Source organism: Lysobacter sp. Root76 (assembly GCF_001428685.1).
GTDB lineage: Bacteria > Pseudomonadota > Gammaproteobacteria > Xanthomonadales > Xanthomonadaceae > Lysobacter.
In genome coordinates, this window is sequence record NZ_LMIK01000008.1 from 1 (window position 1) to 227,412 (window position 227,412).

Annotated in this window: 201 protein-coding genes, 12 tRNA genes and 1 other RNA gene (1 of these 214 only partly in view); 76 read left to right on the top strand and 138 right to left on the bottom strand. The window is 68.8% G+C overall.

The window, feature by feature from the left end:
• Positions 1 to 1,235, top strand: a 1,235-nt coding sequence (gene bamA / locus ASE10_RS15335; protein ID WP_082586125.1) for an outer membrane protein assembly factor BamA, incomplete at its 5' end; no start/stop codon positions are given.
• Between the two features lie 219 nt (positions 1,236 to 1,454).
• Here bamA and ASE10_RS15340 read toward each other — a convergent pair.
• The gene (locus ASE10_RS15340; protein WP_235567564.1) at positions 1,455 to 2,096 is read right to left on the bottom strand and encodes an arginase family protein; all 642 of its coding nucleotides are present in this window, start codon (positions 2,094 to 2,096) and stop codon (positions 1,455 to 1,457) included.
• Positions 2,097 to 2,340: 244 nt separating this feature from the next.
• Complete coding sequence (locus ASE10_RS15345; RefSeq protein ID WP_055910022.1) at positions 2,341 to 3,006, bottom strand: O-methyltransferase; 666 nt, start codon at positions 3,004 to 3,006, stop codon at positions 2,341 to 2,343.
• Positions 3,007 to 3,097: 91 nt separating this feature from the next.
• Here ASE10_RS15345 and ASE10_RS15350 point away from each other — a divergent pair, with 91 nt between their 5' ends.
• Positions 3,098 to 3,730 (top strand): TetR family transcriptional regulator, encoded by a 633-nt coding sequence (locus tag ASE10_RS15350; RefSeq protein ID WP_055910019.1) that lies wholly within the window; start codon positions 3,098 to 3,100, stop codon positions 3,728 to 3,730.
• 241 nt (positions 3,731 to 3,971) lie between these two features.
• A complete protein-coding gene (locus ASE10_RS15355; RefSeq protein ID WP_055910016.1) occupies positions 3,972 to 4,613 on the top strand; it encodes a hypothetical protein in 642 nt (213 codons plus the stop codon).
• A 771-nt stretch (positions 4,614 to 5,384) separates the two neighbouring features.
• Here the strand turns inward: ASE10_RS15355 and ASE10_RS15360 are convergent.
• The 7 genes from ASE10_RS15360 to ASE10_RS15390 all read right to left on the bottom strand — a co-directional run bounded on the left by ASE10_RS15360 (position 5,385) and on the right by ASE10_RS15390 (position 11,381).
• Positions 5,385 to 6,509 carry a type IV secretion system protein gene (locus ASE10_RS15360; RefSeq protein ID WP_056305664.1) on the bottom strand — a complete coding sequence of 375 codons (1,125 nt, stop codon included), beginning with the start codon at positions 6,507 to 6,509 and terminating at the stop codon, positions 5,385 to 5,387.
• Positions 6,510 to 6,542: 33 nt separating this feature from the next.
• On the bottom strand, positions 6,543 to 7,064 hold the full coding sequence (locus ASE10_RS15365) for a hypothetical protein (RefSeq protein WP_082559934.1): 522 nt from the start codon (positions 7,062 to 7,064) through the stop codon (positions 6,543 to 6,545).
• 14 nt (positions 7,065 to 7,078) lie between these two features.
• Complete coding sequence (locus ASE10_RS15370; protein WP_056305666.1) at positions 7,079 to 7,300, bottom strand: hypothetical protein; 222 nt, start codon at positions 7,298 to 7,300, stop codon at positions 7,079 to 7,081.
• A gap of 743 nt (positions 7,301 to 8,043) precedes the next feature.
• Positions 8,044 to 8,724: a L,D-transpeptidase gene (locus ASE10_RS15375; RefSeq protein WP_055910130.1), complete on the bottom strand. Its 681-nt coding sequence runs from the start codon at positions 8,722 to 8,724 to the stop codon at positions 8,044 to 8,046.
• Between the two features lie 156 nt (positions 8,725 to 8,880).
• Positions 8,881 to 9,150, bottom strand: coding sequence for a hypothetical protein (locus tag ASE10_RS15380; RefSeq protein ID WP_055910009.1), 270 nt, complete (start codon positions 9,148 to 9,150; stop codon positions 8,881 to 8,883).
• Positions 9,151 to 9,605: 455 nt separating this feature from the next.
• Entirely contained in the window at positions 9,606 to 9,998 is a 393-nt protein-coding gene (locus tag ASE10_RS15385) for a hypothetical protein (protein ID WP_235567565.1), read from the bottom strand.
• Between the two features lie 594 nt (positions 9,999 to 10,592).
• Positions 10,593 to 11,381, bottom strand: a complete 789-nt coding sequence (locus ASE10_RS15390; protein WP_055909990.1) for a class I SAM-dependent methyltransferase — start codon at positions 11,379 to 11,381, stop codon at positions 10,593 to 10,595.
• 285 nt (positions 11,382 to 11,666) lie between these two features.
• Between ASE10_RS15390 and ASE10_RS15395 the strand changes: the two genes are divergently transcribed.
• Positions 11,667 to 12,029: a hypothetical protein gene (locus ASE10_RS15395; RefSeq protein ID WP_157480978.1), complete on the top strand. Its 363-nt coding sequence runs from the start codon at positions 11,667 to 11,669 to the stop codon at positions 12,027 to 12,029.
• A 111-nt stretch (positions 12,030 to 12,140) separates the two neighbouring features.
• On the opposite strand, the gene ASE10_RS15400 is transcribed toward ASE10_RS15395, so the two are convergent.
• From ASE10_RS15400 to ASE10_RS15450, 11 genes are all read right to left on the bottom strand, one after another.
• A complete protein-coding gene (locus ASE10_RS15400; RefSeq protein WP_055909984.1) occupies positions 12,141 to 14,417 on the bottom strand; it encodes a CocE/NonD family hydrolase in 2,277 nt (758 codons plus the stop codon).
• 89 nt (positions 14,418 to 14,506) lie between these two features.
• Entirely contained in the window at positions 14,507 to 15,775 is a 1,269-nt protein-coding gene (locus ASE10_RS15405; protein WP_055909979.1) for a glutamate-5-semialdehyde dehydrogenase, read from the bottom strand.
• Positions 15,772 to 16,968 carry a glutamate 5-kinase gene (proB, locus tag ASE10_RS15410; RefSeq protein WP_055909977.1) on the bottom strand — a complete coding sequence of 399 codons (1,197 nt, stop codon included), beginning with the start codon at positions 16,966 to 16,968 and terminating at the stop codon, positions 15,772 to 15,774. The genes ASE10_RS15405 and proB overlap by 4 nt, the downstream gene beginning before the upstream one ends.
• Entirely contained in the window at positions 16,965 to 18,254 is a 1,290-nt protein-coding gene (gene argH / locus ASE10_RS15415) for an argininosuccinate lyase (protein ID WP_055910123.1), read from the bottom strand. The genes proB and argH overlap by 4 nt, the downstream gene beginning before the upstream one ends.
• 11 nt (positions 18,255 to 18,265) lie before the next feature.
• Positions 18,266 to 19,210, bottom strand: a complete 945-nt coding sequence (gene argC / locus ASE10_RS15420; RefSeq protein WP_055909975.1) for an N-acetyl-gamma-glutamyl-phosphate reductase — start codon at positions 19,208 to 19,210, stop codon at positions 18,266 to 18,268.
• Positions 19,203 to 19,832 carry a GNAT family protein gene (locus ASE10_RS15425; RefSeq protein WP_055909973.1) on the bottom strand — a complete coding sequence of 210 codons (630 nt, stop codon included), beginning with the start codon at positions 19,830 to 19,832 and terminating at the stop codon, positions 19,203 to 19,205. The genes argC and ASE10_RS15425 overlap by 8 nt, the downstream gene beginning before the upstream one ends.
• On the bottom strand, positions 19,829 to 21,163 hold the full coding sequence (locus ASE10_RS15430) for an acetylglutamate kinase (RefSeq protein WP_055909970.1): 1,335 nt from the start codon (positions 21,161 to 21,163) through the stop codon (positions 19,829 to 19,831). The genes ASE10_RS15425 and ASE10_RS15430 overlap by 4 nt, the downstream gene beginning before the upstream one ends.
• Complete coding sequence (locus ASE10_RS15435; protein ID WP_056305671.1) at positions 21,163 to 22,254, bottom strand: acetylornithine deacetylase; 1,092 nt, start codon at positions 22,252 to 22,254, stop codon at positions 21,163 to 21,165. Before ASE10_RS15435 ends, ASE10_RS15430 begins: the two co-directional genes overlap by 1 nt.
• 219 nt (positions 22,255 to 22,473) lie before the next feature.
• Positions 22,474 to 23,673, bottom strand: a complete 1,200-nt coding sequence (locus tag ASE10_RS15440; RefSeq protein ID WP_055909965.1) for an argininosuccinate synthase — start codon at positions 23,671 to 23,673, stop codon at positions 22,474 to 22,476.
• Between the two features lie 117 nt (positions 23,674 to 23,790).
• A complete protein-coding gene (locus tag ASE10_RS15445; RefSeq protein ID WP_055909962.1) occupies positions 23,791 to 24,792 on the bottom strand; it encodes an N-acetylornithine carbamoyltransferase in 1,002 nt (333 codons plus the stop codon).
• A 326-nt stretch (positions 24,793 to 25,118) separates the two neighbouring features.
• Positions 25,119 to 25,595, bottom strand: a complete 477-nt coding sequence (locus ASE10_RS15450) for a hypothetical protein (protein WP_055909960.1) — start codon at positions 25,593 to 25,595, stop codon at positions 25,119 to 25,121.
• Positions 25,596 to 25,820: 225 nt separating this feature from the next.
• Here ASE10_RS15450 and cysS point away from each other — a divergent pair, with 225 nt between their 5' ends.
• The 3 genes from cysS to ASE10_RS15465 all read left to right on the top strand — a co-directional run bounded on the left by cysS (position 25,821) and on the right by ASE10_RS15465 (position 29,122).
• Positions 25,821 to 27,197, top strand: coding sequence for a cysteine--tRNA ligase (gene cysS, locus ASE10_RS15455; RefSeq protein WP_055909957.1), 1,377 nt, complete (start codon positions 25,821 to 25,823; stop codon positions 27,195 to 27,197).
• Between the two features lie 222 nt (positions 27,198 to 27,419).
• Positions 27,420 to 27,872 carry a SufE family protein gene (locus ASE10_RS15460; RefSeq protein WP_055909954.1) on the top strand — a complete coding sequence of 151 codons (453 nt, stop codon included), beginning with the start codon at positions 27,420 to 27,422 and terminating at the stop codon, positions 27,870 to 27,872.
• Positions 27,869 to 29,122: an MFS transporter gene (locus ASE10_RS15465; protein WP_055909951.1), complete on the top strand. Its 1,254-nt coding sequence runs from the start codon at positions 27,869 to 27,871 to the stop codon at positions 29,120 to 29,122. The genes ASE10_RS15460 and ASE10_RS15465 overlap by 4 nt, the downstream gene beginning before the upstream one ends.
• Positions 29,123 to 29,219: 97 nt before the next feature.
• Here the strand turns inward: ASE10_RS15465 and dksA are convergent, their stop codons facing one another.
• Entirely contained in the window at positions 29,220 to 30,293 is a 1,074-nt protein-coding gene (gene dksA, locus ASE10_RS15470) for an RNA polymerase-binding protein DksA (RefSeq protein WP_055909950.1), read from the bottom strand.
• A gap of 276 nt (positions 30,294 to 30,569) precedes the next feature.
• On the opposite strand from dksA, the gene yidD reads away from it, so the two are divergent.
• Genes yidD through ASE10_RS15485 form a run of 3 tightly spaced genes read left to right on the top strand, consistent with a single transcriptional unit; the run spans position 30,570 to position 33,036 of the window.
• Positions 30,570 to 30,818 carry a membrane protein insertion efficiency factor YidD gene (gene yidD / locus ASE10_RS15475; protein WP_162250180.1) on the top strand — a complete coding sequence of 83 codons (249 nt, stop codon included), beginning with the start codon at positions 30,570 to 30,572 and terminating at the stop codon, positions 30,816 to 30,818.
• The gene (locus ASE10_RS15480) at positions 30,803 to 32,134 is read left to right on the top strand and encodes a dihydroorotase (protein ID WP_055909947.1); all 1,332 of its coding nucleotides are present in this window, start codon (positions 30,803 to 30,805) and stop codon (positions 32,132 to 32,134) included. The genes yidD and ASE10_RS15480 overlap by 16 nt, the downstream gene beginning before the upstream one ends.
• The gene (locus ASE10_RS15485; RefSeq protein ID WP_055909945.1) at positions 32,131 to 33,036 is read left to right on the top strand and encodes a M23 family metallopeptidase; all 906 of its coding nucleotides are present in this window, start codon (positions 32,131 to 32,133) and stop codon (positions 33,034 to 33,036) included. Before ASE10_RS15480 ends, ASE10_RS15485 begins: the two co-directional genes overlap by 4 nt.
• Before the next feature lie 24 nt (positions 33,037 to 33,060).
• Here ASE10_RS15485 and ASE10_RS15490 read toward each other — a convergent pair whose 3' ends face one another.
• The 7 genes from ASE10_RS15490 to efp all read right to left on the bottom strand — a co-directional run bounded on the left by ASE10_RS15490 (position 33,061) and on the right by efp (position 40,496).
• Positions 33,061 to 34,680 (bottom strand): diguanylate cyclase, encoded by a 1,620-nt coding sequence (locus ASE10_RS15490; protein WP_162250480.1) that lies wholly within the window; start codon positions 34,678 to 34,680, stop codon positions 33,061 to 33,063.
• A 241-nt stretch (positions 34,681 to 34,921) separates the two neighbouring features.
• Complete coding sequence (gene folE2 / locus ASE10_RS15495; RefSeq protein ID WP_055909940.1) at positions 34,922 to 35,854, bottom strand: GTP cyclohydrolase FolE2; 933 nt, start codon at positions 35,852 to 35,854, stop codon at positions 34,922 to 34,924.
• A gap of 129 nt (positions 35,855 to 35,983) precedes the next feature.
• A complete protein-coding gene (locus tag ASE10_RS15500; protein ID WP_157480979.1) occupies positions 35,984 to 36,745 on the bottom strand; it encodes a phytoene/squalene synthase family protein in 762 nt (253 codons plus the stop codon).
• Complete coding sequence (locus ASE10_RS15505; RefSeq protein WP_235565918.1) at positions 36,742 to 37,431, bottom strand: phosphoglycolate phosphatase; 690 nt, start codon at positions 37,429 to 37,431, stop codon at positions 36,742 to 36,744. Before ASE10_RS15505 ends, ASE10_RS15500 begins: the two co-directional genes overlap by 4 nt.
• Positions 37,428 to 38,177, bottom strand: coding sequence for a bifunctional 2-polyprenyl-6-hydroxyphenol methylase/3-demethylubiquinol 3-O-methyltransferase UbiG (gene ubiG, locus ASE10_RS15510; protein WP_055909935.1), 750 nt, complete (start codon positions 38,175 to 38,177; stop codon positions 37,428 to 37,430). Before ubiG ends, ASE10_RS15505 begins: the two co-directional genes overlap by 4 nt.
• A gap of 43 nt (positions 38,178 to 38,220) precedes the next feature.
• Positions 38,221 to 39,561, bottom strand: a complete 1,341-nt coding sequence (locus ASE10_RS15515) for a TRZ/ATZ family hydrolase (protein ID WP_055909932.1) — start codon at positions 39,559 to 39,561, stop codon at positions 38,221 to 38,223.
• A gap of 368 nt (positions 39,562 to 39,929) precedes the next feature.
• A complete protein-coding gene (gene efp / locus ASE10_RS15520; RefSeq protein ID WP_055909928.1) occupies positions 39,930 to 40,496 on the bottom strand; it encodes an elongation factor P in 567 nt (188 codons plus the stop codon).
• 213 nt (positions 40,497 to 40,709) lie between these two features.
• Here efp and epmB point away from each other — a divergent pair, with 213 nt between their 5' ends.
• The gene (gene epmB / locus ASE10_RS15525; RefSeq protein ID WP_055909925.1) at positions 40,710 to 41,741 is read left to right on the top strand and encodes an EF-P beta-lysylation protein EpmB; all 1,032 of its coding nucleotides are present in this window, start codon (positions 40,710 to 40,712) and stop codon (positions 41,739 to 41,741) included.
• Between the two features lie 62 nt (positions 41,742 to 41,803).
• Positions 41,804 to 43,882: an EAL domain-containing protein gene (locus tag ASE10_RS15530; protein WP_055909922.1), complete on the top strand. Its 2,079-nt coding sequence runs from the start codon at positions 41,804 to 41,806 to the stop codon at positions 43,880 to 43,882.
• A gap of 85 nt (positions 43,883 to 43,967) precedes the next feature.
• On the opposite strand, the gene htpX is transcribed toward ASE10_RS15530, so the two are convergent.
• Positions 43,968 to 44,876, bottom strand: coding sequence for a protease HtpX (htpX, locus tag ASE10_RS15535; RefSeq protein ID WP_055909919.1), 909 nt, complete (start codon positions 44,874 to 44,876; stop codon positions 43,968 to 43,970).
• A 208-nt stretch (positions 44,877 to 45,084) separates the two neighbouring features.
• Here htpX and gluQRS point away from each other — a divergent pair, with 208 nt between their 5' ends.
• The 4 genes from gluQRS to phbB (ASE10_RS15555) all read left to right on the top strand — a co-directional run bounded on the left by gluQRS (position 45,085) and on the right by phbB (ASE10_RS15555) (position 48,370).
• On the top strand, positions 45,085 to 46,008 hold the full coding sequence (gene gluQRS / locus ASE10_RS15540) for a tRNA glutamyl-Q(34) synthetase GluQRS (protein ID WP_235567566.1): 924 nt from the start codon (positions 45,085 to 45,087) through the stop codon (positions 46,006 to 46,008).
• A gap of 42 nt (positions 46,009 to 46,050) precedes the next feature.
• The gene (phbB, locus tag ASE10_RS15545) at positions 46,051 to 46,791 is read left to right on the top strand and encodes an acetoacetyl-CoA reductase (RefSeq protein ID WP_055909916.1); all 741 of its coding nucleotides are present in this window, start codon (positions 46,051 to 46,053) and stop codon (positions 46,789 to 46,791) included.
• Between the two features lie 235 nt (positions 46,792 to 47,026).
• On the top strand, positions 47,027 to 47,530 hold the full coding sequence (gene phaR, locus ASE10_RS15550; protein ID WP_055909913.1) for a polyhydroxyalkanoate synthesis repressor PhaR: 504 nt from the start codon (positions 47,027 to 47,029) through the stop codon (positions 47,528 to 47,530).
• Between the two features lie 99 nt (positions 47,531 to 47,629).
• Positions 47,630 to 48,370, top strand: a complete 741-nt coding sequence (gene phbB, locus ASE10_RS15555; RefSeq protein WP_055909910.1) for an acetoacetyl-CoA reductase — start codon at positions 47,630 to 47,632, stop codon at positions 48,368 to 48,370.
• On the opposite strand, the gene ASE10_RS20595 is transcribed toward phbB (ASE10_RS15555), so the two are convergent.
• From ASE10_RS20595 to ASE10_RS15565, 3 genes are all read right to left on the bottom strand, one after another.
• On the bottom strand, positions 48,357 to 48,608 hold the full coding sequence (locus ASE10_RS20595) for a hypothetical protein (protein ID WP_162255286.1): 252 nt from the start codon (positions 48,606 to 48,608) through the stop codon (positions 48,357 to 48,359). The genes phbB (ASE10_RS15555) and ASE10_RS20595 overlap by 14 nt on opposite strands.
• A gap of 428 nt (positions 48,609 to 49,036) precedes the next feature.
• Positions 49,037 to 49,966 (bottom strand): M48 family metallopeptidase, encoded by a 930-nt coding sequence (locus tag ASE10_RS15560; RefSeq protein WP_055909907.1) that lies wholly within the window; start codon positions 49,964 to 49,966, stop codon positions 49,037 to 49,039.
• A gap of 69 nt (positions 49,967 to 50,035) precedes the next feature.
• Complete coding sequence (locus ASE10_RS15565; protein WP_235565917.1) at positions 50,036 to 51,775, bottom strand: formylglycine-generating enzyme family protein; 1,740 nt, start codon at positions 51,773 to 51,775, stop codon at positions 50,036 to 50,038.
• Positions 51,776 to 52,058: 283 nt separating this feature from the next.
• Here ASE10_RS15565 and rnd point away from each other — a divergent pair, with 283 nt between their 5' ends.
• Positions 52,059 to 53,144, top strand: coding sequence for a ribonuclease D (rnd, locus tag ASE10_RS15570; protein WP_055909905.1), 1,086 nt, complete (start codon positions 52,059 to 52,061; stop codon positions 53,142 to 53,144).
• A gap of 39 nt (positions 53,145 to 53,183) precedes the next feature.
• Positions 53,184 to 53,259 (top strand) — tRNA-Ala (locus ASE10_RS15575).
• Between the two features lie 66 nt (positions 53,260 to 53,325).
• Here ASE10_RS15575 and ASE10_RS15580 read toward each other — a convergent pair.
• The 3 genes from ASE10_RS15580 to ASE10_RS15590 are packed head-to-tail and all read right to left on the bottom strand — an operon-like array spanning position 53,326 to position 55,956.
• Positions 53,326 to 54,720, bottom strand: coding sequence for an aspartate aminotransferase family protein (locus tag ASE10_RS15580; RefSeq protein ID WP_082559932.1), 1,395 nt, complete (start codon positions 54,718 to 54,720; stop codon positions 53,326 to 53,328).
• Between the two features lie 10 nt (positions 54,721 to 54,730).
• The gene (locus ASE10_RS15585) at positions 54,731 to 55,150 is read right to left on the bottom strand and encodes a VOC family protein (RefSeq protein ID WP_055909903.1); all 420 of its coding nucleotides are present in this window, start codon (positions 55,148 to 55,150) and stop codon (positions 54,731 to 54,733) included.
• Entirely contained in the window at positions 55,147 to 55,956 is an 810-nt protein-coding gene (locus ASE10_RS15590; RefSeq protein WP_162250479.1) for an iron-containing redox enzyme family protein, read from the bottom strand. Before ASE10_RS15590 ends, ASE10_RS15585 begins: the two co-directional genes overlap by 4 nt.
• A gap of 267 nt (positions 55,957 to 56,223) precedes the next feature.
• On the opposite strand from ASE10_RS15590, the gene ASE10_RS15595 reads away from it, so the two are divergent.
• The 4 genes from ASE10_RS15595 to ASE10_RS15610 all read left to right on the top strand — a co-directional run bounded on the left by ASE10_RS15595 (position 56,224) and on the right by ASE10_RS15610 (position 60,696).
• The gene (locus ASE10_RS15595; protein WP_055909897.1) at positions 56,224 to 57,054 is read left to right on the top strand and encodes a hypothetical protein; all 831 of its coding nucleotides are present in this window, start codon (positions 56,224 to 56,226) and stop codon (positions 57,052 to 57,054) included.
• Positions 57,055 to 57,696: 642 nt separating this feature from the next.
• Complete coding sequence (locus ASE10_RS15600; protein WP_055909895.1) at positions 57,697 to 58,146, top strand: DUF1801 domain-containing protein; 450 nt, start codon at positions 57,697 to 57,699, stop codon at positions 58,144 to 58,146.
• Positions 58,147 to 58,256: 110 nt separating this feature from the next.
• Positions 58,257 to 59,912 (top strand): multicopper oxidase family protein, encoded by a 1,656-nt coding sequence (locus tag ASE10_RS15605; protein ID WP_056305674.1) that lies wholly within the window; start codon positions 58,257 to 58,259, stop codon positions 59,910 to 59,912.
• A 55-nt stretch (positions 59,913 to 59,967) separates the two neighbouring features.
• Complete coding sequence (locus tag ASE10_RS15610) at positions 59,968 to 60,696, top strand: FKBP-type peptidyl-prolyl cis-trans isomerase (RefSeq protein ID WP_056305677.1); 729 nt, start codon at positions 59,968 to 59,970, stop codon at positions 60,694 to 60,696.
• Here the strand turns inward: ASE10_RS15610 and ASE10_RS20335 are convergent.
• Positions 60,693 to 61,079, bottom strand: a complete 387-nt coding sequence (locus ASE10_RS20335) for a hypothetical protein (protein ID WP_056305679.1) — start codon at positions 61,077 to 61,079, stop codon at positions 60,693 to 60,695. The genes ASE10_RS15610 and ASE10_RS20335 overlap by 4 nt on opposite strands.
• A gap of 618 nt (positions 61,080 to 61,697) precedes the next feature.
• Between ASE10_RS20335 and purU the strand changes: the two genes are divergently transcribed.
• Complete coding sequence (purU, locus tag ASE10_RS15620) at positions 61,698 to 62,558, top strand: formyltetrahydrofolate deformylase (RefSeq protein WP_055909876.1); 861 nt, start codon at positions 61,698 to 61,700, stop codon at positions 62,556 to 62,558.
• A 157-nt stretch (positions 62,559 to 62,715) separates the two neighbouring features.
• On the opposite strand, the gene ASE10_RS15625 is transcribed toward purU, so the two are convergent.
• The 4 genes from ASE10_RS15625 to ASE10_RS15640 form a co-directional block, all read right to left on the bottom strand.
• The gene (locus ASE10_RS15625; protein WP_056305681.1) at positions 62,716 to 65,505 is read right to left on the bottom strand and encodes a TonB-dependent receptor; all 2,790 of its coding nucleotides are present in this window, start codon (positions 65,503 to 65,505) and stop codon (positions 62,716 to 62,718) included.
• Positions 65,506 to 65,574: 69 nt separating this feature from the next.
• Complete coding sequence (locus ASE10_RS15630) at positions 65,575 to 66,525, bottom strand: helix-turn-helix transcriptional regulator (protein ID WP_056305684.1); 951 nt, start codon at positions 66,523 to 66,525, stop codon at positions 65,575 to 65,577.
• A 349-nt stretch (positions 66,526 to 66,874) separates the two neighbouring features.
• Positions 66,875 to 68,707: an ATP-binding protein gene (locus ASE10_RS15635; protein ID WP_056305686.1), complete on the bottom strand. Its 1,833-nt coding sequence runs from the start codon at positions 68,705 to 68,707 to the stop codon at positions 66,875 to 66,877.
• The gene (locus ASE10_RS15640) at positions 68,704 to 69,453 is read right to left on the bottom strand and encodes a response regulator (RefSeq protein WP_055909863.1); all 750 of its coding nucleotides are present in this window, start codon (positions 69,451 to 69,453) and stop codon (positions 68,704 to 68,706) included. The genes ASE10_RS15635 and ASE10_RS15640 overlap by 4 nt, the downstream gene beginning before the upstream one ends.
• A 200-nt stretch (positions 69,454 to 69,653) precedes the next feature.
• On the opposite strand from ASE10_RS15640, the gene ASE10_RS15645 reads away from it, so the two are divergent.
• The 3 genes from ASE10_RS15645 to ASE10_RS15660 all read left to right on the top strand — a co-directional run bounded on the left by ASE10_RS15645 (position 69,654) and on the right by ASE10_RS15660 (position 73,527).
• Positions 69,654 to 70,895 carry an FAD-dependent monooxygenase gene (locus tag ASE10_RS15645; protein ID WP_056305688.1) on the top strand — a complete coding sequence of 414 codons (1,242 nt, stop codon included), beginning with the start codon at positions 69,654 to 69,656 and terminating at the stop codon, positions 70,893 to 70,895.
• On the top strand, positions 70,892 to 71,320 hold the full coding sequence (locus tag ASE10_RS15650; protein ID WP_156087846.1) for a winged helix-turn-helix domain-containing protein: 429 nt from the start codon (positions 70,892 to 70,894) through the stop codon (positions 71,318 to 71,320). The genes ASE10_RS15645 and ASE10_RS15650 overlap by 4 nt, the downstream gene beginning before the upstream one ends.
• Positions 71,321 to 71,691: 371 nt before the next feature.
• Positions 71,692 to 73,527: an ABC transporter ATP-binding protein/permease gene (locus tag ASE10_RS15660; protein WP_056306800.1), complete on the top strand. Its 1,836-nt coding sequence runs from the start codon at positions 71,692 to 71,694 to the stop codon at positions 73,525 to 73,527.
• A 115-nt stretch (positions 73,528 to 73,642) separates the two neighbouring features.
• On the opposite strand, the gene ASE10_RS15665 is transcribed toward ASE10_RS15660, so the two are convergent.
• Positions 73,643 to 77,518 (bottom strand): autotransporter domain-containing protein, encoded by a 3,876-nt coding sequence (locus ASE10_RS15665; RefSeq protein WP_056305696.1) that lies wholly within the window; start codon positions 77,516 to 77,518, stop codon positions 73,643 to 73,645.
• Between the two features lie 994 nt (positions 77,519 to 78,512).
• On the opposite strand from ASE10_RS15665, the gene ASE10_RS15670 reads away from it, so the two are divergent.
• From ASE10_RS15670 to ASE10_RS15705, 8 genes are all read left to right on the top strand, one after another.
• Positions 78,513 to 78,589 (top strand) — tRNA-Arg (locus ASE10_RS15670).
• 81 nt (positions 78,590 to 78,670) lie between these two features.
• Positions 78,671 to 80,203, top strand: coding sequence for an aldehyde dehydrogenase family protein (locus ASE10_RS15675; RefSeq protein ID WP_055909846.1), 1,533 nt, complete (start codon positions 78,671 to 78,673; stop codon positions 80,201 to 80,203).
• 57 nt (positions 80,204 to 80,260) lie between these two features.
• Entirely contained in the window at positions 80,261 to 80,998 is a 738-nt protein-coding gene (locus ASE10_RS15680; protein WP_056305698.1) for a metallophosphoesterase family protein, read from the top strand.
• A gap of 202 nt (positions 80,999 to 81,200) precedes the next feature.
• On the top strand, positions 81,201 to 82,256 hold the full coding sequence (locus ASE10_RS15685; RefSeq protein WP_055909840.1) for a quinone-dependent dihydroorotate dehydrogenase: 1,056 nt from the start codon (positions 81,201 to 81,203) through the stop codon (positions 82,254 to 82,256).
• A complete protein-coding gene (murB, locus tag ASE10_RS15690; RefSeq protein WP_055909836.1) occupies positions 82,253 to 83,299 on the top strand; it encodes a UDP-N-acetylmuramate dehydrogenase in 1,047 nt (348 codons plus the stop codon). The genes ASE10_RS15685 and murB overlap by 4 nt, the downstream gene beginning before the upstream one ends.
• A gap of 20 nt (positions 83,300 to 83,319) precedes the next feature.
• Positions 83,320 to 84,207, top strand: coding sequence for a DMT family transporter (locus ASE10_RS15695; protein ID WP_055910085.1), 888 nt, complete (start codon positions 83,320 to 83,322; stop codon positions 84,205 to 84,207).
• Positions 84,208 to 84,489: 282 nt separating this feature from the next.
• Complete coding sequence (locus tag ASE10_RS15700; RefSeq protein ID WP_055909834.1) at positions 84,490 to 85,893, top strand: pectin acetylesterase-family hydrolase; 1,404 nt, start codon at positions 84,490 to 84,492, stop codon at positions 85,891 to 85,893.
• 12 nt (positions 85,894 to 85,905) lie between these two features.
• Positions 85,906 to 86,511: a hypothetical protein gene (locus ASE10_RS15705; RefSeq protein WP_055909831.1), complete on the top strand. Its 606-nt coding sequence runs from the start codon at positions 85,906 to 85,908 to the stop codon at positions 86,509 to 86,511.
• A 285-nt stretch (positions 86,512 to 86,796) separates the two neighbouring features.
• Here the strand turns inward: ASE10_RS15705 and ASE10_RS21310 are convergent, their stop codons facing one another.
• From ASE10_RS21310 to ispG, 4 genes are all read right to left on the bottom strand, one after another.
• Positions 86,797 to 88,395: a YadA-like family protein gene (locus tag ASE10_RS21310; protein ID WP_055909827.1), complete on the bottom strand. Its 1,599-nt coding sequence runs from the start codon at positions 88,393 to 88,395 to the stop codon at positions 86,797 to 86,799.
• Between the two features lie 109 nt (positions 88,396 to 88,504).
• The gene (locus ASE10_RS21315) at positions 88,505 to 91,834 is read right to left on the bottom strand and encodes a S8 family serine peptidase (RefSeq protein WP_056305700.1); all 3,330 of its coding nucleotides are present in this window, start codon (positions 91,832 to 91,834) and stop codon (positions 88,505 to 88,507) included.
• Between the two features lie 328 nt (positions 91,835 to 92,162).
• Entirely contained in the window at positions 92,163 to 92,921 is a 759-nt protein-coding gene (locus ASE10_RS15720) for a phosphatase PAP2 family protein (RefSeq protein ID WP_082559930.1), read from the bottom strand.
• Positions 92,896 to 94,167 carry a flavodoxin-dependent (E)-4-hydroxy-3-methylbut-2-enyl-diphosphate synthase gene (gene ispG / locus ASE10_RS15725; RefSeq protein WP_055909820.1) on the bottom strand — a complete coding sequence of 424 codons (1,272 nt, stop codon included), beginning with the start codon at positions 94,165 to 94,167 and terminating at the stop codon, positions 92,896 to 92,898. The genes ASE10_RS15720 and ispG overlap by 26 nt, the downstream gene beginning before the upstream one ends.
• A 133-nt stretch (positions 94,168 to 94,300) precedes the next feature.
• Here ispG and xseA point away from each other — a divergent pair, with 133 nt between their 5' ends.
• The 4 genes from xseA to ASE10_RS15745 all read left to right on the top strand — a co-directional run bounded on the left by xseA (position 94,301) and on the right by ASE10_RS15745 (position 101,332).
• Positions 94,301 to 95,659 (top strand): exodeoxyribonuclease VII large subunit, encoded by a 1,359-nt coding sequence (gene xseA, locus ASE10_RS15730; protein WP_055909811.1) that lies wholly within the window; start codon positions 94,301 to 94,303, stop codon positions 95,657 to 95,659.
• 294 nt (positions 95,660 to 95,953) lie between these two features.
• Positions 95,954 to 97,600, top strand: coding sequence for an acetolactate synthase large subunit (locus ASE10_RS15735; protein ID WP_055909808.1), 1,647 nt, complete (start codon positions 95,954 to 95,956; stop codon positions 97,598 to 97,600).
• 43 nt (positions 97,601 to 97,643) lie between these two features.
• On the top strand, positions 97,644 to 99,149 hold the full coding sequence (locus ASE10_RS15740; RefSeq protein ID WP_082559929.1) for an aldehyde dehydrogenase family protein: 1,506 nt from the start codon (positions 97,644 to 97,646) through the stop codon (positions 99,147 to 99,149).
• 266 nt (positions 99,150 to 99,415) lie between these two features.
• The gene (locus ASE10_RS15745) at positions 99,416 to 101,332 is read left to right on the top strand and encodes a VWA domain-containing protein (protein WP_056305703.1); all 1,917 of its coding nucleotides are present in this window, start codon (positions 99,416 to 99,418) and stop codon (positions 101,330 to 101,332) included.
• Here the strand turns inward: ASE10_RS15745 and ASE10_RS15750 are convergent.
• Positions 101,322 to 104,123, bottom strand: coding sequence for an EAL domain-containing protein (locus tag ASE10_RS15750; RefSeq protein ID WP_082559928.1), 2,802 nt, complete (start codon positions 104,121 to 104,123; stop codon positions 101,322 to 101,324). The two genes, ASE10_RS15745 and ASE10_RS15750, sit on opposite strands and share 11 nt — an antisense overlap.
• Positions 104,124 to 104,422: 299 nt before the next feature.
• Between ASE10_RS15750 and ASE10_RS15755 the strand changes: the two genes are divergently transcribed.
• The 5 genes from ASE10_RS15755 to ASE10_RS15775 are packed head-to-tail and all read left to right on the top strand — an operon-like array spanning position 104,423 to position 108,871.
• The gene (locus tag ASE10_RS15755) at positions 104,423 to 104,977 is read left to right on the top strand and encodes an RNA polymerase sigma factor (protein WP_055909801.1); all 555 of its coding nucleotides are present in this window, start codon (positions 104,423 to 104,425) and stop codon (positions 104,975 to 104,977) included.
• Entirely contained in the window at positions 104,974 to 106,086 is a 1,113-nt protein-coding gene (locus ASE10_RS15760) for a hypothetical protein (RefSeq protein ID WP_055909798.1), read from the top strand. Before ASE10_RS15755 ends, ASE10_RS15760 begins: the two co-directional genes overlap by 4 nt.
• A gap of 10 nt (positions 106,087 to 106,096) precedes the next feature.
• Positions 106,097 to 106,699 (top strand): YigZ family protein, encoded by a 603-nt coding sequence (locus tag ASE10_RS15765; RefSeq protein WP_055909794.1) that lies wholly within the window; start codon positions 106,097 to 106,099, stop codon positions 106,697 to 106,699.
• Positions 106,696 to 108,492, top strand: a complete 1,797-nt coding sequence (locus tag ASE10_RS15770; protein ID WP_082559927.1) for an ABC transporter transmembrane domain-containing protein — start codon at positions 106,696 to 106,698, stop codon at positions 108,490 to 108,492. The genes ASE10_RS15765 and ASE10_RS15770 overlap by 4 nt, the downstream gene beginning before the upstream one ends.
• Before the next feature lie 19 nt (positions 108,493 to 108,511).
• Positions 108,512 to 108,871 carry an MmcQ/YjbR family DNA-binding protein gene (locus tag ASE10_RS15775; protein WP_055909791.1) on the top strand — a complete coding sequence of 120 codons (360 nt, stop codon included), beginning with the start codon at positions 108,512 to 108,514 and terminating at the stop codon, positions 108,869 to 108,871.
• Positions 108,872 to 108,917: 46 nt separating this feature from the next.
• Here ASE10_RS15775 and ASE10_RS15780 read toward each other — a convergent pair whose 3' ends face one another.
• The 7 genes from ASE10_RS15780 to ASE10_RS15810 form a co-directional block, all read right to left on the bottom strand.
• On the bottom strand, positions 108,918 to 110,555 hold the full coding sequence (locus ASE10_RS15780; protein WP_157480981.1) for an acyl-CoA dehydrogenase family protein: 1,638 nt from the start codon (positions 110,553 to 110,555) through the stop codon (positions 108,918 to 108,920).
• A gap of 56 nt (positions 110,556 to 110,611) precedes the next feature.
• Positions 110,612 to 111,847: an NAD(P)/FAD-dependent oxidoreductase gene (locus tag ASE10_RS15785; protein WP_056305704.1), complete on the bottom strand. Its 1,236-nt coding sequence runs from the start codon at positions 111,845 to 111,847 to the stop codon at positions 110,612 to 110,614.
• Positions 111,848 to 111,998: 151 nt separating this feature from the next.
• Positions 111,999 to 112,205: a cold-shock protein gene (locus tag ASE10_RS15790; protein ID WP_055910042.1), complete on the bottom strand. Its 207-nt coding sequence runs from the start codon at positions 112,203 to 112,205 to the stop codon at positions 111,999 to 112,001.
• A gap of 192 nt (positions 112,206 to 112,397) precedes the next feature.
• Positions 112,398 to 113,171 (bottom strand): S-methyl-5'-thioinosine phosphorylase, encoded by a 774-nt coding sequence (locus tag ASE10_RS15795; protein WP_055909784.1) that lies wholly within the window; start codon positions 113,169 to 113,171, stop codon positions 112,398 to 112,400.
• Between the two features lies 1 nt (position 113,172).
• The gene (locus ASE10_RS15800; RefSeq protein WP_055909781.1) at positions 113,173 to 113,742 is read right to left on the bottom strand and encodes a hypoxanthine-guanine phosphoribosyltransferase; all 570 of its coding nucleotides are present in this window, start codon (positions 113,740 to 113,742) and stop codon (positions 113,173 to 113,175) included.
• On the bottom strand, positions 113,742 to 114,737 hold the full coding sequence (gene nagZ, locus ASE10_RS15805; RefSeq protein ID WP_055909778.1) for a beta-N-acetylhexosaminidase: 996 nt from the start codon (positions 114,735 to 114,737) through the stop codon (positions 113,742 to 113,744). The genes ASE10_RS15800 and nagZ overlap by 1 nt, the downstream gene beginning before the upstream one ends.
• Before the next feature lie 155 nt (positions 114,738 to 114,892).
• Positions 114,893 to 115,408 carry a CYTH domain-containing protein gene (locus ASE10_RS15810; RefSeq protein WP_055909775.1) on the bottom strand — a complete coding sequence of 172 codons (516 nt, stop codon included), beginning with the start codon at positions 115,406 to 115,408 and terminating at the stop codon, positions 114,893 to 114,895.
• 537 nt (positions 115,409 to 115,945) lie between these two features.
• Between ASE10_RS15810 and ASE10_RS15815 the strand changes: the two genes are divergently transcribed.
• Entirely contained in the window at positions 115,946 to 117,277 is a 1,332-nt protein-coding gene (locus tag ASE10_RS15815; RefSeq protein ID WP_235565916.1) for a S8 family peptidase, read from the top strand.
• Positions 117,278 to 117,344: 67 nt separating this feature from the next.
• On the opposite strand, the gene rlmD is transcribed toward ASE10_RS15815, so the two are convergent.
• From rlmD to ASE10_RS15830, 3 genes are all read right to left on the bottom strand, one after another.
• A complete protein-coding gene (gene rlmD, locus ASE10_RS15820) occupies positions 117,345 to 118,703 on the bottom strand; it encodes a 23S rRNA (uracil(1939)-C(5))-methyltransferase RlmD (RefSeq protein WP_055909769.1) in 1,359 nt (452 codons plus the stop codon).
• 147 nt (positions 118,704 to 118,850) lie between these two features.
• Positions 118,851 to 119,459, bottom strand: coding sequence for a YdbL family protein (locus tag ASE10_RS15825; protein WP_055909766.1), 609 nt, complete (start codon positions 119,457 to 119,459; stop codon positions 118,851 to 118,853).
• 35 nt (positions 119,460 to 119,494) lie between these two features.
• Positions 119,495 to 121,537 carry a hypothetical protein gene (locus tag ASE10_RS15830; RefSeq protein ID WP_056305707.1) on the bottom strand — a complete coding sequence of 681 codons (2,043 nt, stop codon included), beginning with the start codon at positions 121,535 to 121,537 and terminating at the stop codon, positions 119,495 to 119,497.
• A 45-nt stretch (positions 121,538 to 121,582) separates the two neighbouring features.
• Here ASE10_RS15830 and ASE10_RS15835 point away from each other — a divergent pair, with 45 nt between their 5' ends.
• Positions 121,583 to 122,308, top strand: a complete 726-nt coding sequence (locus tag ASE10_RS15835; protein WP_055909759.1) for a response regulator — start codon at positions 121,583 to 121,585, stop codon at positions 122,306 to 122,308.
• A gap of 124 nt (positions 122,309 to 122,432) precedes the next feature.
• Here ASE10_RS15835 and recO read toward each other — a convergent pair whose 3' ends face one another.
• From recO to rpoE, 10 genes are all read right to left on the bottom strand, one after another.
• Entirely contained in the window at positions 122,433 to 123,317 is an 885-nt protein-coding gene (recO, locus tag ASE10_RS15840) for a DNA repair protein RecO (protein WP_082559925.1), read from the bottom strand.
• Between the two features lie 84 nt (positions 123,318 to 123,401).
• Positions 123,402 to 124,532, bottom strand: coding sequence for a hypothetical protein (locus ASE10_RS15845; RefSeq protein ID WP_056305709.1), 1,131 nt, complete (start codon positions 124,530 to 124,532; stop codon positions 123,402 to 123,404).
• A gap of 13 nt (positions 124,533 to 124,545) precedes the next feature.
• Entirely contained in the window at positions 124,546 to 125,442 is an 897-nt protein-coding gene (era, locus tag ASE10_RS15850) for a GTPase Era (protein ID WP_055909749.1), read from the bottom strand.
• A gap of 176 nt (positions 125,443 to 125,618) precedes the next feature.
• On the bottom strand, positions 125,619 to 126,287 hold the full coding sequence (gene rnc / locus ASE10_RS15855; RefSeq protein WP_235565915.1) for a ribonuclease III: 669 nt from the start codon (positions 126,285 to 126,287) through the stop codon (positions 125,619 to 125,621).
• A complete protein-coding gene (locus tag ASE10_RS15860; protein ID WP_055909745.1) occupies positions 126,274 to 126,657 on the bottom strand; it encodes a DUF4845 domain-containing protein in 384 nt (127 codons plus the stop codon). The genes rnc and ASE10_RS15860 overlap by 14 nt, the downstream gene beginning before the upstream one ends.
• 65 nt (positions 126,658 to 126,722) lie before the next feature.
• Complete coding sequence (gene lepB, locus ASE10_RS15865; RefSeq protein ID WP_055909742.1) at positions 126,723 to 127,508, bottom strand: signal peptidase I; 786 nt, start codon at positions 127,506 to 127,508, stop codon at positions 126,723 to 126,725.
• 108 nt (positions 127,509 to 127,616) lie between these two features.
• Positions 127,617 to 129,410 (bottom strand): translation elongation factor 4, encoded by a 1,794-nt coding sequence (gene lepA / locus ASE10_RS15870; RefSeq protein ID WP_055909738.1) that lies wholly within the window; start codon positions 129,408 to 129,410, stop codon positions 127,617 to 127,619.
• Positions 129,411 to 129,519: 109 nt separating this feature from the next.
• Positions 129,520 to 131,028 carry a DegQ family serine endoprotease gene (locus ASE10_RS15875; RefSeq protein ID WP_055909735.1) on the bottom strand — a complete coding sequence of 503 codons (1,509 nt, stop codon included), beginning with the start codon at positions 131,026 to 131,028 and terminating at the stop codon, positions 129,520 to 129,522.
• 123 nt (positions 131,029 to 131,151) lie between these two features.
• Complete coding sequence (locus tag ASE10_RS15880) at positions 131,152 to 132,030, bottom strand: sigma-E factor negative regulatory protein (protein ID WP_055909732.1); 879 nt, start codon at positions 132,028 to 132,030, stop codon at positions 131,152 to 131,154.
• A gap of 1 nt (position 132,031) precedes the next feature.
• Positions 132,032 to 132,634: an RNA polymerase sigma factor RpoE gene (gene rpoE, locus ASE10_RS15885; protein WP_055909728.1), complete on the bottom strand. Its 603-nt coding sequence runs from the start codon at positions 132,632 to 132,634 to the stop codon at positions 132,032 to 132,034.
• A gap of 236 nt (positions 132,635 to 132,870) precedes the next feature.
• On the opposite strand from rpoE, the gene ASE10_RS15890 reads away from it, so the two are divergent.
• Positions 132,871 to 134,922: a 3-hydroxyacyl-CoA dehydrogenase NAD-binding domain-containing protein gene (locus ASE10_RS15890; RefSeq protein WP_055909725.1), complete on the top strand. Its 2,052-nt coding sequence runs from the start codon at positions 132,871 to 132,873 to the stop codon at positions 134,920 to 134,922.
• Positions 134,923 to 135,167: 245 nt separating this feature from the next.
• Here ASE10_RS15890 and ASE10_RS15895 read toward each other — a convergent pair whose 3' ends face one another.
• From ASE10_RS15895 to ASE10_RS15955, 13 genes are all read right to left on the bottom strand, one after another.
• Entirely contained in the window at positions 135,168 to 135,533 is a 366-nt protein-coding gene (locus ASE10_RS15895) for a PilZ domain-containing protein (protein ID WP_055909722.1), read from the bottom strand.
• Positions 135,530 to 136,504 carry a DNA polymerase III subunit delta' gene (locus tag ASE10_RS15900; protein WP_055909719.1) on the bottom strand — a complete coding sequence of 325 codons (975 nt, stop codon included), beginning with the start codon at positions 136,502 to 136,504 and terminating at the stop codon, positions 135,530 to 135,532. Before ASE10_RS15900 ends, ASE10_RS15895 begins: the two co-directional genes overlap by 4 nt.
• The gene (tmk, locus tag ASE10_RS15905) at positions 136,501 to 137,139 is read right to left on the bottom strand and encodes a dTMP kinase (RefSeq protein WP_055909717.1); all 639 of its coding nucleotides are present in this window, start codon (positions 137,137 to 137,139) and stop codon (positions 136,501 to 136,503) included. Before tmk ends, ASE10_RS15900 begins: the two co-directional genes overlap by 4 nt.
• Positions 137,136 to 138,266 (bottom strand): endolytic transglycosylase MltG, encoded by a 1,131-nt coding sequence (gene mltG / locus ASE10_RS15910; protein ID WP_055909714.1) that lies wholly within the window; start codon positions 138,264 to 138,266, stop codon positions 137,136 to 137,138. The genes tmk and mltG overlap by 4 nt, the downstream gene beginning before the upstream one ends.
• The gene (gene pabC / locus ASE10_RS15915; RefSeq protein ID WP_055909712.1) at positions 138,263 to 139,105 is read right to left on the bottom strand and encodes an aminodeoxychorismate lyase; all 843 of its coding nucleotides are present in this window, start codon (positions 139,103 to 139,105) and stop codon (positions 138,263 to 138,265) included. The genes mltG and pabC overlap by 4 nt, the downstream gene beginning before the upstream one ends.
• The gene (locus ASE10_RS15920; protein ID WP_055909709.1) at positions 139,102 to 140,472 is read right to left on the bottom strand and encodes an aminodeoxychorismate synthase component I; all 1,371 of its coding nucleotides are present in this window, start codon (positions 140,470 to 140,472) and stop codon (positions 139,102 to 139,104) included. The genes pabC and ASE10_RS15920 overlap by 4 nt, the downstream gene beginning before the upstream one ends.
• A 200-nt stretch (positions 140,473 to 140,672) precedes the next feature.
• Positions 140,673 to 141,911: a beta-ketoacyl-ACP synthase II gene (fabF, locus tag ASE10_RS15925; protein WP_055909706.1), complete on the bottom strand. Its 1,239-nt coding sequence runs from the start codon at positions 141,909 to 141,911 to the stop codon at positions 140,673 to 140,675.
• 162 nt (positions 141,912 to 142,073) lie between these two features.
• Positions 142,074 to 142,313: an acyl carrier protein gene (gene acpP, locus ASE10_RS15930; protein ID WP_031373652.1), complete on the bottom strand. Its 240-nt coding sequence runs from the start codon at positions 142,311 to 142,313 to the stop codon at positions 142,074 to 142,076.
• 117 nt (positions 142,314 to 142,430) lie between these two features.
• A complete protein-coding gene (gene fabG, locus ASE10_RS15935; RefSeq protein ID WP_055909703.1) occupies positions 142,431 to 143,177 on the bottom strand; it encodes a 3-oxoacyl-ACP reductase FabG in 747 nt (248 codons plus the stop codon).
• A gap of 95 nt (positions 143,178 to 143,272) precedes the next feature.
• Positions 143,273 to 144,220 (bottom strand): ACP S-malonyltransferase, encoded by a 948-nt coding sequence (gene fabD, locus ASE10_RS15940; protein ID WP_055909701.1) that lies wholly within the window; start codon positions 144,218 to 144,220, stop codon positions 143,273 to 143,275.
• A gap of 192 nt (positions 144,221 to 144,412) precedes the next feature.
• A complete protein-coding gene (locus ASE10_RS15945) occupies positions 144,413 to 145,408 on the bottom strand; it encodes a beta-ketoacyl-ACP synthase III (RefSeq protein WP_055909697.1) in 996 nt (331 codons plus the stop codon).
• Between the two features lie 179 nt (positions 145,409 to 145,587).
• Positions 145,588 to 145,782: a 50S ribosomal protein L32 gene (gene rpmF / locus ASE10_RS15950; RefSeq protein WP_055909694.1), complete on the bottom strand. Its 195-nt coding sequence runs from the start codon at positions 145,780 to 145,782 to the stop codon at positions 145,588 to 145,590.
• Positions 145,783 to 145,919: 137 nt separating this feature from the next.
• A complete protein-coding gene (locus tag ASE10_RS15955) occupies positions 145,920 to 146,447 on the bottom strand; it encodes a YceD family protein (RefSeq protein ID WP_055909691.1) in 528 nt (175 codons plus the stop codon).
• A gap of 126 nt (positions 146,448 to 146,573) precedes the next feature.
• On the opposite strand from ASE10_RS15955, the gene ASE10_RS15960 reads away from it, so the two are divergent.
• From ASE10_RS15960 to ASE10_RS15970, 3 genes are all read left to right on the top strand, one after another.
• Positions 146,574 to 146,939, top strand: coding sequence for a hypothetical protein (locus tag ASE10_RS15960; protein WP_055909690.1), 366 nt, complete (start codon positions 146,574 to 146,576; stop codon positions 146,937 to 146,939).
• Between the two features lie 11 nt (positions 146,940 to 146,950).
• Entirely contained in the window at positions 146,951 to 147,535 is a 585-nt protein-coding gene (locus tag ASE10_RS15965; RefSeq protein WP_055909686.1) for a Maf family nucleotide pyrophosphatase, read from the top strand.
• Between the two features lie 105 nt (positions 147,536 to 147,640).
• Positions 147,641 to 148,159 carry a tetratricopeptide repeat protein gene (locus tag ASE10_RS15970; protein WP_055909683.1) on the top strand — a complete coding sequence of 173 codons (519 nt, stop codon included), beginning with the start codon at positions 147,641 to 147,643 and terminating at the stop codon, positions 148,157 to 148,159.
• Between the two features lie 49 nt (positions 148,160 to 148,208).
• On the opposite strand, the gene ASE10_RS15975 is transcribed toward ASE10_RS15970, so the two are convergent.
• Positions 148,209 to 150,041, bottom strand: coding sequence for a glycosyltransferase family 39 protein (locus ASE10_RS15975; protein ID WP_055910040.1), 1,833 nt, complete (start codon positions 150,039 to 150,041; stop codon positions 148,209 to 148,211).
• Positions 150,042 to 150,232: 191 nt separating this feature from the next.
• Between ASE10_RS15975 and ASE10_RS15980 the strand changes: the two genes are divergently transcribed.
• The 4 genes from ASE10_RS15980 to ASE10_RS15995 are packed head-to-tail and all read left to right on the top strand — an operon-like array spanning position 150,233 to position 154,622.
• Positions 150,233 to 151,186, top strand: a complete 954-nt coding sequence (locus tag ASE10_RS15980) for an AAA family ATPase (protein WP_055909680.1) — start codon at positions 150,233 to 150,235, stop codon at positions 151,184 to 151,186.
• Positions 151,187 to 151,190: 4 nt separating this feature from the next.
• Complete coding sequence (locus ASE10_RS15985) at positions 151,191 to 152,150, top strand: DUF58 domain-containing protein (protein ID WP_056305710.1); 960 nt, start codon at positions 151,191 to 151,193, stop codon at positions 152,148 to 152,150.
• Positions 152,143 to 154,125 (top strand): DUF3488 and transglutaminase-like domain-containing protein, encoded by a 1,983-nt coding sequence (locus ASE10_RS15990; protein WP_055909674.1) that lies wholly within the window; start codon positions 152,143 to 152,145, stop codon positions 154,123 to 154,125. Before ASE10_RS15985 ends, ASE10_RS15990 begins: the two co-directional genes overlap by 8 nt.
• Positions 154,122 to 154,622, top strand: a complete 501-nt coding sequence (locus ASE10_RS15995; RefSeq protein WP_055909671.1) for a Slp family lipoprotein — start codon at positions 154,122 to 154,124, stop codon at positions 154,620 to 154,622. The genes ASE10_RS15990 and ASE10_RS15995 overlap by 4 nt, the downstream gene beginning before the upstream one ends.
• Before the next feature lie 202 nt (positions 154,623 to 154,824).
• On the opposite strand, the gene ASE10_RS16000 is transcribed toward ASE10_RS15995, so the two are convergent.
• From ASE10_RS16000 to dnaX, 5 genes are all read right to left on the bottom strand, one after another.
• Entirely contained in the window at positions 154,825 to 155,178 is a 354-nt protein-coding gene (locus ASE10_RS16000) for a histidine triad nucleotide-binding protein (RefSeq protein ID WP_055909666.1), read from the bottom strand.
• A gap of 26 nt (positions 155,179 to 155,204) precedes the next feature.
• Positions 155,205 to 155,804, bottom strand: coding sequence for a recombination mediator RecR (gene recR, locus ASE10_RS16005; protein WP_055909663.1), 600 nt, complete (start codon positions 155,802 to 155,804; stop codon positions 155,205 to 155,207).
• 10 nt (positions 155,805 to 155,814) lie between these two features.
• The gene (locus tag ASE10_RS16010) at positions 155,815 to 156,051 is read right to left on the bottom strand and encodes a hypothetical protein (RefSeq protein ID WP_055909660.1); all 237 of its coding nucleotides are present in this window, start codon (positions 156,049 to 156,051) and stop codon (positions 155,815 to 155,817) included.
• Positions 156,052 to 156,070: 19 nt separating this feature from the next.
• Entirely contained in the window at positions 156,071 to 156,391 is a 321-nt protein-coding gene (locus tag ASE10_RS16015) for a YbaB/EbfC family nucleoid-associated protein (protein ID WP_055909658.1), read from the bottom strand.
• 105 nt (positions 156,392 to 156,496) lie between these two features.
• A complete protein-coding gene (gene dnaX, locus ASE10_RS16020) occupies positions 156,497 to 158,473 on the bottom strand; it encodes a DNA polymerase III subunit gamma/tau (RefSeq protein WP_055909655.1) in 1,977 nt (658 codons plus the stop codon).
• A gap of 268 nt (positions 158,474 to 158,741) precedes the next feature.
• On the opposite strand from dnaX, the gene ASE10_RS16025 reads away from it, so the two are divergent.
• Positions 158,742 to 158,834, top strand: a tRNA-Ser gene (locus ASE10_RS16025).
• A gap of 82 nt (positions 158,835 to 158,916) precedes the next feature.
• Positions 158,917 to 159,013: signal recognition particle sRNA small type (gene ffs / locus ASE10_RS19745), an RNA gene on the top strand.
• Positions 159,014 to 159,226: 213 nt separating this feature from the next.
• On the opposite strand, the gene ASE10_RS16030 is transcribed toward ffs, so the two are convergent.
• From ASE10_RS16030 to ASE10_RS16055, 6 genes are all read right to left on the bottom strand, one after another.
• Entirely contained in the window at positions 159,227 to 159,661 is a 435-nt protein-coding gene (locus ASE10_RS16030; protein WP_055909653.1) for a molybdenum cofactor biosynthesis protein MoaE, read from the bottom strand.
• A gap of 1 nt (position 159,662) precedes the next feature.
• Complete coding sequence (locus tag ASE10_RS16035; RefSeq protein WP_055909650.1) at positions 159,663 to 159,905, bottom strand: MoaD/ThiS family protein; 243 nt, start codon at positions 159,903 to 159,905, stop codon at positions 159,663 to 159,665.
• A complete protein-coding gene (gene moaC / locus ASE10_RS16040; RefSeq protein WP_055909648.1) occupies positions 159,902 to 160,414 on the bottom strand; it encodes a cyclic pyranopterin monophosphate synthase MoaC in 513 nt (170 codons plus the stop codon). The genes ASE10_RS16035 and moaC overlap by 4 nt, the downstream gene beginning before the upstream one ends.
• A gap of 97 nt (positions 160,415 to 160,511) precedes the next feature.
• Positions 160,512 to 161,543 (bottom strand): GTP 3',8-cyclase MoaA, encoded by a 1,032-nt coding sequence (gene moaA, locus ASE10_RS16045; RefSeq protein WP_235565914.1) that lies wholly within the window; start codon positions 161,541 to 161,543, stop codon positions 160,512 to 160,514.
• Entirely contained in the window at positions 161,540 to 162,298 is a 759-nt protein-coding gene (locus tag ASE10_RS16050; protein WP_055909642.1) for an MBL fold metallo-hydrolase, read from the bottom strand. The genes moaA and ASE10_RS16050 overlap by 4 nt, the downstream gene beginning before the upstream one ends.
• Entirely contained in the window at positions 162,298 to 163,047 is a 750-nt protein-coding gene (locus ASE10_RS16055; protein WP_055909639.1) for a 3-deoxy-D-manno-octulosonic acid kinase, read from the bottom strand. The genes ASE10_RS16050 and ASE10_RS16055 overlap by 1 nt, the downstream gene beginning before the upstream one ends.
• Before the next feature lie 22 nt (positions 163,048 to 163,069).
• Between ASE10_RS16055 and ASE10_RS16060 the strand changes: the two genes are divergently transcribed.
• Positions 163,070 to 164,128, top strand: coding sequence for a glycosyltransferase family 9 protein (locus ASE10_RS16060; protein WP_055909636.1), 1,059 nt, complete (start codon positions 163,070 to 163,072; stop codon positions 164,126 to 164,128).
• Between the two features lie 84 nt (positions 164,129 to 164,212).
• Here the strand turns inward: ASE10_RS16060 and ASE10_RS16065 are convergent, their stop codons facing one another.
• The 4 genes from ASE10_RS16065 to ASE10_RS16080 all read right to left on the bottom strand — a co-directional run bounded on the left by ASE10_RS16065 (position 164,213) and on the right by ASE10_RS16080 (position 167,427).
• A complete protein-coding gene (locus tag ASE10_RS16065; protein WP_055909632.1) occupies positions 164,213 to 164,617 on the bottom strand; it encodes a hypothetical protein in 405 nt (134 codons plus the stop codon).
• A gap of 301 nt (positions 164,618 to 164,918) precedes the next feature.
• Positions 164,919 to 165,926, bottom strand: coding sequence for a hypothetical protein (locus ASE10_RS16070; RefSeq protein WP_157480982.1), 1,008 nt, complete (start codon positions 165,924 to 165,926; stop codon positions 164,919 to 164,921).
• Between the two features lie 408 nt (positions 165,927 to 166,334).
• Positions 166,335 to 167,003, bottom strand: a complete 669-nt coding sequence (locus ASE10_RS16075) for a hypothetical protein (protein WP_055909626.1) — start codon at positions 167,001 to 167,003, stop codon at positions 166,335 to 166,337.
• Between the two features lie 13 nt (positions 167,004 to 167,016).
• A complete protein-coding gene (locus ASE10_RS16080) occupies positions 167,017 to 167,427 on the bottom strand; it encodes a DUF6165 family protein (protein ID WP_055909623.1) in 411 nt (136 codons plus the stop codon).
• Positions 167,428 to 167,523: 96 nt separating this feature from the next.
• Here ASE10_RS16080 and ASE10_RS16085 point away from each other — a divergent pair.
• Positions 167,524 to 167,614 (top strand) — tRNA-Ser (locus tag ASE10_RS16085).
• A gap of 278 nt (positions 167,615 to 167,892) precedes the next feature.
• A complete protein-coding gene (locus tag ASE10_RS16090) occupies positions 167,893 to 168,597 on the top strand; it encodes a PP2C family serine/threonine-protein phosphatase (protein ID WP_055909620.1) in 705 nt (234 codons plus the stop codon).
• A 153-nt stretch (positions 168,598 to 168,750) separates the two neighbouring features.
• Here the strand turns inward: ASE10_RS16090 and dnaQ are convergent, their stop codons facing one another.
• From dnaQ to ASE10_RS16105, 3 genes are read right to left on the bottom strand one after another with little or no spacing between them, the layout of a single operon-like run.
• Entirely contained in the window at positions 168,751 to 169,467 is a 717-nt protein-coding gene (dnaQ, locus tag ASE10_RS16095; RefSeq protein WP_055909618.1) for a DNA polymerase III subunit epsilon, read from the bottom strand.
• 19 nt (positions 169,468 to 169,486) lie between these two features.
• Positions 169,487 to 169,942: a ribonuclease HI gene (gene rnhA / locus ASE10_RS16100; protein ID WP_235565913.1), complete on the bottom strand. Its 456-nt coding sequence runs from the start codon at positions 169,940 to 169,942 to the stop codon at positions 169,487 to 169,489.
• A gap of 44 nt (positions 169,943 to 169,986) precedes the next feature.
• On the bottom strand, positions 169,987 to 170,688 hold the full coding sequence (locus tag ASE10_RS16105) for a methyltransferase domain-containing protein (protein WP_162250478.1): 702 nt from the start codon (positions 170,686 to 170,688) through the stop codon (positions 169,987 to 169,989).
• A gap of 129 nt (positions 170,689 to 170,817) precedes the next feature.
• Here ASE10_RS16105 and gloB point away from each other — a divergent pair, with 129 nt between their 5' ends.
• From gloB to ASE10_RS16120, 3 genes are all read left to right on the top strand, one after another.
• Entirely contained in the window at positions 170,818 to 171,597 is a 780-nt protein-coding gene (gene gloB / locus ASE10_RS16110; protein WP_055909610.1) for a hydroxyacylglutathione hydrolase, read from the top strand.
• The gene (locus ASE10_RS16115; RefSeq protein ID WP_055909607.1) at positions 171,594 to 172,919 is read left to right on the top strand and encodes a lytic transglycosylase domain-containing protein; all 1,326 of its coding nucleotides are present in this window, start codon (positions 171,594 to 171,596) and stop codon (positions 172,917 to 172,919) included. Before gloB ends, ASE10_RS16115 begins: the two co-directional genes overlap by 4 nt.
• Positions 172,920 to 173,043: 124 nt before the next feature.
• Positions 173,044 to 173,853 carry an enoyl-ACP reductase gene (locus ASE10_RS16120; RefSeq protein ID WP_055909603.1) on the top strand — a complete coding sequence of 270 codons (810 nt, stop codon included), beginning with the start codon at positions 173,044 to 173,046 and terminating at the stop codon, positions 173,851 to 173,853.
• Positions 173,854 to 174,184: 331 nt separating this feature from the next.
• Here the strand turns inward: ASE10_RS16120 and ASE10_RS16125 are convergent, their stop codons facing one another.
• The 13 genes from ASE10_RS16125 to ASE10_RS16185 form a co-directional block, all read right to left on the bottom strand.
• On the bottom strand, positions 174,185 to 176,176 hold the full coding sequence (locus ASE10_RS16125) for a peptidyl-prolyl cis-trans isomerase (RefSeq protein ID WP_056305711.1): 1,992 nt from the start codon (positions 176,174 to 176,176) through the stop codon (positions 174,185 to 174,187).
• Between the two features lie 182 nt (positions 176,177 to 176,358).
• Positions 176,359 to 176,435 (bottom strand) — tRNA-Asp (locus ASE10_RS16130).
• 186 nt (positions 176,436 to 176,621) lie between these two features.
• Positions 176,622 to 176,698 (bottom strand) — tRNA-Asp (locus tag ASE10_RS16135).
• Positions 176,699 to 176,774: 76 nt separating this feature from the next.
• Positions 176,775 to 176,849, bottom strand: a tRNA-Val gene (locus ASE10_RS16140).
• A gap of 11 nt (positions 176,850 to 176,860) precedes the next feature.
• On the bottom strand, positions 176,861 to 177,133 hold the full coding sequence (locus ASE10_RS16145) for an HU family DNA-binding protein (RefSeq protein ID WP_055909597.1): 273 nt from the start codon (positions 177,131 to 177,133) through the stop codon (positions 176,861 to 176,863).
• 222 nt (positions 177,134 to 177,355) lie between these two features.
• The gene (gene lon / locus ASE10_RS16150) at positions 177,356 to 179,788 is read right to left on the bottom strand and encodes an endopeptidase La (protein WP_056103541.1); all 2,433 of its coding nucleotides are present in this window, start codon (positions 179,786 to 179,788) and stop codon (positions 177,356 to 177,358) included.
• Between the two features lie 237 nt (positions 179,789 to 180,025).
• Positions 180,026 to 181,318 carry an ATP-dependent Clp protease ATP-binding subunit ClpX gene (gene clpX / locus ASE10_RS16155; RefSeq protein ID WP_055909590.1) on the bottom strand — a complete coding sequence of 431 codons (1,293 nt, stop codon included), beginning with the start codon at positions 181,316 to 181,318 and terminating at the stop codon, positions 180,026 to 180,028.
• A gap of 189 nt (positions 181,319 to 181,507) precedes the next feature.
• Positions 181,508 to 182,134 carry an ATP-dependent Clp endopeptidase proteolytic subunit ClpP gene (gene clpP, locus ASE10_RS16160; protein ID WP_055909587.1) on the bottom strand — a complete coding sequence of 209 codons (627 nt, stop codon included), beginning with the start codon at positions 182,132 to 182,134 and terminating at the stop codon, positions 181,508 to 181,510.
• Positions 182,135 to 182,303: 169 nt separating this feature from the next.
• Positions 182,304 to 183,602 (bottom strand): trigger factor, encoded by a 1,299-nt coding sequence (gene tig, locus ASE10_RS16165; RefSeq protein ID WP_056305888.1) that lies wholly within the window; start codon positions 183,600 to 183,602, stop codon positions 182,304 to 182,306.
• A gap of 179 nt (positions 183,603 to 183,781) precedes the next feature.
• Complete coding sequence (locus tag ASE10_RS16170; protein ID WP_056305712.1) at positions 183,782 to 184,411, bottom strand: alpha-ketoglutarate-dependent dioxygenase AlkB; 630 nt, start codon at positions 184,409 to 184,411, stop codon at positions 183,782 to 183,784.
• A gap of 35 nt (positions 184,412 to 184,446) precedes the next feature.
• A tRNA-Leu gene (locus tag ASE10_RS16175) sits at positions 184,447 to 184,532 on the bottom strand.
• Positions 184,533 to 184,677: 145 nt separating this feature from the next.
• The gene (locus ASE10_RS16180) at positions 184,678 to 184,965 is read right to left on the bottom strand and encodes a hypothetical protein (protein ID WP_056305713.1); all 288 of its coding nucleotides are present in this window, start codon (positions 184,963 to 184,965) and stop codon (positions 184,678 to 184,680) included.
• Between the two features lie 177 nt (positions 184,966 to 185,142).
• On the bottom strand, positions 185,143 to 185,979 hold the full coding sequence (locus tag ASE10_RS16185) for a methyltransferase domain-containing protein (RefSeq protein WP_056305715.1): 837 nt from the start codon (positions 185,977 to 185,979) through the stop codon (positions 185,143 to 185,145).
• Positions 185,980 to 186,227: 248 nt separating this feature from the next.
• On the opposite strand from ASE10_RS16185, the gene ASE10_RS16190 reads away from it, so the two are divergent.
• From ASE10_RS16190 to ASE10_RS16210, 5 genes are all read left to right on the top strand, one after another.
• Positions 186,228 to 186,965: a DUF3348 family protein gene (locus ASE10_RS16190; protein ID WP_157480983.1), complete on the top strand. Its 738-nt coding sequence runs from the start codon at positions 186,228 to 186,230 to the stop codon at positions 186,963 to 186,965.
• Complete coding sequence (locus tag ASE10_RS16195; protein ID WP_056305721.1) at positions 186,949 to 189,042, top strand: DUF802 domain-containing protein; 2,094 nt, start codon at positions 186,949 to 186,951, stop codon at positions 189,040 to 189,042. The genes ASE10_RS16190 and ASE10_RS16195 overlap by 17 nt, the downstream gene beginning before the upstream one ends.
• Positions 189,039 to 189,701, top strand: a complete 663-nt coding sequence (locus tag ASE10_RS16200; protein WP_082586128.1) for an OmpA family protein — start codon at positions 189,039 to 189,041, stop codon at positions 189,699 to 189,701. The genes ASE10_RS16195 and ASE10_RS16200 overlap by 4 nt, the downstream gene beginning before the upstream one ends.
• On the top strand, positions 189,691 to 190,341 hold the full coding sequence (locus tag ASE10_RS16205) for a DUF2894 domain-containing protein (RefSeq protein ID WP_056103521.1): 651 nt from the start codon (positions 189,691 to 189,693) through the stop codon (positions 190,339 to 190,341). Before ASE10_RS16200 ends, ASE10_RS16205 begins: the two co-directional genes overlap by 11 nt.
• Before the next feature lie 112 nt (positions 190,342 to 190,453).
• Positions 190,454 to 191,137 carry a helix-turn-helix domain-containing protein gene (locus ASE10_RS16210; protein WP_055909568.1) on the top strand — a complete coding sequence of 228 codons (684 nt, stop codon included), beginning with the start codon at positions 190,454 to 190,456 and terminating at the stop codon, positions 191,135 to 191,137.
• On the opposite strand, the gene ASE10_RS16215 is transcribed toward ASE10_RS16210, so the two are convergent.
• From ASE10_RS16215 to ASE10_RS16235, 8 genes are all read right to left on the bottom strand, one after another.
• Complete coding sequence (locus tag ASE10_RS16215) at positions 191,134 to 192,030, bottom strand: sterol desaturase family protein (protein WP_056305722.1); 897 nt, start codon at positions 192,028 to 192,030, stop codon at positions 191,134 to 191,136. The genes ASE10_RS16210 and ASE10_RS16215 overlap by 4 nt on opposite strands.
• Before the next feature lie 139 nt (positions 192,031 to 192,169).
• Positions 192,170 to 192,742 carry a hypothetical protein gene (locus ASE10_RS16220; RefSeq protein WP_157488365.1) on the bottom strand — a complete coding sequence of 191 codons (573 nt, stop codon included), beginning with the start codon at positions 192,740 to 192,742 and terminating at the stop codon, positions 192,170 to 192,172.
• A 343-nt stretch (positions 192,743 to 193,085) separates the two neighbouring features.
• Complete coding sequence (locus ASE10_RS16225) at positions 193,086 to 193,337, bottom strand: hypothetical protein (protein WP_157480984.1); 252 nt, start codon at positions 193,335 to 193,337, stop codon at positions 193,086 to 193,088.
• 1,264 nt (positions 193,338 to 194,601) lie between these two features.
• Positions 194,602 to 194,997 (bottom strand): Rap1a/Tai family immunity protein, encoded by a 396-nt coding sequence (locus ASE10_RS16230; protein ID WP_343123448.1) that lies wholly within the window; start codon positions 194,995 to 194,997, stop codon positions 194,602 to 194,604.
• A 66-nt stretch (positions 194,998 to 195,063) separates the two neighbouring features.
• A complete protein-coding gene (locus tag ASE10_RS19755) occupies positions 195,064 to 195,645 on the bottom strand; it encodes an MltR family transcriptional regulator (RefSeq protein ID WP_082586129.1) in 582 nt (193 codons plus the stop codon).
• A 284-nt stretch (positions 195,646 to 195,929) separates the two neighbouring features.
• On the bottom strand, positions 195,930 to 196,169 hold the full coding sequence (locus tag ASE10_RS20345) for a hypothetical protein (protein ID WP_157480985.1): 240 nt from the start codon (positions 196,167 to 196,169) through the stop codon (positions 195,930 to 195,932).
• A gap of 86 nt (positions 196,170 to 196,255) precedes the next feature.
• Positions 196,256 to 196,744 carry a hypothetical protein gene (locus tag ASE10_RS20350; RefSeq protein ID WP_157480986.1) on the bottom strand — a complete coding sequence of 163 codons (489 nt, stop codon included), beginning with the start codon at positions 196,742 to 196,744 and terminating at the stop codon, positions 196,256 to 196,258.
• Positions 196,745 to 196,950: 206 nt separating this feature from the next.
• Positions 196,951 to 197,394, bottom strand: a complete 444-nt coding sequence (locus ASE10_RS16235) for a helix-turn-helix transcriptional regulator (RefSeq protein ID WP_056305729.1) — start codon at positions 197,392 to 197,394, stop codon at positions 196,951 to 196,953.
• Between the two features lie 79 nt (positions 197,395 to 197,473).
• Between ASE10_RS16235 and ASE10_RS16240 the strand changes: the two genes are divergently transcribed.
• The gene (locus ASE10_RS16240) at positions 197,474 to 198,535 is read left to right on the top strand and encodes an integrase (protein WP_235567568.1); all 1,062 of its coding nucleotides are present in this window, start codon (positions 197,474 to 197,476) and stop codon (positions 198,533 to 198,535) included.
• 4 nt (positions 198,536 to 198,539) lie between these two features.
• Here ASE10_RS16240 and ASE10_RS16245 read toward each other — a convergent pair whose 3' ends face one another.
• From ASE10_RS16245 to ASE10_RS16265, 5 genes are all read right to left on the bottom strand, one after another.
• Complete coding sequence (locus tag ASE10_RS16245; RefSeq protein WP_235567569.1) at positions 198,540 to 199,457, bottom strand: hypothetical protein; 918 nt, start codon at positions 199,455 to 199,457, stop codon at positions 198,540 to 198,542.
• Positions 199,444 to 199,519: transfer RNA gene (locus ASE10_RS16250), tRNA-Lys, on the bottom strand. The genes ASE10_RS16245 and ASE10_RS16250 overlap by 14 nt, the downstream gene beginning before the upstream one ends.
• A 50-nt stretch (positions 199,520 to 199,569) precedes the next feature.
• Positions 199,570 to 199,646 (bottom strand) — tRNA-His (locus tag ASE10_RS16255).
• 39 nt (positions 199,647 to 199,685) lie between these two features.
• Positions 199,686 to 199,762: transfer RNA gene (locus tag ASE10_RS16260), tRNA-Arg, on the bottom strand.
• A gap of 42 nt (positions 199,763 to 199,804) precedes the next feature.
• A tRNA-Pro gene (locus tag ASE10_RS16265) sits at positions 199,805 to 199,881 on the bottom strand.
• Between the two features lie 151 nt (positions 199,882 to 200,032).
• On the opposite strand from ASE10_RS16265, the gene ASE10_RS16270 reads away from it, so the two are divergent.
• A complete protein-coding gene (locus tag ASE10_RS16270; RefSeq protein ID WP_055909559.1) occupies positions 200,033 to 200,791 on the top strand; it encodes a Bax inhibitor-1/YccA family protein in 759 nt (252 codons plus the stop codon).
• Positions 200,792 to 200,869: 78 nt separating this feature from the next.
• Here ASE10_RS16270 and ASE10_RS16275 read toward each other — a convergent pair whose 3' ends face one another.
• From ASE10_RS16275 to grxC, 4 genes are all read right to left on the bottom strand, one after another.
• Positions 200,870 to 202,213, bottom strand: a complete 1,344-nt coding sequence (locus ASE10_RS16275; protein ID WP_056305733.1) for a Na+/H+ antiporter NhaC family protein — start codon at positions 202,211 to 202,213, stop codon at positions 200,870 to 200,872.
• A gap of 233 nt (positions 202,214 to 202,446) precedes the next feature.
• Positions 202,447 to 203,460, bottom strand: a complete 1,014-nt coding sequence (locus ASE10_RS16280; RefSeq protein WP_056305736.1) for an isocitrate dehydrogenase — start codon at positions 203,458 to 203,460, stop codon at positions 202,447 to 202,449.
• 290 nt (positions 203,461 to 203,750) lie between these two features.
• Entirely contained in the window at positions 203,751 to 204,086 is a 336-nt protein-coding gene (locus ASE10_RS16285; RefSeq protein WP_082586134.1) for a carboxymuconolactone decarboxylase family protein, read from the bottom strand.
• Positions 204,087 to 204,290: 204 nt separating this feature from the next.
• Positions 204,291 to 204,578, bottom strand: coding sequence for a glutaredoxin 3 (gene grxC / locus ASE10_RS16290; RefSeq protein ID WP_055909551.1), 288 nt, complete (start codon positions 204,576 to 204,578; stop codon positions 204,291 to 204,293).
• A gap of 225 nt (positions 204,579 to 204,803) precedes the next feature.
• Here grxC and ASE10_RS16295 point away from each other — a divergent pair, with 225 nt between their 5' ends.
• The 6 genes from ASE10_RS16295 (at position 204,804) to ASE10_RS16320 (ending at position 212,921) form a co-directional block, all read left to right on the top strand.
• The gene (locus ASE10_RS16295) at positions 204,804 to 206,444 is read left to right on the top strand and encodes a M48 family metalloprotease (RefSeq protein WP_056305740.1); all 1,641 of its coding nucleotides are present in this window, start codon (positions 204,804 to 204,806) and stop codon (positions 206,442 to 206,444) included.
• 247 nt (positions 206,445 to 206,691) lie between these two features.
• Positions 206,692 to 207,399 (top strand): phosphate regulon transcriptional regulator PhoB, encoded by a 708-nt coding sequence (phoB, locus tag ASE10_RS16300; protein WP_055909545.1) that lies wholly within the window; start codon positions 206,692 to 206,694, stop codon positions 207,397 to 207,399.
• 11 nt (positions 207,400 to 207,410) lie between these two features.
• Complete coding sequence (gene phoR / locus ASE10_RS16305; RefSeq protein WP_056305742.1) at positions 207,411 to 208,757, top strand: phosphate regulon sensor histidine kinase PhoR; 1,347 nt, start codon at positions 207,411 to 207,413, stop codon at positions 208,755 to 208,757.
• Positions 208,758 to 208,797: 40 nt separating this feature from the next.
• Positions 208,798 to 210,891 carry a polyphosphate kinase 1 gene (gene ppk1, locus ASE10_RS16310; protein WP_056103484.1) on the top strand — a complete coding sequence of 698 codons (2,094 nt, stop codon included), beginning with the start codon at positions 208,798 to 208,800 and terminating at the stop codon, positions 210,889 to 210,891.
• A complete protein-coding gene (gene ppx, locus ASE10_RS16315) occupies positions 210,888 to 212,417 on the top strand; it encodes an exopolyphosphatase (RefSeq protein ID WP_056305744.1) in 1,530 nt (509 codons plus the stop codon). Before ppk1 ends, ppx begins: the two co-directional genes overlap by 4 nt.
• Positions 212,418 to 212,549: 132 nt before the next feature.
• Entirely contained in the window at positions 212,550 to 212,921 is a 372-nt protein-coding gene (locus ASE10_RS16320) for a hypothetical protein (RefSeq protein ID WP_056305746.1), read from the top strand.
• Between the two features lie 27 nt (positions 212,922 to 212,948).
• Here the strand turns inward: ASE10_RS16320 and mdoH are convergent, their stop codons facing one another.
• The 6 genes from mdoH to ASE10_RS16350 form a co-directional block, all read right to left on the bottom strand.
• Positions 212,949 to 214,841, bottom strand: a complete 1,893-nt coding sequence (gene mdoH / locus ASE10_RS16325) for a glucans biosynthesis glucosyltransferase MdoH (RefSeq protein WP_235567570.1) — start codon at positions 214,839 to 214,841, stop codon at positions 212,949 to 212,951.
• A gap of 11 nt (positions 214,842 to 214,852) precedes the next feature.
• Positions 214,853 to 216,376, bottom strand: coding sequence for a glucan biosynthesis protein (locus ASE10_RS16330; protein ID WP_082559923.1), 1,524 nt, complete (start codon positions 216,374 to 216,376; stop codon positions 214,853 to 214,855).
• 216 nt (positions 216,377 to 216,592) lie between these two features.
• Positions 216,593 to 218,752, bottom strand: coding sequence for a prolyl oligopeptidase family serine peptidase (locus ASE10_RS16335; RefSeq protein WP_056305751.1), 2,160 nt, complete (start codon positions 218,750 to 218,752; stop codon positions 216,593 to 216,595).
• A gap of 68 nt (positions 218,753 to 218,820) precedes the next feature.
• On the bottom strand, positions 218,821 to 220,638 hold the full coding sequence (locus tag ASE10_RS16340; protein WP_055909521.1) for a hypothetical protein: 1,818 nt from the start codon (positions 220,636 to 220,638) through the stop codon (positions 218,821 to 218,823).
• Between the two features lie 28 nt (positions 220,639 to 220,666).
• A complete protein-coding gene (locus ASE10_RS16345; protein WP_055909517.1) occupies positions 220,667 to 221,596 on the bottom strand; it encodes an ABC transporter ATP-binding protein in 930 nt (309 codons plus the stop codon).
• Positions 221,597 to 221,630: 34 nt separating this feature from the next.
• Positions 221,631 to 222,041: a GntR family transcriptional regulator gene (locus tag ASE10_RS16350; protein WP_055909513.1), complete on the bottom strand. Its 411-nt coding sequence runs from the start codon at positions 222,039 to 222,041 to the stop codon at positions 221,631 to 221,633.
• A gap of 194 nt (positions 222,042 to 222,235) precedes the next feature.
• On the opposite strand from ASE10_RS16350, the gene ASE10_RS16355 reads away from it, so the two are divergent.
• Positions 222,236 to 223,417, top strand: coding sequence for a glycosyltransferase family 1 protein (locus ASE10_RS16355; RefSeq protein ID WP_055909510.1), 1,182 nt, complete (start codon positions 222,236 to 222,238; stop codon positions 223,415 to 223,417).
• 5 nt (positions 223,418 to 223,422) lie between these two features.
• Entirely contained in the window at positions 223,423 to 223,965 is a 543-nt protein-coding gene (locus tag ASE10_RS16360; protein WP_157481033.1) for a phosphatase PAP2 family protein, read from the top strand.
• Positions 223,966 to 224,082: 117 nt separating this feature from the next.
• Here the strand turns inward: ASE10_RS16360 and ASE10_RS16365 are convergent, their stop codons facing one another.
• From ASE10_RS16365 to creC, 4 genes are all read right to left on the bottom strand, one after another.
• Complete coding sequence (locus tag ASE10_RS16365) at positions 224,083 to 224,967, bottom strand: carbon-nitrogen hydrolase family protein (protein WP_055909505.1); 885 nt, start codon at positions 224,965 to 224,967, stop codon at positions 224,083 to 224,085.
• Positions 224,964 to 225,572, bottom strand: coding sequence for a GNAT family N-acetyltransferase (locus ASE10_RS16370; RefSeq protein ID WP_055909502.1), 609 nt, complete (start codon positions 225,570 to 225,572; stop codon positions 224,964 to 224,966). Before ASE10_RS16370 ends, ASE10_RS16365 begins: the two co-directional genes overlap by 4 nt.
• 153 nt (positions 225,573 to 225,725) lie before the next feature.
• Complete coding sequence (creD, locus tag ASE10_RS16375) at positions 225,726 to 227,093, bottom strand: cell envelope integrity protein CreD (RefSeq protein WP_055909499.1); 1,368 nt, start codon at positions 227,091 to 227,093, stop codon at positions 225,726 to 225,728.
• Positions 227,094 to 227,306: 213 nt separating this feature from the next.
• A protein-coding gene (gene creC, locus ASE10_RS16380) for a two-component system sensor histidine kinase CreC (protein WP_055909496.1) crosses the window boundary here: on the bottom strand, positions 227,307 to 227,412 show its 3' end. The gene runs 1,343 nt beyond the window's last position; 106 of the gene's 1,449 nt are visible here — the last part of the coding sequence; its start codon lies off the right edge, out of view — the gene reads right to left on this strand; it ends in the stop codon at positions 227,307 to 227,309.

Sequence of the window (227,412 nt, forward strand, 5' to 3'; positions counted from 1 at the left end):
CCCGCACCGGCGACGAGGTCATGCGCCGCGAGATGCGCCAGTTCGAAGGCAGCTGGTACTCGCAGGCCGCGATCGACCGTTCCAAGATCCGTCTGCAGCGGCTGGGCATCTTCGAAACCGTCGAAGTGGACAAGACGCCGGTAGCGGGCAGCAACGACCAGGTCGATGTCACCTACATGGTCAAGGAAGCGTCTTCCGGCGAGTTTCAGGTCGGGCTGGGCTATTCCCAGGACGACGGCGCCACCCTCACCTTCCAGATATCCCAACGCAACTTCCTCGGCACCGGACGCAGCCTGTCGATGAAGGCCGTACGCAACAGCAGCGACGAGCAGTACGCGTTCTCTGTCGCCGAGCCGTACTTCTCCGATACCGGCATCGGCCTGAACTACGGCGCCAGCTGGGCTCGCACCTACCAGGACAGCGACGACGACAGCAGCTACGACTCCGAGCAAGGCACACTGAACCTTACGACCATCCTGCCGCTGTCGGAGGACAACACTTTCTCGCTCGGCGTCAGCCTGGAGACCCGCACCCTGTACCTCACCGAGGGTTACTACCCACCGTCGTACCTCGACTTTCAGAACAAGCTCGGCAGCAATCAAGTGGATACCTGGAGTCTGCGCACAAGCTGGTCCAGCGATTCGCGCGACAGCTACCTGACCCCCACCCGCGGCACCTACCAGCGCATCGGCGCCGAGATCGCCCTACCGGGATCGGACGTCACCTATTACCGCCTGGACTACGACTTCAGCCGCTATTGGCGCATGGGGCCGCTGCTGATGCTGACCCGTGCCGAACTCGGCTACGGCGACACCTACGGCGATGGCGACGAAATCGGCTATCCGTTCTTCAAACGCTACTACGCAGGCGGCGTGCGTTCGATCCGCGTGTTCACCGACAACTCGCTGGGGCCTTGCGAATACGTGACCGCCTACGACGAATGCCGTCCCTCCGGCGGCACGGTCAAGACCTTGGGCGGGCTCGAGTTCTCCATACCCGGCCTGCTCGGCAAGGCCGGTAACAGCGGCACCCAGCTGGCCCTGTTCGTCGATGCCGGCAACGTCTTCGCCGACACCTCCAGCGTGGATGCTAACGAATTCCGCGTTTCGGCCGGCCTCTCGCTGTTGTGGCGCTCGCCGATGGGTCCGATCGCAATCAGCTACGGCCTGCCGCTGCGTAGCGAAGAGGACGACGAGATCGAACGGCTGCAGTTCACGTTCGGAAGCCAGTTCTAGGCAGCGAAGGCAGTGCGGGCAGGCTCGGATCGCCGCGCGCCGACACCTGGCAATGCCAGGCAGACCGGGACATGGACATCCATTGGGTGCCGAAGGCGGCGGCCAGGCGCCCGCCCAGGATGAGGTCGGGGTCGGTCTGCTGGTGCCTCCGCCGTTGCTTCATCGATGGCGATGCGGGTCGGCGCTCGGACGCGTGTAGCGCACGGATGTCAGCCGGTGTCACGCACGGGTGGCGGCTTCGTAGAGTCTCGCGATCACTTCGCTACCTGCAGCAGCCGCCTCTTCATCGGAAGGGGCGAACTCGGTCACGGTGAGGCCGACCAAGGCAATCGCGTCTTCGACCCCGAGACCGCCGTCGGTGTAGGCGAGATAAGGAAACTCGCGCGGATCGAGCACATCCAGGTCGAAATGGATATGCACGGGCCCGCGGATGGACTCCTGCGGATCCAGCCGCTTCAGACCCAGTTCGCGCTGCAAGGCCCAGTCGCCGTCGTCGCCGACCCGGATACCGAAATAGCGGAAGCGGGCCGGATCGATCGGGGCGCCCAGAAAGGGCCGCATCGGCTCGGGCGCGCGCCCCAGGATCGCGCTCACCGGCATGCCATGGAAATTGCCGCTGGGCGAGGTCTCGGGCGTGTTCGCGTCGAGATGGGCATCGATCCAGATCACCTGCAGGCCGGGATGCAGCCCGCTCAGATAATCGATCACCGCGACGTCCACGGCGCAATCGCCGCCGGCGGTCAGCACGCGCCTGGCACCGGAGCGCGCGAGTATCTCCTGAGCGCTGCGGAACTGCGCGAAGATCGCCTCCCAGCGCCGGACACCGTGAGCGATATCCGCCGTGTCGTCGCTCAAGGGCACCCGGACCAGCGGCGCGTATCGCCCGCATACCTCGGCGGCCGCGGCAGCGCCGCGCGGCAGGTGCTCGTGCCGGCCCGATCCCTGCCACTGCGGGTAGGCCAGGCTGAGGTCGAACGGCTGCTGGGAGGATGGCATCTGCTTCGCGCTCCATTGGACCGTGACTTCGGCTCATTCGAGCCGAAGTCGCTTAACGACTCGGCTTAAGTTTAAGCAGTCGGGCACCGACCATGTCGATGCCGCTGTTTCACCCCAAACGCATGGACAACTCGACATCCTCGCCGAACGGCGTGGACAGGTAACCGTTCGCGGGCGAGCGCACGTGCGCGAGATAGTCGGGGCTGTAGTCGGCGTTGTCGGCGACGATCAGCGCACCCGGCCTGAGGCGGCTCTCTACCAGGCTCAGTACCTCGGGATAGAGCGCCTTGGCGCCGTCGAGCAGCAACAGGTCGATCGTTTCGGGCAGATCGACGCTCAGCGTCCGCAGCGCATCGCCTTCGCGGATCTCCACCAGGTCGATCAGGCCGCCGGCCGTCAGGTTGTCCCGCGCGCGCGCCACCTTGGACGGCTCGAACTCGGTGGTGATCAGGCGACCGCCGCCGTTGTCGCGCAGGGCCGCCGCCAGATGCAGGGTGGAGATGCCGAACGAGGTGCCGAATTCGACGATCGTGCGCGCGCCGCAGCCGCGCGCCAGCATGTAGAGCAAGGTCCCCGTTTCCCGGGAGACCGGGAGCGCGAGATCCTTCATGCGCCCGTAGTAATCGAGGTATTCGGTCTTGCTTTGCATCAGGCGCTCGCGCTCCTGGCGGGAGAGCGCGGCCACCACGGGGCTGGTCGCCGGCGATGCCGCGTCGGCGGCTGCGAACAGACGGTCCAGCAGGGGAGCAATGGGGCTTGAAGTCAGGGTGGTCATGTGGGGTTTCCGATAAGAAAGCGCGAATCTTCGCGCCGGACTAGAATGCGACTGATTCGTCATATTCGCTATTCGCATTGCGCACACCGCCATGGCCGACCGTCGAAAACACAAGATTTCCCTGCGAAAACAGCCCAAACAGGCGCGCTCGAACGAGCTGATCGCCGCCGTCCTGGAAGCGGCGGTTCAGGTTTTGGAGAAGGAAGGCGCCTCGCGTTTCACCACCGCGAGGGTGGCGGAGAAGGCCGGCGTCAGCGTGGGCTCGCTGTACCAATACTTCCCGAACAAGGCGGCGATCCTGTTCCGGCTCCAGAGCGACGAATGGCTGCAGACGGCCGAGCTATGGGCCCGCATCCTCGCGGATACCGAAAGGCCCGCGCTCGAACGACTGCGCGCCCTGGTCCACGCCTTCATTCGTTCGGAGTGCGATGAAGCCAAGATACGCGTGGCCCTCAGCGACGCCGCCCCGCTCTATCGCGATGCGCCCGAAGCGCGCGACGCCCGGACGTCGGCGGAGCGCGCGTTCCAGGCCTTCATGCGCGAGGCGCTGCCCGACGCGTCGGCAGCGACGCGCACCCTGGCTGGCGACCTGATCACGACCACGCTCAGCGCGGTGGGGAAGCGTTTTTCGGAAAACCCGCGCACACCCGCGCAGATCGAGGCCTATGCCGATGCCATGGCCGATATGTTCTGCGCCTACCTTGAGGGGATCGAGCAGGGCTGAGAGCAGCGAAGGCCAGGAGGCCCAGGTCGTCATGGAACGGGAAAGAAATGCAAAACGCTCGTCCTTCCGTGGTCCGCCTAAGTCCCTCTTCGGTCTTACCCGATAGCAATCGTCTTAGCGCCTGAGATAGGACCATGCTCTAGTCGAAAGCCACGGAGCCGTCGCGGCCGAGAGGCGACATGGCACCGCAGGCGCAACCGCAAAAGAATGCGCAACTTCCGAGCACCACCTACGATCCGCCATGACCCTATCCCGCCTCGACCCCAAACTCGTTTTCGCCTGGCAGGCCGCGCATTCCATCGCCCGCAATTCCCCGCCCCCCTTCCACGACCGCGGCGGCTTCCGCGTGGACACCCACTCGGAAAAGGAAATCAAGCGCTGGGTATTCCCGCAGCTATGCGATGGGCTGCGCGCCATCGCACAAGACATTACGGCGCCACGGCATTACTTGAAGCTGTGCGGCTCCGACGAGGAACTGCGCAGCGCACTGCCGGCGCGCTGGGAGGTTCAGCCGGCGAACTACTTCATGACCGCGACCGCGGCGACCCCCGACGCAAAGCCGCTGCCGGACGGCTACAGGATGGAGCTTCATCGAACCGGCCCCGTCGCCCGAGCCTGCATCATCGCGCCGAATGGCGACCCGGCCGCGAGCGGATGCATGGCGGAAACCGCGGATATCTGCATCTACGATCGAATCGAAACCGCGCAGGACCACAGGCGTAAAGGCTTGGGTGCCGCGGTGATGATCGCTCTTGCAGCCGCGCGAAGATCCCTTACAAGCCCGCAGCTTCTGGTTGCGACAGCAGACGGCCGCAGCCTCTACGCGAACCTGGGCTGGACGGTGCTTGCGCCATTGGCCGCTGCGACCATTCCGGAAAGTTGAACCGGATGCTGGATGGCCGATGTTCGGAGTGCGATGTCGCCAAGATACGCGTGGCCTTCAACGATGCCGCCCCGCGCTATCGCGATGCGCCCCAAAGCGCGCGACGCCCGGACGTCGGCAGAGCGCGCGCTCCAGGCCTTCATGCACGAGGCGCTGCCCGCCACAGCGACGCGCGCCCTCGCTGGCGGCTTGCTGCGCTTAGCACCGAGAAGTTCGGGGACGACTGAATCCGCCAGGGGCGGTTTGGCTCTCATAACGAAGGCTATCTTCTTTATCATCAGCGAGCGCGGACAGGAAGGCTGCAACCGCTGTAGTGGACCCAGCACTTAACTGCTTGTGATTCTTCACAGCGTGCTTTTCCCGTGGCAATAGCCTGCTCTTCGTATGGCGCCCTCTCCATGAATACCTGAGTTCCGTTCGCCACGACCGCGGCGCATTGATTCCGAAAGGTCATGTCAAGCTCGCATGACTTGCTACCGGTTCGCGCGCATTTCGCCAGCGCAGCCTTCTTTGCTTTACGCTCACTGTCGATTCCGGTGACGATGCCGAACGAGCCTGCTTCGTCCGAAGCAATAGCCCCCCATCGAGTTCGCCAGCTTGGGGCCTGCCGTTCGGTCGGAATGGGTGCGCAACTCGCCATTGATTGCGCGGAACCCTCAGGGGCGGACGCATTGCCTGGCATTTGACCGGGCGGGCACCCCGCCTCAGCGTGGACGGCGGTTGAAGCCATCAAAGCAATTGCATAGGCACATGGAATTAGACCGCGCACAATCACTCCTTACGAACCTCTTCATAGGTCTTGATTCGATTCTCGTGAATGGGAGTTCCAGTCGGGCTGGACCTGTCCATATGGCTGAGGCGCGAGGTCTTTGCCGGAAGGCTATCTGACTCCGTCAATCGCGGAGCAGTTCGGCCATGGACACTTGCTGTTTCAGTGGGCGCTCCTGCTTGGCCGAAACGGCCGAATGCCGAGTTGCTCATGACGTTACCGATCTGTCCTTGGAAGAAATGCGCAGCCATCGGCGGAACCGCGATGATCAGCATAGTCATGATCATCCCCACACTGCCTTGCTGCATGGCCTGACTGGCGATGCCTTCGGCGCTGGCCCCGGGGATATTGATCAGCTTGCCCAGCCACATGAACGTTGCGATGCGAACCGTCATATCGAGAAGGAGGTTGGCCACAAAGCTGAGAACTGCCAAAGAAAACAGCGTGCCCAAGCCGTACTTCAGCCAGCTTGTAAACATGGATTTCGTAGCGGTAAACGCCAATGAAAAAATGAATATTGGCCCCAGCCCGATCCACAGATTGATCGCAAACGTCCAAAGCAACAGCATGCACCCGGCCGCTATGGCAGGACCTGCGGAACCGATAGTCGCCCACGTCTTCGCCGATCGCTTCGCCTCCAGCAACTCCGGATCCGCCTCCAGAAGCTGAACACCATCGATGGCTGTCATGGCGAGTTGGACGACGGCGAGGGATTTGTCGATGCTGTTAGCGGTGGACTGGCCATCCTTTCCCGTGACCAACTGATGAATCGCCCTGTCCATATCCTTAGTGAGGAAGGAATTCAGAGGGATGTTATTCACTGCCATCGTGGTCGCGATGCCGAAGATCAGGGCAATCCTCGTCCCCTGCAGGATCGTATCCATCATCGATTCTCGGGCGCCGCAGAGGATTCGATAACCTTGGAAGAGCAGCCAGAGCGTGACCAGGCTTAGGCCGGTACCGCCAACTAGCGACATCGACCGCCCCATGAGCGCGAGACCGAAGTCTTCGACCCTGGTCGTAATCCATCCGCTGATGAGGCGGAAGAGCGCGTAGTCGGAAAGGCCGCTCTGCGACGAAGGCGACAGCCAATTCAGCAGATCGAAGGGAGCGTTCAACAAATCCATTGCGATGAGCCGCCTAGAAGATAGATGGAAGGCTCACTGGCCCAGAGCTGACTTGACCACGTCAGTGGGAACGATGCCGTCCAACGCCCCCCTCTTACCGCGAATGGCGCGCTTGGCTAAACGGGTGTGATCCCACTTGAGCGCTTCGATATAGTCGTCGTAGGCCTTCATCCGCGCCTGCCAGTAATCAAGCTCCAGTTGGTTCCGCGCCACGAAGCGGTAGGCCTCGTTATCGTTGGCTGCGAGGGCCCCGGGACTGTTGCGGACGCTGTCGCGCTGGCTCTCGATCTGGGCGAACTCGCGGCTGCGTTGCATGAGCGTGCGCAGCATGCTCACCGACTCGTTGTATTTGGCGTTCTCGGCGTACACGAGCCGTTGGCAAATGGCCTGCTGCTCGTCGACCACGTTACCGTCGAGTCTCGGCATGGCCTGACGGAACGCGCTGGTCAGTTGGTCCCGGATGCCTCGGCCAGGCCCTGGGCACATGTCTTCCATACCGTAGTCCTGCGGACGGGGCGGAAAGCTGTCCTCCATTCGCGCCTGGCCGAAGTTCATGCGCTGCAGCTTGATCAGTTGCTGCTGATAGTGGCTGGCCGTTTCCTGCAGCGCTGGGCATTCTTTCCGAACTCGGCCGCATCCTTGGCGATCTGCTGGAGCTTGGCGGCATAGTTGACGGGGTCGCTGACGATCATTTGGGCGCTGGCCTGGCCTGCCCAAAGCACCGTCAGCAAGGTCGCGACGACGGCAGCCTTCCTGATGGAGCGACGACCCACTCTGCTGCGATGCTTCATCCCTGTTCCCTGGTCACGCGGCCTTGAAAGCCTTTTCGCCACTCTGAACGTTCGGCACCTGCCGAGACATTCAAGCGCCTATCGTTCGACGCGCGATGCGGCGCTTTCGCCGACGGTACCGCATGGAAAATGGCCGGTGCAATGCCGTTCTTTTTACATTCCTCTTAAAGACACAGTTCGAGTGCAATTACTGAATCCATGGTCAATCCTTCGTAGGGATAGGATGTGCCATCGGACGTTCACTTCAGTCCCCACAGCCCGACCGACGCCGGTTGCGACAAACAAAAAAGCCCCGGCAATGGCGGGGCTTTTCGGTGCCAGCTAGCATTCAGTTCAACGTTGGCTCCGGCGGCGCCGTTGACTGGGTCGACCCACGGTTGAACTACGCCGACAGCATCTGCCGCAGTGCGTCCAGGCCCGCGCCTTTGCCAGCGATCTTCAGGAAGGCATAGCCCTCCTTCAAGGCGTTGCTCATCGGATCGCTGCCCAGGGGCATTTCGCAATCTCGCATGCACTCATGCAGGCGGCTTAGGCGAAACAGGCGGGACGCAGAGCGTCCAGGGCCGTCAGGTCGCTTGTCAGAAGACACTCTGATCCGAGTTTCGCTGACCCTTGTTCCGCTCCTCAAGAAGCATCTAACTGCTTGAGCTGTGGAAGGGCATTCCGCCCTTGTTTTCCGCTGCAGCCTTTAGGACAGCCGCCGCACTGCCTCGCACACCAAAGCAGCACGCCGGCGCGTCGTTTTACCGACGGGTGCGCCGCGAGCGTCTTCCCTCGCTGCGATTCGCGGTCGCGCGACTTTGCACGAACTCCGGGAAGGTCTCCGCTAGCGGCGCCGTGTCCGGCAAGACGTAGAACACCCCGCCGCGCTCGAACGTCGGCTGGATGATCTGCTCGTAAAACTCGGGCGAGACGTTGATGCAGCCGTGCGTGACGCGGTTGTCGTCCGGCTCAGGCGATGCAAGGCGTTCGGGGCGCCGCTCGGCCGGGACGCCGGTAGCGGTAGGGTGCAGGGAGATCGCGGAATCGTAGTCCACCCACAGCACGCGCCCAGCGTCGATCGACGGGCCGAAACCGCCCACAAAACGACCCGCAGGCGTCGTGCGATCCCGGCCCGGAATTTCGCGAAGCGCGAGACCAGCGATGCCGGGGGCCGTATGATCGCCGACCGCCGAGCCAATCAGCGCAGGCGCCGCGCCGCGAAGCCGGCCATCACCGCCGAACACCAGGATCTGCGCAGCGGCCTTGTCCAAGATCGCGAACGGATAGCCATGGCTGTCCTTGGTTGCGACAGCCCAGCCCGCGAGCGCAATCACCGTGTCGGACACTTCTTGTCCTGGCGGAAGTTGGTCGACGGAGGCCACCCGTTGCGCGGCGGCCTCCTCGGCACTGGCCACGCCGACGTTCGCGAACGCCATCGCCAGTACCAGCGCGCCACAAGCGGCCCGGATCGCAGAGTGTTTACACGTACGGATGGGACGATTCCTTATAACGAAGACGGCGTGAAGAAGGAAACCGGCGGCCAGCAAAGGCCACCGGGTCCTGGGTTCAAAACGTTCGTCACAATTGCGCGAGCGCAATCAACCGCGCGGCGAGCGGCGCGGCGCGCTTTCGAGCCGCTGAATGCGGCCTTCCATTTGATCCAGCCGTTGGTTGGCCTGCTGCGCGGACTGATTGGCGGATTCGGCGCTCTGGGCTGCGCCCTGCACCTTCGAGTCGAGTGAATCGAGGCGTGAGTTGATGCCGGCGAACTCTTCTTTGTAGGTGGCGCAGCTGGCAAGGCCGAGGGTTGCAACGAGCGCCAAGCCGAGCGTACGCGCCGTCATCAGATGTTGTTTGTTCATAAACATGCCAATCCTCCTTCGTCTGGGTTACCGGAATATAGCGGCCTTTTCGCCGGCGTCACCAGCCGCCTTCAGCTAACGTTTTGGTACATGGAGGGACTGTGAAGATGCGACAACCAATGAGCTTGACACAGCAATCACCGGGAAAATTCGCAGCATTTGATCGGCCATCACAACTTGATGCGCAGCTTGGTCACACCCAAGGTGAACAGTAGATCGCAAGAAGCGAACCGTTTTTGCGCCGACCGATTGTCACAGAGGCCTTCGACTCTCCCTATTCATCTGCGAGGAAAGCCGTACCGATCCCTTCACTGCGTCCAAGCAGCCGACATGGTCTCTTCGGCATCACTACCGCACCGCGCGCGATGTCCGCGTGAGGTCGGAAGCGCTCCATCGCCCTACCCCACAAGCAAACAGCCCCGCCTGAGCGGGGCTATTCTCGTTCGCGGCGGGTGCCGGCCTTACAGCGGTATGTCCACCGGCGACGCTGCCTTGCTGGGGCTGCGGTTGAAACGTGCCGACAGCATCTGGCGCGGGCCGTCCAAGCCCTCGCCCTTGCCGGCGATCTTCAGGAAGGCATAACCCTCCAGCGCGTTGGTCATCAGGTCGCTCCCCAGGGCCATCTCGGAATCCTGCATGCGTTCGCTCAGGCGCATCAGGCGCTGCGCTCGCGGCCGCAGGGCGTCCAACGCGGTCAGGTCCCGGTGCAGGTTGGCGACCTCGAAGTTACGCGGCATGATGCCCGGGTTCTCGCTCAGCACGTGCACCGCCTGGCGGCAGAACGCTTCGGACTTGTCGCCCATCTTGGTCAGCTGCCGGCGCTGGTCCGGCGTCAGCGCGACCAATCCCTTCAAGTGGAGTTCCAACTGATTCAATGCCTCGTCAATGGCGGCGAGCGATCAGGTTCTGGCTCATGTCCCGTCCTTAGCTGTCTGTGGAATCACGCCGGCTCAACGACCGGCCAGCGCAGATTAGGACGGCGCTCGCGTGCCTTGCTGTGCGGATCGCGAAGCGTTTTGGTGCAATCGCGAAAGTTTGCACCCCGCGCGTGACTCACCGCACCAAAGCTCCGCCCAAAAGAACTCAGTCGCGACACTTTTTTGCCCGACCGCAACGCGCAGTGCCTTGCACTCGCCAGGCACACAGGCCGGCTCGCAAACCATTTTGAATCAAGCGCAAAACTTTTTGCCCGACGCGACCACGCGAAGGCCCGAATGTTGGGCTCTGAGCTCAGCGAATTCTGGGTGCGAATTGCAGCAATCGAAAGTCGGCACTGTACGAACGAAAGAACGTGCTCGAAGGCCGGGATGCGCGAAGTGGCGCCTGGGACTTAGAGACTCGCGGATGGGACACTGCGGCCGGAGGGCTGGGCGGAAAGACCCGAGGCCCCTCAAGGAGCGAAGTGTTTGGAGCGCTATGATTTGTAGCTGCCACGCAAATCTACGGCATCACCGGCATCGGGCACTGACGATCCACGCCCGCGAGTCGAACCACACGCCTCCATCCCGGTAGTGCCCGGCGACGATCTCGCGCAGCCGCGCACGCTCGCGTTCGGCAGCCTCAGCGTCCAGCGACTGCAAGACCTGCTTCGTGGCCTGGAATTGCCCGATCCATTCCAACGCGGCCCCGACGCTGTCGCCGTAGTAGACGGGCTCGTGCACGTCCTGGAAGCTCGCATCGGCGAATCCGGCCGCATCGAGAATGCGCTCCGCGGTGGCCGGATCTGCGAGCGAAAACGCGGCGGTGGATTGCGCCTGGGCGCCATGGACCGCGGTGGACCACTCGTTGGCCTCGCGCGCTTGCCAGACCATCATGACCAGACGGCCGTCATCGGTCAGCGCGCTGCGGATATTGCGGAACGCGGCGATGGGGCTGGCGAAGAACATGGTGCCGAAGCGGCTGATCGCGACGTCGAAGCTCCGGGCGGGGAACGGATACGTTTGCGCGTCGCCCCGCTCGAAGCGCACGTTGTTCGGGCCTTGCGCTGTGGCGAGTTCGCGCGCGCTGGCGATCGCCGGTGCCAGCGGGTCGATGCCCAGCGCGCTGCCGGCCGCGGCGGCACGCGCCGCGTCGCGGGTGGTCTGGCCGGCGCCGCAGCCGATGTCCAGCACGCGCTCGTGGGCTGCGATGGCGCAGGCGCGGTGGAAGGCGCGGTTGTGCAGGTGGAGCTCGGCGTCGAAGTCCACGGCGCCCGTCTTCGGGCGCTCGTCCGGCGACGAGGTTTCGGGAAACTTCATGGCTCCTCCGCTCGCTATCGGCCCTGGGTTGGCCGCGGTGAAACCCTAGCATCGCAACCCGTGCGAGGCCACGACGCTTCGCACCATGGCGCTGGGCCGGTCAACTGGCCGGACTGTGTGGCCGTGGGCCGCGACCAGGCCGAGCGACAGCTGTCGGACGTATTCGCCGAGGCGGAATGCAGACGGCACGCGGCCCTATCGTCGGAATACGGCGCCGCCGACGCTCGTCTTGTTGGGCGCCTCATGGGCTCCTAAGATCGAGCCGGACCCGCTTGAGGGATAACGATGGACCGACGCCCTGCCCTTGCCGCAGCGCTCGCCCTGGCGAGCATGCTCCCGCCGAATGCGGTGTTCGCGACCGAGAGCGTGCCGGAAACGAACGTGGTCGTCAGCAAGTCCACGTTCAAAGGCGCGTGGCCCCTGCCCTTCGACCGGGCGACGCTGACCTGCCGCCCGAAAGGGTATGCGAACACGATCGCCACGCCCCAGGGCGCGTTCGCCTTGAACGAGGCCGCCCAGGCGCAGGGATTGCCCGCGCTGCACGCCTTGCCGCTGAAGGGCAAGGCAGCGTCCGGCCGCAAGGCCGATCTGGACGGATTCGCCGGCGCGATGGACGCCCTCTGCTCGAAGCGCTGGTCGCGTCCTTGAGGGCGAACGGAGAGACAGGCGTGATCGCTTCGGCCGACAGATCGAAGGACTGAGATATCGCGGCGCACGGCCCCGCCTGCAGGGACCGGCGCCACAACACAAACAGTCCGCTCAACGACTGAGCGGTATCTCCAGGTAGCCATCGCCGTACCACTTCACCCGCACCGGTTCGCCGGCATCGGCCACGGTCTCGTCGGACACGGCTTTGCCGCTGCCGTAGTTGATCTGCTGCTGCGGGTTGCGCAGCACGCTGACCACGGCGACCAGGCGGCTGCCGGCTTGGAAGCGGCGGCTGGTCAGGCGGCCGCTGCTGAAATCCAGCTGCGTGCGCCGGTCCGGCGTGAGCAAGGCGCGCTGCGAGAGGTCGGCGATGTAGCTGGCGCGCGACTGGTAGCGCGACAGTTCGAAGTACTCGCCCTGGGCCGAGAGTTCGTACAGGCCGATGTTGAGGTCGAAGTCGCGCTTGTTGACGGCCAGGTCGAGGCGGCCGGAGAACAGGCCGCTGAACTCGCCGGCCTGGGCGAAGGGTTCGCTGACGAACACCAGGCTGTCGGCGGTGTCGATGACCTTGTCGACGATACCGCCGCCGGGCACGATGCGGTCGGCGTCGCTGCGGTCGCGCATGTCCAGGGTCTGGGTGACGTAGGCGTCGTGGCCGGGCGATTGCGCCAGGAATCGGTAGCGGCCGCCCTCGCCTGCCGGGCCGAAGTGGAAACGCTGGCGGCGTTCGCCCATCGCGGCGAGCGACGGGGCGTGCTTCCAGGTATTGCTGCCCATCACCTGGTAGTTGATCCGGTCCTGCAGCAGCGCGGGCTTGGGTGCGCCCTTGAACACGTAATTGAACCACTGGTAGCGCAGTTCGCCGACGTCCAGTTGCGCGACCGGATCCAGCTTGTAGCCGCGCAGCCAGTCGCCGGTGGCGACGGTGCCGCGCTGGCCGCTGAGGTGGTTGTAGGGGCCGACGACCAGGTAGTGCTCGGCCTGCGGGCGGTAACGGGCGTGTTCGCGCAGGTAATACAGGGCGCCGATCTGGGCGCCGTCGTAGTAGCCGGTGGTGGTGAGCACCTTCAGGTCGAGGTCGGCGAACTCCTCGCGGTACGGGATCATGTCCTGCCAGTAACGGTCGTAGTCGGGGTGGTCCAGCCAGCGCATGTAGAACGGGTTGGGCACGCCGTCGATCTTTTCCAGATCGCGGTAGGCGCGCCCGCTGACATACCACTGGCGATACATGCGCTGCCAGCGCGCGTCGTCATCCATGGGCGCGTTGTCGACGCTGCGGTTGTTGGCGACGTAGAACGGCCAGTAGTACTGGAAGCCGTAGGTGATGCCGCCTTCCATCGGCACGTCGATGCCGGGCGCGCCGGTGACCGAGGGCATCAACGCCTTGAGCGCCTTGGGCCGGTGCTTGGCTGTGGCCCATTGGGTGAAGCCTTCGTAGCTGCCGCCGTACATGCCGACGCGGCCGTCGCTCCAGGGCTGGGCCGCGATCCAGTCGATCAGCGCCGCCGAATCGCGGCCGTCGTGTTCGTACGGCACCGGCTTATCGGGGCTGCAGGCCTTGCCGCGGCTGGTGCCGCCGACGCCAACGTAACCGTTGGAGGCCGAGCGCCGGGCCTCGTTGAGCAGGGACACCGGGTCGGCGTAGATGGTGAAGTTGAGCAGGGTCGGCAGCTTCGCCGGCGCGCTGCGCTGGCGCACGACCAGCGCGCACACGGTCGCGCCGTCGGGCGTGCGCACGGCGATGTCGCGATCGATGGTGTAGCGGCGGCGGTCGTCGGCGGCGACCAAAGTCGGCAGCAAGGTCTCGAAGCCGGTGTAGACCTGTTCGATCTGATACGCGCGCACCAGCGCCAGGGCGGCGTCGCTGTCGAGCGTGGCTTTGCCCTTGTGCGCGACCAGCGCATCGGTCAAAGCGCGACGCTGGCGCGCAGGATCGGCGGTGTCCAGGTTCAGCACCCGCATCGCCACGCCCGAGGCGCGGTCGTCCATGGGCGCGACGATCTGCGCGAAGGCGCGCTCGACCGCGGCCTGGAAGCTCAGGCCTTCGCTCGCCTGCAGCGCCTTGGCGCGCGCGTAGAGCTCGTATTGGGCGAAGTTGGGACGCACCGGGACCGGCCCGGTCGCGGGCGATGCGGTACGGATCTCGGCCAGCGTGGCTTCAGACTGCTCGTATTGGCCGGCGACCAGTTGCAGGCGGAAGCGGCTGTTGAGGTAGCGGGCGCGGTCGTCGTCGCGGTAGTCGGCGAGCACGCGCTGCGCCAGCGCGGGCATCGCCGCGTCCAACGCGGCGCGGTCGTCGATGGCGGCGGCCGGGAAATCGTAAGGGGCCGCGGCGAACGCTGGCGCGGCGGCGAACCAGAGGCACAGCCAGACTATCGATCGGAGCATTTGCCCTCCAGGGCGTATCGAACTCCTGTGCTGGATGCGCTCAGGGCGACGAATCGTCGCACACTCTGACGACGCAATTGCCGAATCGTTCAGCCGCCCAACGATTCCGGGTGCCGCACCTGGCCGTCGCCGCGCACCACGTAGCGCTCGATGGTCAGCGACTCCACGCCCATCGGACCGTAGGCGTGCAGACGCGTGGTCGAGATGCCGATCTCGGCGCCCAGGCCGAGCTGGCCGCCGTCGTTGAAGCGCGAGGACGCGTTGACCATCACCGCCGAGCTGCGCGTGCGGCGCACGAAGGCGTCGGCCGCGGCCGCGTCCTCGGTCACGATCACTTCGGTGTGGTCGGAGCCGTGGCGGGCGATATGGGCGAGCGCGGCGTCGATGTCCTCGACCACGCGCACACTCAGGATCAGGTCCAGGTATTCGGCGTCGTAATCGGCTTCGCTTGCCGGCAGCACGGCTGCCGACAGCGCCTGGGTGCGCTCGCAGCCGCGCACTTCGACCCCGCGCGCGGCCAGGGCGGCGAGCGCGCGCGGCAGGAAGTCCGGCGCGATCTGCGCATGCACCAGCAGGGTTTCCAGCGCGTTGCACACGCCCGGCCGCGAGGTCTTGCCGTCGATCAGCAGGGCCAGCGCGCGCTCGGGATCGGCGGCGCGATCCACATAGAGGTGGCACACGCCCTTGTAGTGCTTGATCACCGGCACGCGCGCGTGTTCGGCGACGAAACGGATCAGGCCTTCGCCGCCGCGCGGGATCGCCAGGTCGATCAGGTCCGACAGCTGCAGCAGTTCCAGCACGTGCTCGCGCGCGGTGTCCTCGATCAGGGTCGCCGCGGCTTCGGGCAGGCCTTGCTCGCGCAAGGCCGCGTGCAGGCATGCGGCGATGGCGCGGTTGCTGTCGCGCGCTTCCGAGCCGCCGCGCAGCAGCACCGCATTGCCGGCCTTCAGGCACAGCGCGGCGGCGTCGGCGGTCACGTTCGGGCGCGCTTCGTAGATCATCGCGATCAAACCCAGCGGCACGCGCTGGCGTTCTATCGTCAGTCCGTTCGGGCGTTGCTCGCGACGCGTGACCTCGCCCAGCGGGTCGGCCTGCGCGGCGACTTCGCGCAGGGCCTCGGCGATCGCGCCCAGGCGCGCCGGGTCCAAGCGCAGGCGGTCCAGCATCGCCGGCGACAGGCCGGCATCGCGGCCGCGCGCGAGGTCGGCGGCGTTGGCCGCAAGCACTTGCGCGGCCTGCGCGTCGATCTGTGCGGCCATGCTTTCGATCAGGCGGCGCCGGGTCGCGCCGTCGCTGGTCGCGAGCACCGCCGCGGCCTCTCGCGCGCGCTGCGCCAGTGCGCGCACATAGCCGCTCATGCCGCGTTCTCCGTGTCGGTGGAGTGCGTGTCCGTGGCTTGGGTGTCCAACAGCACCAGGTCGTCGCGGTGCACGACTTCTTCGCCGTAGCGGAAGCCGAGCAAGGTCTCGATCTCGCGGCTGTGACGGCCGGCGATGCGGCGGGTTTCGGCGGCGTTGTACTGGGCCAGCCCGCGCGCCAGCGGCGGCGCGGCGGGATCGTCGTGCGGACGCAGTTCGATCACGTCGCCGCGACGGAATTCGCCTTCGACCGTGACCACACCGCCCGGCAGCAGCGACGCGCCGCGCGCATGCAGCGCGGCCACGGCGCCGGCGTCGATGCGCAGCGAGCCGCTGGCCGGCGCATGCCGCAGCCATTGCTTGCGCGCCCGCGCGCGGTCGCGACGCGCGGCGATCAGTGTGCCATGCAGCCGGCCTTCGCCGAGCGCGCGCACGACCTCGGCGTCGCGGCCGCAGAACAGCGCGGTGGCGATGCCGGCCATCGCCGCCTTGGCGCCGGCTTCGAGCTTGGTGCGCATGCCGCCGGTACCGAGCTCGCCGGCACCGCCGCTGGCGGCGGCGAGCAGCTCCGGCGTCACCGCACTCACCCGTTCGATCGGCCGCGCGGTCGGATCGCGCTGCGGATGGCCGCTGTAGAGGCCGCCGATGTCGGTCGCGATCAGCAGCAGGTCGGCGTCGACCAGCGAGGCGACCGCGGCGGCGAGGTTGTCGTTGTCTCCGAGCTTGAGTTCGTCGACGGCGACGGTGTCGTTCTCGTTGATCACCGGCAGCGCGCCCAGGCGCAGCAGTTCGCGCAGGGCGGCGCGCGCATTGAGGTAACGGCGGCGGTGGCGCAGATCGTCGTGGGTCAGCAGCACCTGCGCCACCGGCGCCGGCGACAGCGACTGCCAGAACGACACCAGCGAAGCCTGGCCGAGCGCGGCCAGGGCCTGGCGCAGCACCAGGCCGTCGCCGCCGGCCTGGATGTGGCCGCGTCCGGCGGCGACCGCGCCGGAGGACACCAGCACCACTTCGCGGCCTTCGGCGCGGGCGCGGGCGATGAACTGCGCCAGTTCGGCGGCGTAGCGCGGGTCCAGCCCGTTGTCGGACGGGCTGTCCGGCGCGCCGGCCAGCAGGCTGCTGCCGACTTTCAACACGGCGCGCCGCCAGGACGGCAAAGGCTGCGCGGTGAAGTCCTTTGCCGTGGTGCTCATGTCAGTGCCTGCAATCGTTGCCGCAGCGTGTCCAGGCGCAGGTCGGCGGCGGCGCCGGGCGAAACGCGCGCGGCCAGGCTGGCCTCGGGATCGCCTTCGGCCCAACGCGCCGGGTCGGCGGCCTGCTTATAGGCCTCGCGGAACGGCAGGCCCGCGCGCGCCAGATCGACGGCCAGGTCGGTCGCGTACATCGACGGGTCCAGCGCGGCGCGCAGGCGCTCGGGTTTCCATTCCAGGTTGCGCAGCAGGTCGGGCAGCAGTTCCAGCGCGGCCAGGCCGCGGCCGAAAGCGTGGAAGATCGCGCCCTTGGAGAACTGCAGGTCGCGGTGGTAGCCCGAGGGCAGCGACAGCAGCTGTTCGATCTCGGTGCGCGCGGCAGCGGCGGCGGAGTAGCTGGCGCGCATCAGCTCGATCACGTCGGGATTGCGCTTGTTCGGCATGATCGAGCTGCCGGTGGTGTACTCGGCCGGCAGGGCGACGAAACCGAATTCGGCGCTGGTGAACAGGCTCAGGTCCCAGGCCAGCCGGCGCAGGTCCAGCAAGGCCGAGGACAACGCTTCGATCGCGCCCATCTCGAACTTGCCGCGCGACAGCTGCGCGTACGCGGCCGACACCTGCAGGCGGCCGAAGCCCAGCGCCTGGGTGGTGTGGTCGCGCGCCAGCGGCAGGTTGATGCCGTAGCCGGCGGCGCTGCCGAGCGGATTGGCGTCGACCCAGTCCAGGGTCTGGCGCGCGCGCAATGCGTCGTCGATATAGCCCTCGGCCCAGGCCGCCCACCACATGCCGGCGGAGGACACCATCGCGCGTTGCAGATGGGTGTAGCCCGGCAGCGGCAACGAAGCCTCGGCCTGAGCGCGGTCCAGCGCGACCTGCGCGCTCTCGCGGCACAGCGCGAGCAGGCGCGCCAGGCGGTCCTTCAGCCACAGGCGGGTCGCGACCAGGATCTGGTCGTTGCGGCTGCGGCCGGTGTGGATCTTGCGGCCGGCGTCGCCGAGGCGTTCGATCAGGCGCGACTCGATCGCCGAGTGGCCGTCCTCGAAGCGCTCGTCGAGCACGAAGTCGCCAGCGCTGAAATCCGCGGCCAGCGCATCGAGTTCGCGCGACAGTCCGGCCAGTTCGTCGGCGGACAGGATGCCGATCTGCTGCAGGCCCTGCGCGTGCGCGCGGCTGGCCTGGATGTCGAACAGGAAGAACTCGCGGTCCAGGATCACGTCCTCGCCGGCGAGGAAGCGCTGGATGCGCGCGTCGACCTTGACGCCGGGTTTTTGCCAGAGCAGATCGGACATGGAACGTTCCTTCAAAGGGGGATGCCGGCGGTCTCGTCGAAACCGAACGCCAGGTTGAGATTCTGCAGCGCCTGGGTCGCGGCGCCCTTGAGCAGGTTGTCCTCGGTCGCGACCACGACCGCTCGGCGGCCATCGTCGGCGAGCGCGAAACCGCCGAGTTCGACGTGGTGTCGATTGGCGATCGCGCTGACCCAGGGCGCCTCGTCCGACACCTGCACCAGCGCTTCGCCGGCGTAGCGCTCGCGGTAGCGCGCGAGCAGTGCGTCGCGGCTGAGCGCCTGGCTCAGATGCAGATTGGCGGTGATGGTCAGGCCACGGAAATGCGGCGCCACGTGCGGCAGGAATTCGACCGCGTGGCCGAGCTGACGGGTGACCTCGCGCTCGTGGACGTGGCCGGTCAGCGCGTACGGCATCAGATTGTCGCGCAGTTTGTCGGGGTCGTTCTTGTCCGACGGCGTGGTGCCGGCGCCGGAGTAACCGGACACGCCGAAGCACTGCACCGGGCCGTCCAGCAGATCCAGCAGCGGCGCCACCGCCAGCTGCATCGCGGTCGCGTAGCAGCCGGGGTTGCTGATCCGGCGCTGGCCGGCGTAGCGCGCGCGGGTCAGCTCCGGCAGGCCGTAGTACCAGCCGTCGTCGAAGCGATAGTCGGCCGACAGATCGACGATCACCGGATCGGAGCCGGCTTGGTCGAACGCGGCCACGCAATCGGCGGCCTTGCCGTTGGGCAGGGCCAGGATCACCGCGTCGGCGCCGTAGCCGGGCAGTTGCTCGTGGCTGGGCGCGCTGTAGCGCAATTCGCCGCCGACTTCCGGGAAGTGCTCGGCCACGCGCTGGCCTTCGCGCTCGCGCGAGGATACGAAGCCCAGTTCGAATTCCGGGTGTCCGGCGATCAGCCGGATCAGTTCCGCGCCGACGTGGCCGCGCGCGCCGACGATGCCTACCGACTTAGCCATGTTGCCGTACTCCCTGCTCCGCCGCGTGCCGTTCCAGGCTGTGGACCAGATGACGCTTCACCGCCGGCCATTCCGATTCGATGATCGAGAACACCACGGTATCGCGGAAACTGCCGTCGGGCAGGCGTTGGTGATTGCGCAGCACGCCGTCCTGCTTGGCGCCCAGGCGCGCGATCGCCGCGCGCGAACGCTGGTTGAACCAGTGGGTGCGGAACTCGACCGCGATGCAGCCCAAGGTCTCGAAGGCGTGGCTGAGCAGCAACAGCTTGGCCTCGGTGTTGATCGCGCTGCGCTGGGCGCTGTGCGCGTACCAGGTGTAGCCGATCTCGAGCCGGCGGTTGTCGGCGTCGGCATTGCAGTAACTGGTTTGCCCCACCACTTCGCCGCCGTCGGCCCGGCTCACCACGAACGGCAGGAACGTGCCCTGGGCACGGCGTGCGAGCAGGTTCGCGACGTGCGCGTCCATCGCCTCCGGACGCGGCACGCCGGTGTACCAAAGCGACCACAGTTCGCCGTCGGCCGCAGCGCGCGCCAGCGCGGGCGCGTGCTCGGCCTGCATCGGCTGCAACCGCACGTGCCGGCCTTCCAGGGTCGGCGGCGCGAGGAAAGCGGCGGCGTTCATGCGGCGTCTTCCAGGGTCGGCGCGCGCCGGCCGGAATAGTCGACGCAGGCGGCGATCTCGTCGAAGCCCTGCATGCCGTACCAGAACACCTTCCACTTCTCCTGCTTCAGGCAGCCGTCGGACTCGGAGTAATAGAAGGGATTGACCGGATTGCCGTGGCGCGAGCGCCAGAACACGCTCGGATTCTGTTCGCGCATCACCTGCCACACCGCCCGCCCCAGGCCTTCGCCCTGGGCGTCGTCCAGCACCGCGAACTTGTCCAGGTAGGTGCGGCCTTCGGCTTCGATCAGGATCACCGCGGCGCGGTAGTTCTCGCTGACGTAGGCACGCTTGAGCGTGGTGCGCTCGAAATAATCGTCGACCAGCTTGCGGCCGAACGCGGATTCGATCAGCGAACGCAGCCGCGACAGATCGAGCTCGTCCCAACGCTGCGTCTGCAGCACGCGCTCGCCGCGCCGCACCAGGGTGCCGGAGCCCTTGTGGGTGAACAGTTCCTTGGCCAGCTCGGCCGGCTTGGTGATCGACACCGACGAGGTCAGCGGCAGCTTGTCGAGCAGGTCCTTGATCTGTTCGATCTTGACCCGCATGCCGCCGTTGATCCACGGCTGCTTGATCAGGTGTTCGTACTCGGTGGACAGGTTGATCGAATCGATCACGCGGCCGTTGTCGTCGAGCAGGCCACCGGTACCGGTCAGGAACACGATCTTGTACGGCTGCAGCACCTGCACCAGTTCGTTGGCGGCGAAATCGGCGTTGACGTTGAGGATCTGCCCGCCCGCGGTTTCGCCGAGGCTGGCGATCACCGGGATCGAACCGGCCTGCAGGCTGGCCTCGATCGGCGCCAGGTTGACCTTCTTCACTTCGCCGACCAGGCCGTAGGTATCGCGGTCGAGGTAGTCGGCTTCGAACACGCCGGAGATGATCGAGGTCGCGCGGCCGTCGCCGGACTGCAGCGCTTCGACCAGCTTCAGGTTCTGCGACTGGAACACGCGGCGCACGATCGCCAGCGCTTCGGGCGAGGTCACGCGCAGGCCGTTGACGGTCTGCTTGACGATGCCGGCGGCGGACAGCTCTTCGTCCAACTGCGGACCGGCGCCGTGGATCACGATCGGGGTCAGGCCCACGTCCTGCAGGAACGCCAGCGACGAGGTCAGCGCCTCCAGATCGTCGCGCAGCACCGCGCCACCGACCTTGACCACGGCGAAGCGCTTGGAGTCGAGCTGGGAAAAACGCTTGAGATACTGCGAGATCTCCTTCGCGCTGGCCATGCTGGACAGCAGGCGCACGATGGTCTGGCGGGTCTGCAGGTGGTTATCCATCGACACGGCCATCAGGCGTTGCCTCCCATGATGCGGGCGACGCTTTGGGCGTAGCGCTGCAGTTGTTCCAAGGCCACCCATTCGTCGGCGGTGTGGGCCTGGGCGATGTCGCCGGGGCCGTACACGATCGCGGTCAGGCCGGCGGCCGAGAACAGCGAAGCCTCGGTCCAGAAATCGACCGCGTTGCCGATCGGCAGGTCCAGCGCATCGGCCAGGTCGCGCGCTTCCAGGCGCCGCTGTTCGGCGCTGGCGACGTCGCCGGCGGGCAGCGAGGGGCCGCGGAAGGTTTCCTGATAGCGCTCGATCGCGCCGGCATCGATCAGGGTACCGAAGGTCTCGTGCAGGCCGTCGATCGACTGCGAGGGCAAGGGCCGGAAGCCGAAACGCAGCTCGGCGCTGGGCGCGATCATGTTGGCTTTGATGCCGCCCTCGACCCGGCCGATGTTGAAGCGCAGGCCGGTGAGGCCGCCGAAGCGCTGGTGCGCTTGCGACTCGACGTAGTCCAGGGCCTTGCCGCCCCAGCGCATGGTCTGGTGCAGCGCGCTGGTCTGCATGGCATTCGCGCCCGAGGCATGGCCGGCGACGCCGCGGAACTTCAGCAGCACCGAGCTGATGCCGCGATGCGCGAGCACCGCTTCGCACATCGTCGGCTCGGCGACGATGGCTTCGTTGAAACCGTGCTGGCCGCCGAGGAAACCGGCGATGCAGCGCGGGTCGTTGGCTTCCTCGTCGGTGCTGAACAGGAACGCGGCGTCGCCTGAGGTGACCGCGGCCGCGGCCAGCAGGCCGGCGGCCGCGCCCTTGATGTCGCAGGCACCCAGGCCGATCGCGCGATCGCCGTCGACGCGCAGGGTGTGCGGGTCGGCGCTCCATGCATCGGAGGACGGCACGGTATCGAGGTGGACGTTGAACAGCCGGCGCGGGTTTCCGCGCACGGCCAGCATCGACACCGCGCCTTCGCCGTGGTCGACGATCTCGATGCGGAAGCCGGCCAGCTGGCTGCGCAGATAGTCGAAGATGCCGCCGGTGCCGATCAGGCGCGGCGGATTGCGGGTGTCGTAGGACACCAGGGCTTCGAGGTGCTTCAGTACTTCGGGGAGCATGGAGTTCGTGGCTCGTCGTGTCTGGGCGATGGTTCGGTGGCGAATCTGGCAGCGGCTTCGATTGCGGTTTGGAACCCTCTCCCGCTTGCGGGAGAGGGTTAGGGTGAGGGGCTTTTGCTGCTGCTCTACGGGAGTAGCAACAGCAAGAGCGGCTTGCGCCTTCGGCGCTCGCTGCCCTCACCCCAACCCCTCTCCCGCGTTGCGGGAGAGGGGCTTATGTCACGGCTTGCGGTTGATCTCGGCCCACAGCGTGCTGCTCATGCCGAACAGCTTGATGAAGCCCTCGGCCTCGGCCACGCCCCAGTCCGCCGCCTGGGCGTAGGTCGCGCCCTTGGCGTTGAGGATGTGCGGCGAATCGATCGCGACCGCGTTGACCACGCCGCCGGAAGTCTCCAGCACCACTTCGCCGTTGACGGTGGACTGCGAACTGGCCAGGAAGGCCTCCAGATCGGTCTTGAGCGGGTCGTGGAAGAAGCCTTCGTAGACCAGCTCGACCCACTTGCGCGCCACGTCCGGCTTGAAGCGGTTCTGCTGCTTGGTCAGCACCGCTTCCTCGAGCGCGCGATGCGCGGTCAGCAGCGCGATCAGGCCCGGGGCTTCGAAGATGATGCGGCCCTTGAGGCCGATCGTGGTGTCGCCGGTGTACAGGCCGCGGCCCACGCCGTACTCGGCGAACAGACCGTTGAGCTTGGCCAGCAGTTGGTGACCGGCGATCTTCTCGCCGTCCAGCGCCACGGCTTCGCCGTTCTCGAACCGGATCGTGACCTTCAGCGCCTCGGCCGGCCATTCCGCACGCGGCTTGCACCAGCCGCGTGCGCCCTCGCCCGGCGCCTGCCAGCGGTCGATTTCGCCGCCGGACATGGTCAGGCCGAGCAGGTTCTCGTTGATGGTGTAGGCCTTCTGCTTGGCGCGCACGCCGAAGCCGCGCTCTTCCAGGTACTTTTGTTCGTAAGCGCGGACTTCGGTGTGTTCCTTCTGGATTTCGCGGATCGGCGCGACGATCTCGTAGTCGCCCAGCGCCTTCACCGCCAGGTCGAAACGCACCTGGTCGTTGCCCATGCCGGTGCAGCCGTGCGCGATCGCCTTGGTGCCCAGCTCGGCGGCGCGCGCGAGCGCGGCTTCGACGATCAGGTAGCGGTCCGAGACCAGCAGCGGGTACTGACCCTGGTAGCCCTCGCCGGCCCACACGAACGGCTTGACGAAGCCCGACCAGATCGCCGGGCCGCCGTCGACGGTGACGTGGCTGGCCACGCCCAGTTCGGCCGCGCGCTGCTCGATGAAGGCGCGCTCTTCGGCATCGACGCCGCCGGTGTCGGCGAACACGGTGTGCACGGCCCAGCCGCGCTCCTGCAGGTAGGGCACGCAGAAGCTGGTGTCGAGGCCGCCGGAGAAGGCGAGGACTATATTTCGATCAGTCATGGGGGAAGCCTTAGCGCTGGAAACGAGTGGAAAGGAAAGAGGAACGAGTGAAGGCGCGGAAATCGTGCGGGATTGCAGAGGACAAGTGCTCGTTCCTCTTTCCTCCGCACTCGTTCCTCAAATCAGGGCGGCCATGATCGCCTTCTGCACATGCAGACGGTTCTCGGCCTCGTCGATGGCGATGCACTGCGGCGAGTCCATCACCGCATCGGTGGCCTTGACGTTGCGGCGCAGCGGCAGGCAGTGGCTGAAGACGCCGTTGTTGGTCAGCGCCATCTTGGCTTCGTCGACGATGAAGTGCTGATACTCGTCGCGGATGGGCTTTTCCGGGCCCCAGTTGCCGAAGTACGGCAGCGCGCCCCAGCTCTTGGCGTAGACCACGTCGGCGCCGCGGTAGGCGCTTTCGATATCGTGGCTGACCTTGAGCGAGCCGCCGCTCTCGGCGACGTTCTGCTCGGCCCAGCCCATGTAGCGCTCGTCGAGCACGTATTCCGGGGTCGGGCACAGCAGGGTCACGTCCATGCCCATGCGCGTGGCGATGGTCAGGGCCGAGTTGGCGACCGCGGTGTTGAGCGGCTTGGGGTGATAGGTCCAGGTCAGCACGTACTTCTTGCCGCGCAGGTCGGAGGTGCCGAAGTGCTCCTGCAGGGCCAGCGCGTGGGCGAGCTCCTGGCAGGGATGGGTGATGGTCTCCATGTTGATGACCGGCACCGGCGAATATTTGGCGAAGCTGGCCAGCACCTTGTCCTGGCGGTCGTTGGCCCAGTCGACGAACTTCGGGAACGCGCGCACGCCGATCAGGTCGACGTAGCGGCCCAGGACCCTGGCCACTTCGGCGATGTGCTCCTCGGTGTCGCCGTCCATGACGGTGCCCAGTTCGAACTCGATCGGCCAGGCGTCCTTGCCCGGCTGCAGGACCACGGCGTGGCCGCCGAGCTGGAACGCGCCCAGCTCGAAGCTGGTGCGGGTGCGCATCGACGGGTTGAAGAACACCAGCGCGATCGACTTGCCGCGGAGCTGGTCGCCGAGCTTGCTGCGCTTGAACGCGGCGGCCTGCGCCAACAGCGCGTCGAGGTCGGCGCGCGACCAGTCCTGGGTGTTGAGGAAGTGCTTGATCATGGGCGGGTGTCGGTCGGGATCGGTGGAGTGCGTGGAGGGAGGCCGGAAGCCGGTGCGGGGTTTGCGGACGCAGAAAGCAAAAAAGCCCAGCGCTAAGGCTGGGCTTTATCGTGTGTGTAGCTTGTTACACGAACGACGGCGAGCACCGTCACCCAGCGGATTGGCAGGGCAACGGTCGGCGCGCGCGCGAGGTCATACCCGCCGCCATGTAGGCGGAGGTGAGGACGTCGGCGTCGGCGCGCAGGTGGCTCATTAGGGGGCGAATGCTCGCATGCGGCCCTGGCCGGCGCAAGTCGAAAGGGGCCGCGGCTTATGCCGGATCGGCATCAGCGGGAGCTGACGGGGGCCACCACCGGGGTCACGGCAATCCGGATCCGCAGCCGGTTGCCGGGGTCCTCGGGCAGCCGCGAGCGGTACTTGGAACCCTTGTAGACGTAATCCACGTCGTAGGCGATCGGCTGGCGGAACTCCAGTTCGACCGGCACCGAGCGGCAATTCGTGGCCGTAGCGGCCTGGCGTTCGCGCTCGCGGCGGTCGCGGGTCAGCACGTCCTTGACCGCGCCGACCATGCGCGACAGGCGCGAATCCTCGGCGGCCGGCTTCGGGGTCTGGTCGCAGCGCTGTTCGTAACGGGTCGCGTTGAGGGTCTGGTAGACCGGGGTCACGCGCAGCACCTGGGCGTATTCGTAGCGCACGTTCTCGGCCTGGATCACCGTCGTGCTCTGCGCGGACGCGGCACCGGCCCAAGAGGCCGCCAGGGCGCCAGTCAGCAACAGTGAGACTGCCAGGTAAGAACGGTTCATCGCGCTCGCATCGGTTCCGTGAACAAATTGTAAGGACCCGAGTGTAGCCACGACCTGAATCAACCCTCCAGCCCCTGAACCCTTCAGCCCTGCCCGGCCGCATCGATTCTCATTCCGCCGGCGCGGCCGGCCGGCTTCCAGGCGCAGCCTCGCGCGCGCCGCGGGCCGGCGGCTGCGCGCGCGCGCGGCCTGCCGCTAGAATGGCCCGAACCATAGCGTGCCCTCATGAGCCTGCATCTCTTCAACAGCCTGACGCGACGGGTCGAGCCGTTCGTACCGATCGATCCCGCCCGCCCGACCATGTATGTGTGCGGGCCGACCGTCTACAACTACGTCCATATCGGCAATGCGCGCGGCCCGGTGGTGTTCGGCGTGCTCGCCGACCTGCTGCGGCGCCGCCACGGCGGCCTGGTCTACGCCCGCAACATCACCGACGTGGACGACAAGATCAATACCGCCGCGGCCGAACAGCGGGTGCCGATCTCGGCCATCACCGACCGCTACGCCGCCGCCTATCGCGAAGACATGGCCGCCCTGGGCGTGCGTGCGCCGGACCTGGAGCCGGCCGCGACTGCGCATATCGGCGAAATCGTGGCCATGATCGAGCGCCTGATCGCCAACGGCCACGCCTATGCGGCCGAAGGCCACGCCCTGTTCGCGATCGGCAGCTTCGACCGCTACGGCAAGCTCTCGCGCCGCGATCCGGAAGAAATGCTGGCCGGCGCGCGCGTCGAGGTGGCGCCCTACAAGCGCGACCCGGGCGATTTCGTGCTGTGGAAGCCGTCCAGCGACGAGCTGCCCGGCTGGGACTCGCCCTGGGGCCGCGGCCGCCCGGGTTGGCATATCGAATGCTCGGCGATGGCCGCCGCCCACCTGGGCGAGACCATCGACATCCACGCCGGCGGCGTCGATCTGCAGTTCCCGCACCACGAGAACGAGATCGCGCAGAGCGAATGCGCGCACGGCGGCAAGACCTTCGCGCGCTACTGGCTGCACAACGGCATGCTCAACTTCGGCGGCGCCAAGATGTCGAAGTCGCTGGGCAATATCGAGAAGATCCACGACCTGGTGCGCGCGCATCCGCCCGAAGCGCTGCGCTATGCCCTGCTCTCGGCGCATTACCGCCAGCCGCTGGACTGGTCGGATGCGCTGATCGAGCAGAGCGTGCGCACGCTGGACCGTCTGTACGGCACCCTGCGCGACCTGGCCGACGTCGAGACAGTCGACGGCATCGCGATTCCGGCGGCGATCGAGGCCGCGCTGGACGACGACCTCAATACGCCCAACGCGCTGGCCGAAATCGCGCGCATCGCGACCGAGGCGCGCAAGAGCGAAGGCGCCGAGCGTGCGGCGCGCAAGCGCGAACTGCTCGGCGCCGGCCTGGCCCTGGGCCTGCTGCAGCAGGACCCCGCAGCCTGGTTCGCGCGCGGCGCCGACGGCAGCGACGACGCCCGTATCCAGGCCCTGATCGACGAACGCAGCGTGGCCAAGCAGAACCGCGACTTCGCCCGTTCCGATGCGATCCGCGATCAGCTCGCCGGTGAAGGCGTGCTGCTGGAGGACACGCCGCAGGGCGTGCGCTGGACGAGGAAGCGCGTTTAGCCGCTGCTTCGGGCAGCGGCTGCGCCTACGAGCGCCCGGCCGGGGATGGCCGGGCCGGGCGGTCCGTAGCGAGCGGGCCGCAGCAAGCGGGCCGCGCCAGGGATGACGGTGTGAAGCAGCACCCGCTGCTGGTGTGCCGCCTGAGGCCGTTCGGTCCGTCCAGCGCCCGGCCGCAGCCCGATTCCGCCCAAGGCGGACCGCCAGGCGTAAAATCTTCCCGTAATGAATGCCATCGCCGCCCCGACCAGTCCCTTCCCGCTCGAACCCACCGCCGCGCAGGCCCAGGCCGCGATCCGCGAGGAGTTCGCGTTCTTCGGCGACTGGTCCGAGCGCTACCAGTACCTGATCGACCTTGGCCGCAAGCTGCCGGCGCTGCCGGAGGAGTGGAAGACCGAGGAACACCGCCTGCACGGCTGCCAGTCGCTGGTCTGGATCGTGGTCGAGGGCGACGCCCAGCGCCTGGATTTCCACGCGATCAGCGACTCGGCGATCGTGTCGGGCCTGATCTTTCTGGCGCTGCGGGTGTATTCGGGGCGCAGCGCGGTCGAGATCGAGGCCACGCCGGCCGACTACATCGCCGACATCGGCCTGGCCAAGCATCTCTCGCCGACCCGCAGCAACGGCCTGGCCGCCCTGCTGGCCTTCATCCGCGACCAGGCCCGTCGCCGCCTGTGAGCGAAGCGGCGACCGCGCCCGAGCCGTCGCTGCTGCATAACCGCGGTTTCGTCGGCCTGCTGGTGTATCGCCTGCTGGCGATGCTGTCCTACCAGATCGTCGCGGTCACGGTCGGCTGGCACATCTACAAGCTCACCAACGACACCCTGGCGCTGGGCCTGATCGGCCTGACCGAGGTCGTGCCCTACTTCTGCTTCGCCCTGTTCGCCGGCTACGCGGTCGATCATCTGCCGCGGCGCAAGCTGGGCATGTTCGCCTGCCTGGGCCTGCTGCTGACCACGCTGATGCTGGCCGGCGTGGCCAGCGGCCGCCTGCCCGCGGGCGCGTTCGGCATCGGCACCCTGACCATCTACGCGGCGATCGCGATCAACGGCGTGGTGCGCGCGTTCCTGTCGCCGGTCTACATGTCGCTGTTCGCGCGCGTGCTCAAGCGCGAGCAGTTCGCGCGCGGCGCCGGCGTCGGCAGCGTGGTGATGCAGACCGGGCTGGTGGTCGGCCCAGCCCTGGGCGGCGGGCTGATCGCCTGGGGCGGCGTGACCTCGGCCTACCTGGTCGCGGCCGGTTTCGCCCTGGCCGCGGCGATCGCGATCGTGTCGCTGCAGGTGACCGAGCCGGCGCCGGCGGCCGAACGCGCGCCGGTGTTCAAGAGCATCGGCGAAGGCCTGCGCTTCGTGTTCAACAACCAGGTCGTGCTCGGCGCGCAGGCGCTGGACATGTTCTCGGTGCTGTTCGGCGGCGCGATCGCGCTGCTGCCGGCCTTCATCCACGACGTGCTGCACTACGGTCCGGAGGCGCTGGGCGTGCTGCGCGCGGCGCCGGCGGCCGGCGCGGTGCTGGTCGGGCTGTGGCTGGCCAGGCATCCGCCGCAGAAGAACGCGGGGCGCCTGCTGCTGTACGCAGTCGCCGGCTTCGGGCTGTGCATCATCGGCTTCGCGCTGTCGCGCCTGTTCTGGCTGTCGGCGGCGATGCTGCTGCTGTCGGGCATGTGCGATGGGGTGTCAGTGGTGCTGCGCTCGACCATCCTGCAGCTGTCGACGCCGGACGAAATGCGCGGGCGGGTGTCGTCGATCAACGGCATCTTCATCGGCTCGTCGAACGAGCTGGGCGCGTTCGAGTCGGGCGTGGCGGCGCGGCTGCTGGGGCTGGTGCCGTCGGTGGTGTTCGGCGGCTGCATGACCCTAGCGGTGGTGGCGGCCACGGCCCGGCTGGCGCCGAAACTGCGTCGCCTGAACCTGCGCGACCTGCAGTAGCGGCCAAGGGCGCCGGCAACGAAAAAGCCCCGCTCGCGCGGGGCTTTTTCTTGAACTGCGCGATGAGTTGCGCGAAGAACCATGCAAACCAGCCGGACTAGTCGCCCATCTGCTTCTGCAGGTGCTCCCAGCGCTCCTGCGCGTCGATCGTGCGCTCGGCGGTGAGGCGGGCTTCCAGACGCTCCAGGCCGATCTCTTCGCCGGTATCGACGCAGAAACCGTAGTCGCCCGAATCGACGCGCTTGAGCGTGCTGTCGATCTTGCTGATCAGCTTGCGGTAACGGTCGCGGGTGCGCAGTTCCAGCGAGTTCTCGGTTTCGCGGGTCGCGCGCTCGGCTTCGTCGCCGACGTCGCGGACTTCGTCCTTGAGGTTCTCGATGGTCTGCTTGGATTCCTCGACCAGATCGCCGCGCCAGCTCAACAGACGCTGGCGGAAGTACTCCAGCTGCAGCGGGCTCATGTATTCCTCGTCCACGGCCGGGCGATAGCCCTGCGGCACGATCGGACGACCGGTGGTCTCGTCGTTCTTGTACGGGACGACCTTGACTTTGGCCTTGGGCGCGGGCGCCTGCGGCTTGGCTGCGACGGCGACGGCGACCTTGCCCAACGGACGGGCGGCAGGCTTGGCGGCGGACGGGGTCGCAGCGGCGGGGGATTTGCTGGGGACTGGTTGGGTCACTGTGCTCTTTGCGGGTTCGTTCTTGCTCGCGGGCTCCGCCACCGGTGCGGTCTTGGTCGGCGGGCGCGCGGCGGGTTTCTTGACGACGGTGGGCTTGGGCTCTGGCTTCCTTGCCGCGGGTGCCTGAGCCACCACGGGTTTCTTGGCCGGGGTCTTGCTGGCTGCGACGGCCTTCTTCGCCGGCGCGGCGGGCTTGGCCGCGGGCTTCTTCACGGGCGCCGCCTTCTTGGCGACGACCGGCGATTTCTTGGCAGCGGGCTTCGGCGCCGGTTTTTTGACCGGCGCGGCCTTCTTGGCTGCGGGTTTCTTGGCCGCGGACGGCTTGGCGACGGGCTTCTTGACGGCGACCTTGGCCGCGGGCTTCTTCGCCGCCGGCTTCTTGGTCGCGGCTTTGCTGGCCGCAGTCTTGGACGAAGCGGCCTTCTTTACGGCCGGCTTGACGGTCTTCTTGGCCGCTTTGGCGGCCTTCTTCGCAGGTTTTTTCACTGCCACGAGCGGCTTGTCCTTCTATTCCCTGAGGGAACTCCCGGACCGTTCCGGAAGCTTCGCGGACCGCGGGGTCCGCTCGGCGATCAAATACACAAATGCGCGACCGCCGCAAGCGAAATCCGCCATATCCGGCATTTTCCGCCTCGTCAGGCAATCCGTCACTGCGGTTCGCCCGGCCTTGCCTCGCGCTTGCCTTGTGAGAGGAAAGCGCGCTGTTATACCCTGCCCCGACTACTGCGGCAACCGCAATCCGACGACGGTCGCCCGCATTAAGGAAACGTGATCGACCGCCTCCTCATCGTCCTGCTTCGCGGTTACAAGCGCTGGATCAGTCCATTGCTGGGACCGCGCTGCCGCTTCTATCCGACCTGCTCGGAATACGCGATGCAGGCGATCGCCCGTTTCGGCGCCTTCAAAGGCAGTTGGCTCGCCCTGCGGCGGATCCTGCGCTGCCATCCCCTGCACCCCGGCGGCCACGACCCGGTGCCGCCCCCGAACCCCGGAAAGCACTCATGTCATCGACACTGATCGTCAACGCCCGCCTGGTCAACGAAGGCCGCGAATACGACGGCGACCTGCGCATCGAGGACGGCCGCATCGCCCGGATCGGCGCCGGCCTGTCCGCGCGCGACGGCGAAACCGTGGTCGATGCCGGCGGCCGCCGCTTGCTGCCGGGCATGATCGACGACCAGGTCCACTTCCGCGAACCCGGCCTGGAGTACAAGGCCGACATGGCCACCGAGTCGGCCGCGGCGGTGGCCGGCGGGCTGACCACGTTCATGGACATGCCCAACACCAACCCGCCGACCCTGGACGCCGACGCGCTGGAGGACAAGTACCGCCGCGCCGCCGGCCGCGCCTGGGGCAACTACGGCTTCTACCTGGGCGCCAGCAACGACAACCTGGCCGCGATCCAGCGCCTGGACCCGCGCACCGCGCCGGGCGTGAAAGTGTTCATGGGCGCGTCCACCGGCAACATGCTGGTCGACGATCCGGTCACCCTCGACGCGATCTTCCGCGACGTGCCGACGCCGATCATCACCCATTGCGAAGACACGCCGATGATCGACGCCGAACTGGCGCGCTACAAGGCCAAGTACGGCGACGACATCCCGGCCGAGTGCCATCCCGACATCCGCTCGCGCCAGGCCTGCAAGAAATCCACCGAACTGGCGATCGCGCTGGCGCGCAGGCACAACACCCGCCTGCACGTGCTGCACATCAGCACCGCCGACGAGTTGGCGCTGTTCGAGGCCGGCCCGATCGAAGGCAAGCGCATCACCGCCGAGACCTGCATCCACTTCCTGCGTTTCGACCGCGCCGATTACGCCGCGCTCGGCCACCTGATCAAGTGCAATCCGGCGATCAAGGACGCCAGCGATCGGGAAGCCCTGATCCGCGCGGTCGCCGAAGACGTAATAGATGTGCTCGCTACCGACCACGCGCCGCACACGCTGGAGGAAAAAGCGCGCCCCTACACGTCCGCGCCCAGCGGCCTGCCGCTGGTGCAGTACGCGCTCAACGCCGCGCTGGAGCTGGTACACGAAGGCCGCCTGAGCACCGCCCAGGTGGTCGACAAGTTCGCCCACGCGCCGGCCAAGCTGTTCGACGTCGAGAACCGCGGCTTCCTGCGCGAGGGCTACGCCGCCGACCTGGTCCTGATCGACGACACGCCGTTCACGGTGCGACGCGAGGACGTGCTGTCCAAGTGCGGCTGGTCGCCGTTCGAAGGCCGCACGTTCCATTCGCGGATCGCCTCGACCTGGGTCAACGGCGTGCTGGCCTGGGACGGAACGCGCCTGGTCGGCGCGCCCAACGGGCAGCGTCTGGCGTTCGCACGATGAGGCAGGCCGCGGCCGCGCTGGCGACGCTGGCGCTGGCGGCCTGCGCCGCGTTGCCGGTCGCCGGGGCGCAGCAAGCCACGCAGGTCCAGGCGCCCGCGGCGCCCGCCGCCGACTCGCGGGTGGTGTTCCCCGCTTCGGTGCAGCAAGGCGCGCTGGTGATCGGCAAGGTGCCGGCCGGCAGCACGGTGCGCTACGGCGAGCGCACGTTGCGGGTCACGCCCTACGGCTCGGTGGCCTTCGGCGTCGGCCGCGAGCAGAGCGCGCCGGTCGAGGTCGAAGTGCTGAGCGCCGACGGCCGCAGCCAGCGCGTGAGCATCGCGGTGACGCCGCGCGACTGGCCGATCGAACAGATCAACGGCGTGCCGCCCAAGACCGTGAACCCGCCGCCCGAGATCGCCGAACGCATCCGCCGCGAGCAGGCCCTGGTCACCGCCGCGCGCGATCGCGACGACGAACGCGCCGATTTCGCCCAGGCCTTCGTCTGGCCGGTGCAGGGCCGCATCAGCGGCCGCTTCGGCAACCAGCGCGTGTACAACGGCCAGCCCGGCTCGGCGCACTCGGGCATGGACATCGCCGCCGCGTCGGGCACGCCGGTGCTGGCGCCGGCCGCGGGCGTGGTCAGCTTCGCCGCGCCGGACCTGTACCTCACCGGCGGCACCCTGCTGCTCGACCACGGCCACGGCGTCAGCTCGAACTTCCTGCACCTGTCGCGCATCGACGTGAAGGTCGGCGACCGCATCGCCCAGGGCCAGGTCCTGGGCGCGGTCGGCGCGACCGGCCGCGCGACCGGGCCGCACCTGCACTGGGGCATGAACTGGTTCGACGTGCGGATCGATCCGCTGCTGGTGCTGGAACGCGGCGACACCGCGCGCGCCGCGACGCAGCCGTCCATTCGCCCCTGAGGTACGGCGCCGGCCGGCGCCGGCTCAGCTCACCAGTTCCTGCACCCGCGTGGCGTTATGGCCGGTCACGCGATCGCGTCCGGCCGACTTGCTGGCGTACAAGGCCGCGTCGGCGCGCTCGAGCAGGTGCTCGGCGGTTTCCTCGTGCAACAGCTCGGCCACGCCCACGCTGAGGCTGGCGGCGAGCAGCTTGCCGTCGATCGACAGCGGCCGGCAATTCACCGACGAGCGCAGGTTTTCGGCCACGCCCAGCGCTTCGCGCAACTGGGTGTCGGGCAGCACCACCAGGATCTCGTCGCCGCCGTAGCGGCCGAACAGATCGTAGGTGCGCAAACGGTTGCGGGTGCGCAGCGAGATGATGCGCAGGGTCTGGTCGCCGACGCGGTGGCCGTGTTCGTCGTTGATGCGCTTGAAATGATCGACGTCGAAGAACACCACCGACAGCGGCCGCCGGCTCTTGTGCGCGGACTCGACCGCGGTCTTGAGCCGGGCCTCGATCGCCGGCCGCGTCATCGCGCCGGTCAGCGCGTCGTAGGTGGCCTGGCGGCTGGCCTGGTCGCGGTCGCGGCGCAGCTGCTGGAGCTTGTCGGACAGGCCGATCATCAGCACGAGGCCGCCCAGGGCGAAGCCGACCGGGAACGCGTAGTCCATCCATTCCGGATTGCCCCACCAGCCCAGCACGGCGGCGAAGCGCAGCACGGTCAGGACGAACACCGGCGACCACGACAGCAGCAGGAAATAGGCTTCGCGCTGGCGCCGCCAGGCGCCGATCGCGCCGGCCGTCAGCACGATCCCGAACCCGGTCAGCAACACCAGATTGGCCGCCACCGCGACCAGCGGCGCGACCGTGGTCAGGGTCACCAGCATCAGCAGGCCGATCGCGACATTGCATGCGGTCAACACCCGCATCAGCGTCGGCTGGGTCTGGCGCAGGCTGAGGTAATAGGCCAGGAAGGCATTGCTGGCGAGCACCGCGATCAGTCCGAACATGCGTCCGACGCGCGGATCGTCGCTGACCAGGATCGACAGCCAGGGGATCGACCGGGCCTCGCCGCCGTAGCTGACCAGGTACAGCAGCTGCGCCAGCAGGGTCAGGCTCAGCATCAGGTAACTGCGCTCGCCGATCCCGGCCCAGAAGCCGAACGCGAGAATCGCCAGCACGCTCATCGTGGTCAGCACCGCGGTGCGCCAGGCGACGTGGGCCATGTCCTTGCGATGGACCGTCGCCAGCGGCTCGATCGCCGCGGTCATCGGCAGCGGCGTCAGCGATTGCACGCGCAGGTACAACGATTCGCCGGCGGCCAGGCCGTGGTCCAGCGGCACCACCAGGGCCCGGGTCGAGTTGCTGCGGTCGGCGTCGAGCAGTTCGCGCCGCAGCGGCAGCGGCGAGCCCGGCAGCCAGACTTCGACCTTGTTCAGATGCGGCGAGCGCAGCACCAGCTGCGGTTGTGCGCCGGCGGGATAGTCGCGTTTCGCGGTCAGGCGCCACCAGCGCGGGGCGCGGCTGAGTTCGCGCAGGGACAAATCGGAAACGGCGACGAAGCGTCCGTCGAAATCGCCGGCGAGCACCTGCACCGGCAAGGGGTCGGCATCCAGGCGCGACAGTTGCAGCGACTGCGCCGGCGCGGCGGCCGCCACTAGCATGCCCAACCAGACCGCTACGGCCTGCCACCTACGACGCGAGGGTTTCCCCATTACCCGTCCCGGCACTCTGTACTGCTTGAGCATAGCCCACCGGACGTGATGGCGCGCACACTTCAGGTGCCGCTCGGTCGGCCGGAACAGCCGGCGGGAGCGCACGAAGGCGATGGAAGCGTTTGCAGTTCCGGCGCGCCATCGGCACGCCCGATGCGCCCGGCTAGGCCCAGGCGGCCGGCGCGCGGCCTCAGTCGCGGCCGCCCTGCCCGGTCACTCGCGCGACCGCGTCATGGGCGTGCAGGCTTTCGAAATGCGCGACCTGGGCGTCGAAGCGGTCGATGCGCGGATCGGCCGAGAGCGCGGCGGCGACGCGGCGCGCAGCGTCCTCGCAGAACATCAGGTTCTCGGCGTTGAGGCGGGCGAACGCTTGCTCGTCCTCGCGCTTGACCGCGGTCTGCACCGGCGTGCCCAAGGCCTGCTCGACGGCGTCGATCAGCGAGGTCAGCGGCAGCTCGTCGAAGGCCGGGCGCAGTTCGACCCGGATCTCGGCGCGGCTGCGCTGCGCATGCGGGGTCGCGGCCAGGCCGCGCTCCGACGCCAGCCACTCGCCGACCACCGCGGTCGAGAGCGGATGCGCGGCGGCGAAATCGGCGACGAAGCGCTCGGCGTTGAGCTGGCGCGACAGCGCGGCCGAAGCCGGGCAGGTGCTGGAATACTCGACGGAAAAACCCAGGCCCAGGTGCAGATGGCCGTCGCGCAGGGTGGCGTCGATCTCGACCGGGTAGCGCTTCCAACCGGCGTTGGCGCTGGCCAGGGCCGGACGCAGCAACAGCTGTTCGTAGCGCAGGACCAGGCGCGCGGCGCTGGAAATGCCGCCCTGGCCCTCGATCAGCGCCTGCAGCACGCGACGCAGGCCGGCCGGCGTCAGGGTCTCGCTGGCGAACGCATCCTGCAGTTGCAGATACATGCGCGACATGTGGATGCCGCGCGCGTCGGCGTCGCGCAGGTCGACCGAGACGTCGACCGAGGCGGCGACCTGGATGGCGTCGCCGTGGCCCGTGGCCACGCGCAGCGGCAAGGCGATGTTCGACATGCCGACCCAATCCAGCGGACGCGCCGCGGCGGCGGCGTCGAAGGCGACATCGGGTAGGCGACGAGGGGGGCGGGAGCTGGTGGTCACGACGGCTTCGTTGGGGCGGCGTGGGGGGCCGCAATGGCCGCCATTCTAGCGGTCGCGCCCCGCCCGCCCCTGTCCGGGGCTGAAACGCTGTGTCTGCACGGCCGCGGTTGGGCTGCCTGCGGTCGCACCTTAAGTGCCGCTGCGCCGGCGTGCGGCACGCCAGGCGCTCCACAGGGCACGCCACGGCGACAGCGGGCGCGCGGCATCGTCGGCGCGCAGGCGGGCCAACGCGAGCCCGGCCCACAGCCGCCGCGGCACGGTCGCGGCGGCCTCTGCCGGCCAGTGCGCTCGCAGTTCCTCGGCCCAGGCGGCGGCCGCGCCGGCCTCGCCGCTGCGCGCGAGCACGCCCAGCGGCGCCGCGCGCTCGCCCTCCAGCGCCAAACGCGCATGCAACAGGTAGGCGGCGACGACGGCCGCATCGCCGGATCCCGGCTCGGCGCCGAACAGTGCGGCGTCGATCGCGGCGATCGCGGCGGCGAATCCGTTCAGTTGCGCGCAGGCCTCGGCGCGGTCGAGCGGGCGTTCGCGGGTCTCGGCCAGGCCCGGCAATGCGGCCGCGAGCGCGGCCCAGGGCGCCGGCCGGCGTTGCAGCGCCTGGCCCAGCGGGTGCCGGCGCCGGCCCTGCGACCAGCCCTGCAGCTCTTCCAGCCACCAGCCCAGCTTGAGTTCGCCGGGACGCGCGTCGCGTCCGCCCCAGGCGGCGTCGCCGAGCTCCTGCTGCAACGCGGCCCAGGCCAGCGCGGTTTCGCGCTGCGCGGGCGGCACGAAGGTTTCGGCCAGCGCCCACTCGGGCCAGCGCGCGCGCCATTTGCCGATGAAGCTCGCCAGCGCGTCGTCCGGCGCTGCGCTGCCGGTCGGCGTGTGCGCGTCGCCGGCGTGCGGCTCGCTCATCGCCGGACCGGCCAGGCCGCGGCCACGCACAGGGTGTGCGGCAGTTCGACCAGGCGATCGCCCTGCCAGGCCTGCGGATCGTCCTCGGCCAGGCGGTAGCCCCACAGCGCGACCACCGAGGTCATGCCGGCCGCGCGCGCGGCGATGATGTCGCGCTCGTCGTCGCCGACGTAGACGCAGTCGGCCGGGTCCACGCCGATGCGTTCGGCGGCGACCGTCAGCTGCAGCGGATCGGGCTTGCGCCTGGGCAGGGTGTCGCCGCCGATCAGCACCGCGCAGCGCGATTCCCAGCCCAGCAGCGGCAGCAGCAACTGCGCCAGGTACTCGGGCTTGTTGGTGACGATGCCCCAGACGCAGCCGGCGGCTTCCAGTTCGGCCAGCATCGCCTCGATGCCGTCGAACGGCCCGCCGTGGCGGCCGAGTTCGTTCTGGTAGTGATCGAGAAATTCCTGCAGCCAGGTGCTGCGCAGCTCCGCGGCCACGTCCGGAAACGCCGCCGCGAGCATGGCCTGGCCGCCGCGCGACACGTGCGGGCGCAATTGCGACAGCGGCATCGGCGCCTCGCCGCGCTGCGCGCGCATGAGGTTCAGCGCCGCCAGCATGTCCGGCGCGCTGTCGAGCAGGGTACCGTCCAGATCGAACAATGCGGCTTTCGGAAAGCCCATCGCAGCGGCTTCGCGGTTCATGCCGCCTCCGGCTTGCGGGCGCAGGCCAGATAATTGATGTCGGTGCGCGCGATCACCCGCGCGGCGTTGCGCCAGGGTTCGTACATCAGGCCGCTGACGTCTTCCAGCTGCAGCTCGACCGCGCGCAGCCACGCCGCCAGTTCCGAGGGCTTGATGAAGTCGCGGTACTGGTGGGTGCCCCTGGGCAGCACGCGGGCGACGTACTCGGCGCCGACGATGGCCAGCGCGAACGCGGCCGGGGTGCGGTTGAGCGTGGACAGGAACAGCCGCCCGCCCGGCTTCAGCAACTTCGCGCAGGCGCCCACGATGGCCGCCGGATCGGGCACGTGCTCGAGCATCTCCATGCAGGTGATCGCGTCGAAGCTGGCCGGCTGCTCCGCCGCCAGCGATTCCACCGACTGCTGGCGGTAGTCCACGCGCACGCCGGTTTCCAGCTTGTGCAGGCGCGCGACCTTGATCAGTTCCGGAGCCAGATCGATCGCGACCACCTCGGCGCCCGCGCCGGCCAAGGCCTCGCTGAGCAGACCGCCGCCGCAGCCGACGTCGAGCACGCGCGCGCCGGTCAGGGTCGCGCGTTGCGCGACATAGCCCAGCCGCGCCGGGTTCAGCGCGTGCAGCGCCTTCTGCGGGCCCTGCGGGTCCCACCAGCGGTTGGCCAGGGCGCCGAACTTGTCGAGTTCGGCCTGGCTGAAGTTATCGTCGGCGCCGGCCTGGGCCGGTTCGGACGCGTTGCCGTGTGCGCTCATGGACTCTGCCTGTGCAACGTTGCGTGAAAGGGGGATGCCGGACTCAGCGTCCGAGCGCGGCGATCCGGCCGCGCCACTGGCGCGCGTTGGCGATCAGGGCCTGCACGTCGAGGTCGACCAGCACGCGCTCGCGCAGCTTGGCCGCGCCGGCGATCCAGACGTCGCTGACCTGATGGCGGCCGCTGGCGTAGATCAGCTGCGAGACCACGTGGTGCAGCGGCTGGGTTTCGAGCTGGCCCAGGTCGACGCAGACCAGGTCGGCCTGCTTGCCGACTTCGATCGAGCCGATCCTGGTTTCGTAGCCCAGCGCGCGCGCGCCGCCCAGGGTCGCCGCGCGCAGCGCGCTGAACGCGTCCAGCGCCGAGGCGTCGTCGGCCACGGCCTTGGCCAGCAGGGCCGCGGTGCGGGTTTCGCCGAACATGTCGAGATCGTTGTTGCTGGCGCAGCCGTCGGTGCCGATCGCCAGATTGACGCCGGCCTGGTGCAGCTTGCAGGCCGGGCAGAAGCCCGAGGCCAGCTTGAGATTGGATTCGGGGCAATGCACCACGCTCACGCCGCGCTCGGCGCACAGTGCGATCTCGGCGTCGGTGAGCTGGGTCATGTGGACGGCGATCAGGCGGTCGGTGACCAGGCCCAGCCGGTCCAGCCGCGCCAGCGGGCGCTGGCCGTGCAGCTTGATCGAGTCGGCGACTTCCTGCGCGGTCTCGTGGGTGTGCAGGTGCACCGGCAGGTCGAGCTGGTCGGCGAGCATGCGGATGCGTTCGAAATTGGCATCGCTGACCGTGTACGGCGCGTGCGGCGCGAACGCGGTCGCGACCAGCGGATCGTCGCGCCACAGGTCGTGGACCTCGCCGGCGCGGTCGAAGTATTCGTCCGAGCTCTGGGCCCAGGCGGTCGGGAAATCGATCACCGGCAGGCCGACCCGGGCGCGGAAGCCGTGGCGCTTGTAGACCGCAGCCTGGACGTCGGGGAAGAAGTAGTTCTCGTTGGCGCAGGTGGTGCCGCCGCGCAGCATCTCGGCGATCGCCAGGGTGATGCCGTCCTCGACGAATTGCGGCCCGATCACCGCCGCCTCGACCGGCCAGATGTGGCCCTGCAGCCATTCCATCAGCGGCAGATCGTCGGCGATGCCGCGCAGCAGGGTCATCGGGTTATGGGTGTGGGCGTTGACCATGCCCGGGATCAGCGCCGCCTCGGGCCGCGCCACGGTCTCGGCGGCGCGGTAGCGGATGCGCGCGTCGGCTGTCGGCAGGATGTCGACGATCGCGCCGTCGCGCACCGCGACCGCGTGGTCTTCCAGCACGACCGCGTGCGGCTCGACCGGGACCACCCAGCCCGCTTCGATCAACAGGTCGCAGGGCTGGGCTGGGGTATCGATCGTCATTCGCGTTTTCGGCTCTTCGTTACCGCGCAACGGCGGCGCATATCGACAGCGTAGCGGGTCGGACGCCGCTTGCGGTTACGCGCGGACGGCCCGCTGGCGCGGCGTCGCGTCCGGACCGCCCGGCTCGAGCGTGGGCGCCAGAGCGTTGGCCGGTGGGGAACCGAAGCATCCGGCCATCGCCGGATTCCATGGTTCCCCGCTGGCTCCCCGCTTCGTGGAGACGTTGCGAGGGCCCTGCAGGCACCCCGGCACTGCGCTGGCGCTAGTGCGTTCGCGAGCCGGCGTCCCGCAAACGCACGCCCTGCCCCGCCTGCGCGGGGACGACCCATCGGCAAGCCCGCGGCCGCAAGCGGCCACGGGCCCATGGATCACTTCACGCGGCTGACGTACTCGCCCGAACGCGTGTCGACCTTGATGATTTCGTCCTGGCCCACGAACAGCGGCACGCGCACCACCGCGCCGGTTTCCAGGGTCGCCGGCTTGCCGCCGCCGCCCGAGGTATCGCCGCGCACGCCCGGGTCGGTCTCGGTGATCTTGAGCTCGACGAAGTTCGGCGGCTGGACCGCGATCGGCACGCCGTTCCACAGCGTCACCACGCACTCTTCCTCGCCCTTGAGCCACTTCTCCGAACCGCCCATGCCGGCCTTGTCGGACTGGACCTGCTCGAACGACTCCTGGTTCATGAAGTGCCAGTACTCGCCGTCGGAGTACAGGTACTGCATGTCGGTGTCGACCACGTCGGCCTGTTCGACGCTGTCGGTGGCCTTCATGGTCATTTCGACCACGCGGCCGGACTTGATGCTGCGGTACTTGATGCGGGTGAAGGCCTGGCCCTTGCCCGGCTTGACGTATTCGGTCTCGGTGATGATGCACGGGTCGTTATTGACCAGGATCTTCTGTCCGGTCTTGACGTCGTTCATGCCCAAGCTGGCCATGCTGGAACTCCTAACTAAGAAATGATGGGGCGGTAGCGCCCACCGGACCGCAAGGCCCCGAGGGAGCGCCGCGCCGGCGGCGGAAGGCTAGAATGTCGGGCTGCGCCGCCCACCGCCGCCGAAAGGCCGGGCGGGACGCGAACGGGACCGGAACCGGGAGACATCCCCTGGGCCCCGGACCCACGAAACCGGATCCATACAAGCTAGCCCCACATGATACCCGCAGCCCCGGCCTCCTTGCAGCCGCACCCCCTCCCGCGCCCGGCCGCGCCCGCGCGCTGGCAGGCGCTGTGGCGCGACGCCGTGCGCGATCCGCGCGAACTGCTGGCCCTGCTGGGGCTGGACGGGCTCGCCGCCGGGGTCTCGGACGCGGCCGCGGCCCAATTCCCGCTGCGGGTGCCGCGCGGCTTCGTCGCCCGCATGCGCGCCGGCGACCCGCACGACCCGCTGCTGCGCCAGGTCCTGCCGCTGGACGAGGAACTGCGGCCGATGCCCGGCTATGCCCTGGACGCGGTCGGCGACGGCGCCGCCAAGGCCGCCGACGGGGTGATCCGCAAATACCGCGGCCGCGCCCTGCTGGTCGCCACCGGCAGCTGCGCGATTCATTGCCGCTACTGCTTCCGCCGCCATTTCCCCTACGCCGAGGAAACCGCGGCCGCCGCCGGCTGGCGCGGCGCGGTCGAACTGATCGCGGCCGACCCGGGGATCGACGAGGTCATCCTGTCCGGCGGCGATCCCTGGTCGCTGGCCACGCCCAAGCTGGCCGAACTCAGCGACGCCCTGGCCCGGGTCCCGCACCTCAAGCGCCTGCGCATCCACACCCGCCTGCCGGTGGTCCTGCCCGAGCGCGTCGACGCGCCGCTGCTGGCCTGGCTGCGCGCCCTGCCCTGGCCGGTCACGGTGGTCCTGCACGCCAATCACGCCCAGGAGTTCGACGAGACCGTCGATGCCGCCCTGGCCCGCCTGCGCGGCGCCGGCGCGACCCTGCTCAACCAGGCCGTGCTGCTGCGCGGTGTCAACGACAGCGTGGAGGCGCTCGCAGATTTGAGCGAACGTGGTTTCCGCGCCGGCGTCCTGCCGTACTATCTGCATCAACTCGATCGTGTGCAGGGGGCTGCGCACTTCGAAATCGACGACGAACGCGCCCGTGCGCTGCATCGCGCACTGGCCGCGCGGCTTTCTGGCTATCTGGTTCCAAAACTGGTGCGCGAGATCGCCGGAGATCCCGGAAAGCGACCGCTGTAACGCAGTTCGCATGGACTCTGGCCCGGCCTTCGTGTCATAAACCCGGGCCACGGAGGTGGTGAATGCAATTCGGCAAAGACATGGTGCTGCGCCTGCTGATCGTCGACGACAGCGTCGAGGCGGCGGAAGCCATCGTCAGCGGCCTGCGCAACAGCGGCATCGCCGTGCGCCCGTCGCGTCCTGAGAACGAAACCGAGCTGGCCGCGCTGATCGGCCAGCAGCAGCCGGACCTGGTGCTGGCCGCGCGCGAGGCGCGCAACGTGCCCCTGCCCAAGGTCATGCAGCAGGTCGACAGCACCGGCAAGGACCTACCGGTGGTCGTGCTGCTGGACACGGTCGACGACGCCCGCCTGCTGGAAGTGCTGTCGATGGGCGCGCGCAGCGTGATCCTGCGCGGCCACACCGACCACGTGCAGAACGTGGTCCGCGCCGAATGGGCCGACCTGGAGGCGCGCCGCTCGCTGCGCCGCCTGGAATCCCAGGTGCGCGAGACCGAGCGCCGCTGCGACAGCCTGATCGACTCCTCGCGCGAGCCCATCGCCTACATCCACGAAGGCATGCACATCCGCGCCAACACGGCCTACCTGGAAATCTTCGGCTTCGAGTCGTTCGAGGAAATCGAGGGCATGTCGCTGCTGGACATGGTCGCGCCGGGTCAGGTCGACGGCTTCAAGCAGCTGCTCAAGCAGTTGTCCAAGGGCGAAGCCCCGCCGCCGCGCTACGAAACCGAAGCGCGCACGCTGGACGGCAGCCACTTCGCCGCGGTCATGGAATTCACCCCCGCCACCTACGAAGGCGAGCAATGCCTGCAGGTGGTCCTGCGCCGCCAGGAGTTCGATCCCGAACTCGCGCGCGAGGTCGAGGCCCTGCGCCAGCGCGACCAGGTCACCGGCCTGCTCAACCGCGCCACCTTCCTGCGCGCGCTCGAAGACGCGGTCTCCGACACCGCCCAGAACAACGCCCACCACGGCCTGCTGCTGATCGAGCCCGACCATTACGCGCGGCTGCTGCAGGAAATCGGCCTGGACGCCTCGGACGAACTGATCGCCGCGTTCGGCGAGCGCCTGCGCACCGTGATCGGTGCCGACGACGTCGCCGCGCGCTTCTCCGAGCACCAGTTCGCGGTGCTCACGCCGAACTGCGACTACCACGCGACCTCGGCCCTGGCCGAGCGCCTGCGCGCCGCCTTCGCCGACCACGTGCTGGAAACCGCCAGCCGTTCGCTCAACACCACCGTCAGCATCGGCGGCGTACAGATCGGCGAAAAGATCGCCAGCGTCACCGCGGTGCTGGGCAAGGCCAGCCAGTGCGTGCAGTCCAGCATCGGCGTCGGCGGCAACCGCTCCGAACTGTTCGACCCGGGCGCGGCCGACCGCGCCGAGTCCGAACGCGTCGAGGCCTGGGTCACCCGCATCCGCGACGCGCTCGACGCCGACCGCTTCCTGATGAACTACCAGCCGCTGATCAATCTGCACGGCGAGCCGATGGAGATGTACGAGGCCTACCTGCGCATGCAGGGCGAGCCGGGCGAACTGGTGCAGCCGCTGACCTTCCTGCAGATCGCCGAGGAACACGGCCTGCTGTGGGAAATCGACCGCTGGGTCGTCGGCAAGGCGATCCAGGTCATCGGCGAGCGCCTGCGCGCCGGCAAGCGCACCACCCTGCTGGTCAAGATCACCCAGGCCTCGCTGCAGGACGAAAGCCTGCTCCAGCACATCGAAGAGCAGCTGGCCCGGCAGAACGCCGAAGGCCGCCTGCTGGTGCTGCAGCTGCCCGAGTCCAAGGTCTTCACCCACCTGCGCGCGGCGCAGGAATTCCAGGCCCGCGTCGCCCGCTTCGGGGTGCGCGTCGGCCTGGAGCAGTTCGGCTCGGGCCTGAACTCGTTCCAGATGCTCAGCCATTTCGACGCGGCCTTCCTCAAGATCGACCGCGCCTTCATGGAAGACCTGACCAGCAACGCCGACCACCAGCAGCGCATCCGCGAGATCGCCGCCAAGGCCCGCGAGCTGGGCAAGCAGACCATCTCCGAATTCGTCCAGGACGCGGCCAGCATGTCGTTCCTGTTCGCCGCCGGCATCGACTACGCCCAGGGCCACTTCCTGGCCGCGGCCGGGCCGGAAATGGACTACGACTTCCAGTAAGCGCGGGATTCGGGCAGTTGCCTCATCCCCCAAAAGAAAAAGCCCGCCGGATGGCGGGCTTTTTTCTGGCGCTTGCGGTGCGCGATCAGCGCGCGACCACCGGAGCGCGCACCGTCTCGGCCGGAGCGTTGCGCAGCGCGGTGATGCGCTCTTCCAGCGGCGGATGGCTGCGCATCAGCTTGGACAGGCCGTGGCCGACCGCGCCGCTGATGCCGAAGGCCTGCACCTGTTTAGGCAGCGTGCTTTCGCCGTAGGTCTGGCCCAGGCGCTCCAGGGCGCCGATCATCTTGTCGCGGCCGGCCAGGCGCGCACCGCCGGCATCGGCGCGGAACTCGCGGTAACGCGAGAACCACATCGCGATCATGCTCGCGAACAGGCCGAACACCATGTCGAGCACGAACACGATCGCGTAGTAGCCCAGACCCGGGCTGCCGTCGCGACTGCCGCCCAGGTAACCGTCGATCACGCGGCCGACCAGGCGCGCCAGCACGATCACGAAGGTGTTGAGCACGCCCTGGACCAGGGCCATGGTCACCATGTCGCCGTTGGCGACGTGGCTGACCTCGTGACCGAGCACCGCTTCGGCCTCGTCGCGGCTCATCGAGCGCAGCAGGCCGGTGGACACCGCGACCAGCGCGTTGTTGCGGTTGGCGCCGGTGGCGAAGGCGTTGATCTCGGGCGCGTCGTAGATCGCGACCTCGGGCATGCCGATGCCCGCCGCCTCGGCCTGACGGCGCACCGTGTTCACCAGCCACTGTTCGGCTTCGTTGCGCGGCTGTTCGATCACGTGCGCGCCGGTGCTGCGCTTGGCCATCCATTTGGACAGCAACAGCGAAACGAAGGCGCCGCCGAAACCGAACAGCGTGGCCATGATCAGCAGCGAACCGTTGCGGCCGGTATCGATGCCGAACTGCCGCAGTACCGCCATGACGATGCTGAGCAAGGCGAGGACGGCCAGGTTGGTGGCAAGGAAAAGAGCGATGCGTTTGAACATGGTCTAGGGATGAACCGTACCCGCGCACCGTGCGCGGTCAGGTAGAAAATGTGGCAGGCTCGGCGTGAATTCAAGTGAAACCGACACCGTCGCGGCTTTGCTCGACGAGTCGGTTGACGATACGCAAGCCGAATCGACGCATTCGGGTTGGCCGGATGCGCATTCGGCCCGCCTCGCGCACCCCAAAACCATGCCCGGCCACACGCCCTTGTCCGCATCCCACGCCCCGAGCTACCGCGGCCGCTTCGCGCCCTCGCCCACCGGCGACCTGCACTTCGGATCGCTGCTGGCCGCGTTCGGCAGCTGGCTGCTGGCCCGGCATGCGCAGGGCGCGTGGCTGATACGCGTCGAGGACCTGGACCCGCCGCGCGAAGTCGCCGGTGCCGCCGAGCGCCAGTTGCAGGCCTTGAGCGCGTTCGGCCTGGAGTCCGACGAACCGGTGCTGCGCCAGAGCGAGCGCGGCGAGGTCTACCGCACCGCGATCGAACGCTTGCTGGCGCAGGGCCTGGCCTTCCCCTGCCATTGCAGCCGCAGCGATCTGGCCGCGGTCGGCGGCATCCACCGCCGCTGCGTGGCCGCGCCGGACCGCCCCGGCCGCGCGCCGGCGATCCGCCTGCGCGTGGCCGACGGCAGCGTGGTCGCGTTCCAGGACCGCATCCGCGGCGCGCAGTCGCAGGACGTCGCCCGCGAGGTCGGCGACGTGGTCCTGCGCCGCGCCGACGGCTACTGGGCCTACCAGCTCGCGGTGGTGGTCGACGACGCGGCCCAGGGCATCAGCGACGTGGTCCGCGGCGCCGACCTGCTCGACTCGACGCCGCGCCAGATCCTGCTGCAGCGCGCCCTGGGTCTGGCCACGCCGGACTACGCCCACCTGCCGCTGGTGCTGGGCAGCGACGGCCGCAAGCTCTCCAAGTCCGACGCCGCCCTGGCGGTCGATCCGCGGCAACCGCTGCCGGCGCTGCGCGCGGCCTGGCGCGCGCTCGGGCAGGCGCCGGCCGCGCTGACCGGCGTAGGCTCGGTGCCGGCCCTGCTCGCGCGTGCGCAGGCCGAATTCGAGCCCGGGCGCATCGCCTCCACACCGACGGTTTCGCTCGCCGCGATGCACAACGGCGATTTCATATTTGCTGACTAGAATCGGCTCAGGGCCGCACGTCGCGGCCGTGGAGAGGAAGACATGCAGTCACGCGTCGCACTGGTCACCGGCGGTACCGGTGGCATCGGCACCTCGATCGTCCAACGCCTGGCCCAGATGGGCCATAAAGTCGCGACCAATTACCGCGACGAGGCCAAAGGACGCGCCTGGCAGGCGCAAATGAAAGGACTCGGCATCGACGTGGCGATCGCGCAGGGCGACGTCTCTTCCCCCGAACAGGCCGAAGCGCTGATCCGCGACGTCGAGCGCCAGCTCGGCCCGGTCGACATCCTGGTCAACAACGCCGGCATCACCCGCGACTCGACCTTCCATCGGATGAGCCCGCAGCAGTGGACCGACGTGATCGGCACCAACCTCAATTCCTGCTTCAACGTCACCCGCCCGGTGATCGAGGGCATGCGCGAGCGCAAGTGGGGCCGGATCGTGCAGATCAGCTCGATCAACGGCCAGAAGGGCCAGTACGGCCAGGCCAACTACGCCGCGGCCAAGGCCGGCATGCACGGCTTCACGATCTCGCTGGCGCAGGAGAACGCGAAGTTCGGCATCACCGTCAACACGGTCTCGCCGGGCTACATCGCCACCGACATGGTCATGGCGGTGCCCGAGGAAGTGCGCAACAAGATCGTCGCGCAGATCCCGACCGGGCGCTTGGGCAATCCCGAGGAGATCGCCTACGCGGTCGGCTTCTTCATCCCCGACGAGGCCGGCTGGATCACCGGCGCCAACCTGTCCGCCAACGGCGGTCAGTACATGGGCTGGTAAAGCCCGCGCGTCGCGCCTGCGGGCGCGGCGCCCACCGGTACGGGCGCGCTGCGCGCCCGGCCGGGTCGCGACGCCCGTCTCGCCCAGCGCCGACCGCCGCCCCGCCGGTGGTGCACGGCCTGCACAGTGCGCACGCCCTGCGCCGCGAGCCGGGCGGCCGCCCGGCCCTACCTGTTGCAAGCCCCCTCGGCCTGAGCCATGCTGCAAGGCACCACGATTTTAGAGCCAAAGCTCCATGGCCTCGACCCGAGTCATCAAGAAGTACCCGAACCGTCGGCTGTACGACACCGAGATCTCCAGCTACATCACCATCGAAGACGTGCGCCAGCTGATCGTCGACGGCGAGGAGTTCGAGGTACGCGATGCCCGCTCGGGCGACGATCTGACCCGCCAGGTGCTGCTGCAGATCATCGCCGAGCACGAACAGGACGGCGAACCGGTGCTCTCGACCCAGCTGCTGAGCCAGATCATCCGTTTCTACGGCGATTCCCTGCAGGGCTTCATGGGCAACTACCTGGAACGCTCGATGCAGACGTTCCTGGACCAGCAGGCGCAGTTCCGCAACCAGGTCGGCGGCATGCTCGGCCAGACGCCGTGGGCGATGATGAACCAGCTCACCGAGCGCAACCTGACCCTGTGGAAGGAATTCCAGCAGAACCTGTCGGGCAGCGTCGGCCAGAGCCCGGCGTCCGGCACCGGCACCGGCAAGCCCAAGGGCGACACCAAGCGCGAGCGTTGAGCCGCGCATCGATCAGCATCCGCGACGGCTCGCGCGCACCCGCGCGCGGCACCGGCGCGTGCGCGTAGCCGGCCCGCGCCGGCGCACGGGGGGATCCACATGAACAAGCGCATCGCCGTGGTCAGCGGCGGCATCGGCGGTCTCGGCAGCGAGATCTGCAAATCGCTGGCGCGCGCCGGGCGGCGCGTGATCGCGATCGACCTGGCCTCGCGCGAGGAGCGCATCGCCGCGTTCCGGCACGAAGTCCAGGGCATGGACGTGCGCTTCGAAGCGGCCAACGTCGCCGACTACGACGACTGCGCCGACGCCATCGAACGCATCCGCCGCGACGAAGGCGCCATCGACATCCTGGTCAACGCCGCCGGCATCACCCGCGACACCAGCCTGCGCAAGATGGACAAGCGCCAGTGGGACGACGTCATGGGCGTCAACCTCGACGGCGTGTTCAACCTGTGCCGGCACGCGGTCGACGGCATGGCCGAACGCGGCTTCGGCCGCATCGTCAACATCAGCTCGGTCAACGGCCAGACCGGCCAGTTCGGCCAGACCAACTACTCCGCGGCCAAGGCCGGCATGCACGGTTTCACCATGGCGCTGGCGCGCGAAGTCGCCCGCAAGGGCGTGACCGTGAATTCGGTCTCGCCCGGCTACTGCGAAACCGCGATGGTGCTGGCGGTGCCCGACGACATCCGCGCCCGCATCGTCGACAGCGTCCCGGTCGGCCGCCTCGGCAAGCCCAGCGAGATCGCACGCACCGTCGAATTCCTCACCGCCGACGACGCCGGCTTCATCACCGGCGCGAACATCCCGGTGAACGGCGGATTGTTCATGAGTTTCTGAGGCCGGCGCTTTGTTGCAGTTGCAGTTGCAGTTGCAGTTGCAGTTGCAGTTGCAGTTGCAGTTGCAGTTGCAGTTGCCGTTGCGCTGCCGTTGCCGTTACCGTTGCCGTTGCCGTTGCCGCGGCATTGAAATCCAATGCGCCGCACTCGCCCAACCCCACCCAGACCCGAAGGGCGGCGCGCAGGACGCGCGCCGTTTTTCGAGGAACAGGATGTTCCTTCGAAAAATCCCCGCGCACGCACCGAACTCGCATGGGAGGGTTGTCTAGGCAAGCCCTTCTCTTTGGTTACTTTCTCTTGGGCTAGCAAGAGAAAGTGACCCGCATGCGCAGCAGGCGGAAGCCTTTGCTTAAGAACGANTGTCTAGGCAAGCCCTTCTCTTTGGTTACTTTCTCTTGGGCTAGCAAGAGAAAGTGACCCGCATGCGCAGCAGGCGGAAGCCTTTGCTTAAGAACGAAACCAGCAAAGCAGCCGGAATTCGCGATCGCGGCTCACGCCGCTCCCACAGAAAGCAGAAAGCGAAGCCGATCCGAATCGAAGCCAGCGCGGCAGCCGAAGTTCGCGGTCGCGGCTTACGCCGCTCCTACCCCGAAGCGAGCGAAAGCAAGCCCAAAGCGAAGGCGGATCAGCACCATCGCGACGGTGCGCTTCTTCGGCCCAACGCCGCCTATTTCAGCGGCGGCTGCCCCTGGCAATACTTCTGGTAGTACTGTTCCGCTTGCGGCATCAAGGACTGCAGCACCTGGATCCGGTTGGCCGGATCCGGATGCGTCGAAGCGAACTCCGGCGGACGCTGCCCGCCGCCCAACTGCTCCATGCGCTGCCACAGCGGGATCGCCTGACGCGGGTCGTAGCACGCGGCCGCCGCCAGCATCAGACCGACCTGGTCGGCCTGGGTCTCGTGATTGCGCCCGTACGGCAGCACGAAGCCGTACTGCGCGCCCGCGCCGAGCGCGCCCATCACCGCCTGCTGCTGTTGCGGATCCATCCCGCCCAGCGCCACGCCCGCGGCCATCTGGCCCATCTGCACCAGCTTCTGCTGGGCCATGCGCTGCGAACCGTGGCGCAGCAGCGCGTGCGCGATCTCGTGGCCCATCACCACCGCCAGCGCGCTCTCGTTCTCGGCGATCGGCAGCAGACCGGTATACACCGCCATCTTGCCGCCGGGCAGGCAGAAGGCGTTGGCTTCCTGGGAATTGATGACCGCCACGTCCCACTTGAAGCCCTGGTAGTCGGTCGGCGCCTGCTGCTGATGCTGCGCGGCCATATCGGCGGTGACCTGCGGCACGCGGTTGATCAGGCGCTGGGCGATTTCGCGCACCTGCAGGCTGACCTTGTCGTTGGCCGGCACCAGCGCGCCCTGCTGGCTGGCGTCGCCCAGCACCTGCTGGAAGGCCTGCGCGCCCAGCTGCACTTCCTCGTCGGCGCTGGCGCCGTAATGCGCTTTCTCGCCGGTGTAGGGATCGGTCTGGGCGCTGCCGAACCAGGACCAGGCCGCGTAGCCCGCGAACAGGATCAGGATCCACCAGCGGATGCCGCCGAAGCCGCGCCGCTGTCCGCCCTGCTGCTGCGCGTTACCGAAGGGGTCGATCCTCATCTCAGTTCCTCCGTCCTGCCTGGTGGCGCCGCCGGTCCGGTGGTTCCCGTCCCGCTGGCGCCCATCGTGTCAGATATCGCGCACCACGCGAAAGCCGATCCGCGCGCTGGTGGTGTCGGCGTCGCTGCCCTGGCGCCAGGCCGAGCGCGTCTGCGCCGGCGAACTCGCCCAGGAGCCCCCGCGCAGCACGCGCGTGCGGCAGCCCGGATTGACCCAGGCCTCGCCGTTGCGCGGCGCGCGCCGGTAGCTGTCGTGCCAGCAGTCGCCGACCCACTCGCTGACGTTGCCGGCGACGTCGTGCAGCCCGAACGCGTTGGCGCGGTAGCGTCCCACCGGCGTCGGCCCCCAGGCGTTGTCGCCATAGCCAGCGAAGGCGTTGTTCCAGCGCCGGCCGGTCGGCGAGGCGTCCAGGGCGCCGGTCAGGTTGTCGACCCGGGTCAGCGGCGCGCCCTCGCCCCAGGGATAGGCCTGGACGCTGCCGGCGCGCAGCATGTATTCGAACTCGGCCTCGCTCGGCAGCCGGTAATGGTGGCCGGTCTGCTTGGACAGCCAGGCCGCGTAGGCCATCGCGTCCTTGGCGCTGACGTGCACCACCGGCATATCGTCGGCGGCCGGGCGGCCGGCGTAGTCGGATTGCCAGTCGACGTTGCCGCGCCGGACCAGGTTGCCGCTGCGCTCGTCGTAGGCGGTGGAATAACCGCGCCGGCTGGCACGCGCGCGGTGCTTGGTCGCGTTCATGAAGCGGCGGAATTCGCCGACCGTGATCTCGGTGCGCGAGACCGCCAGGCCGCGGTCGAAGCGGATGTTGCGGGTCGGCCGCTCGGCGTCGCTGGAGCCGGCCTCTTCGGCCTCGGCGCCCATCCGGAACGCGCCATGCGGGATCACCACCAGCGCCGGGCCGCGACCGCCGCTCTGCATCGCCTCGGTGAAGGTCTGGCCCGGGCGGAACAGGCCGTAATGGGTGGCCAGGTCGATGCGCTCGCGCAGTTCGACCGCCGCCGGATCGCCGGCCGGCGCGATCCGCAGCAGGTTGCCCAGCAGCTCGCGCGCCTGTTCGATACCGCGTTCGCGAGTGAGCGCGGCCAGGCCCAGGTCGCGCAGGCGGCCCACGCGCGCGGCGCGCTGGGTGGCGATGCGGCCCTGCGCGTCGGCGGCGGTGTTCATCTTCGGCCGCACCTGCGCGGCCAGCGCCAGCCAGCGCTCGGCGCCGGCGTAGTCGTCGCGGTCGGCGGCGATCTCGGCGCGGCGGATCAGCGCGCTTTCGGCTGCGGCGATGCCCTGGCTGGCGCGTACGTCGCCGGGGCGCAGCGACAGCGCTTCGCGGAAATAGGCCAGCGCCCCGCCCTTGCCGCTTCCGTTTACGTCGCCTTCGCCGATACGGCCGGCGTTGAGTTCGCCTTCGCCCAGGCGGTTGGCTTCCTGGGCCTGATCGGCGCGATCGACGCGCTGCAGGTAGGCGTCGACCTTCTTGTTCTCCGGCGCGACCGCGCGCGCGACCGCGGCCGCCTCGTGCGCGCCGCGCAGGCGCAAGGGGTCGTCGTCGATCTCGGACAGGGCCTGGTCGCCCTGCACGATCAGCATCGCCAGGGCGCGCTCGAACCCCGCCGCGAACCGGGCGTCGTTGGGCGCGTACTGCACCAGCGCGTAGTAGATCGGGATCGCCGAATCGGCGTCGGCGTACAGCGCGCCGGCGGCCAGCGCGGCATCGGCGCGGCTCATCAGCGCTTTGGCGTTGGCCTGACTGACCTCGACCGGCGGCGGCCGCCACGCCGGCACCGGCGACACCGCCTGGTCAGCGCTGATGGTCACGATCGGCGTGCGCCCGGCGCCCGCGCCCGGCGTGGCCGGCGCCGCCGGCTCGCGCGTACAACCCGCGAACAGCAAGACCGACGTCAAACCTGCCAATGCCAGTGCGCGCAAACGTCCTCCGCAGCTTTGTCCAGCCAGCTCTATCCAGCGATTCGACCGGGCCGGGCCGGGGCCGCACCGGCCGGTGCGGGCCCGGATCGGGCGAAAGTAGGCTATTGTCGCCCGCCGCGGCAACTTCGTCGCGCCGGCGCCGCCGCACCGTCCCGCACACGTTCAGATCACCATGCCCATTTGGATCTCACAGCCTGCCGCCCTGCAGGAACATTTCGCCACCCGGCCGGCCCGCATCGGCCTGGACACCGAATTCATCCGCGAGCGCACCTACTGGCCGCAGCTGGCGCTGGTGCAGATCGCAGTCGGCGACGAGATCCTGCTGGTCGATCCGCTCAAACCGGGCATGACCCAGGCGCTGGCGCCGATCCTGGCCGACACCGCGATCCTCAAGATCATGCACAGCGCCAGCGAAGACCTGGTCGCGTTCAAGCACGCCTGCCAGGTCGTGCCCAAGCCCCTGTTCGACACCCAGCTGGCCGCCGCGCTGGCCGGCATCGGCGGCGGACTGGGCTACCAGAAACTGGTCGAACAGCTCACCGGGGTGACCCTGGCCAAGGGCGAGACCCGCTCGGACTGGCTGCGCCGCCCGCTGTCGCCGGCTCAGCTGGAATACGCCGCCGACGACGTCCGCCACCTGTTCGCGATGCATGATGCGCTCGACGGCCAGCTCGGCCTGCTCGGCCGCCGCGAATGGCTGGTCGAAGACGCCCAGCGCACCATCCACAACGCCGAACACGAAGGCCTGGAGCCCTGGCCGCACCTGGGCATGCGCAGCGCCCAGTTCCTCGACCGCAACGCCCAGCGCCGCCTGCTGCGCCTGCTGCGCTGGCGCGACGCCTACGCGCGCGACCACGACCGCCCGCGCAGCTGGATCCTGGACAACGAACTCGCGGTCGCGATCGCCCGCTCCAATCCCGCCGACCGCGACCTGCTGCAAGCGCAGCTCGACGCCCACCCGAAAGCGCCGCGCAAGCTCGGCGATGCGGTCTGGACCGCGCTGAGCACCGCACTGGCCGACGAGGACCAGGCACCCGACGCATCGGTCGGCGAGAACCGCGACAAGCAGCGCCTGCGCAAACTGCAGGACGCGGTCGCCGCGCGCAGCGCCGAACTCGGCCTGCCCGACGGCGTGCTTGCTTCGCGCCGCTGGCTGGAAGCCCTGCTCGACCACGGCGACTGGCCCGACGCCCTGTCCGGCTGGCGCCGCACCGCGCTGGAGCCCGGCCTGACCCCGCTGCTGGCGGCCCAGGACTAGCGCACCCGCGCCCGGGCCGCTACACTTTTAACCTTACGTGGGGCGGTAGCTCAGCTGGGAGAGCGTCGCGTTCGCAATGCGAAGGTCGAGGGTTCGATCCCCTTCCGCTCCACCATTCGTTCCAGACGCAAAGCCCCGGCTCGCCGGGGCTTTCGCGTTTCTGCGATCCGCTGGGATCGGCTTATCCGGCGCAATACCGGTCCGCGACGTGCAGCGCTTCGTCGATGATCGACAGCCCCTCGCGCAGTTCGTCCTCGGCGATGTTCAGCGGTGGCGCGACGTGCAGGCGGTTGCCCATCGGCAGGGGCCACAGGCCGAGGCGTTTGCATTCCTTCGCCAGCGCGGCCATCGGAGCGTTCGCCTTACCGCTGGCATTGAACGGGACCAGGGGTTCGCGCGTGCCGCGATCGCGCACCAGTTCCAGCGCCCAGAGCATGCCCAGCCCGCGCACATCGCCCACGCACGGATGCCCTTGCCGCATCGCTCGCAATGCCGGGCCCAGCACGGTTTCGCCGAGCATGCGGGAACGTTCGATCAAGCCTTCGTCGCGGTAGATGCCGATGCACGCCACCGCCGCTGCGCAGGCGAGCGGATGGCCGGAGTAGGTCAGGCCGCCGGCATACGGGCGCTGGGTGAAACTCCCGGCGATCGCCTCGCTCATGATCACGCCGCCCAGCGGTACGTAGCCGGAATTGACGCCCTTGGCGAAGGTGATCAGGTCGGGCGCGACGTTCCAGCGATCGATCGCGAACCACTCGCCGCAACGGCCGAAGCCGACCATCACCTCGTCGGCGATCATCACGATGCCGTGCGCATCGCACAGCTCGCGCACGCCGAGCAGGTAGCCGTCGGGCGGCACCAGCACTCCGTTTCCGCCAACCACGCTTTCCAGCAGGATCGCGGCGATGCCGCGCGGGCCTTCCAGGGCGATCGTGTCGGCCAGGTGCTTGAGTGCGCGCTCGCATTCCTCGGCCTCGTCGGCCGAATGGAAGGCCGAGCGGTATGCGTACGGGCCCCAGAAACGCACGATGCCCGGCGCGCCAGGCTCGGACGGCCAGCGGCGCGGGTCGCCGCTGGCGGCGATCGCCCCGGAGGTGGCGCCGTGATAGCTGCGGTAGGCGGTGAGCACCTTGTGCCGCCCGGTATGCAGGCGCGCCATGCGGATCGCGTTCTCCACCGCTTCGGCGCCGCCGTTGGTGAAGAACACGCGGTTGAGATCGCCAGGTGCGACTTCCGCGATCAATCGAGCCGCTTCGCTGGTCGCCGCATTCGCGTGGTAGGGCGCGATGGTGCACAGCGTCGCGGCCTGCGCCTGGATGGCGGCGATCAGCCGGGGATGCTGATGCCCCACGTTGACGTTGACCAGCTGGCTGGAAAAATCCAGATAACGGCAGCCGCTCTCGTCCTGGAAGTGCGCGCCGGACGCGCCCGTCACGACGACCGGATCGTTCGCGCCCGCGGCCGACCACGAATGCAGCACGTGCGCGCGGTCGTCGCGCATGGCCGATGAAGACGACGGCGCTTCCTGATGCTGTGCGCTGGTCGCGCCGGCGTCGTGCACGCTTGCCTCGCGCATGGGGCGTCCTTTACGGGATGAAGGTCTGCTCGGGGTCGTCGAAGGACTTGAATTCCAGCGCGTTGCCCGATGGATCGAAGAAGAACATCGTCACGTGCTGGCCTGGCTTTCCTTTCAGGCGCAGGTGCGGTTCTTCCTCGAACTCGATGCCGGCATCGGTGAGGCGGCGGGCCAGTGTCTCCCATGCCCGACGATCCAGGTTCATGCCGAAGTGCGGAATCGGCACCGCCTCGCCGTCGAAGCGCCCGACCTGCAGCGGCTTCCCGTCCGGCGCGATATGCGCCACCAGGTGATGGCCGAAGAAATCGAAGTCCTGGTACGACACATCGCTGCGCCCTTGCGGGCAGCCGATCAGCTCGCCATAGAAATGCCGCGCTTCGTCCAGATCCCGCACCGGGAAGGCAAGATGGAACTGCGTGATCGCGCTCATGAAGCCACCCTCCGCTGCGGCACGCACGCGTCGAAGATGTTCTCCCAGAACTGGTTCCAGGCAGTGATGCTGCGTTCGTAGCCTTGCGCCAGCTCGGGCAATACCGAGGAGTCTTCGCGAATGTAGGCATCGATCGCCGCACGCGTGAGCTCGCCATGGACGATGTCTTCCTCGCCGGTGTGGATGGTCCAGAACTCCCAGTCGATGCGATCGGCGTTCTCGCGCATGTACGGATGCAGGCGCAGGTGTTCGAACATCACCGAAAGGTAGGTCTGGCACAGGCACTCGCCGCCCATGCCGCGCAGTCCCACGCCGAAGGCAGGGCCGCGCTTGCGCAACTCGTCGGTGAGGCCGCCGAGGATCGCGCGGTTCGCCGGCAGGCCGGTGTCGACCTGCTCGCGCGGCACGCCGATGCTGGCCAGGAAACGGTCGTAAATTTCAGGATGCGCACGGGCGGCGTCGCCCTCGCCCAGTTCCTCCGACAGGATCTGGCTGAGCAAGCTGCGCAGCCCGCCGAACGGCAGTTTGGCCAGCAGCAGTGCAAGATCGCTGATGTAGTCGATGGTGAAAAAGCGGTACTGCGTGCAGAACCGCCGCAGGGCGTCGACCGGCAGGTGGGTGAGCGCTCTCATCTTCTGCTCGGCCAATGCTTCGGTCGCTTGCTTGGCCCGATCGGCGAAGGCCCAGAAAGTCTCCCGGCCCCATGTACCCGCATGCATCGCGATGCTCGGAAACGAGGGAACCGCGCGCGTATGGAAGCTATTCTCCAATGACATGCACCCTGCCCGTTGAGGCGGTCGCAGCATCGCCGCGATCCGGCGTGAATGGATAGACGCTGAGTCGCGACCGAGCATACCCGTCGGAAACGATGGCCAGGTTCACGTCGCTTTGACACGCACGTCGCGATTTAACGCGATGTAAGCGAAATTCCTACATCCTGCGCACGCTTTACAACAAATGCTTCATATCGCACGTACATCCGATCCACGAACCACAATTGCGGTTCATCTTTCGTTACACGTGACGTGCGAGCCTCGCTACTGCACCGCTATCGTGCGAGCACGCGACCCACGATGACCTCTGCGCACGACATACTCACGCCTTCGCCCGTCAACCTGTTGTGGACCGGCGGCTGGGACTCGACATTCCGGCTGCTGCAGTTATTGCTGCAGCATCGCGTCGAGGTGGTGCCGTATTACCTGGAAGACCCCACGCGCGCCTCGACGCAGCGCGAAATCCAGACGGTGGAACGCATCACCGCCGCCCTGCGCGAATCGCATCCGCACACTCGCGCCTTGCTGCAACCGCTGCGCCGATTCGCGGTGGAGGGGATTCCGGTCGATCCCGATATCGCCGCCGCATTGCGCGAGATCCGCCGTCGCAGCTACATCGGCAGCCAGTACGCATGGTTGCCCGCGTTCTGCCGGCAGCAGGCCCTGCCCGATCTGGAGCTGTGCGTGCACGTGGACGACAAGGTGCAGGCGTTGCTGCGTGGATACGCGCAGGAGTTCGCGCACCCGGCCGGCTATCGCAGCATGCGCGTGGATCGCGCCCACACGGGGTCGGCGGAACACACTTTGTTCGGTTCCTTCAGCTTTCCGTTGTTCCATATCGACAAGGTCGGCATCGACCGCGCGGCGAACGCCGCGGGCTGGGGCGAGCTGATGGAGCTGACATGGTTCTGCCACACGCCCCTGCGCGGGCGGCCGTGCGGCATCTGCCCGCCGTGCGTGTACACCATCGAGGAAGGCCTGGCGCGGCGCGTGCCGCCGTCACGACGCGTGGTCTCGTGGTTCTACCGCCGCCTGTGGCTGCCGCTGCGCACGGCGCTGCGGCAATGGCGCGCGACCGGCCACGGCCGCGGAAACGAACGCCCGCCGGCGCCGGGCTACGGCGGGACCTGAGTTCAGCCGGCCTTGCCGCGGCACCCGGCGCGACTCCCTGCAGTGTGCGATGGCCTTGGCCGTGGCGTTCACGACGCTGGCGCAAGCAAGGCTGTTCCTGAGCCGACGAATGAGGGCCTTCAAGACCGACCCAGCGGCTGATTACCCTATTGCAGGAGGCGCCGTATTCATCAGTGCCCGGCGCGTCGGCCAAGGCATGGCTGCTCGTTTCGCTGTCACGTCCCACATGTATATGAATGGCCTGTGGAATCTCATTGAGCACAAAGCCTCTTCAGAGCAGTCACATATTGTGTGCGCATTTCGCTGCCTCACTCACCCGCCGGCCCTCGCTGCACTCCAACAACCGCAGTTTCATGAGGCTTCTCCGGACCTGGACGCGATTTTCGATCGCCTGCAGGCCAGCGGAGCCGAGGTCGTCCATGAGCCGACGGTGCAGCCTTACGGCGCGACTGCGCGTTCCGCGATCCCGCCGGCAATCACGTCCGCATCGACGAAGTGTGCTGAAGCATTCGCTTTCGATGTCTCGCCAGCGGGCGGCGCTGGCCTCGCCGCCCCTGCGCCGCTACCCTGCCTCGGCCCGATCCGGCACCGCCCGGCGACGCGACCTGCCCCTCCGGCCATCGATCGCACAAGGAGATTCCCATGACCGCGAAGAAGAAAGCTGCCGCAAGCCAGACCGCATCCAAGGCTTTCTCGGCCGAAGAACGCGCCGCGATGAAAGAGCGCGCGAAAGAGCTCAAGGCCCAGGCCAATCGGGCCGAGAGCGAAAAGGACCTGATCGCCAAGATCGCCGAGATGCCGCCGGCGGACCGCGCGCTGGCCAAGAAGCTGCATGCGATCGTCACCGAGGTCGCACCCGCGCTGGTCCCCAAGACCTGGTACGGCATGCCCGCCTACGCCAACGACGACGGCAAGATCCTGTGCTTCTTCCAGGCCGCGTCCAAGTTCAACAGCCGCTACGCGACCTTCGGTTTCAACGACGTGGCCCAGCTGGACGACGGCGCGATGTGGCCGACCGCGTTCGCGCTGCAGTCGCTGGACGCCGCCGAGGAAAAGAAGGTCCGCGCGCTGGTCAAGAAGGCGCTGGGCTGAGGCATGGCCAAGCCCGCGAAGCGAAGCGATAGCGCGGGCGTGTCGGCGCCCGCGCCGACCGACCGATGCGGCCTGGTCCACGTGCAGGACGCGCGCGAGAGAGAGCCTGAATGACTGACACGACGCGTCGCCGCCTGTTCGTCGGACTCGCCGCCGCAGCCTCGCTGGCGGCCGCCGCGCCCTGGTTGCTCAGGCGCAAGCGCGCGCACGATCACGCCGCCGCGCCGGCGACGCCGGACTCGCATGCGGGTCCCGGGCTGCCGAACGCGCGGCCGTTCCAGGCGCCGCTGCGCCTGCCGGGCCGCGACGGCCTGTTCGCCGAAGTCGCGCTGTCGGCGCCGTTGGCGCTGAGCGCACGCGCCGCAGCTTTCCCGATCTTCGGCGGCAAGCCGACCCTGGTCTGGCACTACGCCGGCAGCGCCGACGGCCATGCCATCGCCAATCCGCTGCTCCGCGCGGCCAAGGGCGACACGGTCGAAGTCTCGCTCGACAACGCCCTGCAGGAAGACACGACTATTCACTGGCACGGCCTGAGCGTGGACGAGGCCAACGACGGCAGCGGCCTGCATCCGGTCGCTGCCGGCGGCCGGGCGCGCTACCGGTTCAGGATCGACAACCGTGCCGGGCTGTACTGGTATCACGCGCATCCGCACGAACGCACCGGCCAGCAGTTGCAGCGCGGGCTGGCGGGCCTGCTGCGGATCGAGGACCAGGAAGATCGCGCGCTCGGCGAACGCCTGGGCCTGCGCTGGGGCGAACGCGACCTGCCACTGTTCATCGCCGACAAGCAGGTCGACGCCGACAACGGCATCGTCTATCGCCAGGGCGCGGACGACTGGATCGGCAACCGCGTCTTGGTGAACTGGACGCCCGAACCCTTCCTGGAAGTGCTGCCGGCGCTGTACCGCCTGCGCATGGTCAATGCGGCCAACGCGCGCATGCTGCGGATCGCGTTCGAGCACGAAGGCCGGACGCTGCCGTTCCAACTCATCGGCACCGACGGCGGATTGCTGGCGCAGGCCTGGACGCTGGACGATGTGTTCCTCGCGCCCGCGCAGCGCATCGACGTGCTGGTCGATTTCGGCGCCTTGCCCGCCGGCGCCCGCGTGCTGCTGCGCAGCCTGGAATACGTCGCGATGGAGAACGAGGACGAGTCCGGTGCGTTCGCGCCCGATCCGATGGGCGAGCATCCGGGCGCGGCGCCGATGGGCAATGCGCTGGACCTGATGCAGTTCTGCGTCGCCGCCTGCAGCGATACGCAACGACGCCAGGCCAAGCCAGCGCCCATCAGGGTGCCGGCAATGCTGAGCGCATTGCCGCCACCACCCGACACCAACGGCTGGCCGGTGCGGCCGATCCGCCTGCGCATGGACGACCAGGGCACCTGGTTCATCAACGACTGGAACTACCATCAGGTCGGCCACGATCCGGTGTTCACCGTCAAGCGCGGCAGCCGCGAGGTCTGGGAAATCCGCAACAACATGACCAGCATGCCGCACCCCATCCACGTGCACGGTTTCCAGTTCCGCGTGGTCTCGCGCAGCATCAGCCCGCCCGACGTGCGCAGCCGCAAGGTCACCAGCCAGGGCCTGGGACCGCAGGATCTGGGCCTGAGCGACACCGTCGTGGTGTGGCCGGGCGAGATCGTCCGCATCGCGATCGATTTCGCCCAGCCCTACTCCGGCATCCAGCGCTACATGCTCCATTGCCACAATCTGGAGCACGAGGACATGGGCATGATGGTCACATTCGCCGTCGACGATTGAGCTCGGCGCTGCGTCGCCTGCCCGTGGCAACTTTCACTCAGAAGAGAACGAATCCATGAACCGTGTCGCACACGCCTGCCTGATCGTCCTGCTGCCGGTGGCCTTGGTCGCATGCCAGCCCAAGAGCGGGAACGAAGCCGCCTCCAGCGACGCGGCGCCCGTACGTCTGGACGACGCCCGCGCCAGAACCAGCTACATGGTCGGCCTGGATCTGGCCAAGCAGGTCGCGCCGGTCCGCGACGAAGTCGACATCGACACCGTCGTGGCCGCCCTGCGCGCCGCGCACGCTGGCAAGAAGCCGTTGCTGGACGAAAGCCAGGTCGAGCAGATCCGCAAGGACTTCGTGCGCCAGCTGCAGGACAAGCGCAAGGCCGAGCAGTCAGCACTGGCCAAGAAGAACCTGGAACGCGGCCGCGACTTCCTGGCCGGGAACGGCGCCAAGCAAGGCATCGTCACGACCGCATCGGGCCTGCAGTACCAGGTGGTCCGCGATGCCCGCGGCGCCAAGCCGGCGGCCGACGCCACGGTGCGGGTCAACTACGTCGGCGCGGCGCTCGACGGCAAGGAGTTCGAGAACACCTATGCGATCGACCATCCGTCCGAATTTCCGCTCAACCAGGTCATGCCCGGCCTGCGCGAAGGCATGATGCTGATGCCCACCGGCAGCAAGTACCGATTCTGGATCCCGGCCGCGCAAGGTTATGGCGAGCACGGCGTACCGGGCCAGATCGAGCCGAACGCGACCCTAGTCTTCGATGTCGAACTGCTCGAGATCGCCGGCTAGCCGGGAAGCAAAACACCAGGCGCTGCATGATCATGCGAGACAAGGAAGCCACCCGGGAGCTGAGAATCCCCGTTCGGTTGCTCGAAGACTTCTACGGAAAAGGGAACTTCGATGATGCCGGCGATGATATCGCGCAGCTGGCAGGGACATGTTTTGGGAAGGATCTCAACATCGAGTTCGATTTCGATGCTTCGCACTCGAATCCATGGTTCCATGACTTCGTCGTACGCATATCCGGCATCGACCATGAACAAGCTGAGCATCTGCGTGGAATACTTGAACGCAGAGGGCTGGTCGCCTGACAGTTCATTCCAGCCGATGCCGCTATCGCGGCGCAGCTTGATTCTGGAATTGTGCGGCGATAAATCATGAGCCAAGCGCATCTACACGATCTTCGCAGCCACTTGGAAAGGCGTCATTGGCGTATCGTCGATGAATTGTCCGGCGATGACGGCAACCTATCCGCGTATGGGAAGTTTCCAGGCCAAACGGCGCCTGCAAGTTTCACTTGGATTCGATGGCACGGATCTACCCTTCGGGTTGGAGACTCTCCCGATCCAGCGCACCTACGACTGCGCAGTGCGCGAAGCGCCGGACATCAGCCTGTATTTCGCCCGCATCGGACGAACATAGGGCGAGGAGCTGGAGTCCTTTCTCGAAGGGCTAGAGGCATGGGCCAAGTGAAGTTTTTGCTCCGGCCGCCGCACAGCGCTGGTGCGCAGCCCGCTGGAACGCAGCCTTATGTCCAACGCCAGGCAGCTTCGACCTTCCGTCCGAATTTCCGCTCAACCAGGTGATGCCCGGGCTGCACGAGGGCATGATGCGGATGACCACCGGCAGCAAGTACCGGTGCAGGACCCCCGCCGCGTAAGGTTACGGCGAACTCGGCGTGCCGCGCCAGATCGAGCCGAACGCCACCCTGGTCTTCGATGTCAAACGGATCGAGATCGCAGGCCAGCCCGCTACCCCACACCGGCGGCCGCGCCGCCACGGACCCTGCGATGAGCGCGAGCCGATACGTCCTCACCCTGTCCTGCCCGGATCGCATCGGCATCGTCAGCGCGATCTCCGGCCGTCTGTTCATGCATGGCGCCAACATCATCGAGTCGCAGCAGTTCGGCGACCCGGAGACCGGCCGCTTCTTCATGCGCACGGTGTTCGACCACAGCCGCGCGATCGACGACGGCCGCCTGCAGCAGGACCTGGGCATGGTCGCCGACCATTTCGGCATGGACTGGAAGCTGCGGGACCTGGCCGAGCGGCGCCGGGTGATGCTGTTGGTATCGCGCTTCGACCATTGCCTGAGCGACCTGCTGTATCGCTGGCGCATCGGCGAGCTGCCGATGGACATCGCCGCCGTGGTCGCCAACCATCCGCGCGAGACTTACCGCCACCTCGATCTGGACGGCTTGCCGTTCCACTACCTGCCGGTCGTGCGGGACGACAAAGCGCAGCAAGAAGCTGCACTATGGTCGTTGATCGAAAGCACAGGCACCGAGCTGGTGGTGCTGGCGCGCTACATGCAGGTGCTGTCGCCCGCGCTGGTGGCCAAGCTGGCCGGGCGCTGCATCAACATCCACCATTCCTTCCTGCCCGGCTTCAAGGGTGCGCGTCCGTACCATCAGGCGCACGCGCGCGGCGTGAAGCTGATCGGCGCCACCGCGCACTTCGTCACCGAGCATTTGGATGAAGGGCCGATCATCGAACAGGACACGCAACGGGTCAGCCACCATCACACCCCGGCCGACCTGATCCGCATCGGCCGCGACGTCGAGCGGCGCGTGCTCGCCCAGGCGCTGCGCTACTGCCTGGACGACCGCATCCTGCTCAACGGCGACAAGACGGTGGTGTTCGCGCTCTGACGACGCGGCGGTCGCGGCCGCTCGATTCTTCGCGGTTGCGGCACCGGTGAGCGGCAGGCGCTGACGGAAAAACCCCGGCACCGTCGGTACCGGGGTCTTGTCGATCCGCCGCGACCGGAACGGCCGCGGCGGCGACGGCAGGCCAGGCCCGCGCGACTCAGAAACGCTGACGGTACTGCAGATAGTAGAAACGCCCGGGCACGTCGTACTGCTGGTCGAACTGGTTGTACGGCGCGGTCAGGGCCAGCGGCGGCTCCTTCTCGAACACGTTGTTGGCGCCGATCGAGACGGTCGCGTTCCACGGTGTGTTGTAGCGGAACTGGATGTCGTGGTACGTGACCGCGCCCAGGTGGTTTTCGAGCGTGTCCGGGCTGGAGCAGTAGGCCTTGAACGAGGCCGGGCAGGTCTCGTCGATGCCGGACTTGTAACGCACGCCCCAGGTCGCGCCGAAATCGCCCTTGCTCCAATCCAGATACAGGTTGGACTTGATCCGCCAGTACGGGTCCTGCGGCAGGTACAGGCCCTGGCGCTGCTCGGGCTTGGAGTCCTTGGTGGTCTTGGTTTCCCAGTTGGCGGTATAGCTGGTGTCCCAGGTGATCGAGAACTTGCCGTAGTCGGTTTCCGGCAGGCGGTAGTTGACGGTGACGTCGTAGCCTTCGACCTCGTACTCGGCCAGGTTCAGCAGCGGCAGATCCATGTCGGTGATGGTGCCGGGGTTGCCCGGGTAGGCGTTGTCGCGCTTGAACAAGGCGCAGTACACGGCGCGCTCGCCGGCCGTGCCGGAGTAGCACTTGTCGAGCACGAACTGCGCGGTCGGCCGGGTGATCGCGTTCTCGATGGTGATCCGGTACCAGTCGACCGCGATGTCGAAGCCCTGCAGCCAGCTCGGGCTGTAGACGAAGCCCAGGGTCTTGCTGACCGAGGTTTCCGGCTGCAGGTCCGGGTTGGACTTGTTGGTGAACGCCTCCACCGTCTGCCGCGACGAGCCGCTGCCGGACTGGGTGTAGCCGGCGGGCACGCCGTCGGCGGTGCAGCGCGCGGCGACGGTCGGGTCGCTGCGCTTGCCCGAGTGGCTGGAGCACGGATCGGCGTAGCTGGAGAAGGTGTCGGCGTCGCCGCCATAGAGGTTGGTGATGCTGGGCGCGCGGAAGCCTTCCGACCAGTTGCCGCGGATCAGCAGGTCTTCGAACGGCTTCCAGCGGAAGCCGAACTTGCTGTTGAGCGTGTCGCCGAAGTTGCTGTAGTCCGAGTAGCGCGTGGCGATGGAGAAATCCAGCAACTTCGCGAATGGGAGGTCGGCCAGCACGGGCACGGCGAACTCGGCGTAGAGATCGTCGAGCGAATAGCTACCCGCGGTCGGCTTGCTGCCGTTGCCGGTGCTCAGGCCGGCGGCGATGAACGCGTCCGGGTCGAACTGTCCGCTTTCGATGCGGTGCTCATAGCCCGCGGCGAAACCCAGCGGGCCGGCCGGCAGGTCGAACAGATCGCCGCTGATGTTGGCGGTATAGCTCTTGGATTCGACCTTGCGCGAGTCGTGGGCGGTGAACGAGACGTAGTCCAGCGCCTCCTTGCTGATCGAACCCAGGCCGCCCAGCGGATTGATCGGGACGCAGCCGGCGACCACCGCAGTGGGCGTGCCGCAACGGGCCACGCCGCCGCCGTCGACGAAGGACGGGCCGTAGGCGTTGCGCAGGTTGGCCAGGTTGAACAGGCCGTAGGTGATCGTGTTCTCGTCGCTGCGGTCGTAGCGGTAGCCTACGTCCCAGTCGAAGGTACGCTCACCGAAGTTGAAATAGCCCTCCAGGCCGCCGTAGAAATGGAAGTTCTTGACGTCTTGGTTGAATGAGCGGCCGCCGGATTCCTGGAAGCGGCGACTGACGCTGATCAGGTCGCGCGCGCCCGCGGTGCCTTTGGTCGGGTTGTAGATGCTGTCTTTGCTCAGGGTCAGGCCGGTGACCGGCATGGCCGCGAGCAACTGCTCGGAGAGGCGCTGGTTGTACAGCGTCTCGACCCGGAAGGTCAGGCTGTCGGTGATGTCGAAGGTGCCCTGCGCGAACAGCGACTTGCGCTCCTGCGGGGTCAGCAGGTAGTTGTCCGGCGCAGTGTTGTAGCCGTGTACATTGGAGCTGAACGGAACGAAGCTGTTGTTGTTGCCGAGCACGTAGCGCTTGTTGTCGCGCGGATCGACGAACGAACCCGGGAAGCCGGTGTTGCTCTGCCCGCCGAAGAACGGCGGGCCGCCGGCGGAGATGTCGCGGTCGCCCGCCATCACCTGCTCTTCCTTGACGTAGGACGCGCCGATCAGCAGCGAGGAGCGGTCGTTGCTCACGCCCAGGCTGAAGTCGTAGGCCTGGCGCATGCCGTCGCCCTGCCCGAACTGGCCGATGTAGGCGCCGGCCTCGGCACCTTCGAAATTGCGGCGGGTGATGATGTTGACCACGCCGGCGATGGCGTCGGAGCCGTAGATGGTCGAGGCTCCGTCCTTCAGCACTTCCACGCGCTCGATGATCGATGCCGGGATGGTATTGAGGTCGACCGTGCCGTCGAGCTGAGTGGTCCAGCGACGGCCGTTGACCAGGACCAGGGTGCGACCGCTACCGAGGTTGCGCAGGCTGATGCCGGCCGAGCCGTCGCCGCCGTTGTTGAAGGTGGTGTTGAGCGCGGCGCCGTTGGTGGAGATGCGCTGCAGCACGTCGGCGACCGAGGTCACGCCCTGCTTGTCGATCTCGGCGCGGGTCAGGGTGAAGATCGGCTGCGATGTCTCGATGTCGGCGCGCTTGATGCGCGAACCGGTGACCTGGATGCGGTCGATCTCGGTCGGTGCCTTGGCGTCGGCGGCGGGCTGGTCCTGCGCCTGCGCGACGGGTGCGGCGATCGCGAGCGCGATGGCGATTTCCAGCGGCAACCGCGCGCGGCGGCCTGCGGAGGTGGTGGAGTACTGCTTCATCTAGCGATGTCCCCTCGTAGTGGTGGTAGCGTCCGCGCCTTGTTATCGACGCGTTAAACGCAGGCCAAACTACGGCGCGGCGAGCCGCATCCGGGTGCGCAAACCGGGCGCGGGACTTGCGGATTTCTGGCCGCTGGCTTGCAGCGCGCGGTACTCGCTGGCGGTGCAACCCATGCGCGCACGGAAGGTGCGGGCGAAGCTGCACGGCGAATCGAAGCCGCAGGCGTGGCTGACCTCGCCGATCGACAGGCGGCTTTCGCGCAGCAGTTCGCAGGCCTGCTGCACACGCTGGTTCACGCAGGCAGCCTGCACGGTGATGCCGTAGACGGCGTGGAAGGTCTTGGAGATCCACCAGGTCGAGAAGCTGGTGAGCTGGGCGAGTTCGTCCATCAGCACCACGCGGTGGGCATTGCCGCGCAGATAGAGCTTGGCGCGCTGCAGGCGACCTAGCACCTGACGCTGGCGCGCGCGCCGGCGTCCGGGGCAACGCTCCAGCAGTTCGTCGAGTTCGTGCTGGGTTTCGTGCACGTAGGCCAGCAGCATGCGGAACGCGGCCAGGCGCTGATTGGGCAGACCGCGGGCCGAGGCGGCGGTCGCACAGCCCCTCCACAGCCGCACCAGTGCGCGCCGTTGCGCGGCGTCGACGCGGCCGTCGCCGGGCATCAGGTCGATGCGGGCATGGCGCTCGATCTCGCGCATCAGCGCAGGCTTGCAGCTGAATCCGATCATCAGTCCGCGGCGTTCGGCGTCGATGCGCGGTGCGCTGTCGCGGTCGAACGCGATCCACTGGTCGCGATTGAGCGCGAAGCGGCCTTCGCGGCTCTCGATCCGCGAGCGGCCGCGCAACTGCAGCCAGTAGGACGGCGAACTGCCGGACACACGCACGCTACCGAAGTCGCGTACCAGATAGAGCTGGAAGCCGTCGTTGGAAGGAGCGTGGTCGCTGTCGATCAGCTGCCCGCTTTCGACGCTTTCCCAACCTTCCTGGCTGCCGTAGTGGTGATAGTCGCTTTGCATCATCGCTGCCCCTGTCGGTCCTGGCCGCGTCGGCGCGGCTTCGGGCGCAAGCCATCGCGGCGCGCGCGCCGACGGCGCGGGCGACGGTCGCCTGCGGTGGAGTGGAGGGCGATCCGGCCCGTCGTTCGTGTGCGCGTCGGCGGCGTTGCGCCTGCACCCGCGTACCGTCCTGCTGTCGTCTTGCGACGCGGTCGAGTGTTGCGATGCGCGCGCGCTCACGCTTCGAACTGATTCGAACGGTCGCGTTTGCGTTTATGTTGCGTATGGAATGCGCACACGTTTCTGCAACATCTCGAACGTAGCTCAGGCAGGATCGGCACAATGCGCGGCGCGATCCGCCGCGGTGCGGCGTTCAGGTCGGTTTGGGCAACTCGACCCGCACCTGCAAGCCGCCCTGCACACCTGGCGCGAGCGCGATGTCGCCGCCGTGGCCACGGATCACGCTGCGCGCGATCGACAGGCCCAGGCCGGAACCGCCGGCATGACGGGCACGTGCTTCGTCCAGGCGCCGGAACGGCGCGAACGCATGCTCGTATTGCTCCGGCGCGATGCCGGGACCGGCGTCGGTCACGGTCACCCGCAAGGCCGATTCGGTTTCCTGCAGCGACACCCGCACGCGGTCGCCGTAACGCCAGCCGTTGTCGATCAGGTTGGCGAAGGCGCGCCGCATCGCGATCGGCTGGCACGGCAGATAGGCGTGATCGGGACCATCGTAGAGCGCGTCGCCGCCAGCGTCGGCGACGTCGTCGCAGAGGCTGATCAGCAGCGAGGCCAGATCGACGGTCTGGTGCGGCTCCAGGCTGGCGTCCTCGCCGGCGAAGGCCAGGCAGCCGGAGATCATGGTTTCCATCTGCGCGATCTCGCCCAGCAGGCGTTCGCGATGGGCGTCGTCGACGTACTCGGCGAACAGGCGCATGCGCGTGAGCGGCGTGCGCAGGTCGTGCGAGATCGCGGCCAGCTGCTGGGTACGGTCGTCGACGAAACGCTTGAGCCGCACCTGCATCTCGTTGAACTTGTGCGCGATCGCGGCGTATTCGGGGATGGTCATGCCCTCGATCGGCGTCGGCTCGCGCTCGCGGCCCAGGCGCTCGGCGGCCTGCGACAGCTTGGTCAAGGGTTGCAGGAAGCTGCGCGCGGTCCACACCGACAGGCCGGCGACCGCGACGATCAGCAAGGCCATGCCGCTGAGCTTGAACAGATGCTGCAGCCAGCGCGGACTCGGTCGCCCGGGACTGGCCAGCAGCCAGTCGCCGTCGGGCAGCTCGATCGCGACCGACATGCGCGGCAGCGCCGCATCCGCGCGCAGTCCTTCCAGGAAGGCCGGACCGACGCCCGAGCCCAGCATCATGCCGATCCGGCCCAGCGGCGAGAGCGCCGTCCGCGCTTCGGATGGAGCACGGACCGCCACGTCGGGCATCGGCGGGAGCCCCGCCTCGTCGTGCACCAGCATCATCTGCGGCGCGCCCTCGGGCGGCGGCGCGGCCCAGGAAGCGCTCGGCGCAGCACCTCCGGCCGGTGCCACCGCGATCGCACCCGCAGGCGGCGGTGCCGCCGCGATCAGGCCCGGCGGCAGGGCGACCGGCGGCGGCTCGGGCATGCCCGCATCGTTCGTAAAGGTCCCGGCGTTCTCCGGATCCGCCACCGGCGCCAGGCGCGCGAACCTGTCGGCCAAGGGCAACGCCGAGATCGACGACACGCCGACGAACGGCCGCGCCGCGACCGACAGGATCTCGCCGCGCGCCGCGCCCAGTCGCGGCACCACGACGGTCACCTGGCGCACGCCGCGGCCGTGCTCGTCGGGCAGGTTGTTCATCGATACCGCATAGGCGCCGCCGCTGGTGTCGGGGTTTTCGACCAGGCGCCGGCGCATGCTTTCGATCAGGCCCGACAGCGGCGGACCGTGGCGGTCGTCGCTGGGCGGCAGCAGGGCGAACTCGACCTTGCGCGCATGCGTGGCCTCTTCGGCCACGGCGGCGCGGCGCGCGCGCGGTAGGCCGGCGACCATGCTGCGCACGTCCAGGGCCTGCTGCACCAGCGATTGTTCGTCGACCAGGGTCGGCCCGGTCGAACGCAGGGCCATACCGATGGCGATATCGATCAGCAGCGTCATCGCCATGGTCGACAGCACCACGATCGCGATCCGCGGCGCCAGGCGCATCCGCGCCAGCGACAGGCGCGGCTTCATCGCGGGCGCGCCTCGCCGGCGACGCTGACGTCGGCGGCGAAGATATAGCCCTCGTTGCGCACGGTCTTGATCAGGTTCGGGCGCTGCGGACTGGCCTCGATCTTGCGCCGCAGGCGGCTGACCTGGACGTCGATGCTGCGGTCGAACGGCGTCAGCACGCGGCCCTTGACCAGGTCGATCAGCTGATCGCGCGAGAGCACGCGCTGCGGATGCTCCAGGAATGCCAGCAGCAGGTCGAACTCGCCGCTGGTGAGATCCGTCAGCGCGCCCTGCGGCGACACCAGGCTGCGATGGCGGGCGTTGAGCTTCCAACCCATGAACGCGTATTCGGAACCCGCGCGCGCGGTGCCGCGCCAGTCGGCGTCGGCGCGCCGCAACAGGGCGCGGATACGCGCCAGCAGTTCGCGCGGGTTGAACGGTTTGGCGATGTAGTCGTCGGCGCCCAGTTCCAGGCCGACCACGCGGTCGGTATCGCCGTTCATCGCGGTCAGCAGGATCACCGGCACCTGGCTGGTGCTGCGCAGTTTGCGGCACAGGGTGAAACCGTCGTCGCCGGGCATCATCACGTCCAGCAAGACCACGCTGACCGGCTCGGCGGCCATGCGCTGCGCCATGCCGACGCCGTCGCCGGCCTCGAGCACGCGCATGCCGTGGTCGCCCAGGAAGCGCGCCAGCATGGAACGGATGGTGTCGTCGTCGTCGACGACCAGGACGGTGGGCGCAGCGATGGCGTAGGCGGATCCCATGGGGCGCAGGTTAGCCGAAGGCGGGTGGCGGCCCATGCTCTGTAACACAGTGAAACAAAACGATGGATAGCCGAAATCGGCTGGGGGCTTGCGCTGCCTAGGATTCGATGGTCGCCGCCCCCACGGTCCGAATCCCGCGCATGCCTTCGACGCTGCCGTTATCCCCTGCCCTGCGACGCGCCGCTCCGGCCGATGCCGCTATGCTCGCGTCCAGCACAGCCGCGAGGGCGGCGCCGCGCAGCGCCGGTAACGCCCGATTCCCGCTGCTGGGGCGCAAGGTCGCGATCGTCGGCGCCAGCCTCGGCGGCCTGTGCCTGGCGCGGTTGCTGCAGCGCCAGGGGGTAGAGGTCGAGATCCACGAGGCGCGCAGCGCCAGCGATCCGGCCTGGTACCGGCGCACCCTGGCGATCGACCACGAGTCCGCGATCAAGGCGCTGCGCGGCGCCGAACTGGGGCCCTTGTTCGACCGCTGCTGCGAACGCGAACGCAGCTACACCCGCCTGCTCGATGCCCAGGGCCGGCGCGAACGCGACAGCGCCCTGCCCACGCGCGCCGCTCTGCACTGGCGGATCGAGTACGGCCTGCTGCGCGATCTGCTGCTGAACAGCCTGCTGCCCGGCAGCGTGCTCTGGGGCCGCCGCTTCACCTCGCTGACCGGCGCCCACGACGACAGCCAGCGCCTGAACTTCGCCAACGGCGCGCGCGCCAATGCCGACCTGGTGATCGGCGCGGACGGCGCCTGCTCGCTGCTGCGTCCGTACGCGACCGGCAGCGGTCTGCGCTATTCGGGCGTGACCCTGGTCGAAGCGCAACTGCCGTTGCCGGAACTGCGCGTGCCGCGGATCGCGCTGTGGCTGGACCGCGACCGCCTGGCGGTGCGCGACCCGGACGCGGCGCTGATCCTGCAGCGCAACAGCCTGCGCGGCATGGATCTGCGCGTCGCCCTGCGGGTGCCGCGCGACTGGTCGCTGCGCGCAGTGGACTGGAACGATCCGGCGCAGGCGCGCGCTCTGCTCAAGCAACAGCTCGCGCACTGGGACCCCAAATTCCTGCGCCTGATCGACGCCGCCGAACCGACCTTCAGCGCGCGCCCGCTGCTGACCAGCGCACCCGACCGCAACTGGGCCGAGCGCGGCGCGATGACCCTGCTCGGCGCCTCGGCGAGGATGGCGCCGACCTTGCTGCGCGACCGCAAGGCCGGCGAACTGCTCGACGCGCTGGAACTGGCGCAGGCGCTGACCGCGCCGCGTCATCGCGACTCGATCGCGGCCGCGCTCGCGCACTACGAGCGCAACCTGCTCGCGCGCGCGGTGCGCGAAGGCCGCGACGCGCAACGCGTGCTCGCCGCGCTGCTGCCGCAAGCCAGCGTGATCGGACAGGCACGCTCGTGGCGCTCGGTCGCGCGCTCGCTGGGCGCGTTCGCCGGCCGGCTGCTGCCATGATGAACCTCCCCGTCACCTGGCCTGCGCACGCCCTGCCCGAGATCGGCGCGGCCTCGGGATCCGGCCGCGGCCGCAGCATCACCGCGCATGCCGCGGCCGCGACCGAACGCACCGCGGCGCTGGCCTCGGCCCTGACCGAGGCCTTCGGCAATCCCAAGCGCGGCCAGATCCTGTTCTACGCCGCCAGCACGCCCGGGCTCAGCATCGGCGACCTGTCCAGTCTGCTCGGCTGCAGCGTGTCGCTGGCCTCGCAGTACGTCGCCCAGTTGGAGCAGCAGGGCTGGCTGGCGGTGAGCAGCGACGGCCGGCGCCGGCGCGTGCGCGTGGCCGACGAGAGCCGGCGCTCGGCGATCGAAACCCTGCGCGCGATGGCGGACGAACTCGGGCCGATGGCGCCGTTGCGGGCGGCGTCGGGCGGGCGCTGAGCGTTCGGCGCGGCGCTTCGCGGCCGCAGCTATCCGCTGCTGAACTGCCGCGACGCCTTCGGCCTGCTCAATCCCGAGGTGTTCGGCCCGCTGCCGATGAACGGCTCGCAGCCGCTGATACCGCCGGCAGATCCGCCCGCCGGCATGGCGGCCGGCACCGCGCCGGCCCTGAAATCCGCGCCGCTGCCGCCCTCGCCTCGCGCCGCGCCCGCACGCGAGGCGCGCGAATCGCGCCTGCGCGCAAGCCAGCGGTTGCGCTGAACCCGCGCGCAGCCGAACCCGCCGCCTCAGCGGCCGATGCTGAACGCGCAACTTGACCTCAAGCGCCATTGAGGTCCTATCCTCCTCGCCATTCCCCCTCCGGTTCCCGCATGAACACCCCCTCTCCCGTGGAGACCGAGGTCGCGCCGGTGGCGCGCGCCGCCGGCTCGCGCGACGACTTCTCCGTCATCGCCGAACTGCGTCCCTACCTGCGTCCCTACCTCGGCCGCATCCTGCTCGCACTGGGCATGGTGCTGGCCGCCAAGCTGTTGAACCTGGCCGTGCCGATGGTGCTCAAGCGCATCGTCGACGGCCTCAACGTCGCCCCCAGCCTGCTGGTGCTGCCGGTCGCGCTGCTGGTCGCCTACGGTGCCGCGCGCATCGGCACCACCCTGTTCGGCGAGCTGCGCCAGATCGTGTTCGCGCGGGTGATGGCGCGGACCTCGCGCGAGGTCACCCTGCGGGTGTTCCGGCACCTGCACGGGCTGAGCCTGAAGTTCCACCTGAGCCGCCGCACCGGCGGCGTGGCGCGCGACGTCGAGCGCGGCGGCACCGCGATCACCGACCTGCTGGACTGGACCCTGTACTCGATCGTGCCGGTGATCCTGGAAGTGACCCTGGTCACCGCGGTCCTGGTCTGGGCCTACGACTGGCGCTTCGCCGGCATCACCCTGATCACCCTGGTCGCCTACGGCACCTGGACCTTCGCGGTCACCGAGTGGCGCACGCGCTACTACCGCGCCGCGGTCGAGGCCGACACCCGCGCCAATGAACGCGCGGTGGATTCGCTGCTCAACTACGAGACCGTCAAATACTTCAACAACGAGGCTCACGAAGCCGCGCGCTACGACGACAACCTGCGCTCGCTGGAGAACGCGCGGGTCAAGTCGACCAAGACCCTGGCCATCCTCAACCTGGGCCAGAGCGCGATCGTCGCGGTGGGCGTGACCGCGATGATGTGGCTGGCCGCGCGCGGCGTGGTCGCCGGCGAACTCACGGTCGGCGACCTGGTGCTGGTCAACGCCTACCTGCTGCAGCTGTCGGCGCCCCTGAACATGCTGGGCATGATGTACCGCGAGGTGAAGCAGTCGCTGACCAACATGGAGCGGCTGTTCGGCCTGCTCGACGAGCGTCACGACGTCCAGGATGCGCCCGGCGCGGTGGCGTTGGCGCCGAGCCGGCCGCGGGTGCGATTCGAGGAGGTGCGCTTCGGCTACGACCCGCGTCGCGAAATCCTGCGCGGCATCGATTTCGAGATCGCCTCCGGCGGAACGGTCGCGGTGGTCGGGCATTCGGGGTCCGGTAAGTCGACCCTGGCGCGGCTGCTGTACCGCTTCTACGACGTCGACAGCGGCCGCATCACCATCGACGGCCACGACCTGCGCGAACTGACCCAGTCCTCGCTGCGCGGCGCGATCGCGATCGTGCCGCAGGACACGGTGCTGTTCAACGACACGATCTACTACAACATCCGCTACGGCCGGCCCGAAGCCGAGCGCGCGGACGTGGAAGCCGCCGCGCGCGCCGCGCACATCCACGACTTCATCGCCGCCCTGCCCGACGGCTACGACACCCCGGTCGGCGAGCGCGGCCTGAAACTGTCCGGCGGCGAGAAGCAGCGCGTGGCGATCGCGCGGGCCTTGCTGAAGAATCCGTCGATCCTGATCTTCGATGAGGCGACCTCGGCCCTGGATTCCAAGTCCGAGCGCGCGATCCAGGCCGAACTCGACCGGATCAGCGTCGGCCGCACCACCCTGGTGATCGCGCACCGACTGTCGACGGTGATGGACGCCGATCAGATCCTGGTCATGGATGCCGGCCGCATCGTCGAGCGCGGCGAGCACGGCGAACTGCTGCGCCGCGGCGGCGTGTACGCGCAGATGTGGATGCTGCAGCAGCGCGAAGCCGAGGCCGGGCCCGAGTCCGAGCCGGTGGTCGCCGTCTAGCGCGCGGCAAACCAGTACGCCATAAAAACCAAGGCCCGCGCGGCGCATGCCGGCGGGCCCGTTCGGTTCCGATCCGCCATCGGTCGGCGCCCTGCGGCGCCGGCCGTGGCCTGGCTCACTCGCCAGTCTTGGCGGTGGCCTGGGTTTCGTCGCTCAGGCCCGACACCGGTGCCGACATCGGCTGTGCACGCGGGTTGAACGACAGCAGCAGGCCGAAGCTGGTGCTGGCATCCTGGCCCGAAGCGTGCTCGCGACGCAGCAGCAGCGACAGCTTCCAGCCCGCGGCGATGTCCAGGTCCACGCCGCCGCCGTACATCAGCGCGTTGTTGCCGTAGCTGCGCAGGCCGAGGGTGTAGTCGTTGGCGAGCGGCACCACCACGTAGTTCAGATCGACATCGCTGCTGTTGCTGATCGCGTCGCGGTACTCGAGCATCCAGTACGGCCGGAACACGCCGTTGGAACCCTGGACCAGATAACTGCCTTCCAGGCCCACGGCCAGGCCGTTGTTCTTCACGGTCTGCGAGCCGTAGGACAGGTCGTAGATGCCCAGGCCGAACTCGCGGTACGCATCGAGGCGGGTGCGGCTGGCATCGAAGCGGCCGTAGCTGGTCAGGGTCATGCGTTCGCTGGCGCGTTCGTAACCGACGGTCAGGGCCCCGAAGGACTGGGTGCCGTCGCGCTCCGCGGTGGCGGCCGCGGCGGCCGGATCGCTCCAGCGCTTGATGTCGAAGCCCAGGCGTCCCCAACCCAAGGTGCCGTCGACGAACAGATGCTCGCCGTGGCGCCACAGGCCGTACAGCGACAGCGAGCGCTGGTCGGCGTCCAGGCGCGAACTCGAACGGGTCAGGTCGGTGTCGTTCCAGGCGAAGCCGCCGGCGAGACCGAACAGGAAGTTCTCGTTGACGCGCCAATCGGCGCCGACCGTGATGCCGTCGCTGCGGAAGTTGTAGCCTTCGCTGCCGCTGCGGCCCTCGCGATCGCCGGCGGTGATGGTGCCGGCGGTCCACACGCCCCAGCCCGGCGGCAGGCGCACCGCATCGTCGGAGACGAACTGCGCGGCCGGCAGGGTCAGGCTGCTGTTGCGGCCGCCGCTCACGTTCAGGCTCAGGCCGTTGCTGGAGCGGTTGTTGCTGCCGTGGCGCAGCTGACGCAGGCGGTCGCGGATGTTGGACTGCTGCGCCAGCGCGAAGCGCACGCTGGCGTCGACCTGGGCCTGCAGCAGACCGACCACGCCCGGGTCGCGGGTCGGATCCGGGCGCGCGGTGACCGCCAGACCCGTGCTGACCGAAGCCTGCACGTAGTTCGCCGTCGCCGCCTGGGTCGCGATCAGGGTCGCGGTGCCGGGACCGACGATGGTCACCTGGCGTCCGCTCACGGTCGCCACCGCGGTGTTGCTGCTGGTGAACGTGAAAGCGCCGCTGGGGTTGCTGCTGGTCGGATTGGGCAGATCGAACGCGGGTTCGCCCACCGTCTTCACCACGTTGCCGATCCAGCTCAGGCTGGGCGTGGCCGCGCCGATCGTCACGTTCAGCGTTGCCTGCGCAGCGGTGTTGTAACTGGCGTTGCCCGCCTGGTTGGCGGTGAGCGCGCAGCTGCCCGCCGCCAGCATGGTCACCGCACTGCCGGCGACGGTGCACACCGCCGGCGAGGTGCTGGCGAACACCACTGGATTGCCCGAAGCGCCGCCGTTGGCGGACACCGAGAACGTGCCGTTCGGTGCGTACACCGGGGCGGCCGGGTTGGCGGCGAAACCGGTGATGGTCTGCGCAGCCGCGGCGATCGTCACGTTCAAGCTCACCTGCGGCGCCGCGCTGTAGTTGGCGTCGCCGGCCTGATCGGCGGTGAGCGCGCAACTGCCGCCGCTGAGCATGGTCGCGGTGTTGCCGCTGACCGAGCACACCGACGGCGTGGTGCTGGCGAACACCACCGGGCTGGTCGAGGGACCGCCGTTGGCGGACAGCGCAAAGCTGCCGCCCGGCGCATACACCGGCGCGGCCGGATTGGCGGCGAAGCCGGTGATGACCTGGCTGGCCGTGCCGATGCCCACGTTCAACTGCGCCTGCGGTGCCGCGCTGTAGTTGGCGTCGCCGGCCTGGTCGGCGGTGAGCGCGCAACTGCCCGCGCCCTGCATCGTCACCGTGTTGCCGGCCACCGTGCATACCGCCGGCGTGGTGCTGGCGAACACCACCGGGCTGGTGGAAGGACCGGCGGTGGCCGAGACCGTGAACGTACCGCCCGGCGCGTACACCGGCGCGGCCGGATTGGCGGCGAAGTTGCTGATCGTCTGCGCTGCGGTGGAGATGCCCACGTTCAACAGCGCCTGCGGCGCGGGGTCGTAGTTGGCGTTGCCGGCCTGGTTGGCGGTGAGCGCGCAGTTGCCCGCGCCCTGCATCGTCACCGTGCTGCCGGCCACCGTGCATACCGCCGGCGTGGTGCTGGCGAACACGACCGGATTGCCGGAGGCGCCGCCGCTGGCCGAAACCGTGAACGTGCCGCCCGGCGCATAGGTCGGCGCGGCCGGGTTGGCGACGAAGGCAGCGATCGCCTGGGCGATCCTGGCCACCGTCACGCTGTAGGCGCGGGTACCGCTGAAACCGTTGCTGGACGTGGCCTGCACCGTGAAGTTGAAGGTACCGGCCGCGGTCGGCGTGCCCGACAGCGCGCCCGCCGCGCTCAGGCTCAGGCCCGGCGGCAAGGCGCCCGCGCTCAGCGCGAAGGTGTACGGGGCGGTGCCGCCGTTGGCGCTGCTGGCGGTCAGGGTTTGCGAGTAAGCGGTGTTGTAGACCGGATTGGGCAGCGTGGTCGGCGCGATGGTCGTCGTCACCGTCACGCAGCTCAGCGCCACGTTGTTCAGGTCCGCGCCGATCGCGTTGCCGCTGTTCGGCGTGACCGAGCACAACTGCCCGGCGGGCGGCGCCAGCACGCTCACGCTCCAGTTCGCCCCGACCGGCAGACGCGTGGGAAAGACATAGCTACTGGCGGCCTGCGCCACCACGACCTGCTGACTGCTGACCGGGTTGGTCGCGTTGAGCTGCAGGGTCACTGCGCCGGTCTGGCCGCTGGCCGGGCCGCCGACCGAGAATTCCATCGGCGCGAAGCAAATCAAGGCCGCGCCGTTGCCGGTCTGCACGCCGTTGTTGAAGACGACTGCGCTGAGGCCGGTGGCCGCCGAGCTGCCGCCACCGCCACCGCCGCCGCCGCCGTTCCAGTTCGTCTGACAGGTGACGGTGCCGACGCCGGCACCACCGCCGCCCGCGCCGACCGTGGCGCCGCCACCGCCGCCGCCGCCGTAGCCGGCGCCGATGAAGGAACCGGAGAAATTGAAAGAATTGCCGCCGTTGCCGTTGGCCGCGTTGCCCGCCGTCGCCGGGTAGCCGCCGCAGCCGCCGCCGCCCGCACCGCCGGTGCCGACCGAACCGCCGCCGCCGCCGTAGGGGCCGGGACCGCCTGGCACGCTCGCGCCCGTGCCGCCGACACCGCCGCCGCCCACGCCGCCGTTACCGCCGGCGATCACGTCCGCGTTGCTCCAGCCGGCGTTGCCGCCGCCACCGCCGCCGCCGGCGACGCCGACCCGGTTGCCGATGCCGTTGCCGCCCACGCGCAGATCGGTGGCGCCGCCGCCGATGCCGTCGACGCCCTGGCCGAGACCGCCGGGATTGACCGCCTGCGAGCCCTGTCCGCCGACCCAGATCGACAGAGCCGCGCCCGGCGTGACCGCCAGGGTGCCGCGCACGCGTCCGCCCAGGCCGCCGCCGCCGCCCGGCGAATTGGGGCTGCCGCCGATGGTGCCGGCGCCGCTGCGGCCGGCGCCGCCTTGCGCGCCGCTCAGATAGACCGTCAGCGAATGCACGCCGGCCGGGACCGTGACGGTCTGCTCGCCGCCGGTGTAGCCGAACGCCGCCGGCGTCTCCCCGACCGCGCAGCTTTGCGCGTGGGCGGTACCGGTCAGCGCCAGACCCGGCAGCAAGGCCAGCAGTCCGAGCAGAACCATCGGTTTGCGCGCATCGCGCCTAACGGTATTCGCAGCCTTCCATAACGACGCACACGCGCGCGCCGCCGCATTCCCAAAGCGATTCATGGAGCCCCCTGGTCGGATCGAGTCGATCGAGTCCGTGATGCCTTAAACGTGCTGCTCGGCACACTAAATACCGTGACAACGCGCACATTTCCCCGGCGCAAAGATTACATGGCGTCCCGCCGGGGGCAATCCCCGGGATCGGGTAGCGGCGGGGTCCGGCCGGCCCAGGTCGCGGCCCGTGAGGCCGGCGCGGCGGTGGCACGGGCCGGGGGCGCGACGGCGGGCGAGCAGGCGCCAGACCGGCTCCAACGCCGGCAAACCATCGGGGTCGGCCCGTCGCTGCGAACCGTCGCGGTGCCGCCTCCGGCATAGCGGTGGCGCCTCCACGCCCCCTCTCATGCCCCCGGCGCACGCAATCGCCCCGGCGTCGCTGTCCCCGCCCAACGGTGCTTTTGAGGTCACGAACGGCAGTCACGGCGAGCGCCGACGCGGCCGCGAAGCCGACGCTCGGGCGCTTGCCGCCGTCGGATGGCCCAGCGGCCAGCGGGGACAGGCATGGCCGGCACCGTCGCCGACTCGCAAGGCCTGGGCATCGGCCCGGGCGAGCGAGCAGCGACGCAGCCGCGACGCCGGCCTGAAGCCTCCATCATTCGAGCGAGTATCGATTCGCGTCATTCAAGCGCCGCAATCCATGTCGAAAACACGGCGTGAGCGCGGCCCAAGCGAAGGCATGCCGTCCTGCAACGCCACGCCGATCGAAGCGGTCGCTGCACAGCGGGCCAGGCGGTTCGAGGCCGATGCGAGGACTCGCAAGCGGCGGTCGCCCGCGAACCCGCATGGCGGCGTCCGCGGTGGGCCGAGTACAATCGCCGGATCGGTTCGCCGGCCTCGCCCGCCTTGCCGGCTGCTGCGGCGCGATCTGCAACGGCCGCACCCGGGCCACGCAAGCGATTGATTTTCCTAGCATGGCCCCGTAGCTCAGCTGGATAGAGCATCCCCCTCCTAAGGGGAAGGTCACACGTTCGAATCGTGTCGGGGTCGCCAGGCTGCACGTACATGGTCCGTACGCAATCCCGCATATCGATGTGCGGATTTTTCTATGTTTCCGATTCTGGAGTTTTTGCGATGACGCACGCTGTTCTGACCGCCCTCGGCCTGAAAGATCTCGAGTCCGGCACCTACCTCGGCCATGGCGAATGGGCCGCGACCCGCGACGCCGGCGTGCTGGAATCGATCAACCCGACCGACGGCGAAGTGCTGGCGCGGGTGCAGGCGTCCTCGCAGAGCGACTACGACACCATCGTCGAGCGCGCCCAGGCCGCATTCGCGGTGTGGCGCACCACCCCGGCTCCGCGCCGCGGCGAAGCCATCCGCCTGTGCGCCGACGCGCTGCGCCAGCACAAGGGCGCGCTGGGTTCGCTGGTCGCGCTGGAAATGGGCAAGTCCAAGCCGGAAGGCGACGGCGAAGTGCAGGAAATGATCGACATCGGCGACTTCGCCGTCGGTCTGTCGCGCCAGCTGTACGGCCTGACCATGCATTCCGAGCGCCCGGGCCACCGCATGTACGAGCAGTGGCATCCGCTGGGCCTGGTCGGCGTGATCTCGGCCTTCAACTTCCCGGTCGCGGTCTGGGCCTGGAATGCGTTCATCGCGGCGATCTGCGGCGACATCACGATCTGGAAGCCCTCGCCCAAGACCCCGCTGTCGGCGGTGGCATCGATGAAGATCTGCAACGAAGCGCTGCGCGCCGGCGGCTTCCCGGACATCTTCTTCCTGTTCAACGACGCCGGCACCGAGCTGGCCTCGAACTTCGTCGACGACAAGCGCATCGGCCTGATCAGCTTCACCGGCTCGACCAAGGTCGGCCGCCACGTCGGCGAGCGCGTCGCCCGCCGCATGGGCCGTTCGCTGCTGGAACTGGGCGGCAACAACGCGATAATCGTCGACGCCGGCGCCGACCTGAAGCTGGCGATCCCGGCGATCGCGTTCGGCGCGGTCGGCACCGCCGGCCAGCGTTGCACCACCACCCGCCGCCTGTTCGTGCACGAATCCATCCACGACGACGTGCTGGCCAAGCTGGTCGCTGCGTTCAAGCAGGTGGAGAAGAAGATCGGCGACCCGACCGACCCGGCCAATCTGATGGGCCCGCTCAACAGCCGCGACGCGGTGCAGGCGTACCTGGACGCGGTCGAGCTGGCCAAGGCCAGCGGCGGCAAGGTCGAAACCGGCGGCGCGGCGATCGAGGGCAAGGGCAACTTCGTCCTGCCGACCATCGTCACCGGCCTGAGCAACGACGCCGAGGTCGTGCAGACCGAAACCTTCGCGCCGATCCTGTACGTGATGAAATTCAAGACCCTCGATGAGGCCATCGCGCTGCAGAACGACGTGCCGCAAGGCCTGTCCTCGTCGATCTTCACCGCCAACCTCAAGGCCGCCGAGGCCTTCCTGTCGGCCGCGGGCTCGGATTGCGGCATCGCCAACGTCAACATCGGCACCTCCGGCGCCGAGATCGGCGGCGCGTTCGGCGGCGAGAAGGAAACCGGCGGCGGTCGCGAGTCGGGTTCGGATGCGTGGCGCGCCTACATGCGCCGCCAGACCAACACCATCAACTACTCCGACGCATTGCCGCTGGCGCAGGGCATCAAGTTCGACCTCTGAGGTCGGTAGCGTAACGAAGGCGGGTCCGCCCAGGCGGACCCGCTGCGGGAGCACGGCATGCGCATCGCGGTCGTCTCGGACATTCACGGCAATCTCGGCGCGCTGCGCGCGGTGCTGGCCGATATCGACGCGCGCGCCTGCGATGTCACCGTCAACCTCGGCGACATCCTGTCCGGCCCGCTGCAGCCGGTGGAAACCGCCGACCTGCTGATCGGCCTGGGCCTGCCGACGATCCGCGGCAACCACGAACGCCAACTGCTGGAACCGCGCGCGGGCATGGGCGCGTCCGATGCTCACGCCCGCGACCTGCTGCGCCCGGACCAACTGGACTGGATCGCCGCGCTGCCGGCGACGCTGGCCTTGAACGATGCGGTGTATCTCTGCCACGGCAGCCCGCGCGACGATCTCGAATACTTCCTGGAACAGCTCGACGCCGGCGTGCCGCGCGCGGCCACCGCGGACGAAGCCGCGGACAAGGCCTGCGATATCCGCCACGCCGTGATCCTGTGCGGCCACACCCACATCCCGCGCGCGACCCGCCTGGACGACGGCCGGCTGCTGGTGAACCCCGGCAGCGTCGGCCTGCAGGCCTATCACTCCGAGCATCCGAGCCCGCACGACATGGAGGTCGGCGATCCTCGCGCCCGTTACGCGATCCTCGACGATGCCGGCGGGCGCTGGAGCGCCGAACTGCGCGCGGTCGGCTACGACCACGAGGCCGCCGCCGCGCTCACCCTGCGCAATGGCCGTGGCGACTGGGCCCAGGCCTTGCGCAGCGGCCGGGTCGGAACCTAGCGCCGGACGTCTCGCCTGGGCCGGGCGGGCCGACGCCGCCGCCCCGTCCGCCCCGGGTTTCATGGCGTTTTCACTGTACTGCGGCAGGGGCGACCCCGCCCGGGCTGGCGCTCCGGCCCTCTCGCAGCGCATTCGCGCTCGCCTCGCGAGCGCCGCATAGGCGATAATGCTCGTTCGTTCTACAGCGGACGCCTGCGATCCCGTGTACAGCCTCGCCCGCCCCTTTCTCTTCGGACTGGATGCCGAACGAGCGCATGGTCTTGGCCTCACGGCGCTGGAAACGGCTTATCGCACCGGCCTCAATCCGCTGCTGGGCTCCCGGCCCAAACCGTTCCCGACCAAGGTCTTCGGCCTGACCTTCCCGAACCCGGTCGGCCTGGCCGCCGGTCTGGACAAGAACGGCGCCCACATCGACGCCCTGCTGGCGTTGGGCTTCGGTTTCGTCGAGGTCGGCACGGTCACGCCACGGCCGCAGGCCGGCAATCCCAAGCCGCGCATGTTCCGCCTGCCCGAGCACGAAGCGGTGATCAACCGCCTGGGGTTCAACAACGAGGGCGTCGATGCCCTGGTCCGCAACGTCGAACGCGCGCACCGTCGCAACGGCCTGCTCGGGATCAACATCGGCAAGAACAAGGACACCCCGAACGAGTCGGCCGAAGACGATTACCTGCTGTGCCTGGAACGGGTCTATCCCCTGGCCGACTACATCACGGTCAATATCTCCTCGCCCAACACCGCCGGCCTGCGCGAGCTGCAGGAAGAACAATCCCTGCGCCGCCTGATCGGCACCCTGCGCGAGGCGCAGGAGAAGTACGGCGCGCGGCACGGCAAGCGCGTGCCGATGCTGGTCAAGATCGCGCCCGACCTGTCCGACCACGACATCGAAGCCGCGGCGCGCGTGCTCAGGGAACTGCAGGTCGACGGCGTGATCGCGACCAACACCACCATCTCGCGGATCGCCATCGAGGGCGCTGCCCACGCCGGCGAAGTGGGCGGCCTGTCCGGGCGTCCGCTGATGGGCCAGTCGACCACGGTGCTGCGCATGCTGCGCACCCGGCTGCCCGAATCGATCCCGATGATCGGCGTCGGCGGCATCCTGTCCGGCGCCGATGCGGTCACCAAGATGGCCGCGGGCGCGGCCCTGGTGCAGTGCTACACCGGGCTGATCTATCGCGGCCCGGCGCTGGTGAACGAATGCGTGGAGGCGATGCGTCGCCGCAAGGAAGCGCCGAGCCGCGGTAACGTGCCGCCGGTATGAGCGACGCCGTCCGCCTCCTGCGCGAGGCTGCGTTGACCCGACGCAACACCTTCGGCGTGGCCGCGACCGCGCCCGTGCTGGCCGAAGTCGCCGACGCCGCGCGCCTGGACGAAGCCCTGCGCCTGCCCGAACTGCGCGACGGCATCGCCCTGATCCTGGGCGGCGGCAGCAACCTGCTGTTCGCCGGCGACCCCGAGGGCGCGGTGCTGGCCCTGACCGGCGAGCGCGTACAGGTGCTGGGCGAAGCGCCCGACCGCGACGGCGCGATCCTGCGCGCCGACGCCGGCGTGCCCTGGCACGGCTTCGTCATGCGCACCCTGGAGGCCGGTTACGCCGGCCTGGAAAACCTGGCCCTGATCCCCGGCACGGTCGGCGCCGCGCCGATCCAGAACATCGGCGCCTACGGCGTGGAAGTGCGCGACTTCGTGCACGCGGTCGAAGCCTACGAGCCGGCGACCGCGACCCTGCACCGCTTCGACAGCGACGCCTGCCGCTTCGCCTACCGCGACAGCCTGTTCAAGCACGCGCCCGACCGCTACCTGGTGACCGCGGTCGAGTTCGCCCTGCCGCGCACGCCTGCGCTGCGCCTGGATTACGCCGGCCTGGGCGAGGAACTCGCGGCGATGGGCGTGGACGCGCCGACCCCGCGCGCGGTCGCCGAGGCGGTGATCGCGATCCGCCGCCGCAAGCTGCCCGACCCCGCCGTGCTCGGCAACGCCGGCAGCTTCTTCAAGAATCCGATCGTCCCGCGCACGCAGGCCGAAGCGCTGCTGGCCGAACACCCCGCGCTGCCGGTGTTCCGCGGTGCCGACGACGACAGCCGCAAGCTCTCGGCCGGCTGGCTGATCGATGCCTGCGGCTGGAAAGGTCATCGCGACGGCGATGCCGGCGTCGCCGCCTCGCATGCGCTGGTGCTGGTCAACCACGGCCGGGCCAGCGGCGCGCAGTTGCTCGATCTGGCCCGCCGCATCGCCGATTCCGTGCACGGCCGTTTCGGCGTCGCCATCGAACCCGAGCCGCGCCTGATCGGCGCACGCTGGTGAGCGCGCCGCTCTCGCAACCGATGCGCGCGGCGGCATACATGCTCGCCAGCACCTTGTGCTTCGGCTGCATGGCGATCGTGATCCGGCTCGCCTCGGCTTCGCTGCACACCTTCGAGATCGCGTTCTTCCGCAACTTCTTCGGCCTGCTCGCGGTGCTGCCGCTGCTGATCGGCGCCAACCGCGCCGCGCTGCGCACCCGGCAGCTGCCGCGCTACTTCATCCGCTGCGCGATCGGCATCTGCTCGATGCTGGCAGGGTTCTGGGCGATCGGCCACCTGCCGCTGGCGCAGGCGATCTCGCTGTCGTACTCGACGCCCTTGTTCGTGACCATCGCCGCGGTGATGTTCCTGGGCGAACAAGTGCGCGCGCGGCGCTGGGCCGCGGTCGCGCTGGGCTTCGTCGGCGTGCTGGTGATCGTGCGTCCGGGCTCGTCGAACTTCAGCGCCGGCACCCTGATCGCGCTGCTGGCGGCGGTGCTCAGCGGCGTGGTCGCGATCCAGATCAAGCAGCTGTCGCGGGTCGACTCGGCCAACACCATCGTGCTCTACACCTATCTGTTCTGGGTGCCGATGTCGCTGCTGCCGGCGCTGTTCGTCTGGCAATGGCCTCAGGGCATCGTCTGGGTGTGGGCGATCGCCGCCGGCATCCTCGGCACCGGCGGCCAGGTGCTGTGGACGCATGCGCTCAAGCTCGGCGAAGTCTCGGCCCTGACCCCGATCAGCTTCATGCAGCTGCCGCTGGTCGCCGTCGCCGGCTGGCTGTGGTTCGGCGAATCGATCGACCGCTGGACGGTGGCCGGCGCCGCCATCATCCTTGCTTCCAACGCCTACATCGCCCACCGCGAGGCGGTGCTGGTGCGACGCGCGGCCTCGAACGCGGTCAGCGAAGCGGCCGCACCGGGCGAATAAGGCCGATCCGCCGCAGCGCCATGCTGCGGCGCACGAACCGGTGCGGCGCCAAACCCGGTTCCGTGACCGGATTCCGGGCATAAACGGACACGCAGGGCTGCGTTTGCGGCCAATCGGCGGCATGCGCGCGATACGCGTTGACGCTGCCGCGCCGGCGGCGATATCCAGACGCAGCAGTATGGACAGGGGGCTGCCGCGGCTGCGCCGGACCGAGGGGACCGGAATCGTGCCGCGTTGCGCGGGCATCGCCCGCACTCATCGCATGCAAAGGAGAGCAAGGCCATGGCCTACACCCGATACGCCGCCGTCGTTCTGCTGGGAGGCGCGTTCGCGCTGGCCAGCCCGCCGCTGTTGGCCGAGGAAGGCGACTACGGTTTCTTCCAGACCCTGCGCAACCTGGTCTCGCCGCCGCGCGCCAACAACCCGGTGCAGCCGGCGCAGCGCCAGGGCCAGTACCCGCTGCTGAGCCGCGATGCGGCCAAGGCCGACGGCTTCAGCCCGGGCGCCTACTACCAGTGGCAGACCGTGCAACTGCCGGCCGAAACCGGCGCGGTCTGCGGCGACGGCTCGCCGTACAAGATCTTCGTCAATCGCGTGCCCGACACCACCAACACCATCATCTACATGGAAGGCGGCGGCGCCTGTTGGGACTACGCCAGTTGCTCGGGCCAGAGCGGCATCCGCGGCGCGCGCAATCCGCACGGCATTCCCGACGACTACATGCGCCTGCTCAATCCCGGCGCCAGCCTGGTGAGCCCGTTCGTGACCCGGGTCAGCCCGTTCGACGGGGTCAAGACCCAGAACTGGAACATGGTCTACGTGCCCTACTGCACCGGCGACATCTACGGCGGCGACAAGGTCGCGGTCTACGCCGATCCCGGCAACCAGGCCCCGCCCTTGGTCTGGCACCACAACGGTCTGCGCAATTCGCGCGCGGTGGTGGCCTGGCTCAAGGACAACCTGCCGCGGCCCGGGCAGATGCTCAGCACCGGTTGCAGCGCCGGCGGCGCCGGCAGCCTGATCAACTACGATCCGCTGCGCCGCGATCTCGCGCCCACCCGCAGCTTCCTGATCGACGATTCCGGCCCGATCTTCCCGACCCCGCGCAACGGCGATCCGTCGCAGTACCCGTCGCAACCGCTGATGGCGCACATTCGCGGCGCCTGGGGCCTGGACGCGCCGAACGGCCCGCTCGCGTATCTGGCCAGCGGCCTGCCGCAGCTGGATCTCGACGAACTGGGTTCGCTGTATCCGGCGCTCGCCAACAAGCACGTCGGCGACCGGCTCGGCGCCACCCATTTCTGGCAGGACCTCAATTACTCCTCGTACTCCTACGAGCGCTTCCACCCCGATATCCAGGCGGCGCCGACCCAGGCCGCGAAGGAAGCGCTGATCCACGCCAAGTGGGGCGCCGATACCCAGCGCCTGTCCGCGCGCCTGAACACCCTGGACAACTTCGGCGGCTACTTCCCGCAGTACCGCGCGCTCAACGAAAGCCACTGCACCACCATCGTCGACTTCAAGAACGGCGACGTGCAGGCGCAGAACCTGCAGCTCAAGCAGTTCATCGACAGCGTGATGGACGGCAACGGCAAGGTGCTGGACGCGTCGGAGGCCAACGATCAGGCCGACCGCGCCAAGCCGTTCAACCTGTTGTACTGGCTGGTCGACCAGCTGCTGGGCTGAGGTACGCGCTCCGTGACGCGCACCAAGCTGTTGCTGGTCGCTTTGGCCATCGTGGCCCTGGCCGCGGCGGCGCTGGTCGGACGCTCGCGCGAATCGCGCGCGAGCGTTCCGGCCGGCGGCGCGCAAGCCAGCGCGGCGGAGGCGACCCAGGCCGCGCTGATCCGCACCCCGCAGGCGCGCGCCTATCGCGACCGGCAAGGGTTCCGGGACGATGCCAAACGCTTCTTCCGCGACGCCGCGGCGCTGAGCGCGGCCGAACGAACGCGCCAGGCGCAAAGGGTCGAACGCGGCATCGACGGTTACGAGCGCGCCGGCGAACTGTCGGCGGGCGAAACCATGCTGCTGCGCGTGGCCCTGATCCAGGCCACCGTGCCGGACCAGGCCGAACAAATGCGTCAGGTCGAGGCGCTGGCCACGCAGTACCGCGAACTGGCCGAGCGCCGCAACGCGCAGTATCTGGCGCAGCAACGCAACGATCCACGCTTCCAGTCTTACAAGCAGCGCGAGGCCGCGGTGGTGGCCGAAGTGATGGCGCTGCGACAGATTCCCGGCGGGCTCACCCGCGACGAGTACCTGCGCCAGCGCCTGCAGGCCGAGCGCGAACGCGCGTACCGCTGACTCGCAGCATCTTCAACACGCTTCAACGTCCGTAGGATGCGGTAAGCCGAAGGCGCACCGCATCGCCCGACGCAACTAACCGAAGGCGGCGACTCGGCGCGCGCCCTTCAAAGAGAGGGGTGCAGCACGTCGGTTATCGAGACCGCAACTCGAAACCGCGACTACACGACGATGCGGTTATCACCGCATCCTACGGCGGGGTTCCGCTACGGAAGCCGCACGACCGTCGCAAAAAAAACGGCGCCCGAAGGCGCCGTTCACGTACCGCAGTTTCCCAGGGAAGTCTTACCAACCGAAACCCAGGCCGACGCCCGCCGAGCTTTCCGAACTGCTGAACGCTCCGCCAAAGGTCACCGTGGCGCGATCGCTGATCGCGCGCTGATAACCGACCGACAGCGCCTGCTCGCCGTTCTGGAAACCCGCGCCGACCGCGACCCGGTTCTTGGTATGGATGCCGGCGGCCGAGGTCGCCATCTGCACCATCGCCGCGGTCATCGCGCCGGCGCGATCGATGCGGCGGTCGGTGCGGTCGAAGCCCCACTCCATGTCCGAACGCAGATCGTCGATGGCCGCGATCGGCGCGGCGATCGCCTGGGCGAAGCGGGTGTCGGTGTAGGTGTTGGCGGTGCGCAGGGTGGCCGCATCGCCGGCGTCGGCATGGGTGTTGGCGGCGTTGAGCGTGGCCGCGTCGCCGGCGTCGGCGTGCGCATTGGCCTGGTTCAGCACCACCGCGTTGTTGCTGGTCACGCGCGAGTCGGTGTAGCTGTTGGCGCTGGACAGGGTGTTCGCGGCAACGGTGTCGGTGTAATTGTTGGCGCTGGCCAGGGTGGCGGCGGCGGTGGACTGCAACTGCCCCAGGTTGACCGCGTCGGTGGTCTGGGTGCCGGCTGCGACGTTGGTGATCTGGCGCTCGTTGCCGCCGCTGCCCACCGAGACGGTGTTGCCGCGGTCGGCGACCGAACCCGAACCCAGCGCGACGCTGTTGGCGCCGCTGGCGCTGCTGCCCTGACCGATCGCGGTCGCGTTCTGCGCCGTGGCCTGGGCACCGTGACCGAACGCGGTGCTGCCGATGCCGCTGGCGAGGCTGCGGCCGCCGAAGGCGCTGGACTGATCGGCCGTGGCCTGGGCGCCGCCGCCGTAGGCGCTGGACTCCAGGCCGCTGGCGGTCGTCACTTCGTCCGGATCGACCACGCCGTCGCCGTCCTTGTCGACCCAGCCGCCGTTGGCGGTGGCGCCGTCGGCGCTGGCGACGCTGTGCGCGCCGCTGGCGGTGCTGCCCTTGCCGCTGGCCGTGGCGCCCGCACCGTTGGCGGTGCTGGCGTCGCCCGAGGCCAGCGAACCGCTGCCGCTGGCGCTGCTCAGCTCGCCGCTGGCGATGGCGTTGTAGCCATGCGCGGTGCTGCCCAGGCCGCTGGCTTCGCTGAAGCTGCCGCTGGCGGTGGCGCTGTCGGCGGTGGCGCGCGCGCCGGCGCCGCTGGCGCTGCTGAACTGGCCGCTGGCTTCGCTGGCGGTGCCGGTAGCGGTGCTGAATTCGCCGCTGGCGTTGCTGCCGCTGCCGGTGGCGGTGGCGCCGAACCCACCGGCCTGGGCGCCCTGCCCGACCGCGGTGCTCTGATCGCCGCCGGCGATGCTGTCGGCGCCGAGCGCGGTGCTGCCGGTACCGCTAGCGGTGCTGGCCGAGCCGACCGCGGTGCTGCCGTCGCCGCTGGCGGTGGCGCCGCTGCCGCAAGCGGTGGCGCCGCCGCCGGCCGCGGTGGCGCCGCCGGTGGTGCTGCCGCCGATGCCGTCGTCGAGCAGGCAGGGCTCGCCGGCCAGCGCGGAAACAGGCGCGGCCAGGGCCAGCAGCAATGCGGTCGCCAGGAGCGTGTGGTGCGTGTGCTTCATTGCGTTCCCCCTTAGGAATCGTTTGGATGAGCCGTGCAACGCGGCCCGTGCCGGTATCTGAAAAAGCCGCCGGGCCCATTGCGGGCCCGGCGAAACTAGCGTTCGAACGTTACGGCGTGACGGTCAGCACCACGCGCGCGGCGACCTTGGGCTTGACCGGGTCGTTGCTGGCCACGCAGATGTAGCCCACGTGCGTACCGGCGCTCAGGCCGGCCGCGTTGAGCTGCACCTGGGCGTTGATGCCGACCGCGCCCGGGTTCACGCGCCCCATCGCGCTCACCGGTGCGCCGATCCACGGCGCGCCGCAGGCATTGGACGCGCCCACGTTCCAGGCCAGGCCCGCGAAGCCGCTGCCCGCGGTCCAGGCGCCGGCGCCGGCGGTGGTGACCGTGATGGTGCGGAACACGTTGTCGCCGCTGTTGGAGCCGAACCAGACCCAACGGTTGGCGAAGCTCGAACGCGCGTTCACCACCAGCCAGTAACGGCCCGGCAGCAGATCGACGTTCTGGCCGGCGGCGGTCAGGTTGAGGCCGATATTGGCGCCGGTGATGGCGACGCCGGCGGCGGTCGGCGCGGAGGTGTAGCTCCACACCGCCACTCCCGGCGAGGCCTGCGGATTGCCTTCCGGGTTGTTGCCGCTGTCGCGGAACAGGGTCCAGGTCAGGCTGGTAGCGGTGGTCGCCAGCGGCTGATTGCTGGAAACGAAGCCCTCGGTGTACAGGGAGACGATGCGCGTGGCCTCGGTCACGGTGAAATCGTCGGCGCTGAACTGCGCCGCCGAACCGGCGGTCGCCGGATCCGTGTACGAGGTGGAGCGGAAGCCGCTGCTGACCGCGCCGCGCGGCGCATCCAGCAAGGTGCGCGTGCCCTGTCCGGTGTTGTCGATCGTGTAATCCAGACGCGAACCGCCGAGGTTGTCGATACGGAAGTTGGCGAAACCGCTGCCGCCCACGGGCAGGGTCGCCGCGATCTGCAGCGGATTGAGCGCGATCACCGGCGGCGGCACCGACACCGCCACGGGCAGGCGCAGGGTCGGCTGGTCGAGCGTGCCGATCGAGGTCGGGGTCAGGGTCAGGGTGCCGAAGTTCCAGGAACCGTCGGCCGGCAGCTGGTAGCTGTTGACCGTGACCTTGACCGCCTTGCTCTCGCCGGGATTGAGCGTGAACAGCGCCGGCGTGATCGTGCCGCTGAGGCCGGTCAGCTTCACCGTCCAACCCTGGCGCACCGCCAGCGTGTTGCGGAAGGTACGCGTGAACACGCAGCGCTCCACGCAGCGCGCCTTGGCCAGGCTGGGCTGGTTGAGATTGGCCACATCGCCGCCGGTAGCCGGATCGGCGGCCAGGTAGTTGCCGCGAGTCTCGTTGAGCACCAGGCCGGCGCGCATGGCGAGATCGACGCGAAGACGGCCGCCGCCGCGGTCGAACGGCGTCGCCGGGGTGATCGAATCTTCCTTGAACACCTGCTGTTCGGCGGTCATCACCAGCGCCGACTTCACTTCCGGCACGGTCCAGGTCGGGCGCGCCTGGCGCAGCAGACCGGCCGCGCCAGCATGGTGCGGCGAGGCCATCGAGGTACCGCTCATCAGGCCGACCGCGTTTTCCGAACCGCTGATCGCGGTGCCGGAGACCACCGCCAGGATGTTGACGCCCGGCGCGGTGACGTCGGGCTTGAGCAGATCGAAGGTTCCGGCCGGGCCGCGCGAGCTGAAATCGGCGAGCACGTCGGGCGTGTTCGGGATCGCCAGCACGCTGATGCCGGCGGTGCCGGGATTGCCGGCCAGGAAATCGCGCACCGCGTTGGCGTCGGTCTGCAGCATCGCGAAGCCGGGGATGGTGGCGCCGGTCATGGTCGGGATCAGGCCGCCGGCCGCGTTGTTGGCGATGACCACGGCGATCGCACCGGCCGCTGCGGCATTACCGGACTTGATGGTGAACGAACAGGTGCCGCGACGGATCACCGCGATCGCACCGGTGAAGGTGCCGGCCGGATACGCCGCGCAGCCGTCGTCGACGCCGTCGATAGCGGGACTGACGCGCAGCGTGGTGTTCGGCGCGATCGGCGCGGTGAGCGCGACGCCGCCGGTGCCTTCGTTGAGCACGATCGCGCTCAGTGCGGCGGGCACGGCGCCCGGGCCGGTGACCTGCAGGACCGGATTGAAGTCCTGGCGGCCGTGCTGGGCGGCCGCGGTGGAACCGGTCCACGGCTCGAGGTGGCCCATGGTGTTCGGACCCGGGCCGCTGTTGCCGGCCGAGGTCGCGACGTAGATGCCGGCATTGACCGCATTGAGGAACGCCAGCGAGACCGCGTCGCTCCACGGGTTTTCGCCGCCGCCGACCGAGAAGTTCAGCACGTCGACGATGCCGTCGGCGACCGCCTGGTCGACCGCGGCGGCAGACGAGGTGTTCGGGCACAGGCCGCGACCGGTCGCCGTGTTCGTGTAGCACACGTCGTAGGCGATGATGTTGGCGTGCGGCGCGACGCCCGAGATCAGGCTGTTGCGGCCCTTGAACGCGACGGTGCGGAAGTTGCCCGCGGTGGTCGCGGCGGTATGGCTGCCGTGGCTGTTGGTATCGCCGAAGCCCGGCTCTTCGCGGATGTTGGCCTGGCCGCAGGTATTGCCCGGGGCGGCGCAGACGAAGTCGTAGCCGCCGATCAGCTTGTCGTTGCAACGCCCGGCGTCGACGCCGCCGGCGGCGCAGGTGCCCAGGTAGGTGCCGGCGCCGAGCGGATTGACGTGGGTGTAGCCCTGCTCATCGGTGGCCGCGAACGAGGGGCTGCCGAAATTGATGCCCGAATCGATGATGCCGACCACCACGCCCTCGCCCTTGACCGGACTGGTCGGCGAGTTCCACAGCGCGGGCGCGCCGATCAAGGTCGGGCCGACGTCGGTGTCCTGCTCGTACTCGCGGTACTCCTCGACGAACTGCACCTCGGACAGACGCTGCACCTGCTGTGCCTCGCCCTCGCTCATGTCGGCGACCACGGCGTTGAGCGCGTGGCGCATGCGCCGTTCGACGCGCAGCGGGCGTCCGATCGCGGCGGCGATGCCGGCCTCGTGCTGGCGCTGCGCGCCCTCGAGGTGGCGCACATAGGCTTGCGCACGCGAGCTGCGCACGTCGACGCGGCCTTCGCCGGCCGCGGTCGCGGCGGCACGCGCCATCTGCGGCACCCCGGCCTCGCCGGGCATGCGCTCCGGCGCCGGCAGACCCTGGACCTCGCCGCGGTAGGTCGCCAGCGGCGCCTCGCGGTAGACCACGATGTACTTGCGCAGTTGCTGTTCCGGCTCACCGTTGTTGCCACCGGCGGTGGCCGGCGGCGCGCCGCCGATCGGGCCGCTGCCGGTGCCGGATACGCCGCCGAGCATGACGGTGGCGCCGGCGATCGCCGCCAGCGCACCCAGCGCCAGCCCGATCGTCCATCGGTTGATTCTTATCGACATGTGCAACGTCCCTTAATGCGAATTCCGCAATGCATACGCCCACCGACGACAAGCGCCGAACCGATGGCCCAGATGGGAGAGTGGTACTGAGCGAGGCCCGACCGGCCGCAAGCCGCAAGAGACATCGGCCGGCGCCTCCCCAGACGCCGACCTCATCGATAACGGGCGCAGATGCGGATCGCCCTACCTCGCCGAGCGCATGCTAAGCACAGAATTGGCGAGACGGCATGTGCCGCGATGCAAGAATCGGCCAGCCTTACGGTGTCCGCTGGTGCTGGCTGACCCGGCCGACGCCCGGGAATGCCCGCAACAACGGGGCTGGTTTTGGCTAGTCGTGAATAGCGTCGCGACTAGGGCGCCGACCTACTTCCAGCCACGGCCCCACTCCGCCGCGGAACGCGATCAGATACACCGCCACCGCCCAGGCCGTGGCCACGGACCAGCCGGCCAGGATGTCGGAGGGGTAATGCACGCCCAGGTAGACCCGGGACAGGCCGACCAGGGTCACGAACGCGGCCATCGCCACCGCCACCGGCCAGCGCCAGCGGGTGCGCCAGGCCAGCAGGGTCAGCACGCAGGCCAGGGTCGCCGAGCCCATCGCATGGCCGCTGGGGAAGCTGTAGTTGTGCTCGGGCGCGATCGATTCCCAAAGCGAGGGCCGGTCGCGCGCGAAGCCCTGCTTGGCGGCGAGGTTGAGCAGCGCCGAGCCGCCCAGCGCGACCGCGGCGTAGGTCGCTTCGCGGAAACGGCGCAGATAGACCAGCACCAGAGTGAAGCCGATATCGAACGGGACCACGCCGTAGAGATAGCCGAGCTGGCTGATCGGCACGAAAAAACTGTCGAAGCCCTCGCGCGCCAGCGAATGGGCGAACTGCAGGATCGGCACGTCGAACGGGATCGCTTCCTGTTCGTGGATTTCGTCGGCGAGTTCGGCGAAGGCCCATAGCGGCAGCAGCAGGCCGACGAACACCAGCAGCAGGCGCAGGCCGTAACGGCGCAGGAATGCCGCGCCGAAGCGCGCTTCGAGCTTCAGCGCCTGCGCGCCGTCGCCGTGCTGGGATTCAAGCGCCCGGCGCGCGGGCAGCATAGTTGCGTTCGACGTAGCGGTCGATCAGGTCGACGAACTCGTCGGCGATGCGCTCGCCGCGCAGGGTCACGGTCTTCTCGCCATCCTCGAACACCGGCGCCGACGGCGCTTCGCCGGTACCGGGCAACGAGATGCCGATGTTGGCGTGGCGCGATTCGCCGGGCCCGTTGACCACGCAGCCCATCACCGCCAGGGTCAGGTTCTCGGCGCCGGGGTGGCTGATCTTCCACTCCGGCATCTTCGCCCGCACGTGCTCCTGGACCTTCTGCGCGAGTTCCTGGAAGAAGCTGCTGGTGGTGCGGCCGCAGCCCGGACAGGCGGTGACCATCGGCGTGAACGCGCGCAGGCCCATGGTCTGCAGCAGTTCCTGGGCGACGATGACCTCGTTGTTGCGCGACTGGCCGGGTTCGGGCGTCAGCGAAATGCGGATGGTGTCGCCGATGCCTTCCTGCAGCAGCACGCCGAGGGCGGCGCTGGAGGCGACGATGCCCTTGCTGCCGATGCCGGCTTCGGTCAGGCCCAGGTGCAGCGCGTAATCGCCGCGGTTGGCGAGTTCGCGATAGACCGCGATCAGTTCCTGCACGCCGCTGACCTTGGCGCTGAGCACGATGCGGTCGGCCGGCAGGCCGATCTCGACCGCGCGCTGCGCCGAATCCAGGGCCGAACGAATCAGCGCCTCGCGCAGCACCCGGCCGGCGTCCCAGGGTTCGGCGCGGGCGTGGTTCTCGTCCATCAGGGTCGCCGCCAGCGCCTGGTCCAGCGAGCCCCAATTGGCGCCGATGCGGACCGGCTTGCCGTACTTGATCGCGAACTCGATCAGGGTCGCGAACTGGCTGTCCTTCTTCTTGCCGAAGCCGACGTTGCCGGGATTGATGCGGTACTTGCCCAGGGCTTCGGCGCAGGCCGGCTCGGCTGTAAGCAGCTGATGGCCGTTGTAGTGGAAGTCGCCGATGATCGGCACGTCGATGCCCATCATCGCCAGCTTGTCGACGATCCGCGGTACCGCCGCGGCGGCCTCGGCGGTGTTGACCGTGACCCGCACCAGCTCGGAACCGGCGCGCCAGAGCTCGGAGACCTGTTTGACGGTCGAGGCGATGTCGGCGGTGTCGGTATTGGTCATCGACTGCACCACCACCGGCGCACCGCCGCCGACCTCGATCGCGCCGACCCGCACGCTACGGGTCAGGCGACGCGGCAGGGGGCCGAAACCGGAAGGGGCGCAGGGCAAGGGAGCGTCGGAATTCATGCCGATATTGTAAGGCCGCGCGGGCGGATCCGCCCGCGCGACGCGTATTCCCGCTTTAACGAATCCCAAATCCCGAATCCCCAATCCCGGCCCCAAACGCAGTACGGTATCCGGCCGTAATCCCTGCCCGAACATGAACGCCCCCGCGCCCGACCACGTCCTCACGCCCAGCCAGCTCAATGCCCTGGCGCGCAACCTGCTCGAGGACACGTTCCCGCTGATCTGGGTCGAGGGCGAGCTGGGCAATCTCTCGCGCCCGTCGTCCGGGCACCTGTACATGACGCTCAAGGACCCGCGTGCGCAGGTGCGCTGCGCGATGTTCAAGCCCAAGAGCAGCTGGCTGAAGTTCGTCCCGCGCGAGGGCCAGCGCGTGCTCGCGCGCGGCCGCCTGACCCTGTACGAAGCGCGCGGCGATTACCAGCTGGTGCTGGACCACATGGAAGAGGCCGGCGAAGGCGCGCTGCGGCGCGCGTTCGAGGAACTCAAGGCGCGGCTGCAGGCCGAGGGCCTGTTCGACGCCGAGCGCAAGCGCCCGCTGCCGCGACTCCCGGCGCGCGTGGGCGTGATCACCTCGCCCAGCGGCGCGGCGGTGCGCGACGTGCTCAGCGTGCTCGCGCGGCGCTTCCCGCTGATCCAGGCCGAGGTGCTGCCGGTGCCGGTGCAGGGCGAAGGCGCGGCGGCCCAGATCACCGCCATGCTGCAGCGCGCCGCCGCCTCGGACCGCTACGACGTGCTGGTGCTGGCGCGCGGAGGTGGCTCGCTGGAGGACCTGTGGGCCTTCAACGACGAACGCCTGGCGCGCGCGATCGCGGCCTGCGAAGTGCCGGTGGTGTCGGCGATCGGCCACGAGACCGACTTCAGCCTCGCCGATTTCGCCGCCGACGTGCGCGCACCGACGCCGTCGGTCGCGGCCGAACTGATCGTTCCGGACCGCGAAGAACTGCTGCGCCGACTGCGCCAGCTCGACGCGCGCCTGCGCAGCCAGCAACTGCAACGCCTGCGCCAGGCCATGCAGCGCGCCGACCGCGCCGCGCTGCGGCTCAACGCACTGCGCCCGCAGGCGCGCCTGGACGCACTGCGCCGACGCCAGGCCGAGGCCCTGCGTCGGCTCAATGCGGCCTGGCAGCGCCGGCTGGAACGCGAACGCGCGCGCCTGCGCCACGCCGACGCGGTGCTGCGCGCGACCCATCCGCAACGCCGGCTCGCCGCCCTGCGCGAACGCCTGGCGGTGCTCGCGCCGCGTCCGCGCGCGGCGGTCGTGCGCCAACTCGCCCATCAGGCGCTGCGCCTGCGCGGCCTGGCGCGTTCGCTGGAAGCGGTCAGCCCGCTGGCCACCGTCGCTCGCGGCTACGCGATCCTGCAACGCGAGGACGGGCACGTGGTGCGCAGCGTGCTCGATGCCGCGCCGGGCGATCGCCTGAGCGCGCGGGTCCAGGACGGACGCCTGCGCCTGAGGGTGGAGGGCGGGGAACCTGGCGACGGAGCCGCCTGAGGCCGGGCGCGGTTCGGGCGGCGTTGCGGGTGGGTTTCATCGCGGCTTACGCCGCTCCCACAGTAAGAGCGCTCTGACCGACCAGCGTCGCGGGCGCCACAAGCGCGACTGCTGCCCTGTGGGAGCGGCGTAAGCCGCGATAGCGCCACCACGAACACCGCCGCAGCCGCGCCTGCCGCCGCCCTCCCCCGACGCGACGCAGCGTTCCGCCACGGGCGCCCCGCCATCGCCCACCGCTAACACGATCTGGGCGAGGATCGCAGGACTCGGGCGCAGCCCTACACGGAGTCCCGCATGACCAAGGCGTCCGATCTGTTCGTCGCCGCGCTCGAAGCCGAAGGCGTCGAATACGTGTTCGGCATCCCCGGCGAGGAGAACCTGGACCTGCTCGAATCGCTGCGCACCTCCTCGATCAAGCTGGTCCTGACCCGCCACGAACAGGCCGCCGGCTTCATGGCCGCGACTTACGGCCGCCTCACCGGCAAGGCCGGCGTGTGCCTGTCCACCCTCGGTCCCGGGGCGACAAACCTGGTCACCGCCGCGGCCTACGCTCAGCTCGGCGCCATGCCGATGCTGATGATCACCGGCCAGAAGCCGATCAAGACCAGCAAACAGGGCCACTTCCAGATCGTCGATGTGGTCGACACCCTGCGTCCGCTGACCAAGTACACGCGCCAGATCGTCTCCGCCGACGCGATCCCGGCGCGCGTGCGCGAAGCCTTCCGGCGCGCCGAAGAGGAGCGTCCCGGCGCCACCCACCTGGAACTGCCACAGGACATCGCCGCCGACCCGACCGAGGCGCGCCTGATCCCGGCCTCGTACTCGCGTCGCCCGCTGGCCGAGGACAAGGCCATCGCCCATGCTGCCGCCGCGATCATGCGTGCGCGCCACCCGATCCTGATGGTCGGCGCCGGCGCCAACCGCAAGGCCACCGCGCGCCAGTTGCGCGCCCTGATCGCCAAGCTGCGCATCCCCTTCTTCACCACCCAGATGGGCAAGGGCGTGGTCGACGAGACCGATCCGCTGTGGCTGGGCAACGCCGCCCTGTCCGACCACGACTTCGTCCACCGTGCCATCGACGCCGCCGACTGCATCGTCAACATCGGCCACGATGTGATCGAGAAGCCGCCGTTCTTCATGCGCGAAGGCCGGCGCACGGTGATCCACGTCAACTACGCCGGCGCCGAAGTCGACGCGGTGTATTTCCCGCAGATAGAAGTCATCGGCGACATCGCCAACGCGGTCTGGCAGCTGTCCGAGGCGATCGAACCGCAGCCGCATTGGGACTTCGCCTTCTTCGACCGGGTGCGCAACGCCCTGGACGCGCAGATCGACGAGCGCAACGGCGACCCGCGCTATCCGCTGGTGCCGCAGCGCCTGGTCGCCGACGTGCGCATCGCGATGGGCGAGCGCGACATCGTCTGTCTCGACAACGGCCTGTACAAACTCTGGTTCGCGCGCGGCTACCGCTGCCGCCGGCCCAACACCCTGCTGCTGGACAACGCCCTGGCGACCATGGGCGCGGGCCTGCCCTCGGCGATGGCCGCGCGCATCGTCCATCCCGACCGGCGCGTGCTCGCGGTCTGCGGCGACGGCGGCTTCATGATGAACTCGCAGGAGATCGAAACCACGGTGCGCCTGGGCCTGGACCTGACCGTGCTGGTGCTGCGCGACGACGCCTACGGCATGATCAAGTGGAAGCAGGCGCACGAACGCTACCCGAGCTTCGGCATGGACCTGGGCAACCCGGACTTCGTCAAATACGCGCAAAGCTACGGCGCGCGCGGGCACCGGCCGGCCAGCACCGACGAGTTCCTGCCGCTGCTGCAGCGCGCGCTGGACACGCCCGGCGTCGATCTGATCGAGGTGCCGATCGACTACGCCGACGACGACCGCATCCTCAACGAAGATATCCCGCGCCTGAGCGCCACGGTGCGCTGAGTCCCTACCCCTTCGATCATCCCGTTCGCAATCGGAATCCGTCATGGCCAAGTCCTCATCGAAGTCCGCGTCCAAGCCGCAATCCAGGTCGCAATCCAAACCAGCCTCTTCCGGACTCAAGAGCAGCTACCCCTACTACCTCGCCAATCGTCCGGTCGCGGCCAATACCGACCTGGAGGTACTGGACAAATACAGCGGCAAGGTCGCGACCCGGGTCGCCTTCGCCGACGCCGCCGTGGTGCGCAAGGCGATCGTGGCCGCGCACAAGGCGCGCGAAGCCATGGCCGCGTTTCCTCCGGACGCGCGCCGCGACGTACTCGAACACTGCGTCAAACGCTTCAGCGAACGCCACGAGGAACTGTCGCTGGCGCTGTGCATCGAGGCCGGCAAGCCGATCAGGGACGCACGCGGCGAAGTCACCCGCCTGATCGACACCTTCCGCATCGCCGCCGGCGAAGCCACGCGCATGGACGGCGAGATCATCGAGCTGCAGATCTCGCCGCGCACGCGCGGCTACCGCGGCATGGTCAAGCGCGTGCCGGTGGGCGCGTGCAGCTTCATCACCCCGTTCAACTTTCCGCTCAACCTGGTCGCGCACAAGGTCGCCCCGGCGATCGCGGCCGGCTGCCCGTTCGTGCTCAAGCCGGCGGTGAAGACGCCGGTCGGCGCGTTGATCATCGGCGAGGTCCTGGCCGAGACCGACCTGCCCAAGGGCGCGTTCTCGGTGATCTGCTGCTCCAACGAGGACGCCGCGGCGCTGACCGAGGACGAGCGCATCGCCCTGCTGAGCTTCACCGGCGGCCTGATCGGCTGGGAGCTCAAGGCGCGCGCGGGCCGCAAGAAGGTGACCCTGGAACTGGGCGGCAACGCCGCCTGCATCGTCGACGAGGACCCGGGCGTACCGCTGGACCACCTGGTCGAGCGCCTGGTGTTCGGCGCCTACTACCAGAGCGGCCAGAGCTGCATCAGCGTGCAGCGCATCTACGCGCACGCGGCGATCTACGACAAGCTGCGCAAGAAGCTCAAGGACGCGGTGTCCAAGCTGCGCATGGGCGACCCGCGCGACGAACGCACCTTCATTGGTCCGGTGATCGACGAGGCCGCGGCCAAGCGCATCGAGTCCTGGGTCGCGGCCGCGCGCAAGGGCGGCGCCAAGCTCATTGCCGGCGGCGAACGCCGCGGCAACATGCTGCCGGCGACGCTGCTGGAGAAGGTGCCGCGCGACAGCGATCTGTACCGCCAGGAGGTGTTCGGCCCGGTCGCGTTCATGGCCCCGTTCGACGATTTCGACCAGGCCCTGGCCCAGGTCAACGACAGCGACTTCGGTCTGCAGGCCGGCGTGTTCACCGGCCGCCTGGATCACGCGATGCGCGCCTGGGACCGGCTCGAAGTCGGCGGCGTGATCGTCGGCGACGTGCCCAGCTTCCGCGTCGACAACATGCCCTACGGCGGCGTGAAGCACTCCGGCCTCGGCCGCGAGGGCGTGCGCTATGCGATCGAGGACATGACCGAGCAGCGCCTGCTGGTGATCCGCGACCCGGTGGCGTGAGCCGCCCGTTCTCGCCTTCCGCGGGAGCGGCGTAGGCCGCGATCGGCTGCCCGCCCAAGCGGGAGGCTACCCCTTAAACGCCCGTTCCTACTTTCTGTGGGAGCGGCGTGAGCCGCGATCGAAACTCCAAGCCGCTGCGCGGTCTCGAGCCCGGGTGGGCGGCCGATCGCGGCTCGTGCCGCTCCCACGGAAAGCCGGCACGACGGCCTAACCCCACTCGCGCGGGCCATGCGTTTGCACCCAGGACCTCCCTGGGAACCGCCCGCATGAACGCCAAGCCGCTGCCCTACCCCAGCTCCCTCCTGTTCGTCGCCGTCCTGAGCGCGCTCGCGCTCAGCGCCTGCCACTCCAGCACCCGCGACGACGCGCCCAGCGCGGCCGAGACCGACCAGCGCGTCGATCGCTACGCGGTCCAGAACACGCCTTCGGCGGCCGAGCTGGCCGCGGCGCGTGGCGCGGTCTCCGCCGCCGATTCGGCGCAAGCCGCCGCCGACAAGAACGCGACCCGCAGCGTCGAGCTTCCCGCTGCGAACCTGGTCGTCGCCCCGGCTGCGCCGCCCGCGCCGCCGTCCGAACCGCGCCACGCCGAATACGCTCTGCAACTCGCCCCGCCGCTGCCCGAGCGCGTCGATGTCGCCGGCAGCCGCATGAAGCGCGTGCAGATGGAAACCGCGTCGCCGGCGATGGCACCGCAAGCCGTGGCCGGCATGGGCGTGCTGCAGCCCCAGCAGCAAGCCAGCAACACCGAGAAATACGCCGCGCACGAAGACAACCCGGTCCGCCGCACCGCCGACGAGCCGCTGTCCACGTTCTCGATCGACGTCGACACCGGCAGTTACGCCAACGTGCGCCGCATGCTCAACCAAGGCGTGCGCCCGCCGGCCGATGCGGTCCGCGCCGAGGAATTCATCAACTACTTCGACTACGGCCACCCCGCCCCGACTTCGCGCGAAACGCCGTTCCGGGTCACCACCGAACTGGCGCCGGCGCCGTGGAACTCGCAACGCCAGCTGCTGATGATCGGCATCAAGGGCTACGACGTGCCCAAGGCGACGCTGCCGCCGGCCAACCTGGTATTCCTGATCGACACCTCCGGATCGATGGACCAGCCCGACAAGCTGCCGCTGCTGAAAAGCGCGTTCTCCCTGCTGGCCAAACAGCTGCGGCCGCAGGACCGCATCTCGATCGTGGTCTATGCCGGTTCCGCCGGCCTGGTGCTGCCGCCCACGCCGGGCGACCGCCAGAGCGAGATCCTCGACGCGCTGGACCGCCTGCAGGCCGGCGGCAGCACCAACGGCGGCGACGGCATCCGCTTGGCCTACGCGATGGCCAAGCAGGCCTACGTCAAAGGCGGCGTGAACCGGGTGATCCTGGCCACCGACGGCGATTTCAACGTCGGCACCGTCAGCCAGAACGCCCTGGAAACCCTGGTCGCCGACCAGCGCAGGAGCGGCATCGCCCTGACCACGCTGGGCTTCGGCCAGGGCAACTACAACGACGCGCTGTCGGAGAAGCTGGCCGACGTCGGCGACGGCAACCACGCCTACATCGATACCATCCAGGAAGCGCGCAAGGTGCTCGTCGAGGAGATGGGCTCGACCATGCTGACCATCGCCCGCGATGTGAAGATCCAGATCGAGTTCAATCCGGCCCTGGTTTCGGAATATCGCCTGATCGGCTACGAGAACCGCGTGCTCCGGCACGAGGACTTCGACAACGACAAGGTCGACGCCGGCGACATCGGCGCCGGTCACGAGGTCACCGCGCTCTACGAACTCACCCCGGTCGGCTCCACCGCCGCGCGCCTGCCGGCGCTGCGCTACCGCAACACGGCGACCGCGCAGGCCGGCGACGGCGGCGAGATCGCCAACCTCAAGCTGCGCTACAAGCGTCCGGGCCAGGACGACAGCCGCCTGATCCAGACCCCGATCCTGCGTTCGCAGCTGCGCTCGCAGCCTGGCGAATCGATGCGCTTCGCCGCGACCGTGGCCGCGTTCGCCGACGCCCTGCGCGGCGGCACCCGTTACGACGGTTGGGGCTGGGCGCGGATCGAGGCGAGCGCGCGCGCCAGCAAGCTCGACGACCGCTGGGGCCAGCGCCGCGAATTCGTGGAGCTGATCGAACGCGCGCGCCGTCAGATCGGCGGCGAAACCCCGGCCAGCGCGGTCAGCGTCAGCGACTGAGCGCGCGCAGCACGGGCGCTTGCGCGTGCTCGGCCGGGTGTCCGAACAGGTAACCCTGGCCGTAGGCGCAGCCCAGTTCGCGCAAAGCCGCGAGCTGGGCTTCGTTTTCCACGCCTTCGCCGATGGTGTGGATGCCCAGGGTGCCGGCCAGGGCCTGGATCGCGCGCACCACCGCCACGCTCTCCGGCCGCGTCTCGCCGACCAGGCCGGCCACGAAGCTCTGGTCGATCTTCAGACATTCGATCGGGAACCGGTGCAGATAGGACAGCGCCGAGAAGCCGGTACCGAAGTCGTCCAGTTGCGCCAGCACGCCGTGACCGCGCAGGGTGCGCAGCATGCGCAGGGCGCGCGGCACGTCGTCGAGCAGCGCGCCCTCGGTGATCTCGATCCGCAACCGATGCGGGTCGGCGCCGGCCTCGTCGATCATGCGCAGCAGGCGGTCGGCGAAATCCGCGGCGCGGAAATGCCGCGGCGAGACGTTGACCGACACATAGCCTTCGCCGCCCTGGGCCAGTTGTTTCATTACCTGGGCGTAGAGCAGCCAGTCGACCTCCTCGATCAGGCCGCTGTCCTCGCCCAGGCCGATGAAGTCGTGCGGCAGGAGCAGGCCGCGACGCTCGTGACGCCAACGCAGCAAGGCCTCGTGGCCGATGATGCTGTGATCGCTCAGGCGCACGATGGGCTGGTAGTAGGCGATGAAGCCGTCGCCGTTGATGGCCCGGCGCAAATCGGCTTCCAGATCGAGGATGCGCACCGCCTGCTCGCGCATGGCCTCGTCGAACACCGCACAACGGTCGCGGCCGGCCGACTTGGCCCGGTACATGGCGGCGTCGGCATCGCGCAGCAGCTCGGCGCCGGTGCGGTAGCGCGAGTGCCACATCGCGATGCCCAGGCTGGCCGAGGGGAACACCTCGCGCCCGGCGATCCAGCAGGGTTCGCCCAGCGCGCGCAGGATGCGGTGCGAGAGCTCCTCGGCCACGCGCAGGCCGTCGATATTGTCGACCAGGATCGCGAACTCGTCGCCGCCCAGGCGCGCCACGGTGTCGTCGGCGCGCACCGCCGCGACGATGCGGCGCCCGGCTTCGATCAGCAGCTCGTCGCCGGCGGAATGGCCGACGCTGTCGTTGACCAGCTTGAAACGGTCCAGGTCCAGGAACAGCACCGCGAAGTGACGCTGTGGGTCGTGCTGGGCGCGTGCGATGGCGGTCTCCAGCCGTTCCAGCAGTTGGCCGCGATTGGGCAGCCCGGTCAGGGTGTCGTGCAAGGCCTGGTGGGTCAGCTGCTGCTCGGCGCGCAGGCGTTCGCCGATCTGCGACAGCAGCTCGGAGTTGGCCTGGGCCAGCTCGCGGGTGCGCGAGGCCACGCGCTGCTCGAGTTCGGAATGCGCGGCGACCAGGCGGTCCTGGGTCTGCTTGCGCGCCAAACCGTTGCTGATGTGGTGGGCGACGAAGGTCAGCAGCTCCTGGTCGCGCACGGTGAAAGCGATCGCCGGCGAGTAGCTCTGCACCGCGATCACGCCGACCACGTGGTCATCGCGGAACAGCGGCACGCCCAGCCAGCAATGCGCCTGCGAGCCCAGGCTGCGCACCAGGCCGGCCGCTTCCAGACTGGCGATGCGGTTGCGGTCGGCGAGCAGGGCCTGACCGCGCTTGATCACGTATTCGGTCAGGCCCGCGGACAGCCGCCGGCCTTCGCGGGTCGGATCGCGTTCGTCGATCGAGTACGGGAACCCCAGGTGTTCGCCGTCGTCGGTGATCAGGGCGATGTAGAAGTTGCGCGCATACAGCAGTTCGCTGACCACGTCGTGGACCTGGGCGTAGAAGCGCTCCAGGGTCTCGGAGGTGATCGACAGTTCGGCGATCCGGAACAAGGCGCGCTGCAGGCGTTCGGCGCGCTGGCGCTCGATGATCTCGGCCTGCAGATCGCGGTTGCTCAGCTGCAGGGCCTGGGTGCGTTCGGCGACCCGGCGTTCGAGCTCCTCGCGGGCGCGGAAGCGGTCGAGCGCGGTCAGGATGTGCTGGGCGACGAACGCCAGCAAGGCGCGCTCCTCGTCGCCGTACAGGTTGGGGCGGTCGTAGCTTTGCACCACGATCGCGCCGCAGACGCGGTCGTCGCGGCGCATCGGCACGCCCAGCCAGTCCTCGCTGTCGGGGCCGTGGGTCAGGTCCTGGCGCACGTCCAGCTGTTCGCGGATCGAGGCCGAGGAGCCCAGCAGCGGCTCGCCATGGCGCAGCAACGCCAGGGTCAGGCTGTTGGGCATCTCGGCGGCGCGGATCTCGCGCTCGGGCTCGGCGATGTAGGTGTCGATGCGGTCGGCGAAGTACAGAAAGCGCAGGCTGTCGCGGACGTCGTCGTAAAGCACGATGTAGAAATTCTCGGCGTACATCAGGCCGCCGACCACGCCGTGGATGCGGCGCAGCATGTCGATCATCTCCAGATCCGAACCGGCCAGATCGGCGATCTCGTACAGCGCCTGCTGCAGGCGTTCGGATTTCTCCAGGGATTCGGCCCGCGCCTGCGCGCGCGCGGCCAGCAGTTGCGCGCAGACCAGACGCTGGGCCAGCGCCAGCCAGGGCGCGCGCGCGGCGTCGGCCAGCGGCGCGCCGAGCCGCGCGCACAGCGCAGCGCGGGTGCCGTCGTCCAGGGTCCAGGCGGCTTCGAGGCGGTCGTTCAGGCCGGGGGCAGGTGCATCGCCGTTCAGCAGGCGCTCGGCGGCGGCGGCCAGCTCGGCCGCCCCGGCGGCGACCGATGCGCCGGCGATGCCGCGCGCGTCCAGCCAGCGCACAGCCACCTGCGAGCCCGCGGGGAGGCTCTCGCACAGCGCGTCCGCGAGCGCGTCGCCCGGTCCAGGTATGTCCGCGCTCGCGCCCGCTGCTGGCCTTCCGGTTGTCTGCACCGCTCCAGGCCCCTTGCCTTGCGTCCTTCGACGCTGAGCGCAGGATAGCCTGTCCGCCGCGCCCGATCCGCCAACCCCGTCGCGGCCCTCCGGCCGTTCGTCCGGATATGCAACTGGCGACCGCCCCCACTTGGGCCGCCCGATCGGAGCGCCAGCGCTTCCCGTTCGCGGCGCCAACCCGTACCCTGCCGCGGATGAATTCGGCTGCGGACGCGAGCGACGACGTATTGATGCTGGCCTGGACGGGCGGCGATACGGCGGCGTTCGAGACCCTGTATGCGCGCCACCGCGGCCCGCTGTACCGCTTCCTGCTGCGCCAGGTCCGCGATTCGGCGCTGGCCGACGAATTCTTCCAGGACGTCTGGCAGCGCGTGATCGCCGCGCGCCACGGCTGGAAACCCGACGCCGCATTCAGCACCTGGCTGTTCCGGATCGCCCACAATCGCCTCAACGACTATTGGCGCGGCCTCAAACACCGCCCCGCCACGCCCGAGGACGGCGACGAACGCGCCGCGCGCGTGCCCGATCCGACCACGCCCGAGCGCGAACTGTCCGAATTCGAACAGCGCCGCCGCTTGCAGCGCGCGATCGAAGAACTGCCCGAGGAGCAACGCGAGGTCGTGCTGCTGAGGCTGGAGCAGGAGCTGAGCCTGGAGGAAATCGGCGACATCACCGGCGCCGGACGAGAAACCGTGAAATCGCGGCTGCGCTATGCGATGGACAAGCTGCGATCGAGGCTGAACGAATGAAGCGCCAGACCCCCGATCCGTTGACGACCGAAGAACGCGCCCTGGCCGACCGCCTGGCGCGGCTGGGGCCGCACGACGGTCCTTCGCCCGCGCTCGACGCGAAGATCCTGGCCGCCGCGCATGCCGCGGCCGCGGGCTCGCGCCCGCAGCAGCGGTCGCGGCGACGCTGGAGCCTGAGCGCGATCCCCGGCGGCCTGATCACCGGCGTCGGCGTGGCCGCGACCATGGCCCTGGCGGTGGGCGTGGTCTGGCAGCTGCGGCCGATGGAACCCTCGGTGCAGGCGCCCAGCCACGAAGCCGCGGACTCGGCCTACACCAGCGCCGAGATGATCGAGCGGCCGCGCCAGACCATCGCGCCGCCGCCTCCTCCGCCGCCGGCGCTGCCTCAAGCCCGCATGAACAAGCGCGAGCTGAGCCTACGGGATGCGGCGCCGGCGCCCGCTGCGCCGCCACCGCCGCCCGCTGCCTCCGCTTCCGCTTCCGCCGCCAAAATTGCCGAAGAACCGGCGCAAGCCGACGCCTACGGTTACCTGGAGAGCGACGCGCCCTCGCCGGCCGCGCCCGGCGTGCGTCGCCAGCGCACCGACAAGAACGCAGCCGCCGCTGCGGCGTCCGCGCCGGCCGATGCCGCAGCCAGCATGGCCGGCATCGCCGACACCTCGCGCGCCGCGCCGAGGTATGCGCCGCCGATGCCCGCCGCAGCTCCGCCGGCTCCGGCTCCCGCTGCGGGCGCCGACTCCGACGATTTCAGCCTCGCCAGCTCCAAGGCCCGACGCGCGGCCGAGGCGGCCGAGGATCGGCGCGAAGCCGAAGCCAAGCAGTCCACGACCCTGGACCGCATCGAAGTCACCGGCTCACGCGTCAAGCGCACCGATGTCGAATCCGCGCAACCGGTAGCGACGCAGTCGATAGTGACCATGCAGCGCAACGCGATCGCGCTGCCGCCGGTGGCCGAGGACACGCGCCTGGACCGCGCCGACTGGCTGCAGCGGATCCGCGCCCGCCGCGACGCCGGCCGCCTGGACGAGGCCCGCGCCAGTCTGGTCCTGTTCCGCAAATCGCATCCGCGCGTGCGCATCCCCGACGATCTGCGCGCGCTGCAACGATGAGCCCGGCGCCTTGAGCGCGGCCACGCTCGCCGCCGAGGCCTCGTACGAGATCGAGGTCAAGCACAGCCGCTTCCTGGCCCTGGCCGCGCCGGTGGACACGCCCGAGGCCGCGCTGGCCTTCCTGGCCCGTGTCGCCGACCCGGCCGCGACCCACAACTGCTGGGCCTACCGGATCGGCGCCCAGTACCGTTTCAACGACGACGGCGAACCGGCCGGCACCGCCGGCCGGCCGATCCTGGCCGCGATCGAAGGCCAGGGCTACGACCGGGTCGTGGCCGTGGTGGTGCGCTGGTACGGCGGGATCAAGCTCGGCGCCGGCGGCCTGGTGCGCGCCTACGGCGGCTGCGCGGCCGAATGCCTGCGCCGCGCCGAACGCCGCGAGCTGATCGTGTTGCGCGGCGCGCGCCTGGACTACCCTTTCGAGGACACCGGCGCCGTGCATGCGGCCCTGGCGGCCCACGGCGCCGAGAAGCTGGACGAGGATTTCGCCGCCGAAGGTGTGCGAATGCGCATCCGTTTGCCGGAAAACCGCCTCGACGCCTTGAAAGCGCAGCTGCGCGACGCCACCCGTGATCGTGTACGCCTGCGCGCCGAAGACGCCGATACTCCATGACCGCTACTGTCGAGAACGACACCGCCGACACCCCGCCGGCCAAGATCGCCGCTGCCAAGGCGCCCATCGGCAGCCTGCGCACCCTGTGGCCGTTCGTGCGCAAGCACCTGGGGCTGTTCGTCGCCTGGCTGATCGCCCTGGCCGCGTCCAGCGCCGCCACCTTGAGCCTGCCGCCGGCGTTCAAGACCATGATCGACCAGGCCTTCAGCCAGGGCGGCGGCGCGATCGACCAGGCCTTCATCCTGCTGTTCGGGGTCGCCGTGGCGCTGGCGCTGGCGACCGCAGCGCGCTTCTTCTTCGTCTCGCTGCTGGGCGAACGCGTGGTTGCCGACCTGCGCCAGCAGCTGTACACCCACCTGATCGGCCTGGACGCCGGCTTCCACGACCGCAGCCGCAGCGGCGAACTGGTCTCGCGCCTGACCGCCGACGCGGAACTGCTGCGCAGCGTGGTCGGCTCCAGCATGTCGGTCGCGCTGCGCAGCTCGATCACCGTGATCGGCAGCATCTCCATGCTGTTCATCACCGAGCCGCGACTGGCCGCCTACGCGATGCTGGGCATTCCGCTGGCCGTGCTGCCCATCGTGATCGGCAGCCGCCGGCTGCAGAAGATCTCGCGCGCCAGCCAGGACCGCGTCGCCGACGCCAACACCCTGGCCAGCGAAACCCTGGGCGCGGTGCGCACGGTGCAGGCGCACGCACGCGAGCCCTACGAACGCGGCCGCTTCGACGCCGCGCTCAAGGTCGCAGTGGCGACCGCGCGCAAGCGCATCGGCATCCAGTCCCTGGTCACCGCGGTCGCGATCACCCTGATCTTCGGCGCCATCACCCTGGTGCTGTGGTCGGGCGCGCACGAAGTCGCGCGCGGCCACATGACCGCCGGCACCCTGGGCCAGTTCATCCTCTACGCCCTGATCGCCGGCGGCTCGGTCGGCGCCCTGGCCGAAGTCTGGAACGACCTGCAGCGCGCGGCCGGCGGCATGGGCCGGATCAGCGAACTGCTCAACGAGGAAAGCGCGATCGAGGCGCCGGCGCATCCGGACGCGCTGCCGCAGCCGGTGCGCGGCGAACTCGCCTTCGACGACGTCACGTTCCACTACCCGATGCGCCCGGACCTGCCGGCGCTGGACAACTTCAGCCTGCGCGTGCGTCCCGGCGAGACCGTGGCCCTGGTCGGCCCCTCGGGCGCCGGCAAGAGCACCGTGTTCTCGCTGCTGCTGCGCTTCCACGATCCGCAGTCCGGCGCGATCCGGGTCGACGGCATCGACGCGCGCCGGCTCGACCCGGCCGCATTGCGCGAAACCATCGCCCTGGTGCCGCAGCAGCCGACCATTTTCGCCGCCAGCGCGCGCGACAATATCCGCTACGGTCGCCTCGAAGCCGACGACGCCGCGGTCGAAGCGGCGGTGCGCGCCGCCCATGCCGCCGATTTCATCGACGCCCTGCCGCAACGCCTCGACACCGAACTGGGCGAGCGCGGCGCGCGCTTGTCCGGCGGCCAGCAGCAACGCATCGCGATCGCCCGCGCCCTGCTCAAGGACGCGCCGATCCTGCTGCTGGACGAAGCCACCAGCGCGCTCGACGCGCAGAGCGAACGCGCCGTGCAGCAAGCGCTGGAAACCCTGATGGAAGGCCGCAGCACCCTGGTGATCGCGCACCGTCTGGCGACCGTGCTCAAGGCCGACCGCATCGTGGTGATGGACCGCGGGCGCATCGTCGCCGAAGGCAGCCACGAGCAGTTGCTGGCTCAGGACGGCCTGTACGCGGAACTGGCCAAGCTGCAGTTCCTGGACTGACGGCGAGGACCGCGCCGGCATGGACACGACCCAGTTGAAGAAATTCTGCGCGAAGTTCCCCGGCGCCGTGTCCACCCTGCACGGCCACCCGTCCAACATCCTCACCTACGCGGTCGGCGACAAGACCTACGCCTACTTCAAGACCAGCGAACCGGAACGCTGGCGCTTCAGCATCAAGGCCAGTCCGGAGCGCTTCCTGGAGCTGACCGGCGTGCCCGGAATCAAGCCAGCGCGCTGGATGGGCCGCTTCCGCTGGGTCACCATCGTCGACGTGCGCAGCGTGCCGGCCGACTACCTGCGCGAGCTGGTCGAGTGGTCGTACCAGGAAGCGCTGTCCAAGCTCAGCCGCAAGCGCCGCGCAGAAATCCTGGGCGCCTGAATCGCGGCGACGCGAACGCGTCGGCGTCGCGCAGCTCCTTAGGCGTTCACTCCGGCAGCGCCCGCTGCAGGATCGCCGCGAAACCGATGTCGTTGGGCAAGGTGCCGAACGCGAGCCCATGCGCGCCGCCCAGGCGACTGCGGCAGAAGGCTTCGGCGCAAGGGCTGCCCGCTTTCAGCAGCACGGCGGCCTGCAACGCCAGGGCCAGGCGTTCGACCCAGTGCCGCGCCTGGCCTTCCTCGATGCGCTGGCCGCCGTCCAGCACGGGTTCGAGTTCGGCGATGCGGGCATCCAGCGCGGCATCGGCGCCGCGGCTGCGGCGCAGCTCGTCCAATACCGCACGTCCGGCTTCGGGTTCGCGCGCCAGGGCGCGCAGCACGTCCAGGCATTGGATATTGCCGCTGCCTTCCCAGATCGAGTTCAACGGCGCTTGCCGGTACAGGCGCGGCAACAGAGATTCCTCGACGTAGCCGGCGCCGCCCAGGCATTCCTGGGCCTCGTTGACGAAGGCCGGCGCGCGTTTGCAGACCCAGTACTTGCCTACCGCGGTGGCGATGCGCGCGAACGCGGCCTGCCGCGGGTCCAACGGCGCTGCATCGACCGCGCGCGCGAGCCGCAGCGAGAACTGCAACGCCGCTTCGGATTCGATCGCCAGGTCGGCGAGCACGTTGCGCATCAGCGCGTGCTCGGCCAGCGCTTTGCCGAAAGCGTGTCGATGGCGGGTGTGATGCAGCGCCTGGGCCAGGGCCATGCGCATTTCCGCGGCCGAGCCCAGCATGCAATCCAGGCGGGTCAGCATCACCATCTCGATGATGGTCGCCACGCCGCGGCCTTCCTCGCCGATGCGCTGCGCCCAGGCGCCTTCGAACTCGACCTCGGACGAAGCGTTGGACCAATCGCCGAGCTTGTCCTTGAGCCGTATCAGCCGCAGCGCGTTGCGGCTGCCGTCGCCGCGCCAGCGCGGCAGCAGGAAGCAACTCAAGCCGCCGGGCGCCTGCGCCAGGACCAGGAACGCGTCCGACATCGGCGCGGAGAAGAACCATTTGTGCCCGACCAGGCGGTATTCGTCGCCGGACAGCGGCGTGGCGACGGTCTGGTTCGCGCGCACGTCCGAGCCGCCCTGCTTCTCGGTCATGCCCATGCCCAGGGTCACGCCGGCCTTGTCGCGCATCGGCCGGTCGCGGCCGTCGTAATGCGGCGCGGCCGCCTTGGCCGCCCACTCCGCCAGCGCCGGCGCATGCCGCAGCACCGGCACGGCGGCGTGGGTCATGGTCAGCGGGCAACTGGTGCCGGGTTCGACCTGATGGTGCAGATAGCTGAGCGCGGCGCGCGCGACATGCGCGCCGGCGCCGCCGTGATGCCAGGAATAGCCAGCGACGCCATGCTCGATCGCCGCCTGCATCAGCGCGTGGTAGTTGGGATGGAACTCGACCAGATCGATGCGCTGGCCGGTGCGATCGTGGCTGCGCAGGCGCGGCCGGTCGCGATGGGCGTCGAAGCTGAGCGCATACAGCGCGTCGCCCGCCAGCTCGCCATAGGCCGCGAGCCGCTGCGCATGCTCGCCGCCGCCCTCGCGCGTCACCGCTTCGCGCAGCGCGTGGTCGTCGCGCCACAGATCGCGCGGGGCGAACGACGGCGGCTGGTTCTCGACGCGATGGGTGGCGAACGGCGGCAGGTCGGACATCGGCGGATCCGGTCGGACGATGATCCGATTCTAGACCGCAGCGAGCCGGGCCGCGCTCAGGCCTCGGCGCGCCGCTCCAGGGCCTCGAGGAACTCCGGCGCCTGCCTGATGCTGCCGAACCAGCCGCGACGCAGGCCGGTCAGGACCTGCAGCGTCTGCCCGCGCCCGCCGGGCACGCGCGACAGCGGATGGAATATGCGGTCGCGCAGCGCCGCGACGCGGTCGTACTCGGACTGGAACAAGGGCGTGAGCCAACGGCTCCACAAATGATAGATGCCGACATGCGCGCGACGTGTGCGCTGGTAGCCCGCCAGCGCATCGCCCAAGCTCGGCGCGCTGCGCAAGCTGTCGCGCAGGACCAGCGCATCCAGCAGCGCCATATTCACGCCCTGCCCCAGCTGCGGGCTCATCGCGTGCGCGGCATCGCCCAGCAACACCGCGCGGCCGCGATGCCAGCGCCGGGCCACGGTGTCGCGGTAGCGCGCCTGCGCCAGGCCTTCCGGCACCGCGGTATCGCGCAGGCGTTCGGCCGCTTGCGGCCACACCGCCGCGACGGCGCTGCGCCAGGCGCCCTCGTCCTGGTTCGCGGCGCTGTCCAAAGCCGCCACCGGCAGGCTCCAGAAAAAACTCAGGCGCGGCGTGGCGTCGCCCGGGCGCGTCCCGACCGGCAGCATGCCGACCATGCGGCGCGTGCCGACGTAGCGCTGACGCAATTCATCCTGCCAGGCCCAATCGCCGCGCTCGACCAGGCACCACTGCGCGCCCCAGGGATAGGGGCGGTCCAGCGCCGGCGGCGCGACGCTGCCGCGCAACAGCGAGGCCGCACCGTTGGCGACGATCACCAGGTCGTAGGGGCCGTGCTCGTCGCCATCGGCGTCGCGCAGCAGGCCGTGCTCGTGATCGACCGCGACGATGCTGCGGCCGCAATGCACGCGCCGGCCTTCCTGCCAGGCCTCGTCGAGCAGCGCGAACAGGGCGCCGCGTTGCAGGCCCAGCCCGAAATAGCGCCGGTGCAGTTCGCGGTAGCGCATGTCCATGACCGCGCGACCGGCCACGGTCTCGCCGTGCAGTCGCCGCACCCGAGCGCCGTGCGCGAGCGCCGCGTCGAGCAGGCCCAGCTCCCAAAGCACGCTCAGGCCGGTGGGCTGGAGCAGGAAGCCCGCGCCGACCGGACCGAGCACCGGCGCGCGCTCGAACACTTCGACCTGGTGGCCGTCGCGACTGAGCAGCAGCGCGGCCGCCTGGCCGCCGCTGCCGTAGCCGACGATGCCGATGCGCAATGCGGCGCTCATGCGCCGTTCCAGAATTCGTGGCTCTTGACATCGCGACGCTCAAAAACGCGATACCAAGAAAAAGGCCCCGCCTGAGCGGGGCCTTGGAAACAGTCCGAGTCGGATCGCGTCAGCGAGTGTCGAGTCTGCGAGGACCGGGCTAGCAAGTCGATCACGCTGCAGGAGTCACTTCGGACGCTTGCGCACCCTTCGGACCCTGGGTCAGTTGATAACTGACGCGCTGGCCTTCCTGCAGGCTGCGAAATCCCTTCGCAGCAATAGCGGAGAAGTGGACGAATACATCAGCGGTGCCATCTTCGGGCGAGATGAAGCCGAAGCCCTTGGCGTCGTTGAACCATTTCACGGTGCCGTACTGCATATCCTTATTGACCTCATGCTGGATGCGTTTGTCGTGCGCCATCGCGTCGGGGCGACCGAGACGCATCGCGAGTATATGCAAACTGAACAGGAGGATGACAAGCGTCTGACCGATGATCGGCGACGAGGCAAGCAACATTCGGCTGTCGCACCGGCGGACTGACGCAGAGCGTCAGAAAATTTGCGATGCCGATCACTTTGCCAGCAGCGTGGCCAGCAGCTTGGGCAATTCGCCGGTGGCCGCGGCGACGTGATCGAGCACGTCCTGCAGCGTGATCACCTCGTCCGGATCCGGCCCTGCGCCGGCCGCCCAGTTGGCGACGATCGCCAGGCAGGCGTAGTCCAGACCGAGCTCGCGCGCGAGCCCCGCTTCGGGCATGCCGGTCATGCCGACCAGGTCGCAGCCGTCGCGGCGCATGCGCGCGATCTCGGCGCGCGTTTCCAGCCGCGGGCCCTGGGTCGCGCCGTAGCAACCGCTGTCGACCATCGCCACGCCGGCCTCGCGCGCGGCCTCGATCACCGCCTGACGCAGGCTGCGCGTGTAGGGTTCGCCGAAATCGACGTGCAGCACATCGCCGCCGCCGCGGCCTTCGCTGTCGACTTCGCACAGAGTCGAAATGCGGCCCCAGGTGTAGTCGATCAATTGGTCCGGGCAGGCCAGCACGCGCGGGCCGAAACGCTCGGTGATGCCGCCGACGGTGTTCAGCGCGAGCACGCGTTGCGCACCCAGCGCCTGCAATGCGGCGAGGTTGGCGCGGTAGTTGATCAGGTGCGGCGGCAGCGAATGGCCTTCGCCGTGGCGGGCCAGGAACGCGACCCGGCGACCGCCGAGCGTACCGACGCGGATCGGACCGGACGGCGCGCCGTAGCGCGTCAGCGGCTGATGCGTTTCCACGTCCTGCAGCGCGGCCAGCTGGTACAGACCGGTGCCGCCGATGACGGCCAGTTCGATGCGTGCGTCGCCCATCTCAGTCCTTCAGCGCGTAGATCGCGGGCAGGTTGCGGCCCTGTTCGTGGTAGTCCATGCCGTAGCCGAACACGTAGCGGTCCGGCACTTCCACGCCGACGTAGTCCGCGCAGATGCCGGGCACGCAGCGGTCGTGCGCCTTGACCGCGAGCGCGGCGATGCGCACTTCGCTGGCGCCCTGCTCGCGGCACCATTCGCGGATCGCATGCAAGGTATGGCCTTCATCGAGGATGTCGTCGGCCAGCAGCACGCGGCGGCCGTTGAGCGGCGTGCCCGGACGATGCTTCCAGGTCAGTTCGCCGCCCGAGGTCGCACCGCGGTAGCGGGTCGCGTGCAGGTAGTCGAACTCCAGGTCCAGGCCGCGCTCGCCCAGTTCCATCGCCAGCTGCGCCGCGAACGGCAGGCCGCCGTGCATCACGGTCAGGTAGACCGGACGCTCGCCGGCGTAATCCTTGCGGATGTCGCCGGCCATGCGCGCGATCGCCTGTTCGAGCGTCTTGCGATCGAACAGCAGATCGGCGTTCTCCAGCGCCGCGGCCAGGTCGGCGCCGTTGCCGGTCTTGGCGCTCATCAGGCCAGACCCTCGACGCGACCGCGGCTGGCGCCGTAGCGGGCATCGGCGAGCAGGCCGTCCCAACCCATCGCGCCACGGCCGATCAGGCCGGTCAGGGCCATGGTGTTGAGCTTGCGATCGGCGACCGCGGCCAGCGATTCGTCCACCAGATCCGGGTGGCAGACCAGGACCACGTCGCAGCCCGCGTCCAGGTGCGCATCGATACGCGCCTTGACGCCGCCGGCCGAGAACGCCGCCGCCATGCCGATGTCGTCGCTGAAGACCACACCGCGGAAGCCCATCTCCTTGCGCAGGATCTCTTCGATCCAGCGCTGCGAGTAACCGGCCGGCTCGGGCGCGATCTCCGGGTAGACCACGTGCGCCATCATCACCGCGTCGGCCTTGGCGTCGATGCCGGCGACGAACGGGATCAGATCGGTCGCGCGCATTTCGTCCAGGGTGCGGCGGTCGACGGCGTTGTCGAAGTGGGTGTCCTCGAGCACCGAACCGTGGCCCGGGAAATGCTTGAGGGTCGCAGCCATGCCGGCCGCATGCATGCCGCGCACGTAGGCGCGGGTGAATTCGGCGACCACCTGCGGGTCGGCGTCGAAGGCGCGGTCGCCGATGGCGAGGTTGCCGCGCCCCAGGTCGACCACCGGAGCGAAGCTGAGGTCGACGCCGCTGGCCTGCACTTCCTGCGCCATCAGCCAGGCGTGCTCTTCGGCCAGCTTCAGCGCCGCGGCGCTGTCGGTCGCGTACAGACGGCCGAAACCGTCCAGCGCCGGCAACGCGCTGTAGCCATCGCGGAAACGCTGCACGCGCCCGCCTTCCTGGTCGACGCAGATCAGTTGCGGACGCGGCGCGGCTGCGCGGATCGCGGCAGACAGCTCCGCGACCTGCGCCTTGGAGGCGAAGTTGCGGGTGAACAGGATCACGCCGGCGCAGGCATCGTGCTGCAACCAGTCGCGCTCTTGCGCGGTGAGTTCGGTACCGGCGACGCCGATCACGAGCATGCGGGGACTCCTAGCGGGTATGGCTGCGCTGACTGCGCAGGGGCCATTGTCTCGCAGAAGCCGCTACAGGCGTAGCCCGGACCCGATACGGCGGGCGCGGATGGGTTTTCAGGCCCGTTTCACGAAATCGCAACGAAAACCGGCGCCGCGTCCGCTCAGGGCGCCTCGCCCGAGCGCTCGTCCGCGTTCCAGCGCGCATAGGGCCGCGTGGCCAGGGCCAGATTGTAGTAGCGCGCGGCATCGGTGACCTCGCGGCCCAGCCAGTCCGGACGCGCGTAGGCCTCGTCGGCGTGCGTGAGTTCGAGCTCGGCCACCACCAGCCCGGCGTTGTCGCCCAGGAATTCGTCGACCTCCCATAGGTGGCCCTGGTGCTCGACGTAGTGACGGCGCTTGTCGATGGCGCCGCCGGTGCACAGCGCCATCAGCGCGCGAGCGTCTTCGACCGGGATCGGATAGTCGAACTCCTGCCGGGTATGGCCGAGCTCGCGCGACTTCAGATTGAGGTAGGCCGCATCGCCGGCGATGCGCACGCGCACCGAGGCCTTCATCGCCCCGCTGTCGAGCACGGCCAGGTCGTTGAGATAACCCTGCGCCATCGCCACCGTTTCGCGCGCGGCGTCGCGCCAGCCGTCGCCCGTCACCAAAAACTTGCGCTCGATCTCGATACCCATCGTCCACCTGTGCGATACGTCGGATACGCGAGGGCGAAAATCCGAGGCCGCGATTCTATCGCTTGCGCGGATGTTCGCGCGCGCGCCGCGCGGAATCCAGCGCGGCCCTCGCCTGTGGGCGGGAACCGAATGGAATCGCGAATCGATAGGCAGCGTCGCGCGAGCCCGATCGCGACCTCACGAAGTACCGTCGCGCATGCCGCGCGCGCCAAAGACGGAAGCGAGCGAGCCGCGCAGTCCAGCGGCGAACCGCGCTTCGCGCCGCGCCTGCGAGCCGCGCCCATATGAGGGATTTCCCCTAGAACCCGGCGGGATTTCCATGAACAGGGGAACCTGACTGGCAGTTAGGTGCCGCTTATGTGCCTTTGGTGTGCCTTCCGTATTCACGATCGGCACCGGCTGCCGCAACGCAGCAAACGCCCGGTTTTTTTCCCGCTACATTCAGCCGCAGCCGTCCTCTGCCTGGGCGGCCTCAACGGGGTCCATAGCCTTATGAACAATCATATCCGCGTCGGTTTGATCGCAGGCGCTGTAGCCATGGCACTGGGAACGTCGTTCGCCGCGCAAGCCGGCGGCCGGCCGGATCTGGCGCTGAAAGCTCTGAAAGAAGGCCGCGCCCATGCGAGCGGCGAACTGCTGGTGAAATACCGCGACGGCGCCGGCATCGGCGCGAGCGACGCGGTGCAGCGCGGCCTCGGCGCGCAGAAGTTGCAGGTGGTGCGTCGCGGCGAACGCGGACACGGCGAACTGGCCCTGCTCAAGCTGCCGGCCAACGTCGATCTCGCCACCGCCGTCAGCGCGCTCAGTAACGACCCGAACGTCGAGTACGCCGAACCCAACTGGACCCTGCACCACGACGCGTTCTCGAACGACACCTACTACACCAACGGAACGCTGTGGGGCATGTACGGCGACGTCGGCAGCCCCAACAACCAATACGGCTCGCAGGCCTCGGAGGCCTGGAATACCGGCTCGACCTCGTGCGACAACGTGATCGTCGGCGTGATCGACGAAGGCATCTATTGGCAGCACGAGGACCTGGCCGCCAATATCTGGACCAATCCCTACGATGCCGCCGACGGGATCGACAACGACGGCAACGGCTACGTCGACGACGTGCGCGGCTGGGATTTCAACGGCGACACCAACAACATCAACTCCGGCGGCGTCAGCGACGACCACGGCACCCACGTCTCCGGCACCATCGCCGGCGTCGGCGGCAACGGCAAAGGCGTGGCCGGCGTGTGCTGGAGCGGCGTCAAGCTGATCAGCGCCAAGTTCCTCGGCCGCCGCGGCGGCAGCACCGCCGATGCCGTGCGCGCGATCGACTACTTCAACGATCTCAAGACCCGGCACGGCCTGAACATCGTCGCCACCAACAATTCCTGGGGCGGCGGCGCGTACTCGCAAGCGCTCAGCGACGCCATCGACCGCGCCGGCCAGGCCGACATCCTGTTTGTGGTCGCCGCCGGCAACGACAGCGTGAACTGCGAGGGCAACACCTCCGGGGCCTGCTACCCGGCCAGCTATCCGAACAGCAACATCCTGTCGGTGGCGGCGCTGCGCAGCACCGGTGCCCTGGTCTATAACTACGGCGTCACCACCGTCGATATCGGCGCGCCGGGCTACGGCATCGCCTCGACGGTGCCGGTCAGTTCCAAGGGCAATCTCGTGTCGGGCTATGCCAGCTACAACGGCACCTCGATGGCGACCCCGCACGTCACCGGCGCGGCCGCCCTGTACGCCTCGCGCCATCCCGGCTCCAGCGCGCAGCAGATCAAGGCGGCGATCATGAACGCCGCCGTGCCCACGCCCTCACTGAGCGGCAAGACGGTAACCGGAGGACGCCTGGACGTCAGCGGGTTCTGAATCCGCACCGGCGCAACGAAAGAACCCGGCTGCGGCCGGGTTCTCTTTGCGATATGACGGGCCCGGATCAGGGCTCGAACAAGGCGATCGATTCCACGTGCGCGGTGTGCGGGAACATGTCCATCACCCCCGCCGCGCGCAGCTTCCAACCCTTCTCGCGCACCAGATACCCCGCATCGCGCGCCAGCGAAGCCGGATGGCAGCTGACATAGACGATGCGCTTGAACTGCTTCAGGGGCAGCTGGGTGAGGACGAAATCGGCGCCCGAGCGCGGCGGATCCAGCAACAGGCGATCGAAGCCTTCGCGCATCCAGGCCTCGCTGCTCAGGTCCTTGCCCAGGTCGGCGGCGTAGAACTTGGCGTTGCCCAGCCCGTTGCGCTCGGCGTTTTCGCGCGCACGCCTGACCAGGCCGGCCTCGCCTTCCACGCCCACCACTTCGCGCACGCTGCGCGCCAGCGGCAGGGTGAAGTTGCCCAGGCCCGCGAACAGATCGAGCACGCGGTCCTCGGGCTGCGGCGCCAGCAGATCCAGGGCGTGCTGGATCATGCGGCCGTTGAGGCCGGCGTTGACCTGGATGAAGTCCAGCGGCCGGAACGTCAGTTCCAGGTTCCACTGCGGCAGCGTGAACGCAAGCCGCGGATCGGCCGGCCACAGCGGGTGCACGCTGTCGACGCCACCGGGCTGCAGGAATACCGCGAACCGGTGCTGCTGGGCGAAGGCGACGATGGCCGCGCGGTCGGATTCCGACAACGGCGCCAGATGGCGGAACGTCAGCGCCACACCGCTGTGCGCATTGCCGTGGCCGTCGTCGGGCATGGCGTCGCCGGCGATGAATTCGATCTGCGGAATCTCGCGCCGAGCCTGCAGCCCGTCGACCAACGCCGCCAAGGCGGTGATCTGGTCGCCGATCTGCGGAATCACCGTCTCGCAGCGCGCGATGTCGGCGACGAAGCGCGGATCGGTTTCGCGGAAGCCGACCAGGGTCTTGTCCTTCTTCTCGACCCGTCGCACCGAGAAGCGGCCCTTGCGGCGGTAGCCCCAGGCCGAATCGGTCAGCGCCGGCAGCACGCGCTCGGGCGCGACATGGCCGATCCGCTCGAGGTTGTCGAGCAGCACGCGCTGCTTGGCCACGATCTGGCGATCCTCGGCCAAATGCTGCAAAGCGCAGCCGCCGCAGGTGCCGAAGTGCCGGCAACGCGGGGCGACGCGGTCGGCGGACGCCTCCAGCACCTCCAGCGTCACCGCTTCGTCGAAGCTGCGCGAGCGCGCGGTCTGTTTGGCCATCACGCGTTCGCCGGGCAAGGCGCCGGCAACGAAGATCGCTTTACCGTCCGGGCGTCGACCGACGCCACGGCCATCGTGGGTGAAGTCGGTGATCGCGACTTCGAAGGGGGTTTGATCGATGCGGGCCACAGCTGCTGGCAGGAATCAAAGGCCGCGCATTGTCGCAGATGCGGGCCGGCGCTGCCGGACTCCCGGTTCCGACGCGGAAGCGCCCTGTCCATGCCGTCGCCCCTGCCCCCAAACGCGAACGGCCCGCACCGGGCGGGCCGTTCGTTGCGGTGGCGGGGCTTACTTCTGCTTCCAGCCGCCGCCGGCGTCCTGGTACCACCAGCCGCCGCGGGCGCTGTCGATCCACTGGCGCGCGAACACCTTGCGGATCTGCGGCTCCCACTCCGGATGGCCGTTGGCGACCGCAACCTCGCGGTAAACCGCGGCCGAATCGCGGTTCTGGTCGGCGACCGCCTGATTCACGCCGACCCGCTCGGCGAGCGGAATCTTGGCCGCGTCGCGCACGTCGATGCTGCCGTCGTTGCCGAAACCGAGCGCGCCGGAATCGAAGTGCGCGCGCAGCTGACCGTCGAAGCGGCCCTTCATGCGCGCCTGGATGGCCTGGATCGCCGGGGTCTTGATGGTGATGTCCGGGCTCGACTGCGCGTAGGCGCTGCCGATGCCGACCAGCGACAGCCAGTCGATGCGCGGCGCCAGCGAGGCGCTCTGTCCGCCCGGCTTCGGGGTCGGTGACGGCGCCGGCGCGCTCGATTGGGCGTCGTCGCCGATCACCTTCTCGACGAACTCCTTGGCCGCTTCCTTGGCCTCGGCGGCCGGGAAGTACACATTGATCGTGACGCAGGCCGTAAGCATCACGGCGGCGACCGGCAAACCCATCCAACGGCGCATGTTCGTTTCCTTTTGAAGAATGTTCTACGACGGGTTTATTGAACGACGGGCTTGACGTCGCCCTTGCCCACGGCCTCGAGCCGCTCCAGCAAGGTCGGCCAGTCGACCCGGCGGTTGATGCCGACCACGTCCAGACGCGGCAACCCCGCTCCCTGGACGATAATAAAGGCCTTGTTGCCTGAATCCTTACTGGCCGGCCCCAATCCGTCCATATGGCAGACCTCTTCGGCGAGGCGGCAGGAAATGCCCAGCCGCGCGTAGCCGAAGTCGTCGAAGAAGCCGATCAGCATGCCCTGCAGGCTGCCGACGAAGGACGCATCGCCGACGCTGGACAGGTCCTGGACCGCGCGCTGGCTGATGCGCTGCGGCACGCCGCGATGACGCTGCGTGCGCAGGACGGCGTCGAACGCGACCGGCTGCCAATCGACCAGGCGCAGAGCGTCGATGCGGCCGTCGAGCTTGCCGGTGATGCTGCCGAAGCCGAACACGCCGGTCAGCGCTTCCAGGTCCAGGTCGTCGAGCACGATGTCGGACGACAGCGTGGGCGCGACCCCGAACGGGCGCTCCATCGCCAGCGAGGACACGCTGACGCTGCCGCCGAACAGCTGCATGGTCAGGCCGCCGTCGAAGTCGAGGCGATCGTCAGCGTAGTGCGCCTGCGGGATGCGGCCGCTGAGCTCGCCGGTAAAGGCCGGCCCGTCCAGGGTCTTGGCGATGCGGCCGATGTCGAGCCGGTCCAAACCGAGGCCGAAACGGATATCGAGCCCGCGCCCGCCCGCCGGCGGACGCAGGCGCAGGCCGTCGAAGCTCACCTGCCCGCCCAGCATCGGAAAACTCACCCCGCGCTGCAGCCGCAGTTCGCCGGCGCCGCTGGTGAACGGCAGTTGCGCAGCGCCGAAGTCGAGCCCGTACAGCGCGCCGCCGCGCCAGGCCAGCGCGCTCGCCACCGGCGCATCGGCCGAATAGCGCAGATTGCCGGTCAGGCCGTCGAAACGGAACCGGCCTTGCGGATCGTCGATCGTGGCGTTCTGCAGGCTGGCGTCGGCGGCCCGCAGCTCGCCGCCGGCCATGCGCAGGCGCGCCTGCATCGCGCCGCTCAGTTGCAGTTGGCCGAGGCCGGCCAGCCCCAGGAAGCCGGTGAGGTAGCCGTCGCGCAGCGGCTTGAGGTCGTCGCTGCGCAGGTCCAGATCGAGCGCGTCCAGGCCCGCGTCCGGGGTCAGCGCGGCGCGGCCTTCGGCGCTGAGGATGCCGTCGTCGCGCCACAGCAGGCGCGGCAGCTGCCAGCCTTGCGTGCCCTGGCGCTGCGCGCTGAGTTCCAGCGCCACGCTGCGTTGCTGCAGCGCCAGATAGGCATTGCCGAACAACAGCTCGCCGCCGCGCAGGCGGCCGTCCAGGTCGATCCGGGTGGTATCGCCGAAACGCGCGTCCAGGCGCAGCTCGGCGCCCAGGCGCTCGGCCGCGATCGCGCCGTCGGGGGTATCCAGGGCGCCGCCGCGCAGCGCGATCGGGCCGGCGACGCGCAGCGGCTGGCGCTCGGCCGCGGTGATCGTGAGCTGGGCGTCGAGGTCGCCGCCCTTGAAGCGCGCTTCCGGCCAGGCCTGCGCGGCCAGGGCCTGGGTCCAGGCCAACGGCACCCGGGTCAGGTCGATCCGGGTCGCGTCGGGCGCCGCCGCATTGCGGTGCAGCGCCACCACCGCGGCACCGCGCGACAGGCGCGCATCGGTCGTGGCCACGCCCAGGTCCAGTGCCAGCCGCAGCGGCGCGCCGCGACCGGAACGCAGTTCGCCCACACAGCGCCAGCCGCCGCGGCCGTCGCGCTGCAGGGGGCAACGCCAGCTCACGTCGCTGAAGCGGTAACCCAGGTCCGGCGCGACCACGCTCGCGGCCTGCAGTTGCAGCTCGCCCTGCTGCGCCTGCGCCGGCCAGTCCAGGCGCACGCGCACCTCGCGCAAACTTGCGACGGCGGTCTCGATACGGCCGATCCTGGCGTTCAGGCTGCGCGCCGCCGCATCGCCGCCGGCCAGGCACAGGCCCGGGAGCGACATCCACAGCAGCAGGCGTACTATCGGAGACGACATACCAGCAGCATAACCAGCGGAGCCCCCGACCCGATGGAACCCACGATGAATTCGTCGCCTATGCCGCGTTTGCTTCTGGTCGAAGACGACCCGACCAGCCGCGCCTTCCTCACCGCCGCGGCGCAGAACCTGCCCGCCGATATCGACGGCGCCGACAGCGTCGCCGCCGCGGTCGCGTTGGGCAATGCGCAGGATTACGACCTGTGGCTGTTCGACGCCAACCTGCCCGACGGCAGCGGCATCGAACTGCTCGCGCGCCTGCGCGCCAAGCATCCGCGCACGCCCGCGCTGGCGCACACCGCGGCGGCGGACGGGTCGGTGCTGGAAGGATTGATCGCCGCGGGTTTCAGCGAGGTGCTGGTCAAACCCTTGCCGGCCGCGATGGTGCGCGCGGCGATCGCGCGCACCTTGGGACTGGACTCGCACGACCAGCGCGCGGTCGCGACCGCGGCGCCCGGCGCGAAACGGCCGGTGTGGGACGACGAGGCCGCGGCCAGCGCGCTCAACGGCAACGTCGCCCACGTGGACACGCTGCGCGGCTTGTTCGTGCAGGAGTTGCCGACCACGCACGAGGCGGTCCTGGGCGCGGCCCATCGCGAAGACCAGGACACGGTGCGCGCGGAGCTGCACAAACTGCGCGCGAGCTGCGGCTTCGTCGGCGCGGCGCGGCTGGCCGACGCGGTGCAGGCGCTGCAGAACGAGCCGGATTCGCGCGCGCATCTGGCGCGGTTCGACGAGGCGGTGCAGGACACGTTGGCGGCCAGTCCCTAAGGTCGCACCTCAGCTTTCTGTGGGAGCGGCGTGAGCCGCGATCGCGTTCTCGCGCTCGCGGCGCTAGTGCGATACCACCGATAGCCGCCTGATCGCCGCCGCGAAATTCGCGGGTGGCCGACGATCATCCGTCGCGCGAATCGGTGTCCGGTTCTCGATCATCGGGCATGACTTCATCAGGCATGACTTCATCAAGCACTACGTCGTCGGGCATGGCCTCGCCAGGCATGACCTCACCAGTCGTAGTCTCGTCGGTCGCAGTCGCGCTCGCCCCCGGCTTCGCGCGTGGCGCAACCCGCGCCAACTCGGCGAGCAGCTCCCAGGACTTCAAGCCGCGCGGCCCCAGGTGATGCGCGAGCACGCCGCGCATCGCGCGGCGCAATCCGGCCAGGTCGTCCGTGCTCGGCAGACGATCGTCCGCCAGTGCCAGCAAGGCCTGACCGGTGGCCGCGCCGCTGCGATCGGCATGGCCGCGGTCGCTGAGCAAGCGGCGTGGGCCGTGTTCGGGGTCGAGGCGGTAACGCGCGGCCGGATCGATCGCGGCGCCGTCGCCGTCGTGATGCCAGTCGAAACCGAATCCGAGCGCGTCGAGCAGGTCGCGCTCGAAGCGGCGCAGGGTCCAGCCCGGCGAGGCGTCGCTGCCCAGCCGGGCGCGCGCCTGCTCGTAGGCCGCGAACAGATCGGGCAGCGGATCGTTGCGCGGCGCCAGACGCAGGGTCAGTTCGTTGAGATAGAAGCCGGCGAGCATGCCGTCGCCGGACAGCCGCGGCGCGGCGTCTAGCGCTTCGGCCGCGGTCAGCCGCGCCATTTCGCCCATCTGCACCGCGTCGAACCGGATCCACTGCAGCGGCTGCAGCGCCGCGCGCAGCAACTGCTTCTTCGGCCCCTGCACGCCGCGCGCGACCAGGCCGATGCGGCCGTGGTTGCGGCTCAGCACCTCGACCAGCAGGCTGGTCTCGCGCCAGGGGCGCGTGTGCAGGACGAAGGCGGGCTCGGCGAGATAACGCATGCCACACATTAGCGCAGACGCGCGAAGCCTGACGCCTGCCGGCCGCAGGTTCGCAACGTCGCCGGGATCGAACCGCGCACGCGCTCAGGCGACATCGGCGTCGGCCTGACGCAGCCTTCGGCGCGCGAGCATGCCCACCGCAACCAAGCCGGTCAGGCTCAGCAAGGCAGCCAGCGCCACCACGGCGATGGCCGCCAAGGATTGACCATAGCCGAAGCGGTAGCCCTGCCCGTCCGGCAGCAGACCGTCCGGCGCGTACACCGCCGCCAGCCCCGCATGCGTCACCGCGAGGCCCCAGGCCAGGCCGGCCGCCAGCGCGTACGGCCATACGCGACGCCAGCGTCCCGCGGCAGCGGTCCGACGCGCACGGCGCGCGATCGCATCGCCGGCCAGCCCGCACCACAGCCAGCCGCCGAGCACCGTCAGGCCCAGGCACAGCAAGGTCGCCCATCTCAGCATGTGGTAGCCGGCACCCGGCGCGGCCTGGGTGGTGATCGCGATGGCGTCGGCGGGCAATGCCGCGTAGCGACCGCGGTATTCATCGCGATAGGGATCGTTGTCCTGCGGGTCTATCGCCAGCGCCGGCGCGGTCGCGACCCGCCAGCCCTCGGGCACGGTGAGCTGCACGTCCAGCCCGCCGAAGCCGGCCCAGCTGCGCACCGGCGCGAGCACGTAGGCGAACTGGTACAGCAAGGTCGGACCGTGGCTCTTGCTCAGCATCGCCTCGGCGTCGTAGCTCACCCTGAAGTCGTGTCGGCCTGGCGGCAACACGAAATCCAGCGCCAGGCTCGCAGGTTCGGAGACCTCGTAGAACAGTGGCTGCTCGCCCGACAGCGCAGGCGTGGTCGCGGGAGGCTGCCAGCTCTTGGGCAGCGCAGCCTGCTTCAGCGGCCGCACTGCGATCACCCGCCCATCGAGCCGGGCCTCGAATCGCTGGGTGCCGCTGGCGCCGGTCGCGAACACCGGCTGCAGCCGCACCGCCTTGCCGGTGTTGTCGAGCCGGTAGTCGACCTGGACCCGCGCCGACACCGAGTCGGCCGACAGACCACCCAGATCGATACGCAGATCTTCATGGACGATGCGTACCGCCTCGAAGCCCTGCGGCTCGGCGACCAGCGGCCCTTCCTGCCACGGCTTGCCCATGTTGGCCCAGGCCGGCGCCGCGCATGGCAGCGCGATCAGCAGCAGCGCCGCGCGGAAACGAGCGTACGCCACGATTACGGCGCGCTCAGTCGTGGTAACCCAGCGAGCGCAGCGCGGCTTCGTCGTCCGACCAACCTTCGCGTACGCGCACCCAGGTCTCCAGGAACACCTTGGCACCGAACAGACGTTCCATCTGGATCCGCGACTTGGAACCGATCTCGCGCAGGCGTTCGCCGCCCTTGCCGATCACGATCGCCTTCTGGCCGTCGCGCTCGACCCAGATCACCGCGCCGATCCGCAGCATGGTGCCGTCGACTTCGAATTTCTCGACCTCGACCGTGGTCGCGTACGGCAGCTCTTCGCCGAGCTGGCGCATCAACTGTTCGCGCACCATCTCGCCGGCGAGGAAGCGCTGGCTCTTGTCGGTGATTTCGTCCTCGCCGTACAGCGCTTCCTGCTCGGGCAGGTAGCCCAGCACGGTCTTGACCAGCGCTTCCAGACCATTGCGCTTGAGCGCGGAAATCGGATGCACGCCGGCGAACTCGCGGCCGTCGCTGACCTTGGCCAGGTACGGCAGCAGCGCAGTCTTGTCCTTGAGCCGGTCGACCTGGTTGACCACCAGCACCACCGGCATGCCGGCCTTGCGCAGCGCGTCGAAAGCCAGCGAGTCCTCGTCGTCCCATTGCCCGGCGCGCACCACCAGCAGCGCCACGTCGACGCCTTCGATCGCACCACGCGCGGCACGGTTCATCATCCGGTTCATCGCACGCTTCTGCTCGCGGTGGATGCCGGGGGTGTCGACCAGCAGCAGCTGGCCTTCGGGGAAGGTGGCGATGCCGAGGAGCTGGTGCCGGGTGGTCTGCGGACGCGGCGAGACGATGCTGATCTTGGCGCCGACCAGGGCGTTGACCAGGGTGGATTTGCCCACGTTGGGGCGGCCGATCACGGCAACGTGACCGGCGCGATAGGGGGATGCGTTCATGCGCGGATTGTCCGCGTGCGCGGGCCGAAGGGCAAACCCGATATCGGCGGAGGTGCCCGGACAGGGCTCCGAGATGCTTCGGCCTGAGCGGCCGGCGATCGATACGGGGGCTGCGATGGAAGCTGCCTACCCCTGCGCGGACATCGACGTGCCGGCCCAATGCCGTCTTCAGCGCCTCAGGGATCGGCCTTGAGCTGACGCAGCATGTCCTCGGCCGCGAGCTGCTCGGCGGCGCGGCGCGAGCCGGCCTCGCCCTCGGTCTGCAGCGGCGGCTGGGCCACGGCGCAGCTGACCCGGAAGCTCTTGGCGTGGTCCTCGCCGGACTCGGACAGCAGCGCGTACACCGGCAAGGGCTTCTGCCGGCCCTGCAGCCATTCCTGCAGCCGGGTCTTGGCGTCCTTGCCGACCTTATGCGGCGGCGGCAGCGCGGCCATCGCGGCCTCGAACCAGGGCAGCACGCGGGCGCGGCAGGCTTCGAAGCCGGCGTCGAGGTAGATCGCCGCGACCACCGCTTCCAGCGCGTCGGCCAGGATCGAATCGCGGCGGTGACCGCCGGATTTCATCTCGCCCGGCCCCAGGGTCAGGCGAGCCCCCAGTTCCAGGGTGCGGGCGATCGGCGCCAGGGCGGATTCGCGGACCAGTTCGGCGCGGGCGCGGGTCAGCGCGCCCTCGTCGGCCTGCGGCCAACGCGCGTACAGGGCTTCGGCGACGATCAGGTTGACCAGCGAGTCGCCCAGGAACTCCAGCCGCTCGTTATGCGGCGCACCGGCGCTGCGATGAGTCAGGGCCTGATCGAGCAGGCCCGGATTCGCGAACCGGTGTTCGATGCGGTCAGTCGGCACCACCGCTACCACGGCGGAGAACTTCCTGGGCTTCGAAATGGCCGACCACGTCGAGGTTGGCGATCAGCGGACGGCGCACTTCGTAGTTCACGAGGATTTCGTAACCCGAATCCTTGCGCTGGATCTTCACGTGCTCGTCCTTGACGTTGTCGGCGTAGCTCACGTACAGGCGACGGAAGAACAGCTTCTTGATCTTGACCGGGTCCTGGTCGGCGATGCCGGGCTCGGCCGACAGTCCGGTCAGGGCGCGCTTCACGCCGTAGTACTCGGTATACATCGGGATCAGCTTCATGCCCATGTAGATGAACACACCGACCACCGCCAGCACGACGATAAACCCGATCAGGGTCATACCGCTCTGATTACGCTTCATCCGATCATCCCCCGTCGTTAGACGCGATTTTGTTGAGTGTCACCGTGCCGCCACGGCCATCGCCGTCACGGAATGCTGTTGCCGATACGCGAAAAATCCACGCCCCCATCGACGTTCATCCAGATCAGGAACGCCTTGCCCCTGAGGTTCTGCTCCGGAAGATAGCCCCAGTATCGACCGTCCTCGCTATTATCACGATTGTCGCCCATCACAAAATAGTGACCGGGCGGAACCACCCAATCGCCCTCTCCTTGATCGAGCAACGGCAAATTGGTCCGTTCCAGGACGCGATGCTCGCGACCCAGCAGATTCTCGGTGAGTTCCTGCGCACCCGTCATTTCGGTGCCGTTACCGTGGCCCTCGTAGGTGCCGACCGGGGTGTACTTGAGCACCTGGCCGTTCACCGTGACCTGATTGTCGTGGTAGCTGACCCGGTCGCCCGGCAGGCCGACCACGCGCTTGATCCAGTCCTGGTCCGGGTGGTGCGGCGGCTTGAACACCACCACGTCGCCGCGCTGGGGCTCGCCCACCGCGAAGATCTTCTTGTTCGAGATCGGCAGGCGCAGGCCGTAGGTGAACTTGTTGACCAGGATGAAGTCGCCGGTCAGCAGGGTCGGCATCATCGAATTGGACGGTATGCGGAACGGCTCGGCGATGAAGCTGCGCAGCACCAGCACCACCAGCAGCACCGGGAAGAAGGCCTTGGAGTAATCGACCACCACTGGCTCTTTGCCGTCGTCGAGCAGCCCTTCGCGGGCGGCGCGGCGCTTGGCCAGGAACAGCTTGTCGAGCAGCCAGACGGCGCCCGAGAACAACGTCAGCGAGACCAGAATAATTTCAAACCAGCGCATGCGAGCTCCTAGAAAGCCGTGATCCGGCGTTCGGAATCGGGAATACGTCGCGCGCGACGCGCAGCGGCCTCAGGCCGCCCGCCGCACCAGCCGATCCCCGACCCCGCCTCACTTGTTGTCCACCTGCAGCACCGCCAGGAACGCTTCCTGCGGGATCTCCACGCGTCCGACCTGCTTCATCCGTTTCTTGCCCTCTTTCTGCTTCTCGAGGAGCTTCTTCTTGCGGCTGATGTCGCCGCCGTAGCACTTGGCCAGCACGTTCTTGCGCATCGCCTTGACCGTGCTGCGAGCGATGATCTGCGAACCGACCGCGGCCTGGATGGCGACGTCGAACATCTGCCGCGGGATCAGCTCGCGCATCTTCTCGGAGATTTCGCGGCCGCGGCGATCGGCATGGGCACGGTGGGTGATGATGCTGAGCGCGTCGACCTTGTCGCCGTTGATCAGCGTGTCCACGCGCACGAACGGACCGGCCTGGAAGCGCAGGAATTGGTAGTCCAGCGAGGCGTAGCCGCGCGAGACCGACTTCAGGCGGTCGAAGAAGTCCAGCACCACCTCGGCCATCGGCAGCTCGTAGCTGATCTGGACCTGGTTGCCCATGTAGGTGATGCCGATCTGGCTGCCGCGCTTTTCCTCGCACAAGGTGATCACGTTGCCGACGTAGTCCGGCGGCGTGAGGATGTTGGCGCGGATGATCGGCTCGCGGATCTCGTCGATCAGGTTGACCTGGGGCAGCTTGGCCGGGTTGTCCAGCGGCATCGTGGTGCCGTCGGTCTTGAGCACTTCGTAGATCACCGTCGGCGCGGTGCTGATCAGGTTGAGATCGTACTCGCGCTCCAGGCGCTCCTGCACGATCTCCATGTGCAGCATGCCCAGGAAGCCGCAGCGGAAGCCGAAGCCCATGGCCTCGGAGCTTTCCGGCTCGAAGCGCAGCGCGGCGTCGTTGAGGCGCAGTTTTTCCAGCGCTTCGCGCAGGTCCGGGTAGTCCTCGGCATCGACCGGGAACAGGCCGGCGAACACGCGCGGCTGCATTTCCTGGAAGCCCGGCAGCGGCTTGGATGCCGGATCCGAGGCCAGGGTCAGGGTGTCGCCGACCGGCGCGCCGTGGACGTCCTTGATGCTGGCGTTGATCCAGCCCACTTCGCCGGCGCCCAGCTTGGGCAGCTCCTTGCGCTTGGGGGTGAACACGCCGACCTTGTCGACCAGGTGGGTGCGGCCGGTCGACATCACCAGGATCTTGCTGCCCGGCACGATCTCGCCTTGCATGACCCGCACCAGCGAGACCACGCCCAGGTAGTTGTCGAACCAGGAGTCGATGATCAGCGCCTGCAGCTTGTCGGTGTCGCGCGGCTTCGGCGGCGGAATGCGATGCACGATCGCTTCCAGCACGTCCTGCACGTTGAGGCCGGTCTTGGCGCTGATCGCGACCGCGTCCTCGGCGTCGATGCCGATCACCGCTTCGATCTCGGCCTTGGCGCGCGCGATGTCGGCGGTGGGCAGGTCGATCTTGTTGAGCACCGGCACCACTTCCAGGCCCTGCTCGACCGCGGTGTAGCAGTTGGCGACCGACTGCGCTTCCACGCCCTGGGCGGCGTCGACCACCAGCAGCGCGCCTTCGCAGGCGGCCAGCGAGCGGCTGACTTCGTAGCTGAAGTCGACGTGGCCGGGGGTGTCGATGAAGTTGAGCTGGTAAACCAGGCCGTCCTTCGCCTTGTACGGCAGGGACACGGACTGCGCCTTGATGGTGATGCCGCGCTCGCGCTCGATCGGATTCGAATCGAGCACCTGCGCTTCCATCTCGCGCGCCTCCAGGCCTCCGCAGAGCTGGATGATGCGGTCGGCCAGGGTCGATTTGCCGTGGTCGACGTGAGCGATGATGGAGAAGTTTCTGATCTGCTGCATGCGGGACGGCGCGAGGCTCACCGGTTCCAGAGAGTTAACGGGAGATTATCGCATACCCCGCAGCGCCCACGTCCCGCGCCCGCCACGAGGGCGGGCGCGTGGGTCGGCCTCAACCGGCCTTGGCCTCGGCCGTGACCGCGATGAACTGGGTCGCGGCGCCGCGCCGCACCAGCAGCATCACGGTGTCGCCGGGGCGCACCTTGGCCAGTTCGCGGTTCAAGGCCGAGGCGCTGCCGACCGAGTTGCGGCCGACCGAGAGCACCACGTCGCGCGGACGCAGACCGGCCTCGCCGGCCACGTCGCCCGGCGCCTGCACCAGCACGCCCTCGCCGGCCTTCAGGCCCAGGCGCTGGCGCACGGCCGGGGTCAGGTCCTGGCCCACCAGGCCCAGCGGGTTGCTGCCGGGGGCGCCCGCGGGGGCGTCTTCGTCGTCGTTGGCGGCCGGGCCCGGGGCGCCGGCGACCTGGGCGTCGAGCGCGCCCAGCACCACCGTTTCGGTGAGGGTCTTGCCACCGCGGTTGATCTCCAGCTTGACCTTGGCCCCCGGCGCCAGCGCGCCGATCAGCGGCGGCAGGTCGCTGGACATGTTCACCGGCCGGTCGTTGACCGCCAGGATCACGTCGCCGAGCTGGAGCCCGGCCTTTTCGGCGGCGCCGCCGGCCTGGACGCTGTTGACCAGGGCGCCGCGGGTATCGGTCAGGCCCAGGCCCTTGGCGCTCTCCGCGGTGATGGTCTGCACACCGACCCCGAGCAGGCCGCGCTGGACCTTGCCGGTCGCGCGCAGCTGTTCGGCCGAATTCATCGCCACGTCGATCGGGATCGCGAAGCTCACGCCCATGTAGCCGCCGGAATTCGAGAAGATCTGCGAATTGATGCCGACCACCTCGCCGCTGGTGTTGAGCAGCGGGCCGCCGGAATTGCCCTGGTTGATCGCGACGTCGGTCTGGATGAAGGGCACGTACTGCTGATCGGCGTAGGGATTGCTGCGCCCGACCGCGCTGACGATGCCGGCGGTGACCGAATGGTCGAGGCCGAACGGCGAACCGATCGCGATCACCCACTGCCCGGGCTTGGTCAGGCTGGCGTTGGCCAGGCGCAGGAACGGCAGGCTCTTGGCGTCGATCTTGAGCAGGGCGACGTCGGACTGTTCGTCGCTGCCGATCACCTTGGCGGTGAACTCGCGCCGGTCGGACAAGGTGATCTTGACCGTGTCGGCGCCGTCGACGACATGGTGGTTGGTCAGCACGTAGCCGTCCTGCGAGATCAGGAAGCCGGTGCCCAGCGAATTGCCGCCGCCGCGCGGACCGCGCGGAGCCTGCGGACCGCCGGGCATGTCGGGGCCGAAGAAGCGCCGGAAGATTTCCGGGATCTCGTCTTCGTTGGGCATCTGGGTACGGCTGGCGCGACGCGGCGCGATCTCGGCGCGCACGTTGACCACGGCCGGGCCGACTCGCTGCACCAGGGCGGTGAAATCGGGCAGGCCGCTGACCAGCGGCGCGGCCGGAGTCGCAACCGGCGGTGGCGCGATCGGGGTGGACGGCGTCTGCGCGGTGCAGGCGACCGGCAGCACGGCGGCCAGGGCGCTGGCCAGGGCGATAGAGCGAAGCGGACGAGTCATGGATTCGGCCTCGGGGGTTGCAGTGGGTTGGCCGCGCGGCCGCCGGGCCGCGCGTGATCGGAGAAACAGGGGGCGGGACGCCGGATCGTCACGTACTGCGTCGTCCGGCGTCGCACGCGCCGCTTAGGGCTGCGGCATCCGGCCTTCGGCATCGGGCGACGGAGTCGTCGGCGCCGGTGGCGCGGTCGCGGCTTCGGTCGTGGCGGGCTCGAACGGGTAGAACGAGCGCGCGCTGGCGCTGCTGCTGCCGTAGCTGGCGGTGAAGCCGCCGGTCGCCGGGTAGTTCGGCAGCACCGCGCGCGGCCACGGCCGGCTTGCGGTTTCGCTGTGCTGGGGACGGAACGGGTTGGCCGTGGCGCTGCCGGCATTGGCGCTGGCGACCTCGGTCGCCGGCGTGGCGGCCGCGGCGACAGCCTGGGTCTGGCGGCGCGGCGCGCGCAGGGCGGCGCGCTGGCTCTGGCCGCGCGAATTGCGGCGGTCGGCGATGCGGCGCGGCACTTCGGCCACCGCGACGGCGGCGGCGAGGCCGGCGGCCTGCTGATCGGGCGCTTGTCGACCCGGAGCCTGCGGCGTGGCCGGTGCCTGGTCCGCGCTGGCGACCTGGGTCTGCGGCGCTGCGGCATCGGGCGCGGCGTCGTTGGAGAACGGACGCGCGACGAACAGCGCCGCCACTGCGACCGAAGCGGCCAGGGCGCCGCCGATCCAGCCGCGGCGGTTGCCGGGCGCGCTCACCGGTGCCGCGGCCTGGGCGGTAGCGGCTTCGGCGGCGATCGCCGCGGCGACACGGTCGGCGAAATCCGGCGCGGCGATGCCGGCGGCCTGGCCGCGCAGGGCGTCGCCGCACAGCTGCCAGCTGCCGCAGGCGCGGCGCCATTGGGCGTCGTGGCTGAGGCGCTTGAGGGCGAAACGGGCGGCGTCGGCATCGAGCTCGCCGTCGAACAGCGCGCTCAGGGCCTCGCGGCCGTTGGGGTCGTGCTCGTCAATGGAAGGAATCGACGTCATATCAGTGGGCGCGCTCGCGGGTGTCTTGGTTGTCCAGCAGGGGCCGCAACTCGACGTCGATGGCCTCGCGGGCGCGGAAGATCCGCGAACGCACGGTGCCGATCGGGCAGCCCATCTTCTGCGCGATTTCCTCGTAGCTCAGGCCGTCCACCTCGCGCAGGGTGATCGCGGCCCGCAGTTCCTCCGGCAGGGATTCGACCGCGCGCATCACCGTGCGTTCGATTTCCTGGCGCAGCAACTCGTGTTCCGGGGTGTCGCTGTCGCGCAGACGGATGCCGGTCTCGAACTGTTCGGCATCGCCGGCGTCGATGTCGTCGGTCGGCGGTCGGCGGTTCTGGGCGACGAGGTAATTCTTGGCGGTGTTCACGGCGATCCGATGCAACCACGTATAGAACTGCGCATCGCCCCGGAAATTCGGCAACGCGCGGTAAGCGCGAAGGAAGGTTTCCTGGGCGACGTCCTGGCATTCGCTCCAGTCGGGTATGTAGCGCCCGATCAGCGCGGTGATCCGGTGCTGGTACTTGCGCACCAGGGCATCGAACGCCGTGCTATCGCCACGCTGGACACGCCTGACCAGCTCTTGGTCCAACTCATTCTCGGCCATGCCGCGCCGGCACTCCTGTCAGCTCGGCCGTGGCCGAACAATGGGACAACCCTGTCGGGAGAAAGTTCAATCACGATCATAAATGGGGCCGGGCCTGCGCCGGCGCAACTCCCAAGGGTCACGCCGCGACGCGGGCGACGCCGTCAAAACCGGGACCTGGGTCGCGCCGATTTGACGGCGACGAAACATCCTCGTGATGATAGCGGGATATCCATACCTGAACGGATGGTGCAGTCATGATGGCTGGCCTCGACGGACTTCGCTTCCAACATTGGCAGACCCAGCTGCGGGAGGACGGCGTCCTGCTGCTGTCGTTCGACCGCGCCGGCTCGTCGGTCAATACCTTCGGACAGGACGTCCTGATCGAGCTCGACGCGTTGCTGGAGCGGCTGGCGCTGGATCCGCCCAAGGGCGTGGTGCTGCGTTCGGCCAAGGCCTCGGGCTTCATCGCCGGCGCCGACATCAAGGAATTCCAGACCTTCGACGAGAAGGGCACGGTCGGCGACGCGATCCGGCGCGGCCAGCAGGTGTTCCAGCGCCTGGCCGAACTGCCCTGCCCCACGGTCGCCGCGATCCACGGCTTCTGCATGGGCGGCGGCACCGAGATCGCGCTGGCCTGCCGCTACCGCGTCGCCAGCGGCGATCCCTCCACCCGCATCGGCCTGCCGGAAGTGAAGCTGGGCATCTACCCCGGCTGGGGCGGCAGCGTGCGCCTGCCGCCGCTGGTCGGCGCGCCGGCGGCGTTCGACATGATGCTGACCGGACGCGCCCTGTCGGCCTCGAACGCGCGCGCGATCGGCCTGGTCGACAAGGTGGTCGAAGCGCCGCTGCTGATCGACGCCGCGGTCGCGCTGGCGCTCAAGGGCACCCAGCGCCCGTTCAAGCAGCGCTTCATGGGCTGGCTCACCAACAGCTGGCTGGCGCGCAAGATCCTGCCCGGCATGCTGACCAAGCAGGTCGCGCGCAAGGCACGCAAAGAGCACTACCCGGCTCCGTATGCGCTGATCAACACCTGGGCGCGCAGCGGCGGCGGCGTGCAGGCGCGCCTGGCGGCCGAGCGCAAGTCGGTGGTCAAGCTGGCCTCGACTCCGACCGCGCGCAACCTGATCCGGGTGTTCTTCCTGCAGGAGCGGCTCAAGGGCCAGGGCGGCAAGGATCACGGAATCCAACGCGTGCACGTGGTCGGCGCCGGCGTGATGGGCGGCGACATCGCGGCCTGGTCGGCTTACAAGGGCTTCGAAGTCACCCTCAGCGACCGCGAGCAGCGTTTCATCGACGGCGCCCTGACCCGCGCCCAGGAACTGTTCGCCAAGCGCGTCAAGGACGAGAGCAAGCGTCCGGCGGTGGCCGCGCGCTTGAAGGGCGACCTCGCCGGCGACGGCGCGGCCCAGGCCGACCTGGTGATCGAGGCGATCATCGAGAAGCCCGAAGCCAAGCGCGAGCTCTACGACCAGGTCGAGCCGAAGATGAAGCCCGACGCGCTGCTGACCACCAACACCTCGTCGATTCCGCTGGTCGAGCTGCGCGATCACATCCGCCGTCCGGCCCAGTTCGGCGGCCTGCACTATTTCAATCCGGTGGCGCTGATGCCGCTGGTCGAGATCATCCGCCACGACGCCATGGCGGCGGAGACCGAGCAGCGCCTGGCCGCGTTCTGCAAGGCCATCGACAAGCTCCCCGTGCCGGTCGCGGGCACGCCGGGGTTCCTGGTCAACCGGGTGCTGTTCCCGTACATGCTGGAAGCGGCGACCGCGTTCGCCGAAGGCATTCCGGGCCCGGCGATCGACAAGGTCGCGGTGAAGTTCGGCATGCCGATGGGCCCGATCGAACTGATCGACACCGTCGGCCTGGACGTGGCCGCGGGCGTGGGCGCGGAGCTGGCGCCGTTCCTGGGCCTGAGCGTGCCGGCGGCGCTGAGCGGCGTGGAGCCGAACAAGCGCGGCAAGAAGGACGGCCAGGGCCTGTACAAGTGGGAAAACGGCCGCGCCCGGAAGCCGGAACTGCCCAAGGACTACCAGACCCCGTCGGACCTGGAAGATCGCCTGATCCTGCCGCTGGTCAACGAAGCGGTGGCCTGCCTGCACGACGGCGTGGTGAGCGACGCCGACCTGCTCGATGCCGGCGTGATCTTCGGCACCGGCTTCGCCCCGTTCCGCGGCGGCCCGATCCAGTACGTGCGCGAAACCGGCGCCGATGCGCTGCTGGAACGCCTGAAGACCCTGCACGCGCGCTACGGCGACCGTTTCGCGCCGCGACCGGGTTGGGATTCGCCGGCGCTGCGTCCCTGAGACGCCGTGGAGCGCGGTGATGACCGCACCGTCGCGGCGCTTCGCGCGCTCGCGATGGTGCGGTTCGCCTTCGGCTTAGCGCAGCCTGCGATCGACGCGCGTCGGGTGCTTCCCGACTCAGAAGCATCGCGGCTTACGCCGCTCCCACAGAAGGCAGCGGCGCCGTAGGTTGCGGTAACGATTGCGCCGTCGCGGGTTCGGACCGGACTTGGGGAAGCACCCAAAGCGGGCCGCGATGCGGCGGCTTACATCGTATGCGTGGCGCGATCCGCGGTCAGCGAGCCGGCCAGCAGCGCCTCGATCTTGCCCTTCACCGCATCGCCCTCGGCGGTTTCGGCGAACTGCACGCCGATGCCGGCCGGGCGATTGCCCTGGGCGCCGGTCGGGGTGACCCAGACCACCTTGCCGGCGACCGGCAGGCGCTCGGTGGATTCGGGCAGGGTCAACAGCAGGAACACCTCGTCGCCGAGGAAATACCGCTTGGGCGTGGCCACGAAGATGCCGCCGTATTTCAGGAACGGCATGTAGGCGCCATACAGCGCCGCCTTGTCCTTGATCGCCAAGGACAGAATGCCCTGCCTGGCTGCACCCGCGCCTGCCGCTCCGCTCATCCCCGATGTCCTCCGGCGGCTCGCGCGCCATCGCCGGCGCGCCAAGCCATCAACAATTCGACCACTGCAAGGTCCGCGCGCACCGTCGTCCGCAACAGATCGCGGGTGCGATTGGCGCGATCGAACCAAGTCGCCAGACTGCGCGTTCGCACCGGGTCGGTCAAGCCGGAAGCCTCGGCCAGGGCGAGATCGGCGGCGTGGCGCAGACGCAGCGCAGCGTGTTCGTCGCCGACCCAGCGTTGGGCGATTTCCGACGGCGAAGCGTCGCCGCGCGCGAGCTTGGCCAGATCGCCGGCGACGTCGCGGCGCAGCTTCAGACCGTCGCCCTGCAGCCATTCGTGGGCGAGCCCGGGATGGCCGCGCGCGGCCTCCAGCGCCTCGCGCGCCGCGGTTTCGGCGTGGCCGGCCGCCTTGAGCCAGGCCAGCGCCTCATCCTGCGGCGGCAGGCGGAATTCCAGGCGCTGGCAACGGCTGCGGATGGTCGCGCTCAGGCGCAGCGGATGCGCGCTGATCAGCCACAGGTAGCGGCCCGGCACCGGTTCTTCCAGCGTCTTCAGCAGCGCATTGCCGGCCGCGTGGTTGATCGCATCGGCCGGGTCCAGGATCGCCACCTGGGCGCCGCCGTACTGCGGCGTCAACGCCAGGCGCTCGGACAGGTTGCGGATCTGCTCGATCACGATCTCGGTGCGCAGCCGCGTGCCTTCCTTGTTCGGGATGAAGGACACGGTCTGGAAATCCGGATGGGTGCCCGCCGCGTACAGCAGGCAGCCGCGGCAGTGCCCGCAAGGCTCGCCGTCGGCGCCGCGATCGCGGCACAGCAGACGCCGCGCGAGGCGCTCGGCGACCGCGCGCTTGCCCAACTGCGGCGGGCCGCAGAACAGCAGGCCGTGGCCGAGACGGCCGGCATCGAGCGCGGCGGTGGCCTGCTCGTAGACGCGGCGCTGCCAGGGCGCGAACGCCGGCGCGCTCACGACTGCGCCTCGATCAGCTGCCGCAGGCGCGCCACCGCCTGCGCGGCGACGACATCCGCGGGCTGGCTCGCATCGATGACATGGAAGCGATGCGGCTGCGACTGCGCGCGCGCGCGATAACCGCTGCGCACGCGTTCGAAGAAATCCTCGCGCTCGGCTTCGATGCGGTCGGCGGCGCCGCGTCCGCGCACGCGCTGCAGACCGATCGCGACCGGCACGTCCAGCAACAGGGTCAGCGCGGGCTCGATTCCGACCACGCGCCGTTCCAGTTCGGCGATGAACAGCGGGTCCAGACCGCGGCCCTCGCCCTGGTAGGCGTAGCTGGCGTCGGTGAAACGGTCGCTGATCACCCAGGCGCCGCGGCGCAGCGCCGGCAGCAGGGTTTCGCTGACGTGCTGGGCGCGGCCGGCGAACACCAGCAGCAGCTCGGCTTCGGGCGTCGCCGGTTCGTGGTGGGTGTCGAGCAGCAAGCCGCGGATCTGTTCGGCCAGGGGCGTGCCGCCGGGTTCGCGCGTGCACACCACTTCGGCGCCGCTGGCCTGCAAGGCATCGCGCAGCGCCGCCAGCACCGTGGACTTGCCGGCGCCCTCGCCGCCTTCCAGGGTGATCAGGCGCGGCTGGACCTGCAGGCTCATCGGCTCGTGCTCTCGGCCGGCGCCTGCGGTGTCGCGGTTTCCTGCGCCTCCTCCAGCACCGCCTTGCCCTCTTCGGGCTGGCCGCGGCTTTGCTGCGCGCGGTAGCGCTGCAGGTAGGTGCGCACGTTGGCCTGGTGCTGGGCGTAGGTGGCCGCGAACAGGCTGCTGCCGCTGCCGTCGCCGGACGCGACGAAGAACAGCGCATCGCCGGGCGCCGGATTGGCCACGGCCTTGAGCGCGCCCGCGCCGGGCATCGCGATCGGCGTCGGCGGCAAGCCGGTGCGGGTGTAGGTGTTGTAGGGCGTGTCGGTCTGCAGATCGCGCTTGCGGATGTTGCCGTCGTAGCCCGCGCCCAGGCCGTAGATCACGGTCGGGTCGGTTTCCAGCTTCATGCCCAGCTTGAGGCGGCGCTCGAACAGGCCGGCGATCTGCGGACGCTCGGAGGCGATGCCGGTTTCCTTCTCGACGATCGAGGCCAGGATCAGCATTTCCTCGCGGCTCTTGAGCACGCTGTTCTTGTCGCGGCCTTCCCAAGCCGCGTTGAGCGCCTTGTCCATCGCGTCGCAGGCGCGCTTGAGCACGTCCAGGTCGCTGTCGCCGCCGGTGTAGAGGTAGGTCTCGGGCAGGAAGCGGCCTTCCGGATGCTGGCCCGGCCGGCCCAGCGCCTTCATCAGCGCGGCATCGTCGAGCTTGGCGGCTTCCTGCTTCAGGCCTTCGGTGCGCGCCAACGCGGCGCGCAGGTCGCGCAGGTTCCAGCCTTCGATCACGGTGAAGCGGTGGCTGACCACGCGCCCGTCGCGCATCGCCGACAGCAGCTCGCGCGGCGAGGTGCCGGGTTCCAGCGCGTACTCGCCGACCTGCAGGCGGCCGGCGGCGCCGAGCTGCTTGGCCAGCGCGCGCCATTCCAGAGCATCGCCGCCACGCACGCCGGCTTCGCGCAACTTGCGCAGCACCACCGGCAGCGAATCGCCGCGCTCCACGATCAGACTCTGCCCGGCCTGCAGCCCGGACAGCGGAGCGTCGGCGAACTGCGTGTAGCGCTGCCACAGCCAGCCGCCGGCGACCGCGGCCGCGAGCACCAGCAGCAGGAAGAAACCGCCGACACGGCGTTTGGTTTTGCGACTCACGACACCTCCGAGCCCGGCAGGGCTGCAGATTCGAATGCGGGATGGGTCCGGGCCAGGCGACGCTGCAGCGCGGCCACCGCAGGATGCGAGGGCCAGACGCGCGCGCCGAGCCGGGCGACCGGCAGGATACCGCGCACGGCATTGCACAGGAAAACCGCGTCCGCGCTTTCCAGCGCGTCTTGCGACAGGGTCGCGGTTTCCACGGCCTCCTCGGCCAGCAGATTCAGCAATCGCTCCCGGCAGACCCCGGCGACGCCGCAGCGGTCCACCTTCGGCGTCCACCAGCGCCCATCGCGCAGCACGAACAGGTTGGCCGCGGTCGCGCAGACCACATGGCCGTCGCCGTCGCGCATCAGCCCCTCGTCGATGCCGGCCTCGTCCCACTCGGCACGCGCCAGCACCTGTTCCAGGCGGTTGCAGTGCTTGAGCCCGGCCAGCGCCGACGGCGCCGCCAGGCGGGTATCGCACCAACGCAGGCGCAGACCGGCGACGGGCGGCGGCGCCGGCAGCGGGTGCGTGGACAGCAGCCAGGTCGGCGTCGCATCCGCGGGCGGCGCATAGCCGCGGCCGCCGGCACCGCGGCTCACGATCAATTTGAGCACCGCGTCGCCGCCGTCGAGCAGGCGTTCGGCTTCCGCGCGCACCTGTTCGGCGCGCGGCAGGGCCAAATGGAGGCGGGCGGCGCCCCGGTTCAGGCGCTGCCAATGCGCATCCCACCAGGGCAAGGCGCCGCGGTGCGCGCGCAGGGTTTCGAACAGGCCGTCGCCGTAGGCGTAGCCGCGGTCCAGCGCCGGCAGGGCGTCGACCGCCTGCTCGCCGACGTAGACGCGCACGCTCATCCGGCCACGCCCAGCGCGCGCAGCATGCCGCGCGCCTTGGCCCGGGTTTCGTCGAGCTCACGCTGCGGATCGGAGTCAGCGACGATGCCGGCGCCGGTGCGGAAGCGCAGTTCGGCGCCTTCCAACTCCGTACTTTCGAGTTCGGCGCTGCGGATCAGGATGTTGAGATCGAGGTCGCCGTCGCGATTGAGCCAGCCCATCGCGCCGGTGTAGACACCGCGGCCGCCGCCTTCGAGCTCGGCGATGATCTGCATGCAGCGCACCTTGGGGCAGCCGGTGATGGTGCCGCCGGGGAACACCGCGCGGATGATCTCGCCCGGGCTGGCATCGGTGCGCAAGCGGCCGCGCACGTTGCTGACGATGTGATGGACGTGGGCGTAGCTCTCCACCGTCATCAGTTCGTCGACCTCGACGCTGCCCGGCGTGCAGACCCGGCCGAGGTCGTTGCGCTCCAGATCGATCAGCATCACGTGCTCGGCGCGTTCCTTGGGATGCCCGACCAGCTCGCGGATGCGCGCGAGATCGTCGTCGCCGGCCACGCGCGGGCGGGTGCCGGCGATCGGCCGGGTTTCGACCACGTCGCCGCGCACCGACACCAGGCGTTCGGGCGAGGCGCTGACCACGGCCCAGCCGCGGCCGGCGAACAGGCCGGCGAACGGCGCCGGGTTGTGCTGGCGCAGGCGCTGGAACAAGGCCGCCGGTGCCAGCGGCGCATCGAAACGCGCGCGCCAGCCGCGCGAAAGGTTGACCTGGAACACGTCGCCAGCGACCAGGTAGTCGAGCACGCGCGCGACCCCGTCGGTGTAGCGCTGCGGCTCGTCTTCCTCGACCGTCCGCGGCGGCTGCCACTGCGGCAGCGGCGCCAGCGCGGCGGCGCGTGCGACATCCTCGACGATCGCATCGAGCAGGTCCGCGTGGCCGGTCTCGGCCAGGGCGATGCAGTCGCCGCTGGCGCGGTCGCGCAGCACCGCGGCGGGGCAGCGCAGGGCCAGAGCGACCGGCAGGCCGCCGGGCGCCGGCGGCAGGCGCAGCACCGGTTCGATCTGGGCCGCGAGTTCGTAGCCGAACAACAGCGCCCAGCCGCCGCGGAAAGGCCAGCGCGGCTCGTCGCGGGCGACGCGCTGGTCGCGCCACTGCGCGTCCAGTTCGCCGAGGAAGTCGCGGCCGCGTTCTTCGCCGTGGTGATCGCGCACGCGGCCGTCGCCGTCCAGGCGCAGCGATTCGCCATTGCCGGCCAGCAGCAAATCCCAACGTCCCTGCGCGGTGCCGTCGGCGCTGGACTCCAGCAGCATCGGATAGCGCTCGGGCGCCAGCCGCTGCAGCGACAGCAGATCGAAGGGGACGGGCAGCGCGCGGGTCAGCAGCATGATGGTGAAACCTTATACCCGCCGGACGCGGTGCGGGCTGGGGGTCGAATCGCGCGCGGAAGGAATCGACGCGGGCCGCGATGCCTTGCCGGCCGGAAACCGATGGCGGCTTAGGTCGCTCCCACAGAGGGATTCGGCCCGCGTACGACGATCGGACCGGCCGCATCGCGACCGGTCCGCCCTGCCCTGCGCGGTGCGGGTCAGATCCGCTTGAACACCAGGGTGCCGTTGGTGCCGCCGAAGCCGAAGCCGTTGGAGACGGCGACGTCGATCTTCTTCTCGCGCGCCACGTTGGGCACGTAGTCCAGGTCGCAGCCTTCGCCCGGCTGATCCAGGTTGATGGTCGGCGGGATGATGCCGTGGTGCAGCGCCAGCACCGAGTAGATCGCCTCGGCGCCGCCGGCCGCGCCCAGCAGATGGCCGGTCATCGACTTGGTCGAGCTGACCATGGTCTTGTAGGCGTAGTCGCCGAGCGCGCGCTTGATCGCCAGGGTTTCGGCGACGTCGCCCAGCGGCGTCGAGGTGCCGTGGGCGTTGAGGTAGGCCACGTCCTCGGGGTTGATCCTGGCGTCCTTGAGCGCCGCGGTCATGCAGCGCGCCGGGCCTTCGCCGTTCTCGCTGGGCGCGGTCATATGGAAGGCGTCCGAGGTCGCGCCGAAGCCGGCCAGTTCGCAATAGATGCGCGCGCCGCGCGCCTTGGCGCGTTCGTATTCCTCGAGCACGAGGATGCCGGCACCGTCGCCGAGCACGAAGCCGTCGCGGTCCTTGTCCCAGGGCCGCGAGGCGCGGGTAGGATCGTCGTTGCGCGTCGACATCGCCTTCATCGAGCAGAAACCGCCGACCGAGGTCTGCGAGGCGCCGCGCTCGGCGCCGCCGGCGATCATCACGTCGGCGTCGCCGTACTGGATCATGCGCATCGCCATGCCGATGGAATGGTTGGAGGTGGCGCAGGCCGAGACGGCGGAGAAATTGGGGCCCTTGATGCCGGTCAGCAGCGAGACCTGGCCGGGCAGCATGTTGATGATGGTGCTGGGCACGTAGAACGGCGAGATCTTGCGCGGGCCGCCCTCGTAGTACTTGATGGTCTGCTCTTCGATGCCGAGCAGGCCGCCGATGCCCGAGCCGATCAGCGCGCCGATGCGCTCGGCGTTGGACTCGTCCACGACCAGGCCCGCGTCTTCCATCGCCATCATCGAGGCGGCGACGCCGTAGTGGATGAACTCGTCCATCTTCTTGGCGTCTTTCGGGCCGACCCACTTGCCGATGTCGAAGTCGCGGACTTCGCCGGCGATGCGGGTGGTGAAGTTCGACGCGTCGAACCAGGTGATCGGACCGATGCCGGAGCGGCCGTTGACGATCCCGTCCCAGTTGCTGGCCAGGTCGTTGCCGAGCGGGGAAACGATGCCGAGGCCGGTAATCACTACGCGACGGTTGGACATGGAGCACTCCGTACTGTTGATGCGACTGTTGACGCGGTTTTCGACGCTACGCCGGCGTATCCACCGGCCCTAAAAACGCGGGGCCGCAATGCGGCCCCGGTATGGTTTTGCCGGCAACGCCGACGGTCCGCTGGTACCGGCCGCCGCGCCGCCTTCGTCCGATTACGACTTGACGTGAGCCTTGACGTAATCGATCGCCTGCTGCACCGAGGTGATCTTCTCGGCCTCTTCGTCCGGGATCTCGCACTCGAACTCTTCTTCGAGGGCCATCACCAGCTCGACGGTGTCGAGCGAATCCGCGCCGAGGTCGTCGACGAACGAAGCGTTGTTGGTGACTTCTTCTTCCTTAACGCCAAGCTGTTCGACCACGATCTTCTTGACGCGTTCTTCGATGCTGCTCATGAGTTTGTGCTCCTCCCGTGAGGGGTTTTCGATGGAATAGTCTAATGGAATCGAGGGCGTTCGCGAGCATGCGCGAAACCCCTTTTGGTTCAATCGTTTACGCGTCGCAACGACGGCTCATGGCATGTACATGCCGCCGTTGACGTGCAGGGTCTCGCCGGTGATGTAGGCCGCCGAGGGGCCGGCCAGGAACGCCACCGCGCGGGCGATGTCGGCCGGTTCGCCGAAACGGCCCAATGCGATCTGGCCGAGCATCGCGTTTTTCGCGTCCTCGGGCAGCGAGCGGGTCATGTCGGTGTCGATGAAGCCGGGCGCGACCACATTGACGGTGATGCCGCGGCTGCCGATCTCGCGCGCCATCGACTTGCTGAAGGCGATGATGCCGGCCTTGGCCGCTGCGTAGTTGGCCTGGCCGGCGTTGCCGGTCACGCCGATCACCGAGGCGATATTGACGATGCGGCCCTTGCGCGCCTTCATCATCGAGCGCATCACCGCCTTGCTGGTGCGGAACACGCTGGTCAGGTTGGTGTCCAGGATCGCCTGCCAGTCCTCGTCCTTCATCCGCATCAGCAGGTTGTCGCGGGTGATGCCGGCGTTGTTGACCAGGATCGAGATGGCGCCGATGTCCTTGGCGATCGCGTCGAGCGCCGCTTCGATCGAGGCGGCGTCGGCGACGTCGAGCTTGCGGCCGTGGCCGCCCTGCGCGGCCAGGCGCTCGCCGATCGCGGCGGCGCCGGCATCGCTGGTCGCGGTGCCGATCACGGTCGCGCCCTGCGCGGCCAGTTCGTCGGCGATGGCGGCGCCGATGCCGCGGCTGGCGCCGGTGACCAGGGCGATTTCGCCCGCGAGGGGTCCAGTGCTCATGTGTGCTCCGTTTCTACGGTTCGGTTCGGTGCGGCGTCGGCGCGATCATCGCCCGAAACGGGCGTATCGCGCAGCCGGCCCAACGAGGATAAGGGTCAGGCCTGCGGCCAGTCCGCCAGGGCGGCCTCGAAATCGCCGACCGTGCCCAGCGGGCGCGCGTCCAGCGACTTGTCGATGCGCTTGACCAGGCCGGCCAGGACCTTGCCCGGGCCGCATTCGGCGATGCGGGTGATGCCGCGCGCGGCCAGCGCCTGCACGCAGCCGGTCCACTGCACCGGCAGGTACAGCTGGCGCACCAGCGCGTCGCGGATCGCGTCGAGGCCGGCATGCGCCTGGGCGTCGACGTTCTGCACCACCGGCAGCTTCGGCGCGTGCCAGCTCAGGCCGGCCATCGCTTCGCCGAGGCGGTTGGCGGCGTCGCGCATCAGCGGCGTATGCGAGGGCACGCTGACGGCCAGCTTGACCGCCTTGCGCACGCCGCGTTCGGCGAGCTGGACCAGCGCGGCATCGACCGCGGCGGCGTGGCCGCCGATCACGATCTGGCCGGGCGAGTTGTAATTGGCCGGCACCACCACGTCCTTGCCGGACACGGCGGCGCAGACCTCCTGCACCAGCGCGTCCTCGGCGCCGAGCACCGCGGCCATGGCACCGGTGCCCGCGGGCGCCGCGTCCTGCATGAACTGGCCGCGCAGACGCACCAGGTGCGCGGCGTCCTTCAGCGACAGGGCGCCGGCCGCGACCAGCGCGGTGTACTCGCCCAGGCTGTGACCGGCCAGCAGCGCCGGCTGCGCACCGCCCTGCGCCTGCCACAGGCGCCACACCGCCACGCCCGCGGCCAGCAGCGCCGGCTGGGTGTATTCGGTGCGGTTGAGCATTTCTTCCGGGCCGGCCTGGCTCAGCGCCCACAGATCGGTGGCCGCGCCGTCGCTGGCCTCGGCGAAGGTCTCGCGGATCAGCGGATGCAGTTCGGACAGCTCGGCGAGCATGCCCAGCGATTGCGAGCCCTGTCCGGGAAACACGAAGGCGAGGGAGTCGTGGCTCATCGAGTCGTGGCGCGAACGCCGGTCCAGTCCGAGTAAGGACCGGCATGATACGAGCGAAACTGCGTCATCGTCTGTACCCGCGCGTATCGTGACGTATTGCGACAGTTCCCACGATGCGAATCCGGACGCGCAAAAGCGAACGCGCCCGACGGTGCGGGCGCGTTCGTTGCGTTCGGCGATGGCCGGCGCGGATCAGTAGCGCAGCAGCGCCGAACCCCAGGTGAAGCCGCCGCCGAAGGCCTCCAGCAGCACCAGCTGGCCGCGCTGCACGCGGCCGGAGCGCACCGCTTCGTCCAGCGCCAGCGGCACCGAGCCCGAAGAGGTGTTGCCGTGCTTGTCGACGGTGACGATCACCCGCTCCATCGGCATGTCCAGGCGCTTGGCCGTGGCTTCGATGATGCGCAGATTGGCTTGATGCGGGATCAGCCAGTCGATGTCATGACGGTCCAGGCCGTTGGCGTCCAGGGTCTCTTCGACCACCGAATCCAGCGCCTTGACCGCGTGCTTGAAGACTTCGTTGCCGGTCATCAGCACCTTGACGCCGGCGTTGGGCTCGTCGAGCTTGAAGCCGGCCGAGACGCCGACCGGGTTCCACAGTAGCTCCTTCTTGCCGCCGTCGGCGTGCAGATGGGTGCTGAGGATGCCGGTTTCGCTGTCGGCCTTGAGCACCACCGCGCCGGCGCCGTCGCCGAACAGCACGCAGGTGCCGCGGTCGCTCCAGTCGATCATGCGGGTCAGGGTTTCCGCGCCGACCACCAGCACGGTCTTGGCCGCGCCGGACTGGATGAACTTGTCGGCCACGGTCAAGGCGTAAACGAAGCCCGAACAGGCGGCGTTGACGTCGAACGCGGCGCAGCCGTTGGCACCCAGGCGGTGCTGCAGCAGGCAGGCGGTGGACGGAAAAATCAGATCCGGCGTGGTCGTGCCGAGCACGATCAGGTCCAGGTCCTGCGGATCGACGCCGGCGGCTTCGAGCGCGCGCATCGAGGCGTGATACGCCAGATCGCAGGTGGTTTCGCCTTCGGCGACGACGTGGCGCTCGCGTATGCCGGTACGGGCCGCGATCCACTCGTCGCTGGTGTCGACCATCTTGGCGAGGTCGTCGTTGGTCAGGATCTTCTCCGGCAGATAGCTGCCGGTGCCCGCGATACGCGAATAGACCCTGTCTTGCTTGCGCTGCTCAGTCATCACCACTCCGCTGCGGAACCCTAGTCAGGCCCCTCGGGCCATTCCGCCAGACGCGCTGGCGGCGGAACCCCGCCGTGGCGGCCGCAGGTCCTCGTGCTGTGTGGTTCTAGCAGCGGCCGGATCGGCGACGGCCCCGCGCGCCGCCTGAGCGTGCGCGCGGCGCGACGGGCGACCGAAGATTACTCTTCGTCGGCGACCGTGGTCTGGGTGTTGATCACCTTCTTGCCGCGGTAGTAGCCGTCGGCGGTGACGTGGTGGCGGAGATGGGTTTCGCCGGTGGTCGGGTCGGTGGCCAGCTGCTTGCTGGTCAGCGCGTCGTGGGCGCGGCGCTGGCCGCGGCGGGACGGGGAAACGCGGGACTTCTGGACAGCCATGGTCTTGCTCCAAGAGAAACTGTGGAAACTGAAACTGTTAGGAACCGAAAGAGACGGATATTCGGATCAAAATTCGGATCAAAAGCGGGATTTGCCGGTGGTGCCCGGACGCGTGTTGCGGAGCGCGTCGCGATGGATCAGTTCGATTTGTTCTTCAACGTCGACAACGCCGCGAACGGATTGGCGCGTTCCTGTTCGGCCTCGGGGGCCGACCAGTCCTGCTCCATCGCTTCCGTGCCCGGAGCCATCGGCACCACCGGAACGGCGAGGATGAGTTCGTCCTCGACCAGCTCGATGGTCCGCAGCTGGCCGTCTTCCGGCATCAGCAGCGGTTCGTAACCCGGCGGCAGCCCGGCCTCGTCCGCTTCCTCGCGGATCAAGCCCAGGCGCTGCACGATCTGCACCGGCAGCAGGAACCGCTCCAGGCTGCGCTGGCACAGCAGCGGCAACGCCGTATCGATCTTCAGCTCGACGTAGGGCACCTGCAGCTCGTCGTTGGCGAAATCCAACGAGAACGTCACGTCACCCTCGGTATCGAGCAGACTGTCCTGCAGCCGCTTGAACGACGACAACGGCACGCGCCCCTCGACGCCGCGCCTTGCGGCTACCAGGCGCCAGGCATCGAGTACTTCGGGCACCCGCCCGGCTGGCACGTCCGCTGACATAAGCCGCGGAATGTTAGAGACCCAACCCCCTGATGTCAAACCGGAAAGCCAGACGGGGCGGGGATTTGCCGCCGGCGGGGCCGTCGGGTCAGACTCCGGATCTTCCCAGCGTTCAGCCGACCCGCCGTGTCCACCACCCTGACCTTGCTCCTGGTCGCGCTCGCGGCCGCCGTGGTCGCGTTCAGCTTGCGCCGCGCGGGCTCCGGCCGCCGCCAGCGCGCGGTGCGCGAACTGCTGGATGCCGCCGACGCCCTGGAGGCCCGCCTGCGCATGGCCCGGGCCGAGATCGAGGCGGTCGCCGGCGACCTGGCCCTGGACCCGGTCGGCGACGCCATGCGCGAAATGCTGCGCCAGCGCCTGTGGCTGCGCGACCACGGCGATTCGGCCAGCGTCGAGCAATTGGCCGAGGTGCGCCTGTCGATCGACACCGCGCGCGGCCGGATCGAGCAGCAGTTGTCGCAGATCGAGCGCGCCCGCGCGCCGCTGGCCTGAACGGCGCCGCCATGAGCGCTCCCTCCCCGCTGGTCCTGGCCTCGACCTCGGCCTACCGGCGCGAACTGCTGCAGCGCCTGCGCCTGCCCTTCGACTGCGCCCGTCCCCAGGTCGACGAGACCCCGCGCCAGGGCGAGCCGCCGCCCGACCTGGCCGTGCGCCTGGCCCGGGCCAAGGCCGAAGACGTGGCCGGGCGCATGCCCGAGGCCTGGGTGCTGGGCTCGGACCAGGTCGCCGAGTTCGACGGCCGGCCGATCGGCAAGCCCGGCGACCGCGCCAACGCGATCGCGCAGCTGAGCGCGATGTCGGGCCGCGAGGTGCGATTCCTGACCGCGCTCTGCCTGGCCCGTGCCGATCGCGCGCCGCAGCAGGCCCTGGACCTGACCGTGGTGCGCTTCCGCGACCTGAGCCTGGCCGAGATCGAACGTTACGTCGATGCCGAGCAACCCTACGACTGCGCCGGCAGTTTCAAGTCCGAAGGCCTGGGCATCGCCCTGTTCGAGGCGGTCGACAGCCACGACCCCAGCGCCCTGATCGGCCTGCCGCTGATCGCGACCGCGCGCCTGCTGCGCGCGGCCGGCTACGCCCTGCCCTAGCCCTGCCCTGGCCCCACTCACGTTTCGCCGCATCACCGCATCGCAGGCCTGACGCGGCCGCGGCGCTTGGCTATGCTCGTCGGACTATCCAGGGGGAAAACCAGCATGAAGATTCGTACCGCAGCGGTCGCGGGGGTTCTGTTCGTCTCGGGCATCGCGGTCGGCTATGCCGCGCAGAAGGTCGCCAAGCCGGCCTACCACGGCCAGCCCAAGCAGGAAGCCGCCAAGGCCCTGCTGCAGACCGCCAGGACGCTGGCCGGCAAGGGCAGCTGGGAGCGCATCGCGGTCGGCCGGGTCTATTACCTCGGCGGGCTCAAGGCCGATGGCCAGGCGATCTTCGACGAGGTGCTCGCCGGCAAGGCCGAAGACACCGATTTCTACCGCATCGCCCGCGTCTACCGTGAAGCCGGCGAGTGGGACAAGGCCAAGGCCATGTTTGATCGCTATTTGAAGGACACCGACGACGATCAGACCAAGCTGGCCGAGATCGGCGCCTACTATCTGATGCAGGGCGATCGCGCGACTGCCGAGCGCATGTTCGATCAGTCGTTCAAGACCAAGCCGGAACTGTGGGCCGCGGTGGCCGCAGCCGGCGGTTATCTGGACGTCGCGCCGCAGGAATAAGGGCCGCACCCGCGCGCCGACGCGGCCGCTCCGCGTCGGCGTTGCGCGCTCAGGGCGCCGCTTCGACGATCTCGATCGGTTGCTCCGACCAGGTCTCGACGCTGCCGTCGCGGCCGCGCAAACGCAGGCCCAGCCAATGCCGGCCCGGCCGCACGCTCGCATCCATGGCCGCCTGCGCGGTGAAGCCCACCATGGGCTGCTGCGGATCGCGCGAGCGCGCCCAATAGGCCTGCACGTCCAGGCGCTCCAGACCGTAGCGCGCCTGCGCCAGCGGGCGGCCGTCCAAGGTGATCTCGACGCCGTCCAGGCCGACCCCGTCCTTGAACGCCCAGCCACGCAGCGCGAACGTGCGCCCGACTTGGGCGCGCGAAACCGGCGCATCGATCCAGGCCATCGCCGGCGTCGTGCAAGGGCCGCTGCGCGGGCGGTCCAGCGCGAACAACAGGAAACGCTGGCGGCCGTGATCGACGTTGAGCACGTCCGGCGCCGGCAGCGGACCGACCATCGCGCACAAGGCGTGGTAGCGGTCGAGCAGGTTCTTGTATTCGACCTCGCTGGCGCCGACCACCAGCAACACCGGCGCGTCGCCCCAATCGGCGCGGCCGGCGCTGCTCAGGCCCCACAGGCGCAATTGCGGCGCGCGCCCGTGCTTGCGATTGAGCGGATGGTCCAGCACCGCGATGCGCGGATCGCGCAGGGCGAAACCGAGCTCGGCGGCGACCTTGAAATTGTCCGCAACCAGGCGCGTGCCCGCCGGCATGCGCGTGCGCGCCGCCTGCACGCGCGCGGCGAGTTCGTCCCAACCGGCGAAGTTGCCCGGGTACCACTTCTCCGCGGCGCTGCGCGCGCGCACGTCCGGCACCGACACCGCGACGTAGTAGCCCAGCATCGACAACAGGCCCAGCGCAACGGCGATCCAGGTGCCGCGCCGGGCCCAGCGCGGCCAGCCCGCGAGCACTGCCGGCAGCAGCGGCAGCAGGGCGAAATAGCCGGGCAAGGGCCAGTGGAAGCTGACCCGCTCGGTGTCGGCGAAGAAACCCAAGGCGAAGAAGCCCAGCACCAGCAAGCCGCCGAGCAAGGCGAAATAACGCGTGGCATGCGCCTGCGCGCTGCGCCCGCGCCAGGCCGCGACGGCCAGGGCCAGGAACAGCGGCGGCGTGACCAGCAGCGCCTGGATCGCGATGAACCACAGCCCGTCGGCATGGAAGGCCCAGGGGTGGCGGTCGACCAGCTGGAAGCGCAGGCCGGCCTCGGCGTTGGCGACGTTCCAGAACATCAGCGGCGCCCATGCCGAAGCGCCGATCGCGATCGCCGTCAACGTGCGCGCGTCGCGCAGGGCGCGGCGGCCATCGGCCAACATCAGCAAAGCCAGAAAGCCGACGCCGATCACGGCGATGAAACGATAGTGGCTGAGCGCGCCGATGCTCAGGCCGGCGGCCAGTTCCAGCGCGGCCGCCGAATCGACGCGACGCAACAGGCGCGCACCCGCGTCCATGCACAGCAGCGTCGCCAAGGCCATCGCCGCGTCCGGTAACGCCAACAGCCCGAGCGTGCCGCCCAAGGGCAGCAGCAAGGCGAAGCACGCCGCCTGCCAACCGGTCTGCGCGCCGTACTCGCGCGCGGCGATGCGCCGCACCAGCAGCGGCAGCAGCGCGGCGATCAGCAGGAACGGCGCGCGCAAGGCCAGCGCGTGCTCGCCGCCGAGCGCCGTGCCGATGCGAGTGAGCCATGCGGTGAGTCCGGGCAGGTCCGAGTAGGCAGCGGCCGGATGCCGGCCCTCCCACCAATAGAAAGCTTCGTCGACGAACAGCGGCAGGCGCGCGGCGACCAGCAGCTTGAGCACGAGCACGACGGTCCACAGACCCCAAAAAGCGCGGCGCATCGCGTCGGCCTGATGTGCGTCGGCCTGGTTTGCATCCCGCATCGACTCGCGACCTCGCTACACTCTGATGGACTCGACTCGGACGGACGCCGCGCAGGAGCGCAGCGCCGGTCCGGCACCGGGCGGCGCCCGAACCACCTGCAGTTCGCGCCCATCCGGATTTTCGACGTGATCTTCAGGAGACGAGCACGATGGCGGCATCCCCCACGACGGCATCCATGCTAACCGATGGCCTGCGCAGCGCCCTCGATCGCGCGCAGGCGCAGGTCAACGGCCTGGTGCTGGGCAAGCCGCACGAAGTCCGGCTCGCGTTCGTCGCGCTGCTGTCCGACGGCCATCTGCTGATCGAAGACCTGCCCGGCCTGGGCAAGACCACGCTCGCGCATGCGCTGGCGGCGACGCTGGGCCTGGACTTCCAGCGCGTGCAGTTCACCTCCGACCTGCTGCCGGCGGACGTGCTCGGGGTGTCGGTGTTCGATCCGCAGGCGCGCAGCTTCCAGTTCCATCCCGGCCCGGTGTTCACCCAGGTGCTGCTGGCTGACGAAATCAACCGCGCGCCGCCGCGCACCCAGAGCGCGCTGCTGGAAGCCATGGCCGAACACCAGGTCACCGTCGACGGCACCACCCATCCGCTGCCGGATCCGTTCTTCGTCATCGCCACCCAGAACCCGGTCGATCTGGCCGGCACCTATCCGCTGCCGGACTCGCAACTCGATCGCTTCCTGCTGCGGCTGGCGCTGGGCTATCCCGGCGAAGCCGCCGAACGCGACCTGCTCGCCGGCGCCGATCGCCGCGACCTGATCGCCCAGACCATGCCGCTGCTGGGCAGCGACGACGTGCTGGCCGCGCGCCGCGCGGTGAACGCAGTGCATGCCAGCGATGCGCTGATCGGCTACGTGCAGGCACTGCTCGCGCGCAGCCGCCGCCATCCGGGGGTGCGCGTGGGCCTGTCGCCGCGCGCCGGCCTGGCCCTGCTGCGCGCCGCGCGCGCCTACGCCTTGCTGCTCGGTCGCGCGCATGTATTGCCGGAAGACGTGCAGGCGCTGTTCGCTTCGGTCGCCGCGCACCGCCTGGTCGCCGACGCCGATGCCGGCCACGACGGCGCGCTGGCCAAGGCGATCCTGCACGCGGTGCCGGTGGACTGAGCGCATGGCGCAGACTCCGCGACTGCGCGCGCGCCTGCGCAAGTTCGCGCGTCCGCGCGAACCCGAAGCCTTGCCCGCGCTGCTCCACCGCGGCCGCGTCTACGTGCTGCCGACCGGCTTCGGATTGTTCTTCGCGATCCTGCTGATGGCGATGCTGCTGGGCGCGCTGAACTACAACAACAACCCGGCCCTGCTGTTGGCGCTGCTGCTGTCCGGCGCCGGCCTGGCCAGTTTGATAGCGGCGCAGATGCAGCTGACCGGCCTGAGCGTGGTCGCGATCGACGCCGAACCGATCGCCGCCGGCCAGCCGCTGCGCGTACGCGTGCACGCCAAGGCGCCGCCCGAACGCGCGCGACGCGGCTTGCGCGTCGACGACGACGGCGATTCCGACACCCTCGCTCCGCTGGACCTCGAAGCCGGCGGCGGCGAAGCCGAACTCGAGTTCGCGACCTACCGGCGCGGCTGGTTCGACCTGCCGCGATTGCGCGTATCGACCACCCGCCCGCTCGGCCTGGCGCGCGCCTGGGCCTACGTATGGCCCGACGCTCCGCTGTTGGTATACCCCGCGCCCGAGCCGCACGGTCCGCCGCTGCCCACCGGCAGCGGCGACCAGATCCAGGCCCGTCTGCATCCCAGCGGCGACGACGTCCATCATCTGCGCAGCTACCGCACCGGCGACGCGCGCCGCGCGATCGCCTGGAAACCCTCGGCGCGCCGCGATTCGCTGCTGGTGCGCGAGTACGAGCAACCGCTGGGCGCGGACGTGGTCCTGGATTGGCGCGCGGTGCTGCCGCTGGCTTACGAAGCGCGGATCGCGCGCCTGGCGCGCTGGGTCGACGAAGCCGAGCGCGACGGCCGCCGCTACCGCCTGATGCTGCCCGGCCAACCCGAACTGGGCCCGAGCAGCGGCTCCCAGCATCGCCATGCCTGCTTGCGCGCGCTGGCGCTGATGCCGCATGGCTAAGCCGTCCTCCATGCCGTTGGATGCGGCCAGCCGCCGCTGGCCCCTGTCGACCGCAGCCGCCTGCATGCTGCCCCTGCTGTTGCAGTTGACGCCGCTGCTGGGCGTGCTGATCGCCCTGTGCGGGATCGCGATCGCGGCGCTGTCGTGGCGCCGCCCGCTCAACTTCGTGGTGCGCGCCTTGCTGGCGCTGGTGCTGATCGCCGCGGTGATGATGCAGATGAACTTCGGCCTCGGCCGCGACACCGGCTGCGCGCTGCTCGCGGCCATGCTCGCGATCAAGCCGGCCGAGACGTCGACCCTGCGCGATGCGCGCAGCCTGATCGGCTTCGCCCTGTTCGCGCCGTTCGGCACCTTCCTGCTCGACCAGGGGCCGCTGTCGCTGATCCTGGGCCTGATCGCGGCACTGCTGGCCCTGGCGACCCTGCAGCGCCTGGCCGAATTCGAATCCGGCGAGCGCGTGCGCCGGCTCGGTCACTGGCAACGCCTGGCCGGGATCGCGCGCCTGGTCGCGATCGGCCTGCCGCTGGCGCTGGCGGCGTTCTGGCTGTTCCCGCGCCTGGGGGCGCCGCTGTGGGGCGTGCCCGACCGCTCATTGAGCCGGCCGGGCCTGTCCGGCAGCATGACGCCCGGCGGCTGGGCCGAGCTGATGAACGACGAGACCCCGGCCCTGCGCGTGCGTTTCCACGGCGCGGTACCGCAGCCCTCGCAGATGTATTGGCGCGGCCCGGTGCTGTGGGACTTCGACGGCCGCGAATGGACCCAGCCGCGCTGGTACCGCGGCCTGCCGCCGGCGCAGACGCTCGCAGGCGCGACGCGCTGGGACTACGAACTCGAACTCGAACCCACCGACGGCCGCCAACTGGTCGCGCTGGACCTGCCGCTGGCGGCGCCGCCGGACACGCGGCTATCGATCGATCACGGCTTGTTCACCGCGCGGCCGTTGAACGCGCTGAGCCGCTGGCGGATCCGCTCGGCGCCGCCGCTGCGCTACCAGCCGCAACTGCAGGGCGTATTCCGCGCCGCCGCGCTCGACCTGCCCAAGGGCTACAACCCGCGCACCCTGGCCCTGGCGCAGCGCTGGCGCCGCGAGGCCGGCGGCAACGACGCCGCGCTGGTGCAACGCGCGCTGGACTGGGTCCATCGCGAGTTCGTCTATACCCTCGACACGCCCCTGCCCGGACGGCATTCGGTCGACGAGTTCCTGTTCGACTACAAGGCCGGCTACTGCGAACACTTCAGCTCCTCGTTCGTGGTGCTGATGCGCGGCGCGGGGATTCCGGCGCGCGTGGTCACCGGCTACGCCGGCGGCTACCGCAATCCGATCGGCGACTATTGGCTGGTGCGCCGTTCCGACGCCCACGCCTGGGCCGAAGTCTGGTTGCCGCAGCGCGGCTGGGTGCGCGTGGACCCGACCGCCGCGGTCGCCCCCGAACGCGTCTACGACACCCTCGCCGACCGCGCGCCGGGCGCCGGCCTGCTCGGCGGCCTGACCGTGGCGACCCCGATCTTCAACCTCGGCGACTGGGCCCGGCGCGGCTGGAACGACTTCGTGCTCGGCTTCGACGCCAACCGCCAGCAGAGCCTGCTGCGCCCGCTGGGCATCGACAGGCTCGACACGACGCGCTTGGTAGCCTTGTTCGGCGCAGCCGCCGGCCTGACCCTGCTGTGGATGGTCTGGCTCAGCAGCCGTGGCGAGCGCGAGCGCGACCCGGTCCTGCGCGCCTGGCACGCGCTCGGCCGTCGCTACCGCCGCCTGGGCCTGGCGCGCGAACCGCACGAGCCGGCCCAGGACTGGTCCGACCGGGTTGCACGCAGCCGCCCCGAGCTGGGTCCGGCGCTGGCGTCGCTCAGCCACCGTTTCGCCGATTGGCGGTACGCTGTAGCGGAACCCGGGCGGCGCGACGCCCGTGAAAAGCGCGATCTGATCAGGGCGCTGCGCGCGCATCGCCCGGGCCCTAATGGAGAAGGCCGATGAACGTCCGTCTTAACCCCCGCCTGGTACTGCTGGCCGCGAGCATCGGCCTGCTGACCGCCTGCGCGACCCAGCCGCAACCGCTGCAGGGCGCGTTCAATCCGATCACCCCGGCCGACGCCGTCGCCAACGACAGCACCGGCGCCACCGTGCGCTGGGGCGGCCGCGTGGTCGAAGTCGAACCGCAGGCCAACCGCACCTGCTTCGTGATGATCTCCACCCGCCTGGGCGGCAGCGGCCGACCGTATTGGGCCAACGACGACATCGGCGGCCGCTTCCTGGCCTGCCGCGCCGGCTTCTACGATCCGGCCCTGTTCGAGAAGAACCGCGAAGTGACCTTCACCGGCCGCATCAGCGGCTACGAGAACCGCCGCATCGGCCAGTACGACTACCGCTTCCCGATGGTCGACGCCGACGTGGTCTACCTGTGGCCGGTGCGCGAACAGGTCGACGTGGTGATGACGCGTCCGGCGCCGTGGCCGTGGTGGGGCTGGTGGTGAAAACAGCAGCACCTTGCCGATAAGCGAAACGCCCGGGCTAGCCCGGGCGTTTTTCGTTTGCGTCTCGGATCGGTGTTCACCGGCTGCGTTGCGGCCCTGACGGCGATGCCGCCTCCTGTGGGAGCGGCGTAAGCCGCGATCGTCATGCCGCCCATTCGCGTCGCGGCTTACGCCGCTCCCACATGCAGCCCGGATCCTCGCCTCAGCGCGGCGTACCGAAACGCCCGAGCTGGGCGCCGGCGAGCAGGTGCAGGTGGATCTGGAACACGGTCTGGCCGCCGTGGCCGTTGCAATTCATGACGATGCGGTAGCCGTCTTCGGCGAAGCCTTCGCGCTTGGCGTAGGCGGCCGCGGCGTGGGCCAGGCGACCGACCACGTCGGCCTGCTCGGGCTGCAGGTCGTTGAGCGTGGGCACGTGGGTCTTGGGCACGAACAGCACGTGCACCGGCGCCTGCGGCGCGATGTCGCGGAACGCGATCATGTGCTCGTCCTCGAAGACGACGTCGGCCGGGATTTCGCGGCGGATGATCTTGCCGAAGATGGTGGAGTCGGTCATGGCGGGTTCCTGGGGGTGATCGGGGCTCAGGGGCCCATCTCGCTGCGGCTGCCGAAGGCGTGCGACAAGGTGCCGCGGTCGACGTACTCGAGCTCGCCGCCCAGCGGCACGCCGTGGGCGAGCCGGCTCGGGCGCACGCCGTGCTGGCGCGCGAGCTGGGCCAGGTAATGCGCGGTGGCCTCGCCCTCGACGGTCGGGTTGGTGGCGATGATCAGTTCCTGGATCTCGCCCTCGGCCAGGCGCGCGCCCAGGCTGTCCAGGCCGAGCTCGCGCGGGCCGATGCCGTCGAGCGGGCTGAGCCGGCCCTGCAGCACGAAGTACAGGCCGCGGTAGCCGGTGGCCTGTTCGATCGCAAGGCGGTCGGCCGGCGATTCCACGGCGCATAGCAGGTGCGCGTCGCGCGCGGCGCTGGCGCAGGTCGCGCAGACCTCGGTCTCGCTGAAGTCGCGGCAGCGGCTGCAATGGCCGACCTTCTCGATCGCCTCGGCGAGCGCGCCCGACAGCCGCTGGCCGCCGGCGCGCTCGCGTTCGAGCACGTGGTAGGCCATGCGCTGGGCCGATTTCTGGCCCACCCCGGGCAGCACCCGGAAGGCCTCGATCAATTGCTCCAGCAAGGCGCTGCTCATGGCGACTGCGTCACTCCGACGGCGTGAACGAGGTGCTGCGCGCGGTCGGCTCGCGGTTCATCGCGCGCACCACGTTGAGGCAGACGATCGCGCCCAGCAGCGGCAGCAGCCAGACGAAGGCCGACTGCAGGCCCTTCTGCGCGCCGGTCAGGTCCGGCTCGCGCCAGATCGCCCAGGTCGTGTACAGGTCCAGGCCGAGCAGGCCGGCCGCGACGACCGCGGCGGTGATTCCGAAATGCAGGTTCATGTCGACGTGTCCGAATGGCTCAGAACGGCATCTTCATGCCCGGCGGGATCGGCATGCCGGCGGTGGCGGCGGACATCTTGGCCTGCGACTCGGTGTTGACCTTGTTGACCGCGTCGTTGAACGCGGCGGCGATCAGGTCCTCGGCCATTTCCGGATCGGTCAGCACGCTGGGATCGATGCGCACCTTGCGGCACTCCATGCGGCCGGTGATGGTCACGCTGACCATGCCGCCGCCGGCGTTGCCGGTGACTTCGATCTTGGCCAGTTCTTCCTGAGCGCGCTGCACGTTTTCCTGCATCTTCTGCGCTTGCTGCATGAGTTGGGCGATATTGCCGCGCATGGTGTCCTGCCTGTTTCGTGGTGGTGGGGATAGCGCGGCGCGGGTGGACGCGGCGCGCTGCAAGGGGAAGCGATACAGCTGGAATAAGGCCGGCGGACGCCGACCTCAAGCCTCGTCGAAGGGACGGATCGAATCCGGCACGACCCGCGCGCCATGCTGCGAGATCAGGCGCTGCACGTCGGGATCGTTCATGAACGCGTCCTCGGCCGAGGCCTGGCGCTGGTCGCGCGCGCGCTCGTTGCGCTCGCGCAGCGATTCGCCGGCCTGGGCGGACTCGAAGCGGATCTGCGGCGCGCCGCCGAGCCGCGGCGCGAGCGCGTCGGCGACCATCTTGATCAGGGCCGGCGCCTGCAGGTGCTCGTCGGTGGCGGGCAGCGACAGCCGCAGCACGCCGTCGGCGTAACCGACGAAACCGGCGTGTTCGGCCAGCAGGCGCGCCGGACCGCGCAGACCGCTGCCGGCGACCAGGTCGTGCCAGGCGTCGGCATCGGCGATGCCGGCGGCGCCCGCGCGCGGCGCGGCCGCTGCCGGCGGCGCGAAATAGTCGGGAGCGGATTCGCGCACGTCCAGCGCGGCGCGCTCGGGTTCCGGCGCGGACGCCGGACGCTGCGGCGGCGCTACCGGCGCGGCCGGTTCGGCCCAGGGAACCTCGTCGCGTGCTGCTTCAATGCGTGCCGGTTCAATGCGTGCTGGTTCAACGCGAGCCGGTTCAACACGAGCCTGTTCACCCCGCGGCGCCTCGACGCCCGAGGCGTCGGATCGCGGGGTTTCGACCGCACGCGGGGTTTCTGCACGCGGCGCTTCCGCCCAAGGCGCCTCGACTCGCGCCTCGACTCGCGGCGCGGCCGCGCGCACGGTCTCCGGCGCGGCAGCGACCGGCGCGGCGCGCGTCGGCGCCGACGGTGCGGCCAGCGCCGCGGCGGCCGCGGCCGCCGCGTTGGAACCGCGCGCCGTCTCGCCCGCGCCGGAGCCCGCAGGCGCGGCGCCGCGACTCTCGTCGCCGCCGGCCGGACGGAACGCCAGCATGCGCAGCACGCTCATCTCGAACCCGGCGCGCGGGCTGGGCGCCAGCGGGATGTCGCGGCGGCCGTTGAGCGCCATCTGGTACCACAGCTGCACTACCTCGGGCCGCAGCTGCGCGGCGAGCGCGTCGACATCGACGCCGTCGGTGTCCATCGGCGCCTCGGGCACCAACTGGCGCACCTGCACGCGATGCAGGGTCTCGCCCAGGGTGTCGAGCACGCCGCCCCAGTCGGGCGAGAACTCGGCCAGAGCCGCGACCTCGGCGAGCAGGCCGGCGCCGTTGCCGTCGGCCAGCGCCTGCAGCAGCGCGCCGACGCGGGTGCGGTCGACGGTGCCGAGCATGGTCGCGACCGCGGCGTCGGTGAGCTGGCTGCCGGTGTAGGCGATGGCCTGGTCCAGCAGCGACAAGCCGTCGCGCAGGCTGCCGTCGGCGGCCTTGCTGAGCTGGCGGATCGCTCCGGGCTCGGCGGCGATGCCCTCGGCCTCGAGGATGCGGCCGATCTGGCCGCCGATCTGGGCTTCGTCCAGGCGCTTGAGATTGAACTGCAGGCAGCGCGACAGCACCGTCACCGGCAGCTTCTGCGGATCGGTGGTCGCGAGCAGGAACTTCACATGCCCCGGCGGCTCTTCCAGCGTCTTCAGCAAGGCGTTGAAGGCCGACTTCGACAGCATGTGCACTTCGTCGATCAGATAGACCTTGACCCGGCCGCGGCTGGGCATGTACTGGGCGTTGTCGATCACCTCGCGCACGTCGTCGACGCCGGTGTTGCTGGCGGCGTCGATCTCGAGCAGATCGATGAAGCGGCCGGCGTCGATGTCGCGGCAGGAATTGCACTCGCCGCAGGGGTCGGCCGAGGTGCCGCGCTCGCAGTTCAGGGACTTGGCGAAGATGCGCGCGATCGTGGTCTTGCCGACGCCGCGGGTGCCGGTGAACAGGAAGGCGTGGTGGACGCGACCGGTGTCGAGCGCATTGGTCAGGGCACGCACCACGTGCTCCTGCCCGACCAGCTCGGCGAAACGCTTGGGGCGCCATTTGCGGGCGAGGACGAGGTAGGACATCGGACCCTTTGGTTGCGTGTGCTGGACTTGGCTGCGTTGGACTTGCTGCGTTGGACCGGCTGCGTCGGACCGACCGCTTCGAAGCCGCTGCGCGCTGCCGGCGCGGCCCCTGCCGCAGCGGCCGGCGCGGCGCAGGAACGGATCGGGTCATTGTGCCACGCCCGTCCGCGACGGCCGCCACCGTATCGCCTCGACTTGTGGCAAACCGCCGCGACAGCTAGAATTCTCGGCCCTGAGCCCGACCGGACGTCGCTGTCGGCCCAGGCCCGGAGAGGTGTCCGAGTGGTTGAAGGAGCACGCCTGGAAAGTGTGTAAGCGTCTAAACCGCGCTTCGCGGGTTCGAATCCCGCTCTCTCCGCCAGATTCCGCAGTGTCCAGATCCACATCGTGCTGCCGCAGTCCGCAGCACGTCATGCGCAAGATGCGCACGTCCTATGGCGGCCCCGTCGGCCCCTCGCGACGCTAGGTCGAAAATCCCGCCAGGGCCGGAAGGCAGCAACGGTATCGACTGACGCGGGCGCCGAGGTCAGCCGGCGGGGCCGCCGCCTTTATGGCGCCGCCCGCCCGTCCGGGCCGGTCCTGCCCCGCGAGCAAGGTCGCAGTCAGGGCCAGGGAAGCCGCCAGCCATCGCAGTCGCTTCGCACACCCTCTTCGCAATGAACCCAATCCCAGGCTTTGGGGTAGGAGCGGCGCAAGCCGCGACCGCGTCGCCGCAGCTACGGCGCGACCGCAACCGAAGACCGCGGCGATCCCCTAGCCCTGCGCCCCCGGCGGTTCCGGATGCAGCCAGCCCGCATCGCCTTCGACATAGCGCTCGTGCTTCCAAATCGGCACCCGCGACTTGGTCTCGTCGATGATGTAGCGGCAGGCGGCGAACGCCGCATCGCGGTGCGCGGCGCTGACCCCGACCCAGACCGCGAGTTCGCCGACCCCGAGTTCGCCGACCCGGTGCACGCAACGCGCCTCGACGATGGCGAAATTCTGCAGCGCCTCGGCGACGATCTTCTCGCCTTCGCGCTCGGCCAGCAGCGCATAGCTTTCGTAGCGCAGGCCGGCCACCGCACGTCCGGCGTGGTGATCGCGGACCCAGCCTTCGAAACTGGCGTAGGCGCCGGCTTCGTCGCGCATCATCCACTCGCGCGTGGCGGCCGGATCGAAGGCGGTTTCGGACAAACGGAAGCGCATCATCTCAGCCTCCCGACACCGGCGGTATGAAGGCGACCTCGCTGCCGGCGAGCGGCGCGTCGTCCCAGCGCGCGAACGCGCCGTCGACCGCGACCCGCAGGCGCTCGGCCGGCAGGGCGAAGCCGTAACGCTCGCGCAGGCCGTCGTACAACGCGCGCAGATCGGCGGCATCGGTGTCCACGGCCTCGTCGGCGCGGCCGGCGTCGTCGCGCAGGCTGGCGAAGTACAGCACGGTGAGGCGGTTCATGCCGCGCTCCCGAAATCGCGCTTGCCGCCCGATTTGGCGACCAGCTTCGCCGGCCCCAGCACGATCCGGTGCGACAGCGCCTTGCACATGTCGTAGACGGTCAGCGCCGCGACGGTCGCGCCGGTCAGCGCTTCCATCTCGACGCCGGTGCGGTGGGTGGTACGCACCGTGCAGTCGATCCGCAGCGAGTTCTCGTCGAACCAGTCGATCACGATCCGGCAGCCGTCGATCGGCAGCGGATGGCAGAACGGAATCAGTTCGGCGGTGCGCTTGACCGCCATGGTGCCGGCCACGATCGCGGTATCGACGATGCCGCCCTTGGCGCTGCGCAAACCGCTGGCGCGCAACTGCGTCGCGACCGCCGCCGGAAACCGCACCCGGCACTCGGCGCGCGCCTCGCGCGCGGTCGTGGCCTTGGCCGAAACGTCGACCATGCTCGGCCGGCCGTCGGGGTCGAGGTGGGTCAGCGCGGGGCGCGCCTTGACCGGCTTGGCTTTGGAGGCTTTCAAAGAATCGGGCTCCGGCAGGACGGACACGTCGCGCAGCGGGGAAGGACGTAGATCGGCGCAGAGTGCAGCCACCTGCGGGCATGATACGCCGCGACGCTCAACCGCCGACGAGGAACATCTCCACGTGCCGGCTTGGACGCGGCGCGTCGGCGGCGCGCAGTTCGCTGTAGCGGTCGGCGCGGCGCGACCACAGCGCGGCGACGCGGTCGGCCAGGTCGAACTCGCCCTGCGCCAGCGTCGGCCTCAGGTCGACGCCGTCGGCGGCGAACAGGCAGGTGTAGAGGCGGCCGTCGGCGGACACCCGCGAACGGTGGCAGTCGCCGCAGAACGGCGCGCTGATCGAGGACACGAAGCCGATTTCGCCGGCGCCGTCGGCGTAGGCGTAACGCGCGGCGACTTCGCCGCGGTAGTGCGCGTCCAGGGCGCGCAGCGGCCAGCGCTGGTGCAGGCGGTCGCGCAGCTCGGCCGAGGGCACCACGCGCGCGGCGTCCCAGCCGTTGCAGGTGCCCACGTCCATGTATTCGATGTAGCGCAGCACGTGGCCGCTGCCGCGGAAACGCTCGGCCAGCGGCAGCACCTGGTCGTCGTTGACGCCGCGCTGGACCACGCAATTGAGCTTGATCGACTCGAAGCCGGCATCGCGCGCGGCATCGATGCCGGCCAGCACCTCGGCGACGTCGCCGCGACCGCCGGACAGGCGCTTGAACAATTCAGGGTCGAGCGCATCCAGGCTCACCGTGAGCCGGCGCAGCCCGGCCTCGCGCAGCGCGCGCGCCTGGCGCGCGAGCAGCGAACCGTTGGTGGTCAGGGCGAGGTCGTCGAGCCCCTCGATCGCTGCCAATCGCGCGATCAGCTCGGGCAGGCGCTTGCGCAGCAGCGGCTCGCCGCCGGTCAGGCGCAGCTTGCGCACGCCCACCCGCACGAAGCCGCGCACCAGGGTCTCGATCTCGTCGAAGCTCAGGCGCGAGGCCGCGTCCAGGCCGTAGTCGTCGGGCACGCGCTCGGCCGGCATGCAGTACGGGCAACGGAAATTGCAGGCCTCGATCACCGACAGACGCAGGTCGCGCAGCGGACGCCCGTAGGCGTCTTGCGGCAACGGCGTCTGTTTCGGATCTGGCAACGCGCTCACGGCGGCGGCACCTGTTCTGCGCTGGACTCGGCCAGGGCGACGCATTCGCCCGGTCTGCCCACACGATACCCCCGCGCGGCCAGGGTGTCGCCCTCGCCGGCGCTGGCGTAGTGATAGAGCAGGCAGCGGGCGAGCAACTCGCGCGGGTATTCGCGCTCCAGGTCCTCGATGCCGCTGTGCGAGGGGTTGCCGTGCAGGGCGCAGTCGTGGGCGATCAGTTCGCCGGCGTCGGCGTATTTGGCCAGGGCTTCCGGGATCGGCCGGGTGTCGCCGGTCCAGACCACGCTGCCGCGCAGGCGCAAACCGAAGGCGGTGTCGGGCCAATGATGGCGGGTGGCGAACGCCTCCAGGCGCACGCCCCGGTGCCAGAACGCGGCGCCGACCGGGATCACCTGGAACGCGTCCCAGAAGTTGACCCCGCCCTCGGCCAGGGCATTGGGGTAGTCGCCCACCCGCTGGTGCAGCAGCGGCACCACCGGCGCGGGCACGTACAGCTTCACCCGGCCGCGGCGTTCGGGGTCGAAATAGGTCGAGACGAACAGGCGCTCGAAGCCGGCGACGTGATCGAGATGGGTGTGGGTGAGGAACAGCGCGCGCGGCGCCTCGCCGTAATGATCGAGGTAAGCGGTCAGGCCCTCGCCGCCGCAGTCGATGGTCAGCCAGGGCGCGCCGTCGCGCTCGATGGTCGCCATCGCCGAACCCAGCTCGACCGCCGAGGCGTTGCCGACGCCGTGCAGGCGCAGATGCCAGCTCATCAGTATCCCTTGTCCCAGGCGCGGTCGTAGGCGGTGCGCAGGCGGCCGTAGTCGCGTTCGATGTCCTCGACCGAGCGCGCGCCGCGCAGTTTCAGCAGCGAGCGCTTGAGCCGGGCGAGGTTGCGCTCGCGCCAGCCGGTGGCGGGGATGTGCAGGTGGCCGCGATCCAGATCGATCACCCAGCCGCGCCCGGTCGGGTCGAACAGCAGGTTGTGGGCGTTGAGGTCGGCGTGATCCAGGCCGACCCGGTGGCAGCGCGCGATCAGGCGCCCGGCTTCTTCCCAGGGCGCGCCGTCGCCGGCGACCGCGGCGCGGTCGGCCAGCGAGCGCACGTCGTTGAGGCGCTCCAGCAAGATCGCGGCGTAGTAGTAGAAGCCGTCGCGGCGGTAATAGGCGGCGATCGGACGCGGCACCGGCAGGCCCTTCTCGGCGACCGCGCGGGTCAGGCGGAATTCGGCGAAGCTGCGGGTCTCGTTGGCGCCGCGCCACCAGTAGCGGTCGCGGTTGAAGCGCGCGACCAGGCCGCCGCGCAGATAGCGCCGCAGCACGGTCGGCCCGAACGGCGCATCGACGAACCAGGCACCGCCGCGGCCGCCGCTGTCGACCGGACGCGCGCGTTCGCCCCAGAAGGCAGGCGAGAACCATTCCGGGCTCGCTTGCCGCACCCGGGTGCGGTCGAACAGAATCGCGCCGTAGCCGCTGTCGTCGCGGAACGGCGTCAATCCTTCGGCGGCGTCGTAGCCCGTCATCCGCCGGAGTCTAACAAGTCACGTGAACAACGCACCCCGCTCGATCTGCCTGCTGCGGCTTTCCGCCCTGGGCGACGTGACCCATGTGGTCCCCCTGGTGCGCACCCTGCGCGAAGCCTGGCCGCAGGTGGCGCTGACCTGGGTGATCGGCAAGGGCGAACGGCGCCTGCTGGAAGGCCTGGAAGGCGTGAGCTTCGTCGAGTACGACAAGAAGACCGGCTGGGCCGGAATGCGTGCACTGGGTCGCGAACTGCGTGCCCGGCTGGGCGAACAGCGCCGCTACGACGCCCTGCTGCAGATGCAGGTGGCGGCGCGCGCGAACCTGCTGTCGGCCTTCGTGCCGGCGCGGCGCCGGATCGGCTACGACCGTTCGCGCGCCAAGGATCTGCACGGCCTGTTCGTCAACGAACGCATCCCCGACCGCCCCGGCATCCATGTGCTGGACGCGATCGGCAGCTTCTGCGAGCCGCTGGGCCTGCGCCAGACCCAGGTGCGCTGGGACCTGCCGGTGCCGGCGGAGGCCTACGAGTGGGCGCGCGCGCAATGGCCGGACGACGGCAGGCCGGCCCTGCTGATCTCGCCCTGCTCCAGCCACGCCCTGCGCAATTGGCGCAGCGAACGCTACGCCGCGGTCGCCGACCACGCCGCCGCGCGCGGCTGGCGGGTGGTGCTGTGCGGTGGCCGCAGCGAGCTGGAACGCCGCACCGCCGACGAAATCCTGGCCGCGATGTCCGCGCCGGCGCTGGACCTGGTCGGCAAGGACACGCTCAAGCAACTGCCGGCCCTGCTCGCGCGCGGCCAACTGCTGATGACGCCCGACTCCGGGCCGATGCACATCGCCAACGCCATGGGCACCCGGGTGTTGGGCCTGCACGCGGCCAGCAACCCGGCCCGCAGCGGCCCCTACAGCGACCGCCGCTACTGCGCCGACCGCTACGACGACGCCGCCCGCAAGTACCTGGGCAAGCCGGCCAGCGAGCTCAAATGGGGCAGCAAGATCGAACACGACGGGGTCATGGACCTGATCTCGGTCGAGGACGGGATCGCGGCGTTCGAGCGCTACGTCGCCGATCATTCCTAGGCCTGACGGCGGCGTACCGCGCAGCCTTGGCCAGTACGCTCCGGCCCACTCGGCGCAGCCCAAGCGAAACCGCGGCAGCGGCCTCTAGGGCGCCAGCGGCAGCGGCTGGCCCAGGAGCGAGCAGTAGGCGTCTTGCACCTGATGGACATAGACCATGCCCTGGCCGCCGCCGCGCGCGCCGGTATAGGCGTGGTCCGTGGCGACGTACCACGGTGGATGGTCGTTGCCGCGCACCAGGATGAAATGATTCAGGATGGCGAAGGCGAACTGGATCGAGCCTTGGTAGCCGAACGAAAAGACGAAGCCCATTTGGGTGAGCCGATCTTTCGTCAGCTCGATGCCGGACAGGTAGTGGGTGATGTCCTGGCCATCTCTGGCGAATCGCTCGATGTGGGACAGTTCGAGCGCGATCTCGCCGCCTTCGGGAAACGCCCCGCACGGTGTCGCCTTGAATCGGTTCCCCACTCGCAACTCGTAAACGCTGATCATGGCCGTGGCGATCTCCCCTGTGCGATCCGTACACGATGATGCCGGCTCTCTGGCAGCGCCGGCATTACCCCAGGGGCGTCAACATACTGCAGGCGACCGACTCGGCGCATGCGCCGCATGGCCTCGCCGAGGGGCATGCGGAATCGACGGGGGCGGTCGCCGGAATGGCGGCGACGCGATGAGTCGCGCTGTGTCGGAGCAGGCGCGAAGCGCGGCCCGACGCTGGCATCGGCCCTCGCCCCAACCCCTCTCCCGCGAGCGGGAGAGGGGCTTGAAGCAGGGCTTGCTGGATACGTAACGATTACTTGACGCGCGACAGACCGCGCCAGGTGTTGCCGCCGCCGCCCATCACCGCGTCGGGCGAGCCGATCCAGAAGTTGAGATTGAGGAAATCCTCGTCGTCCTGGTAGACGTAGCCGTTGGCCAGCGCATACGGCCACGGAAGGTTGGTCGGCGAGAACACACCGTAGGCGAAGCCCAGCGTCGGGAACGAGGACATCAGCGGCGCCGGCGTGCCGCCGTCGAACTGGCAGGTGTAGGTCCACCAGTTGCCGCCCAGGTTGAAGCTGGGGAACACGCCGCCGCTGGACCAGTTGGCGTTCGCCCAATCTTCGTTGTCGTGGCGGCGCAGCACGCGACGCGAACCCGGCGGGCAGAACATGCCCAGGTTCTGCACCGCGTAGTCGTACTGGTTGCCTCCGTTCACCAGCGGGTGGAACGCGAACGAGGCGTTCCAGCTCAGGCGGCAGAAACGCCAGGTGGTGTTGCTGGTGGAGACGGTCGCTCCGATCCAGCCCCAGCGCGAGTTGGCGTTGCGGCGGTCCTCGTCGTCCATGTGCATCTGCACCAGCACGTGCGGCGACGGACACGAGGCCTTGTCGGGGATCACCCCGACGCTGTACAGCAGATTGAACAGCCAGTCGAACCAGCCGTAGCGGCCGACCATGGCGGCGGCGCGCTCCTCGTCGAGGGCGACGAAGCCGGCGCGGCCGAGTATCGACTGGCCGCTCTTGTCCGGTTCGCAGGGGCCGTCGAAGCCCAGCGCGCGGCAGTAGATCAGCGCGGCCTTCTCGCCCTCTTCGGCCATGAAGCGGTCGGGATCGACCTTGGAGGTGTCCGGATAGCGCCGGTCCAGGTCCTCGACGTAGGCCAGATGCGCCTTCACCGCCTCGGGCACCGGCGGTTCGTTGCGCTTGAAGTCCTGCTCCTCCTTGGGCGTTTCCTCCTCGGACCCGTCGGCCATCGCCAGCGGCGAAACGGCCAGCAGCACCGCCATCCATATCGTCCCTATCACGTGTTCCTTTTTCACGTTGTTGCTCCTTGATTCGTCCATCCATTGATCGATCGGGCTGCGTCCTGCAGCGAAACGCCACCGGAGCCGCCCGCTGGCGCGCCGCCCGGCGCGCGCGTGGGGCGCGGGCCGGTGCGGAGCGCGGCCACCCTAGCGACAGCCCCCGGCGAAAAATGCGCAGCGGTTCCGCGCGCAGGCCAATCTGGCTGGCCGGCATGGCGGCGCCAGCCCGCCGTCACAGGCTCGCGCGGCGGGGACGGCGGCGGCCGCTACCGGAGGCGGACAGGCTGACGAGACTCGCGCTCGCCGGGGCACTCTGGGTGGCGCGATGCGGCGGCGGGAGCGAAGGAAGCGGCGGAATGCCGGGCCGGCTGGCGCTGCGGTCCAATCCGAAGTGGCTGTGTGGGCGCAACCGAACGGCGGCGATCAGCCGTGGGCGCCGACCTGCAGCCGTCGCCAGATCGACAACTGGGTGCGCTGACGCCGGCGTTCGCGGTACACGGCCGCGATCAGGGCCAAGGCGATCGCGAGCGCGGCGATCCCGACCTGGGCGTTGCTCCAGTAACGATAGCCGCCGAGCGCAGCGTCGACCGCGACGAACACCAGGGTCGCGGCGGCGGCATTGCAGGCCAGGCTGCACAGCACCTTCATGCGGTTCAGCGCCGGCCGCGAGGACGGATCGACCGCCTCCAGATATTCGCGCATGCGCCGGTCGACGTCGTGGAACATCGAGGTCGACATATGCGCGGCGTCGGGCAGGCTCAGACCTTCGTCGCGCTGCAGGCGCTGGGCCAGGAACGCGATCGCCGGCGCCCAGGCCTGACGCAGCCTCGGCCAGACGATGGCCTGGGCGAAGGCGTAGACCAGGCGCCCGAGCGGGCTCAAGGCCAGGCCCAGCACGTAGGCCCCGGCAAACCAGGTGGGCAGGGTCAGTTCCGGCGCTTGCGCGCGCAGCATCCGCAGGGGGTCCGGGTAACGCAGCGCCAAGGCGGTCAGCAGTAGGCCGCCCGGGCATAGCCAGGCCAGCAGATCGTCGTACAGCCAGGCACCGGCGGCGCGTGACCCGGCCGTGCCGCCGTTCCGGGAGGCCGGCATGCGCCGTACCGGCTCAGGGCGCCGCGGCGCCGCTGCGGTAGTCCTGGTAGGACTTTTCCTCGACGTAGCTGGAGCCCAGGGCGAGGTTGATGTCCTTCTTGATCCGGGCGCGCTCGTCGTTCTCGAAATAGACGCTGCGCGCCAGGCGCACGAACTCGTCGTCGAAGGCCTGGGCCTTCTCCTTGATGCGGATGTCGTCCTCGATCACCCACAGGCGTTCGTTGACGGCCTTGAGCTCGGCGCGCAGGCGGACGATGTCGTGGCCGGCGGCGGGATGGGCCATCCAGGTCTGCTCCAGCGCCGACAATTCGTTGCGGACGTTGGCCAGCTTGGCCGGATCGCTCATGCGCTCGGACTTGATCTGCAGGATGGCGATCTTGTCGAGCAGCTCGCCGAAGGACACCGGAACCAGAATTTCGGACATGGCAGCGTTTCGTTCAGGGGGCCACAGTGTAGCCGGGCACGCGCATGCCTTGTCGGAAGGCTTCGCGATCCGTATCATTCTCGGTTCGCTGCACCCGGAGAGGTGGCAGAGTGGTTGAATGTACCTGACTCGAAATCAGGCGTACGTTTATAGCGTACCGAGGGTTCGAATCCCTCCCTCTCCGCCAGATTGCGCAAAGCGGGCCCGTTCGGGCCCGCTTTTTTGTTGCTCGCGGCCTCGGTCGAGGGCGCCGGAACATGGCGGAACTTGCTCGGATTAGCGCCAAACCGTGTCGCAAGGCATGGTTTTTACGCGATGATGCGCGGCCCCGGTCATGTTTCGTTACTGCAACACGGGTCATGGTCGGCAGGGGATGCGACCTGGCTTGCTGCACGGCCGCTACGCCCCGATGATTCCGTTTACCTACCGAAGAGCCCCCGACTACGCGACCGGCATGATCGACTCATGATCGAATTCGGACACCTGACGCATGTCGGCCTGCGCCGCGAGCTCAACGAAGACACCTATTACGGTGACAGCGAACTGGGACTGTGGCTGGTCGCCGACGGTATGGGCGGCCACGAGTACGGCGAGGTCGCCAGCGCGCTGGCGCGCGAGGCGATCGTGCGCGAGGTCCGCGACGGCACGCCGCTGGCCCAGGCCATCCGTATCGCCGACGAGGAGATCATCCGCACCTCGCGCCGGCGCAACGACGCCCTGCCCATGGGCACGACGGTGGTCGCCGCGCGGGTCAACGGCAACCGCTTCGAAGTGGCCTGGGTCGGCGACAGCCGGGTCTATCTGTGGCGCGACGGCCAACTGGCCCAGCTCTCGCAGGACCACAGCTACGTCCAGGAACTGATCGCCAACGGCGCCATCACCCACGAGCAGGCGCGCAGCCATCCGCACCGCAACGTGGTGACCCAGGCTTTGGGCGTGACCGACCCGCGCAACCTGAACGTCGAGACCATGACCGGCGAGCTCCGTCCCGGCATGCAGTTGCTGCTGTGCAGCGACGGCCTGACCGAGGAAGTCGACGACCGCAGCATCGCCAAGGTCCTAGCGCACAACGACTGCAGCGCGCAGGAATGCGTCGACAGCCTGGTCGCGGCGGCGCTGGACGGCGGCGGCTCGGACAACGTCACGGTGATCCTGGTTCGCAGTCACTGAGCGACCTGGCCGATGACGATGGTGCGGTTATCACCGCACCCTACGGCCGTACCGACTTGGCCCGATGCGTAGGATGTGGTGAGCCGAAGGCGAACCGCATCGTCGCGGCATTCGGCGCATGGCGACGGCGCGGTTGTCACCGCACCCCGCTCCCTACGCGACCGCCGGCGCTTCCATCTGGTCCCACACGCACTTGCCGGCCTTCTTGCGCAGCTTTTCCAGGCGCGCCTCGTGCGCGGCCCATTCCTCGGCGCTGACCTGGACCCGCGGCCGCGGCGCGCTGGCGTCGATCTCGAACGCGGCCACGGCCTGCGGCCCGCCCTCCTCGGCCTGGCCGAAGCCCAGGTCGCTCTGGCCCGAGGTCAGACCGATGTAGACCTCGGCCAGCAACTGGGCGTCGAGCAGGGCGCCGTGCAGCTGACGATGGGCGTTGTCCACGCCCAGGCGCCGGCACAGCGCGTCCAGCGAATTGCGCTGGCCCGGGAAACGCTGGCGCGCGAGCAGCAGCGAGTCCTCGACGGTGGCGCGGTCGGTGAGCTTGCCGTACTGGGGCCCGGCCAGGGCCAGTTCGTTGTCGAGGAAGCCGACGTCGAAGGCGGCGTTGTGGATCACCAGCTCGGCGCCGTCGATGAAGGCCAGGAACTCGTCGACGATGGCCTCGAACTTGGGCTTGTCGGCGAGGAACTCCAAGGTCAGGCCGGTCACTTCCTGCGCGCCGGGCTCGAACTCGCGCTGCGGGTTGAGGTAGGTGTGGAAGGTGCGGCCGGTCGGGCGGCGTTCGACGAATTCGACGCAGCCGATTTCGACCACGCGGTTGCCGCGTTCCCAGCTCAGGCCGGTGGTTTCGGTATCGAGGATGACTTGGCGCATGGGTCGATTGTCGCCGAACTCAGCGGGCGCCGCGGTAGCGCTGGGCCTGGGTGCGCGCCAGCACGTCGACGCGCTCGTTGTCGGGATCGCCGGAATGGCCCTTGACCCACTTCCATTCGACCTTGTGGCGCAGGTTGGCCTGGTGCAGGCGCTCCCACAGGTCGCGGTTCTTGACCGGATCGCCGCCGGCGGTCTTCCAGCCGCGCCGCACCCAGTTGCCCATCCACTCGGTGATGCCCTTGCGCACGTACTGCGAGTCGGTGTGCAGGGTCGCCACGCACGGCTCGCTCAGCGCTTCCAGCGCCATGATCGCGCCCATCAGCTCCATGCGGTTGTTGGTGGTGTCCGGCTCGCCGCCGGACAGTTCGCGCTCGCGGCCCTTGTAGCGCAACAGCGCGGCCCAGCCGCCGGGCCCGGGGTTGCCGAGGCAGGCGCCGTCGGTGTGGATGTCGACGGTTTTGGTGTCGGTCGCCAATGCGTGATCGTGCAAAGCCTGCGGTCCTGTAAGAGGGCCGCGCATTATCGCCGCTGCGACGCCGAACGGCGCGCACCCGGCGCGGCCAATGCGCCGCCGGCCTGCCAGCGCAGGTTGCGCAGGCGCGCAGGCGGGATCAGCGCGGGCACGCGCTTGGACACGGTCAGGGCGATGCCCGCGCGCAGGCGATCGACCGCGCCGATGCCGACCGCGCCGTGCGCCGGCCGCCACACCGGGCCCAGCCATTGCAGGCTGACTGATTCGCTGGCGAAGCCGGCGCCGCGCAGCATCGACTGCCAGTTGCCGGTGTCGTGGGCGTGCAGGCCCGAGCGCGCCCAGCGCGCGCGGTACGGGCTCCAGGGGTTGAGCGCGGCCAGCCACAGGGTGCCGCCCGGCGCGAGCACGCGTGCGCACTCCTCCAGCAACGGCAGCGGGTCGATGCCGTCGTCGAGCACGTGCTGCAGCAGCACCGCGCCCAGCGCCTCGCTGGCCAGCGGCAGCGGCAGCGCGCTGCGGAACGCGCCGTTGAAACGCAGCCCCTGCCGGCGCAGGCGCACGCCGCGCGCGTCCGGGCCGCCCGGCGGCGAGGTCGCATCGACGCCGATCCAGGCCCAGGGCATGGCCTGGCAGCCGGCCACCACCCGCGCCATCGCGGCGGACTCGACGTCGAGCAGGCCCTGGCCGGCGACCCCGCCGAACCAGGCGAGGGCGGAATCGGGTTGACGGCCGGTGGACAGGGCGGGCATGGTCGCCATTCTGTCGGAACATCCCGTTGAAAGCGCGGTCCCTTCGCAGGCCCGGCGGCGCGGTCCCCGTTCAGCATGCCCCGCATGCGACGGGAGTACGGCGCACCGGCCGCCCAGGAGCTCTAACGAATGCGATTGCTGGCCCTGCCCGCCCTCAACGACAACTACATCTGGGCCCTGTCGGCCGACGACGAATCCGCGCTGATCGTCGACCCGGGCGACGCCGCACCGGTGCTGGGCGCCGCCGGACACGGCCTGCGCCCGACCGGGATCCTGCTGACCCACCACCACCACGACCATATCGGCGGCGTCGAGACGATCCTCGCCCACTGGCCTGGGATCCCGGTGTTCGCCCCCGACGACGACCGCATCGGCGCCGCCACCGCGCGCGTCGGCGACGGCGTGCGCCTGCACGTGGGCGGCTGGAGCGCGCGCGTGCTGGCGGTGCCGGGCCACACCCTCAGCCACATCGCCTATCACCTGGAAGACGTGGGCGGGCACGGCCTGCTGTTCAGCGGCGACACCTTGTTCAGCCTGGGCTGCGGCCGCCTGTTCGAGGGTACGCCCGCGCAGATGCACGGCTCGCTATCGCGCCTGGCCGCCCTGCCCGGCGACACCCGGGTCTGCTGCGGTCACGAATACACCTTGTCCAACGCCGCCTTCGCGCGTGCGGTGGAACCGTCCAACCCGGCGCTGCTGCGCCGCATCGAGGAAGCCCAGGCCATGCGCAACGCCGGACGTCCGACCCTGCCCAGCATCCTGGCCGACGAAGTCGCGGCCAATCCCTTCCTGCGCGTGGCCCAGCCCGAAGTGCGCGCGGCGCTGACCCGGCGCCTAGGTCGCGAACCCGAGGACGACGTCGAAGCCTTCGCCGAACTGCGGCGCTGGAAAGACGGGTTCCAGGCATGAGCCGGGCCCCGTGCGTGCGTCGCCTGGGCGCTGCGCTGGCCTTGTCGGTCGCGCTGACCGCACCGGCCCTCGCCCAGGACGCGCCCGCGCCGACCCAGACCGCCAGCGCCGCGGCCACGCCCGCGAAAGCCGCGTCCGGACAAGCCGCACCCGCAGAAGCCGCGTCCGTACAGGCCGCGCCCGCACAGGCCGCGATCGTCGGCCCGACCCGCAACGGCCGCGAGATCTACCAGCGCTTCCGCGAAGGCCTGGCCGACCCGACCTGCGAAGCCGGCGTCAGCACGCGCTGGCGCCAGCACTTCGCCACCGCGCCCAAGCGTCTGGCCGCCAGCAACGACGACACCCTGCCGCTGTTCGGCTACGTGGTCGATGCCTTGCGCGAGGCCCATCTGCCGACCGAATACGCGCTGATCCCCTTCGTCGAGAGCGGCTACAAGCCCGGCGCGCGCAGCGCCGCCGGCCCGGCCGGGCTGTGGCAGATGATCGCGATCACCGCGCGCAACCACCGCGTACCGATCCGCGACGGCTACGACGGCCGCTTGTCGCCGGTCGATTCGACCCAGGCCGCGGTGCGTTATCTCAAGACCCTGCACGGCATGTTCGCCGGCGACTGGCGGCTGGCGGTGATGGCCTACAACGCCGGCGAATACCGCATCCTGGGCGCGCTCAAGCGCAGCGGCCAGACCGCGCGCGACGCCAAGCCCGAGCAACTGGTCGGCCTGTCCGACATCACCCAGGCCTACGTGCGCAAGCTGCATGCGCTGTCGTGCCTGATGGAGCAGGCCGACGACCGCGAGGAATGGCTGCGCGCGCTCGATCGCCCGGTGCCGCGACTGCAGGCGGTGACCGTGCCCGACGACGTCGCCGACATCGCCGCCTGGGCGCGCCGCAGCGGTCAGGACCCGGCCCAGCTGCAGCGCTTCAACCCGGTGTTCGCCGGCGGCCGCATCGGCCAGGCCGGCGGCAAGCGCGCGCCGCTGCTGGCGGTGCCCGCGGTCGCGGTCGGCGCGATCGACGAAGGCGATGCGCGCACGACCAGCGTCGCTTCGGCGGCCGCCGTGGATTTATCCGCCACGAACCTCCCCGCTACCAACCTGCCTGCCGCGAACCCGCCCGCCGCCGCCGGCAACGCCATCGCCGCATCCCCCACTGAACCGCGGCGCCACACCGTCGCTCGCGGCGACAATGCCTGGACCATCGCCAAGCGCTACGGCATCCGCGTCTCCGACCTGCTGCAACGCAACGGCCTGGGCGCCGAAGCGGTGCTCAAGCCCGGCCAGGCGCTGCTGATCGACACCGGGCCGGGCGGCGCAGCGCCGTGAACCGTACCGGACCGTCCGTCGCCATGGCGCGGGTACACTAGAGCCTTTGCTCGACCGCGCATCGGTCGGGCGGTTCCGTAAGCGTCCGGCGACGGCCGCGTCCACCAAGTTTTAGGGAGTGCACATGGGTTTCCTGCAAGGCAAGCGCGCACTGATCACCGGCATCGCCAGCGAGCGCTCGATCGCCAGCGGCATCGCCGAGGCCATGCACCGCGAAGGCGCGCAACTGGCGTTCACCTACCAGACCGAAAAGCTCAAGTCGCGCGTCGAGAAAGCCGCCGCCGAGTACCGCCAGGAAGGTCAGGCCAACGACATCGTGATTCCGCTCGACGTCACCAGCGACGAGCAGATCGCCGCCTGCTTCGAGGAGCTGGGCAAGCATTGGGACGGCTTCGACATCCTCGTCCACGCCATCGCCTACGCGCCGCGCGAAGCCATCGCCGGCCAGTTCCTCGACGGCCTGACCCGCGAGAACTTCGCCATCGCCCACGACATCTCGGCCTACTCGCTGGCCGCGATGGCCAAGGCCGCGCGTCCGCAGATGCAGGGCCGCAACGGTTCGATCCTGACCCTGAGCTACCTCGGCGCCGAACGCGCCCTGGCCGGCTACAACGTCATGGGTGTGGCCAAGGCCAGCCTGGAAGCGACCGTGCGCTACCTGGCCTACAACCTCGGCCCGGAAGGCACCCGCGTCAATGCGATTTCGGCCGGCCCGATCAAGACCCTGGCCGCGGCCGGTATCGCCGGTTTCCGCAAGATCCTCGGCCACGTCGAGGAGAACGCGCCGATGCGCCGCACCGTCACGATCGAACAGGTCGGCAACGTCGCCGCGTTCCTGTGCTCGGACCTGGCCGCGGGCGTGACCGGCGAAGTCACCTATGTCGACTCGGGGTACAACATCCTGGGTATGACTGGGATTGGCGACGGCGAGTGATATCGCGCCGCGCTTCGGCGCGGATGCATGAGGAAAAAGCCCGGCGCGATGCCGGGCTTTTTCTTTGGGCGCTCCCGCTTCTTCCGAGGCAAGAAAATTAAGATCCATGCCTTGAGCCCCTCTCCCGCTTGCGGCGCCCGAAGGGTGTGCAAGGCTGAGAGGGGTTGGGGTGAGGGCCGCCGCGGGCGCGTAACTCCAACCTCAATCGCTGCCCTCATCCGCCCTTCGGGCACCTTCTCCCGCAAGCGGGAGAAGGAAACCTCAAGCCAGCGCAACAAACAAAAAGCCCGGCGGTTGCCGGGCTTTTCGTCTGCGATAACGCGAGTACCGATCAGAGATTCTGATCGACCACCGTCACCTTCATGCGCTTGCGCTGTGCCGCCACCAGGGCCTTGATGTCGTCGGCGCCGCTGATCTGCGCCAGCTGCGTCTGCATCTGCTGGCGCTGCGGCGGCGGGACCTGGGCCAGATCGCCCGGGGTGACCTTGCTGACCGCGAACAGCACCGCGCGGCCATCGGGCAGCATCGCCCGGCCCGGGGTGACCTTGCCGGCCGCGGGCGGCGCGACCGCGAACACGGCCTCGCTGACGCTGGGGTCCGGAATCGGCGCGCCGCGCGGCAGGTTCGGAATCGTGTGCGGCGCCGGCAGCTGCTTGGACGTCGCCACCGCTTCCAGGGTTTCGCCGGCGCGCAGGCGTGCCAGCAGTGCGTCGGCTTCCTTGGCGGCGGCCTTGGTCGCGCGGTCGGCGCGGACCGCGGCGATCACCTGATCGCGCACCTGCGCCAGCGGCAGCGAGCGCTCCGGGGTGTGCGCGGTGACGCGGATCAGCACGCTCTGGCCCGGGGCGAGCTCGATCGGATCGCTGACCGTGCCGTCCTGGATCAGGGTGTCGGAGAACGCCGCACGCAGCAGCGCCGGATTCGCGGCCAGGCCCTGAGCACCGTTGCGCGCGCCTTGGCGGGTGATCGGGCCGAGCTTCTGCACCGGCAGGTTCATCTCGCGCGCGGCCGGGCCCAGCGACGACGGGTTCTTGTAGACCAGGTCGACCAGGCGGCCGGTGAAATCGCTGACCACGCGCTCGCGGTCGGCATCGGCCTGCTCGCGCGCCAGCGCTTCGCGCGCCTGCTCGAAGGTTTGCTGCTGGCCGGCCTTGACCTCGCGCACCTGGATCACGTGCCAGCCGAAGTCGGTCTTGACCGGGCCGACGATCGCGCCCTGCGGAGCGGCGAACAGCGCCTGCTCGAACGGCGCCACCATCATGCCCTTGCTCACCCAGCCCAGATCGCCGCCGCCGGCCTTGGAGCCGGTGTCGTCGGTGTTAGCGCGCGCCAGCGCGGCGAAGTCCGCGCCCGGCGCCTTGGCCTGCGCGGCCAGCTGCGCGGCCTTGGTTTCGGCGGCCTTCTGCGCTGCGGCATCTGCGCCCTCGGCCACGCGCACCAGGATGTGCGAAGCCAGGCGCTGTTCCTGGGCGACGAAACGGCTCTTTTCCTGTTCGTAGCGCTTGCGCAGCGTGGCCTCGTCGGCCGCCGGCGGCGCCGGCACGCTGGCCGCGTTCACTTCCACGTATTCCAGGGTCACGCTCTCCGGCGCGCGATAGTCCGCGGTGTGCGCCTGGAACCAGGACTGCAGTTCGGCCGCGCTGACCGCGCCGGTATCGGGCGCCGGCTGCGGCAGCATCACCAGGCCGACGTCGCGGGTCTCGCCCATCAGGCGGATCAAGCGATCCATCTCGGAGCTGGTCACGAATTCGCTTTCGACCAGGCCGCCGGCCAGCAGCGACTGCTGCAGCGACTGGCGCACGGTTTCCTGGAACTGTTTCGGCGTCTGCGCCGGCACCTGCGAGGCCAGGGCCAGGCGATAACGGTCGAGGTTGAACTTGCCGTCGACCTGGAACGCCGGCACTTCGGCGATGGTCTTCTTCACCAGCGCGTCGCTGACCGCCAGGCCTTCGCCCTTGGCCGCCAGTTCCTGCACGCGCCGATCGATCAGCATGTCGAGGATCGCGAGCTTGTTTTCCTTGGTCTCGAAATCGCGCGCGTCGAAGGCCTCGCCTTCGGCCGCACGGCGGCGCTGGCGCTCCTGCTCGAAAGCGGTGCGGAAGTCGGTGGACTCGATCTTCTCGTGCTGCCACAGCATCGACACCGGCCACCATGCCGGCGCCGACGGCCAGTACGACGGCGGCACATCGATATGCGCGACCGAGGTATCGGTGCGCTGGCCCATGTACTGCTCGATGCCGACGAAGGCGAAGGGAATGATCAGCAGGCCGAGGATCGCGGTGGCGATCCAGCCGGAAGTCTTGTCGCGAAGTTTCTGCAGCATATCCGGGTCGCGTGGGTCGTAAGCCGGACAGTTTAGCGCGCTTGGGGCCGGGCGCGCGGGCCGGCCGCGGCGGGGCCGGCGGGCGGTCCCGGCCGGGCCCTGAATCGGGACGGCGTCGGCAGAATCCGGGCGGCGGGCGCCGGAAAAAAAGAAGGCGCCGTTTCCGGCGCCTTCGGCAAAACTGGCGGAGTGGACGGGACTCGAACCCGCGACCTCCGGCGTGACAGGCCAGCATTCTAACCGACTGAACTACCACTCCGCGTTTTTGAAATTGTACCGCTGGAAACTTTACCGCTAGAAACCTTATCGCTAGAAACCTTATCGCTAGAAACCTTATCGCTAAAACTGGCGCGTCCGACTTATGGTTGCGCATCTGTTGCCGCGCAACAAAATCGAAGGCCCTCACTTAAAACAAAAGCGCCGTTTCCGGCGCTTTTGGCGAAACTGGCGGAGTGGACGGGACTCGAACCCGCGACCTCCGGCGTGACAGGCCAGCATTCTAACCGACTGAACTACCACTCCGCACTTTGAAACTTGGCTCGTTGCCTTGCGGCGCTACCGTTTCCGGAGGGCGGCTAAGCAGTAGGGCCTGTGAATCTGGTGGGTGCTGAGGGTTTCGAACCCCCGACCCTCTCCGTGTAAAGGAGACGCTCTACCGCTGAGCTAAGCACCCGAGCGAGTCGCTTAGTTTACAGCATCCTTCAGCGCCTTGCCAGCCTTGAACGCGGGGTTCTTCGAGGCCTTGATCTTGATGGTGTCGCCGGTCTTCGGGTTGCGGCCCTGGCGCGCGGCGCGCTTGCGGACCTGGAACGTACCGAAGCCCACGAGCGTAACGGTATCGCCCTTCTTCAGCGCCTTGGTGATCACGCCGATCACGGCGTCGACAGCGTTGGCTGCATCGGTCTTGGACAGCTCGGCAGCATCGGCGACGGCGCTGATGAATTCACCCTTGTTCATTCTTTGACTCCCTGTGCGGTGTTACCGCGTGTTCTGAGAATCGGCGTGGCCGCTGCGCGAGCGTTACCACGCCGATCGAGTTTGCCGCGCGCTACTGCGTCTCGTGGCAGCTTTCGCGCGGTTGCGGTCGTTATACCAGCGGCATTTTGGGGGTGCAAGCCTGAAAGCTAATAACGACGGGCCTTCCAGCCTATTCGTTCGCTTTCCGACCAACGGAATCCGTCAATGCTTGACGTCCGGCTGGGTCGATGCTTGGCCGCCATCGCGTACCGGAACTTCGTCCGGACCGGACACCGGCGTGGGCGTCACCGGACGCTCGAGCGCGATGTCCAGCACCTCGTCGATCCAGCGCGCCGGCAGGATCTTCAAGCCCTGGGTCACGCTCTTGGGCAGGTCGGCGAGGTCCTTCTTGTTCTCGTCCGGAATGATCACGGTGCGGATACCGCCGCGCAGCGCAGCCAGCAGTTTCTCCTTGAGTCCGCCGATCGGCAGCACGCGGCCGCGCAGGGTGATCTCGCCGGTCATGGCGACATCGGCCTTGACCGGATTCTTGGTCAGCATCGACACCAGCGCGGTGGCCATGCCGATGCCGGCGCTGGGGCCGTCCTTGGGCGTGGCGCCTTCCGGCACGTGCAGATGCACGTCGTGCTTCTGCAGGAAATCGACGTCGATGCCGAGGCGCTCGGCGCGCGAACGCACCACCGACAGCGCGGCCGACGCCGACTCCTTCATCACGTCGCCGAGCTGGCCGGTCAGCAGCAGCTGGCCCTTGCCCGGCACCAGCGTGGCTTCGACCTGCAACAGGTCGCCGCCGACTTCGGTCCAGGCCAGGCCGGTGACCAGGCCGACTTCGTTCTGCTCTTCGGCGCGGCCGAAATCGAAGCGACGCACACCCAGGTACTTGTCGAGATTCTTCGAGCTGACGCTGAGCGCGCCGTCCTTGCTCTTCTTGGCCTTGGGACCGGCCAAGGCGATTTCCTTGACCACCTTGCGGCAGATCTTGGAAATCTCGCGCTCGAGGTTGCGCACGCCGGACTCGCGCGTGTAGTAGCGCACGATGTCGCGCACCGCCGATTCGGCGATCTTGATTTCATCGGCCTTCAGGCCGTTGGCCTTGATCTGCTTGGGCAGCAGGTAGCGCATCGCGATGTTGAGCTTCTCCTCCTCGGTGTAACCCGGGATCCGGATCACTTCCATGCGGTCCAGCAGCGGACCGGGGATGTTCAGCGAGTTGGAGGTGGCGACGAACATCACTTCGCTCAGGTCCAGATCGACCTCGAGGTAGTGGTCGTTGAACGAGTTGTTCTGCTCGGGATCCAGCACCTCCAGCAGCGCGGAGGACGGATCGCCGCGGAAGTCCATCGACATCTTGTCGATTTCGTCGAGCACGAACAGCGGGTTCTTGGTGCCGATCTTGTTGAGGTTCTGCACGATCCGGCCCGGCATCGAACCGACGTAGGTGCGGCGATGGCCGCGGATCTCGGCCTCGTCGCGCACGCCGCCCAGCGACATGCGCACGAACTTGCGGTTGGTGGCCTTGGCGATGCTCTGGCCGAGCGAGGTCTTGCCCACGCCCGGCGGGCCGACCAGGCACAGGATCGCGCCCTTCATGTTCTTCACCCGGGTCTGCACCGCGAGGTACTCGAGGATGCGTTCCTTGACCTTCTCCAGGCCGAAATGGTCGGCGTCGAGCACGTCCTGCGCAGCCTTGAGGTCCTTGCGCACCTTGCTGCGCTTCTTCCACGGCACGCCCAGCAGCCAGTCCAGGTAGTTGCGCACCACCGCGGCTTCGGCCGACATCGGCGACATCTGCTTGAGCTTGTTGAGCTCGTTGCGGGCCTTGGTCTCGACCGGCTTGGGCATGCCGGCCTCGGCGATCTTGCGGGTGAGCTCGTCGATGTCGTTGGGCGCATCGTCGATCTCGCCGAGCTCCTTCTGGATCGCCTTCATCTGCTCGTTGAGGTAGTACTCGCGCTGGCTCTTCTCCATCTGCGACTTGACCCGGCCGCGGATGCGCTTCTCCAGCTGCTGTACGTCGATTTCGCCGTCGACCAGGCCGACCAGCTGCTCCAGGCGCGCGCCGATGGCGTGCGTCTCCAGCAGCTTCTGCTTGTCGCCGATGCGCACGCCCAGGTGGGCGGCGATGGTGTCGGCCAGGCGGCCGGGCTCGTCGATGCCCGACAGGGTCTGCATCAGCTCCGGCGGCAGCTTGCGGTTGGTCTTCACGTACTGCTCGAACAGGGTCATCAGCGAGCGCGCGATCGCCTCGACCTCGCGTTCTTCGCGATCGACCACCGGCTCGACCACGTGGGCCTGGCCGGCCAGGGCGCCATCGCGCTCGGCCACGGCATCGACGTCGACGCGCGACACGCCCTCGACCAGCACCTTGATGGTGCCGTCGGGCAGCTTCAGCAGTTGCAGCACATGCGCCAGGGTGCCGATCGCGTACAGGTCTTCGGCGCCGGGATCGTCGGTCTCGGCGGACTTCTGCGCGACCAGCAGGATGCGCTTGTCGGACTCCATCGCCAGATCGAGGGCGCGAATCGATTTATCGCGGCCGACGAACAGCGGGATGACCATGTGCGGGAACACGACGACGTCGCGCAGCGGCAGCACCGGCAGATCCAGCACGTCGCGTTCGGTGGGTTCGGTCATGACAGCTCCGGGGGGAGGAATACGGGTAAACCGGTACGGGAAAGCCGGGCGCCGACGGCGGCGCCCCGGATTGCGATTGTGGGCTTGAGAGCCCCTTGGGACGGTTATGGGGGCCTGCGCCATAGGATGCAAGCGGCCCGCGCTTCGCAGCGCGGGCCGTGCAGTAAAAACGCTTCGGAATCAGCCGGTTACAGACTGATATGCGACGTCCACAGGGAACGTCGCCAGGGGCCGCGTTCAGTCCGCGGCGGCGACCTTGGGCGCGGCGGCCGGCGGGGTCTGGTAGATCAGGTAGGGCTCGGTCTTGTGATCGATCACCGACTCGTCCACCACCACCTTGCTGACGTTCTCCAGCGAAGGCAGCTCGTACATCGTGTCCAGCAGCACCGACTCGACGATGGTGCGCAGTCCGCGCGCGCCGGTCTTGCGCTTGAGCGCCTTGCGCGCGATCGCGGCCAGGGCGTCCGGACGGAACTCGAGCTCGACGTTCTCCATCTCGAACAGCTTCTTGAACTGCTTGGTGATGGCGTTCTTGGGCTCGGTCAGGATCGTGATCAGGGCCTGCTCGTCGAGTTCTTCCAGGGTCGCGACCACCGGCAGGCGGCCGACGAACTCGGGGATCAGGCCGAACTTGATCAGATCCTCGGGCTCGACCTCGGCCAGGATCTTGCCGACCTCGACCTTGCGCTCGCTGCTCTTGACCTTGGCGCCGAAGCCGATGCCGCCGGCCTCGGTGCTGCGCTGCTGGATGATCTTGTCCAGACCGGCGAACGCGCCGCCGACCACGAACAGGATGTTGCGGGTATCGACCTGCAGGAACTCCTGCTGCGGGTGCTTGCGGCCGCCCTGCGGCGGCACGCTGGCGACCGTGCCTTCGATCAGCTTCAGCAGCGCCTGCTGCACGCCCTCGCCCGACACGTCGCGGGTGATCGAGGGGTTGTCGCTCTTGCGCGAGATCTTGTCGATCTCGTCGATGTAGACGATGCCCTGCTGCGCCTTCTCGACGTCGTAGTCGCACTTCTGCAGCAGCTTCTGGATGATGTTCTCGACGTCCTCGCCCACGTAACCGGCTTCGGTCAGCGTGGTCGCATCGGCGATCGTGAACGGCACATTGAGCAGGCGCGCCAGGGTCTCGGCCAACAGGGTCTTGCCCGAACCGGTCGGACCGACCAGCAGGATGTTGGACTTGGCGAGCTCGACGTCGTCGTTCTTCTGACGGCTCTCGATGCGCTTGTAATGGTTGTACACGGCGACCGCGAGCGTGCGCTTGGCGCGCAGCTGGCCGATCACGTACTGATCCAGCACTTCCAGGATCTCGCGCGGCTTGGGCAGGTGGCTACGCGCCGACTGCGCCTTCTCCTCGAGTTCCTCGCGGATGATGTCGTTGCAGAGCTCGACGCATTCGTCGCAGATGAACACGCTCGGCCCCGCGATCAGCTTGCGGACCTCGTGCTGGCTCTTGCCGCAGAACGAGCAATAGAGAATCTTGCTGCTATCGCCGGTGCTGCGTCCCTGTCGATCGTCGCTCATGCTTTTGCCCAAGTGGTGCGGTGTGCACGGAACGTGCCGCTAAGGGCCATATCCGGATGTACGTAGTGCGCTGTCGGCCCGAGGATAACACAGCGCTCCGGCCCGTCTTCGGGCCGGCCGCCGAGTCTGTTCGTCGCCGAAAACAGGTTCCGGATCAACGGCTTGCGCGCCGGTGTCGGAGCCTGGGGATCAGGCCGCCTGGATCGAGTCTTCCGGCCGGCGCTCGAGCACCTGGTCGACCAGACCGTACTCGCGTGCCGCTTCGGCGCTCTTGAAGTTGTCGCGCTCGGTGTCGCGCGCGATCGTCTCGATCGGCTGGCCGGTGTGCTTGGCCAGGACTTCGTTGAGGCGCTGGCGCAGGGCCAGGATCTCGCGCGCCTGGATTTCGATGTCGGTGGCCTGACCCTGCGAGCCGCCGGACGGCTGGTGGATCATGACCCGCGAGTTCGGCAGGGCGTAGCGCTTGCCCTTGGCGCCGGCGGCGAGCAGCAGCGCGCCCATGCTGGCGGCCTGGCCGATGCAGATCGTGCTCACGTCGGGCTTGATGTACTGCATGGTGTCGTAGATCGCCATGCCCGCGGTGACCACGCCGCCCGGCGAGTTGATGTAGAAGCTGATGTCCTTCTCGGGGTTCTCGGCCTCGAGGAACAGCATCTGGGCGACGATGACGTTGGCGACATGGTCGTCGACCCCGCCGACCAGGAAGATCACCCGCTCCTTGAGCAGGCGCGAATAGATGTCGTACGCACGCTCGCCGCGGCTGGTCTGTTCGACCACCATCGGAACGAGGTTCAGGGCTTGGATTCGGTTGTCCATCTCGACGGCACCTATGGCTGACGTTGAATGCTTTGCAGAGCCTTCGGCGGTACCGAAGGTTCCCGGTTAAGCCCAACTTGGGGCCTGTCGGGCCTCTACGCAAGGGCGTCCCGCGGTTCGGGACGCCTGCCTGGCGCGCTCGCTTCCTGCGGGATCGTCGCCCCGACGGTTACTGGCGGATCGCTTCGCTGAACGACAACGGCTGCTCGGTGTGCTGGGCGCGCTCGGCGATCCAGTCGATCACCTGCTCTTCCATCACCCGGCCCTGCAGGCTGTTCATCAGCTGCGGGTCGTTGCGGTACAGCTCGATCACCTGCTGCGGCTCCTCGTAGGTCGAGGCGATCAGCTTCAGGGTCTCGTTGAGGCGGCGCGGGTCCAGCATCAGCTGGTTGCGGCGCGCGATCTCGCCGACCAGCAGGCCGACCAACACGCGCTTGCGGGCGCTGTCCATGAAGGTCAGGTAGGCGTCGGCCGGGGCTTCGATGTTGCGGCCCTGGCGGCGCGCCTGCTCGACGGTCTGACGGGCCATGTCGCGGGCCTCGCCTTCGACCAGCTTCGGCGGCATTTCGACGCTCTGGTAGGCGGCGATCAACTGCTCGCCTACTTCGCGGCGCAGACGGGTCATCAGCGCACCCTTGAGCTCGCGCTCCAGGTTGCTGCGGATGTCGGAGCGGAACTGCTCGACGTCGCCGCTCTTGATGCCGAAGCTCTTGATGAAGGCGGCATCGACGTCCGGCAGCACCGGCTCGGACACCTGGGTGGCCTTGAGATGCACTTCGACGGTGCGGCCGGCGAACTGCGGCACGCGCCAATCGGTCGGGAAGTCGATCGCGGCGATCTTCTCGTCGCCGGCCTTGAGGCCGACCAGCGCGTCCTCGATGGCGCCGAACATCGCGCCCGAGCCGATCACGGTCGCGCCGCGCTCGACGCCTTCGGCGGGAATGCGCTCGTCGCCGATCTGCGACCAGGTCTCGATCTCGACCGCGTCGCCGGCGGCGGCCGCGCGCTCGACCGGGTTCCAGGTGCGGCGCTGCAGGCGCAGATTCTCGATCATCGCCTCGATGTCGGCGTCCGCGACGTCCGCGGTGTGGCGCACGACATTGAGCTTGGCGACGTCGATGTCGCCGAAGTCCGGCACCACTTCGAAGGTGGCGACATAGGCCAGCTCACCGCCCTCGGCGGCCGCCGGCTCGATCATCGGGTTGCCCGCGATCTGCAGCGACTCCTGGCGCACGGCATTGCTGAAGCCTTCGCGCAGCAGGCCGTCGAGCACTTCGGCGCGGACCTGCTCGCCGAAACGCTGCTCGATCACCTTGGCCGGCACCTTGCCGGGACGGAAACCCTTGATCTTGGCGCCGCGCGCGATTTCGCGCAGGCGACCGCCGACCTGGCTCTCGAGGCGATCCGCCGGGAGACTGAAGGTCAGACGGCGTTCCAGATTACCCAGCGATTCGACCGAAACTTGCATATCCACTCCTGCTACCGCGACGGCCCGTCGCGGCACGATGTTGAAGACCTGTCCGACCGCCGGCCGGGCCAGCGCCCTCCAGCGGAACTTACTAGTTTCGCCGATTACGGGCCGCGCTGCCAGCCGGTCGGGCCGGCGTCCCGAATTCCGGGCTCAGGCGCGACCGCCCCGCTCCGGGCTCAGCGCAGGATCCGGCGGAAGGTCAGGTTCAGCCTCGGGCCGCAGGGCCGGGACAGCTTGGCGATGCCGTGCAGCCAGTGGCGCTGGGTGTCGCCGCGCATCAGCAGCAGGCAGCCTGAATCCAGCGGAATCCGCACGGGCGGGGTGACGCTGGGGGCAGCCCCGCGCGCGACCCTGCGCTTCATCACGAACACCCGCCGCTCGCCCAGGCTGAGCGAGGCGATGGTCGGGCGCGGCCCGAGTTCGGGCTCGTCGTCGCTGTGGAAACCCATGCCGTCGCGGTGGTCGCGGTAGTAATTGAGCAGGACGCTGTTGAAAACCGCGCCGCTGGCCCGCTCCACCCGTCTCTTCAGGTCGGCCAGCAGCGGCGTCCACGGGCGCGGCTGCAGGTGCAGGCCGGAGTAGGTGTAGGCGGCATTGGCATCGCCGTACCACGCGCTCAGGCGCGGCTGCGCGACCTCGCGCCCGAACACCACGATCCGCTCGGCGCGCCAGGGCACCTGTTCGATCAGCTCGGCCAGGATCTCGGCGTCGGGCCGGCCCAGGTCCAGATGCGCCAGCCGCGACACATCGGCGCCGTCCATCGCCAGGGTTTCGAAGGTCTCGGACGGGGCGAACAGGTCCTGCATGCGCGTTGGGCGCTCCTCGTAGCCGGCGCCGGGGCTGGTGCGAAAGGCGGGACTCGAACCCGCACGGGGGTTACCCGCTGGAACCTAAATCCAGTGCGTCTACCAATTCCGCCACTTTCGCGTTCGCGCCGCCCCGCAACGCGGGCCGGGCATTCTAGGCGCGCAACGCGGGCGCGCGCAAAGGGCGATGGCGCGAGCGCCTGCGCGCGGCCGCAACCGGCTGCGCGGGCGAACACGCGCCTGTGGACCGGCCGCCGCCGCGACCGCTAGTCCGCGGCTTGCACGGTAGCGGTATTGCCGGCCGCCGTTCCGTGCACTTCGTCGATCGCCGCGACCTTGCCGTCCTTGATCGTGATCAGCGTGGTCTTGCCGTCGCGGAAATATTCGAAGCGCTCACCGACTTCGGCGCCGTGCTTGTTCTCGATCTTTTTGATCCGGCTCGGCGCGCCGGCAACCTGATAGACCTGCCCCACGCCGTCGCCGAGCACGATGACGCGGTTGCCGAAGGCGACCGAATCGCTGGCCCAGGCGGGCGCTGCCAGCACCAGGCCCAAGGCGAGCCCCCATCCCAAGTTACGCATGAGCGACCTCCTCGTCCGTGGATACGCTCCAAAGTACGGTCCGCGTCCCAGCGCAGGCTTAACCGATTCGGGAAATGCGCCGAACCGGTGGAGCGATCGCCCTCGCCGGGCGGAACGATGCATACCGCGTTCTAAGCGCGGGCGACACGTTCAGCGGCTGACGAACACCGCGATACGGTCGCTGCGCGGCAGTGCGTCGCCGTCGAGCCATGGCTCGGCGGCGACCACCGAGGTACATGGGCCCAGGGTGCAGACACGGATCGTGCGCCCTCTCGCCTGCTGCGCCAGCGCATCCAACACTTGCCGCAGGATCGCGCCGGTGAACGGCGTGTACAGGTAATAGACGTTGCCGGCGTCCAGGCCGGCCTCGCGCGCATCCGTGCAGGCGAAGCTGGCGCGGCCCAGGCCGAGTTCGGCGGCGCAGGCGCGCGCACTGGCGACGTAGGCCGGCTCGATCTCGATGCCGTGGGCGTGCGCGCCGGTGCAGGCGGCGACCAGCAGCGGCACATGGCCGAGGCCGGCACCGAGGTCGATCAGCACGTCGTCGGCATCCAGCGACAATCGCCGCAGCAGGTCGAAGGCGTGCCGTGCCGGCGTCGGCTGGTAGAACACCATCTCCTCGCCGAGCGCGCCCACGTCGTCGCCGGGCGCTGGCAGGCGCAGTACGCCGCTGACGAGTTCGTCGAGGTGATCGTAATGCTCGCCCGTGGCCGCCTCGCCGGTTTGCCTGGCCCACTGCAACAACCGCGTGCCGCTGCGGCGGATGTCCTCGCGCAGCTCGTCATAAAAAGCCTGGTCCAGGGCCTCCAGCCGGGCGCGCAGCCCCCGCGCGCGGGCCTGCTCGCTCCCGCCCCCCAGATCGTAGGCGGCGAAATCCAGCGCCCGCTCCAGGCGATCCAGCGCCTGCGAGCGCTCGCGCAGCCGCAGCGGCTCCAGCAGCGCCGAGTCCGCTTCCAGTATGTCGAGCAGGCCTTTCAGGGCGGTCATGGGATCGGTCGGCGTGGCGTCGGGAAACCGCCGAATGGTAGCCGCTGCCGCAATGTCCGGATCGGCGTATGGACGCCCGCTGCGGCCGCGCGAGCCGGCCCTGAGACGGCATCGGCAAAGGCAGGCGCCGCATCCGCCCTCGCGGCCCGATCGCGGGGCCGGAGCAGACGCGGCCTGAATCCCGGGCCACCCGCGCGCCGGAAGTCGGCAGCACCCGGCATCCCCGCTGCCTGTAAACTGGCCGTTTTTTGGCCATTCGTATTTTGGAAGCTTCACAACGGACGCTGGTCCGTGGTCCGACGTTCATCCGCCTGCTCGCCCGTCTTACCGATATCGACGTTCCACCGCCCCAGCCGTCGCTGTCGGACCGGTTGAGCGATTGGATCGACTGGACCCGGGCCGTGGCCTTGTCCCGGGTCCTGGACGGCAGGCCGCCGGCGGTAGAACCGGGCGGACCGGTCTTCGACGGCACGGAAGAGTCCGCGTACGCCGCTACGCGTGCCTCGCTGGGCAGCGCGATCGCCGCCTGCCTGGAACTGCCCGCCCCCACCCAGGCCGACGCCGAACCCGCGCAAGCCGACTACGCGGTTTTCCAGCAGCATTACCTCGCCACGCAGCGGGCGATGCTGACGGCGACCGGCCGGCTGCGCGGACGGCTGCGCGACCTGCTCGTCGGCCTGTCGGCGGACACCGCCCGGCTCGCCGAGCTGGACGCGCTGATGGAAGCGGTGCTGAGCCCGCGCGAGCAGGCCTTGCTGGCGGCGGTCCCGGCCTTGCTCGGCGCGCATTTCGAACGCTTGCGCCTGGCCGCTCAGGCGGCCGCGGACGGCACGCCCGGCGCGGCGGCCGATGCCTGGCTGAACGTATTTCGCAAGGACATGCAGGGCGTGTTGCTCGCCGAACTGGATGTGCGTTTTTTACCGCTGGAAGCCCTGCTCGCGGCGCTTCGCAGCCACTCATTGGTGCCTGATGTTCAGACTGCTTGATCTTGTTGTCTTCCTGCTCGGCCTGACCGCGGTGTGCTGGATCGGCGCCGGCTATCTGGTCTCGAACCCGCTGGGCCTGGCCGTCACCCTGCTGATCGGCGCCGGTTATCTGGCCGGAGGATTGGAACTGTTGCGCTACCGCCAGGCCACGGCCACGCTGGAGCGCGGTCTCGGCGAGCTGTCGGCGGCGCCGTCCAGCCTGGAGGACTGGCTCGCCCAGCTGGATCCTTCCCTGCGCAATGCGACGCGCCAGCGCATCGAAGGCCAGCGCGTGGCGCTGCCGGGGCCGGCGCTGACGCCCTACCTGGTCGGCCTGCTGGTGCTGCTGGGCATGCTGGGCACGCTGCTGGGCATGATGGCCATGCTCAGGGGCACCGGACTGGCGCTGGAAACCGCGACCGACCTGCAGGCGATCCGCGACTCCCTGGCCGCACCGGTGAAGGGGCTCGGATTCGCCTTCGGCACCTCGATCGCGGGTGTCGCGACCTCGGCGATGCTGGGCCTGCTGGCCGCGCTGTGCAGGCGCGAGCGGCTGCGGGCGGTGCAGTGGCTGGACGCGAAGATCGCGACCAGCCTGCGCGGCCATTCGCAAACCCATCGACGCGAGGAAAGCTTCAGGCTGCTGCAACTGCAGACCGAGCTGATGCCCGCGCTGATCGACCGCCTGCAGACGATGATGGCGACGATCGAACAGCAAAGCCTGGCCACCAACGAGCGCCAGATCGCCAGCCAGGCGGCCTTCCACGACAGGACCCAGGCCGTGTTCGCGCAACTGGCGTCCTCTGTGGAGCAGTCGTTGCAGAAGAGCGTCTCCGACAGCGTCCGCGTCGCCAGCGAAGCCTTGCAACCGGTCATGGAGACGACGATGGCGGCCATGGCGCGCGAGACCACCGCGCTGCACGGCACGGTCCACCAGGCCGTGGAGCGGCAACTGCAGGGCTTGTCAGCCGGATTCGAAACCGCCGCCGCCAACGTCGCGGGCATCTGGAACCAGTCGCTGGCCGAACAGCAGCGAACCAACGAAACCCTCAACCGCGAACTGCGCGACGCGCTGGATCAATTCGGCGCCAGCTTCGAGCAGCGCTCGACCGGCCTGCTGGACAGCGTCGGCGCCCGCCTCGACACCACCGCAAGCGCCGTGACGCAGGCCTGGACCCAGGCGCTGGCGCAGCAGCAGGACGTCAACGCGGCCCTGTCCACCCACAACCAGGAAGCGCTGGCCGCGGCGGCCGCTACGTTCGCGCAGCACTCGGCTTCGTTGCTGCGCAGCATCGATCAGTCTCATGGCGAGTTGCGGACGGCGCTGGCCGCTCAGGATCAACAGCGCCTGACCGCCTGGACCGAATCCCTGGCGTCGATGAGCAGCGCCCTGCGCGAGGACTGGGCGCAGGCCGGCATCGACACGGCGAGCCGCCAGCAAAGCATCTGCGACAGCCTGGCCCGCACCGCGGACGAGATCGGCGCGCGCACGCAGGCGCATGCCAGCGAAACGATCGCCGAGATTTCGCGACTCGTGGACACCGCTTCGGAAGCGCCCAAGGCCGCCGCCGAAGTCATCGCCGAGCTGCGCCAGAACCTGTCCGAGAGCATGGCCCGCGATACCGCGGTGCTGGAAGAACGCACCCAGTTGCTGTCCACGCTGGACACCCTCCTGTCCGCCGTGAATCACGCCTCCACCGAACAGCGCGGCGCCATCGATGCGCTGGTCGCGACTTCGGCGGAGCTGCTCGACCGGGTCGGCACCCGCTTCATGGGCCATATCGAATCCGAAACCGGCAAGCTCGGCGCGGTCGCCCACCAGGTCAGCGTGGGCGCGGTCGAAGTGGCGAGCCTGGGCGAGGCCTTCGGCGCCGCCGTGCGCGTGTTCGGCGACTCGAACGACAAGCTCGCCGACCGCCTGCAGGGCATCGAAGAAGCCTTGCAAAAATCGCTGGTACGCAGCGACGAGCAACTGGCGTACTACGTCGCCCAGGCCCGCGAGGTCATCGACCTGAGCCTGCTCGCGCAGAAGCAGATCGTCGAGGACCTGCAACAGCTGCCCGCTTCGCGTGCGTCGAACGACGCCGCAGCGGCATGAGCACCGACATCAGCAGCGAGGTCGATGGCGGCGCAGATGCCTCGGTTTCCGTTTGGGCCGCGTTCGGCGACCTGATGTCGATCCTGCTCGGCGCGTTCGTGCTGATCCTGGTCGGCGTGATCGCCGTGCAACTGCAGCTGGAGATCAAGCTCAACCAGGAGATCGCGCAGCGCAAGATCGAGACCCAGCGCCGCCTGACCCTGGAGCGTGCGCTGGCCGTGCCCTTGGCGGCGGGCCGGATCACCCTGGTCGACGGGCGCATCGGTATCCGCGGCAGCGTGCTGTTCGCCTTGAATTCCGATCGCTTGCAGCCCGAAGGCCGCGAAGTGCTCAAGAGCCTGGCTGGCCCGCTTGCGGAATATCTGCGCGCACGCGACGAAGCGCTGATGGTGAGCGGCTATACCGACGACCGCCAGGTCAGCGACGGCAACCGCGAGTTCGCCGACAACTGGGAACTCTCCGCCCAGCGCGCCCTGACCGTGACCCGCGCCCTGATCGCCGAAGGCGTGCCCTCGTCCTCGGTATTCGCCGCCGCGTTCGGCGCCGAGCAGCCGGTCGCCGTCAACACCGACGAAGCCGGACGCGCCAGCAACCGGCGCGTGGAGATGGCGCCGGTCCCGCGATTGCAGCGCGCCGCCGCGTCCTCCGATGCGCGATAACCCGGTCCCCGACCACGCGATCCTCGATGCCTGGCGCGAACAAGGCGCCGACCGCATGGATCCCCTCGCCTTCCACTACCTGGTGGCGCTGCGGCGGCGCGCGATCGACCGCGACGGCGATGCCCGGCGCGAGCTGGAGCGCCGCCTGTCCGATCTGATCGCGGCCTATGCCGGCGATCTCGCGCGTACCGCCGCTCATGCTGCCGATGCCAGCCCCATCGGCATGCCCGCTCGCGGAATGCTCGGCGAACTGGCCGACGAACTCGCCGGTCGCGCCGCATCGCGCAACGGCGGCAAGGTCGCCGACGACAACGCCGCTCGCGCCGTGCTTCCGGAACTGGGAATGCTCGACGACTTCCGCAAGATCTGGGCCAGCGTGCGCAGCGACAGTCAGGTCCGACGCTCGCTGGAGGACGCACCCAGCAATGCCGGCCCGCTCAATTCCAGCCGCCTCGTCCACCGCTCGCTCAGCCTGATGCGTGAACTTTCGCCCGGCTATCTGCAGCAGTTCCTGGCCTACGTCGACGCCTTGTCGTGGCTGGAACAGATGAACGAAGGCGGCGTCCTCGCTGCGCAAGAGCCGCCGCAACGCGACAGCGGCAAGCCGCGCACCCGCAAGCCGCGCAAGCGCCGCGAGTAGCGTCGGCGAACGAGCGCCTGCGAGACGCCAGCGGCGCGCCGGCGTTTTCGCAATGCCCGATATCGGCCACAATCGGTCGTTCGCGAGCGCCGCTCGCTCCGCCCAATCCCGCATGCCTGCACTGCCATCCCACAGCGCCTGGACCGGTACCCTGCTGCTCGGCGAGCACGTGGCGGTGCTGCAAGGCCGGGCCGGCGGCAGCCTCCGTCATGCCCATTACGCGCACCAGCTGCTGCTCAGCGAGGGCGCGCCGTGGCAAGTGGAGATCGACGGCGAACGACGCCAGGGCCAGCGCTTGTGGCTGCCGTCGTTCCAGCCGCATGCCGTGCTCGCCGCGCCGGCCGAGGGCTGCACGGTGTTCCTCGAACCCGGCCACGCCGATGTCGAGGCGATAGTCCAGCAACTGCCGCAGTTGCCGGCCCGGCTGCCGGCACTGCGATCGCGGTTGCCCGGCCTGTGCCGGGCGCAAGCCTTGGACCGGCGCCTGCAGGCGGCCATCGCCGAAATCGGCGCACGCCTGCCCGACAGCGTGGCTGCCGCCGATATCGCCCAGGCCGCGCACCTCTCCCCCAGCCAGCTGCATCGGCGCTTCCAGTCCGACCTGGCGGTCAGCCTGCGCGGCTGGGTGCTGTGGCGGCGTTTGCACCAGGCTTTGCTCCACTACCTCGCCGGCGACAACCTGACCGCCAGCGCGCACGCCGCCGGTTTCGCCGACCTGGCGCATCTGTCGCGCAGCTTGCGGCGCATGTTCGGCATCAGCGCCGCGCAGCTGCGCGGCCTGCAGGTGCAGGCCTAGCGCGAGCGCGCCTGCGCGAGCTGCGGCGGCAACGCCGGCACCTCTGCATGCGGCAGCTCGCGAAACGGCGCCAGCAACTGGCCGACATAGTCGCGCGGGTAATCCGGTTGGCTGCCGATGCCCAGGTCGCGCCCGCTCAGGCGATAAGCCGGCGCATCGAAGGCGGTTCCCAGCAGCCGATCCCAGACGGTGAAGAACAGCCCGAAGTTGACGTCGCCGGCGCTGCCGTAGCGCAGGTGATGGAAGCGGTGCAGCGGCGCCCATGCCATCACCCGGCCCAGCCAGCCCGGCCGCATGTCGACATTGGAATGCTGCAACAGCAGTTGGATGGCGATGGCGAAGGCCAACACCGCCGCCAGCGGATACGGCATGCCCAGCACCAGCAATGGCAGCACTCCGCCCACGGCTTCGGTGGCTTGGTGCAGCGGATGCTTCATCAGACCGTTGAAGCCGTACATCCGGCTCACGCTGTGGTGCACGGCATGCAAGCGCCACAGCCAGCCGATGCGATGGCTGGCGTAGTGCATGAGGGTCAGGCCCAGATCGGCGCCGACGATGGCCAACAGCAGTTGCGCGGCGAACGGCCACTGGGTCGGCCAGCACCGCCACGGCATCCATCCTGCGAGCAGCGGGATCAGGCCGATCGACAGCAGGTTCAAGCCTTCGTTGACCAGCACGTGCAAGGCATCGCGGCCGCGATCGCCGTGGTCCCGGTTGAAGCTCCGGTCGTACGGCCAAAGGTGCTCGGCGACGAAGGACAACAGCGCCGCCAGGCCCAGCAACGGCAGCAACCACAGCGCATCGCCGTCGCGGTGGCCGACCCACCACACCGCCGTGCCGACGAAGCCGAACAGGAACAAGGGCGCGTACAGGCGCAGCATCCAGCGTTTCATCTTCGCTCCAGGCGACCGGGGAGCCGGCATGCTGGCGCCCATGCCGCTCGCGTGGCTTGAACAAACCACGCATCCTGCGCGTTGGGACCGTTCTGGCTGGAAGAAGCAGCGCGCCTATCGCGCGGCGGCGGTCGCCGCTTCAGTCGTCCCGACCCAATAGAATCTCGCGCGTCTTCGACAGCGCGCCCTCCCGCCAGGACAACGTCCAGCGGTAACGACCCGGCTCTGGGCAAGGACCTGCCGAGCCGCGATCGAGGGAGCGCTTGCAGATCGGCGAATCGCGCACGACGTCGAAGGTGACCTGGACGCGGTCGCCCACGATCGCCAGCGCGCGCACGTCGCCAGGCACATGCAAGGACGTATCGTCGCCATAGCCGCTTTGCTCGGCGCGTCGCCACAGGTCGGTCATGTAATCGTTGTCGAGACGGCCGGGACGCAAGCGCGGATCGCCCTTGCGCAACGGCGTCATCACCACGACGTCGTTGGTGCAGTCGAAGCTCGCGCCGATGCAGGTCGCGGTGAGCAGATAGACCACTTCGTCCACGCCGTCGCGATCCAGATCCGCGATCTGGACGCGGCTCGCCCGGATATCGTTACGGATATCGTCGCCCGGATGGAACTTGGTCCAGACATTGGCCGCACGCACCGCTCCGCGACTGTCGATGGCGCCGACGCCGCCGCTGAACATCATCGCCAACGCCGCGAACGCCACGACCGCGATTCCTTGCCGCTTACGCATGACCTGCTCCTTGTCCGTCGTCCCAGGATTCTAGAACGGCCGGCCGCTCGCACGGCATCGGCGTAGCGCCCGAATCTCCCGGCCTGGCGCAACGCCCGGACAAAGAAAAAGGCACCCGGACTTGCGTCGCGGGTGCCTTTGAATTGGTGGGCCGTCAAGGATTCGAACCTTGGACCTATTGATTAAGAGTCTTGGCAACTTAGCTCTTAAATCAACGCGTTAGCCAAACAAATATTCCCGATACCGCTCCGCGGAACGCGCTAGAAAATTAGGGTTTCAACCTCATTTTCCCGGCGAACCGAGGGCGCGAAGCCTATCACTTGGCGCACGTTTGATCACCCTCCTCGCTCATGCCATGCCGCCGGTAGGGCACGAGGCCATGTCGGCGCTCCATCTCTCTCAACGCCGCTCTTACAGCGGTTTCATTGGCAGCGGCCCAGCGCGACGCCCACGCGATCGCTCGATCGCGGCTGTGGGTGATGACGTGCGGCTTCGGATCCGCATAGCGACGCACTTCGCTCAACCAGGTCTCCCCGTCGACTCGCCGCCTAACCATGGCGATCTCCATGCCGACCGGTCCGCCAATGCGAAGGACCTGGTCGCCAAAGTCCCTACCCGACACCAGCCATGGGTACCACCGGAAGTCGTCAGGCAGAGGCTTCATGGCGGCGATGGTAGGCCACAGGCGGCGCGTCGCCGTTGCTGACGAAGCTCAACCGAAGAGTCAGCGGCAGGCGGTTCCACACTACTTGTATGCAAATTTTTCGGACGGCCGTCGGAAACGGGTTACAAAGGTAATTGCCCCAGGATTTCGGCCATTTATCCTTGCGATTCAAAGGCTTAAATCCCGTTTTTGAAGGTAACAGTAGGGTAACGAACAGGTAATTAGGTAACCTTTCCAAAGGGTTATATCGGCGTCTCTAGAATCCCTTTCAAATCAGAGGCTTGTGTACCGATAACCTTTTTCGTAACCGCGGTGTTACCTCTACCGGTTACATAAAAAGGCCTTGCATATCAAATAGATATGCCATGGCGAGGCCCAGTCGTTACCCGTTACCAGGTTCCGATGGCCGTCCGAAAAATGCGACCCGCCGGGGCAGCCTCAAGACGCGCAGAGAGCACGGCGTAACCGCTCCCGCCGCCGCAGGGTTCCGCAGGGCCGTCGAGGCCCGGGAAATGCAATTCGCGCCCGCACAGGTAGCGCGGGAAGCCCTGCCGCAGGGGTGCAGGGAAAGAGGGGTACATAGACCGCAGGCGTGGCGGGGGGATGACTGCGCGCGCCAAGGGCCATCCACGTGGGTGATAGCCTCTGCCCAGTCGTGGAACGACAGGGGGACAAATTGGGACTTTTGGAAGACATTCTGGATTGGTCGGGCGGCTTGCCCGCCTGGCAACGCGACGCCCTGCGACGCCTGTTTCTCACTGGCTCTCTAACGCCCAGTGATCAAAGCGAACTCATCGCCCTCGTAAAGGAAGAGCATGGCGGAGCTCCCAAGGCCACCGTGCGCCCAATCCCTCTATCCATGGACCACATTCCCGCGGCGGGGTCTGGCGGAAGCGTTCAATTGCTCAGGCTTGAGAACCTTCAGAGCGTCAACCGGTTTGCGTCCGGCCGGTCAGTGGAGTTCGCCCCCGATCGGCTCAATGTTTTGTTCGGCGAAAACGGGGCAGGTAAGTCGGGATACGCCCGAGTCTTGAGGAACGCCTGTCGCGCTCGGCATCGTCAGCCTGTATTCACCACGCAGCTGGAGTTAGAGACCGACGCGAGCGATGCTTCTGGCGCCTAACGTCTAGGCCGCGCGGCGATTTCAGCATCGGCCCTGAATGAATTGTTAGCGCTCAGCCTGTGTGCCTTGGCAAGGGAACGCATCGCGGAGTGCCATGACGACAAGAAACGTGTCGGGTTGGTGAAGCTCCTTTGGGTTGTCCCGTAAGTACTTGGCAACCACTCTGGCCGCCTGCCCATTGTTGACGCCAGTGGGCGGGACGCAGAAGAGCGCCTTATCTGGAGTGATCTTCTGGTAGATCTGGTTGGTAGTCACGACGCCTTGGACGAGACCGAAGCAGAAGGCGCTACCCTGCACTGTCTCAACATTCTTAAGATTGTCATCGTCCATGTAGCGAACCGCTGCACCGCAATCGCGCAATAGAGTCGTGCCATTTGCATCAGCAGATCGCGCCGGTGCCGAAATGCACATTAAAACCAAGACAATCGCAAAGAATCGCATAGCTCCCCTTAACGCTAACGCCAGAATTGAGCGGAGCCGCGAAGCGGCTTCGGCTTTAATAAATTGTTAGGCCCCACCACTAGAGCCCGGCTTAATCGTTGTCAGGCGAAAGCCCGCGAATGGAGCCCGCCGGCCGCGCTTGCGATGCTGCCCAATTTGGATTCGCAGCTCAGTCAGTACGTTTGCGATTGAGTGCTGCAGACGCTTGCGTGGATCCGTAGTCATGGGTGATTGATCAAAGTTGTAACCGTGAAGCTGGCCGATCATCGACTTTATGTCTGATCGCTCTAGGGAGACTCCCTCCCAATCGTGTGCGAACAGATTGCGGATCTTCCGAGCAACCTCTAGATCGTCATATTGCTCTTTGGTTAGTAGGCCGATCGCAAACGCGGCTTTCATCCTTGTCGCAAGTGTTCCCAAGGGAGCGTTGAATCCCTCTATCAGGTCCTTGGACTGCTTACTGTCTACGAGGTACGTGAGCAATAGCCGTCCTAGAGTGTCCTCGGCGAATGCAGCCAAGGACAGGGCAAGTCCACGATCGTCATGAGCTGATAGAAGATAATTGAACCGATTGAGCAGGTCTAAGTCGGGGTCCCCGGATGGCACCGGCGCATGAGTTGCCAAATCGTCATTGAGGTTTCCGGTCATCTCGGGATCTCGGAATGGGCCTAACGCCTGAATTAAGCCGAGCCGCGAAGCGGCTTCGGCTTGAATGAATTGTTAGGCATCGCGCGGGCGTGTCAACGAAACTACCGAAGCAAAAAGTAGTGGCACGCCAAGTAATCCGCAGAACAATGCTCCAATGATGTAGTTGCTGTCATCCGCTATTTGCATAGCCGAGACGACACAGAAAATAGTTAGCACCAAACCAAGGGCGAGCGGGATTGCGCGGAAGAAGTTCTTAAGGAAGGCTTTCACCGGGACCTCGTCAGTTATTCAAGGCTATTTAGCCGATTCTCGTGATCGTCCGTCTTATCAGACAGGTCGCTAATGGTGCCTTCTGCATCCGAGAGCCGCCCCTGAAGATCTTCCGCTGCGGCGGCAGCATCGGACGTGGTGCTTTCGGCCGCGGCTAAGCGAAGGGACGTTCTCGTGACACCAGATAGAACGGCCGCAAGGATCACTACCGCCAGCACTGTTGCGACCGCGATTTTCTCAGGGGATGACTTCATGGCGCCTCCTGCCTAACGCCTGAATTAAGCCGAGCCGCGAAGCGGCTTCGGCTTGAATGAATTGTTAGGCGCCAAGCGACACCTCATCAAGGTTTTGATGGCTTTCGCATATTCTCAATTGCCTCTCTTATCGCGCGATCTGCCTCCTCCTCAGCCTCTCTTTGTCGCCTCTGGTAATCAACTAAGAACTCATCTAGCGAGGCGACGAAGGTTCTTGCACAGGCATTCTCCTCACCCATTCCGCACAAACCGACTACTTGAGTCAGGTAGTTCTCATGAGGGAAGGCTTCTTGCGTTACGACCGCCGAATATATGGTGGTCCTAGTTGCTTCTTTGCTCGGCGGTAGGCACATGAAGTGAATGATGTACTCCCCTTTGCCCTTGGAATCAGAGAGTCTCAACCAAGTAGATCTACGAATGCCCTCTTTAACTTCATAGACCATTCGCGTTCCAAGGAGATCCTCTGAGCAATTAGGGTTCACGAACACGGTTGTGTATTTCTGTTCCTCAGCCGAGAGATTGGCAGAGTGGAGAAATGTAACTGCGAAGAGTGCAATGAATAGTCTTGCGTCCATCGGGTTACTCCACATTGGCGCCTAACACCTTATAGGCCTCGGATCGAAACATACCGCAGCAGCAACGTTGACACGTCCCCTTGCTGCTCAGGCTGCTGCGGCTGCTCGCCCCACGATCTGGCACAACAACGGGCAGCGGAGGTTCAAATTGAGTTTGCCGACTTGGAGATTTCCGGCCACAAACTGGCCGACTGCGACGTAGGGCGTCACCTGTTCTTGCCCCCTTTTTTGCCGCCAACATTGATCGTCAGAGGCGCGTGATTCGTCTGGCTGCCAGTGACAACCTGGCCTTGCTCGCCACCGCTGATGACGGTGGCTGGCGCGGAGACTGAAGTAGCGAGCACCGCAAGCGCCGCCGCCCGAAGTTCGGGCGTTGCGGTACGAAATCGTCGAAGCAGTTCCGCCTCATCGCCCGCGAGCGCCGACGATGGTGCCGCCGTTAGGACGAACTGCACATCGACGCCGTGCATTTGCACGAGCGCGAGATATTCCGCGTTTGGCGACGACTGCCCCGCTTCATATTTCAGCTGCGCCTGCTTACGCACGCCGCCGATATCGGCCATTTGCTGTTGGGTGAGGCCCAGTCGCTTCCTTTCCTGCCTGAGCCGGTCGCCCGACTCCTCCCTGTATATGCCCTCTGAGTACGCCATTACGTTCCTTGACTGTTGACAGGTACGTTTTCGCGTACTACTGTCTATCCCGAATTGCACACTTTTTACCCCCGCAGGTATGCAAAACGCAAAGCGACTCCAGCTCGCCTATGCCGCCGCCCGGCTATCTGAACTGCACGCGATCGTCGAAGTGGCCGCTGGCGGCGACGTGCGCGGCACGCTGACCTACGTGTGTGGCCAGTTCGAAAAGTCGACCGAGTTCAAAGAGTTGGCCAAGGAGACCCAGCGCGACTACCGCTGGTGCGCCGACACGGCGAAGGAATACGTGCTCAAGGACGGTTCGAAGCTGGGGCAGATGCCGGTGGCGCGCATGACGCTGCCGATGATGCAGCGCCTGGTGGAGACGCTGGCCAGCGGCCGCGAAGCCACGAAGCTGCAGCCCGCCATCCAGCCGCGGCCGAGCAAGGCCAATCACGTGCTGCGCTACCTGCGCAGGATGTTCGCCTGGGGAATGCGCTTTGGCCTGTGCGAGCACAACCCCGCTCGCGGCGTGCGCCAAGTGACTGAACGGGGTGAGTTCCGCATGCCCGAGCCCGAGGAGTTCGCCGCAGTGCTGAAGTTCGCCAGGGAGCGCGGCCAGCGCAAGGCGCACACTGAGGGAAGCGTCGCGCCCTACCTGGCCCCGGTGATGGTGCTGGCCTACAACCTTCGCCTGCGCGGGATCGAGGTCAACACCCTGACCGATGCTCACGCCGATGACGTCGGGATCCGCAGCAACCGCCGGAAGGGCTCACGCGACAACTTAACGCTGTGGAATGACGAACTACGCGAGGCCTGGACGTTCCTGCAGGCCTATCGGAAGCGGGTCGTTGAAGAGAGCCGGTTGCCGATCCCATTGCGCCCAGAGCAGCGGCGACTGCTGGTAAATCAGTCGGGGACGCCCCTGACGAAATCGGCGCTCGATAGCGCCTGGCAACGCATGATTGGCATGGCGATCACCGCGAAGGTCATCACCGAGGTCCAGCGCTTTTCACTCCATGGGCTTAAGCACCGCGGCGTGACCGACACCGTGGGCAACATCGGCGACAAGCAGGATGCCGCTGGGCACGTCGAACGCAAGATGACACAGCGCTACGCGCACGATCTGCCGGTGGTATCGCCGCCGAAAAGGCAGAAGTAGCGGGTCATCGACGCCGCTTCGCTTCTCGCTCAGCGGCCGCGCGATCACGCGAGTCCTTAAGGGCTTGGCGCATGGAGTCCAGGTTATCGATGCACCAAAGGCCATCTATGCAGCGGAAGCGCCCTGTAAGCACCGCGTCAAGGAGCTGCGGTACGCTCGCCGAGAAGAAACCCGCCCCCGTAATTGTCGGATCCGGCTCTAGCTCAAGCCGCGCGACCGGCACATCTGCGAGGCACGGCGAGAAATGTCCTTCTGGGGGGAACTTGCCGCCGAATTCTGTCCTCAGCCGCTCCTTTCCCATGCTCTTGCAAAGGGTGTGATAGCGATCGGAGCGCAGCAGCCATAATCCCAGCACACCTGCAGCGCGGTAGCGCTCCTGTCGATCGCGGTAGTCGCGCAACGACTGGTAGGAGCGTTGGATCTCGACGGCTAGTTTCACCGACCCGCGCTCTGCCCACACGTCGGCTTGCCAGCGGCCCCGATCGCCGGACCCGGGCTCCTCCATCGACGCGGTGCACCCCAGGTCCTCCAGCGCGCTGCGCACCAGGATCTTGGCAGCCTGATGCCATTGGCTTTCCTCTGACGAGCTACAGGCGCCACTGGCGTGCGCGAAGAAGGGATGGCCGTTAGGACTCAACTTGGGGATCGCTGGCGAAGGGCAGCACGGCATGACCAACTCGCCGACTGAGTAGGTGCGCTGCAGTTGCTCCCATTCAGTGCGAGTCATACGCAATGCGTTGACAACGCCATCGCCGCCAACGCGACGTGCTTCCACGAACTGAACCATGGCCCACCTGGATCCGCTGGCCGCTTCGAGCGGCGGAGTCGATAGCGTGCCGATTTTCCCGGCAATTTTCCCGATGGCAATAAAAAAGGCACTTAGGGGAGACCTAAGTGCCTGTTTTGTTTGGTGGGCCGTCAAGGATTCGAACCTTGGACCTATTGATTAAGAGTCAACTGCTCTACCAACTGAGCTAACGGCCCGGTACATCAGGAGCGAAATTGTATCAGAAGCTTTTCGGTCCTTACAACAATGGGGTGGCTGAGGGGACTCGAACCCCCGACATCTGGAATCACAATCCAGTACTCTAACCAGCTGAGCTACAGCCACCATAAAACGTAGACATACAACGCAAATCTGTTGCGAACTTGGCGCGCCCGGCGGGAATCGAACCCACAACCACCGGCTTAGAAGGCCGGTGCTCTATCCAGTTGAGCTACGGGCGCCAGTCCAACCATCTTAACTGACGCCCCAGCCTGAGTAGCGGATGGTCGGGGCAGAGGGATTCGAACCCACGACATCCAGCTCCCAAAGCTGGCGCTCTACCAGGCTGAGCTATACCCCGAGCCGGGGCTTCCGTTGCGCGCCAACGCCGCGAAAGGTCGAGTAGTTTGGGCGGCGGCATCGCCGCTGTCAACGAGGCAGCGACGATCCGGCGGCGTGTATGCTCCCGGCATCGTGAACATCCGTTCATTCGGCACATCAGGGGCATAGATATGCGCAGCGGCAATCCGGCATTGAAGGAATCGACCTTTCTCGACCTCGGCACCGGTTCGGTGGTTCAGGGCGACAGCCAGGCGATGAGCTTGAACGGCACGGTCAACAAGACCGGCCTGCTGTTGCTGCTGACTGTGATCACCGCGGCCTACGCCTGGAGCCAGATCAGCATCACCCCCGAGGGCGCCACCGGCCAGATGCCGTTCATGCTGATCGGCGGCCTGGGCGGCCTCGTCCTGGCCCTGGTGACGGTGTTCAAGAAGACCTGGGCGCCGGTGACCGCGCCGGCGTACGCGCTGGTCGAGGGCCTGTTCCTGGGCGCGATCTCGTCGATGTTCGAGGCGCGCTTCCCGGGCATCGTGATGCAGGCGGTGATGCTGACCTTCGGCACCCTGTTCGCGCTGCTGCTGGCCTACCGTTCGGGCCTGATCAAGGCGACCGAGAACTTCAAGCTGGGCGTGGTCGCAGCCACCGGCGGCATCTTCCTGCTGTACCTGGTCAGCTTCGGCATGAGCCTGTTCGGCAAGAACATCCCCTACATCCACGAGTCCGGCCTGATCGGCATCGGCTTCAGCCTGTTCGTGGTCGTGGTCGCGGCGCTGAACCTGGTGCTGGACTTCGACTTCATCGAAACCGGCGTCGAGCAGCGCGCACCCAAGTACATGGAGTGGTACGCCGCGTTCGGCCTGATGGTGACCCTGGTGTGGCTGTACGTCGAGTTCCTGCGCCTGCTGTCGAAGCTGCAATCGCGCAACTGAGCCCGACGCTCGGCCGCAACGAAGAAGGGGCGCAATCGCGCCCCTTTTTTTGCCTGCTTTCTTTTGACGGGCGGCCGCTCAGCCCTGCCCTTCGGCCGCTTGCGCGAGTGGCTGCGGCGCGCGCTTGCGCGAGGACCACAGCATCGCGGCGAGGGTGATCGCGCCCAGCAGCCAGCTGTAATGCACGCTGCCGGCCAGCGCCAGCGGCGAGACCGCGCCCAACGAGGCCGCCAGCAGGATCTGCGCGCCGTAGGGCAGCACGCCCTGGATCACGCAGGCGAAGATGTCGAGCACGCTGGCCGCGCGCGCCGGCGGCACGCCGTGCTGCTGGGCGATGTCGCGGGCCAGGCCGCCGCTGATCAGGATCGCGACGGTGTTGTTGGCGGTGAACACGTCGGTGGTCGCCGACAGCGCGGCGATGCTGAGTTCGCCGGCGCGCCGGCTCTTGTGCCCGCGCGCGAAGCGGCCGATCGCCTGCGCCAGCCAGGCCAGGCCGCCGGTCGCCTTCATCAGCGCGCCCAGGCCGCCGACCAGCAGCGACAGCAGGGTGATTTCGATCATGCTCTCGAAGCCGTCCCAGATATGCCCGGCGTAGGCGGCCAGACCGAAATCCTCGGCAAGGAAGGCGCCGAACGCGCCGGCCACCACCAGGCCCACGCTCAGCACCACGATCACGTCGACGCCGGCCAGGGCCAGGCCCAGCACGATCAGGTACGGCACGATCAGCCAGGCCGAGACCGGCTCCAGCGGCGCGACCGGCGCGGTCTCGCCGACGAAGCCGAGCACGACCACGGTCAGCAGCGCGGCCGGCAGCGCCAGCTTGAAGTTCTCGCGGAACTTCTCGCGCATGGTGCAGCCCTGTGTGCGGGTGGCGACGATGGCGGTGTCGGAGATCACCGACAGGTTGTCGCCGAAGGTGGCGCCGCCGATCACCGCGCCCAGCACCAGCGCCCGGTCCAGGCCGGAGGCGTCGGACACGCCCAGCGCGATCGGCGCGACCGCGGCGATGGTGCCCATCGAGGTGCCCAGCGACAGCGAGATGAAGCCGGCGACCACGAACAGGCTCGGCAGCAGCAGCGCCGGGTGCACGTGACCGATACCGAGCGAGACGATCGCGTCGACCGCACCGATCGCCTTGGACACTTCGACGAAGCCGCCGGCGAGCAGGAAAATCAGGCACATCAGCACCACGTTGCTGTCGCCCATGCCTTCCAGCAGCGTGTCCAGCGGCTTGAGCTTGCGGCGCCAGGCGATGAACGCGGCCAGCGCCAGCGCCGGCAGGATCGCGACCGGCGCGCGCAGCTGATAGAAGCCCATCGCTTCGCCGTGGGTGGTGAAGTAGATCCCGGCACCGAAGAACAGGGCCAGGAACAGCAGCAGGGGCGTCAGCGCGAGCGCGCTGGGGCGGACCGGGGCATTCATCGCTTCATCCGAATGGAACAATTTACCCGTCTATTTTGCAGTGCAACATGGGCGGTGTCGAGGGCTGGGGCTAGGGGCTGGGGTTGAGGTTCATGCAGCCCTGGCATGTGCGGCCCTCACCCCAACCCCTCTCCCGCTTGCGGGAGAGGGGTTGGGGCGCGGATGCGTCGCTTACCTCCCAAACGCAACGAGGCGCCCGAAGGCGCCCCGTTGCGGTACCGCGTCGGCCGAGATCAGGCCGTGGCGCGGCTCGCGATCGCCTTGGCGAACGACAGCGTATTGCCCTCGCCACCCAGGTCCGGGGTCAGCGAATCCTTGGCTTCGAGCGTGGCGACGATGGCCTCGCGCAGCTTGGTCGCCTTCTCCGGCTGGCCGAGGTGGTCGAGCATCTGCGCCGCGCCCAGCAGCAATGCGCAGGGGTTGGCGATGCCCTTGCCGGCGATGTCCGGGGCCGAGCCGTGCACGGCTTCGAAGATCGCCGCGTCGGTGCCGATATTGGCGCCCGGGGCCAGGCCCAGGCCGCCGACCAGGCCGGCGCAGAGGTCGGAGATGATGTCGCCGAACAGGTTGGTGGTGACGATGATGTCGAACTGCTCCGGACGCATCACCAGCTGCATGCAGGTGTTGTCCACGATCATCTCGTTGCACTGGATGTCCGGGTACTGCTGCGCCACTTCGCGCGCGGTCTTCAGGAACAGGCCCGAGGTCGACTTCAGGATGTTGGCCTTGTGCACCACCGTGACTTTCTTGCGGCCGGTCTTGCGGGCCAGGTCGAAGGCGTAGCGCACGATGCGCTCGGAGCTGCGGCGGGTGATCTTCTGGGTCAGCAGCGCGGTCTCGCCGTCTTCCGACAAGGACTGGCCTTCGCCGATGTAGGCGCCTTCGGTGTTCTCGCGCACGGTGATCAGATCGACGCCGCTCGGGAAGCGCGACTTGGTGTTCGGGAACGACTTGGCCGGACGCACGTTGGCGTACAGGTCGAAGCGCTTGCGCAGCTCGACGTTGATCGAGCTGAAGCCTTCGCCGACCGGCGTGGTCAACGGGCTCTTCAAGGCGATGCGGTTCTTGCGGATCGAGTCCATGGTCGCGGCCGGCAGCAGTTCGCCGTGCTTTTCCAGTGCGACCAGGCCGGCATCGGCGAATTCGTAGCTCAGACCGAGGTTCATCGCGTCGAGCACGTGCAGGGTGGCGTCCATGATCTCCGGGCCGATGCCGTCGCCACGGATGACCGTAATGGTTTGCGTCATGAGGGAAGTCTTCCAACGATAGGGCGCGGCGCAAGCGGCGCGGCGCACGAGGTGTGAGCCCCGTAATTATGCCGGAAGCGGCTCCGCCCTGCATTCGGCGGCGTATTGGACGATGGTCGGGGGCGGCCAACGGCCCGACTCGGCCAGGTCGGGCACGTCGTTCAGGCGGGTGCGCAGCAGGACGGCCTGCGGCGGGAGCGGCGGGAGCCGCGATCGCGACATCCAGCCGGCGCCGTCGTTGAGATATCGCGATCGCGGCTTACGCCGCTCCCACAGGAATCGACCGGGAATCAGCCGTGGTCGTGCCCGGCCGGCGCCTGGGCGTCGCCCTGCTCCAGCCGGTCGAGGAAATCGACCGCGCGGCGCAGGTGCGGGATCACGATGGAACCGCCGACCACCAGGCCGACCGAGAAGGCCTCGAACATCTCGTCGCGGTTGACCCCGGCTTGCTTGCACTGGGCGACGTGGTAGCTGATGCAGTCGTCGCAACGCAGCACCATCGAGGCGACCAGGCCCAGCAGTTCCTTGGTCTTCAGGTCCAGCGCGCCGGGCTGGTAGGTCTGGGTGTCGAGGGCGAAGAAGCGCCGCACGACCTGGTTGGGTTCGGCCAGGATGCGTTCGTTCATGCGCTTGCGGAAGGCGGTGAACTCGGCGACGCGGTCGCTTTCGGTACTGTCGTTGCTCACGGAAACTCCTTGAATGAGGGGCGCGGGATGAGGGGCGCGCTTGCCGTCGATGGCGTTGGCGTTTCGGCGTGCGGATCGTCCGGCTGGTTCATTCCCGGCCGGGCGTTCGCGGGCGCAGGCGGCCGTGCCGCCCGGCGCGCCCGCTCAACCCGCCAGCAGGGGTTCGAGACCGCCGGCGCGATGCAGCGCGATCATGTCGTCGTAGCCGCCGACGTGGGTGCCGCGGATGAAGATCTGCGGCACGCTGGTGCGGCGGGTCAGGCTCATCATCTTCTCGCGCTGCGCCGGGTCCAGGTCGATCCGGACCTCGGTCCAGGACTCGCCCTTGCTCTTGAGGAAGTTCTTCGCGGCGACGCAATAGGGGCAGATCGCGGTGGTGTAGATCACGATCTTCTCGGCCGATCCGGTCGGCGCGGTGTCGGTGACGCTCAAGACGATTCTCCTGATGAAACTCGGCGGGGTGCTTGCGGTCGAATATGGGCCCGCACGGTGCGCCATTAAACCGCGCCTGCGGAACGCTGTCGTCCACCGGTGCCTTCCGCGGCCCGGCCGGGCTCCGATTAATGGACGATTCACCCCGCCGGGCATGGCGGACCGCATCCTGCCGTGCGAACGTGCACCTGCCGTCCGCGCCACCCGCGACCGAGGAACGCCTGCTTGCGCCGCATCGCCCTGCTCTCCGCCGCCATCACCCTCGCCGTCGCCAGCGTCTGCGCGCCGGCCCAGGAATCGAGCCTGCCCGACATCGGCTCGTCCGCGGGCGAACTGCTGACCCCGGCCCAGGAGCGCGAATACGGCGCGATGATGCTGGCGCAGCTGCGCCACTACGACTACCTGCTGGAAGACCCGCTGATCAACAGCTGGCTCGACACCCTGGGCACGCGCCTGGCCGCCAGCAGCGACCGCCCGCGCCAGCCCTTCACCTTCTTCGTGATGCGCCAGCGCCAGATCAACGCCTTCGCGACCCTGGGCGGCTACATCGGCGTCAACGTCGGCCTGGTGCTGGCGGCCGAGCGCGAGGACGAAGTGGCGGCGGTGCTCTCGCACGAAATCGCCCACGTCACCCAGCAGCACGTGCTGCGCGGGGTCGAGCGCGCCCAGCGCGACCAGTTGCCGATCCTGCTGGCGATGCTGGGCGCGATCGTCGCGGCCCAGGCCGCCGGCGGCAATTCCGCCGACGCCGCCGCCCAGGCCGCGATGGTCTCGGCGATGGGCCTGATGCAGCAGCGCCAGATCGACTACACCCGCTCCAACGAGTCCGAAGCCGACCGCCTGGGCATCCAGACCCTGGCCCGCAGCCAGTACGATCCGGCCGCGATGGCGGACTTCTTCGCCAAGATGCAGGCCAAGTCGCGCAGCAACGCGGCCGGCTACTACGGCCCCACCCCCGATTACCTGCTGACCCACCCGGTCACCACCACCCGCATCAGCGAGGCCAAGGCGCGCGCCGAGCAGATCGCCCGCAGCACCGTGGTCGCGACCACGACGACGCCGAACGCCACCCGCAACGAACGCATCCCCAAGAACGGCTACAGCCTGCCCGGCGACGCGCGCGGCCTGGACAACCCGTTGCTGCCCGGCACGCTGAAGCTGCAGGGCTACGAGCTGTCCGGCGGCGAAACCGGCTTCTTCGAGTTCGCCCGCGAACGCATGCGCGTGCTCAGCGCCGAATCGCCGCGCGACGCCATCGCCGAATACGAGCGCCTAGGCAAGGGTAAGCTCGACGACGCCCAGCGCTATGGTCTGGCGGTGGCGCGGATGCGCGCCAACCAGGCCGCCGCCGCGGCGCCGGTGTTCGCCGAATTGCTGCAGGAACACCCCGACCACCTGTGGCTGAGCCTGGCCCTGAGCGAGGCCGAATCGCTGAGCGGTAAGGCCGTCTCGGCCGACGCCCGCTTCGACTCCCTGCTGCGGCAGATGCCGAACAACCGCGCCGTGGCGCTGACCTATGCCCGCTCCCTGTCGGAGCGCAATACGGTCGAGGCCGGCAAGCGCGCCCAGGCGGTGCTGCGTCCGCTGCTGGGCGCGGCCAGCGAGGACGCGGTGTTCCAGCAAGTGTTCGCACGCGCCTGTGAGATTGCGGGCGACCCGATCCGCGCCGGCGAGGCCTATGCCGAGGCCGCCTATCTGGGCGGTCGCCCGGAACAGGCCCTGGTCCAGCTGAACACACTGAAGAAGCGTCCGGAGCTGGATTACTACTCGCGCGCCCGGATCGAAGCCCGGATCGCCGCCATCACCCCGACCGTGCTGGAATTGCGGCGCCAGGGCGTGAAGGACGAGGACCTGCGGCGTCGCTGAACGGCTCTCGCCGGTCCTTGACCGGTCCTGGCCGCTCCTGACCGGATTTGTAACGTGTGACAGTCTGCTCCAGGGTCGCCGGTCCGCTCGCGACGGGCGCCCCGCGGTGGCGCTTTTGCCCAGCCAATCCCAAATCCCGCATCCCGCGCGCCGGCCTTTGCGACAGTGTCACGCGGACGTCATAAAACGGTAGTGTACTGACGCGGTTTCAAGGAAGAGCCCCGTTTCCACTCCCCCCGGTGACCGCGTGCAGAAGCGCATTTTGATAGTCGAAGACGAACCCGCCATCCGCGACATGGTGTCTTTCGCCCTGCGCAAGGGCGAGTACGACCCGATCCATGCCGGCGATGCGCGCGAGGCCCAGGCGGCGATCGCCGACCGCGTCCCCGACCTGATCCTGCTCGACTGGATGCTGCCCGGCACCAGCGGCCTGGAACTGGCCCGGCGCTGGCGCAAGGAATCGCTGACCCGCGAAATCCCGATCATCATGCTGACCGCGCGCGGCGAAGAGAACGACCGCGTCGGCGGCCTCGAAGCCGGCGTCGACGATTACGTGGTGAAACCCTTTTCGGCGCGCGAACTGCTGGCGCGGATCCGTGCCGTGCTGCGGCGCTCGCGCGAGGACGACGAGGACGGCAGCGTCGGCATCGGCCCGCTGCGCATCGACGGCGCCGCCCACCGCGTGTTCGCCCAGGGCGACGGCGGCGACCAGGCGGTGCAGATCGGTCCGACCGAGTATCGCCTGCTGCACTTCTTCATGACCCACCCCGAGCGCGTGTACTCGCGCACCCAGCTGCTCGATCACGTCTGGGGCGGCAGCGTCTACGTCGAGGAGCGCACGGTCGACGTGCACATCCGCCGCCTGCGCAAAACCCTGGAACCGCACCGTCTCGACGGCATGGTCCAGACCGTGCGCGGCGCCGGTTATCGTTTTTCTGCCTCACTCGCCGCGTAAGCTTGGCGGGTATGCCACCCCGCGCCCGATCCGCCTGGTTCCGCACCCTGGGACAGCTGCTGCTGATCCTGGCGGCCGCGGCCGTGGCCGGGCTGCTGATCGGCCAGCCGTGGCCGACCGTGACCCTGGCGGCGCTGGGCGTGGTCGCCTGGCACTACTGGCGGCTGCGGCGCGTGCTGATCCGGCTGACCGCGCGCCAGCGCCTGACCCCGCCGCTGGGCGAAGGCATCTGGAACGAACTGGACCGGCTGCTGCACCGCAGCCAGGCCGAGATGCGCGGCCGCAAGCGCCGCCTGATCGAAATGTTGCGCGCCTACCGCGCCGCCGCCGCGGCGCTGCCCGACGCGATCGTGGTGGTGGAGCGCAACAGCCAGCGCATCCAGTGGTTCAACGAAGCCGCCAACGGCCTGCTCGGCCTGCGCTACCCGCGCGATATCGGCGGTTCGCTGTCGCAGAAGCTGCAGCCGCTGCAGCTCGCTCACTGGCTGGCCGCCGGACGTAACGCCGAGCCGCTGGAAGCGTCCTCGCCGTGGAACCCGGCCGCGACCCTGAGCCTGCGCCTGATTCCCTACTCCGAAAATCTGTGGCTGCTGGTCGCCCGCGACGTCAGCCGCCTGTTGCAGCTGGAGCAGATGCGCCGCGACTTCGTCGCCAACGTCTCGCACGAACTGCGCACGCCGCTGACCGTGGTCCACGGCTATCTGGACATGCTCGACCCCAGCGAACACCCGGACTGGGCGCCGATGCTGGCCGAGATGCAGCGCCAGTCGCAGCGCATGACCCAATTGGTCGAAGACCTGCTGATGCTGTCGCGGCTGGAGTCGCAGGACAGCCTGCCGGCCGAGGAGACCGTGGCCATGTCCTCGATGCTGTCCACGCTCAAGCGCGAAGCCATGGCGCTGAGCCAGGGCCGGCACGAGATTGCGATGGAAGACCTGGCCGGGGTCGACCTGTGGGGCTCCAACAAGGAGCTGCATAGCGCGTTTTCGAACCTGGTCAGCAACGCGATCCGCTATACCCCCGCCGGCGGCTCGATCCGGATCCGCTTCCGCCCCGAACATCAGGGCATGGGGCGCGGGGTGTTGCTGGAAGTGATCGACAGCGGCTATGGCATTCCGGCCGCGCACCTGCCGCGCATCACCGAGCGCTTTTACCGCGTGTCCACCAGCCGTTCGCGCGAGAGCGGCGGCACCGGCCTGGGCCTGTCCATCGTCAAGCACGTGCTCAACCTGCACCAGGCGCGGCTGGAAATCGTCAGCGAGGTCGGCCGCGGCAGCACCTTCGCCTGCCATTTCGGCAGCGACCGCGTACGCAGCCGCGACGCCTATCTAGATAACCTGTCCGAAGCTTTGCCCTGAACCCCTCCAGCGCGCCCAGCCTGTGAACCTCGAGTCCGCCATGAACGCCGCCCTCACCAACGCGCTGTCCGACGCCAGCAACGACCCGCTGCGCGACCCCGGCCTGTATTTCAACCGCGAACTGTCGCAGCTGGACTTCAACTTCCGCGTGCTGGCCCAGGCGCAGGATCCGCAGGTGCCGCTGCTGGAGCGCCTCAAGTATCTGTGCATCTCCTGCACCAACCTCGACGAATTCTTCGAGATCCGCGCCGGCACCCTGCGCCATGCCCAGGACCTGGGCCTGACCCCGGGCGCCGACGGCCTCGCGCCGGCGACCGTCCTCTCGCGCATCCACGACCGCGCCGCGGAACTGGTCAAGGCGCAGTACGAATGCTGGAACGAGGTCGTGCGCCCGGCCCTGCGCGACGCCGGCGTGCGCGTGCTCGGCCGCGACTCCTGGAACGAGGCCCAGACCCAGTGGCTGCGCGCCTATTTCCGCGACGAGATCATGCCGGTGCTGTCGCCGCTGGGCCTGGACCCGGCGCATCCGTTCCCGAAGATCCTCAACAAGTCGCTCAACATCGTGGTGGTGGTGGAAGGCAAGGACGCGTTCGGCCGTGCCGGCAACCTCGCCATCGTGCGCGCGCCGCGCTCGCTGCCGCGCATCATCCAGATGCCCGAGAACGTCTCCGGCGGCAGCCACGACTTCGTATTCCTGTCCTCGGTGCTGTCGACCTTCGTCGACGAGCTGTTCCCGGGCATGAAGGTCAAGGGCGCCTACCAGTTCCGCGTGACCCGCAACTCCGAGCTGCTGGTCGACGAGGAAGAAGTCGACAACATCGCCCTGGCCCTGCGCGACGAACTGATCGGGCGCGGCTACCTGCGCGCGGTGCGGCTGGAGATCGCCGAGCAGTGCCCGAAGCCGATCGTGCGCAGCCTGCTCGAGAACTTCGACCTGCCCGAGAACGCGGTCTACCGCATCAACGGCCCGGTCAACCTCAATCGCGTGATCCAGGTCTACGACCTGGTCCAGCGCCCCGACCTCAAGTTCCCGCCCTACCAGCAACGCCAGCTGCCGGGCATCGAGAACATGTTCGACAAGGTCGCCGCCGGCGACGTGCTGCTGCACCATCCCTTCGAAGCGTTCACGCCGGTACTGGAACTGATCCGCCAGGCGGCCGAAGACCCGAACGTGCTGGCGATCAAGCAGACCCTGTACCGCGCCGGCAAGGACTCGCCGATCGTCGAACAGCTGGTCCAGGCCGCGCGCAACGGCAAGGACGTGACCGTGGTGGTCGAGCTGCGCGCGCGCTTCGACGAAGAGGCCAACCTCGGCCTCGCCGACCGCCTGCAGGAAGCCGGCGTGCAAGTGGTGTACGGCGTGGTCGGCTACAAGACCCACGCCAAGATGCTGCTGATCGTGCGTCGCGAAGGGCGCAAGCTGAAGCGCTACGTGCATCTGGGCACCGGCAACTACCACAGCGGCACCGCGCGCGCCTACACCGACTTCGGCCTGATCACCGCCGACGCGGACATCGGCAACGACGTGCACCTGATCTTCCAGCAGTTGTCCGGCCTGGCGCCGTCGCTGAAGCTCAAGCGCCTGCTGCAATCGCCGTTCACCCTGCACGCCGGCGTGCTCAAGCGCATCGATCGCGAGACCAGGCACGCGCGCGCAGGCAAGCCCGCGCGCATCGTCGCCAAGATGAACGCCCTCAACGAGCCGCAGGTCATCCGCGCGCTGTACCTGGCCTCGCAGGCCGGCGTGCAGATCGACCTGATCGTGCGCGGCGCCTGCACCCTGCGTCCCGGCGTACCCGGCGTGTCGGAGAACATCCGCGTGCGCTCGATCGTCGGCCGCTTCCTCGAACACCATCGCGTCTACTGGTTCGACAACGACGGCGAGCCCGACCTGTTCTGCTCCAGCGCCGACTGGCTGGAACGCAACCTGCTGCGCCGGGTCGAAACCGGCTTCCCGATCCTCGACCCCGGCCTGGCCGAACGCGTCTACGACGAGGCCCTGAGCAACTACCTCGCCGACAACACCAGCGCCTGGGCATTGAGCGCGGACGGCGCCTACGAACGCGTGGTACCGCAGGGCGATGCCGCCCCCCATTCCGCTCAGGGTGCTTTATTGGCGAAAATCTGCGGATGAACGACGCCTACCCGACCACCGCCCTGCCGCTCGAAGACGGCGACCTGCTCGCCGCCGTCGACCTGGGGTCGAACAGTTTCCACATGGTGGTCGCGCGTTACGTGCTGGGCCAGCTGCGCACCGTCGACCGTCTGCGCGAGACCGTGCGCATGGCCGAGGGCCTGGACCGCAAGGGCGGACTCGCCCCGGAAGTGCGCCAGCGCGCGCTGGAATGCCTGTCGCGCTTCGGCCAGCGCATCCGCGACGTGCCGCCGCAGCGGGTGCGCGCGATCGCCACGAATACCGTGCGCCGCCTGGCGGCGCCGCAAAGTTTCCTGATGCCGGCCGAAACCGCGCTCGGCCACGCCATCGAAGTGGTCGCCGGCCGCGAAGAGGCGCGCCTGATCTACCTCGGCGTCGCCCACGCCCAGCCGTCCAAGCCCGGCGACCTGCGCCTGGTGATCGACATCGGCGGCGGCTCGACCGAATGCATCATCGGCAGCGGCTTCGAAGCGATCGAACGCGAAAGCCTGCAGCTGGGTTGCATCGCCACCACCCGCCGCTTCTTCGAAAACGGCAAGCTGTCGAAGAAGAAATGGCGCGACGCCCTGACCGAAGTCACCGCCGAGTTCCAGCAATTCGCGGGCACCTACCGCGCGCTGGGCTGGCAGGAAGCGCTGGGCTCATCGGGCACCAACAAGGCGATCGGCGAGATCTGCGCGGCGATGAAGCTGACCAAGGGCGCGGTCACCGCCGAAGCGCTGCCGATCGTGCGCGAGCGCCTGCTCCAGGCCGAGCGCATCGACCTGATCGACCTGCCCGGCCTGTCCGCCGATCGTCGCCCGGTGATCGCCGGCGGCATCCTGGTGCTGGAGGCCGCGTTCAACGCGCTCGGCCTGAGCCGGATGGCGGTGAGCAAGGCCGCGATGCGCGAAGGCGTGCTCTACGACATGCTCGGCCGCGGCGGCGCGGACGATCCGCGCGACGCGTCGGTGGCCGCGCTGATGCAGCGCTACGGCATCGACGAAGGCCAGGCCGCGCGCGTGGAGGCGACCATGCTGCGCCTGTTCGACCAGGTCGCCGGCGCCTGGGCGCTGGATCCCGACGACCGCTTGATGCTGAGCCGCGCCGCGCGCCTGCACGAACTCGGCCTGGCGATCGCGCACAGCCAGTACCACGTGCACGGCGCCTACGTGGTCGAGCATTCGGACATCTCCGGCTTCTCGCGCCAGCAGCAGCAGTTCCTGTCCGCGCTGCTGCGCACCCACCGCCGCAGCATTCCCAAGAGCGCGTTCGACGCACTGCCCGACCGCCTGCTCGCGACCGTGCGTCGCAGCGCCGCGCTGCTGCGCCTGGCAGTGCTGCTGCACCGCGCCCACGAGGCCGACCCGATCCCGCAGCTGGACGCGCACGCCGACGGCAACACCCTGACCCTGACCGTGTCCAAGCGCTGGCTGGACTCGCGTCCGCTGGTGCGCGCCGACCTCGAAGGCGAGCCGCAGGACGTGGCAGGCTTGGGCATCGCGCTGAAACTACTGGCGGCCTGAGAACCCGAAGGCGACGGCCATGCCGGCAGCCAGGACGGGCCGCCGCGGGCGATGAAAGCTCCTGAGCCATACGATTGCGCGCGCCGCGGCGCTGGCCGATCATGCCGACCGTCTGCACCATCGGAACCGCCCATGCCTCTGTCCCGTCTACGCCCTGCCCTGGTCTGGGGCTCGCTGTTGTTGGCCGCCTCGGTGCTGGGCGCCTGCGATGCCGGGCACACGGTCGACGTCGATCTGCCCAAGACCACCGCGCCGGCCGCAGACGGGGCGACGGCCAGCCGGATCCTGTACCTGCTCGACGACGGCCGTGTGTACAGCCCGCAGGGTCCGGTCGAACTGCCGCTGGCGATCCGCGCGCTGGGCCCGCCTGCGACCACCGAAGTGATCCTGCAGGGCTGCAAGGCCGACCTCGACTACCGCTACATCGCCTTCGCCCTGCGCACGCTCAAGGCCGCAGGCTACGAACGCATCACCCTCAAGGGCGGCGGCGGCCACTGCGGCTGAGCGCGCTCGCCCGGCGCGGACGCCGCATCACCGCGGTGTCTGCAGGCCGCGCCGCAGCTCCGCCGCGCGCCGCAACACTTCCGGCGGCGCGATCTCTTCGGGCGTGCGGAAGATGCCGATCCGGCGCAGCCAGCGCCCCGGCGCGCGCGCCGAAGTCAAGGCCACGATCGGCATCGCCAGCAGCAGACCGATGATCACCGGCGACATCCACGCCGCCAGCGACGGCGACACCGCATAGGCCATGAACAGCGCCAACAGCCCCAGCAGGGTCGAGCCGCCGTAACTGCGCACCAACCCCGACAGCGGCAAGGTGCCGTCGTCGCGGCGCTGCGATTCCCAGCCCGAGTCCTTGCCCGCCAGCACTTCGGCGATGCCGCGCGACTGCACGTACATGGTCACCGGCGCCATCAGCGCCGCCAGCAGGGTTTCCAGCAGCATGCTCAGCAGCGCGCGCAACGCGCCGCCGCAGCCGCGCCGGGTCGCGCTGTCGGTCATGGAGGCGACGTAGCCCATGAGCTTGGGCGCCAGCAGCACTGCCATGGTCGCCACGAACACCCAGGTGAAGCGCTCCGGGTCCTGCTCGCGCCAGTACTGGGTCGGCGAGAAGCCCGGCAGCGAGATCTGCCCCCAGACGAAGCCCGCACGCTCCAGCGGTATCGCCAGGCCGATCAGCATCAGCATCGCCCACATCGGCGCGGTGAAGTAATGGCCGATGCCGATCAGCAGATGCCAGCGGCTGACCCAGTGCAGGCCCTTGGCCGGCAGCACCGCCGTGTGCTGCAGGTTGCCCTGGCACCAGCGCCGGTCGCGCACCAGCATGTCGGTCAGCGAGGGCGGGCCTTCTTCGTAGCTGCCGGCCAGGCCCGGCACCATGTGCAAGGCCCAGCCGCCGCGACGCAGCAGCGCGGCCTCGACGAAATCGTGGCTGAGCACGGTGCCGCCGAACGGGCGGTAGCCGCGCAGTTCCGGCAGGCCCGCATGCGCGGCGAACGCGGCGGTGCGGATGATCGCGTTGTGGCCCCAGTAGTTGCTCTCGGCGCCGTGCCACCAAGCCACGCCGTGCGCGATCACCGGCCCGTACACGCGCCCGGCGAACTGCTGCATGCGCGCGAACAGGGTGTTGCCGTTGACGATCATCGGCAGGGTCTGGATCAGGGCCACGTCGGGATGGCGCTGCATCGCCACGGCCAGGCGCACGATCACCTCGCCGGTCATCAGGCTGTCGGCGTCCAGGATCAGCATCTGCGGATAGGCGCCGCCGAAGCGGCGCACCCATTCGGCGATGTTGCCGGCCTTGCGTTCGGCATTGTCGTCGCGCCGGCGGTAATACAGCCGCGCATGACCGCCGGTGCGTTCGCGCAAGGCGGCGAACGCCTCGCGTTCGGCCTGCGCGATCGGTTCGCGCGTGGTGTCGCTGAGGACGAAGAAATCGAAGCGGTCCAGATGGCCGGTGGCCGCCACCGACTCGTAGATCGCCTGCAGGCCGGCCATCAGCCGTTGCGGGTCCTCGTTGTAGGTCGGCATCAGCAGGGCGGTGCGCACGCCGGGCTCGGGCAAGGCGCCGACGGCGTCCAGGCCCAGGCGCGCGCGCCGGCGCGAAACGATCTGCACGAAACCGGCCAGCGCACTGAAGAAGGCCAGCGCGATCCAGGCGAACAGGGCCACGAACAGCAACAGCAGCAGCGCTTCGAGTACGTTGATGCCGTTGCCGCGCAGCACCCACCAGATCTGGTAGGCCGCCACGAACGTCAACAGCGCGGAGCCGCCCAGGATGTAGGCGCGGCGCCAGGCCATGCCGTGCGGCGTGGTCGGCAGCGAGGCATTGGCCAGGGCGCCCTCGCCCAAGGTCTGGATCGGCATCTCCAGCGGCGTTTCCGCCGGAAGTGCCGGCACGGGTTCGGCGCTGGCGGTCGCGCTCATGGCCGCCGTGCTCATGCGGTCCAACGATAGAGCCAGGTTTCGGACAGCGGCCCGCGCGCGTCTTCCAGGCGCATGCGCAGCTCGATGCTGCGCTCCTGGCCGGGATCGAGCTCGAACGCGACCCGCCACGTGCCGGGCGCCGGCATCGCATGCGCGACCACGTTGGCGACTGTGCCCTTGGACGCGGTCACCGCGGCGCGCGGCTCGCTGCCGGCCGGCAACGCGGCCAGCGTGCCGCCGGCGAGATCGATCACCACCCGGCGCGCGCCCTTGCCGGCGGCGCCGATGCGCGTGCCCGACACGGCCGCCAGGTTCGGCAGCCATTCGTGGCGGTCGCACCAATGCAGGCGATAGTCGTAGCGGTGTTCGCGCCCGGCCGCGAGCGGCTGCGCCGGCCGCCAATAGGCGACGATGTTGTCGTGGAATTCGTCGGCGGTCGGAATCTCGATCAGGCGCACGCTGCCCGCGCCCCAGTCTCCGACCGGCTCGACCCACAGGCTCGGCCGCTTCTCGTAGTGGGCTTCGCTGTCGGCGTAGTCGGCGAACTCGCGCTTGCGCTGCATCAGGCCGAAGCCGCGCGGCTTGAGGTCCTCGAACGCGCTCTCCTGCAGCACCGACGGGTTGTGCAGCGGGCGCCAGATCTGCTCGCCGCGGCCGTTGAGCAGGGCCAGGCCCTCGGAGTCGTGGACCGCGGGGCGGTAGTCGTCGATGCCGTTGCGATCGCTGGCGTCGAACTGGTACATGCTGGTCAGCGGCGCGATGCCGGCGCGGTCCAGCTCCACGCGCGGGTACAGGCGCATGCTCACGTCGAATACGGTTTCCGCGCCCGGTGCGATCGCGAAACGGAACGCGGCCGCGGCGCTGCGGCTGTCCATCAGCGCGTGCACGATCGCGCGCCGCGCATCGCGCGCCGGACGCTCCAGCCAGAACGCGCGGAATACCGGGAACTCCTCGCCGGCCGGGTCGGCGGTCTTGATCGCCAGGCCGCGCGCGGACAAACCGTAGGCCTGGCCCTTGGCGACGGCGCGGAAGTAGCTCGCGCCGAGGAAGGCGCAGACCTCGTCGAAATACTCGGGCCGGTTGAGCGGCGCATGCAGGCGGAAGCCGGCGTAGCCGAGGTCGTTCTCGGTCGGCGCGGCGGTGCCGGCGAAGCTGAACTGCGAAGGCCGATAGGTCACCGGCTGGGCGCGGCCGCCGCTGACGTCGTAGACATCGACGCGGTCGCGGAAGAAGAAGCCGCGATGGAAGAATTGCGCCTGGAACGGCAGGCCCAGGCCGCGCCACAAGGCCTGATCCGGGTTGTAGCGAATGCCGCGGTACTGGTCGTAGCCGATCTTCTCCAGCGAGGCGGGCAATTGCTTGGACTGCGGCTTGAACGGCTGCGCGGCCAGGGCGCGGGCGAGCGCCGGCACGGTGTCCTCGCCGAACGCGGTGGACGCGGGCGCAGCAGCGGCCTTCTCCGCATGCGCATCCGCGCCGCACAGGCCCAGCAAGGGCCACGACAGTCCGGCCAGGATCACTTCTCTTCGGCGCATGCGCGCTCCTTTCACTACGTCTGGGCGCGATTGTAGGGAGTGAGTTGTTAAGGAAGCCGCGATTTGCGGCCTGGTCCAGCTTCCGAATGTGCCCTCGATTGCAAGTAATCGTTTACAGACCTGCCTCCGCGCGCGAGAAAAAACCCCGGCTCGCGCCGGGGTCTGGGGGACGAACCAAGACGATCGCGCGTCGGTTCGAAAATCGGTGACCGGGCGTCAACGCGCGCGGGTGGCGGCGGTTGACGCGCTGGACGGTGCGCGCAGTTCGGCCAGGTCGCGACCGGCCAAGCGCAGGTTCTTGCGCAGATGCGCGCGCAGCTCGGCATCCGGGGCGTGCGGCGCGGCGCCGCCGAGGCGACGATGCAACAGACGTTCGAGCAGGTAGAGATAGGCCTCGAGGGTGCGCGGATCGACCAGTTGATGGCCGCCTTCGGCGTCCACGAACAGACTCACGTCCTTGTCCAGGGCGCGCAGCGTAGCAGCGTAATGGAGCACACTGCGGATCGGCACGCGCTCGTCGTCGCCACCGGCCAGAAGCAGCACAGGACGGCGCAGGCGCTGCGCATTGGTCACCGGCGATTGCGCGCGCAGCCTCTCGGCGATCGCGGCGTCGGCCGGATCCAGCGCGAGCAGGCGCATCGTCACCGACAGTGGAATGCCACGCGCGAGTTGATCCTGGCTGCGCGCGTACGAGCGCAGCACCCAACCGAAGTCGGCCGGCGGCACCGCGGCTACCGCGACCTTGAACAACTCCGGCTGGAAGGTCACGCCCTGCAAGGCGGAGTAACCGCCGAAGGAGGCACCGACGATGCCCACGCGCTCGCCATCGCCGACGCCCTGCGCCAGCAGGTGACGCACGCCGTCGACGATGTCCTGTTGCACGCGGCCGTTGCCGAAATCGCCCCGTCCGGCGGTCATGTAATCGCGGCCGTGGCCGGTGGAGCCGCGGAAATTGGGTTCGAACACCACGTAACCGCGATTGGCCAGCAACTGCGTCTGGGCGCTGAATTCCGGCCGGGTCAGATTGAAGGGACCGCCATGCACGTTGGCCACCAACGGCGCGCGTGCGGCATCCACGCCCGGCGGCACGGACACGAAACCGTGCAGGCGCATGCCGTCGGAGGCGCGGTAGGCGAAGGCGATCTTGCGCGCCAGGGCCGACTCAGGAATCCGCTCCACCGCGATGCGGCCGTGACGGAAGCCGGCATCGGCGAGGATCTCGCGGAAATCGCCGCCGACCGGGTCGTACAGATGCAGGCGCTCGCCCTTCTGCGAGCCGCCACGCTCGTGCACCAGCCAGCGCGCCCCGGCACCGCCGCCGACTTCGATGCGCAGGCTGCGGCCGGGGTAGCGGCGTTCGATCGCGGCGACATGGCGCTGCGCCTGCGGCGTAAGGCCGTAGTTGGCGGCCACCGTGCTGCGGTAGCTGGCGATCAGCGGCTGCCGGGTCGCGGGGTCCAGTACCACCTGGTCCAGGTCCGCTTCGGCCCGCGGGTCGGCATGGGCGGTGCGCAGACCGCCGTCCTCGCCCAGCCGCGCCAGGCGCAGGTATCCGTGACCGGCATCGCTGCTCAACCACAGGCCGTCACCGTCGTCGGCGAGGATCGAGCACCGCTGCAGTCGCTCGCAGCGCATCGCCACGCGCATGCGCGCGCCGTCCTTGCGATAGATCGTGTAGCCCTCGCCTTCGACCAGGGTCAGATGGCTCAGCTGTCCGTCAGGCGCGTAAGCGCTGTCGACGATCTCCTTGGCCGATTCGTGCAGCAGGGTCTGGCGGCCGTGCAGGTCGATGCGATAGAGCCGCCAGCGCCTGGGCAGGCGCGACACCGACGGCGGGCTCTCCAATATGATCGCTGCGGCCGGCCGCACCGGGTCTACGGCCTCGAAGCTGCGCTCCCAGCGGCCGCCGAGCTTGGCGATCGCGCCCGAGCCGGCCTGCCCCGCCGCGGCAAGGGCGTACAGCTGCCCGGACGAAGGCAGGAACAGCCAGCGGCCGTCGTGCGACCAGTTCAACGCATTCGCCTCGGTATGCGCGAGCAGCCGCTTCGGCGCGCCGCCCGCGGTCGGCAGCAACCAGACGCCGCGGTTGCGTTCGCCCTGAAGCAGATAGGCGACGTTGCGGCCGTCCGGCGACAGCCAGGCGCCGAGCAGCGCGGCCCGGGCCAGGAACCGGGCGCGTCCGAACTGCGGCGCCGGTGCGCGCGTACGCTCGACGGCGACCGCGGCGCGCAAGTCGGAAGCATCGTCGGCCTGCGCGGTCGCGAACGCGCACAGCAGCGTCGCGACCATCGCGGCCCGCCACCCTTTGCGCGCACCTATAACGCAACGCGCAGCCGACAGCATCCGCGCCTTGGCGGCGATCGGGAACTTGTTCATGGAGCCTCTCCTGCTGGACCCGCAGCGCGGCGGGTCGGCCATGGATGTGCGGATTGATTCGGAGCAGCTCAGGCAGGCGCCGCCAGCGCCAGCGGTCCTTCGTCAAGGATTTCGCGCGGCCGGCACATCAACCACAGACTCATCAGCGCCGGCAGGCCGACCACCGCACAGGCCGCAACCCAGGCGATCCTGGCGGGCAGCGACAGCGTGGTGCGCGGCAAACGCCACAGCGCGCCGAGCACGGACAACAGCAGCAGTGCGCCGGCGATGAACTTGGCCTCGCGCGGCACCGGTGGCGTCGCCATGTCGAGCGACGGCAGGTAGCCCGAGTACCAGCCCCGCGCCGCCTTCTGCACTTGGTACAGCAACGGCGAGGTGTACCAGTTCTGATAACGCCAGGCGACCGGATAGTCCATGGCCAGATCGCGGCGCGCCACCGTAGCCACCCGGCCGGCGGCGTCCACGCGCATCAACACCTGATACGGCAAGGCGCCCTCGGCGTTGTACGAGGAATGCGTGAACAGGAACGAGATCAAATAGCCGTCCAGCAGTTCCATCAGATCGACGCGCACCAGGTCGCCGGAGCGGCCCGGCAGCGGCACGCGCTGGCGCGGCGTGAGCACGCCGTCGGCGCTGTCCAGTTCGGCCAGGTCGTAGAAGTACAGCGCACGATTGCTGAGCAGGGCGGCGTTGTCGCCCATCTTGTCGATCCCGGTCAGGACTTCGCCTTGCGGCAGACGTGCGCGCGGCAGCACGCGCTGCTCGTCGCTGTCGTATTGATAGACCGCGCTGCGGCCGACCAGCAGACCTTCGGGGCCGGGCTGCACCGGCTCCGGGAAGGCGACCTGGCCGTCGACGCCGAGACTGCCGACCGCGCGCCTGTCGACCAAACTGTAGCCCTGCAAGCGCATGCTGTCGTGACTGAACACCCAGCGCACCCGACGCTCCGCGTCGTCGAATTCCATCGGCATGGCGTTGCCCAGCTGGTTGCGCTGCGGCAAGCCGCGCAGGCCGGGACCGGCGCCGAAGATCTCCGATATCTGCGCCTGCTCGCGCCACAGCACGGCCTGCGGATCGCGGCTGCGTTCCAGGCCCTTGCGTATCAGGTCCTTGCCCTCGGAGAACTCGGCCTCCTTCTCGCCGCCAGGCGGCGCGACGGCGATGTTGTTGGGGTGCGAGCCCTGCGCAATCCAGACGAACTCGACCCCGAAGCCCACCACCACCAGCGCGAACCACATCGCGAACTGCAGCGGTATCGCGATGAGCAGGGTGCCGGCGGCGGTGCGTGGCAGCGCACTCAGGTCGGGCTTGAACGCGACCAGCAGCATCGCCGCCAGCAAGATCAGCAGGTACGACTGCAAGGCGATCGCGCCCAACCCGGTGGCGCGCGCGATCAGCAGGCCCAGCAACAGCACCAGCGCCGACCAGCTGTAGCGCTTGTCCGCGAGCATCGCGTAGCTGCCCGCCAGGTAGGCGCACAGCGCGACCAGCAGGCCCGAACAGGCCAGCCACAGATGACGCAGGTCGAGTACGCGCGCGGTCATGAACTCCTGCCAGGCCTCGGCCAGCAACAGCGGCAGCAGCACCGCGACCGTCAGCAGGACCGCCCCGGCGCCGAACAGCGCCGACGCGACGCGCCAATGCGGCAAGGGCCGGTGCAGCAGGTTCAACCAGGCGTTCGGACGCCGGTAGCCGCCCATCTGGTACAGGCCCAGCAACAGGCCGCTGACCGCATAGGCGGTGCCGATGGCCTGATAGACCACGTACGACTGCTGCGCCATGTCGAGAACACGGCCCATGAAACCCAGCACGATGAGCTGCAGGCTGGCGTAGGCGATGGCCCAGGCGCGGAAGCGCAGCAGTTCGGCCTTGAACAAATCCCACATGGCGAATTCCCCGAATGAGCGAGCCGTGTCAGCCCGCCGCGTCCATGGCGGCGGGCGGTGCGGCGTGGTTCTTGGCCAGGAAGCCGTTGACCGCGCGGTCCAGGCCGACAGGCATGCTTTGCACCGAGCGTGCGCCGTTGGCGCGCAGGAACTGGGCGAAGTCCTCGTCCTGGTCCAGCACCAGGTAGTGATGCAGGCCGTCCAGGCGCTGCGCCTGCAACAGACCGGGCACGGTCCGCGGATCGGGCCCCTTGAACGGGATATCGGCGATCCAATGCCGCACGCGCGCGCAGAAATCCTCCGGCGCCGACATGTTCTTGAGCTGGCCGCGCTCAAGGATGATGAGGTTGTCGGCGACGCGCTCGATCTCCTCCATCTGATGCGAGCAATACACCACGGTGCAGTCGTCGCCGCTGTTGCTGTACATCAGCGACTCCAGGAACGCGCGCTTGGCGACCACGTCCAGGCCCAGAGTCGGCTCGTCCAGCACCAGCAGTTCCGGCCCCTGCGCCAGCGCGATCGCCAGGTTCAGGCCGGCGCGTTCGCCGCGAGAGAGCTGGCCGACCTTCTGTTCCGGCAGCACGTGGTAGTGGTCGAGCACGCCGCGAAACGCGGCTTCGTTCCAACGCCGGTACTGGCGCCGGTGCATGTCGACCACCGCAGCGACCCGCATCCAGCCCGGCAGGGTGTGCTCCTCGTTGACGAAGCCGATGCGCTCGCGGTCGCCAGGCGTGAGCCGCTGGCTGTCGCGGCCCAGGATGGCGGCCGTGCCCGCGCTCGGCGGCAGGAAGCCGAGCAGGATCCGGAACAGGGTCGATTTGCCGGCGCCGTTGGCGCCGACGATCGCGTGGATGCCGCCGCGCGGAATGCGCAGGTCGAGGCGGTCCAGCGCGAGCTTGCGGCCGTAGCGCTTGCTCAGCGCCTGGGTCTGGATCACGTAGTCGTGGCTGTCGGACATGGCGGCGGGCCTGGGTGGGAGCGGACGTCAGGGTTCAGGCGGTCTTGCGTGGAACCAGCGCGAGAAACTCTCGCTGCAGGCGCGCCTGCAGCTCCTCCGACGCGTAGCCCAGCGCGATCACGTCCTGCATGAAGCGCTGCACGGCGTCCTCGAGGCGGCGCTCGCGCTCGGACTCGCTCAGGCGCTGGCGCACCGGCGCCACGTACAGGCCCAGGCCCTGGCGCGACTCCAGCCAGCCTTCCGCGGTCAGCTCGGCGTAGGCCTTGGCGACCGTGTTCGGATTGATCGCCAGCTGCTGGGCCAGGCCGCGCACGCTGGGCAGCTTGTCGCCGGCAACGAGTTCGGCGGTGGCGATCTTCATGCGCACCCCGTCGGCGATCTGCTTGCCGATCGGGCGCGGATCGCCGGTCGCGATCTGGATCATCAGGGGGCTGGTACGGGCCATCAGGGCGTCCTGGACTGTACTAACTGTACTGTTGTAACTAGTACAGTCGAAACGGCCTTTCCTGTCAATCCGGTTCGTCGCCGTATCCAGGGTTTCGTCGCAAAGCCCGGTCATCGCGCGTCACGCCGCGGTCATGGCCCTGACATAGCCGCTTAACGACTTGCGAACAGGCTTGCCCAAACCGGGAGCCGCGCATGCGCTACGCGATCGTCACCGAGACCTACCCGCCGGAAATCAACGGCGTCGCTCTGACCGTGCAAGGTCTGGAGCAGGGTCTGCGCGCGCGCGGCCACGAGGTCGCCCTGGTGCGCCCGCGCCAGTTGCACGAACGCAGCAGCGCCGCCCACGAACTGCTGGTGCGCAGCCTGCCGCTGCCGCGCTACCCCGGTCTGCGCGTGGGCCTACCGGCGACGCGACGCCTGACCGAAGCCTGGCGCGCGCAACCGCCGGATGCGATCTACGTCGCCACCGAAGGCCCGCTGGGCTGGTCGGCGCTGCGGGCGGCGCGGCGCCTGGGCGTGCCGGTCGCGACCGGCTTCCACACCCGCTTCGACGAATACATGCGCGACTACGGCGCGCCGTTCCTGGTCGGCACGGCGCTGCGCTGGATGCGCCGCTTCCACAACGGCGCGGACGCCACCCTGGTGCCGACCCGCGAACTGGCCGAGTTCCTGCGCACGCAAGGCTTCTCCGACGTGGTCCGGCTGCCGCGCGCGGTCGACACCGCGCTGTTCGATCCGAGCCGCCGCAGCGAAACCTTGCGCCAGGCCTGGGGCGCCGACGCGGCCGACCCGGTCGCGATCTACGTCGGCCGGATCGCCGCGGAGAAAAATCTCGACCTGGCCGTACGCGCCTTCCGCGCCCTGCAGCAGCAACGCCCGCAGGCGCGCTTCGTCTGGGTCGGCGACGGCCCGGCGCGCGCCAGACTGCAGCGCGAGCATCCGGACTTCGTGTTCTGCGGCGTGCAGCGCGGCGCCGCACTGGCCGAGCACTTCGCCAGCGGCGACCTGTTCCTGTTCCCCAGCCGCAGCGAAACCTTCGGCAACGTGACCCTGGAAGCCATGGCCAGCGGCGTGCCCACGGTCGCGTTCGACTACGGCGCCGCCCACGAACACCTGCGCGACGGCGAGCACGGCGCCGCGGTCGCCGACACCGACGACGCCGGCTTCGTCGCCGCCGCGCTCCGCATCGGCGGCGACGACGCGCTGCGCGGCGCGATGTCGCGCGCCGGCCGCGCCGCGATCTCCGGCCTGCGCCCGGAGCAGGTCGCCGCCGACTTCGATGCCCTGCTGTCGGGACTGGCCGAAACCGCACCGCGCCGCCCGCCGCGGCACGGCGCGGCCCTGTCTGTGCAAGACGAACGGGAGGTCGTATGAACCGCATGCCGCTGCGCAAACGTTTCAACGCCGGCGATTCCGGCTGGTGCCTGCGCGCGAACCGGGTCTGCGAGCGCAGCGGATCGCGCGTGTACTTCGCCGCGATCAGCCGCCTCGGCGACGGCGTGTTCTGGTACCTGCTGATGGGCGCGCTGATCGTGGCCGACGGCTACGACGGCCTGCTCGCCTCGGCCCATCTGGCCGCGACCGGCGTGATCGCGCTGACCTTGTACAAGCTGCTCAAGCGCTGGACCCGACGCCCGCGGCCGTTCGCCTCCGACGCGCGCATCCACGCCTGGGTCGCGCCGCTGGACGAATTCAGCTTCCCGTCCGGCCACACCCTGCATGCGGTCGCCTTCAGCCTGGTGGCGATGGCGCACTACCCGCTGCTGGCCTGGCTGCTGGTGCCCTTCACCGCCAGCGTCGCGCTGTCCCGGGTCGTGCTCGGCCTGCACTACCCCAGCGACGTACTGGCCGCGACGGCAATCGGCAGCGCGCTGGCGGGCTTGTCGCTGTGGCTGGTGCCCGGGGTGTCGCTGTTCGCTTGAGTCCCGCCGGCGCGATCATGCGGTTCGCTACGCTAGCCACAACCTGCACTTAGCCCCTCTCCCGCCCGCGGGAGAGAGGTTGGGGTGAGGGTCTCCACGAGCCGGGCGATCGAAGACTCACCCCCACTCCGCAAACGCCGCACGCTCGATCGCCGGCGCCTGCTGCCCCCGCCAATCGCGATCGTTGGCGACCTGCGCACGATCGCGACTGGCGTCCAACGCGTTGAAATCCAGATCCGCCACCGCCCAGCGCTGATCGCCGCGGGTGACCGCGACGATGCCGTCGGCGGGCAGGCCCACGTCCATCGGCGCGTAGATCGCGGCCTCGCCGGTGTTGACGTCCAGCGCCGGGCTCCAGGCCGCGTCGCCCGCGGTCACCGCCTGGGCGACGAAGCAGCGGTTCTCCAGGGCGCGCGCCAGGCAGCCCACGCGCACGCGGGTGGCGCCGGCCTCGGTGTCGGTGCAGCTGGGCGCTACGAGCAGGCGCGCGCCGGCCTCGCACTGCGCGCGCACCGGCAGCGGGAACTCGATGTCGTAGCAGACCGCGATGCCCACGCGCGTAGCCTCGAGCGCGAACACGCGCAGCGCGTCGCCGGCTTCGATCACCGCGGCGCGCTTCTCGAAACCCGTCAGTTGCAGTTTGTCCTGCCACAGCACGCCGCCGTCGGGAGCGAAGGCGTAGCTGCGATTGCGGTAGCGCCCGCGGCCGTTGTCGAGCAGGAAGCTGCCGGCGACCACATGCATGCGCAGCTCGCGCGCGAGCAGGCCGTAAAGTTCGAGCCAGGCGCCGTGATAGGCCTGGATGGCCACCAGCGAGGCGTGCAGATCGCCCTGAGTCGCGGCACCGAAGGTCGCGCCCAGCTCCAGGGCCAGGTACTCGGGCAGCACCGCCAGCTGAGCGCCCGCGCGCTTGGCCTCGCCCAGCCAGCGCGCCTGCTTGTCGGCGAATTCGGCGAAGCTGCGCGGCGCATCGATCGCGTACTTGGCGACCGCGACCCTCAACGCTGCCGCTCCAGCGGCCGCAGCCAGAACGCCAGGCTGTGCGCGACTTCGCCGCGGCCGATCTCGCGCCACGGCAGGCTGGCACGCAGCTCCGGACGCTGGCGATAGCCGCGCTTGCCCCAGAACTCGTCGTTGCTGCGCTGGAACGGCGGCCGCCGCTGATCGTCGGCGGCGCGTTCGACCGCGCAGAAACCGGTCCAGTCGAAACCGCCGAGCGAACGCGCATGCGCCTCGCGCTCATCGAAGAAGCGATGACCCAGACCGCGGCCGCGGTACGCCGGCAACAGCACCGACTCGCCGCAATAGAACACCTTTTTGGAATCCACCGCACTGTCGGCGAACGGCGTCAGGAAAGCGTCGGATTCGTCGCTCAAGGGCAATCCCGTGGAGGCGCCGACCACCTGCGCGCCGTCGAAGGCCAGCACCGCGATGCTGCGCCAGGAACGCAGGTACGTCTGCAGATACTCCGCCTCGTAAGCGAGGTCGCCTTCGTAGAGGTAGGGCCATTCGCGGAATACCGCGATGCGCAGCCGCGCGAGGTCGTCCAGATAGGGAGCGATCGCCTCACCCGAGTAGCGGCGCACTTCGATCATGGACGCGTTCATGGCCTGCAGTTTAGGCCAATGCGCGGGCGCGAGCGCCGGTAACCGACCGGCGCAGCAGCAGTCCGATTGGCGGTAAGCGTTCATCGCCGGCCTCCATGAAAACGCAAAGAACGACCGCGGGCGTCCTGCCCGCGGTCGCACCACCGCTCCCGATCAACGTGCCAGCGGACGCGAACCGGCGAGCTGGTACCAATCGACCTTGCGCGTGATCACCATCACCGCGGCCAGGATCAGGAACAGCAGGCCCGCGCCCATCACCAGCGCGTTGTCTTCCGAAACCAGCAGGCCGTAGAGCGCGCCGTACAGCGTCGCCAGCATGGCCGCGAAGCCCAGGCCGCGGCCGACGCTGCGCAACACCGCGCTCAGGTAGAAGCCGAGCAGCCCGATACAGGCCACGCTCGCCGCCAGATAGGCCCAGGAGAAGGCGATGTGCTCGCTGAGGCTGACCAGCAGCAGGAAGAAGATCGCCAGGGCCAGGCCGACCAGGCCGTACTGGATCGGGTGGATCGGCAGTTGCTTGATCAGTTCGAAGATGAAGAAGCCGACGAAGGTCAGCAGCACGAACAGCAGGCCGTATTTGCTGGCGCGATCGGCCTGCGAATAGACGTTGACCGGATCGACCAGGGCCACCGCCACCGCGTCGATGCCGCCGGTGGCGACGGTGTCGCTGTCGCTGGCCTCGCCGCCTTCCACGCTGGGCATGGTCTTGCCGTCCAGGAACTGGCGCTGTGCGCTGGTCGCCAGCGACGACACCTGCCAGTCGGCGTTGAAGCCCTGGGCGCCGATGTCGCGGGTGCGCGGCAGGAAGCTGCCGCCGAAGCGCGGGTGCTGCCAGCTCGACTGGATCGCGAAACGGTTGCTCTTGGCCAGCGGCACCAGCGCCAGCGATTCGGTACCGCCGAGGTTGAAGTCCAGCTCGGCACGCAGATTCAGCAGCTGGCCCGGCTCCGGCACCGCCAGCCGCGCGTGCACGCCGCCGCCGTCGCGGCTGCCCATGCCCTCCTCGACCTCGACCGCCTTGCCGTCGATGCGCAGCATCGGCGTGGACAGCAGGCCGCGCACGTCGGCGAAGCCGTAGCTCAGCCAGGGCTGGCCGATCTTGCGGGTGTGACCCAGCGGCGGCGCGGTCTTGGGCACTTCGGCGTGGAACTCGGCCTTGGCCTGGGCCTGCCATTCGTACACCCGCACCTCGTGCAGGCCGAGCCGGCGCGTGCTGGGCTTGAGCGGGCCGCGCACGTCCAGGGTGCTCGGGAAATAGGTCCAGCGGCCGGGCAGTTCATGCACGACCTTGCGCACGAAGCCCTTCTCGTCCTTTTCCTCGGTCGTGACGGTGTCGGTATAGGGCACCACCAGCACCGGACCGGTGAAGGCCTGGGCGCCGGCGTAGCTGCGCGCGATCGATGCGACCGCCTGGGTGCGGTAGGCCTGACGATCGGTGATCACGCCGCGGATCATCAGCAGCGGAATCAGGATCGCCAGGGTCATCCCCAGCACCAGAAATATTTTCAGCCAAAGTCGCATGTCGCTCTCCTGTCGTTGCGGTGACGGCAGGATCGACAGGCCCTGGGTGGGGACGATGTGGGAACGGTGAAGCGTCGGTGAAGTGCTAGGAGCTAGGAGCTAGGAACTAAGAAAAACAGGAACGAGGAACTAGTGAAAAGCGAGGCTTTTACTAGTTGCTAGTTCCTAGTTACTAGTTCCTTGCTCGCTAGTTCCTTGCTCGCCAGCGGCGCCTCACAGTCCACGCGACAGCACCAGGCTGGCCAGCGCGCCACCGCCGTCGCGGTTGCGGAGCGCGGCGTGGCCGCCGTGCAGCGCCGCGACTTCGGCGACGAAGCAA

Bases quoted from the DNA above. Each gene is read 5' to 3' on its own strand.
- ASE10_RS15920 (WP_055909709.1), bottom strand. From the start codon at position 140,472: ATGCTGCTGACCCGCGCGCTGCCCGTCCCCTTCGATCTGCTGTCGCTG.
- ASE10_RS15780 (WP_157480981.1), bottom strand. From the start codon at position 110,555: ATGTCCGACCTGCCGCCGTTCGCCACCCATCGCGTCGAGAACCAGCCG.
- ASE10_RS15345 (WP_055910022.1), bottom strand. From the start codon at position 3,006: ATGACCACCCTGACTTCAAGCCCCATTGCTCCCCTGCTGGACCGTCTG.
- ASE10_RS16075 (WP_055909626.1), bottom strand. From the start codon at position 167,003: ATGCCGGCCTCCCGGAACGGCGGCACGGCCGGGTCACGCGCCGCCGGT.
- ASE10_RS15665 (WP_056305696.1), bottom strand. From the start codon at position 77,518: ATGGTTCTGCTCGGACTGCTGGCCTTGCTGCCGGGTCTGGCGCTGACC.
- ASE10_RS15825 (WP_055909766.1), bottom strand. From the start codon at position 119,459: ATGCGCCGTTGGATGGGTTTGCCGGTCGCCGCCGTGATGCTTACGGCC.
- ASE10_RS16145 (WP_055909597.1), bottom strand. From the start codon at position 177,133: ATGAACAAGGGTGAATTCATCAGCGCCGTCGCCGATGCTGCCGAGCTG.
- recR (WP_055909663.1), bottom strand. From the start codon at position 155,804: ATGAGCAGCGCCTTGCTGGAGCAATTGATCGAGGCCTTCCGGGTGCTG.
- ASE10_RS15490 (WP_162250480.1), bottom strand. From the start codon at position 34,680: ATGCTAGTGGCGGCCGCCGCGCCGGCGCAGTCGCTGCAACTGTCGCGC.
- ASE10_RS16360 (WP_157481033.1), top strand. From the start codon at position 223,423: ATGCCGCTGCGCAAACGTTTCAACGCCGGCGATTCCGGCTGGTGCCTG.
- ASE10_RS16285 (WP_082586134.1), bottom strand. From the start codon at position 204,086: ATGAACGAACGCATCCTGGCCGAACCCAACCAGGTCGTGCGGCGCTTC.
- ASE10_RS16080 (WP_055909623.1), bottom strand. From the start codon at position 167,427: ATGTCCGAAATTCTGGTTCCGGTGTCCTTCGGCGAGCTGCTCGACAAG.
- fabD (WP_055909701.1), bottom strand. From the start codon at position 144,220: ATGAGCCACGACTCCCTCGCCTTCGTGTTTCCCGGACAGGGCTCGCAA.
- ASE10_RS15945 (WP_055909697.1), bottom strand. From the start codon at position 145,408: ATGACTGAGCAGCGCAAGCAAGACAGGGTCTATTCGCGTATCGCGGGC.
- ASE10_RS15630 (WP_056305684.1), bottom strand. From the start codon at position 66,525: ATGATGCAAAGCGACTATCACCACTACGGCAGCCAGGAAGGTTGGGAA.
- ASE10_RS16120 (WP_055909603.1), top strand. From the start codon at position 173,044: ATGGGTTTCCTGCAAGGCAAGCGCGCACTGATCACCGGCATCGCCAGC.
- dnaQ (WP_055909618.1), bottom strand. From the start codon at position 169,467: ATGCGCCAAGTCATCCTCGATACCGAAACCACCGGCCTGAGCTGGGAA.
- ASE10_RS15625 (WP_056305681.1), bottom strand. From the start codon at position 65,505: ATGAAGCAGTACTCCACCACCTCCGCAGGCCGCCGCGCGCGGTTGCCG.
- ASE10_RS15675 (WP_055909846.1), top strand. From the start codon at position 78,671: ATGACGCACGCTGTTCTGACCGCCCTCGGCCTGAAAGATCTCGAGTCC.
- dnaX (WP_055909655.1), bottom strand. From the start codon at position 158,473: ATGTCCTACCTCGTCCTCGCCCGCAAATGGCGCCCCAAGCGTTTCGCC.
- ASE10_RS15590 (WP_162250479.1), bottom strand. From the start codon at position 55,956: ATGCTGCGACCGCCTCAACGGGCAGGGTGCATGTCATTGGAGAATAGC.
- ASE10_RS16280 (WP_056305736.1), bottom strand. From the start codon at position 203,460: ATGACGCAAACCATTACGGTCATCCGTGGCGACGGCATCGGCCCGGAG.
- lepB (WP_055909742.1), bottom strand. From the start codon at position 127,508: ATGCGCTGGTTTGAAATTATTCTGGTCTCGCTGACGTTGTTCTCGGGC.
- nagZ (WP_055909778.1), bottom strand. From the start codon at position 114,737: ATGCTCGTGATCGGCGTCGCCGGTACCGAACTCACCGCGCAAGAGCGC.
- ASE10_RS15485 (WP_055909945.1), top strand. From the start codon at position 32,131: ATGAGGCAGGCCGCGGCCGCGCTGGCGACGCTGGCGCTGGCGGCCTGC.
- ASE10_RS15450 (WP_055909960.1), bottom strand. From the start codon at position 25,595: ATGAACCGTTCTTACCTGGCAGTCTCACTGTTGCTGACTGGCGCCCTG.
- ASE10_RS15585 (WP_055909903.1), bottom strand. From the start codon at position 55,150: ATGAGCGCGATCACGCAGTTCCATCTTGCCTTCCCGGTGCGGGATCTG.
- ASE10_RS15360 (WP_056305664.1), bottom strand. From the start codon at position 6,509: ATGGATTTGTTGAACGCTCCCTTCGATCTGCTGAATTGGCTGTCGCCT.
- ASE10_RS15880 (WP_055909732.1), bottom strand. From the start codon at position 132,030: ATGACGTCGATTCCTTCCATTGACGAGCACGACCCCAACGGCCGCGAG.
- ASE10_RS16115 (WP_055909607.1), top strand. From the start codon at position 171,594: ATGAGCCGGGCCCCGTGCGTGCGTCGCCTGGGCGCTGCGCTGGCCTTG.
- ASE10_RS16350 (WP_055909513.1), bottom strand. From the start codon at position 222,041: ATGGCCCGTACCAGCCCCCTGATGATCCAGATCGCGACCGGCGATCCG.
- ASE10_RS15365 (WP_082559934.1), bottom strand. From the start codon at position 7,064: ATGAACTTCGGCCAGGCGCGAATGGAGGACAGCTTTCCGCCCCGTCCG.
- ASE10_RS15380 (WP_055910009.1), bottom strand. From the start codon at position 9,150: ATGTTTATGAACAAACAACATCTGATGACGGCGCGTACGCTCGGCTTG.
- fabG (WP_055909703.1), bottom strand. From the start codon at position 143,177: ATGAGCACTGGACCCCTCGCGGGCGAAATCGCCCTGGTCACCGGCGCC.
- ASE10_RS15745 (WP_056305703.1), top strand. From the start codon at position 99,416: ATGAACGCCAAGCCGCTGCCCTACCCCAGCTCCCTCCTGTTCGTCGCC.
- rpmF (WP_055909694.1), bottom strand. From the start codon at position 145,782: ATGGCTGTCCAGAAGTCCCGCGTTTCCCCGTCCCGCCGCGGCCAGCGC.
- htpX (WP_055909919.1), bottom strand. From the start codon at position 44,876: ATGTTCAAACGCATCGCTCTTTTCCTTGCCACCAACCTGGCCGTCCTC.
- ASE10_RS15390 (WP_055909990.1), bottom strand. From the start codon at position 11,381: ATGAAGTTTCCCGAAACCTCGTCGCCGGACGAGCGCCCGAAGACGGGC.
- ASE10_RS15460 (WP_055909954.1), top strand. From the start codon at position 27,420: ATGAATGCCATCGCCGCCCCGACCAGTCCCTTCCCGCTCGAACCCACC.
- ASE10_RS15370 (WP_056305666.1), bottom strand. From the start codon at position 7,300: ATGAAGCATCGCAGCAGAGTGGGTCGTCGCTCCATCAGGAAGGCTGCC.
- ASE10_RS19755 (WP_082586129.1), bottom strand. From the start codon at position 195,645: ATGACCGGAAACCTCAATGACGATTTGGCAACTCATGCGCCGGTGCCA.
- ASE10_RS16335 (WP_056305751.1), bottom strand. From the start codon at position 218,752: ATGAACAAGTTCCCGATCGCCGCCAAGGCGCGGATGCTGTCGGCTGCG.
- ASE10_RS16015 (WP_055909658.1), bottom strand. From the start codon at position 156,391: ATGCGCGGCAATATCGCCCAACTCATGCAGCAAGCGCAGAAGATGCAG.
- ASE10_RS15500 (WP_157480979.1), bottom strand. From the start codon at position 36,745: ATGAGCGAGCCGCACGCCGGCGACGCGCACACGCCGACCGGCAGCGCA.
- phoR (WP_056305742.1), top strand. From the start codon at position 207,411: ATGCCACCCCGCGCCCGATCCGCCTGGTTCCGCACCCTGGGACAGCTG.
- acpP (WP_031373652.1), bottom strand. From the start codon at position 142,313: ATGAGCAGCATCGAAGAACGCGTCAAGAAGATCGTGGTCGAACAGCTT.
- ppk1 (WP_056103484.1), top strand. From the start codon at position 208,798: ATGAACGCCGCCCTCACCAACGCGCTGTCCGACGCCAGCAACGACCCG.
- ASE10_RS15740 (WP_082559929.1), top strand. From the start codon at position 97,644: ATGGCCAAGTCCTCATCGAAGTCCGCGTCCAAGCCGCAATCCAGGTCG.
- ASE10_RS16170 (WP_056305712.1), bottom strand. From the start codon at position 184,411: ATGCAGGACCTGTTCGCCCCGTCCGAGACCTTCGAAACCCTGGCGATG.
- ASE10_RS15660 (WP_056306800.1), top strand. From the start codon at position 71,692: ATGAACACCCCCTCTCCCGTGGAGACCGAGGTCGCGCCGGTGGCGCGC.
- ASE10_RS16055 (WP_055909639.1), bottom strand. From the start codon at position 163,047: ATGACGGGCTACGACGCCGCCGAAGGATTGACGCCGTTCCGCGACGAC.
- ASE10_RS15895 (WP_055909722.1), bottom strand. From the start codon at position 135,533: ATGAGCGGAGCGGCAGGCGCGGGTGCAGCCAGGCAGGGCATTCTGTCC.
- ASE10_RS16370 (WP_055909502.1), bottom strand. From the start codon at position 225,572: ATGAACGCGTCCATGATCGAAGTGCGCCGCTACTCGGGTGAGGCGATC.
- pabC (WP_055909712.1), bottom strand. From the start codon at position 139,105: ATGAGCGTGCGCGTCTACGTCGGCGAGCAGGCGGTCGACGCCCTGCCG.
- ASE10_RS15355 (WP_055910016.1), top strand. From the start codon at position 3,972: ATGACCCTATCCCGCCTCGACCCCAAACTCGTTTTCGCCTGGCAGGCC.
- ASE10_RS15965 (WP_055909686.1), top strand. From the start codon at position 146,951: ATGAGCGCTCCCTCCCCGCTGGTCCTGGCCTCGACCTCGGCCTACCGG.
- ASE10_RS15970 (WP_055909683.1), top strand. From the start codon at position 147,641: ATGAAGATTCGTACCGCAGCGGTCGCGGGGGTTCTGTTCGTCTCGGGC.
- ASE10_RS15595 (WP_055909897.1), top strand. From the start codon at position 56,224: ATGACCTCTGCGCACGACATACTCACGCCTTCGCCCGTCAACCTGTTG.
- ppx (WP_056305744.1), top strand. From the start codon at position 210,888: ATGAACGACGCCTACCCGACCACCGCCCTGCCGCTCGAAGACGGCGAC.
- ASE10_RS16105 (WP_162250478.1), bottom strand. From the start codon at position 170,688: ATGCCCGCCCTGTCCACCGGCCGTCAACCCGATTCCGCCCTCGCCTGG.
- ubiG (WP_055909935.1), bottom strand. From the start codon at position 38,177: ATGAGCGCACACGGCAACGCGTCCGAACCGGCCCAGGCCGGCGCCGAC.
- ASE10_RS15645 (WP_056305688.1), top strand. From the start codon at position 69,654: ATGCTCGCGTCCAGCACAGCCGCGAGGGCGGCGCCGCGCAGCGCCGGT.
- ASE10_RS15400 (WP_055909984.1), bottom strand. From the start codon at position 14,417: ATGCTCCGATCGATAGTCTGGCTGTGCCTCTGGTTCGCCGCCGCGCCA.
- ASE10_RS15505 (WP_235565918.1), bottom strand. From the start codon at position 37,431: ATGAACCGCGAAGCCGCTGCGATGGGCTTTCCGAAAGCCGCATTGTTC.
- ASE10_RS15425 (WP_055909973.1), bottom strand. From the start codon at position 19,832: ATGAACGCCGCCGCTTTCCTCGCGCCGCCGACCCTGGAAGGCCGGCAC.
- ASE10_RS16185 (WP_056305715.1), bottom strand. From the start codon at position 185,979: ATGACCGCCCTGAAAGGCCTGCTCGACATACTGGAAGCGGACTCGGCG.
- clpP (WP_055909587.1), bottom strand. From the start codon at position 182,134: ATGGACAACCGAATCCAAGCCCTGAACCTCGTTCCGATGGTGGTCGAA.
- ASE10_RS15605 (WP_056305674.1), top strand. From the start codon at position 58,257: ATGACTGACACGACGCGTCGCCGCCTGTTCGTCGGACTCGCCGCCGCA.
- era (WP_055909749.1), bottom strand. From the start codon at position 125,442: ATGAACGCATCCCCCTATCGCGCCGGTCACGTTGCCGTGATCGGCCGC.
- ASE10_RS15600 (WP_055909895.1), top strand. From the start codon at position 57,697: ATGACCGCGAAGAAGAAAGCTGCCGCAAGCCAGACCGCATCCAAGGCT.
- ASE10_RS15815 (WP_235565916.1), top strand. From the start codon at position 115,946: ATGGCACTGGGAACGTCGTTCGCCGCGCAAGCCGGCGGCCGGCCGGAT.
- ASE10_RS15955 (WP_055909691.1), bottom strand. From the start codon at position 146,447: ATGTCAGCGGACGTGCCAGCCGGGCGGGTGCCCGAAGTACTCGATGCC.
- ASE10_RS15720 (WP_082559930.1), bottom strand. From the start codon at position 92,921: ATGCTGCCCGCGCGCCGGGCGCTTGAATCCCAGCACGGCGACGGCGCG.
- ASE10_RS15755 (WP_055909801.1), top strand. From the start codon at position 104,423: ATGAATTCGGCTGCGGACGCGAGCGACGACGTATTGATGCTGGCCTGG.
- ASE10_RS20335 (WP_056305679.1), bottom strand. From the start codon at position 61,079: ATGCGCTTGGCTCATGATTTATCGCCGCACAATTCCAGAATCAAGCTG.
- ASE10_RS15680 (WP_056305698.1), top strand. From the start codon at position 80,261: ATGCGCATCGCGGTCGTCTCGGACATTCACGGCAATCTCGGCGCGCTG.
- ASE10_RS15395 (WP_157480978.1), top strand. From the start codon at position 11,667: ATGGACCGACGCCCTGCCCTTGCCGCAGCGCTCGCCCTGGCGAGCATG.
- xseA (WP_055909811.1), top strand. From the start codon at position 94,301: ATGAACGCCCCCGCGCCCGACCACGTCCTCACGCCCAGCCAGCTCAAT.
- ASE10_RS15430 (WP_055909970.1), bottom strand. From the start codon at position 21,163: ATGGCCGTGTCGATGGATAACCACCTGCAGACCCGCCAGACCATCGTG.
- ASE10_RS16330 (WP_082559923.1), bottom strand. From the start codon at position 216,376: ATGCGCCGAAGAGAAGTGATCCTGGCCGGACTGTCGTGGCCCTTGCTG.
- tig (WP_056305888.1), bottom strand. From the start codon at position 183,602: ATGCAAGTTTCGGTCGAATCGCTGGGTAATCTGGAACGCCGTCTGACC.
- ASE10_RS16065 (WP_055909632.1), bottom strand. From the start codon at position 164,617: ATGATCAGCGTTTACGAGTTGCGAGTGGGGAACCGATTCAAGGCGACA.
- ASE10_RS15760 (WP_055909798.1), top strand. From the start codon at position 104,974: ATGAAGCGCCAGACCCCCGATCCGTTGACGACCGAAGAACGCGCCCTG.
- ASE10_RS21310 (WP_055909827.1), bottom strand. From the start codon at position 88,395: ATGAAGCACACGCACCACACGCTCCTGGCGACCGCATTGCTGCTGGCC.
- creD (WP_055909499.1), bottom strand. From the start codon at position 227,093: ATGCGACTTTGGCTGAAAATATTTCTGGTGCTGGGGATGACCCTGGCG.
- lon (WP_056103541.1), bottom strand. From the start codon at position 179,788: ATGACCGAACCCACCGAACGCGACGTGCTGGATCTGCCGGTGCTGCCG.
- ASE10_RS15975 (WP_055910040.1), bottom strand. From the start codon at position 150,041: ATGCGCCGCGCTTTTTGGGGTCTGTGGACCGTCGTGCTCGTGCTCAAG.
- ASE10_RS15860 (WP_055909745.1), bottom strand. From the start codon at position 126,657: ATGAAGCGTAATCAGAGCGGTATGACCCTGATCGGGTTTATCGTCGTG.
- cysS (WP_055909957.1), top strand. From the start codon at position 25,821: ATGAGCCTGCATCTCTTCAACAGCCTGACGCGACGGGTCGAGCCGTTC.
- rnd (WP_055909905.1), top strand. From the start codon at position 52,059: ATGCCCATTTGGATCTCACAGCCTGCCGCCCTGCAGGAACATTTCGCC.
- ASE10_RS15875 (WP_055909735.1), bottom strand. From the start codon at position 131,028: ATGACTCGTCCGCTTCGCTCTATCGCCCTGGCCAGCGCCCTGGCCGCC.
- ASE10_RS15785 (WP_056305704.1), bottom strand. From the start codon at position 111,847: ATGAGCGCCGCATTGCGCATCGGCATCGTCGGCTACGGCAGCGGCGGC.
- ASE10_RS16345 (WP_055909517.1), bottom strand. From the start codon at position 221,596: ATGTCCGACAGCCACGACTACGTGATCCAGACCCAGGCGCTGAGCAAG.
- ASE10_RS15735 (WP_055909808.1), top strand. From the start codon at position 95,954: ATGACCAAGGCGTCCGATCTGTTCGTCGCCGCGCTCGAAGCCGAAGGC.
- ASE10_RS21315 (WP_056305700.1), bottom strand. From the start codon at position 91,834: ATGTCGATAAGAATCAACCGATGGACGATCGGGCTGGCGCTGGGTGCG.
- ASE10_RS15580 (WP_082559932.1), bottom strand. From the start codon at position 54,720: ATGCGCGAGGCAAGCGTGCACGACGCCGGCGCGACCAGCGCACAGCAT.
- ASE10_RS20350 (WP_157480986.1), bottom strand. From the start codon at position 196,744: ATGGACGCAAGACTATTCATTGCACTCTTCGCAGTTACATTTCTCCAC.
- ispG (WP_055909820.1), bottom strand. From the start codon at position 94,167: ATGAATTCCGACGCTCCCTTGCCCTGCGCCCCTTCCGGTTTCGGCCCC.
- ASE10_RS16030 (WP_055909653.1), bottom strand. From the start codon at position 159,661: ATGATGCGCTTCCGTTTGTCCGAAACCGCCTTCGATCCGGCCGCCACG.
- argC (WP_055909975.1), bottom strand. From the start codon at position 19,210: ATGGCTAAGTCGGTAGGCATCGTCGGCGCGCGCGGCCACGTCGGCGCG.
- ASE10_RS16010 (WP_055909660.1), bottom strand. From the start codon at position 156,051: ATGAACCTGCATTTCGGAATCACCGCCGCGGTCGTCGCGGCCGGCCTG.
- ASE10_RS15985 (WP_056305710.1), top strand. From the start codon at position 151,191: ATGGCGCAGACTCCGCGACTGCGCGCGCGCCTGCGCAAGTTCGCGCGT.
- ASE10_RS15640 (WP_055909863.1), bottom strand. From the start codon at position 69,453: ATGGGATCCGCCTACGCCATCGCTGCGCCCACCGTCCTGGTCGTCGAC.
- ASE10_RS16270 (WP_055909559.1), top strand. From the start codon at position 200,033: ATGCGCAGCGGCAATCCGGCATTGAAGGAATCGACCTTTCTCGACCTC.
- ASE10_RS16355 (WP_055909510.1), top strand. From the start codon at position 222,236: ATGCGCTACGCGATCGTCACCGAGACCTACCCGCCGGAAATCAACGGC.
- ASE10_RS16195 (WP_056305721.1), top strand. From the start codon at position 186,949: ATGTTCAGACTGCTTGATCTTGTTGTCTTCCTGCTCGGCCTGACCGCG.
- ASE10_RS16235 (WP_056305729.1), bottom strand. From the start codon at position 197,394: ATGGCGTACTCAGAGGGCATATACAGGGAGGAGTCGGGCGACCGGCTC.
- epmB (WP_055909925.1), top strand. From the start codon at position 40,710: ATGATACCCGCAGCCCCGGCCTCCTTGCAGCCGCACCCCCTCCCGCGC.
- proB (WP_055909977.1), bottom strand. From the start codon at position 16,968: ATGAGCACCACGGCAAAGGACTTCACCGCGCAGCCTTTGCCGTCCTGG.
- ASE10_RS16240 (WP_235567568.1), top strand. From the start codon at position 197,474: ATGCAAAACGCAAAGCGACTCCAGCTCGCCTATGCCGCCGCCCGGCTA.
- ASE10_RS15350 (WP_055910019.1), top strand. From the start codon at position 3,098: ATGGCCGACCGTCGAAAACACAAGATTTCCCTGCGAAAACAGCCCAAA.
- tmk (WP_055909717.1), bottom strand. From the start codon at position 137,139: ATGAGCCTGCAGGTCCAGCCGCGCCTGATCACCCTGGAAGGCGGCGAG.
- ASE10_RS16215 (WP_056305722.1), bottom strand. From the start codon at position 192,030: ATGAAACGCTGGATGCTGCGCCTGTACGCGCCCTTGTTCCTGTTCGGC.
- ASE10_RS15890 (WP_055909725.1), top strand. From the start codon at position 132,871: ATGATGGCTGGCCTCGACGGACTTCGCTTCCAACATTGGCAGACCCAG.
- ASE10_RS16035 (WP_055909650.1), bottom strand. From the start codon at position 159,905: ATGAACCGCCTCACCGTGCTGTACTTCGCCAGCCTGCGCGACGACGCC.
- recO (WP_082559925.1), bottom strand. From the start codon at position 123,317: ATGCGTTATCTCGCCGAGCCCGCCTTCGTCCTGCACACGCGCCCCTGG.
- phbB (WP_055909916.1), top strand. From the start codon at position 46,051: ATGCAGTCACGCGTCGCACTGGTCACCGGCGGTACCGGTGGCATCGGC.
- ASE10_RS16340 (WP_055909521.1), bottom strand. From the start codon at position 220,638: ATGTGGGATTTGTTCAAGGCCGAACTGCTGCGCTTCCGCGCCTGGGCC.
- fabF (WP_055909706.1), bottom strand. From the start codon at position 141,911: ATGTCCAACCGTCGCGTAGTGATTACCGGCCTCGGCATCGTTTCCCCG.
- clpX (WP_055909590.1), bottom strand. From the start codon at position 181,318: ATGAGCGACGATCGACAGGGACGCAGCACCGGCGATAGCAGCAAGATT.
- ASE10_RS15980 (WP_055909680.1), top strand. From the start codon at position 150,233: ATGGCGGCATCCCCCACGACGGCATCCATGCTAACCGATGGCCTGCGC.
- ASE10_RS15835 (WP_055909759.1), top strand. From the start codon at position 121,583: ATGAATTCGTCGCCTATGCCGCGTTTGCTTCTGGTCGAAGACGACCCG.
- ASE10_RS16125 (WP_056305711.1), bottom strand. From the start codon at position 176,176: ATGCTGCAGAAACTTCGCGACAAGACTTCCGGCTGGATCGCCACCGCG.
- ASE10_RS15770 (WP_082559927.1), top strand. From the start codon at position 106,696: ATGACCGCTACTGTCGAGAACGACACCGCCGACACCCCGCCGGCCAAG.
- ASE10_RS16000 (WP_055909666.1), bottom strand. From the start codon at position 155,178: ATGACCGACTCCACCATCTTCGGCAAGATCATCCGCCGCGAAATCCCG.
- ASE10_RS15775 (WP_055909791.1), top strand. From the start codon at position 108,512: ATGGACACGACCCAGTTGAAGAAATTCTGCGCGAAGTTCCCCGGCGCC.
- ASE10_RS15480 (WP_055909947.1), top strand. From the start codon at position 30,803: ATGTCATCGACACTGATCGTCAACGCCCGCCTGGTCAACGAAGGCCGC.
- ASE10_RS15695 (WP_055910085.1), top strand. From the start codon at position 83,320: ATGCGCGCGGCGGCATACATGCTCGCCAGCACCTTGTGCTTCGGCTGC.
- gloB (WP_055909610.1), top strand. From the start codon at position 170,818: ATGCGATTGCTGGCCCTGCCCGCCCTCAACGACAACTACATCTGGGCC.
- ASE10_RS15800 (WP_055909781.1), bottom strand. From the start codon at position 113,742: ATGAGCGCCAAGACCGGCAACGGCGCCGACCTGGCCGCGGCGCTGGAG.
- ASE10_RS16225 (WP_157480984.1), bottom strand. From the start codon at position 193,337: ATGGAGATCGCCATGGTTAGGCGGCGAGTCGACGGGGAGACCTGGTTG.
- ASE10_RS16230 (WP_343123448.1), bottom strand. From the start codon at position 194,997: ATGCGATTCTTTGCGATTGTCTTGGTTTTAATGTGCATTTCGGCACCG.
- ASE10_RS16200 (WP_082586128.1), top strand. From the start codon at position 189,039: ATGAGCACCGACATCAGCAGCGAGGTCGATGGCGGCGCAGATGCCTCG.
- ASE10_RS15995 (WP_055909671.1), top strand. From the start codon at position 154,122: ATGAACGTCCGTCTTAACCCCCGCCTGGTACTGCTGGCCGCGAGCATC.
- ASE10_RS15435 (WP_056305671.1), bottom strand. From the start codon at position 22,254: ATGCTCCCCGAAGTACTGAAGCACCTCGAAGCCCTGGTGTCCTACGAC.
- rpoE (WP_055909728.1), bottom strand. From the start codon at position 132,634: ATGGCCGAGAATGAGTTGGACCAAGAGCTGGTCAGGCGTGTCCAGCGT.
- ASE10_RS15515 (WP_055909932.1), bottom strand. From the start codon at position 39,561: ATGACGATCGATACCCCAGCCCAGCCCTGCGACCTGTTGATCGAAGCG.
- murB (WP_055909836.1), top strand. From the start codon at position 82,253: ATGAGCGACGCCGTCCGCCTCCTGCGCGAGGCTGCGTTGACCCGACGC.
- mdoH (WP_235567570.1), bottom strand. From the start codon at position 214,841: ATGAGCGCGACCGCCAGCGCCGAACCCGTGCCGGCACTTCCGGCGGAA.
- ASE10_RS15990 (WP_055909674.1), top strand. From the start codon at position 152,143: ATGGCTAAGCCGTCCTCCATGCCGTTGGATGCGGCCAGCCGCCGCTGG.
- ASE10_RS15610 (WP_056305677.1), top strand. From the start codon at position 59,968: ATGAACCGTGTCGCACACGCCTGCCTGATCGTCCTGCTGCCGGTGGCC.
- ASE10_RS15405 (WP_055909979.1), bottom strand. From the start codon at position 15,775: ATGAGCGGCTATGTGCGCGCACTGGCGCAGCGCGCGCGAGAGGCCGCG.
- ASE10_RS16210 (WP_055909568.1), top strand. From the start codon at position 190,454: ATGCCTGCACTGCCATCCCACAGCGCCTGGACCGGTACCCTGCTGCTC.
- ASE10_RS16050 (WP_055909642.1), bottom strand. From the start codon at position 162,298: ATGAGCTGGCATCTGCGCCTGCACGGCGTCGGCAACGCCTCGGCGGTC.
- ASE10_RS15790 (WP_055910042.1), bottom strand. From the start codon at position 112,205: ATGCAGTACGGCACCGTGAAATGGTTCAACGACGCCAAGGGCTTCGGC.
- ASE10_RS16205 (WP_056103521.1), top strand. From the start codon at position 189,691: ATGCGCGATAACCCGGTCCCCGACCACGCGATCCTCGATGCCTGGCGC.
- argH (WP_055910123.1), bottom strand. From the start codon at position 18,254: ATGTCCGATCTGCTCTGGCAAAAACCCGGCGTCAAGGTCGACGCGCGC.
- ASE10_RS15440 (WP_055909965.1), bottom strand. From the start codon at position 23,673: ATGACTGATCGAAATATAGTCCTCGCCTTCTCCGGCGGCCTCGACACC.
- ASE10_RS16320 (WP_056305746.1), top strand. From the start codon at position 212,550: ATGCCTCTGTCCCGTCTACGCCCTGCCCTGGTCTGGGGCTCGCTGTTG.
- ASE10_RS15810 (WP_055909775.1), bottom strand. From the start codon at position 115,408: ATGGGTATCGAGATCGAGCGCAAGTTTTTGGTGACGGGCGACGGCTGG.
- efp (WP_055909928.1), bottom strand. From the start codon at position 40,496: ATGGCCAGCTTGGGCATGAACGACGTCAAGACCGGACAGAAGATCCTG.
- ASE10_RS15795 (WP_055909784.1), bottom strand. From the start codon at position 113,171: ATGGGCGACGCACGCATCGAACTGGCCGTCATCGGCGGCACCGGTCTG.
- ASE10_RS16090 (WP_055909620.1), top strand. From the start codon at position 167,893: ATGATCGAATTCGGACACCTGACGCATGTCGGCCTGCGCCGCGAGCTC.
- ASE10_RS15635 (WP_056305686.1), bottom strand. From the start codon at position 68,707: ATGAAGCCGCGCCTGTCGCTGGCGCGGATGCGCCTGGCGCCGCGGATC.
- phaR (WP_055909913.1), top strand. From the start codon at position 47,027: ATGGCCTCGACCCGAGTCATCAAGAAGTACCCGAACCGTCGGCTGTAC.
- ASE10_RS20345 (WP_157480985.1), bottom strand. From the start codon at position 196,169: ATGAAGTCATCCCCTGAGAAAATCGCGGTCGCAACAGTGCTGGCGGTA.
- ASE10_RS15700 (WP_055909834.1), top strand. From the start codon at position 84,490: ATGGCCTACACCCGATACGCCGCCGTCGTTCTGCTGGGAGGCGCGTTC.
- ASE10_RS15445 (WP_055909962.1), bottom strand. From the start codon at position 24,792: ATGATCAAGCACTTCCTCAACACCCAGGACTGGTCGCGCGCCGACCTC.
- ASE10_RS15650 (WP_156087846.1), top strand. From the start codon at position 70,892: ATGATGAACCTCCCCGTCACCTGGCCTGCGCACGCCCTGCCCGAGATC.
- lepA (WP_055909738.1), bottom strand. From the start codon at position 129,410: ATGCAGCAGATCAGAAACTTCTCCATCATCGCTCACGTCGACCACGGC.
- ASE10_RS15560 (WP_055909907.1), bottom strand. From the start codon at position 49,966: ATGAGGATCGACCCCTTCGGTAACGCGCAGCAGCAGGGCGGACAGCGG.
- purU (WP_055909876.1), top strand. From the start codon at position 61,698: ATGAGCGCGAGCCGATACGTCCTCACCCTGTCCTGCCCGGATCGCATC.
- phbB (WP_055909910.1), top strand. From the start codon at position 47,630: ATGAACAAGCGCATCGCCGTGGTCAGCGGCGGCATCGGCGGTCTCGGC.
- ASE10_RS16275 (WP_056305733.1), bottom strand. From the start codon at position 202,213: ATGAATGCCCCGGTCCGCCCCAGCGCGCTCGCGCTGACGCCCCTGCTG.
- ASE10_RS15830 (WP_056305707.1), bottom strand. From the start codon at position 121,537: ATGTCGTCTCCGATAGTACGCCTGCTGCTGTGGATGTCGCTCCCGGGC.
- ASE10_RS15530 (WP_055909922.1), top strand. From the start codon at position 41,804: ATGCAATTCGGCAAAGACATGGTGCTGCGCCTGCTGATCGTCGACGAC.